The sequence below is a fragment of the Enterobacter sp. UPMP2060 genome, assembly GCF_053709655.1.
On record NZ_JBSKJQ010000008.1, the window covers coordinates 1 to 167905 of the forward strand.

A 167905-nucleotide genomic window follows, 5' to 3' on the forward strand; every position below is an offset into this window, starting at 1 on the left:
GCCAGAACGGTAGTGATTGCAGCAGTCAGGGTAGTTTTACCATGGTCAACGTGGCCGATAGTACCAACGTTGACGTGCGGTTTTGTACGTTCAAATTTTTCTTTAGACACGGCTATATTCCTTACTATAGTGCTCTCCCCTGTGGAGAGAGCACGGGACTTAGGTTTTAATCCTGTGGATTACTTACCACGGGCTTCAATAACGGCCTGAGCAACGTTGTTAGGCGCATCATCATACTTCAGGAATTCCATGGTGTATGATGCACGACCTTTGGTCAGAGAACGCAGCTGAGTTGCATATCCGAACATTTCAGACAGCGGAACTTCAGCGTGGATCTTAACGCCAGTTACTTCGGATTCCTGACCACGCAGCATACCGCGACGACGGCTCAAGTCACCGATAACGTCACCGGTGTTCTCTTCAGGAGTTTCTACTTCAACCTTCATGATTGGCTCAAGCAGAACTGGTTTTGCTTTCTTAAAGCCTTCTTTAAAGGCAATAGACGCAGCCAGTTTAAACGCCAGTTCAGAGGAGTCAACGTCGTGGTAAGAACCGAAGTGCAGACGAACACCCATGTCAACAACCGGATAGCCAGCCAGAGGGCCCGCTTTCAGCTGTTCCTGGATGCCTTTATCAACAGCTGGGATGTATTCGCCAGGAATTACACCGCCTTTGATGTCGTTGATGAACTCGTAACCTTTCGGGTTAGAGCCCGGCTCCAGTGGGTACATGTCGATCACAACGTGACCGTACTGACCGCGACCACCAGACTGCTTAGCGTGTTTACCTTCAACATCGGTAACTTTCGCGCGAATCGCTTCGCGGTAAGCAACCTGAGGTTTCCCCACGTTCGCTTCAACGTTGAATTCACGCTTCATACGGTCAACGATGATGTCCAGGTGCAGTTCACCCATACCAGCGATGATGGTCTGGTTAGATTCTTCATCAGTCCATACGCGGAATGATGGGTCTTCTTTCGCCAGACGGCCCAGAGCCAGACCCATTTTTTCCTGGTCAGCTTTGGTTTTTGGTTCAACTGCGATGGAGATTACCGGCTCAGGGAATTCCATACGCTCCAGAATGATCGGGTGATCCGGGTCACACAGGGTGTCACCAGTGGTCACGTCTTTCAGACCGATAGCTGCAGCGATGTCGCCCGCACGAACTTCTTTGATCTCTTCACGTTTGTTAGCGTGCATCTGTACGATACGGCCAAAACGTTCACGCGCCGCTTTCACGGAGTTCAGGATGGTGTCACCGGAGTTAACCACACCAGAGTAAACGCGGAAGAAGGTCAGGTTACCCACGAATGGGTCGGTAGCAATTTTGAACGCCAGTGCAGAGAATGGCTCTTCGTCGCTTGCGTGACGCTCAGCCGGAGTATCTTTACCGTCGTCCAGGATGCCGTTGATCGCAGGAACGTCAACTGGGGATGGCAGGTAGTCAACTACCGCATCCAGCATCGCCTGAACACCTTTGTTCTTGAACGCAGAACCACAGGTTACCAGGATGATTTCGTTGTTCAGAACGCGCTGACGCAGAGCTTTTTTGATCTCTTCTTCAGTCAGTTCTTCACCACCCAGGTATTTCTCCATCAGCTCTTCAGAAGCTTCAGCAGCGGATTCGATCAGGTTCTGGTGCCATTCGTCAGCCAGGTCCTGCATTGCAGCTGGGATATCTTCGTATTCGAAGGTAACGCCCTGGTCTGCATCGTTCCAGTTGATTGCTTTCATTTTCACCAGGTCGATAACGCCGGTGAAGCCTTCTTCAGCACCAATTGCCAGCTGCAGCGGAACAGGGTTCGCGCCCAGACGGGTTTTGATCTGGCCAACAACTTTCAGGAAGTTAGCACCCATACGGTCCATTTTGTTAACGAACGCGATGCGTGGAACTTTATATTTGTTCGCCTGACGCCATACGGTTTCAGACTGTGGCTGAACACCACCAACTGCGCAATAAACCATTACCGCGCCGTCAAGAACACGCATGGAACGTTCTACTTCGATGGTGAAGTCAACGTGCCCTGGGGTGTCGATGATGTTTACGCGATGCGGTTCGTACTGCTTAGCCATACCTGACCAGAATGCAGTAGTCGCTGCGGAGGTGATAGTGATACCACGCTCCTGCTCCTGTTCCATCCAGTCCATGGTGGCTGCGCCGTCATGAACTTCACCGATTTTATGGTTTACACCGGTGTAGAACAGAATACGTTCGGTAGTAGTGGTTTTACCGGCGTCGATGTGCGCACTGATACCGATGTTACGGTAGCGTGCGATGGGTGTTGTACGAGCCATTTGATTCCTCGTTTATATCTTTAGGCGTTCAGTTAAGTTACCCAGAGCGGGCGGCTTCTCTGAAGCGCCCGCCTGGTGACTAATACTCCGAAGGGATTACCAACGGTAGTGTGCGAACGCCTTGTTGGCTTCTGCCATACGGTGAACGTCTTCACGTTTCTTAACTGCAGTACCTTTGTTGTCTGCAGCATCAGAAAGTTCGTTCGCCAGACGCAGAGCCATGGATTTATCACCGCGTTTACGAGCAGCTTCAACGATCCAACGCATTGCCAGAGCATTACGACGAACCGGACGAACTTCAACTGGAACCTGATAAGTAGAACCACCAACGCGGCGGGACTTAACTTCTACGGTTGGGCGAACGTTGTCGAGAGCGACTTCGAAAGCTTCCAGTTCATTTTTACCAGAACGCTGAGCCAGGGTCTCAAGCGCGCTGTATACGATTGCTTCTGCAGTAGATTTTTTACCATCTACCATCAGGATATTTACAAATTTTGCCAGCAGTTCTGATCCGAATTTCGGATCTGGAAGAATTTTACGCTGACCAATAACGCGACGACGTGGCATGGGAATACTCCGTTGTTAATTCAGGATTGTCCAAAACTCAAAGAGTTTAGTTTGACATTAAGATAAATCAGTTTGGCCTTACTTAACGGAGAACCATTAAGCCTTAGGACGCTTCACGCCGTACTTGGAGCGAGCCTGCTTACGGTCTTTAACACCTGAGCAGTCGAGCGCACCACGAACGGTGTGGTAACGAACACCCGGAAGGTCTTTAACACGACCGCCACGGATCAGGATCACGGAGTGCTCCTGCAGGTTGTGACCTTCACCACCGATGTAGGAAGTCACTTCGAAACCGTTAGTCAAACGCACACGGCATACTTTACGCAGTGCGGAGTTTGGTTTTTTAGGAGTGGTGGTATATACACGAGTACATACGCCACGTTTCTGCGGGCAGGCTTCCAGCGCAGGCACGTTGCTCTTTGCAACTTTGCGTGCGCGTGGTTTGCGTACCAGCTGGTTAACTGTTGCCATTAAATAGCTCCTGGTTTTAGCTTTTGCTTCGTAAACACGTAATAAAACGACCTCATACAATATGAGGACGCGAAATTTTAGGGCTACGTCGAAAAGGTGTCAAGAAATATACAGCGATCGCAAATCACCAGTTCATTTGACTGGCGTGTGTCACAGTAAGATTGACGAAATCAGTATAGCCAACCACGTCAATTTTGGCTGAAATTTGACCAGAAAGACCCCGCGCATCCAGATCTTCCTTCAGCGCAGAGACAGTTATGGGGGCATTCGTGAGAATTTCAACGAAACGACTGCCTTCCAGTGCGGCAAGCACGCCATCCTGAATCAGAAGCAGGTCATCACCTTCGCGCAGCATACTCAGTAACGCGTCGGTATCACATTGCCACGGTGAATGGCTCAGAGTATGGAGCATGTCAGCCTCAGAAAGTCAGAACGGTGTCGTAGTGGGAAAGGTGTTCGCGCAGTGCAGCAGAAGACAGGACGGTCACATCCAGCACGAAAGGCGTTGCCTCGTTTAAACCGCGCGCGGCCAGGGAGTCGGCACAGACATAGAAGGTTTCGATATCGTAAAGCGGTAACACTTTGAACGTTGCGATGTAATCACGCGCCAGAATGGCCTGAGGCTGTTGCCCCGCCAGAAGCTGAAATACGCCGTCGCCCAAAAAGAAGACACCGATATCTTCGGTCAATGCTGAGGTCGCGAGCAGCGCATCCAGCCCTTCTCTGCCGGACGCATTGCCGTGCGGCGCAGACGTAAAAACAAACGCGACACGCTTCATCAGAATTGCACCACTCTGTCGCAGGTTAATGCCGCCTGTGCCAGTGCACCCAGACCACTCAACGAAAAGCCGGGCTGCAGGTTAGAACCCGATAAACCAAGACGTGCGGCTTCGGTTGCATCGGTCACCCCGCGGCGCAGTGCCGCCGCCACGCAGATGTGCAGTTCTACGCCCTGCTTTTCGTTTAATGCCTGCCAGGCGCGCACCAGATCGAACTCATCGCTCGCCGGCGACGTAAACTGATTCGCGTTATACACCCCTTCCCGATAGAAGAAAACGCTCGCCAGCTCATGTCCGGCCGCCAGTAGCGCATGCGCAAACTGCAGCGCGCTGCTGGCCTGCTGAGTGCCGTACGCCGGGCCTGTCACCATTAACGCAAAACGCATTACTTGTCTTGTCCCTGGAAATCGCCGCTTTTGAACTGGCGAATATAGAGGTAGACCGTGTGCTTGGAGATGTTCAGACGATCGGCCACCTGGTTGATGGCGTCTTTAATATCAAAAATCCCTTTTTCATAAAGGTTGAGCACGATCTGACGATTCTTGGCGTTGTTCGAGACGTTGCGATCGGCATTCACCTCTTCAATCGTAAACTCAAGCGTCTGCGTCACCAGATCTTCAACGGAGGAGGCAAAGTTAACAGAGGAGCCAACGTCCGGCGTTTCAGGTGGAATAAAGGTGCTCATGATTTGCGAGAATGGCACATCAAGATTCATATTGATGCACAGCAGCCCAATAACACGATGCTCGCGGTTTCGAATCGCGATGGTTTCTGATTTCATCAGCACGCCGCTTTTAGCGCGGGTGAAATAGCATTTGGAGACGCTGCTGTCCGCGCCGGTCATGTCATGCAGCATACGCAATGCAAGGTCGGTAATTGGCGAACCAATTTTACGGCCAGTATGCTCACCATTCGCAATGCGGATGGCGGAACACTTCAGATCTTGCAGGGAGTGCAATACGATTTCGCAGTGGGAGCCAATGAGCATCGCTAACCCGTCCACTACCGCTTCGTAGGATTTCAGAATATCGAAGTCGGTCTGATCGAAAGGACGTTGATCCAGCAAATCAAGTTCACTGGTTTCGTTGGTTAAAAGCGACCTGGACATGAAAAAAACACTCCTTTTCAGGAGCCTGTCGTTAGGTTTTCAGGGCAGGCTCATTATCTACACGGACAACTAAATTAATACAGCGTGCGTAGCGCTTTCCAGTGTTAATTATATCTGCCCCACAATAAAAAAACCGCCGCCTGAAAGGCGGCGGTTTTTTCAACATTACTTCTTAGCAGCAGCGGCTTTATCGTCAGCCGGCGCGTCTGCTTTCGCATCCGCTTTCGGTGCTGGTTTGATGTCCAGCAGCTCTACGTCAAAGACCAGCGTAGAGTTAGCAGGGATACCCGGAACGCCGGTTTTGCCATAGGCCAGATCCGGTGGGATAACCATCTTGATCTTGCCGCCTTTCTTGATGTTTTTCAGGCCTTCAGTCCAGCCAGGGATCACACCATCCAGACGGAAGGAGAGCGGCTCACCGCGGGTGTAAGAGTTATCGAACTCTTTACCGTCGATCAGCGTACCTTTGTAGTTCACAACAACGGTGTCGCTGTCTTTAGGCGCATCGCCGGTGCCTTCTTTCTCAACTTTGTACACCAGGCCGGTAGAAGAGGTTTTCACACCCTTCTCTTTGGCAAAAGTATCGCGGTAGGCTTTGCCTTTCGCTTCGTTGTCTTTAGCGTCCGCATCCATCTTGGTCTGCGCGGCACCCTTCACGCGCGCTTCGAACGCCTGCAGAGTCTGTTCAATTTCCTGGTCAGACAGCTTGCTCTTATCTGCAAATGCGTCCTGAACGCCCGCGATCAGCTGAGCTTTATCCAGTTTGATGCCCAGTTTCTCTTGTTCTTTCAGAGAGTTTTCCATGTAACGACCCAGAGATGCGCCCAGTGCATAGGCAGATTTCTGGTCGTCATTTTTGAACGCCGCTTTGCTGTCTGCAGTGGCAGCAGGCTTCGCAGCAGTATCAGCAGCGAATGACAGCGGCGCGTTCAGCGCAACAGCCATCGTCGTCGCCAGCAGCGTTACTTTAAACAGTGATTTCATCCATATCTCCAGGGCCTGGGGACTCTCACCCCAGCGTTAAACGTAAATGAGTTACGTACTATAAAACGTTGCGGAAGAAATCTACAGACAGACACTTCCAATTCTCGCCACTTTTCAGACTATTTTTGTTTAAATAAGTTTCCTGCCAAAGGGATGCAGACTGTACTTAAGGATAAACTCAGTTAAACTGCGCCGCCGCAGGGCCATTATGGCGAATCTGAAATAAACGAGGTGAATGATGAAGGATACAGCAATAGAAGCGAGAATGGCTGAGCTGGAAAGCCGCCTGGCTTTTCAGGACATCACCATCGAAGAGCTAAACCAGACCGTGACCGCACATGAGCTCGAAATGGCAAAACTGCGGGATCATATGCGCCTGCTGACGGAAAAGCTGAAGGCCACGCAGCCGTCAAACATTGCCTCTCAGTCAGAAGAGACGCCACCTCCTCATTATTGAGGCGTAAAAAAAGCGGGATTATCCCGCTTTTTTTGTGCCCGGTGGCGCGAAGCTTACCGGGCCAACATACCAAATACCCTATGGATTTCGAGTCGCAGGAAGGCGGCAAGCTTGAAAATCCCCGGGAGCATAGATAACTATGTGACCGGGGTTTGAAAGCGCAGCCAACGCACCTGCGGCTTGAAAGACGACGGGTATTAGTGGCAACCGCAGCCGCCGTTACCGCAACCACCTTTACCGTGGTCATGACCATGGTCGTGATCGTGGCCGTGACCACCGCAGCAGCCGTCGTGGCCGTGATCGTGGTCATGGTCGTGACCGTGCGCACCGTGAACGTGGCCATGAGCCAGCTCTTCTTCGGTCGCTTCACGGATCGCAACAACTTCTACGTTGAACTTCAGGTTCTGGCCAGCCAGCATGTGGTTGCCGTCAACCACGACGTGGTCATCTTCCACTTCGGTGATTTCAACAGGAACCGGGCCCTGGTCAGTTTCAGCCAGGAAGCGCATGCCAACCTGCAGTTCGTCAACGCCCATGAACACGTCTTTAGGAACGCGCTGAACCAGGTTGTCGTCATACTGACCGTAAGCGTCGTTCGCGCCTACGGCAACGTCAAATTTGTCGCCAACTTCATGACCTTCCAGCGCGTTTTCCAGGCCGGAAATCAGGGAACCGTGACCATGCAGGTAGTCAAGCGGCGCACTCACCGGAGACTCATCAACCAACACACCGTCTTCTGTACGTACCTGATAGGCCAAGCTGACCACCAGGTCTTTTGCTACTTTCATGATATCTCCTGAGCGTGGGAAAATTGCTGGCGCAGATTGTAGCGGAAATCTGCACCCGTGTACCCTTTAGCTTAAAAAAACTCAGGGCATATCGCTAGTCCGGATGAAAAATCCCGATAACTTGCTCTTCTTTGCGAACGTGATCGCGGGCCTCTTTATCGGCCTCACGCATCTGGTGACCGCACTTAACACACTCAACAACATCAACATTATTTTCCCGCCACATCGCCAGGGTATCTTGCGCCTGGCAGGTCGGGCATTTGGCACCCGCGATAAAGCGTTTACGTACAGCCATCTTTCGTTACCCTTTATTCAAATTCATCCCAGCCATCAAGCTGGCGTCGTTCCTGTTGCATCTCTCGCTGGAAGATCTCCTCCAGCTCGCGACGCGCTTCCCGCACGCGGGAGATCTGCGCCGTATCGGTATGTACCGGCATCAGCTCGCGCAACATCCGCATATCCAGCCGGCGGAAGTGCATCTGGGCGCGCTGCGCCTGATGCGGATGCATGCCAAGCGAGATCAGCGCCTTACGGCCCAGCTCCAGCGCACTGGAGAACGTCTCACGGGAGAAGTGTTTCACACCCGCCTGCAACAATTCGTGAGCTTCAACACGTCCCCGCGCGCGCGCCAGAATATGCAGATGCGGGAAATGCTGCTGGCACAGATCCACCAGCTTCATCGTGTCTTCCGGATCGTTACAGGTAATCACGATGGACTCTGCCGCTTCCGCCCCCGCCGAGCGCAGCAGCTCGAGCTGGGTCGCATCGCCGTAGTAAACCTTGTAGCCATATTTACGCATCAGGTTGACCGCGCTGATATCCCGCTCCAGTACCGTAATGCGCATTTTGTTCGCCATCAGCAGGCGTCCAATCACCTGTCCAAAACGGCCAAAGCCCACCACAATCACCTGCGGCTTATCGTCTTCCACCCACGGCGCTTCGTCTTCATCGTCATTTGGGTTCAGGCGACGCGACAGCAGTTTATCCACCAGCTTCATCAGCAGCGGCGTGGTCATCATAGACAGCGTGACCGTCACCAGCAAAAGCGCCATCTGATCGTCTTTAAACAGCTTCTGGGAGGATGCGGTCGAGAACAGCACAAACGCGAACTCGCCTCCCTGGCTTAACACGCTGGCAAACTGCATGCGTTCCGAACTGCGCAGCCCGTAGATACGTGACATGACGTACAGCACCAGCATCTTCACCGCCACCAGGATGGCGACGCTCACTACTACCCACAGCAGATGGGTATAGAGCACGCCAAGGTTGAGCGCCATCCCCACAGAAATAAAGAACAGGCCTAGCAGCAGCCCTTTGAAGGGATCGATGGCAATTTCCAGCTCGTGCCGATACTCGCTCTCCGCCAGCAGCACCCCGGCGATGAAGGTCCCGAGCGCCATCGACAGACCAAGCGCGTCCATAAACAACGCCGATCCCAGCACCAGCAGCAGCGTCGCGGCGGTAAACACCTCGCGAACGCCCGACGCGGCAATAAAGCGGAACACGGGACGTAGCAGGAAACGACCGCCAATCAGCATGCCCGCGAAGGCCAGCACCTTCATGGCGATTTTAGCCCAGTCGAAGTGATCGTCCCCGGACCCCGCCAGCAGCGGCACCAGCGCCAGCGCCGGGATCACCGCCAAATCCTGGAACAGCAGCACCGAAAAGCCCAGCTGACCGGCTTCGTTGCGATTCATCCCTTTGTCGCGCATCAGCTGCAGCGCCATCGCCGTCGACGACATCGCAAGGCCTATCCCGCCAATCACCGCCGCCTGCCATGAAAAGTTTGTCAGCATTAACAGGCCACCCAGGATCGCGGCGCTGAACAACACCTGCGCGGCGCCCACGCCAAAGATAGAGCGTCGGAGCTGCCACAATTTCGAAGGATTCAGCTCCAGGCCGATGATGAACATCAGGAACACCACGCCCAGCTCGGAGAAATGGAGGATCTCATCTACATCGCTGATGAATCCCAGCCCCCAGGGGCCAATCGCGATCCCCGCCAGCAGATACCCCAGCACCGCACCGATACCAATGCGTGCAGCAAGCGGCACCGCGACGACGGCCGCAAATAAAAACAGCACCCCGGCGAGGAGTAAATTCGATCCTTCCATTAACGACCTCCTGCCGGGATAGGTGACGCCAGCCATTCACCGTAGGCTCTGGCGTGGCTTGCCAGCTCTTTCGGATCCTGACGCCGCGCCCAGTAGACAATAATCGGGCTCATCCAGTGCATACGGCACATCGCCGCCGTCAGCTCGAATGGCCTGAGGATATCGCTCATCGGATAGCGGTTCAGCCCGTCGTGACGGTAAGCGCTTTCGGGTTCACCGGTCGTAATCACGCTACGCCAGTACTTTCCCGCCAGCTGGTTGCCCCCCACCCCGCTGGAGAAGCCCCGGCTCAGCACGCGGTCCAGCCACTCTTTCAGCAGCGCCGGACAGCTGTAGGTATAAAGCGGATGCTGGAACACAATCACGTCATGCTGACGCAGCAGCTCCTGCTCGTAAGGGATATCAATAAAGAAATCAGGATAGTGCGCGTAGAGATCGTGCACCGTTACGTTACTAAGCTGTGTGGCCGGCTTAAGCAGCACCCGGTTTGCCACCGAGTCCTGAGATTCCGGATGGGCATATAGCAGCAGCACTTTTGCTGTCTGAGACATCATTCCCCTCCCGGTCTTGTTTCTGTTTTTGTGTATCGTCGCTGTTTTGGGCTACCATGGCGGCCCGGTGCGGAAAATGGCCCACACCTTACATTATCATAATGACAAATTAACATAGTCGGAACATACGGCGCTTCTATGATTGTTTTCTCCTCGTTACAAATTCGTCGCGGCGTGCGCGTCCTGCTGGATAACGCCACTGCTACCATCAACCCGGGCCAAAAAGTGGGTCTGGTCGGCAAAAACGGCTGCGGTAAATCCACCCTGCTGGCGCTGCTGAAAAACGAGATTAGCGCGGATGGCGGTAACTTTACCTTCCCGGGGAACTGGCAGCTCGCCTGGGTAAACCAGGAGACGCCTGCGCTGAGCGAACCGGCACTCGACTATGTTATCGACGGCGACCGTGAATACCGCAAGCTGGAAGCGGAACTTCATTCTGCTAACGAGCGCAACGACGGTCACGCCATCGCCACCGTTCACGGCAAGCTGGACGCCATCGATGCGTGGACCATTCGCTCCCGCGCCTCCAGCCTGCTGCACGGCCTGGGCTTCAGCAACGAACAGCTGGAACGTCCGGTCAGCGACTTCTCCGGCGGCTGGCGTATGCGCCTCAACCTGGCGCAGGCGCTGATCTGCCGCTCTGACCTGCTGTTGCTCGACGAACCGACCAACCACCTCGATCTCGATGCGGTTATTTGGCTGGAGAAGTGGCTCAAGAGCTATCAGGGCACTCTGATTCTGATCTCCCACGACCGCGACTTCCTTGACCCGGTGGTGGATAAAATTATTCATATCGAACAGCAAACGATGTTCGAGTACACCGGCAACTACAGCTCCTTCGAGCGCCAGCGCGCGACGCGTCTCGCCCAGCAGCAGTCCATGTACGAAAGCCAGCAGCAGCGCGTGGCGCATCTGCAGAGCTTCGTGGATCGCTTTAAGGCCAAAGCCTCAAAAGCCAAGCAGGCCCAGAGCCGCATCAAGATGCTGGAACGCATGGAGATGATCGCCCCGGCGCACGTGGATAACCCGTTCCACTTCAGCTTCCGCGAGCCGGAAAGCCTGCCTAACCCGCTGCTGAAAATGGAAAAAGTCAGCGCTGGCTATGCCGACCGCATTATTCTCGACTCCATCAAGCTCAACCTGGTGCCGGGTTCCCGCATTGGCCTGCTGGGGCGTAACGGCGCCGGTAAATCGACGCTGATCAAACTGCTGGCGGGCGAGCTTAACCCGGTCAGCGGCGAAATCGGCCTGGCGAAGGGCATCAAACTGGGTTACTTCGCCCAGCATCAGCTGGAATTTTTACGCGCGGATGAATCGCCGATTCAGCACCTCGCGCGTCTTGCGCCGCAGGAGATGGAGCAGAAGCTGCGCGACTATCTCGGCGGCTTCGGCTTCCAGGGCGATAAGGTGACTGAAAACACCGAGCGCTTCTCCGGCGGCGAAAAGGCCCGCCTGGTGCTGGCGCTGATCGTCTGGCAGCGCCCGAACCTGCTGCTGCTCGATGAACCGACCAACCACCTGGATCTCGACATGCGTCAGGCGCTGACCGAAGCGCTGATTGAGTTCGAAGGCGCGCTGGTGGTGGTTTCGCACGACCGTCACCTGATCCGCTCCACCACGGACGATCTCTATTTAGTGCACGGCGGCAAAGTCGAACCGTTCGACGGCGATCTGGAAGACTATCAGCAGTGGCTGACGGACGTGCAGAAGCAGGAAAACCAGCCGGAAGAGTCAGCAAAAGACAACGCCAACAGCGCGCAGGCGCGTAAAGATCAGAAGCGCCGTGAAGCGGAGCTGCGCACCCAGACGCAGCCCCTGCGTAAAGAGATTACCCGTCTCGAAAAAGAGATGGAAAAACTCAACGCCACGCTGGCTATCGTTGAAGAGAAGCTCGGCGATAGCGGCCTGTATGACCAGAGCCGCAAGGCTGAGCTGACCGACTGCCTGCAAACCCAGGCGAAGACCAAATCCAGTCTCGAAGAGTGCGAGATGGCGTGGCTCGACGCGCAGGAACAGCTGGAAGCGATGCTGCAGGCTGACTGACTTATTTACCCCGTTTGAAGAGCAGAATCCGTACCGGGTTCGGAAATCCAGCTTAAACGGGGTACAATTCGGAAAGTATCGTAAATTTCCGACAAGAATCAGCATCGCGCTTATGACCCAAATCATTCCATCAGACTTCGACATTGCGGCCGAAGACAGCACTGAGTTCGTGCCTATGCGCGGCGTGGCCAATCCGCATTTGCAGACCATGCTGCCGCGACTGATCCGCCGCAAGGTTCAGTTCACCCCGCACTGGCAACGGCTTGACCTGCCAGACGGTGATTTTCTGGATCTCGCCTGGAGCGAAGCGCCTGAACAGGCTCGCCATAAGCCGCGTCTGGTGGTTTTCCACGGTCTGGAAGGCAGCCTGCACAGCCCGTATGCGCATGGGCTAATTGAGGCGGCAAAAGCGCGCGGCTGGCTCGGCGTGGTGATGCATTTTCGCGGCTGCAGCGGTGAACCGAATCGTCAGAAACGCATTTATCACTCGGGTGAAACCGAAGACGGGACGTGGTTTTTACACTGGCTGCGGGAAAATTATGGCACCGTGCCAACGGCCGCCGTGGGCTACTCGCTGGGCGGGAATATGCTGGCCTGTCTGCTGGCCAAAGAGGGCGAAAGCGTACCGCTGGATGCCGCCGTCATTGTCTCCGCGCCGTTTATGCTCGAGCAGTGTAGCTACCACATGGATAAGGGCTTTTCCCGCGTCTATCAGCGCTATCTGCTCAACCTTCTGAAGGCCAACGCGGCGCGTAAGCTGAAGGCCTACCCGGATACCCTGCCGGTAAGCCTGCGCCAGCTGAAAAAGGTGCGTCGTATCCGCGAGTTCGACGACCTGATCACCGCGAAAATCCACGGCTTCGCCGATGCGATTGACTATTATCGTCAGTGCAGCGCCATGCCGCTGCTCAGCAAGATCACGCAGCCGACGCTGATTATTCATGCCAAAGATGACCCGTTTATGGATCATCACTCGATCCCCGCTCAGGAATTCCTGCCCGACAACGTTCACTATCAGTTGACCGAGCACGGCGGCCACGTCGGCTTTATCGGCGGCACGCTGCGCCGCCCGAAAATGTGGCTTGAGGCGCGTATTCCTGACTGGCTGACCCCTTATCTGGACGGTGCAAAATGATTATTCCCTGGCAGGATCTGGCTCCCGAAACGCTCGATAATCTGATTGAAAGCTTTGTATTACGCGAAGGCACCGATTATGGTGAACAGGAACGCTCGCTTGAGCAAAAGGTCAACGATGTTAAGCGCCAGCTGAAAAGCGGCGACGTGGTGCTGGTGTGGTCAGAACTGCATGAGACGGTCAATATCATGCCCCGCAACGCGTTTCACGGCTGATCTTCCACCCTTTTCAGTCAGGGAGTTGCTATGTCTGCCAGACATCCGGTTATTGCCGTTACGGGGTCGAGTGGTGCGGGAACCACCACCACCAGCCTCGCATTTCGCAAGATTTTCGCCCAGCTGAATCTCCGTGCGGCGGAGGTCGAAGGCGACAGCTTTCACCGCTACACGCGCCCGGAGATGGACATGGCCATTCGTAAGGCGCGCGATTCGGGTAAACACATCAGCTACTTCGGCCCGGAGGCCAATGACTTCGGCCTGCTGGAACAAACCTTTATAGAGTACGGTAAGAGCGGCAAAGGGCAGTCCCGCAAGTATCTGCACACCTATGATGAAGCCGTACCCTGGAATCAGGTGCCGGGAACCTTTACCCCGTGGCAGCCGCTGCCGGAACCCACCGACGTCCTGTTTTACGAAGGATTGCACGGCGGCGTGGTCACCCCTCAACACGACGTGGCGCGCCACGTGGATCTGCTGGTCGGCGTGGTCCCTATCGTTAACCTGGAGTGGATCCAGAAGCTGACGCGCGACATGAGCGAGCGCGGCCATTCGCGAGAGGCGGTGATGGACTCCGTGGTGCGCTCCATGGAGGATTACATTAACTTCCTGACGCCGCAGTTCTCCCGCACCCATATCAACTTCCAGCGCGTGCCGACGGTGGACACCTCGAACCCGTTTGCCGCTAAAAGCATCCCGTCGCTGGATGAGAGCTTTGTGGTGATCCATTTCCGCAATCTCGAAGGCATTGATTACCCTTGGCTGCTGGCAATGCTGCAGGGCTCGTTTATTTCGCACATGAATACGTTAGTCGTGCCGGGCGGAAAAATGGGGCTGGCGATGGAGCTCATCATGACGCCGCTGGTGGAGCGACTGATGGAAGGGAAGCAGATCGCGTGAGCATGTTCCCTCTCCCTGTGGGAGAGGGTTAGGGTGAGGGCATCAACACGCACGATGCCCCATCAATCACGCCTCGATCACTTCATACGAATGCGTGATTTTTACCGCTTTCTCCAGCATTAACGCCACCGAGCAGTACTTTTCCGCAGACAGGTCCACCGCACGCGAGACCGCCGCGTCTTTCAGCTCTTTACCGGTGACCACAAAGTGCAGGTTAATATGGGTGAACAGGCGTGGCGCCTCTTCGCGACGCTCTGACGTGAGTTTAACCTCACAATCCGTCACGTCATGACGTCCTTTTTGCAGAATCGACACCACATCAATTGCGCTGCATCCGCCTGCCGCCATCAGCACCATTTCCATTGGGCTGGGTGCTTTATCGCCGGAGTTACCGTCCATCAAAATCTGGTGTCCTGACGCGGACTCGCCCAGGAACGTTAAACCTTCAACCCATTTCACGCGCGCTTGCATATTCATTAACTCCAACGTTGCATTTTTGGTGACAGATTACGTGTGCGTTACATTTATCGCAATGGAAGGCGACCTGCATCATGCTGAAGCGAGACACCAGGAGACACGCGGCGAAAGCTATGCTAAAACACTCAGGATGCTACAGTAATACATTGACGTTACACGTGTATGCAGAGGACATCAAACTTTACTGGCTGCGAAACGTTACGGTAGCCGACTTCCCAGGGTATGGGTAAGAATTCGATTGCAACCCCAGAGTCCGGATGCATCTGATGACTCTGGTGACAGCTTATAACAGAGGATAACAGCGCATGGTGCTTGGCAAACCGCAAACAGACCCGACTCTCGAATGGTTCTTGTCTCATTGCCACATTCATAAGTACCCATCGAAGAGCACGCTGATTCACCAGGGTGAAAAAGCGGAAACGTTGTATTACATCGTTAAAGGCTCGGTGGCAGTGCTGATCAAAGATGAAGAAGGGAAAGAGATGATCCTTTCTTATCTGAACCAGGGCGATTTCATCGGTGAACTGGGCCTGTTTGAAGAGGGCCAGGAACGTAGCGCCTGGGTTCGAGCAAAGACAGCATGTGAAGTGGCTGAAATTTCTTACAAGAAGTTCCGTCAGCTGATTCAGGTTAACCCTGACATCCTGATGCGTCTTTCTTCCCAGATGGCGCGCCGTCTGCAGGTCACGTCAGAGAAAGTGGGTAACCTCGCCTTCCTGGACGTTACCGGCCGTATCGCACAAACTCTGCTGAACCTGGCGAAACAGCCAGACGCCATGACCCACCCGGACGGCATGCAAATTAAAATTACCCGTCAGGAAATTGGTCAGATCGTCGGTTGCTCCCGTGAAACAGTGGGCCGTATCCTGAAAATGCTGGAAGATCAAAACCTGATCTCCGCCCACGGTAAAACCATCGTGGTCTACGGAACGCGTTAATTCCGCTTAAACGGCGTGCCATCGCAAGGTGTCACGCCGTTTTTGTCTCTATTCCCCATGTGGCGCAGGCTGATCTATCACCCGGAAGTTAACTACGCACTGCGGCAAACGCTGGTGTTGTGTCTTCCTGTGGCCATAGGCCTGATCCTCGGACATCTTCAACAAGGCCTGCTGTTTTCCCTCGTGCCCGCCTGCTGCAACATTGCCGGTCTGGACACGCCGCATAAGCGCTTTTTCAAACGCCTGATTATCGGTGGCTGCCTGTTTGCCGGGTGTAGCCTCGCCGTACAACTCCTGCTTGCCCGGGATATCCCGCTGCCGCTGATCCTGACCGTGCTGGCGATGACGCTCGGCGTCACGGCGGAAATCAGTTCGCTGCACGCCCGCCTGCTTCCCGCCTCGCTGATTGCGGCCATTTTCACGCTGAGCCTCGCCGGGAACATGCCGGTGTGGGAGCCGCTGCTGATCTACGCCCTGGGGACATTATGGTACGGGCTGTTTAACTGGTTTTGGTTCTGGCTGTGGCGGGAGCAGCCGCTGCGTGAATCCCTGAGCCTGCTCTATGTGCAGCTTGCGGATTACTGCGAAGCCAAATACACCCTGCTCACCCAGCATACCGACCCGGAAAAATCCTTACCGCCGCTGCTGACGCGCCAGCAGAAGGTGGTGGATCTCATAAGCCAGTGCTATCAGCAGCTGCATATGCTCGCCGCCAACAAGAACCACGAGTACAAGCGGCTGCTGCGCACCTTCCAGGTCGGGCTGGATCTACAGGAGCATATCTCCGTAAGCCTTCACCACCCGCAGGAGGTGCAAAAGCTGGTCGAGCGCAGCCACGCCGAAGCGGTGATCCGCTGGAACGCGCAGACCGTATCGGCACGTCTGCGGATCCTGGCCGATGATATTCTCTACCACCGCTACCCGACGCGCTTTAACATGGAAAAACAGCTGGGCGCGCTGGAGAAAATCGCCCGCCAGCATCCCGATAACCCGGTCGGCCAGTTTGCCGCCTGGCACTTCAGCCGCATCGCCCGCGTGTTGCGCACCCAGCGCCCGCTTTATCCCCGCGACCTGATGGCGGATAAGCAAAAACGGCTTCCGCTATTGCCCGCGCTCAAAAGCTATCTTTCTCTTAAATCGTCCGCTCTGCGCAACGCCGCAAGGATTAGCGTGATGCTCAGTACCGCCAGCCTGATGGGCATGGCGCTGCACCTGCCGAAACCGTACTGGATCTTAATGACCGTGCTGTTTGTCACCCAGAACGGCTACGGCGCCACGCGGGTGCGTATTCTGCATCGGGCTGGCGGAACGCTGGCCGGGCTGATCATTGCAGGCGTGACGCTGCACTTCCACGTGCCGGAAGGCTATACCCTGGCAGGGATGCTGGCGATTACGCTGGTGAGCTACCTGATTATCCGCAAAAACTACGGCTGGGCGATGGTGGGCTTTACGGTGACGGCGGTATATACGCTGCAGTTGCTCACGCTCAATGGCGAACAGTTTATTGTCGCGAGGCTGATTGATACCCTGATCGGCTGCCTGATTGCCTTTGGCGGCATGGTCTGGCTGTGGCCGCAGTGGCAGAGCGGGCTGCTGAGGCAGAACGCCCACGACGCGCTGGAAGCCGACCAGCAGGCTATTCGCCTGATCCTGAGCGACGACCCGCAGCCCTCCCCGCTGGCCTATCAGCGGATGAAGGTCAACCAGGCGCACAACGCCCTGTTTAACTCGCTCAACCAGGCGATGCAGGAGCCAGGCTTTAACTCGCACTATCTGGCAGACATGAAGCTCTGGGTGACGCACAGCCAGTTTATCGTCGAGCATATTAACGCCATGACCACGCTGGCGCGCGAGCACACGATGCTAACGCCGGATCTGGCGCAGCGCTATTTGCAGTCATGTGAAATTGCGTTGCAGAGGTGCCAGCAGCGTCTGGAGTATGACGCGCCGGGCGAGTCGGGCGACTCAAATATTCTGGAAGCGCCGGAGACGTTAACCCACGGGCCAATGAGCACCCTGGAGCAGCATTTACAGCGCGTTCTGGGGCATCTGAACACCATGCACACCATTTCGTCGGTGGCATGGCGTCAGCGTCCGCATCACGGCATTTGGTTAACGCGCCGGCTAAAGCGAACCGAGTATTAGCCTTTTACTATCTTCTCGACCGCCGCGGCAAAGCGGGTTAAACCGTCTTCGATGTCTTTGTCTTCTACCACCAGCGACGGCGCAAAGCGCATCACGTCAGGCCCGGCATTAAGCACCATCACCCCTTCGTGGGCGGCGGCGTGCAGGAAGTCGCGCGCCCGGCCTTTGTACTGCGGCTTCAGCTCGGCGCCAATCAACAGCCCCATCCCGCGAATTTCGCTGAACACATCGTACTGCTCATCAATCTTTTGCAGGTGTTTTACGAAAAGCTCGCGCTTCGCGCTCACGGCGTTCAACACCTCCGGCGTGTTGATAATGTCGAATGCGGCACCCGCCACGGCGCTCGCCAGCGGGTTACCGCCGTAGGTGGAACCATGAGAACCGACGTGGAACGCGGAGGCGATCTCCTGCGTCGTCAGTACCGCACTCACCGGGAAACCGCCGCCGAGCGCTTTGGCGCTGGTCAGAATATCCGGCGTCACGCCGTAGTGCATATAAGCGAACAGATCGCCGGTACGCCCCATCCCGCACTGCACTTCATCAAAGACCAGCAGCGCCTGATGCTCGTCGCACAGCGCGCGCAGCCCTTTCAGGAATTCCGGGGTTGCCGCCGTCACGCCGCCTTCCCCCTGGATCGGCTCGACAACAACGGCGCAGGTATGGTCGTCCATGACCGCTTTCACCGCGTGCAGATCGTTAAACGGCACGTGGACAATGTCGGCCGGTTTCGGGCCAAACCCGTCGGAATACTTCGGCTGGCCGCCAACGGAGACGGTAAAGAAGGAGCGTCCGTGGAAGGCATTGTGGAAGGCGATGATTTTGGTTTTGTACGGGCTGTGGCGCGTTGTCGCGTAGTAGCGCGCCAGCTTAAACGCAGTTTCGTTGGCTTCAGTGCCGGAGTTCATAAACAGCACGCGCTCGGCAAAGGTCGCATCGATGATCTTGCGGCCCAGGCGCAGCGCTGGTTCGTTGGTGAACACATTGCTGGTATGCCACAGGGTTTCGCCCTGGGTTTTCAGCGCCTCAACCAGCGCGGGATGGCAATGACCCAGCGCCGTGACCGCAATACCGCCCGCGAAATCCACATACTCTTTACCCTGCTGATCCCAGACGCGGCTGCCTTTTCCCTTCACCGGGATAAACTCAGCCGGTGCATAAATCGGCAGGATCACTTCATCAAATGTCGCGCGGGTAATTGCTGGTTGTTCAGTTGCCATGTCATGACCATCCATTTTTATGTCACAGTGATTGTGAAAATATAATCACAAAATATGCATAAAAAATCACAGCAAGGCAACAGATATTCAGCGATTGAGGAAATTTGCCAGCAGCGCGTGCCCCTGCTCGCTGAGGATGCTTTCCGGGTGGAACTGCACGCCTTCGAGGTCCCATTCGCGGTGGCGAATCCCCATGATCTCCTGCGTATCGCTCCAGGCGGTCACCTCAAAGCAGTCGGGCAGGGTCGACGGGTCAATCACCAGGGAATGGTAGCGCGTCACGGTTAACGAGTTATTGAGCCCCGTGAATACCCCGGTGCCGGCGTGGGTGACCGGAGAGGTTTTACCGTGCATCACTTTCGCGGCGCGCACGATGGTGGCACCAAACGCCTGAGCAATCGCCTGATGGCCCAGGCAGACACCCAGTATCGGCAGCTTGCCGGCAAAGTGCTGGATCACATCCAGAGAAATACCCGATTCCGACGGCGTACACGGCCCCGGAGAAATCACGATTTTCTGCGGAGCCAGCGTCCCGATATCGGCCAGTCCGATCTCGTCGTTACGGCGGACAACCACCTCTGCACCCAGTTCACAAAAATACTGGTAAAGGTTCCAGGTGAAGGAATCGTAGTTATCAATCAGCAGAATCATGGCGGCTCCCGAAAAAAATGCCGCCCTATTCTACTCAGATTCCCGCGCTTCGCTCACTACTTTGGCAAAGATAGCGTTGAGCGCGGTTAAATCCCCCGTTGCGCCGCTTCGGTTAGCCGCCACCCACTGGTCGGGATCGATATCGCGCCAGTCCAATGCGTAGCCCGCGTGGAGCGCCAGCTGCTCGAAGAAAACGCGTTGGGCAATACCGTTGCCGCGCATAAACGGATGCAGCATGTTGATTTCGCAGTAATAGTGGCTAACCCGATCAACAAACGCCGCTTTCTCAAGACCCACGAGATACTTTTCGCTTTCCAGCGCCGCCATCAGCTCGTTACCCATCTTCTCGATGTATTCGAAATGGCAGAAAGGAATGTCACCCTTAAAAATATCGTCGGTACGTAACTCGCCTGCCCGCTTCATCTCGCTGCGGTACAAATGACGATGAATAAGGCACAGATGGGGCAACCCGGGCGCGGATGGCCCAAGCTCCAGCGTCTCAATATGGGGTTCTGAGGGACCATTACCTTTTTCAAGGAGACAACTGGCCTGTAAATTGACGTTACGCTGCTGCTCCCAGAGACGGGATTTTTGCTTGTCGGTGAGTTTTTTCACTTAACGCCTCCCTGAATAGTCCGTTTGCCACAAGTATAAGCAGCAAAACGCGCTTTCGCAGGGAGGGTCACATAACGCGGGCAGAAGAAGCCCGCGCTCAGAAGAATTACGGCAGAACTTTTGCGGAGAGGATAACCACCGGTTTTGACGGCACATTCTGGTACGGACCGACGTCGTGAGTAGGCACCTGAGAAATCTTATCGGCCACGTCCATGCCTTTCACAATCTTACCGAAAACGGCATAGCCAAAGTCGCGCTGACCGTGGTCGAGGAAGGCGTTATCCGCCACGTTCAGGAAGAACTGGCTGGTCGCGCTATCTTTGTCTGCGGTACGCGCCATGGAGATGGTGCCGCGTTTGTTCAGCAGGCCGTTGTCCGCTTCGTTTTTGATTGGCGGGTTAGGCTGCTTCTGCTGCATCTGCTCGTTGAAGCCGCCGCCCTGTACCATAAAGCCTGGGATCACGCGGTGGAAGGTGGTGTTGTTATAGAAACCACTGTTCACGTAGTCGAGGAAGTTTTTCACAGAAACCGGAGCTTTCTGGCTATTCAGTTCCAGCTCAATATTCCCGGCAGAGGTGGTCAGCAGAACGTGAGGGTCCCCTTTGGCTGCCAGCGCAGCAGGGGAAACGGCAGAAAGAGCAAACACAGCTGCGACAGCCGCCAGTGTTGATTTGAGCATGAGAATTCCTTAACAAAGCGCAGTATAAAAAGCGAATGGCTTGATTCTAAAGAGCAGTATGAACGGAGACCAGCCTTTTACCTAATTTTACGAAGTTGAAACAATTATTACCGCGCAAACGATTGGTTACGCCGTCAATTAATGTGATTTAGATCACACTAAAACCTGCAATGACGTAATCATTGCCCTTAAAAGATAGGAATAGATCACTTTAGCGACTAAAATCTGCCCGCTCTCAGCGCCCCCCGGGCGCTTTTCTTTTTCTGAACAGGCCAGACATGACTAACAGCAATCGCATCAAGCTCACATGGATCAGCTTCTTCTCCTACGCTCTGACCGGCGCGTTGGTGATCGTCACCGGGATGGTGATGGGGAATATCGCAGACTACTTCCAGCTGCCCGTTTCCAGCATGAGTAACACCTTTACCTTCCTCAACGCGGGGATCCTGATCTCTATCTTCCTGAATGCCTGGCTAATGGAAATCGTCCCGCTGAAAACCCAGCTGCGCTTTGGCTTTGTGCTGATGGTTGCCGCCGTGGCGGGCCTGATGCTGAGCCACAGCATCGCCCTGTTCTCCGCCGCCATGTTCGTGCTGGGTCTGGTCAGCGGGATCACCATGTCGATCGGTACGTTCCTGATTACCCACATGTATGAAGGCCGCCAGCGCGGCGCGCGTCTGCTGTTTACCGACTCCTTCTTCAGCATGGCCGGAATGATTTTTCCGATGCTCGCGGCGGTTCTGCTGGCGCGCAGTATTGAGTGGTACTGGGTCTATGCCTGCATCGGCCTGGTCTACGTGGCGATCTTTATTCTGACCTTCGGCTGCGACTTCCCGGTGCTGGGCAAGAAAGCACAAACCACCGCAGAGCCGGTTGCGAAAGAAAAGTGGGGCATCGGCGTGCTGTTCCTCTCCATCGCCGCGCTGTGCTACATCCTGGGCCAGCTGGGCTTTATCTCCTGGGTACCGGAGTACGCGAAAGGTCTGGGCATGAGCCTGAACGATGCGGGTAAACTGGTGAGCGATTTCTGGATGTCTTACATGTTCGGCATGTGGGCGTTTAGCTTCATCCTGCGCTTCTTCGACCTGCAGCGCATTCTGACCGTGCTGGCGGGGCTGGCGACCGTGCTGATGTACCTGTTCATCAACGGTTCACCGGAGCACATGCCGTGGTTCATTCTGACCCTGGGCTTCTTCTCCAGCGCCATTTATACCTCTATCATCACCCTGGGCTCCCTGCAGACCAAAGTGGCCTCGCCGAAGCTGGTTAACTTCGTCCTGACCTGCGGCACCATCGGCACCATGCTGACCTTCGTGGTCACCGGCCCGATCGTCGCCCACAGCGGCCCGCTGGCGGCGCTGCACACCGCGAACGGTCTGTATGCCGTGGTGTTCATCATGTGCTTCGTTCTGGGCTTCGTAACCCGCCACCGCCAGCACAACGCGGCGGCAGCGTCTCACTAACCCCTACGCCCCTTTGCGCTCGGCAGAGGGGCTGTTTCTGGCAAAACTTACCTCTTCTCCTCCGATATCCATCTGGATCCACGTCTGCGCCAGCTGCGTCGTGGCGATCACCCGTCCCTGACGAATCGACCAGCGCACCGGCACCTGACAGCGCACCGCTTCAAACCCGCTCTCGGCAGGCAGAATAATCAGGTTCGCCGGGTTCCCCGTGGCAATACCGTAATCGCTCAGGCCGAAGGTACGGGCGCTGTTATGGGTGATGAGATTCAGGCCGCTGTCGATTTGCGGATAGCCCATCATCTGACAGACGTGCAGCCCCATGTGCAGCACCTGCAGCATGTTGCCGGTGCCGAGCGGGTACCACGGGTCGAAGACGTCGTCATGACCGAAGCAGACGTTAATGCCCGCTTCCTGCAGCTCTCTCACCCGGGTGATGCCGCGGCGCTTCGGATAGTCATCAAAGCGCCCCTGAAGATGAATATTGACCAGCGGGTTAGCGACGAAGTTAATCCCCGACATTTTCAGCAGACGGAAGAGCCGCGAGGTGTAAGCGCCGTTGTAGGAGTGCATGGCGGTGGTGTGGCTGGCCGTCACGCGCGGGCCGATACCTGCTTCATACGCCAGCGCTGCCACCGTCTCGACAAACCGCGACTGCTCGTCGTCGATTTCATCGCAGTGGATATCCAGCGGACGGTCATACTTCTTCGCCAGTTCAAAAGCGATATGCAGCGACTGCACGCCATACTCGCGGGTGAACTCGAAGTGCGGGATCGCCCCCACCACGTCGGCCCCCAGCCTTAACGCCTCTTCCAGCAGCGCCGCGCCGTTCGGGTAAGAGAGAATACCTTCCTGCGGGAACGCGACGATTTGCAGCGTCACCCACGGGGCAACCTCCTGCTTCACCTCCAGCATCGCCTTCAGGGCGGTGAGCGTCGGGTCGGAGACATCCACATGGGTACGGACAAACTGGATGCCGTTGGCAATTTGCCACTTCAGCGTTTTCCAGGCGCGCGCTTTAACATCCTCATGGCTGAGCAACGCCTTGCGCTCCGCCCAGCGCTCAATGCCTTCGAACAGCGTGCCGGACTGGTTCCAGTTCGGCTCACCCGCGGTCTGGGTCGTATCAAGATGGATATGCGGCTCAATGAACGGCGGGATCGCAAGCCCGCCGCGCGCGTTCAATACTTCATAACTTTCGGCGTGGGTGTCGTCCATCGGGGTGATGTCACCAAATCGCCCGTTCTCAATGGCGAGCTGCCACAGCCCTTCCCGACCCGGTAAACGAACATTCTGAACAAGCCATAACGGTGTTGTAGACATACCCTTCCCCTAAAAAACGCCGCTGATATTCAGGCGTATCGATTTTGGCAAAACCGCCCCTGATTTGTACACAAATTCAACGAGCGCGAAAAGCCTGCGATTTCCGCCACTTATAAAAATCCTGACAAATCAGTTATATACCACCTAAGGAGTAGGCGAAGACGTATTTGATTTGCATCAATAAGCGCCCCTGCTGAATCGTTAAGGTAGGCAATAATAGAAAAGAAATCGAGGCAATAATGAGCAAAGTCAGACTCGCTATCATCGGTAACGGCATGGTCGGCCACCGCTTTATCGAGGATCTTCTCGATAAGGCCGATGCTGAGCAGTTCGATATTACCGTGTTCTGTGAAGAACCCCGCAAGGCGTACGACCGTGTGCACCTGTCTTCCTACTTCTCCCATCATACCGCCGAAGAGCTCTCTCTAGTGCGCGAAGGTTTCTACGAGAAGCATGGCGTAAAAGTGCTGGTGGGCGAACGCGCTATCACCATCAACCGTCAGGAAAAAGTGATCCACTCCAGCGCCGGGCGTACGGTTTTTTACGACAAGCTGATCATGGCGACGGGCTCTTATCCGTGGATCCCGCCGATCAAAGGCTCGGAAACTCAGGATTGCTTCGTCTACCGTACCATTGAAGACCTCAACGCCATCGAATCCTGCGCCCGTCGCAGCCGTCGCGGCGCGGTGGTCGGCGGCGGCCTGCTGGGTCTGGAAGCGGCAGGCGCGCTGAAAAACCTCGGCGTTGAAACCCACGTCATCGAATTTGCCCCGATGCTGATGGCCGAACAGCTCGACCACATGGGCGGTGACCAGCTGCGTCGTAAAATCGAAAGCATGGGCGTGAAGGTTCACACCAGCAAAAACACCAAAGAGATCGTTCAGGAAGGGACTGAAGCGCGCAAAACCATGCGCTTTGCCGATGGCAGCGAGCTGGAAGTGGACTTCATCGTCTTCTCCACCGGTATTCGCCCGCGCGACAAGCTGGCGACCCAGTGCGGGCTGGCCGTGGCGCAGCGCGGCGGGATCATGATCAACGACGCCTGCCAGACCTCCGATCCGGATATCTACGCCATCGGCGAATGCGCAAGCTGGAACAACCGCGTATACGGTCTGGTGGCACCGGGCTACAAAATGGCGCAGGTCGCCGTGGACCATATCCTCGGCAGCGAAAACGCGTTTACCGGTGCAGACATGAGCGCCAAGCTGAAGCTGCTGGGCGTGGACGTGGGCGGTATTGGCGATGCGCATGGCCGCACCCCGAATTCCCGCAGCTATGTCTATCTCGACGAAAGCAAAGAAGTCTACAAACGCCTCATCGTCAGCCAGGACAACAAAACCCTGCTCGGCGCGGTGTTGGTGGGCGACACCAGCGACTTCGGCAACCTGCTCCAGCTGGTGCTGAACGCCATCGAACTGCCGGAAAACCCGGACGCGCTGATCCTCCCGGCGCACGCGTCCAGCGGCAAGCCGTCTATCGGCGTGGATAAACTGCCGGACAGCGCGCAAATTTGCTCCTGCTTCGACGTCACCAAAGGCATGCTGATCTCCGCCATCAACAAAGGCTGCCACACCGTGGCGGCGCTGAAAGCGGAAACCAAAGCCGGTACCGGCTGCGGCGGCTGTATTCCGCTGGTCACTCAGGTGCTGAACGCCGAACTGGCGAAACAGGGCATCGAAGTGAACAACAACCTGTGCGAGCACTTCGCGTATTCTCGCCAGGAGCTGTATCACCTGATCCGCGTGGAAGGCATCAAGTCCTTCGACGAGCTGCTGGCGAAACACGGCCAGGGCTACGGCTGCGAAGTGTGTAAACCGACCGTCGGCTCCCTGCTGGCCTCCTGCTGGAACGAGTACGTACTCAATCCGGAACACACGCCGCTGCAGGACACCAACGACAACTTCCTGGCGAACATCCAGAAAGACGGCACCTACTCCGTTATTCCACGCTCAGCCGGGGGCGAAATCACGCCGGAAGGGCTGGTCGCCGTGGGTCGTATTGCGCGTGAATTTAACCTCTACACCAAAATTACCGGCTCCCAGCGTATCGGCCTGTTTGGCGCGCAGAAAGACGATCTGCCGGAAATCTGGCGTCAGCTGATTGAAGCCGGCTTCGAAACCGGTCACGCGTACGCCAAAGCGCTGCGCATGGCGAAAACCTGCGTGGGGAGCACCTGGTGCCGCTACGGCGTCGGCGACAGCGTGGGCTTCGGCGTGGAGCTGGAAAACCGCTACAAAGGCATCCGCACCCCGCACAAAATGAAGTTTGGCGTCTCCGGCTGTACCCGCGAATGTGCGGAAGCGCAGGGTAAAGACGTGGGTATTATCGCCACCGAAAAAGGCTGGAACCTGTACGTCTGCGGCAACGGCGGGATGAAGCCACGCCACGCGGACCTGCTGGCGGCGGATCTCGATCGCGACACGCTGATTCAGTATCTAGACCGCTTCATGATGTTCTATATCCGCACCGCCGATAAGCTGACCCGTACCGCCTCCTGGCTCGATAACCTGGAAGGCGGCATCGACTACCTGAAAGCGGTGATCATCGACGACAAACTGGGCCTGAATGAACATCTGGAAGCCGAGATGGCGCGCCTGCGCGAGGCGGTGATCTGCGAGTGGACTGAAACCGTCAACACCCCGGCGGCGCAGACGCGCTTCAAACACTTCATCAACAGCACCCAGCGCGACCCGAACGTACAGGTAGTGCCCGAGCGTGAACAGCATCGTCCAGCGACACCGTATGAACGAATTCCGGTCAAGCTGGTGGAGGAAAACGCATGAGCCAGTGGATAAACATTTGCGATATTAACGACATCATCCCGGCCACCGGCGTATGCGCGCTGCTGGGCAGCGAGCAGGTTGCGATTTTCCGCCCTCGCCACGATGAACAGGTTTTTGCCATCAGCAATATCGACCCGTTCTTCGAGGCCAGCGTGCTTTCCCGCGGACTGATTGCCGAGCATCAGGGCGAACTGTGGGTCGCCAGCCCGCTGAAAAAGCAGCGTTTCCGCTTAAGCGACGGTTACTGCATGGAAGATGAGAGTCATTCAGTGAAGCACTATGACGTTCGCGTGAAGGACGGCAAGGTGCAGCTGAAAGGCTAATCCCCCGCCTTTTCAATACGAAAAGCTTATGACCCCTTATGGGTAACGGCAGGAAAAACCGTATGTTTTGTACGATTCCTGCTGTTATCCTGACGTCAATTCTTACCCCCTCCATGAAAGCTGCGAGGTAACGTCGTGGATCACCTGCCGATTTTTTGTCAATTACGCAACCGCGACTGCCTGCTCGTGGGCGGCGGCGACGTGGCTGAACGCAAAGCGCGCCTGCTGTTAGAGGCTGGCGCCCGGCTCACCGTCAACGCCCTCGCCTTCGCCCCACAGTTTGAGGTCTGGGCTCAGGAAGGGATGCTCACGCTGGAACAGGGTGAGTTTGATGAATCCCTGCTGGATACCTGCTGGCTGACGATTGCCGCAACGGACGACGATGAAGTGAACCAGCGCGTCAGCGACGCCTGCGAAGCGCGCCGAATCTTCTGCAACGTGGTGGATGCGCCGAAAGAGGCCAGCTTTATTATGCCGTCGATTATCGACCGCTCGCCGCTGATGATTGCGGTGTCGTCCGGCGGACGCTCGCCGGTTCTCGCCCGCCTGCTGCGGGAAAAGCTGGAGGCCGTGCTGCCGCAGCACCTTGGTCAGATTGCGCATTACGCCGGGCAGCTCCGCTCCCGCGTTAAGCAAACCTTCTCGACCGTGGGTGAGCGCCGTCGCTTCTGGGAAAAATTCTTTGTGAACGACAGGCTGGCGCAGTCGCTGGCGAATCAGGACACCAAAGCCGTTGAAGAGACGACCGAACAGCTGCTCAGCGAGCCGCTGGACCATCGCGGTGAAGTGGTGCTGGTGGGCGCAGGCCCCGGCGATGCGGGCTTGCTGACGCTGAAAGGGCTACAGCAGATCCAGCAGGCCGATACCGTGGTTTACGATCGTCTGGTCTCTGATGACATAATGAACCTGGTACGCCGCGATGCCGACCGCGTATTCGTTGGAAAACGGGCGGGCTATCACTGCGTGCCGCAGGAGGAGATTAACCAGATCCTGCTGCGCGAGGCGCAGAAAGGTAAGCGCGTGGTGCGCCTTAAGGGTGGCGATCCGTTTATCTTTGGTCGCGGCGGCGAGGAGCTGGAAACCCTGTGTGACGCGGGCATTCCGTTCTCCGTGGTGCCGGGCATTACGGCGGCATCCGGCTGCTCAGCTTACTCTGGCATTCCGCTGACCCACCGCGACTATGCCCAGAGCGTGCGTCTGGTGACGGGCCATCTGAAAACCGGCTGCGAGCTGGACTGGCATAACCTGGCCGCGGAAAAGCAGACGCTGGTCTTCTATATGGGGCTGAACCAGGCCGCGACGATTCAGGCGAAGCTGCTGGAGCACGGCATGGAGGCTGATATGCCGGTTGCGCTGGTGGAAAACGGTACGTCCATCAAGCAACGCGTGGTGAATGGTGTACTGACGCAGCTCGGTGAGCTGGCGCAGCAGGTCGAAAGCCCGGCGCTGATTGTGGTGGGTCGCGTGGTTGAGCTGCGCGATAAGCTGAACTGGTTCTCGAATCACTAACGCATATTCTTCCTTTGCGGAGTAGTCCTTATGCGGACTACTCCCCTCTTACCGCTGTCGATAACATACCGCCCCGAAGTGGAATTTCTCCCTTTATTCCCTTGAGTTACATCCAACTTTCGTTTTTAAGACAAGGAATGCGTATGTTCAAACTGGCAAAAGCCGCCGTTCTGGTTGGCCTGTTATCGACTCTGACTGCCTGTACCGGTCATGTACAGAACACCAAAAATAACTGCAGCTACGATTACCTGCTGCACCCGGCGATCTCCATTTCGAAGATCATCGGCGGTTGCGGCCCGGCGGCGGATCAGTAAGCGTTTTTCAGGCGTAAAAAAACCGGGATATCCCGGTTTTTTTGTGTAGGGAAGTGCGGCCTGATGCCCTCACCCTGACCCTCTCCCACAGTGAGAGGGTACAACCCTAAAAACGGTAACGTGGTTACCGTTTTGCTTTTACCTACGGTTTACCCACAAATCCAATCGCTTCGTACACCGCTTTCAGGGTTTCGGACGCGCGCGCGCTGGCTTTTTCCGCGCCGTCTTTCATCACCTTCTGCAGGAAAGCTTCATCGTTACGGTAGCGGTGATAACGCTCCTGCAGCTCGGTAAGCATGCCGGAAACGGCGTCTGCCACTTCACCTTTCAGGTGGCCGTACATCTTGCCTTCGAAGTGTTTTTCCAGTTCAGGAATGCTCTGGCCGGTCACGCCGGAGAGGATATCCAGCAGGTTGGAGACGCCCGCTTTGTTCTGCACGTCGTAGCGCACTACAGGCGGCTCGTCGGAGTCGGTGACTGCGCGCTTGAGCTTTTTGACGACGGATTTCGGATCTTCCAGCAGGCCGATAACGTTGTTGCGGTTATCGTCAGACTTGGACATCTTCTTGGTCGGCTCCAGCAGCGACATCACGCGCGCACCGGACTTCGGAATGAACGGCTCTGGCACTTTAAACACATCGCCGTAAATCGCGTTAAAGCGCTGGGCAATATCGCGGCTCAGCTCCAGGTGCTGCTTCTGGTCTTCACCTACCGGTACCTGGTTGGTTTGATACAGCAGGATGTCCGCCGCCATCAGCACCGGATAGTCGAACAGACCGGCGTTGATGTTTTCAGAGTAGCGCGCGGATTTATCCTTGAACTGGGTCATACGGCTCAGCTCGCCGAAATAGGTGTAGCAGTTCAGCGCCCAGCCCAGCTGCGCGTGCTCCGGCACGTGAGACTGAACGAAAATGGTGCTCTTCTCAGGATCGATGCCGCAGGCCAGATACAGCGCCAGGGTGTCCAGGGTGGCTTTACGCAGCTTCTCAGGATCCTGACGCGCGGTAATCGCATGGAGATCGACGATGCAGTAAATGCAATGGTACTCATCCTGCATGCTGACCCACTGACGTAACGCACCCATGTAGTTACCAATGGTCAATTCACCTGAAGGCTGTGCGCCACTAAAAACGATGGGCTTAGTCATTATTCAATTCCTGATGTTCACTGTGCGAAAGCCCGAGTGCGGGCAACAAATCTTTGAAGTGGTCGAAGACCACATCCGGCTCACTTAATGTGATGGCTTCACCGTAGTTGTAGCCATAGGTTAATCCGACGGAAGGACACCCAGCCGCTCGGGCAGCCAGAATATCATTGCGCGAATCCCCGACAAAGAGCAGTTCCGCAGGCGTTAAGGATAATTTTCCTGCCACCAGCAACAGCGGTTCCGGATGCGGCTTTTTGTTCTGTACGTCGTCGCCGCCCACAATCACGGAGAAATACTTCGCGATATCGAGCGCTTCCAGCAGCGGTGCAACAAACGGCGTCGGTTTGTTGGTCACCAGCCCCAGCGGAATGCCCTTCGCGTGCAGCGCGCTCAGCGTGTCCTGAACGTCCGGGAACAGGAAACTGCCCTCCTCGACGGTCTCTTCATAGAAACGATCGAACAGTTTGCGCAGAATCCGCAGCTGTTCATCCTTAGGGATGTCAGCGTGGTCAACGCTCGGTTTACCCTGCGCGGAACGCTGCGACGCGCGCTCCTGACGCGCCCACGTCAACGCGCGCTCCATCAGGACATCGGCGCCGTTGCCAATCCACGTTACCACGCGCTCTTCCCCCGCAACGGGGAGTTCAAGGGCGTACAGCGCCTGGTCTACGGCGCTCGTTAAGCCCGGCGCGCTGTCGACCAGCGTGCCGTCGAGGTCAAATGCGATACCCCGAATTGCCTGCAATTTATCCATGACTTACCTTCGCCAGCTCACGGCGCATTTCATCAATGACTTTTTTGTAATCCGGTTGGTCGAAAATTGCCGAACCTGCAACGAACATATCCGCGCCGGCTGCCGCAATTTCACCAATGTTATTCACTTTCACACCGCCGTCCACTTCCAGGCGAATATCGTAACCTGACTCATCAATACGACGGCGCACTTCACGCAGCTTATCCAGCGTGTGGGGAATGAACGACTGACCGCCAAAGCCCGGGTTAACGGACATCAGCAGAATCACGTCCAGCTTGTCCATGACATAGTCGAGATAGCTCAGCGGCGTGGCCGGGTTAAACACCAGGCCCGCCTTACAGCCGTTCTCTTTGATCAGCTGCAGCGTGCGGTCCACGTGTTCAGAGGCTTCCGGATGGAAAGTGATGATGCTGGCACCCGCTGCGGCGAAGTCAGGCACGATGCGATCAACAGGCTTAACCATCAGGTGAACGTCGATCGGCGCGGTAATGCCATAGTTACGTAATGCCTTGAGCACCATTGGGCCAATGGTCAGGTTAGGGACGTAGTGGTTGTCCATAACGTCGAAATGGACGACATCTGCGCCAGCCGCGAGAGCTTTGGCGGTGTCTTCACCCAGGCGGGCAAAATCGGCCGACAGAATTGAGGGAGCAATCAAAAACTGTTTCATCCGCTTCTCCTTGAAATGTGTTTACCGGCGGGCAAAACGGCTCAGGGGCGATAAAGAGCCAGAAGTTCGTCCACCTTTTTACGTGTGCCGCCGTTGCTGCTAATGCTACGCCGCACTTTGACCTGAAAATGCTTCGCGGCTTTATACCATTCGCGCGTATCAGGCGTGTCGTGATTCGAAATTAACACCGGAATTCTTTTGCTGACCAGCTTTTCTGCCATCTCCGCCAGACGGGCCTGTTCGGCCGGGCTGAAGCTGTTGGTGTGATAAGCGGTGAAATTCGCCGTTGCAGACAGTGGTGCGTAAGGCGGGTCACAGTAAACCACCGAGTTTACGCCTGCCAGCTCCATACACTCTTCATAGGAGAGGCAATGAAACTCTGCGTTCTGCGCTTTTTCGGCAAAGTGGTACAGCTCGTCCTGCGGGAAATACGGGCGCTTATAGCGACCAAACGGCACGTTAAACTCTCCGCGCAGGTTATAGCGGCACAGGCCGTTGTAACCATGACGGTTGAGATAGAGGAACAGCAGCGCCCGACGGAACGGATCCTGACTCTGATTAAACTCAGTGCGGAACTGGTAGTAAACGTCCGGCTGATTATTCTCCGGCGTAAACAGTTTGCGCGCCTCTGCGACATACTCTTCGGTACGCAGCTTAACAATGTTATAGAGGCTGATAAGGTCGTTGTTGATATCCGCCAGGATATAACGAGAAAAATCGGTGTTGAGGAACACCGATCCCGCACCCACGAAAGGCTCGATTAGACACTCGCCTTTTGGCAGGTGCTTTTTAATATCATCGAGCAGGGGGTATTTCCCCCCTGCCCATTTCAGAAAAGCGCGATTTTTTTTCATGCTGACTAACTGATTACACCTTCTCCGGCTGTGGAGAAAGCTCCGACAGCATCCTGCGCTTTAAACATTACTTCAGATCGGCCTGAACCTGATGAATCGGCTTCGCCCAGGGATTTTTTGCCTGAACATCCGCTGGCAGTGCCGCTACGGCACGTTTCGCTTCATCTTTGGACGAATAAACGCCGCTGACCAGCACATACCACGGTTGACCGTTACGGGTCGTCTGATAAACAACATAGTCTTTCAGATTTGATTTCTTCGCCCAGCTGTTGAGGTTGTCATAGTTAGACGAACTGCTCAGCTGCAGCGTGTAGTTGCTGGATGGCGCAGACTTCATCGAGCCAACGTTACCTGCAGTTTTGCCTGCGGCGCTGCTGGAGGCTGTTGCCGTGGCTGCCGGAGCCGTGGCTGCAGGTGCAGCTGTGGTTGCCGTTGCTTTCGGCGCAGTCTGCGTGACTGGCGCTTTAGCAGGCTCGCTCACCGCAGCCGTTTCGGTGCGTTTCGGCTGTGCCGGTACGGCTTTCACTTCAGGCGCTTTTACGACTGCCTGAGGTTTGGTTTCACGCTTAGGCTCAATCACCGCCTGCTTACGTTCAGGACGCGTCGCAGTTTGCGTCTGGCGCGGTTTGGTTTCCGTCGCAGCCGTTTGTGGCTGAGCGTTACCACCGCGAATCGGGGCAACGGTTGCCGGCTCAGTTGGCAGCGTAGAGTTAACCACGACGTTATCAACCTGCTGCTGGTTCTGCGGCTGCGTCAGCGCATTGTTCAGATCACCCTGAACTTCTACGCGCTGCTGGCCTTCAGGCGTAGCAGGTGCCTGACCCTGAGCAGGGGTTGAAGAAACGGGCGGCAGAGAAACATCCTGCGGCGCTGTGGTGTTACCTGCGGTCTGCTCTGCGGAAGTCGCACCCGGTGCAGGCTGTGCGCCATTCGCCTGATTGGTCGCATCGTTACCGGACAGGTTGATGCTCTTCTCAGCGGAAGCAGTTTGCTCGGTTGAGTTCGTTGACGGTGCTTTAAGCGCGGAGCCAATGCCGACAATCAGCAGCACAAGCACCAGAACGCCCAGGCCCATCATGATGTACTGGCGGGAAGCCGGTTTCGGCGCAGCGGCTTTTTTACGTTTACGTGGGCGACGCTCTACAGGCTGTTCGTCCATTGAATCTTCTTCGGACTCATAATCCTCTTCTGCTCGCTCTTCGTGCGCGTTGCGGCTGCGCGAAGGGCGACGATCGTCTGCATCCAGATCAACATCGTCAAAGTTGATCTGCGGCTCGTTATCACGTTCTGAAGATTGACGAGAACGACCAGTACGACGATCGCTGGGATCGGGTTTCAGCTCGTCTTCTGGTTTGAATTCATCCATTTAACACCCCACTCAAAGGCTTATGCTAACGACTTTGCATTTCACCTGAAGCTAAACGACCACCTGCGACAGTGGCCTGACCTTTCTAGTTGTTACGCCTGCTGACAATCAGCGATAGCGCCAAGAACGACATCGTGCGGCACTCCGCCGCGCACTTCACTCTTCCCTATTGCAAGCGGGAGTACAAGACGCATCTCACCTGCCAATACTTTTTTATCGCGCATCATGTGGGGTAAATACGCTTGCGCCGACATCTCCTGCGGCCCGGTTACCGGCAAACCTGCACGCTCAAGCAGCGCAATGATGCGTGCCGTCTCTTCAGGTTTAAACTGCCCCAGACGTTCAGAGGTGCGCGCTGCCATGACCATACCGGCCGCGACGGCTTCACCGTGCAGCCAGTTGCCGTAACCCATCTCGGCTTCAATGGCGTGGCCAAACGTATGCCCAAGATTCAGTAAAGCACGTAAGCCCGTTTCACGCTCGTCTGCAGCGACAACTTCTGCTTTCAGTTCACAACAACGACGAATGCAGTATGCCAGTGTAGCCTCATCCAGGCACAGCAGCGCATCCATATTCTCTTCAAGCCAGCTAAAGAACTCGCCATCGAGAATAATGCCGTATTTGATCACTTCTGCCAGACCCGAAGCCAGTTCGCGCTTCGGCAGGGTTTTCAGACAGTCGAGATCCACCACCACCGATGCGGGCTGGTAGAACGCGCCAATCATGTTTTTGCCGAGCGGATGGTTGACTGCCGTTTTGCCACCCACAGAGGAGTCGACCTGGGACAGCAACGTGGTTGGGATTTGAATAAAACGGACACCACGTTGATAGCTTGCGGCCGCAAAGCCGGTCAGATCGCCCACAACACCGCCGCCCAGGGCAAGCAGTGTTGTATCGCGACCGTGCGGTTTTTGCAGCAATGCGGTAAAGACGGTATCCAGTACCGTCAGGCTTTTATACTGCTCGCCATCGGGGAGAATCACACTGTCGACTTTTACGCCCGCCTGCTCAAGCAGGTGGCGTACGCGGTCGAGATAAAGCGGAGCCAGCGTCTCATTGGTGACCAGCATCGCCTGATCACCCGCTTTCAGTGGTAAAAAGGAAGCTGGGTCGTTAAACAAACCAGCCGCGATGGTGATAGGGTAACTACGTTCCCCGAGAGTAACTGTAATCCTCTCCATGACGCGACATCCACCTTTAATGCTTTTACCCGCAGGCGAGTGTATATAAAGCCAGAATCAGTTGCTTTCCAGCATATGAATAATCTGGTTTGCAACCACTTTAGCGCTCTGGTCGTCAGTACGAATGGTCACGTCGGCAATCTCTTCATACAGCGGATTGCGTTCATCGGCCAACGCTTCCAGAACTTCGCGTGGTGGCGTTTCAACCTGCAGCAGCGGGCGCTTTTTATCGCGCTGCGTACGTGCCAGCTGTTTCTCAATGGTCGTCTCAAGATAGACCACTACGCCACGGGCGGAGAGACGGTTACGGGTTTCGCGAGATTTCACAGAACCGCCGCCTGTTGCCAGAACGATGCCCTGTTTTTCCGTGAGTTCGTTGATCACTTTTTCTTCTCGGTCACGGAAACCTTCTTCGCCTTCTACATCGAAAACCCAGCCCACATCAGCTCCGGTTCGTTTCTCAATCTCTTGATCAGAATCGTAAAATTCCATATTGAGTTGTTGAGCTAACTGACGCCCAATAGTGCTTTTGCCGGCACCCATAGGCCCAACCAGAAAGATATTGCGTTTCTCTGCCATTTTATCGGTACTACTAAGACTATTCGTTAATGGTAATTCCCGCTTCGCAGACACCCAGCGTAGCAGGACATGAACTGAAACCTCATATGCAATAGAGCGAGAGTCAGACTAAAAATTATCTCAATACTCCGGCTTGTTTGGCAACTGATTAAATCACCGCGCCGGGCGCATAAGGTAATAAGACGTAAGTCCAACTCAAATCGGTACTCCTTGTATGCTAATTCATGCCCCACGTCAAACATCTGCAACAAACTGAATGCAAAATCATTGCGGGGATCGTTACCCGTCAGCGAATACCGACCAGACGTGGTGTAATAAACACCACTAGCTCGCGCCGTTCATTATCCTTCCCATCGTGGCGAAAAAGCTGCCCAAGCCAGGGGATTTTCCCCAGCCCCGGCACGCTGTCGCTGCCAGTTTTGTTCTTCTGCGAAAAAATTCCGCCCAACGCCAGCGTTTCTCCACTTTTTACCTCCACCTGGGTTTCTATCTCCTGTTTGTCGATCGCCAGCGTTTCGCCGTCAGCCTGCTGCAGGACTTGTCCCGGCATATTTTCACTGATGTGCAATTTCAGGCGCACGCGCCCTCCCGGTAAGACCACCGGCGTGACCTCCATCCCTAATACCGCCTCTTTAAACTCAACGGAGGTTGCGCCGCTTTCGCCGCTTGAGACCTGATACGGAATTTCACTCCCCTGCTTGATGCTGGCCGGTTGCATATGCGAGGCCAGCAGCCGCGGGCTGGCGATGATATCGACCTGCTGTTTTTGCTCCAGCGCAGAGAGCTCCAGATCCAGCAGCCGACCATTGATCCGTCCGATGTTAAAACCCACGTGGCTGGTGGCGCTGGCGACGGAAAGATCGCTGCCAAGCGTGGTGAGCTGGCCAACCTTTCCCGCGTCGGCGGCGTCGGCGAGATTCCATTTCACTCCCAGCTCACGCAGGCTTTTTTCATTAATGGTCACAATATGCGCCGCCAGCTCGACCTGTTCGACAGGAATATCCATCTGAGCGGCCCAGCGCTGCAGCGTCTCCACCACCGTCTGGTTATCGCGAATCAGCAGCCGGTTGGTGCGTTTGTCGAGAGACAAACTTCCCTTTGGGCTCAGGAGTTTTTCAGCGTATTTTTGCAGCTCTCCGGCATCGGCATAGGAGAAAGCGAGGCTGTGAGAAACCAGTGGCGCCTCAAGCTGTCGACGCGTTCGCTCCTGTTCTGAGCGCTCCTGCTGTTCACGCTGCCAGGCCGCGGTATGCACATAAAAAATGCCGCCCTCCTCTCGCAAAACGAGGCCAGCACTGGTGACAACCGTCTGTAACGCTTGCCGCCAGGGGACGCGCGTCAGGTTGAGCGAAAGCGAGCCGCCGACGTCAGGCGATATCACCAGATTTCGGTTCTCCTGTGCGACCAGGCTCTGCAGCACCTGGACTACAGGCACGTCATCCACCACCAGCGTGACCGGTTTTGGCGCGGCGGCCCACAGCGGATGGCTGAACGCCATCAGCCACAGCATTATCCGTAAATTCATTCTTATCCGTTCCTTCTCGTTGCCACGTCCATGTTCCTGGTTCACATGTGTCACCCACATCAACAACCAGTTCCGTTTCATTGATGGCTGTTATCGTCCAGCCCGCCGGGAAGCGTTCATGCGTTTTCAGCCGGTACCAGCGCTTTTGCCCATCCTGTAAAATGCCGATAGCCTGCTGTCCTCCCACCATGCCGCGATAGCGCCACTGCGCCAGCTCGCCAATGGCACAGGGATCGTCCGGCGGGCGAAACGGATCGCGCATGCCGGTCAATAGCAGCGCTGAGCAAACCAGCAAATATCGCGCGCTATTTCGCATGTTCCAGCTCCAGCCGCAGGCGCAACGCTGTACCTTGTGGGGCAATCGCGAAAGCGGCGATCTGCACATCCCGCTGCGCCAGCCGGGAAAAAAGCGCCGGGAGAGCCTGCCACTCCACCTCCAGCATCAGTTCCCCTCCGTTCTGCAGCGGCTTCCAGTGAACCAGCGTCGCGTTATCACCCTGAAAATCGAGCGGGGAAAACGGCGTCAGCTCGCGTATTTCCGTTGTTTCCGTAAGAAACGGCACCTTTCTGACGACAGGCCATAACGCCGCGTTCGTCCTCGCGTCCTGAATCAGCTGTCGCTGTCGTTCAGCACACTGCCTGTCCAGCGGTCTGAGCAAGGTGCCCCACGCGGCCAGTCCTGCCAGGAGACTCCCCAGACACCAGAAAAGCACCCGATACCAGGGACGGCTTTCGCACCAGCGTTCTAACAGGGCATCCATGCGTTACCCCTCGCTTTTAAGATGGAGGGTGAACATCCAGCGCCCCTGGCTGTCCTGCCGAAGCTCACCCGCCGTTCCGGGCGTAAAACCCGCTATTTGGCCCAGCGCATCGCGCAGAGCAGACAGGGCTGGCAGGGTTATGGCATACCCACTCAACATCAGAGCAGGAGGCTGATAGCGAAGCTCTGTCAGCCAGACCTGTGAAGGAGTGGCGCGGGAAAGGGATTCCAGCACCGGCTGCCATGCGCGTTGTTGACGTGTCTGCGCTGGCTTCTGCGCCTGTGAGGCGAGTTTCTGCCGGGAGGCAAGCGCATGCTGCACGGTCTGCATTCCCGTCAGCTCCGTTTGCAGCGCGTGCAGCCTCATAACAGGGTTTATCCGCAGGCAGAAAATGATCGCGAACATCAACAGCACGGTGCCGACACACATTGCCCCCCAGAAACGCAGGCATCGTGCGCGCCGCTGCTGTCGCCAGGGCAGAAAGTTCATGAGGCTCATCCGGGCACCTCGCTCATGGCCAGCGCCAGCGCAACGGTATAATCAGCGCCGCAGTCCGGTAGCGGGGCCTGGCAGCGCTCCAGGATTTCCCACGGGTCACGTCGGTTATCAAACAGCGCGATGTCATCCGGACCAAGCGCCAGCAGCGCCGCCAGCTCGGCCACGCTTTCGGCTTCTGTCGTAAAGCGGCGTCCCCACTGGTGGCGCATCGCCCACAGCCACTGCCGGTCGTCGCGCCAGGCGACGCACGTCGCTGGCGCCACCGCAGGAAGAAGATTCGCCAGCGCGCTGGCATCCGGCGTAATGGCCACCAGCCGCAAACGCAGCGTTTTCGCCAGCGCCAGTAGGGTATCAACCTCGTTGTTTTGCGCGGCGGTCACGTGAAAGGTATTGCTGAAGGTATCCTGCGCGTAATCGAAACAGAGCGTATCGGCAGACATCTCCAGTTCGCGCGCGAGCGCCGCGCCAAGCCATGAGAGCTGCTCGCTGTCGCGCAGCGCAACGGTCGGGCGGGGGAGCGTCCGTTGCAGAGTGCGTGCTGCCGGGAAAGAGAGGAACACCCGATGGTAGTGCGGCAGCGTTTTGCGCCAGTCGCGTAACGCATCAACCAGCTGTTCTGGCTGACAAATTTTGCCGTCACGAATGATGCCCTCGTCCAGAGGAATCGCCCACCAGCGGCGCAAGCACCAGCCCGACTTCTCCCGGGCCAAGGCGACGATCTGCACCCTATCCTGTTGAATATGAACGCCCGTTTGCCATGTTTTGAAAGCCATGCTTCACGATCTCCTTATCGCCCGTCGGGTTGACGGCTATATCAATGAATCAGGCTTGCCTTTATACTACCGCGCGATTGTTTAGAAACTGCCCAAGTGAAACCAAATGGGAAATCTCCGGTGAAGTTCGTAAAGTATTTATTCATCCTTGCAGTCTGTTGCATTCTGCTGGGAGCAGGCTCGATATACGGTTTATACAAATATATTGAGCCACAGCTACCTGATGTCGCCACGCTTCGCGATGTGCGCCTCCAGATCCCGATGCAAGTCTATAGCGCCGATGGCGAGCTGATGGCGCAGTATGGCGAGAAGCGTCGTATTCCGCTGACCTTAAACCAAATCCCCCCCGTGATGGTGAAAGCCTTTATCGCCACGGAGGACAGCCGTTTTTACGAGCACCACGGTGTCGATCCGGTGGGGATTTTCCGTGCCGCGAGCATTGCGTTGTTCTCTGGTCACGCCTCTCAGGGGGCGAGTACCATTACGCAGCAGCTGGCGCGTAACTTCTTCCTCAGCCCTGAAAAGACGCTGATACGTAAGATCAAAGAGGTGTTCCTCGCGATCCGTATTGAGCAGCTGCTGAGCAAAGACGAAATCCTTGAGCTGTACCTCAACAAAATCTACCTGGGTTACCGCGCCTATGGCGTGGGGGCTGCCGCACAGGTGTACTTCGGTAAGCCCGTTGAGCAGCTCACCTTAAGCGAAATGGCAACCATCGCCGGTCTGCCGAAAGCGCCGTCCACGTTTAACCCGCTCTACTCGCTCGATCGCGCCACCGCGCGCCGTAACGTCGTTTTGTCACGTATGCTGAGCGAAGGCTACATCAGCCAGAGCGAGTACGACCAGGCGCGTAACGATGTCATTGACGCTAACTACCACGCCCCTGAGATCGCCTTCGCGTCCCCTTACCTGACCGAAATGGTTCGCCAGGAGATGGTGAATCGCTATGGTGACAAGGCCTACGAAGATGGCTATCGCGTGTACACCACCGTCACCCGTAAGGTCCAGCAGGCGGCTCAGGAAGCGGTGCGGAACAACGTGATGGACTACGATATGCGTCACGGCTATCGCGGCCCGTCAAACGTGCTCTGGAAAGTGGGCGAAAGCGCGTGGGACAGCAAAAAAATCACCAGTACGCTGAAGGCGCTGCCAACCTATGGTCCGCTCCTTCCTGCCGTGGTAACGCAGGCCGATCCTCAGGAAGCCGTTGCGACGCTCGCGGACGGTACGTCCGTCTCCCTGCGTATGGACGGTATCCGCTGGGCGCGTCCTTACCGCTCGGATACCCTGCAGGGCGCAACGCCGCGTAAAGTGACCGATGCAGTCCAGACCGGGCAGCAAATCTGGGTGCGCAAGGTAGGCGAATCCTGGTGGCTGGCGCAGGTGCCGGACGTAAACTCGGCCCTGGTCTCTATCAATCCACAGAACGGTGCCATCCTGGCCCTGGTCGGCGGGTTTGATTTCAACCAGAGCAAATTTAACCGCGCCACTCAGGCGCTGCGTCAGGTCGGTTCCAATATCAAACCGTTCCTCTACACGGCAGCGATGGATAAGGGCTTGACCCTCGCCAGCATCCTTAACGACGTGCCAATCTCCCGCTGGGATGCCGGTGCCGGTTCCGACTGGCAGCCGAAGAACTCTCCTGCGGAGTATGCCGGCCCAATTCGTCTCCGTCAGGGCCTGGGACAGTCGAAAAACGTGGTGATGGTGCGCGCCATGCGCGCAATGGGCGTCGACTATGCCGCAGAGTATCTGCAGCGCTTCGGTTTCCCGGCGCAGAACATCGTTCGCACCGAGTCGCTGGCGTTAGGCTCCGCCTCGTTTACGCCGCTTCAGGTCGCACGCGGGTACTCGGTGATGGCCAACGGCGGCTTCCTGATTGACCCGTACTTCATCAGCAAGATCGAGAACGACCAGGGCGGCGTGCTGTTCGAAGCGAAGCCGAAAATTGCCTGCCCTGACTGCGATATTCCGGTGATTTATGGCAATACGCCGAAATCCGAGGTGCTTGAGAATAAGGACATGGAAGACCCTGCCGTGTCTCAGGAGCAGCAGAACGGCGTCGTGCCGCAGCCGCAGCTCGAGCAGGCTAACCAGTCGCTGGTGGCACAGACCGGCGCGCCGGAGTATGCCCCGCACGTGATCAACACGCCGCTGTCGTTCCTGATCAAAAGCGCGCTGAACACCAACATCTTCGGTGAACCGGGCTGGCAGGGCACAGGCTGGCGCGCAGGGCGCGATTTGCAGCGTCATGACATCGGCGGTAAAACGGGGACAACCAACAGCTCGAAAGACGCGTGGTTCTCCGGCTACGGCCCGGGCGTGGTAACATCGGTCTGGATCGGTTTCGACGATCACCGCCGTGACTTAGGTCGTACAACGGCCTCCGGCGCGATTAAGGATCAAATTTCCGGCTACGAAGGCGGAGCGAAGAGCGCGCAGCCGGCCTGGGACGCCTACATGAAGTCCGTTCTTGAAGGCGTGCCGGAGCAGCCGTTAACGCCACCGCCAGGCGTGGTGACGGTTAATATCGACCGCAGCACCGGTCAGCTCGCCAACGGCGGTAATAGTCGCGAAGAGTATTTCATCGAGGGCACGCAGCCAACCACGCAGGCGGTGCACGAGGTGGGGACAGAGATTATTGATAACGGCGAGACGCACGAGCTGTTCTGACAACAAAGCAAAACGGCAACCTCTGGTTGCCGTTTTTGTGTTTGCTCCCTCTTCCCGTGGGAGAGAGTTGGGATGGGGCATCAGGCCATTACAGCCGCCCCTGCCCCTTCAACCACTCCCGTACCAGGAACAGCGCGCTCACGTTGCGAGCCTCATTAAAGTCAGGGTCTTCAAGCAGATCCATCAGGTGCGCTAACGGCCAGCGAACCTGCGGCAGCGGCTCCGGCTCATCCCCTTCCAGCGATTCAGGATAGAGGTCTTCAGCCACCACGATATTCATTTTGCTGGAAAAATAGGACGGCGCCATGCTCAGCTTTTTCAGGAATGAAAGCTCATTCGCACCGAAGCCGACCTCTTCTTTCAGCTCGCGGTTTGCCGCTTCAAAGACGGTTTCACCCGGGTCGATAAGCCCTTTCGAGAACCCAAGCTCGTAAGATTCCGTTCCCACAGCGTATTCGCGGATCAAAATCAGATGATCGTCGACAATGGGAACAATCATCACCGCTTCGCGCGAAGAGGGGCGCATACGTTCATAAACGCGACGCACACCGTTGCTGAACTCCAGGTCCACACTTTCGACATTAAACAGGCGCGATTTGGCGACAGTTTCAACATTCAGAATGGTGGGTTTTTGTAATGGTTTGCTCATCTTGATGGGTCTTAGCAGTGAGAACTGGCGTTATTGTGCGATATGCCGCACGGTTTCGGCAATGTCAATCGTTCTTTATTTACATTTATGCAACGTATCAGGGATCAATCCTCAATTCAAAACAAATGTCAAGAGGTTGAAATGTTTCCAGGAATTTGCTGATATCGCGCCATAACAGGCTTTGCTATCATCACCGGTCACTGGGATGCGCTTCAGAATGCTCAAGTTCGACTCCATACTTGCCGATAGCCAGCCACAGACTCTCATTCAATGTAAAGGTGCTACTGACTACACCTGTAAGAAGATAAGTAAGATGGGGAAAGCATGAGCACCATTTTGATTGTTCTCGCTGCTATGCTGGCCGGCGCGTTGGTTGCAGGGTGGTTGTACAGGCGCCGCGTACAGCGCCGTTATCGTCTGCCTTTTTTAAACGCATTTGCGGGTGCGAGCACGCGTAAACTCACGCAGGACGAGCGCGATGCGGTTGAAAACTATCTCGAAATCCTGAACCGTACTCAGTTAACGCCTGGGCCAACGGGAGCCACCGCTGCGCCCGTCGCGCTAAAGCTGAATGCGCAAAGTGATACCGTGCTGTGCGTGACGCGCTCCATCACGCGCTATGGCATCACCACTGATGACCCCAACAAATGGCGCTATTACCTTGATTCCGTCGAAGTGCATCTGCCCCCGTCCTGGGAGCAATACATTAATGACGAAAACAGCGTTGAGCTGATTCACACCGATTCGTTGCCTCTGGTAATCACGCTTAACGGCCATACGCTGAATGAATACCTTCAGGAAGCCCCGCGTTTTGCGCTGGAGCGCGCGAGTTCAACGCAGGCGTCCATTCGTGGCGAAGAGACAGAGCAGATCGAACTGCTGAACATTCGCCAGGAAACGCATGAAGAGTACGCCCTGAGCCGCCCGGACGGCATCCGTGAAGCCATTCTGATCGTTGCTGCCTTCCTGCTCTTTTTTATCTGCCTGCTGACGCCGGATGTGTTTGTCCCCTGGCTGGCTGGCGGCGCGGTGCTGCTGCTGGCCGGCGGGCTTTGGGGTCTCTTTGCTCCACCGGCTAAAACCTCGTTGCGCGAGATCCACTGCCTGCGCGGGACGCCAAAGCGCTGGGGCCTGTTCGGTGAAAACGATCAGGAGCATCTCAACAATATCTCGCTCGGTATTATCGACCTGATCTACCCGCGTCACTGGCAGCCGTGGATCGCACAGGATTTAGGGCAGAAAACCGATATTGATATCTACCTTGACCGCCACGTTGTGCGTCAGGGGCGCTTCCTGTCTCTGCATGATGAAGTGAAAAATTTCCCGCTTCAGCACTGGCTACGCAGTACGGTCATTGCCGGCGGCGCCGCGCTGGTCTTAGCCATGCTGCTGCTTTTCGTGCCGCTGGATATGCCCATTAAATTCACCCTGTCGTGGATCAAAGGGGCGCAAACCATTGAAGCGACAAGCGTCAACAAACTGGATGAAGCCGGTGTACGCGTGGGGGACACGCTGCGCCTGAAGGGAACCGGGATGTGTAATATTCACACCCCGGGGGCGTGGAACACGCGTCAGAGCTCGCCGTTCATGCCGTTCGACTGTTCGCAAATTATCTGGAACGACGCGCCGCCGCTGCCGCTGCCGGAATCCGAAGTGGTGAATAAGGCCACGGCTCTCACCCAGACGGTTAACCGCCAGCTGCACCCGAAACCGGACGATGATTCGCGCGTCAGCCCCGCGCTGCGCTCGGCCATTCAGAAATCAGGCATGGTTCTGCTGGATGATTTTGGTGACATCGTCCTGAAAACGCAGGATTTATGCTCCTCTCAGGATGAGTGCATACGCCTTAAAAACGCCCTGGTAAACCTGGGGAACAGCAAAGACTGGGACTCGCTGGTAAAACGCGCCGAAGCGGGACGACTGGATGGCGTTAACGTGTTGCTGCGTCCGGTGAGCGCGGAATCGCTGGATAACCTGGTCGCCACCTCGACGTCGCCGTTCATGATGCGCGAGACCACCCGTGCGGCTCAGGCGCTGAACAGCCCGGCGCCGGGCGGCTTTGTGATAGCAAGCGATGAAGGCAGCGACCTTGTCGATCAGCCCTACCCGCAGGTTGCGCTTTATGACTACCCGGCACAGGAGCAGTGGAGCCAGTTCCAGCGCCTGGCGCAGATGCTGATGCAAACGCCGTTCAGCGCCGAAGGGATTGTCACGAGTATTTATACCGACGCCAACGGCACTCGCCATATCGGCCTGCACCGGATGCCGGATAGCGCAGGCTTGTGGCGTTACATCGGCACCTCTTTGCTGATGACCGCGATGCTGATCGCCATTTTCTGGAACGGCTTTATGGCCCTGCGCCGCTACCAGCGCTCGCGCACCCGGCTTGCAGACATTCAGCAGTATTATGAAAACTGCCTCAATCCAAAGCTGATCCCCTCGTCTGAGAGCCTGATCTGATAACGTCGTTGCGCGGCAAGATGTGCTACCCTGTCGCGCACGTTTCTTCTGGCTGGAGTTACCCGTTATGCATCTTGATATCGCCTGGCAGGAGGTAGATACCGTTCTGCTGGATATGGACGGCACGCTGCTCGATCTCGCCTTTGATAACTATTTCTGGCAAACGCTGGTTCCTGAAACCTATGGCGAGCAGCAGGGGATCTCCCCGGCAGAAGCGCAGGCATTCATTCGTTCGCAATATAGCGCGGTGCAACATACGCTAAACTGGTACTGTCTTGACTACTGGAGCGAGCGCCTCGGTCTGGATATTTGTGCCATGACCACCGCCCAGGGCCCGCGCGCCGTTCTGCGCGAGGATACCGTGCCCTTTCTGGATGCGCTGAAAGCGAGCGGCAAGCGCCGTATTTTGTTGACCAACGCGCATCCACATAATCTGGCGGTGAAGCTGGAGCATACAGGTCTGGCGTCGCACCTTGATTTATTACTTTCCACCCACACATTTGGTTATCCGAAAGAGGATCAGCGGTTGTGGCATGCGGTGAGGGAAGAGACGGGTTTGCAGCCAGAACGTACGTTGTTCATTGATGACAGCGAGCCCATTCTGGATTCCGCGGCAAGGTTTGGCATTCGCTACTGTCTGGGCGTGACCAATCCTGACTCTGGCCTGGCTGAACAAAGCTATCTGCGCCACCCTGGGCTGAACGACTATCGCAAGATGATCCCCTCACTGACCGTGAAGGAGACGCCATGAAAGAAAAACCCTCTGACGGGGTAAGACTGGATAAATGGCTGTGGGCAGCGCGTTTTTATAAAACTCGCGCCCTCGCCCGCGAGATGGTTGACGGCGGAAAAGTGCATTACAACGGCCAGCGCAGCAAACCAAGCAAGCTGGTTGAGCTGAATGCCACCTTAACGCTGCGGCAGGGCAACGATGAACGTACGGTGGTGATTAAAGCCATTACCGAACAGCGTCGACCTGCAGCGGAAGCCGTACTGCTTTATGAAGAGACGGCGGAGAGCATTGAAAAGCGCGAGAAGACCGCGCTGGCGCGCAAAATGAACGCGCTGACGATGCCCCACCCGGACCGGCGACCGGATAAAAAAGAGCGTCGCGATCTGATGAAATTTAAACACGGTGAGACTGATTAACCTCACCCGCACGAGAGATGAAAATGGCCCAACACGACCAATTACACCGCTATCTGTTTGAACAATTCGCCGTGCGCGGCGAGCTGGTCACCGTATCCGAAACCTGGAAACAGATTCTGGAAAACCACAACTACCCGCTGCCGGTGAAGACCCTGTTGGGCGAACTGCTGGTTGCCACCAGCCTGCTGACGGCGACGCTGAAGTTTGCCGGTGATATCACCGTGCAGCTGCAGGGTGACGGCCCGATGACGCTGGCGGTGATCAACGGCAATAACCAGCAGCAGATGCGCGGCGTGGCGCGCGTTCAGGGCGACGTGCCTGAAAATGCAGACCTCAAAACGCTGGTGGGTAATGGCTACCTGGTGATCACCATCTCCCCTGAGGAAGGTGAGCGCTATCAGGGCGTGGTGGGTCTGGAAGGCGATACCCTGGCAGCCTGCCTGGAAGATTACTTCATGCGTTCTGAACAGCTGCCGACGCGTCTCTTCATCCGCACCGGTGAAGTGGACGGTCAGCCTGCTGCGGGCGGTATGCTGCTGCAGGTTCTGCCTGCGCAGGACGCACAGACCAATGACTTTGAGCACCTGGCGACGCTGACCGAAACCATCAAAGCGGAAGAGCTGTTCAATCTGTCGGCGACCGACGTGCTGTGGCGTCTGTACCACGAAGAAGAAGTGACGGTTTACGATCCGCAGTCCGTGGAATTTAAGTGCACCTGCTCACGCGAGCGCTGTGCTGGCGCATTGAAAACCCTGCCGGATGAAGAGATCGACAGCATCATGGCGGAAGACGGCGAAATTGATATGCACTGTGACTACTGCGGTACGCACTACGTGTTCAATTCGATGGATATCGCTGAGATCCGCAATAACGCCTCCCCGGCGGATCCGCAGGTTCACTAAACCTCTTTCCCCTCTCCCTAACCCTCTCCCCAAAGAGGAGAGGGAACTTGAACCCCCTCTCCCCTTCGGGGAGAGGGCTGGGGTGAAGGGTAAAAAACTCCCCCCAAGCTGAATCGTTTTCCTTATGTAACTCTTACGTAATTTTCTTACGTGTATGCGATTACATTCACATTCTTTCCGATAAAATCACCACTCTTTAACCTTTTCGGAACATTTTCCCCAACCAAAAAGCGATTCCTGCGATAATCCGCCTGCGCTGTGACTGGAGTCGCAGCGTTTTCCGTTAGTAAGGGTTTTGTCCAGATGCGTAAATCTATGAGCCCCGTCGCGGTTAACAACCTCAGAAAAACCCTACAATTTCAGGCAGTACATATTGGCTAAGGAGCAGTGATATGCGTGTTACTGGTTTAACCCCGCAAGATCTCAAGGCTTATGGTATTCACGACGTCCAGGAAATCGTCTACAACCCCGACTACGATACGCTGTATCAGGAAGAGCTCAATCCAGCACTGGAAGGATACGAGCGTGGTGTGTTGACGAATCTTGGTGCTATCGCCGTCGATACCGGTATTTTTACCGGTCGTTCGCCGAAAGATAAGTATATCGTCCGAGACGAAACCACCCGCGATACGCTGTGGTGGGCTGACAAGGGCAAAGGGAAGAACGACAACAAACCGCTCTCCCCGGAAACCTGGCAGCACCTGAAAGGGCTCGTCACCCATCAACTTTCCGGCAAGCGTCTGTTCATTGTCGACGCTTTTTGCGGCGCTAACGCCGATACCCGTCTCTCCGTGCGTTTTATCACTGAAGTGGCCTGGCAGGCGCATTTCGTGAAAAACATGTTTATTCGTCCAACCGACGAAGAGCTGCAGGATTTCACCCCGGATTTCATCGTGATGAACGGTGCGAAATGCACTAACCCACAGTGGAAAGAGCAGGGTCTGAACTCCGAAAACTTTGTGGCCTTCAACCTGACCGAGCGTATCCAGCTGATCGGCGGTACCTGGTACGGCGGCGAAATGAAGAAAGGGATGTTCTCGGTCATGAACTACCTGCTGCCGCTGCGGGGCATCGCCTCCATGCACTGCTCGGCTAACGTCGGTGAAAAAGGCGACGTGGCGGTATTCTTCGGCCTGTCCGGCACCGGGAAAACCACCCTGTCCACCGATCCAAAACGTCGCCTGATTGGCGATGACGAACACGGCTGGGATGACGACGGCGTATTCAACTTTGAAGGCGGCTGCTACGCGAAGACCATTCGCCTGTCTGAAGAGGCCGAGCCTGATATCTTCCACGCGATCCGTCGCGATGCGCTGCTGGAAAACGTCACCGTGCGTGCCGACGGCTCCATCGACTTCGACGATGCGTCGAAAACGGAAAACACCCGCGTCTCTTACCCGATCTACCACATCGACAATATCGTGAAGCCGGTGTCAAAAGCGGGTCATGCCACGAAGGTCATTTTCCTGACCGCGGATGCGTTCGGCGTGCTGCCTCCGGTGTCTCGCCTGACGGCCAGCCAGACGCAGTATCACTTCCTCTCCGGTTTTACCGCCAAGCTGGCGGGTACCGAGCGCGGCGTGACGGAGCCAACCCCAACCTTCTCCGCCTGCTTCGGCGCGGCCTTCCTGTCGCTGCACCCGACGCAGTACGCTGAAGTCCTGGTGAAACGCATGCAGGCATCCGGCGCGCAGGCATACCTGGTGAACACCGGCTGGAACGGTACCGGCAAACGTATCTCCATCAAAGATACCCGCGCGATTATCGACGCCATTCTGGATGGTTCTCTGGACGACGCCGAAACCTTCACGCTGCCGATGTTTGACCTGGCGATCCCTACGTCGCTGCCGGGTGTGGATACGCATATCCTCGACCCGCGCAACACGTACGGTTCTCCAGAGCAGTGGCGCGAGAAGGCGGAATCTCTGGCGAAGCTGTTTATCGAGAACTTCGAGAAGTATACCGATACCCCGGCGGGTGCTGCGCTGGTGAGCGCGGGACCGAAGCTGTAGGTCAAAGCAAAAAGGCAACGAAAGTTGCCTTTTTTAATGTTTTCTCCCTCTCCCGTGGGAGAGGGCCGGGGTGAGGGCATCAGGCCGCACCTTTTTTTAACCCTCTTTCACCTGCCCCCGCGTCACCGGTACCGGCAGCCAGGCGCGAATGCTCAGCCCACCCCGCTCGCTGGTGCCAATCTCCAGCAGTCCGTTGTGGTTATCGATAATACGCTGAACAATCGCCAGGCCTAAGCCCGTGCCGCTGGTGCTGCGCGCGCTGTCGCCGCGCACAAACGGCTGGAACAGATGCTTACGCTGCTCGGGCTTGATGCCCGGACCGTCGTCTTCCACCTGGAACCAGGCGCGGTTGAGTTCAGACCCGCTGCTGACTTTAATCCAGCCATTGCCGTAGCGCGCCGCGTTGACCACCATATTCGCCACTGCACGTTTGATGGAGAGCGGGTGCATGCGTACCTGAATTTCACCCGCCTGCAGGTCGGTATCAATCTCGCGCTCGTAGCCGCTTTCCGCCGCCACCACTTCGCCCAGCACCGCGTTCAGATCCGCCATCTCCATCGGCATCTCCTGCCCGGTGCGCAGGTAGTCGATAAACTGCTCGATGATGGCGTTACACTCTTCGATGTCCTTGTTAATGGACTCGGCGAGATAACCGTCCTCTTCCCCCATCATCTCCGTCGCCAGACGAATACGCGTTAGCGGCGTGCGCAGGTCATGGCTGACGCCCGCCATCAGCAGCGTACGGTCATCCGCCAGCTGCTTCACGCCTGCCGCCATATGGTTAAACGCGCGCGTCACCGAACGGACTTCCGAGGCGCCATACTCGCGCAGCGGAGGTGGAATAATTCCTTTACCGACCTGCAGCGCAGCGTGCTCCAGGTCGACCAGCGGTCGGTTCTGGATACGGATAAATAGCCACGCGCCGCCTATCGCCAGCAGCATAATCGCCAGGGTGTAGCGGAACAGCGGCGAGAAGTCGCCCTGATGGATTTCGGTCAGCGGAACGCGCACCCAGATATTGGGTGACAGCCAGGTTTTCAGCCAGACGACGGGCGAGCTTTTGTTGACCTCAACGCGCACTTCCGTTGGGCCGCCCAGCTGCTGCGCCATCTGCTGGCTGAGGAATTCGTAGTGCTGCGCCCAGCGCAGGCCAGCGTCTTCCGCCGCTTCGTTGGAGTAGAGCGAAATGCCCAGCTCACGGTAGATTTCACGGCGAAACGCCGGGGGAACGACGAGCTGCGTGCCGTCCTCCAGCTGCAGTTTGTCGGTCATCAGCATACGGACTTCGTAGGCCAGGACCTTATTAAACTGCTGGAGGCTCGGCAGGATCGCAAAGTTCAGCACCACCAGATAGGTCGTCACCAGGCTGACGAACAGCAGGGTGACGATCAGCAACAGGGTGCGGGCAAACGAGCTACGCGGCGAGAAGCGCATTCGCCTCATGCTTTAGAGCCGTCCGGGACGAACACGTAGCCCAGACCCCATACGGTCTGAATATAACGAGGATGCGCAGGATCTTCTTCCACCATGCGGCGCAGGCGGGAGATCTGCACGTCAATGGAGCGTTCCATTGCGGAGTATTCGCGACCGCGCGCCAGGTTCATCAGCTTGTCGCGGGAAAGCGGTTCACGCGGGTGGCTGACCAGCGCTTTCAGAACCGCAAACTCGCCGCTGGTGAGCGGCATTGGCTCATCTTCACGGAACATCTCGCGCGTGCCGAGGTTCAGCTTGAACTTGCCGAAGGCAATGACGGCTTCTTCCTGAGACGGTGCGCCAGGCAGTTCGTTCGCCTGACGGCGCAGCACAGCGCGAATACGCGCCAGCAGTTCACGCGGGTTAAACGGTTTTGGAATGTAGTCATCTGCGCCGATTTCGAGGCCGACGATACGGTCAACTTCCTCACCCTTCGCCGTCACCATGATGATCGGCATCGGGTTGCTCTGGCTGCGCAGACGGCGGCAAATAGAAAGCCCGTCTTCGCCAGGCAGCATCAGGTCGAGAACCATCAGGTGGAAAGATTCACGGGTCAGCAGACGGTCCATCTGCTCAGCGTTCGCGACGCTACGAACCTGGAAGCCCTGCTCGGTCAGATAACGCTCCAGCAGCGCGCGCAGGCGCATGTCGTCATCCACGACCAGAATTTTGTAGTTCTCTTGCATTGTGTGTACTCCCAAAGGTTCGGATAGTCTTTGTAACAGCGTATTCTAAAAAAGTGCACGTATTCGACCAGTTAATTCTGGTATAAATTCTAGTCGAAATTGTTACAAAGCATATTTAACAGCAGCTTATCTGCTCATTTCATCACATAAATCATTATTAATCCTGTCTGTTACACTGTGCGGTACGTATTGTGCGCAAGACAGTTAACCGGCAGGCAGCAAAGGCTTTACCATGAAAACGCCCCTGATCACCCGCGAAGGGTACGAAAAGCTCAAAAAAGAGATGGATTACCTCTGGCGCGAAGAGCGTCCTGAAGTAACCAAAAAGGTGACCTGGGCAGCAAGCCTGGGCGATCGCAGCGAAAACGCTGACTACCAGTACAACAAAAAGCGGCTGCGCGAAATTGACCGCCGGGTTCGCTACCTGACGAAGTGTCTCGAGAATCTCAAAATTGTCGATTACTCCCCGCAGCAGGAGGGCAAAGTGTTCTTCGGCGCGTGGGTGGAGATTGAAAACGACGATGGCGACACTCTGCGTTTTCGCATTGTCGGCTACGATGAAATTTTTGGTCGTAAGGACTACATCTCCATCGACTCCCCGATGGCCCGCGCGCTGCTGAAAAAGGAAGTAGGCGATCTGGCCGTCGTTCAGACTCCAGCCGGTGAAGCCAGCTGGTACGTCAATGAGATCGTCTACGTAAAATAGTCCGAGAGCGCCCTCCCCGGCTGGCATTTTGCCGTGTCAGCCCGTATAACTATCCCCTGATTTTTCGACTCAACAGATGATAAAGCCATGATGAAAGATTCGCTCTGCCGCATTATTGCGGGTGATATTCAGGCCAGAGCCGAACAGGTAGAAGCTGCCGTTCGCCTGCTTGATGAAGGGAACACCGTGCCATTTATTGCACGCTATCGTAAGGAAGTCACCGGCGGTCTGGATGACACGCAGCTGCGTAACCTCGAGACCCGTCTGGGCTATCTGCGCGAGCTGGAAGAACGTCGTCAGGCGATCCTCAAATCCATCGGCGAACAGGGCAAGCTGACCAGCGAGCTTGAAAGCGCCATCAACGACACCCTGAGCAAAACCGAACTCGAAGATCTCTATCTGCCGTACAAACCGAAGCGCCGCACGCGCGGGCAGATTGCGATTGAAGCGGGTCTTGAGCCGCTGGCCGACCTGCTGTGGAACGAGCCGTCCCACGATCCGGAAACCGAAGCTGCCAAATTTATCGACGCCGACAAAGGCGTAGCGGACACCAAGGCCGCCCTCGACGGCGCGCGCTACATTCTGATGGAGCGCTTCGCCGAAGACGCCGCCCTGCTCGCTAAAGTGCGTGATTACCTGTGGAAGAATGCCCACATCGTCTCTACCGTCGTCGCGGGTAAAGAGGAAGAAGGCGCGAAATTCCGCGACTACTTCGATCACCACGAACCGATTTCTACCGCCCCTTCACACCGCGCGCTGGCGATGTTCCGCGGCCGCAACGAAGGCGTGCTCCAGCTCTCCCTGAACGCTGACCCGCAGTTTGACGAGCCGCCGAAAGAGAGCCACTGCGAGCAGATCATCATCGACCATCTCGGCCTGCGCCTGAACAACGCCCCGGCGGACAGCTGGCGCAAAGGCGTGGTGAGCTGGACCTGGCGCATCAAGGTGCTGATGCACCTCGAAACCGAGCTGATGGGCACCGTGCGCGAGCGCGCCGAAGATGAAGCGATTAACGTCTTCGCCCGTAACCTGCACGACCTGCTGATGGCCGCCCCTGCAGGCCTGCGCGCGACCATGGGTCTCGATCCGGGTCTGCGTACCGGCGTGAAGGTCGCTGTGGTTGACGGCACCGGCAAGCTGGTGGCGACCGATACCATCTATCCGCACACCGGCCAGGCAGCGAAAGCGGCCGTCGTGGTGGCGGCGCTGTGCGAAAAATACAATGTGGAGCTGGTTGCCATCGGCAACGGTACGGCTTCACGCGAAACCGAGCGTTTCTACCTCGACGTGCAGAAGCAGTTCCCGAAAGTGACGGCACAGAAAGTGATCGTCAGCGAAGCGGGGGCATCCGTCTATTCTGCGTCCGAGCTGGCGGCCCAGGAGTTCCCGGACCTGGACGTTTCCCTGCGCGGTGCGGTCTCTATCGCACGCCGCCTGCAGGATCCGCTGGCGGAGCTGGTGAAGATCGACCCGAAATCCATCGGCGTGGGCCAGTATCAGCACGACGTGAGCCAGACTCAGCTGGCGCGCAAGCTGGATGCGGTGGTGGAAGACTGCGTAAACGCCGTCGGCGTTGACCTGAACACCGCTTCCGTTCCCCTGCTGACCCGCGTGGCGGGCTTAACCCGCATGATGGCGCAGAACATCGTCGCCTGGCGTGATGAGAACGGCCAGTTCCAGAACCGTCAGCAGCTGCTGAAGGTGAGCCGTCTGGGGCCAAAAGCCTTTGAGCAGTGTGCGGGCTTCCTGCGCATCAACCATGGCGATAACCCGCTGGATGCCTCCACCGTGCACCCGGAGGCGTACCCGGTTGTGGAGCGCATTCTGGCCGCCACCCAGCAGGCGCTGAAAGATCTTATGGGTGACAGCAGCGCCCTGCGCAACCTGAAAGCCGTTGATTTCACCGATGACAAATTTGGTGTCCCCACCGTCACCGACATCATCAAAGAGCTGGAAAAGCCGGGCCGCGATCCGCGTCCTGAGTTCAAGACGGCGACCTTTGCTGACGGCGTGGAAACCATGAACGACCTGCTGCCCGGCATGGTGCTGGAAGGCGCGGTGACCAACGTCACTAACTTTGGCGCGTTTGTGGATATCGGCGTGCATCAGGACGGTCTGGTGCATATCTCTTCCCTTGCCGACAAGTTCGTTGAAGACCCGCACACCGTGGTTAAAGCGGGTGACATCGTGAAGGTCAAAGTGCTGGAAGTGGATCTGCAGCGCAAGCGTATCGCGCTGACCATGCGTCTGGACGAGCAGCCGGGCGACACCAGCGCGCGCCGCGGCGGCAATGGCGGTGGCCGCGAGCAGCAGCGCCCGGCCGCAAAAGCGGCAAAACCGCGCGGACGTGATGCTCAGCCTGCAGGCAACAGCGCGATGATGGATGCGCTGGCGGCAGCGATGGGTAAGAAACGCTAAGGCTGTCAATGCCCCTCACCCTAACCCTCTCCCCAAAGGGGAGAGGGGATCGCACGGTGCAGTCTTTCCCCCTCGTCCTCATGGGTGGGGGGAATAAATTCATATCGAAATATATGAAACCGATTGCATAGCCATATTTAAACCATGAATTATCACCCCGTTAACAAATACTCCCCTTTTTGTTTTCCAGGCAATTCAGCAAATATTGAGCCAGGTCAAACAGGCCGTAAATTAATACCGTAAACAACATTCCGTCACAGTTTTAATATTGCTGATAAAAACTATTCTCATTATCATCCCATAGTAGATAATTTAACCTTTCGTGGAATCAGGCGTTATGCAATTCACTCCAGACAGTGCATGGAAGATTACCGGTTTTACCCGCGAAATTAGCCCGGCCTATCGGCAAAAGCTGCTGTCACTGGGCATGCTGCCCGGCTCGTCATTCCAGGTCGTGCGCGTGGCGCCGCTGGGCGATCCGGTTCATATCGAAACCCGCCGCGTGAATCTGGTGCTGCGTAAGAAAGACCTCGCGTTAATAGAAGTCGAAGCCTTATCCCGATAACAAGCCAGCGGTTTCAGTGAGTCTAAAAAAATGAAAAAGTTAACTATTGGCTTAATTGGCAATCCTAATTCCGGCAAGACTACGCTTTTTAACCAGCTGACCGGAGCCCGCCAGCGCGTGGGCAACTGGGCGGGCGTGACGGTTGAGCGTAAAGAGGGCCAGTTCACGACAACGGACAACCAGGTGACGCTGGTTGACCTTCCCGGCACCTACTCCTTAACCACCATTTCGTCGCAAACCTCGCTCGATGAGCAGATTGCCTGCCACTATATTCTTGGCGGCGACGCGGACCTGCTGATCAACGTGGTCGACGCTTCCAATCTCGAACGTAACCTTTATCTGACGCTGCAGCTGCTGGAGCTGGGGATCCCCTGCATTGTGGCGCTCAACATGCTCGACATTGCGGAGAAACAAAAGCTGCGCATCGACGTCGATGCCCTCTCCGCGCGCCTGGGTTGCCCGGTCGTTCCGCTGGTCTCGACGCGCGCTCGCGGTATTGATGCGCTGAAGCTGGCCATTGACCGTCACCAGGGAAATCATGACATTGAGCTGGTGCATTACGCGAAGCCTCTCCTGCGCGAAGCCAATGTGCTGGCGCAGGAGATGGACCAAAGCATGCCTGCGAAACAGCGCCTGTGGCTTGGCCTGCAGATGCTGGAAGGGGATATCTACAGCCGCGCTTACGCCGGGCATGCGGCCGATAAGCTGGACGCCACGGTGGCCCGTCTTAGCGACGAGCTGGACGACCCGGCGCTGCACATCGCCGATGCGCGTTACCAGGCCATCGCCTCGATTTGCGACGTTGTCAGCAACGCCCTGACGGCAGAGCCCAGCCGCTTTACGGCAGCGGTGGATAAGGTCGTGCTTAACCGCTTCCTCGGTTTGCCCATCTTCCTGCTGGTGATGTACGTGATGTTCCTGCTCGCCATTAACATCGGCGGCGCCCTCCAGCCCATTTTCGACGCCGGTTCCGTCGCGGTCTTCGTGCACGGTATTCAGTGGGTGGGTTACACCCTGCACTTCCCTGAATGGTTAACCATCTTCCTCGCACAGGGGATCGGCGGCGGTATCAACACCGTTCTGCCTCTGGTGCCGCAGATCGGCATGATGTATCTGTTCCTCTCGTTCCTGGAAGATTCCGGCTACATGGCGCGCGCCGCGTTCGTGATGGATCGTCTGATGCAGGCGCTGGGTCTGCCAGGTAAATCCTTCGTCCCGCTGATTGTCGGCTTCGGCTGTAACGTACCGTCGGTGATGGGCGCACGCACCCTGGATGCGCCGCGTGAACGTCTGATGACCATCATGATGGCGCCGTTTATGTCCTGCGGTGCCCGTCTGGCCATCTTTGCGGTCTTTGCCGCAGCCTTCTTTGGTCAGCAGGGCGCGCTGGCGGTCTTCTCGCTGTATGTGCTGGGCATTGTGATGGCGATCCTCACCGGTCTGATGCTGAAGCACACCATCATGCGCGGTGAAGCGTCACCGTTTGTAATGGAGCTGCCGGTGTATCACGTGCCGCATCTGAAAAGCCTGGCAATCCAGACCTGGCAGCGCCTGAAGGGCTTTGTGCTGCGCGCCGGTAAGGTGATTGTCATCGTCAGCATTTTCCTGAGCGCACTGAACAGCTTCACCCTCAGCGGGCAGGCGGCAGATAACATCAACGACTCTGCCCTCGCCTCCGTCAGCCGCATCATCACGCCGGTCTTCAAACCGATTGGTGTGCATGAGGATAACTGGCAGGCGACCGTCGGGCTGTTCACCGGCGCGATGGCGAAAGAGGTGGTTGTCGGCACCCTGAACACGCTTTACACCGCAGAGAACATTCAGGAACAGGAATTTAATCCGGCAGAGTTTCATCTCGGTCATGAACTGCTGGGTGCCGTAGAGGAAACCTGGCAGAGCCTGAAAGACACCTTCAGCCTGAGCGTGCTGGCGAACCCTATTGAGGCCAGCAAAGGCGACGGCGAAATGGCAACAGGTGCCATGGGCGTGATGGGCGAGAAATTTGGCAGCGCGTCCGCGGCCTACAGCTACCTCATCTTTGTTCTGCTCTACATTCCGTGCATCTCCGTGATGGGGGCGATTGCCCGCGAGTCCAGCCGCGGCTGGATGGGCTTCTCCATCCTGTGGGGGTTAAACATTGCGTACTCGCTGTCGACGCTCTTTTATCAAACCGTTAATTTCAGCCAGCATCCGCGCTACAGCCTGGTCTGCATTCTCGCGGTTGTGCTGTTTAACGTGATAGTGCTCGGTTTACTGCGGCGTGCGCGCAGCCGCGTCGACATTGACCTGCTGGCAAACCGTAAAACCGCCGCGACCTGCTGCAGCAGCCCGGCGGGCGACTGTCACTAAGGAGTAAACCATGGCATCGTTGATTCAGGTTCGTGACCTGCTGGCACTGCAAGGGCGAATGGAGGCGAAACAGCTGAGCCTCAGCCTGCATACGCCGCAGCCGATGATCGATGCCATGCTGGAAAGACTGGAAGCCATGGGGAAAGCCGTGCGGATTCAGGAAGAAGCGGACGGTTGTCTCTCCGGCAGTTGTAAAAGCTGTCCGGAAGGAAAGGCCTGCCTCAGGGAGTGGTGGACGCTGCGTTAACAAAGCCGGGCATCGCTGCCCGGCTTTATCGTATTACTTGTAGACGTCCGCCGTTGCGCGTACGTTTTTGGTCTGTTTTTCTGCACTGGTGACGACATAGTACGTTCCGCCCAGCTCATCCGCTTTCTTCGACAGCTCTCTGCGAGCATCCATCGGTGCGGTGGTGTCAGACGTAGAAATCTCACCAATTTTCGTCAGATTCATGCCGGCAACTTTATCTTTTTCCAGCTCTTTTGCCGCAAAGACGCCAAATGACAGTGACCCAATAACCAGAGAAGTGACAATACCTGTAACAAGTTTCATAGCCTGACTCTCCATAGGATTGTTGTTTTGATTATCGTAGGCAGAACAACCGCAACGACATCTGGAGTATGGTTGCGGTGTGTTACTTTTTCCAGGCAGGATAGAAAATAATCAGTCGAAACGTTGACTTAACGCAATCAGCGCTGAACAAAATTCCGTCGGATGAGAGATAAACGGGGCATGTGCGGCTTTGGCAATAATCTGCGATTCACTCTCCGGCCAGAGCGAATCCAGCAGCGGAACCACTTTGCGCGGCACAATCCCGTCGAGATAACCGTAGATACGCAGGTGCGGCACCGTCAGCGCGGCCAGCGGCTCGCGCAGGTCAACCGTTTTCAGGAGCTCAAGTCCGCCGTTTAGCACCTCAACCTCCGGCATCGGCAGCGAAAGCACGGTCTGCTTCAGCGTTCGGGCATCCTTACGCGCGGTGTCAGTGCCCATTGTCTGCAATGCCAGGAACCGCTCTACGGTCCGCTGGAAATCTTCGCTCAGCTGCTGCTGGAAGCCCGCCAGCACGTCAGGCTTGATCCCCGGCCACTCTTCCTGCGCGCTAAAACAGGGCGACGACGCCACCGTCACCAGCGCTTTTACGCGGTCAGGCCGCGACAGCGCAATCTGGCTCGCCACCAGCCCGCCCAGGCTCCAGCCCAGCCAGACCGCGTTTTGCGGCGCAGCGTCCAGAACCTGCTGCGCCATTTCATCAAGCGACAACGCGCCATACCCGCGGCTGCGGCCAAAGCCGGGTAAATCCACCAGATGCAGCGTGAAATGCGAGGCAAGTTCCTCACGTATGCAATGCCATATCTCCGCATTCAGGCCCCATCCGTGCAGCAGCACAAGATGGCAATTTCCTGTCCCTACGGTCTGCCACCACAGCGTCTTCATCAGTTACTGTTCTCTTTTTTCACATGGAGGTTGCACATGCTAACAGTACCCGGCTTGTGCTGGCTATGCCAAATGCCGCTGTCGCTCAGCGGGTGGGGCGTCTGCTCCGTCTGCACGCGATCGCTGCAATGGCGTATCGGGATCTGTCCACAATGTGGTTTACCGGCCACGAACCCCTCGTTGCCCTGTGGCCGCTGCCTGAAAAAATCCCCGCCGTGGAGCGCGCTGGTGGCAGTGGATGATTATGTTCCGCCGCTGAACAGGCTGATCCACGCGCTGAAGTTTTCCGGGCAAAGCTCGCTGGCACAGCCCCTTGCCCGCCTGCTGTTGCTGGCGGTTTTGCAGGCGCGACGTCACCGGGCACTGCCGAAAATTGACATGGTGGTGAATGTCCCTTTATACCGACGTCGGCACTGGCGGCGCGGCTATAACCAGAGTGACCTGCTCTGCCGTCCCCTCGCACGGTGGCTCGGCTGCCGGTATGAGGCCCGCGCGCTGACACGCGTTCATGCCACCGCCATCCAGCATCAGCTCAGCGCACGGCTTCGCAAAAGAAACCTCAAAAATGCCTTTCGCCTTGAATTGCCGGTCGACGGTCTCCATATCGCGATTGTGGATGATGTCGTCACCACGGGCAGTACCGTTGCTGAACTTTCCCGACTGCTTTTGCGAAGCGGCGCCGCGTCGGTTCAGGTATGGTGTCTGTGCCGTACCTTGTAGCCCTTCTTCAATGGGCGTATGATTATACCCAGGTAATTTAGTCAACTATTAGGCCAAAGCTATGATCCGTATTTCCGATTCTGCACAAGCGCACTTTGCCAAACTGCTGGCAAATCAGGAAGAAGGGACGCAGATCCGCGTGTTTGTGATTAATCCAGGCACTCCGAATGCAGAATGTGGTGTTTCTTATTGTCCTCCGGACGCTGTGGAAGCGACTGACACTGCCCTTAAATTTGAACAGCTCACCGCCTACGTTGATGAGCTGAGCGCACCGTATCTTGAAGATGCGGAGATCGACTTCGTCACCGATCAGCTGGGTTCTCAGCTGACCCTGAAAGCGCCGAACGCGAAAATGCGTAAAGTGTCTGACGATGCCCCGCTGATGGAGCGCGTTGAGTATCTGCTGCAATCCCAGATCAACCCACAGCTGGCGGGCCACGGCGGTCGTGTTTCCCTGATGGAAATCACCGACGAAGGTTTTGCCATTCTGCAGTTTGGCGGCGGCTGTAACGGCTGTTCAATGGTCGATGTAACGCTGAAAGAAGGGATCGAGAAGCAGCTGCTGAACGAGTTCCCGGAACTGAAAGGCGTGCGTGACCTGACCGAGCACCAGCGCGGCGAGCACTCTTACTACTAATTCAGTATCCGTCTGTATCGCCCGGTGGCGCTGCGCTTACCGGGCCTACAGAAATAGTGAGGTCTGATGCCCTCACCCCGGCCCTCTCCCCCGGGAGAGGGTGAAAACATTAAAAACGGTAACCTCATGGTTACCGTTTTGCGTTTACCTCCCATATGTTGACCTGCGTCTCATAATTCAAATTTAGCCTCCCAGGGTGATTCTCAATCGCGCCATGTTACCCGTATCATTCTCGTGGGCACTCAGCATCCTTATAACAGCCGACTAAACTTAATGGTTTCGAAGGCATCAGTATGAGTGCCGTTAACACTCTGTTCCCAGTTGGGACAATCGGAATTTGTCGTTGAAACAATGACGTTACCCATAACAATTCAAAGGCCAGGTAAATCATGCCATTAGTCATCGTTGCTATCGGTGTTGTGTTATTACTGCTCTTGATGATCCGTTTCAAAATGAACGGATTTATCGCTCTGGTTCTGGTGGCACTTGCAGTCGGTCTGATGCAGGGTATGCCGCTGGTTAAAGTTATCAGTTCCATCAAAGCCGGCGTCGGCGGCACGCTCGGCAGCCTGGCGCTGATCATGGGCTTCGGCGCCATGCTCGGCAAAATGCTGGCAGACTGCGGGGGCGCCCAGCGTATCGCCACCACGCTGATTGCCAAATTTGGCAAGAAGAACATCCAGTGGGCGGTGGTATTAACCGGTTTTACCGTCGGCTTCGCGCTGTTCTATGAAGTGGGCTTCGTGCTGATGCTGCCGCTGGTGTTCACCATCGCGGCTGCGGCAAACATCCCGCTGCTGTATGTCGGTGTGCCAATGGCTGCGGCGCTGTCCGTGACTCACGGCTTCCTGCCGCCGCACCCGGGTCCAACCGCTATCGCAACCATTTTCCACGCGGATATGGGTAAAACCCTGCTGTTCGGTACGATTCTGGCGATCCCAACCGTGATTCTGGCGGGCCCGGTTTATGCCCGCTTCCTGAAAGGCATTGATAAGCCGATTCCGGAAGGTCTGTACAGCGCCAAAACCTTCACCGAAGAAGAGATGCCGGGCTTTGGCGTCAGCGTCTGGACCTCTCTGGTACCGGTGATCCTGATGGCGATGCGTGCCGTGGCGGAGATGATTCTGCCGAAAGGTCATCCGTTCCTGTCCGTTGCGGAATTCCTCGGTGACCCGGTCATGGCAACGCTGATTGCGGTGCTGATCGCGATGTTCACCTTCGGCCTGAACCGCGGCCGTTCTATGGATCAGATCAACGACACGCTGACCTCTTCCATCAAAATCATTGCCATGATGCTTCTGATCATCGGCGGTGGCGGTGCATTCAAGCAGGTTCTGGTCGACAGCGGCGTGGATAAATACATCGCTGCCATGATGCATGAAACCAACGTATCGCCGCTCCTGATGGCCTGGTCTATTGCCGCGGTTCTGCGTATTGCGCTGGGTTCTGCGACCGTTGCAGCGATCACCGCGGGCGGTATCGTTGCCCCGCTGATTGCGACCACGGGTGTTAGCCCTGAGCTGATGGTTATCGCCGTCGGTTCCGGTAGCGTGATTTTCTCTCACGTTAACGACCCTGGCTTCTGGCTGTTCAAGGAGTACTTCAACCTGACGATCGGTGAAACCATCAAGTCCTGGTCCGCGCTGGAAACCATTATTTCGGTGTGCGGTCTGGTCGGGGTACTGCTGTTGAATATGGTGGTTTGATGTAAAAAAGCCGGGTAGCGCTGACGCTTACCCGGCCTACATTCTATTTCCTCTCCCTCCGGGAGAGGGTTAGGGTGAAACTACCGCTTCTTGCCCACCGCCCTTCTGCGTTTGTCCAAATCCTTAATCAGCTTGTTCACCCCGTCATCGGCAAACATCTTCTCAAGCGATGTGGACAGCTTGCGACGCCAGTTCTTGTACTGATAGCTGGTGCCCGGAATGTTCACCGGCTCCGCCATATCAATCCAGTCTTCCGGCTGCAGACCCAGCAGGGCGCTGTTGCTGTCGGCAATATAGCGCTGCAAGCCGCGATTGAGGGTAGCGGTCATCGACATCAATGACGCCTTATGTCCGGCACGTTTCGGCAGACAGCTCTGCTTGTGCAGCGCATCCAGCAGCCCCTGTTTGGAGAGCTCGCGATCCTGATACAGGCCGCGCAAAACCTCTTCATCTGGATACAGTCCCAGCGTTTTGCCGAGCGTCAGATCGCCGCTTTCCCAATAGCCACGAAGCGTAGGAAGGTCATGCGTCGTCGCGACTGCCATTGACTGTTCAGGGTACGCTTTCGGCGCGCGGAAGGTTTTCTCATGGTCGTTTTCAAAATAGAGCACTTTATAGGAGTAGACGCCGCTGTCGCGGAGCTTGCTGACAATTTCCACCGGCACGGTACCGAGATCTTCACCGATCACCATGCACTGGTGGCGTTTACTTTCCAGGGCCAGGATCGACAGCAGATCGTCAACCGGATACTGCACGTACGCCCCGTGATCGGCCGTTTCACCGTACGGGATCCACCACAGACGCAGCACGGACATCACGTGGTCGATACGCAGCGCGCCGCAGTTCTGCATGTTCGCGCGCAGCAGGTCGATGAACGGCTCGTAGGCGCGCGACGCCATGACGTGCGGATCCATCGGCGGCAACCCCCAGTTCTGACCGAGCGGCCCAAGAATATCCGGCGGCGCGCCGACGGAAGCTTTCAGACAGTAAAGCTCACGGTCGCACCAGGTTTCCGCGCCGCCCTCTGCCACGCCGACGGCCAGATCGCGATACAGGCCGATCGGCATCTTATAGCCCTGGCTCACCTGCCAGCAGGCGGCAAACTGGCTGTACGCCAGCCACTGCAGCCACAGGTAGAAGTCCACTTCATCGGCATATTTTTTACAGAACGCTTTTACTTCAGGCGTGTCGACGGACTGATACGCTTCCGGCCAGACCGGCCAGCCCCAGCGCATTTCGTCCTCCTTCACCTGATACGCGTGCAGTGCATCAAACGCCGCCTGCCAGTACAGGCTCTCGCCCTCCTGCGTTACAAACTGGCGGAACGCGGCCATCTGCTCGTCATCGCGCTGCGAAAAGCCTTTCCACGCCAGACGCAGCGCGGCCATTTTCAGCGCCGTGACGGTGGAATAGTCCACCCAGTCCGCGTCGCGCGCCTGCTTCAGGGCCTGCTGCGTGGTGCTGAGTTTCCACCACGCCTGCGCCTCTTTGCTGTTTTTGAAGTCATCTAACGCGTTAACGTCGATATAAATCACGTTCAGCCAGCGACGGGACGACGGGCTGTACGGGCTGGCGCTCTCCGGGTTGGCCGGATAGAGCGCGTGGATCGGGTTGAGCCCGATAAACGCGCCGCCGCGCTCGCCCACATCCACCAGCATCTTTTTCAGATCGCCAAAATCACCGATGCCCCAGTTGCTGTCGGAGCGCAGCGTATAGAGTTGCACGCAGGCGCCCCACAGCTTTTTACCCTCGAGCAACGCCTGCGGCTCGTAGCAGCGTTTTGGCGCGACGATCACCCGGCAGTGAAAACGACGATCGTCCTGGGTGAGCGTTAAGGTGTGATACCCCTCCGGCAGCTTCGCCGGAAGGTTTAACGTTTTGCCGCCGGTGGCGTGGCCTTTGTGCTGATGCCCCTCTTCGGTGGTAAGCAGCCAGCTAAACTCGCCGCGCCCCTCCACCGCCAGCAGCATCTTTTTGCCTGCGGTGAACACCTTCACGTTGGGCACCGGTGCAACCGACGCTTTCGCGTCGGCTTTGTGCATGGCATCCAGCAAACGTCTTTTGGTGTCGGCGCCAATAGACTGCGGTTTGCCGTGCGCATTAATGTAACTGAGGCTGATCCCCGCCGCCTGCGCGGCGCTGTCCAGACGTTTACTCTCCATCGCGCTTCCTTAGCGTTTTGCCTGCCAGATACGGGCCTGATAATCACGGATTGAACGGTCAGAGCTGAACATACCGCAGCGCGCGGTGTTCAGAATGCACGCGCGGGTCCACGCCTCCTGGTCACGATACAGCACGTCGACCTGCTTTTGCGCTTCTACATAGGCCGTGAAGTCCGCCATCACCAGATACGGGTCACCGCCGTGTTTGTCCATGCTGTGCAGCATCTGGTCAAACGCGTGCTTGTCGCCGTCGCTGTATTTACCGCTTTCCAGCTCCTTCAGCACCGCGTCGAGCACTTTGTCTTTCTTACGCCATTTCACCGGGTCATAGCCTTTGGCTTTGATGGCCTTCACCTCTTCCACGGTATGGCCGAAGATAAAGATATTCTCTTCCCCGACCTTCTCGGCGATTTCGACGTTTGCCCCGTCGAGCGTACCGACGGTCAGCGCGCCGTTCAGCGCCAGCTTCATGTTGCCGGTACCGGACGCTTCTTTACCTGCCGTCGAGATCTGCTCGGAAATATCCGCCGCCGGGATCAGCATTTCAGCCGCCGAGACGCAGTAATCCGGCAGGAACACCACCTTCAGCTTGTCGCCCACTTTCGGATCGCTGTTGATCGCCGCCGCCACTTTATTGATGGCGAGGATAATGTTTTTCGCCAGGTAGTAGCCCGGCGCCGCTTTCGCACCGAACAGGAACACGCGCGGCACGCGGTCGGCCTGCGGGTTCTCGCGGATCTCTTTGTACAGCGCCAGAATGTGCAGCAGGTTCAGGTGCTGGCGTTTGTACTCGTGCAGACGTTTGATCTGGATATCGAAAATGGCATTCGGGTTGATCTCAATCCCGGTACGCACTTTCACAAACTCCGCCAGGCGAACCTTGTTCTCCAGCTTGATCGCGCGGTACTGCTCGCGGAATTTCGCGTCGTCAGCCTGTTTTTCCAGGTTGATGAGCTGGTCCAGATCGTTGGCCCACTCTTTCTTCAGGGTCTTATCCAGCAGACCGGCCAGCAGCGGGTTGCACTGCTTGATCCAGCGACGCGGCGTGATGCCGTTGGTCACGTTGTGGAATTTGGTCGGCCACAGCTGGTGGTATTCCGGGAAGAGATCTTTGACCACCAGATCCGAGTGCAGCGCCGCCACGCCGTTCACCGCAAAGCCGCTGACCACGCACATGTTCGCCATGCGCACCTGTTTGTCATGCACAACCGCCAGCTTCGCCCAGACCGCTTTGTTGCCTGGCCAGGTTTTATCCACCAGGGTTTTAAACTGGTCGTTAATCTTGTTGATGATCTGCATGTGGCGCGGCAGCAGCGTTTTCACCAGCTTCTCATCCCAGCACTCGAGCGCTTCTGGCATCAGGGTGTGGTTGGTGTAGGCAAAGGTACGGCTGGTGATGGCCCAGGCGTCATCCCAGCTCAGCTGGTGCTCGTCGATCAGCACGCGCAGCAGTTCCGGGATCGCAATCGTCGGGTGCGTGTCGTTGAGCTGAATCACTTCGAAGTCCGGCAGCTGCGCCAGCTTGCGGCCCGCGAGGTGATGGCGACGCAGAATGTCCGCCACGGAGCAGGCGCACTGGAAGTACTGCTGCATCAGGCGCAGCTTTTTACCGGCCAGGTGGTTGTCGTTCGGGTAGAGGACTTTGGTCAACTTCTCGGCGTCGATGCCCTGCTGCTCGGCGCGCAGGAAATCACCGTCGTTGAATTTGGTCAGGTTAAACGGATGCGCGTGCTTCGCCTGCCACAGACGCAGCGGCTGCGCCACGCCGTTACGGTAGCCGAGCACCGGCAGATCCCAGGCTTCACCGGTAATGGTGAACGCCGGTTCCCAGAGCCCCTGCTTTGTCACTTTCCCGCCAATGCCGACCTGCACATCCAGCTGCGCGTTGTGGCGGAACCACGGATAGGTATTGCGATGCCAGTCGTCCGGCGCTTCCATCTGATGGCCATCGGCAAACGACTGACGGAACAAGCCATACTGATAGTTCAGGCCATAGCCAATCGCCGACTGGCCGACGGTCGCCATGGAGTCGAGGAAACAGGCCGCCAGACGTCCCAGACCGCCGTTGCCCAGCGCCGGGTCAATCTCTTCTTCCAGCAGGTCGGTCAGGTTAATGTCGTGTTTTTTAAGGACGTCACCAACGTCCTGATACCAGCCGAGGTTCAACAGGTTGTTGCCCGTCAGGCGGCCAATCAGGAATTCCATTGAAATGTAGTTTACATGGCGCTGGTTCTTCACCGGCTTTGCCAAAGGCTGAGCATCCAGCTGTTCTGCGAGCGCACCGCTCACTGCCTGCCACCACTGGTGAGGCGTCATCTCGTTTGCAGCATGAAGGCCAAAACGCTGCCACTGACGCGTCAGGGCAGCCTGGAATTGAGCTTTGTTGAAGGTAGGCTGTGACATAGGGGATCGGCATCCTTTAGAAAGAAAACACAAGTTGGCGCTAGTGTGCCTGGCTCATTTCCCCTCTTCCTCCTCCTGTGGGGGATTAGACAGGGAGGAGTAGCGGGGATGAGCATAAAAGTGTGATCGAGGCCACTCTCAGAGCATAGTTCGAGTGTGCCCGGAAGATAAAAAAGTAACCGGGGAGAATGTCAAAGAAATGAAATGCAGTTTCGGGTGAAATTAATCCGTTCTGAAATGATTACTTACGTAGAATAATAATTTAGTCATCGGGTTACATCTCCGGAGACTATTTCTCTCCCTCAACTTTACCCGCACTTTATTAAATTCGACGTCACTATACCTTTCTGAAACCAGTTTCAGCGCAGCGGCAATGTATACAGACAAGCCAGCAGTGACGCGGCGTTACGGCCCTTTCGAGAAAGTTCCAACATTTGCCTGAATGTTTTGTGACAGAGTGCAAATTCAGAACCACAAAACCCAGACATAACTTGCAATAGTTCTCTTTCTGTTCGACCTTATATCGTATTAATTACGAAGCGCAAAAAAAATAAAATCTCTCGTTCCCCACAGTGAAGTGAAACCTATGTTGATTCCGTCTAAATTAAGTCGCCCGGTTCGTCTTGACCATACAGTGGTCCGCGAGCGTCTGTTGGCTAAACTTTCCGGCGCGCATAATTTCCGACTGGCGCTGGTTACGAGCCCTGCAGGCTATGGAAAAACAACGCTCATTTCGCAATGGGCCGCGGGTAAAAGCGATCTTGGCTGGTACTCCCTCGACGAGGGCGATAACCAGCAAGAGCGTTTTGCCAGCTATCTGATTGCCGCCATACAGCAAGCCACCCATGGACACTGCGTCGCCAGTGAGGTGATGGTGCAAAAGCGCCAGTACGCCAGCCTGTCCTCTCTTTTCTCTCAGCTGTTTATCGAACTGGCCGAATGGCATCGCCCGCTCTACGTGGTGATCGACGATTACCATCTCATCACGAATCCGGTGATTCATGAGTCGATGCGTTTCTTCCTGCGCCATCAGCCGGAAAACCTGACTTTAGTGGTGCTGTCACGCAACCTGCCGCAGCTGGGCATTGCCAACCTGCGCGTGCGCGATCAGCTTCTGGAAGTGGGCAGCCAGCAGCTGGCCTTTACCCACCAGGAAGCGAAACAGTTCTTTGACTGCCGCCTGACATCACCGATTGAGGCCGCCGAAAGCAGCCGTCTGTGTGATGACGTTGCCGGCTGGGCCACGGCGCTGCAGCTTATCGCGCTCTCTGCCCGACAAAACAACAGTCCGGCGCATCAGTCTGCGCGTCGTCTGGCGGGCATCAACGCCAGCCACCTTTCTGACTACCTCGTGGATGAGGTGCTGGACAGCGTCGATCCCTCGACGCGTAATTTCCTGCTGAAAAGCTCGCTGCTGCGTTCCATGAACGATGCGCTCATCGTGCGCGTGACGGGCTGTGAAAACGGTCAGCTGCAGCTCGAAGAGATTGAACGTCAGGGCCTTTTCCTGACGCGCATGGACGATCCCGGCGAGTGGTTTAGCTATCACCCGCTGTTTGGCAGCTTCCTGCGCCAGCGCTGTCAGTGGGAACTGGCGGTTGAACTGCCGGAGATCCACCGCGCCGCTGCCGAAAGCTGGATGGCGCAAGGCTTCCCGAGCGAGGCCATCCACCACGCGCTGGCCGCCGGTGATGCCAGCATGCTGCGCGATATCCTCCTCAATCATGCGTGGGGCCTGTTTAACCACAGCGAGCTGACCCTGCTGGAAGAGTCTCTCAAAGCCCTGCCGTGGGAAAGCCTGCTGGAGAACCCGCGTCTGGTGCTGCTGCAGGCCTGGCTGATGCAGAGCCAGCACCGCTACAGCGAAGTGAACACCCTGCTGGCGCGTGCCGAGCAGGAGATGGAAAGCGAAATGGATACCACCCTGCACGGCGAGTTCAACGCGCTGCGCGCTCAGGTGGCCATTAACGACGGCGACCCGGACGAAGCTGAACGGCTGGCGATGGTCGCGCTGGATGAACTGCCGCTGGCTAACTTCTACAGCCGCATCGTTGCGACCTCGGTGCACGGTGAAGTGCTGCACTGCAAAGGCGACCTCACGCGTTCGCTTTCACTGATGCAGCAAACCGAACAGATGGCGCGTCGTCATGATGTCTGGCATTACGCGCTGTGGAGCCTGATCCAACAGAGCGAGATTTTATTCGCGCAGGGGTTCCTGCAGGCCGCCTGGGAAAACCAGGAAAAAGCGTTCCAGCTTATTCGTGAACAGCACCTGGAACAGCTGCCGATGCACGAGTTCCTGTTGCGTATTCGCGCTCAGCTGCTGTGGGCATGGTCGCGTCTGGATGAAGCAGAAAGCTGCGCCCGCCAGGGTGTGGATGTCCTTTCCAGCTTCCAGCCTCAGCAGCAGCTGCAGTGTCTGGCGCTGCTGGTGCAGTGCTCGCTGGCGCGCGGCGATCTCGATAACGCCCGCAACCATCTGAACCGCCTGGAGAACCTGCTCGGCAACGGTCAGTATCACAGCGACTGGGTCTCAAACGCCGATAAGGTCCGGGTGATTTACTGGCAGATGACCGGCGATAAAAAATCCGCCGCCAACTGGCTGCGTCAGACGCCAAAACCCGAATTTGCGAACAACCACTTCCTGCAGAGCCAGTGGCGGAACATTGCCCGCGCGCAAATCCTGCTCGGTGAATTAGAGCCCGCAGAGATTGTGCTGGAAGAGCTGAACGAGAACGCGCGCAGCCTGCGTCTGATGAGCGACCTGAACCGCAACCTGCTGCTGCTGAACCAGCTTTACTGGCAGGCGGGTCGTAAAAACGATGCCCAGCGCGTGCTGCTGGAAGCGCTGCAGCTGGCTAACCGCACCGGTTTTATCAGCCACTTTGTAATTGAAGGTGAAGTGATGGCGCAGCAGCTGCGTCAGCTTATTCAGCTCAACACGCTGCCAGAGCTGGACCAGCATCGCGCCCAGCGCATTCTGCGCGAGATTAACCAGCATCATCGACACAAGTTCGCGCATTTTGATGAGAACTTCGTTGAACGTCTGCTGAACCACCCGGAAGTGCCGGAGCTTATCCGCACCAGTCCGCTCACCCAGCGCGAATGGCAGGTTTTGGGTCTGATCTATTCAGGCTACAGCAACGAGCAGATTGCCGGTGAGCTTGCGGTGGCGGCGACCACCATCAAAACGCATATCCGCAATCTGTATCAGAAGCTGGGCGTGGCGCATCGTCAGGATGCGGTGCAGCATGCGCAGCAGCTGTTGAAGATGATGGGGTATGGCGTGTAGGACCTCTGCGGTCTGATGCCCTCACCCCGGCCCTCTCCCACAGGGAGAGGGAGAACGGCTTTTCAACACAACTCTAACTGCAAATTATTATCTTTAATCACCTGCATCACGCCCGCCGGCGGCATCACGTCGGTGTAGACCGCATCCACCATGCTGATGCTGCCCATGTTCACCATCGCATTTCGGCCAAACTTCGAATGATCCACCACCAGCATCACGTGACGTGAGTTCTCTATAATCGCGCGCTTGGTGCGCACCTCGTGATAATCAAACTCCAGCAGCGAGCCGTCGCTGTCGATGCCGCTGATCCCGAGAATGCCGAAGTCGAGGCGGAACTGAGAGATAAAATCGAGGGTCGCTTCGCCGATAATGCCGCCGTCGCGGCTGCGCAGTTCGCCGCCCGCGAGGATGATGCGGAAGTCGTCTTTCTGCATCAGGGTATTGGCCACGTTCAGGTTGTTCGTGACCACGCGCAGGTTCTCGTGATCCAGCAGCGCATGGGCGACCGCTTCCGGCGTGGTGCCGATATCAATAAACAGCGTCGCCCCGTTCGGGATCTGGCTGGCGACCTTGCGGGCAATGCGCTCTTTCTCTGCCGTCTGCGTGGCTTTACGGTCGTGCCAGGAGGTATTGACCGAACTGGACGGCAGCGCCGCGCCGCCGTGGTGGCGAAGAATTCGGTTCTGATCGGCCAGGTCGTTCAGGTCACGACGGATGGTTTGTGGGCTGACGGCAAACTGCTCCACCAGCTCTTCGGTGCTGACGTATCCCTGTTTTTTTACCAGTTCGATAATAGCGTCATGACGTTGTGTTTGTTTCATCAATTATCCCTGAGAATTATGTTCGTTTTCGCGCATGGAGCGTGTCGGCAAAGGCCATCGCTAACCCCACGGCCAGCCCGGCGACGTGTGCACCGTTGGCGATAGACATACCAAACAGATCAAACCATCCGGCAATAAGCCATATTAACGCAAAGGTTATTAATCCGCGCTGCAGATAGATGCCGCTTTCCGGATCGCGCTCCCCGCGAAGCCAGACATAGCCCATCAGGGCATACACGACGCCCGACAGCCCGCCGAACCACGGCCCGCTGAACTTGTGCTGCACATAGCCGCTCAGCAGGGCGCTGATAAGGGTGATAACGATCAGCTTGCCGCTGCCCAGACGCTTTTCAACAGCGCCGCCGAGATACCACCACCAGAGCAGGTTGAAGAGAATATGCATCACCGAGAAGTGCATCAGCGCGTGGCTAAAGTAGCGCCAGACGTCAAACTCAAGAGACGGGTCATAGGGCCAGGCCAGGGCAATCATCACGCTCTGGTCGCCCACCACGTTCATGATAATGAAGACGATAATGCAGGCCGCCATCAGCAGCAGCGTAAACGGGCCGGCGCGCTCGCGGATGGTGGCGAGGAAGGGAAAACGGCTGTATTGCAGTCCGCTGTCGGTCTGCCCGGACTGCCAGCTGGCCGCCAGATAGCGCGGGTCGCCGGGGTTCTCAAGAAAACGCGCCAGCTCTTCGTTTACGCGCGCGGCCTGGCTCTCGTCGGCCAGCCAGACGTCGGTCTGCGTATGTTGCTGAATGGTCAGAATAACGCCCTGCGTCGCCATATAGTCGACAAACGCCTGGGCGACGCGCGGGTTGGTAAAAGAGGTGATCATCAACATGGGCAGCGGTCGCTTATTTCCACACAAAAGGGGACAGTATAGCGGGATCAGCGCTCAAAAGCGTATTCCACTTCTGCCGGGAAATGACGATGCCAGGCATCGAAACCGCCGTCGACGCTGTATACCGCGTCGTAGCCCTGCTGAAGCAGATACTGCGCCGCGCCTTTACTGCTGTTGCCGTGGTAGCACATGACCATCACCGGCGTCTCGAAGTCGTTATCGCGCATAAACGCGCCCAGCGTGTCGTTAGTGAGATGAAACGCGCCCGGCGTGTGGCCCATCGCAAAACTCTGCGGATCGCGGATGTCCACCAGCACCGCTTTTCCCTGGTGCATCTTCTGGTGGGCTTCTTCTACGTTAATACATTCAAACTGATCCATGGTGTTCTCTTTCGCTTATTCAGGTTTTATGCCGCCTGCTGACCCTCACCCCTGCCCTCTCCCTAAAAGGGAGAGGGAGCAAACCATCCCCTCGCCCCTCTGGGGAGAGGGTTAGGGTGAGGGGAGAGAGCATCAGACCGCACTATTTTACCCCGTAGTGTACGTCCTGGCGGCGGGTAAACGCCATTATGTTATCCATATCACTCTAAATTGTTTTTTTGATGTTACCAAAAGCGCGTTCCTTTGCTATTATGAGCGATATCGAACATTTCTGAGCTTTAACGAAAGTGCATGAGGGTGTTATGGAAACCAAAGATCTGATTGTGATAGGCGGTGGCATCAACGGTGCCGGTATTGCGGTCGATGCCGCAGGACGCGGTTTATCCGTACTGATGCTGGAAGCTAACGACCTCGCCTGCGCGACGTCGTCCGCCAGCTCCAAACTGATTCACGGTGGCCTGCGCTACCTGGAACACTACGAATTCCGCCTGGTCAGTGAAGCACTGGCCGAACGAGAAGTGCTGTTGAAAATGGCCCCGCATCTGGCAATTCCGATGCGCTTCCGCCTGCCCCATCGCCCGCATCTGCGTCCGGCGTGGATGATTCGAATCGGTCTGTTTATGTACGATCATCTGGGTAAACGCACCAGCCTCCCGGGTTCGACAGGTTTGCGTTTTGGCTCAGAATCGGTCCTTAAGCCTGAAATCGTGCGCGGTTTCGAATATTCCGACTGCTGGGTGGACGATGCGCGTCTGGTGCTGGCGAATGCCCAGATGGTCGAGAAGAAAGGTGGCGAGGTGAAAACCCGTACCCGTGCGACCTCAGCCCGTCGTGAAAACGGCCTGTGGATTGTGGAAGCGGAAGACATCGATACCGGCGAGAAATTCAGCTGGAAAGCGCGCGGTCTGGTGAACGCCACCGGCCCGTGGGTGAAGCAGTTCTTCGACGACGGCATGCATCTGCCTTCGCCGTACGGCATTCGCCTGATCAAGGGCAGCCACATTGTGGTACCGCGCGTGCATACGCAAAAGCAGGCCTACATTCTGCAGAACGAAGACAAGCGCATCGTGTTTGTGATTCCGTGGATGGACGAGTTCTCGATCATCGGTACCACCGACGTGGAGTACAAAGGCGATCCGAAGAACGTCGAGATCGACGAGAGCGAAGTGAACTACCTGCTCAAAGTGTATAACACGCACTTCAGGAAGCAGCTGTCACGCGACGACGTGGTCTGGACCTACTCCGGCGTGCGTCCGCTGTGCGATGACGAGTCTGACTCACCGCAGGCGATTACTCGCGACTACACGCTCGATATTCACGACGTTGACGGTCAGGCGCCGCTGCTTTCCGTGTTTGGCGGCAAGCTGACCACCTACCGCAAGCTGGCCGAGCACGCGCTGGAAAAACTGGCACCGTACTATAAAGGCATTGGCCCGGCGTGGACCAAAGGCGCGGTACTGCCCGGCGGTGATATCGGCGACAATCGCGATGATTACGCCGCGAAGCTGCGCCGTCGCTTCCCGTTCATCACCGAAGGGATGGCGCGCCACTATGCCCGCACCTACGGCAGCAATACCGAGCTGTTCCTGGCCGACGCGAAGGACATTGCGGATCTGGGCGAACATTTCGGCCACGAGCTGTACGAAGCCGAGCTGCGCTACCTGGTTGAGCACGAGTGGGTTCGTCGTCTGGATGATGCTATCTGGCGTCGTACCAAAGAAGGGATGTGGCTCAACGCCGAGCAGCAGTCTCGCGTGGCGCAGTGGTTACAGCAGAATGCGGGGAAGCGTGAGCTGTCGCTGGCGTCTTGATGCGATCGGTGCGGGCTGATGCCCTCACCCTGACCCTCTCCCACAGGGAGAGGGAACAAACACTAAAAACGGCAACCGAGGTTGCCGTTTTGCTTTTACAACCTCACCGGATCAATATGCCAGATCGTCTCGGCATACTCCTTGATGGTCCTGTCGGACGAGAAATAGCCCATATTGGCGATGTTATACATCGCGGCGCTGGTCCACTTCTCCTGCTGACGGTACAGTTCGTCAACCTTATCCTGACAGTCCACGTAGCTGCGATAGTCCGCCAGCACCTGGTAGTGATCGCCAAAGTTAATCAGCGAATCGACCAGATCGCGATAGCGGCTCGGTTCATCCGGGCTAAACACGCCGGTCGCGATCTGCGTCAGCACCTGACGTAACTCTTCATCCTCTTCGTAATATTGACGCGGCGAGTAGCCTTTCCTGCGCAGCGCCTCCACCTCTTCCGTCGTATTACCGAAGATAAAGATATTTTCTTCGCCCACGTGCTCCAGCATCTCGACGTTCGCCCCGTCAAGCGTACCAATGGTCAGCGCGCCGTTGAGGGCAAACTTCATGTTACTGGTGCCGGATGCTTCCGTACCCGCCGTGGAAATCTGCTCAGAGAGATCCGCCGCCGGGATGATCATCTGCGCCAGGCTCACGCTGTAGTTCGGAATGAACACCACTTTCAGCTTGTCGCCAATGTCCGGATCCTGGTTGACTACCTTCGCCACGTCGTTGATGAGATGAATGATGTGCTTCGCCATGTAGTAGGCGGAAGCCGCCTTACCGGCGAAGATCTTCACGCGCGGCACCCATTCGGCCGTTGGATCGGCCTTAATGCGGTTGTAATGGGTGATCACGTGCAGCACGTTCATCAGCTGACGCTTGTATTCGTGGATGCGTTTGATCTGAACGTCGAACAGCGCTTTCGGGTTTGCCACCACGTTGAGGTGCATCGCCAGCCAGACCGCCAGACGCTTTTTATTTAGCAGCTTGGCTTCGCGCACGGCTTTGTTCACCGTCGGGAAATCAATATGCTGTTCCAGCTCGCTCAGCTGGCTCAAATCGGTACGCCAGGTACGGCCGATATTCTCGTCCAGCACCTCAGAGAGCGGCTGGTTGGCCAGCGCCAGCCAGCGGCGCGGCGTGACGCCGTTGGTCACGTTGCAGAACCGCGTCGGGAAGATTTTCGCGAAGTCCGCAAAAAGCGACTGCACCATCAGGTTCGAGTGGAGCTCGGACACGCCGTTGACCTTGTGGCTGATGACGACCGCCAGCCAGGCCATGCGCACGCGGCGCCCGTTCGATTCATCAATGATGGATGCGCGGCTCAGCAGCCCGGTATCGTTCGGGTATTGCTCCTGCAGGGTCTTGAGGAAGTAGTCGTTAATCTCAAAGATAATCTGCAGATGGCGCGGCAGGATTTTGCCGAGCATGTCTACCGGCCACGTTTCCAGCGCTTCGCTCATCAGCGTGTGGTTGGTGTAGGAGAATACCTGACAGGTCACTTCAAACGCGTCATCCCAGCTGAACTTATGCTCGTCGATCAGCAGACGCATCAGCTCCGGAATGGAGAGCACCGGGTGGGTGTCGTTAAGGTGGATCGCGGTTTTCTCCGCCAGGTTGGCGTAGGTTTTGTGCAGCTGATGGTGGCGGCTGAGGATGTCCTGAATCGTCGAGGAGACGAGGAAATACTCCTGACGCAGGCGCAGCTCGCGGCCGGAGTAGGTCGAGTCATCCGGGTACAGCACGCGGGACACGTTCTCGGAGTGGTTTTTGTCTTCCACCGCCGCAAAGTAGTCCCCCTGGTTGAATTTACCGAGGTTGATTTCGCTACTGGCCTGGGCGCTCCACAGGCGCAGCGTGTTGGTGGCATCGGTGTCATAGCCGGGGATAATCTGGTCGTAGGCCACGGCCAGGATCTCTTCCGTTTCTACCCAGCGGGATTTTTTGCCTTCCTGCTGGATACGTCCGCCAAAGCGCACCTTGTAGCGCGTATTGTGGCGCTTAAACTCCCACGGGTTGCCGTACTCCAGCCAGTAGTCCGGCGACTCTTTCTGGCGTCCGTCGACGATGTTCTGTTTGAACATACCGTAGTCGTAGCGAATACCGTAGCCGCGGCCCGGCAGCGCCAGCGTTGCCAGCGAGTCGAGGAAGCAGGCGGCGAGACGCCCCAGGCCGCCGTTGCCGAGGCCCGGGTCGTTCTCTTCGTCGATCAGCTCTTCTAAATCTAACCCCATCTCTTCCAGGGCGGTTTTAACGTCGTCATAAATTCCGAGCGACAACAGCGCGTTGGACAGCGTGCGGCCAATCAAAAATTCCATCGACAGGTAGTAAACCTGACGCGTTTCCTGCGAGAGCTGGGCGCGGTTTGAGCGCAGCCAGCGTTCCACTAAACGGTCACGCACCGCAAACAGGGTGGCGTTCAGCCACTCGTGCTTGTTGGCGATAACAGGATCTTTCCCGATGGTGAACATCAGCTTGTAGGCGATGGAGTGCTTTAACGCCTCAACGCTGAGCGTGGGTGAAGAGTAGCTAAATGGAGCGTTCATATCAGTAACTTCGCCTCGTTACATCAAGCGTTGATAGAGATCGCGGTATGACTGCGCCGCGACATGCCAGCTAAAGTCCATGGACATCGCCTGACGCTGAACGTAACGCCAGAGCGATGGACGGGACCACAAGACGAAAGCACGCCGAATCGCCCGAAGCAGCGACCAGGCATTACTGTCCTCAAAGACAAACCCGCTGGCGATACCGTCCGCCAGGTTTTCCAGAGAGCTATCGGATACGGTATCCGCCAGTCCGCCCGTGCGGCGCACCAGCGGCAGCGTGCCGTATTTCAGGCCGTAAAGCTGCGTCAGGCCGCAGGGTTCGAAACGGCTCGGCACCAGGATGACGTCCGCGCCTCCCATGATGCGGTGCGAGAACGCTTCGTGATAGCCAATCTGCACGCCCACCTGCCCCGGATGTTCCGCCGCAGCGGCAAGGAAGCCTTCCTGCAGCACCGGGTCGCCCGCGCCGAGCAGCGCCAGCTGTCCCCCCTGCTCCAGTAAACCGGGCAGCGCCTCCAGCACCAGATCCAGCCCTTTCTGGCTGGTCAGGCGGCTGACCACCGCGAACAGCGGCACTTTGTCGTTAACCTTCAGGCCCATCGCAATCTGCAGCTGGCGTTTGTTTTCCGCTTTGTCTTCCACGGAATCACGGCCATAGCGCGCCGCCAGCAGGAGATCGGTTTCCGGGCTCCAGATCTGTTCATCCACGCCGTTCAGAATGCCTGACAGGCGGCCTTCGCGGTGGCGCTGTTGCAGCAACCCTTCCATGCCGTAGCCAAACTCCGGCTGGGTGATCTCACGCGCGTAGGTTGGGCTCACCGCCGTGATGTGATCGGCGTAGTACAGCCCGGCTTTCAGGAACGAGATCTGCCCGTTAAATTCCAGCCCGTGCATGTTATAGAACGATAATGGCAGATCGATTTCACTCATGTGATGGGCATAGTACATCCCCTGATACGCCAGGTTATGCACGGTAAAGACCGATTTCGCCGGATGGCCGCGCGCCGCGAGATACGCCGGGGCAAGCCCGGCGTGCCAGTCGTGCGCGTGCACCACATCCGGGCGCCAGAACGGATCCAGCCCCGTCGCCATTTCTGCCCCGACCCAGCCGAGCAGCGCAAAGCGCAGCACGTTATCGGTGTAGGCGAACAGGTTCGTATCGTGATACGGGCTGCCCGGTCGCTCGTATAAGTGCGGCGCGTCGATCAGGTAAATCCCTACGCCATTGTAATGTCCAAACAGCAGGGTGATGCGTCCGGCGAAGGTCTCACGGCGGGTCACCACTTTTGCATCGGGAATTCCACGCCGGATATCCGGAAAGGCGGGCAGCAGGACTCGGGTATCCACGCCTCCGGCGATTTGCGCTGCCGGTAATGCACCCAGAACATCTGCCAGACCGCCCGTTTTTAACAACGGGAACATCTCAGAACATACATGTAAAACCTGCATCATCGCTCCTGTTTGATCTGCAGCTTCCGCAACATTTCCCGTGTGACTAACACGATCCCCTCTTCCGAACGATAGAAACGACGCGCGTCTTCTTCCGCGTTCTCACCAATCACCATCCCTTCTGGAATGACGCAGGCACGATCGATAACGCAGCGACGCAGACGGCACGAGCGCCCTACCCAGACATCAGGCAGCAAGACTGCCGAATCGATATTACAGAATGAATTTATTCGCACGCGGGGGAACAGCACCGACTGCACCACCACCGAGCCTGAAATAATGCACCCGCCGGACACCAGCGAGTTCAGCGTCATACCGTGGCTGCCGGAGCGGTCCTGCACGAATTTGGCCGGCGGCAGCGATTCCATATGGGTACGAATCGGCCAGTTCTGGTCGTACATATCCAGCTCAGGCGTGACCGACGCCAGGTCGAGGTTCGCTTTCCAGTAGGCTTCCAGGGTTCCCACATCGCGCCAGTAAGGTTCCGCATTGGGGTCGGACTGCACGCAGGACAGCGGGAAAGGATGTGCATAGGCCATGCCAGCTTTAGTGATTTTCGGAATGATGTCTTTACCGAAGTCGTGGCTGGAGTTTTCGTCTTTGTCATCGTCTTCCAGCAGCTCATAAAGATAATCTGCATCAAAGACATAAATCCCCATGCTGGCGAGCGATTTGGTGTCATCGCCCGGCATGGTTGGCGGGTTCGCCGGCTTTTCAACAAAGTCGATAATTTTGTCGTCGGCATCCACGTGCATCACGCCAAACGCCGTCGCTTCAGCAACGGGCACAGGCAGACACGCTACGGTGCAGCGCGCCCCTTTTTCGACGTGGTCGATGAGCATGTGGGAGTAATCTTGCTTGTAGATATGGTCCCCGGCGAGGATCACGATGTATTCCGCGTTATAGCGGCGAATGATGTCGAGGTTCTGCGTCACTGCATCCGCCGTTCCGCGGTACCAGTTCTCACCGTGGACGCGTTGCTGAGCGGGAAGGAGATCGACAAACTCGTTCATCTCTTCGCTGAAGAATGACCAGCCGCGCTGGATATGCTGAACCAGCGTGTGCGACTGATACTGCGTAATGACGCCAATACGGCGAATGCCCGAGTTCAGGCAGTTGGAGAGCGCAAAGTCGATGATACGGAACTTACCACCAAAGTGAACGGCCGGTTTCGCGCGCTTGATGGTCAAATCTTTCAGACGGGTACCACGTCCACCCGCAAGTATCAGGGCAACCGTTTTTAATGGTAGCTGGCGCGCCAACATTAAGGGATCGTTCTTCTCTAATCTAACCATGACTAACTCCTTTTTTATCATCTTTGGAATACGCACACTCCGTGCGCAGGCCCGTGCCAGACAGCCATTACTACCGGATTATCCGCTCCGGCAAAGGGGGGAACAGCTCGCCATTCCCCTTCAGGTAAAACAATCTCTGCGACGTCATCCGTCGCGTTCAGCGTGACCAGCCATTTATCCGACAGCAGGATTTGCAGGCGTGGTACGCCGTGTTGCCACTCTTGCGCGCTTAACGGTTGCGCGTCTTGATTCAACCAGCGAACGTTGCCGTCACCCTCTTCCCACCAGCGGTCGGCGGTCAGCGCGGGGATCTGCTGGCGAAGATGGATCAGCGCAGCGGTAAAATGAATCAGCCCGCTGTTGGCTTCACCCCAGTCGAGCCAGGTTAACGTGTTGTCCTGGCAATACGCATTGTTGTTACCGTGCTGGCTATGGCCGTGTTCATCGCCTGCCAGCAGCATCGGCGTGCCCTGCGACAATAAAAGCGTTGTCAGCAAAGCGTGAACGCTGGCGCGTCGCCGCTCGATGACGTCCAGGCTACCGCCTAACCCTTCTATACCATGATTAAAGCTATGGTTATTGTTAGTACCATCGCGATTCTCTTCGCCGTTTGCCTCATTGTGTTTCTGATTGAAACAAACGCAGTCCCTGAGCGTAAAACCGTCGTGTGCCGTCAACAGATTGACGGTGGCCGACGGGCGTTTGCCGTCGCGCTTAAAGAGATCGCTTGAAGCGGCAAAGCGTCCGGCGAACTCCCCCAGCGACAGATTCCGTTCCAGCCAGAAGCGGCGCGCGGCATCGCGGTAGTGATCGTTCCACTCGGCAAACAGCGGCGGGAAATTCCCGACCTGATAGCCGCCTTCACCGATGTCCCACGGCTCGGCAATGAGCTTCACCTGCGAGAGCACCGGACAGTTTTTTATCGCCTCAAACAGCGGCGCCTGCTGGCTGAACGCTGGCGTGCGCCCCATCACTGGCGCCAGATCGAAACGAAAACCGTCGACGTGGAACGTCTCCACCCAGTATTTCAGGCATTCATAAGCAAAATGCGTGACCGCCGGATGGCTGAGGTTGAGCGTGTTACCGCAGCCGGTCCAGTTCTCATAATCGCCATCCTGCCTGATCCAATAATAGCTACGGTTATCAATTCCGCGCATGGAGAGCGTCGGACCGTCGAGATCGCTTTCGGCACTGTGGTTCAGCACGACGTCCAGAATGACCTCAATGCCCGCCGTATGAAGCGCCCTCACCGCATCGCGAAACTCGTCACGCGCCTTTTCCGGATGGGCGGCATAGCGTGGCTCAAGCGCGAACATCGCCAGCGGGTTATAGCCCCAGTAGTTGCTTAGCCCCAGCCGCTGCAGGCGCGGCTCGCTGGCAAAGTGGGCGACGGGCAACAGTTCCAGCGCGGTGATGCCGAGGTGTTTCAGGTAGGCGATCATGGTTGGATGCCCGAGCGCCTTATAGGTGCCGCGCATCTCTTTGGGGATCGACGGGTGCAGGTACGTCAGCCCTTTGACGTGGGCTTCATAAATGACGGTATTGCCCCACGGCGTCTGCGGCGGGGCATCGTCTTCCCAGTCATAAAGATCGTTCACCACCACGCTTTTTGGCGCGACGGGCGCGCTGTCGCGGTGGTCGGGCTCGCCGTAGCCCACGTGGAAGAGCGGGTCGTCTTTAAACTCGCCGTCCACGCGGTGCGCGCACGGGTCGATCAGCAGCTTCGCCGGGTTAAACCAGTGCCCCTGCGCCGGAACCCACGGACCGTGTACGCGAAAGCCATAGTGCATGCCTGGCCGTCCTCCGGCCAGGTAGCCGTGCCAGGTATCCCCCGTGCGCGCGGGTAAATCGTAACGGTGCTCGTTACCTTCCCCATCAAACACGCACAGTTCTACCCGCTCAGCGTGAGCGGAAAAGAGGGTGAAATTGACACCCTTTCCGTCAAAACGCGCGCCGAGCGGTTCGGGTTTACCTGCCGTAAGCTGCGTCATTCGCCCTCCCGCATCAGCCAGATGGTGCCAAGCGGCGGCAGCGTCAGGCTCAGGGAGTTGGGTCGCCCGTGGCTTTCGATGGCGTCGCTCTGGACCAGCCCGCCGTTACCGGCGTTGCTGCCGTGATAGTGCATGGAGTCGGTATTCAGGATCTCGCGCCATTTGCCCGGCTGGTTAATGCCGAAGCGGTAGTGTTCGCGCGGCACCGGCGTGAAGTTGCTGGCGACGATGATTTCGTTACCCGCTTTGTCACGACGCACAAAGACAAACACCGAGCGCTCGTGGTCGTCCACCACCAGCCACTCAAAGCCGTACGGATCGAAGTCGAGCTCGTGCAGCGCTTTGTGGTGGCGATAGGTCAGGTTCAGGTCGCGCACCAGACGCTGCACCCCGTGGTGCCAGTTGTCGCCGCCTTCAAGCAGGTGCCAGTCGAGGCTGGCGTCGTGGTTCCACTCGCGTCCCTGGGCGAACTCATTGCCCATAAACAGCAGTTTCTTGCCCGGGAAGGCAAACATCCAGCCGTAGTAGGCGCGCAGGTTGGCAAACTTCTGCCACGCGTCGCCCGGCATGCGGTCGAGAATGGATTTTTTGCCGTGCACCACTTCATCGTGCGACAGCGGCAGCATGAAGTTTTCGGTGTAGTTGTAGAGCATCCCGAACGTCAGCTTATCGTGATGATACTTACGGTGAACCGGATCCAGCTTCATGTAGTCGAGCGTGTCGTGCATCCAGCCCAGGTTCCACTTATACCAGAACCCCAGGCCGCCTGATGACGGCGGACGGGAGACGCCCGCAAAGTCGGTCGACTCTTCCGCCATGGTCACGGCACCGTCCACCTGTTCGCCTATAATCCGGTTGGTATTGCGCAGGAATTCAATCGCTTCCAGATTTTCACGGCCGCCAAACTCGTTCGGGATCCACTCGCCCTCTTTGCGGCTGTAGTCGCGGTAGATCATCGACGCCACCGCATCGACGCGCAGGGCATCAATGCCAAACCGCTCGATCCAGTACAGGGCATTCCCGACCAGGTAGTTTGCGACCTCACGGCGACCGTAGTTGTAGATCAGCGTGTTCCAGTCCTGGTGATAGCCTTCGCGCGGGTCGCTGTGCTCGTACAGCTTCGTGCCGTCAAACTCTGCCAGCGCGAAATCATCCGCAGGGAAATGTCCCGGCACCCAGTCGAGGATCACGTTCAGCCCGGCGGCGTGCGCGGCATCAATGAAATAGCGGAAGTCATCGCGCGTGCCGAAGCGCCGCGTTGGCGCATACAGCCCGGTAGGCTGATAGCCCCAGCTGCCGTCGAACGGGTGCTCGTTAACCGGCAGCAGCTCAAGGTGGGTAAAGCCCATCCATTTGGCGTAGGGCACCAGCTGGTCGGCAAGCTCACGGTAGCTGAGCCAGAAGTTGTTATCAGTATGGCGACGCCAGGAGCCAAGGTGTACCTCATAGACGGAGATGGGCGCGTCAAAGCGGTTGGCCTGTTTGCGCTCCTCCGTCTGGACGACCTTCTCCGGCAGGCCGCAAATCAGCGACGCGGTATCCGGGCGCATCTGCGCTTCGAAGGCATACGGGTCAGCTTTAATGCGCAGCTTGCCGTTGGCGTCGATCATCTCGAATTTATAAAGCTGCCCGGGATGCGCCCCCGGGATAAACAGCTCCCAGATGCCGCTTTCCCGGCGCAGGCGCATCGGGTGGCGGCGACCATCCCAATAGTTGAACTGGCCGACAACGGAGACGCGCTGGGCGTTAGGCGCCCACACGGAGAATCGCGTGCCGGTAATGCCGTCCATGGTATCGGCATGGGCACCCAGCGTTTCATAAGGGCGAAGATGCGTTCCTTCGGAGAGCAGCCAGGCGTCCATCTCTTTAAGCAGAGGGCCAAAGCTGTAAGGATCGTCAATCAGGTTTTGCTGACCGTGCCAGAGAACGGCGAGCTGATAGCGAAAAGGGTTTTTACGGCGGGGCATCACGCCCGAGAAAAAGCCACGGGAATCGAGGCATTCAAGATTACCGACCTTGCGGCCGGTTTTGGGTTCAATCACCCAGACTTCTGTGGCATCCGGTAACAGTGCCCGAACTTCAAGGCCATCCTCAGTTTGATGCATCCCAAGCACAGAAAAGGGGTCAGCAAAATGACCCGCAATAAGCGCATTAATCACGTCTCTATCCACACGATCGGACATGGTATTCATCCTGTTTTTTATGTCGTCCTTTTTAAGCGCTCCGGGACGACTTTTAATGTGACCTGAACGGGACAGCACAAAAATGTGCATCCATTCTGCTCCGTTCGAACCTCAGGTAAGAAATGACTCTTCCTTAAAGCATAGCCAACGCTCTAGATGACTCCTGATAAAAAATAAGACATACGCGTGTTACTCCATGTAGTACGCAAAAAAAAGGGGTGAAAATCACCCCCGGTAGTTAACAAATTATTACGCCAGCTGGCGCAGCATGCGGCGCAGCGGCTCGGCGGCGCCCCACAGGAGCTGGTCGCCGACGGTGAACGCGGAGAGGTACTCCGGCCCCATGTTCAGCTTGCGCAGACGGCCAACCGGCGTGGTCAGCGTGCCGGTAACGGCAGCCGGGGTCAGCTCGCGCATGGTGATATCGCGATCGTTTGGCACCACTTTCGCCCACGGGTTGTGCGCGGCCAGCAGCTCTTCCACGGTCGGAATAGACACATCTTTTTTCAGTTTAATGGTGAAGGCCTGGCTGTGGCAGCGCAGCGCGCCGATACGCACGCACAGACCGTCAACCGGAATGGTGTTCGCGGTCGCAAGGATTTTATTGGTCTCAGCCTGGCCCTTCCACTCTTCGCGGGTCTGGCCGTTATCCAGCTGTTTGTCGATCCATGGGATCAGACCACCGGCCAGCGGTACGCCGAAGTTGTCCACCGGCAGCTCGCCGCTGCGGGTCAGCTGAGTGACCTTACGTTCGATATCGAGGATCGCGGACGCCGGGTTTGCCAGCTCGGTCGCGACGCTGTGGTGCAGCTGGCCCATCTGGGTCAGCAGCTCGCGCATGTGGCGCGCGCCGCCGCCGGACGCCGCCTGGTAGGTCGCCACGGAGACCCACTCAACCAGATCCTGCGCGAACAGGCCGCCGAGGGACATCAGCATCAGGCTGACGGTGCAGTTACCGCCGACAAAGGTTTTCACGCCGTTGTTCAGGCCGTCGGTGATGACGCCCTGGTTCACCGGGTCGAGAATGATGATGGCATCGTCTTTCATGCGCAGCGAAGAGGCCGCGTCAATCCAGTAGCCCTGCCAGCCGCTTTCACGCAGCTTTGGATAGATTTCGTTGGTATAATCGCCGCCCTGGCACGTCACAATAATGTCGAGTGCCTTCAGCGCTTCCAGATCGTAAGCATCCTGCAACGTGCCTGTGGTACCACCAAAGGACGGAGCAGCCTGGCCGAGCTGGGAAGTGGAGAAGAAGACCGGGCGGATAGCGTCGAAATCGCGCTCTTCAACCATGCGTTGCATGAGTACAGAGCCGACCATACCGCGCCAGCCGATAAAACCAACGTTTTTCATAGCATTTTTTTCCTGCTGAGGGTGTGTGCTGATTGTGCAAGCCAGTATTGAACTGGGATATGCTTCACATTACAAAATGCTGCCAAAGTCGCAAGCGAAATTAATCGATGATTGCCCGGCAATCAGAAAAAGCGCTAATCATCGGAATAACACTACTAAGTATCAGGGATAATTTAAAGATGAGTGAAATCATTTCCGCGGCGGTTTTATTGATCCTGATTATGGATCCACTGGGAAACCTGCCTATCTTCATGTCGGTGCTGAAGCACACCGAGCCGAAGCGCCGCCGCGCGATCATGATCCGCGAGCTGCTCATCGCCCTGCTGGTGATGTTTATCTTCCTGTTTGCCGGTGAAAAAATTCTCGCGTTCCTGAACCTGCGCGCCGAAACCGTGTCGATTTCCGGCGGGATTATTCTGTTCCTGATTGCCATTAAGATGATTTTCCCAAGCGCGGAAGGCAGCAGCAGCGGCCTGCCTGCGGGTGAAGAGCCGTTTATCGTGCCGCTGGCGATTCCACTCGTCGCCGGGCCGACCATTCTGGCCACGCTGATGCTTCTGTCGCACCAGTATCCGAATCAGATGAGCCATCTGGTGATTGCCCTGCTGATCGCCTGGGGTGGGACGTTTATCATCCTGCTGCAGTCGTCGCTGTTCCTGCGCCTGCTGGGTGAGAAAGGGGTGAACGCGCTGGAGCGCCTGATGGGGCTGATTCTGGTGATGATGGCAACGCAGATGTTCCTGGACGGGATCCGCGCGTGGATGAAAGGATGACGTTCTCCCTCTCCCCGTGGGAGAGGGCCGGGGTGAGGGCATCAGGCCGCAGAGGACAGCCCATCTAACCCTTACGAATCAAATACCGGTACGGCAGCGCTTCGGTCTGCTGTGCCACCAGCTCATGCTCCATAAAGGTACAAAAACCGGGAATATCGCGGGTCGTGGCCGGGTCGTCGGCAATAATCAACAGCGTTTCACCGGTCTGCATGTTGCGCACGGTTTTGCGTACCATCATTACCGGTTCCGGGCAGCGAAGGCCCTGGGCATCAAGAGTGTGGTCTGGGCTGGAAAACAGGTCGGTCATGGTCTTCTCGGTCTGGTAAAAACGGCTGTAGTTTACGCCCGGTTGCGATCAATGCAAACCAGGTTAACGATTGCGTAAAAACTAACCATTGCAATGTCCTGCCAAAGCAGTATCATGCTGCGGTTTTTATTGGGTTCCCTCACCCCAACGTATAAAAAGGTCACAATATGACGTCGTTTTCTGAATCACAGCGCGTAAAAGCGTTGTTCTGGCTTTCGCTTTTCCATTTGCTGGTGATCACCTCCAGCAACTATCTGGTGCAGCTCCCAATCTCCATCTTTGGTTTTCATACCACCTGGGGCGCATTCAGCTTCCCGTTTATTTTCCTCGCGACGGATTTGACCGTGCGTATCTTTGGCGCACCGCTGGCTCGCCGTATTATTTTTTCGGTCATGCTCCCGGCGCTGTTCATCTCGTACGTGGTTTCGTCACTGTTTTATATGGGAAGCTGGCAGGGCTTTGAGGCATTAACCCACTTCAACCTGTTTGTTGCCCGTATCGCCGCGGCAAGCTTTATGGCCTACGCGCTGGGGCAGATCCTCGACGTGCATGTGTTTAACCGCCTGCGTCAGAATCATCGCTGGTGGATGGCGCCAACCGCCTCCACGCTGTTCGGTAACGTGAGCGATACGCTGGCCTTCTTCTTCATCGCCTTCTGGCGCAGCCCGGATGCGTTCATGGCCGAACACTGGATGGAAATCGCGCTGGTGGACTACTGCTTCAAGGTCCTTATCAGCATTGTGTTCTTCCTGCCGATGTACGGCGTGCTGCTCAATATGCTGCTGAAAAGACTGGCAGATAAATCTGAAATCACGGCATTGCAGGCTGGTTAAGGGTTCGCTTTATCAGTTGTGATAAGATGAGCGAATGAGCCGTTATGGCCGTTTATCGAAAGGAAGAAGTCAATGCGCAATCTGGTTAAATATGTCGGGATTGGCCTGCTGGTTGTGGGTCTTGCAGCCTGTGATAACAGCGACACGAAAACGCCTGCTCAGGGCGCATCCGCAGAGAGCAACGCGACCGGCCAGCCGGTGAATCTGATGGATGGCAAACTCAGCTTCTCTCTGCCAGCCGATATGACCGATCAGAGCGGCAAGCTGGGCACCCAGGCGAATAACATGCACGTTTACTCCGACGCAACCGGGCAGAAAGCGGTCATTGTGATTGTGGGCGACGACACCAGCGAAGACCTGGCCGTCCTGTCCAAACGTCTGGAAGATCAGCAGCGCGGCCGCGACCCGCAGCTGCAGGTCGTGACCAATAAATCCATCGAGCTGAAAGGCCACACGCTGCAACAGCTCGACAGCATCATCTCTGCAAAAGGCCAGACCGCCTACTCTTCTGTGGTGCTGGGCAAGGTTGATAACAAACTGCTGACCCTGCAGATCACCCTGCCAGCGGAAGATCAGCAGAAAGCGCAGACGGCTGCTGAAAACATCATTAACACCATCGTGATCCAGTAACGCTTCACGACGATGACGTGGCCTCCGGTGCCTGCACCGGGGGCCATTTTTTTAGCCGCCACGTCAGCAGCAGCGCAATCACCACCAGACCCGCCGCGGCAAGATAGATCACCGGAACCCCTGCCCAGGCCATCACCAGCCCCGCCAGCGGGCCGGTAATGCCTAAAGACATATCCATAAACACCGTATAGGTCGCCAGCGCCGCCCCCTGATTCTGCTGCGGCACGGCTTTTACCGCCACCACGCCCAGCGCCGGGAAGACCAGGGAAAAGCCTGCCCCCGCGAGGAACACACCCACTTTCGCGACCCAGGGCACCATCGCAATTCCGGTCAGCAGCAGCCCGACTATCTCTATCGCAAAGCAGATCATCGCCACATTCAGCCCGCCAAGACGGTTGATGCCGTTAGGGAAAAGCAGGCGGGCGCCAACAAACGCACAGCTAAACAGGGTTAACGCAAAGGCTGCGCCGTCCCAGCCTTTGGCGTCGTAGAACAGGGTAATGAAGGTCGCAATCACGCCGAAGCCGGTGGTCGCCAGCGCCAGGGCCATGCCGTACGGCCAGACGCGCCCCAGCACCGCCCGAAACGGCAGCGGCTTGCCTTTGCTGGCCTTCACTTTCGGACGCGGCAGCGCAAAGAGGATTGCCAGCAGCGCGACCGCCATAATGGTGATGGAAAGCCCATATAGCCCGCCCAGCGCATAGCAGGCCACGCCGAGCGGCGCCCCGAGCGCCATCGCACCGTAGGTGACAATCCCGTTCCAGGAGATCACCCGGCCAATGTGCGGCGCGCCTACCACCCCCACGCCCCACAGCGTCGAGCCGGTTCCCGCCAGACTTTGCCCGATGCCAAGAATAACGCGGCCCAGGCAGAGCAGCGCCAGGCTGACCAGCGGCCAGTGGCCGGTTGCGGCAGCCAGCAGGTAGCTCAGGCCACTGAGAAAACAGCCGCACAGTCCCACCACCACGATGCTTTTTGGACCGAACGCGTCCGCGTAGCGCCCGGCATGCGGGCGGCTGAGGAGCGTGGCGAAATATTGCAGGCTAATCACCAGCCCCGCCCAGAAGGCGCTGAAGCCCATCACGTCATGGACATAGCCCGGCAGGACCGCCAGCGGCAGGCCAATGGTCAAATAGCTGGCAAAGTTGAAAATCACAACGGAAACGATGCGCAGATTGAGGCGCAGTCCGCTCAGTGCCGGTTCAGCGGCAGGTTCGGGCATGGGGTTCTACCTGGATTTTTTACAACAGTGTTTCACTATTACCACGGCGCAATAAGAAAATCAGCCCCGACTTTCAGATTAACGGTGCCAGACGAAGCGAAGCCCGGGCACTACACTTATCGGGTCATCATATTAAGGAACACGCATGATCGCTAACCCGTCCGACAAAGCAGGACTCCACATCTTATTAAAACTCGCCTGTCTGGTGGTTATCCTTGCGGGTATCCATGCTGCCGCTGACATTATTGTTCAGCTCCTGCTGGCGCTCTTTTTTGCCATCGTGCTTAATCCTCTGGTCACCTGGTTTTTACGCCGGGGCGTCAGCCGTCCGGTAGCCATCACCATCGTGGTTATTGTCATGCTGATTGGCCTGACGGCGCTCTTCGGCGTGCTGGCGGCATCGCTGAGCGAATTCTCCACCATGCTGCCGCAGTACAACAAAGAGCTGACGCGTAAAATTGTCGCGCTGCAGGAGATGGTGCCCTTCCTTAATCTGCATATCTCACCCGAACGGATGCTGCGCAGGATGGACTCCGAGAAGGTCATGACCTACGCCACCACCTTGATGACGGGGCTTTCCGGCGCGATGGCCAGCATTCTGCTGCTGGTCATGACCGTTGTGTTTATGCTGTTCGAAGTTCGCCACGTCCCCTATAAGCTGCGCTTTGCGCTGAACAATCCGCAAATTCACATTGCCGGATTACACCGGGCCCTGAAGGGCGTCTCCAAATATCTGGCGCTGAAAACGCTCCTGAGCGTCTGGACCGGGGTGATTGTCTGGCTGGGGCTGATGCTGATGGACGTGCAGTTCGCGCTGATGTGGGGCGTGCTGGCCTTTCTGCTGAACTACGTGCCCAATATTGGCGCGGTGCTTTCCGCCGTGCCGCCGATGATTCAGGCGTTTCTGTTTAACGGTTTCTACGAATGCATGCTGGTCGGCGCGCTGTTCCTCGTCGTGCATATGGTGCTGGGCAATATTCTTGAACCGCGCATGATGGGACACCGTCTGGGCATGTCGACGCTGGTGGTGTTTTTATCCTTACTGGTTTGGGGATGGCTGCTGGGCCCGGTCGGTATGCTGCTGTCGGTTCCTCTGACCAGCGTATGTAAAATCTGGATGGAGACCACCAAAGGCGGCAGCAAGCTGGCGATCCTGCTCGGGCCGGGGAGGCCGAAAAGCCGGTTACCCGGCTAACCGACCTACCTGTACAGGTAGGTTTAAACCGTCAGTAATACACCGTAAATTACCGCGTCCCTAATCCGTCGCGGTATTTTTATTTGCGTTAAGGCGATACTCATTCTGTTTTTAATTACGCCGCGCGCATTACGTTCAAACGCAATTCATGATTTAACGCAAATTATAAAAAATGAAATTCTTATTTATTTTCCATGTTATTATGCCCGTCTTCGCGTCAACGTAATGTAAACATTAATATTGATTAAAAAATGCACCCAGCGATAACAAAAAGCCGGATGAATATTATTTGTAAAAAACACTACCTTTAATTGTTATTATTGATATGGAGTTGTTGATGAAAAAGATCGTTAAATGGTGTGCTGCTGCCGTATTCGTTGGCGCACTGGCAGGCTGTGCGCGCACCGCCCCAATTGCTCAGGTTCACTCTATTGTAAGCGCGGGCCATACTGCCGATCAGGTAAAAACGGCAATTTTGAAAGCAGGCCAAAAACGCGACTGGATCATGACGGAAACCGGCCCGGGAATGATTAAGGGGCGTCTGCAGTCACGCGATCACTCGGTCCAGGTGAGTATTCCGTACACGGCCACAAGCTATTCAATCAACTATGAAAACAGCCTTAACCTGAAAGCGGCAGACGGTAAAATTCACAAAAATTATAACCGTTGGGTAAATAACCTCGACCACGATATTCAGCTGAACCTCTCCGCTGGCGCCGCGCTGTAATATTTTTCTAAAGTCGGGCCGCGTATGGCCCGATAACCTCTCTTTATTAGCTTCAAAGGTTACGCAGGAATGTACGAAAAGGACACACTCAGCGCACTGGATGCCATTACCGAAGCGCAACGCATCGCCTTTGCCCCGATGTTATTCCAGACTGCGCTTTGTCTGCGTAACTCAGGCGTTCTCGCCTGGCTCGATAAACAAGGTAAAAAAGGGGCAAGCCTCGAGGAAATAACCGAACACAGCACGCTCGGCAGCTATGGCGTCAGCGTACTGCTGGATATGGGATTAAGCGGTCGAATTGTTACCCAACAGAATGGACGTTATTTTCTGGCGAAAGTGGGCCATTTTTTACTGCACGACGAAATGACCCGCGTAAATATGGATTTCACCCAGGACGTTTGTTATCAGGGGCTATTTCACCTGGCGGACGCCCTGCAGGAGGAAAAACCTGCCGGATTAGCCGTGTTTGGCAACTGGCCAACCATCTACCCGGCGTTATCCCAATTACCTGCTCCGGCGAAAGAGAGCTGGTTCGCCTTCGATCATTACTATTCTGACGCCGCTTTTGACGCTGCTTTGCCATATATATTCGCAAGCTCGCCGACAAAATTGTACGATGTGGGCGGAAATACGGGTAAATGGTCGTTACGCTGCTGCCGCTATGACAAAAATGTTGCCGTGACGATCCTCGATCTGCCGCAGCAGATAGCGCTGGCGCAGGAAAACATCGCAAAAGCAGGTTTTTCTCATCGTATTGCATTCCATGCTGTCGATATGCTTAGCCCAGCAACATTGCCGGGTGACGCCGACGTCTGGTGGATGAGCCAGTTCCTGGATTGTTTCTCTCCGGATCAGATTGTCGCCATGCTGACGCGCGTCGCGCAGGCCATGAAGCCAGGCGCACGTTTGTGCATCATGGAGCTTTTCTGGGATGCTCAGAAATTTGAAGCAGCCTCTTTCAGCCTGAATGCCACCTCGCTCTATTTCACCTGTATGGCGAATGGCAATAGCCGGTTTTACAGCGTAGAGAAGTTCTATCGCTACCTGGAGAGCGCAGGTTTCAGCGTTGAACAGCGGCTGGACAACCTTGGGGTCGGTCATACCCTGCTGATATGCACCAAACGTGAACAATAGAGCAGCTTAGCTGCCGGGTGGCCCAGTCTGCCCTTTGAATACGGTTTTTTTCGCGGACGCGCGTAGATGAAATTTTCACTGAACATTATCGACTGGCAGGCGAGAGCGCCAGGACTCAGCGATGCCACAGAGTGGCAGGCATGGTCGCGCCTGCAGTTGGCCGTTGACCCAGCGGCCCCGCTTCCCCGCCTGACCGCTTTACCCATGATGACCGCGCGCCGCCTCAATTCAGGCAGTAAGCTGGCGGTGGATATTGGTCTTGCCATGCTGCAAAACCACGCCATTGATGCCGTCGTCTATTCCAGCCGCCACGGCGAGCTGGAGCGCAACTACCGTATTCTGCATGCTCTGGCGACCGGGCAGTCCGTTTCACCCACCGACTTCGCGATGTCCGTGCACAATTCCGCGGTGGGTAATCTCACGATCACCGCACGCCAGGCCATCGTCTCGTCATCCATTTCTGCCGGGCTGGACACCTTCCAGCAGGCCTTATGCGAAGTGCTGAGCCTGCTGCATGCGGGCTATTCCCGCGTCCTGCTGGTCGACTTTGACGGCGCGCTGCCGGAATTTTACCATCCGGCGCTACCGCCGCACATGCCCACCTGGCCCTACGCGCTGGCGCTGGTGATTGAATCCGGCAACGGATTGCAGTGTGAAACCCGCAGCGGCAGCACGGGTGAAGAACCCGCCCTGCCGCAAAGCCTGATGTTCCTGCAGCGCTATCTCAGCGAGGAACGTCAGTTTGCGGTGCCCGGCGAACGTTTGCTGTGGCAATGGACGCGCGCATGAACCGCCTGGCTGCCCGTATCAACTGGTTATGGCGTCTGGTGATGACCGGCTTCTGCTTCGCGCTGTTTGGCGTGGGCGGGCTGCTGCTGTCGTTGGTCTGGTTCAACCTGCTGCTGATCGTCCAGCGCGACCGCGCCAGCCGTCGCCGCCTGGCGCGTCGCAGCATTGCGGCCAGCTTCCGCTTCTTCCTGACCGTTGCGCGCGGCCTCGGCGTACTGGACTATCGCATTCACAATCTTGACGCGCTGCGCAGCGATCGGGGTTGTCTGGTGGTGGCTAACCACCCCACGTTAATTGACTACGTGATTCTGGCGTCGGTGATGCCCGAAACCGACTGTCTGGTGAAAAGCGCGCTGCTGCGCAATCCCTTTGTCAGCGGCGTTATCCGCGCGGCGGATTATCTGATTAACAGCGAAGCCGAGCCCCTGCTCGCGGCCAGCCAGCAGCGTCTGGCTCAGGGCGACACGCTGTTAATCTTCCCGGAAGGCACGCGTACCCGGTTTGGCGAGGCTATCTCCCTCCAGCGCGGCGCGGCAAATATCGCCGTGCGCTGTAACAGCGATCTGCGGGTGGTGCTGATCCACTGTAGCGAACACCTGCTGGATAAAAAAAGCCACTGGTATGATGTACCGCCAGAAAAACCTGTTTTCACCGTGGATGTCCGCGACCGCGTGAACATCGACGAATTTTACGATGCAAATGAACAAGAACCGGCGCTGGCGGCAAGGCAGTTAAACCGGCATCTGCAGCATCGATTAACATCAGGCCTTCAATCTTTGTCAGGAATTAATGATGCAAGCGCTTTATCTTGAAATTAAGAATCTCATTATCACCACGCTGAATCTGGACGAGCTTACCGCAGAGGATATTGATACCGATGCCGCGCTGTTTGGCGATGGGCTGGGTCTGGACTCCATTGACGCGCTGGAACTGGGTCTGGCCGTGAAAAACCAGTATGGCGTGGTGCTTTCTGCCGAAAGCGAAGAGATGCGCCAGCACTTCTTTTCCGTCGCCACGCTGGCGTCCTTTATCAACGCTCAACGCGCCTGAGATGTGAACGATGACTGAACAAGAAACCATTTATCAGGAAGTCTGCGGCCTTCTGACCAAGCTCTTTGAAATCGACCCGCAGGACATTACGCCCGAAGCCCGTCTTTACGAAGACCTGGAGCTGGACAGCATTGATGCGGTGGACATGATTGTTCATCTGCAGAAGAAAACGGGCAAGAAAATCAAGCCGGAAACCTTCAAGTCGGTTCGTACCGTTCAGGATGTGGTAGACGCCGTCGAACAGCTTCTGCGCGAAGAGTAAGACGTCGTGCGTGGTGGACGGACGTTCCCGGTCATCCCACTGCTGACGGGGCTGATGCTGCTGGCGTGGCCCTTCCTGATTGGATTTGGGCTGACGCACAACAGCCTGCAGTGGCTGTTGCCGGTGATGGCGCTGGTATTGCTGCTGCGGCTGCGCCAGGCGCGACGGAACGCTGGCCCGATGCAGTATGTGGTGCAGTGCGTGGCGCTCGCGGGCATCGCGCTCTGCGCGGCCAGCTACCTGCTGAAAACCCACCAGTGGCTGCTGTTCTACCCGGTGGTCGTCAACCTTGTGATGCTGGCCGTGTTCGGCGGTTCGCTGTGGACCGCGATGCCGCTGGTCGAACGGCTGGCGCGCTTGCGCGAGCCAAACCTGCCCCCGGAGGGCGTGCGCTATACCCGCAAGGTGACCCTCGTCTGGTGCGGCTTTTTCATCGGAAACGGCGCGATGGCGCTGTTCACCGTGCTCCACGGCGACATGAATCTGTGGACGCTGTGGAACGGTATGGTGGCTTATATCCTGATGGGAACGCTGATGGCGACCGAGTGGCTGGTGCGCCAGCGGGTGATAAAAAAAGAGATGCACAATGACTAACCCCCTTCCGCTGGGCCAGTGGTTAAACGCGCCCCGCCCTGACGACATGCCCGTTGCCTGGCTTGACGATCGTACCTGGACGCTTGGCCAGCTGCGCCACGACGTGACCTTGCTGGTCGACACCCTGCGTCAGCAGGAAGGCGAGCGCTGGGCGCTGTGCTTTGAAAACAGCTACCTGTTTATCGTTGCGCTGCTGGCCTCGCTGCATGCCGGTAAAACGCCGGTCATTCCCGGCCATAGCCGCGTCTCGCAGCTTGAAGAACAGCAGGCGTTGTTTAGCGGCATCCTGAGCGATCGCGCTCTCGATTTCCATGGCAAGCTGATTGTGGTGGCCTCCAGCCATCAGACCGCTCGCCGCTGGGCGCCCCTGCCGGCCATTGACGAAAGCCGCTTCGTTGAACTGTTCACCTCCGGCTCCACGGGTACCCCGCGCCGGGTGATTAAGCACATCGTCAGCCTGGATCGCGAAGCCCGTCTGCTGGCTGACCGCTTCGGCGAACGTCTGACCGGCTGTAGCGTTGTCGCCTCGGTCGTACCGCAACATCTGTACGGCCTGACCTTCCGCATCGTATTGCCGATGGCGCTGGGCCTGCCGCTGCATGCCGCAATGCTCTACTACGCCGAGCAGCTGGCCGCCCTTCCTCATGACCGGCATTATCTGTTCATCAGCAGCCCGGCGTTCCTGAAGCGCCTGGATACGGAACTGCCCGCGCCGCCCGTCAGAATGCTGATTTCAGCAGGCGGAATGCTGCCCTGGTGTGACGTCGCCACCACCGCGGGCTGGCTTAACATCTGCCCGGATGAAATTTATGGCAGCACCGAAACCGGCATCCTCGCCTGGCGCCATCGCCAGCAGGATAACGTCCCGTGGCTGGCCTTCCCCGGCGTTATCTTCCATCAGGAAGATGAAGCCTGTCGCGTCACGTCGCCACTGATCCACGAGGCTGAAGGACTCCAGCTGGACGATATCCTGCACTTCGACAGCGAGGGGCTGTTCAGCATCGCCGGTCGTCGCGGGCGGGTGGTCAAAATTGAAGAAAAGCGCATCTCGCTTAACGAGATCGAACGTCGCCTGCTGGAGCTCGACGGCATTTGCGAAGCGGCTGCGCTGCCGGTCACGCGCGGAGGCCGTCAGGGGATTGGCGCACTGCTGGTCCTGGATGAAGCGGTTCGCCAGCGCGGCTATATGCTGGATAAAAAAGCGCAGGAGTTCGCCTGGCGTCGCGCCCTGCTGCCGTGGCTTGAGCCGGTCGCCGTTCCGCGCTACTGGCGCATTGTCGATGAAATGCCGGTAAACAGTATGAACAAGCGTGTCTATGCGCAGCTAGAGGAGTTATTTCATGAAAATTCATGAACTTGAGCGCCACCAGACACAGCCGGAGAAGCTGGAAATCATTTTGCATCTCGACGCGGCGCTGTTCTGGTTTCAGGGCCATTTTGCCGTACAGCCGCTGCTGCCCGGCGTTGCGCAGCTTGACTGGGTGATGCACTACGCCACGACGTTACTGGCGCCGGGCTACCGCTTTCACAGCATTCAAAACGTGAAGTTCCAGGCGCCTCTGCTGCCGGAAACCACGGTGACGCTGGTGCTTGAGTGGCATGCCGAACGTCAGATGCTGACCTTCAGCTACCAGCGTCACGCCGGGGCGGAGCGCCATACCGCCAGCAGCGGGAAAATTCGGCTATGTCAGTAACCTTCCGCCCCTGCGTGCTGATCCCGTGCTACAACCACGGCGCCATGATCGCCCGCGTGCTGTCGCGTCTCGCGCCGTTTGGCCTGCCGTGCCTGGTGGTGGATGACGGCAGCGAAGCGAGCACCCGACAGGAGCTCGAGCGCCTGGCGGCGGAGCAGCCGCAGGTAACGCTGGTCCGCCTGGCGCAAAACGCCGGAAAAGGTGCCGCGGTCATCAGGGGGCTGGAGGAGTGCGCGCGCGCGGGCTATACCCACGCCGTGCAGGTGGACGCGGACGGTCAGCACGCCATCGAAGATATCCCCAAACTGCTGGCGCTGGCGGAGCGCCACCCGGACGCGCTGATTTCCGGCCAGCCCATTTACGATGATTCCATTCCGCGCTCGCGGCTCTACGGACGCTGGGTAACCCACGTATGGGTGTGGATTGAGACCTTATCCCTGCAGCTTAAAGACAGCATGTGCGGCTTTCGGGTCTATCCGGTCTCGCCCACGCTGCGCCTGGCAGCGCGTGAAACGCTCGGCAAACGGATGGACTTTGACACCGAAGTGATGGTCCGTCTTTACTGGCAGGGTAACACCAGCGTCTTTCTGCCGACCCGCGTCACCTACCCGCAGGACGGGTTGTCCCACTTCGACGCGTTAAAAGATAACGTGCGGATCTCCCTGATGCATACCCGGCTGTTCTTCGGCATGCTGCCCCGCATGCCCGGCCTGCTTTTCCGTCGACGCCGCCAGCACTGGGCGCAGCAGGACGAGGTCAAGGGCCTGTGGGGCATGCGCCTGATGCTGCGCGTCTGGAAGCTGATGGGCCGCCGGGCCTTTACCGTGCTGCTGTGGCCGGTCATCGGCGTGTACTGGCTTATCGCACGTCCGGCGCGGCTGGCCTCGCGGCAGTGGATTGAGAGAGTGAAGCAAGAACTGCGTCAGCGGAACATGCCCGTTCCCCCGCGGCTCAACAGCTTTTTCCATTTCATGCGCTTCGGCAACGCGATGCTGGATAAAGTCGCCAGCTGGCGCGGTGAGCTGAAGTTTGATCGCGACGTGGTCTTTGCCCCCGGCGCGAGCGAAACGCTTAACGTCGCGGCGCCGCAGGGCAAGCTGCTGCTGGCCTCGCATCTTGGCGACGTTGAGGCCTGCCGGGCGCTGGCCCAGCTGGACGGCAGCAAAACTATCACCGCCCTGGTCTTCAGCGAAAACGCCCGGCGCTTTAAGCAAATCATGAGCGAAATGGCGCCCCAGGCGGGCGTGAATTTAATGTCGGTTACCGACATCGGCCCGGACACCGCGATTGCCATCAAAGAGAAGCTTGAGCGGGGAGAATGGGTCGCGATTGTGGGCGACCGCATAGCGGTGAATCCGCAGCGTGGCGGCGAGTGGCGCGTGATCTGGAGTCCGTTCATGGGCCAGCCAGCGCCATTCCCACAGGGGCCGTTTATCCTGGCCTCCATCCTGCGCTGCCCGGTGGTGCTGATTTTTGCCCTGCGCCAGCAGGGTAAGCTCGTCCTGCACAGCGAACCGTTTGCCGACCCGCTGCGCCTGCCGCGCGGTGAACGCCAGCAGGCGCTGCAGGAGACCGTCGATCGCTACGCGCAGCGGCTGGAGCATTACGCCCTCATGTCGCCGCTCGACTGGTTTAATTTTTTCGATTTCTGGCATCTGCCAGAGTCCAGAGAGAAGGAGTAAAGGGTGCTGACCGATCCCCGCTTTACGACTGAAGTTGAGATCACCGTTCCGTTCCACGACGTCGATATGATGGGCGTGGTCTGGCACGGTAACTATTTCCGCTACTTTGAGATCGCCCGCGAGGCGCTGCTCAATCAGTTTGACTATGGCTATCGCCAGATGAAGGCCTCCGGCTACGTCTGGCCCGTCGTCGATACCCGGGTGAAATACCGCGATGCGGTGACCTTTGAGCAGCGTATTCGCGTCCGCGCGCACGTTGAAGAGTATGAAAACCGCCTGCGCATTGCCTATCAAATTTTCGATGCGCAGACCGGCAAACGCACCACCACCGGCTACACCATCCAGGTAGCGGTGGAAGAAGCCACCCGCGAAATGTGCTTTGTGAGCCCGGCAATACTGTTTGAACGAATGGGAGTGACGCCATGAAATGGTGGCCTTTGCTGGCGCTGATCGTCAGCCCGCTGGTCAGCGCCGTGACGCTGGATGAACTGCAGCAGCGCTTCACCGGGCAGCCCGTCGTGCGCGCGCACTTCGAACAGGTTCGCACCATAAAAGATATGCCGCAGCCGCTGCGCTCGCAGGGCGAGATGCTGATCGCCCGCGACAGCGGCCTGCTGTGGGATCAAAAAGCGCCGTTTCCGATGACGCTCCTGCTGGACGACAAGCGGATGGTTCAGGCCATTAACGGCCAGCCGCCGCAGACCGTCACCGCCGACAATAATCCGCAGATGTTCCAGTTCAACCATCTTCTGCGGGCCCTGTTCCAGGCCGACCGCAGGGTGCTTGAAGAGAACTTCCGCATCGATTTTAAAGACCTGGGCGCCGGCCGCTGGTCGCTGGTGCTTACGCCAAAAACGACGCCGCTGGACAAGATTTTCGCCACCCTCGATCTGGGCGGCGCGACCTATCTGGAGACGATTCGTCTCAACGACAAACAGGGCGACCGTACCGATATCGCCCTTTCACGCCACCAACTGACGCCCGCCAGCCTGACCGATGACGAACGCCAACGCTTTGCCGCACCGTAAATCCCTGCGCCCGGCGCTGCTGTGGGCCACGCTATGCCTGATTCTGCTGGGCGTGCTGCTGTCGCTGCTGCCCGGCGCGCGTCTGAACAGCAGCGTGCTGGCCATGCTGCCGAAGCAGACGCTGGGGGCGATCCCGCCGGCGCTCAACGACGGGTTTATGCAGCGTCTCGACCGCCAGCTGGTCTGGCTGGTCAGCCCCGGCAAAGAGCCCGATCCGCGCGTGGCGCAGCAGTGGCTGGCGTTGCTGCAAAGCAGCGATTCGCTCAGCGAGGTCAAAGGCCCGATGGACGCCGCCGGGCAAAAGGCCTGGGGAGAGTTCTTCTGGCAGCACCGAAATGGCCTGATCGATCCCGCCACCCGCGCCCGCCTGCAAAACGGCGGAGAAGCGCAGGCGCAGTGGATTTTATCTCAGCTCTATTCGGCCTTCTCCGGCGTCAGCGGCAAAGAGCTGCAAAACGATCCCCTGATGCTGATGCGCGGCTCGCAGCTCGCTCTGGCGCAAAATGGCCAGAAGCTGCGGCTGATGGACGGCTGGCTGGTCACACAGGATGAGGCGGGAAACTACTGGTATCTGCTGCACGGCGAGCTGGCGGGCTCGTCATTTGATATGCAGCAGACCCACCGGCTGGTGACGACGCTTAACGCGCTGCAGGAGACGCTAAAAGCCCGTTTCCCGCAGGCGCAGCTGCTTTCGCGCGGGACCGTGTTCTACAGCGATTACGCCAGCCAGCAGGCCAAACGCGACGTCTCGACGCTGGGCATCGCCACCCTGCTTGGCGTGTTCCTGCTCATCGTCGCGGTGTTCCGCTCTCTGCGCCCGCTGCTGCTGAGCGTGCTCTCCATTGCCATCGGCGCGCTGGCGGGCACGGTGGTGACGCTGCTGCTCTTTGGCGAACTGCACCTGATGACGCTGGTGATGAGCATGAGCATCATCGGTATTTCAGCCGACTACACGCTCTACTACCTGACCGAACGGATGGTGCACGGCGCGGAGCATTCCCCCTGGCAAAGCCTGGCGAAAGTACGCAATGCGCTGCTGCTGGCGCTGCTGACGACCGTCGCCGCCTACCTGATTATGATGCTGGCCCCCTTCCCCGGGATCCGCCAGATGGCGGTGTTCGCCGCCGTGGGGCTGAGCGCCTCCTGCCTGACGGTGATTTTCTGGCATCCGTGGCTGTGCCGGGGATTACCGGTGCGCCCGGTTCCGCTGATGGTTATCATGCTGCGCTGGCTGGCCGCGTGGCGACGCAATAAAAAACTGTCCGTGGGTTTGCCCGTCGCGCTGGCGCTGCTCTCCGCCGTGGGGATGAGCACCCTGAGGGTGGACGACGACATCGCACAGCTGCAGGCGCTGCCGAAAGATATTCTGGCGCAGGAGAAGGCCATTACCGCCCTGACCGGACAGAGCGTCGATCAGAAATGGTTTGTGGTTCATGGCGCCTCGCCTCAGCAAACGCTGGAGCGGCTGGAAGACTTTACCCCGGCGCTGGCACAGGCGCAAAAAGCCGGAGAGATCGCCCGCTGGCGTACGCTGCCGCTGAACTCGCTGGCCCGCCAGAAAAGCGATCTGAAGCTGCTGCGCGAGGCTGCCCCTGCGGTAACTAACGTGCTGAAAAGCGCCGGGCTCAACGCCGTATCTCCAAATCTCGACGCCATGCCGGTCAGCGTGGACGCGTGGCTTAAAAGCCCGGCCAGCGAAGGCTGGCGTCTGCTCTGGCTGACCCTGCCCAACGGGGAAAGCGGCGTGCTGGTGCCGGTGGACGGCGCGAAAAACAGCGCTTACCTCGGTGAACTGGCCGCGCGCCATGACGGCGTCGTCTGGGTCGATCGCAAAGCCAGCTTTGACAGCCTGTTTGCCCTCTACCGCACGCTGCTGACGGGGCTACTGTTTGCCGCGCTGGCGGTGATTGCCTGCGGGGCGATGCTGCGCCTCGGCTGGCGTAAAGGGCTGATAAGCCTGGTGCCGTCCGTGCTGTCGCTGAGCTGCGGCCTGGCGGTACTGGCCGTAACGGGCCACCCGGTGAATCTGTTCTCACTGCTGGCGCTGGTACTGGTGCTCGGCATTGGCATTAACTACACGCTGTTTTTCAGCAACCCGCGCGGTACGCCGCTGACCTCGATGCTGGCGATTACGCTGGCCATGATGACCACGCTGCTGACGCTGGGCATGCTCGTCTTCAGCGCCACCCAGGCCATCAGCAGCTTTGGCATCGTGCTGGTGAGCGGTATTTTTACCGCGTTCCTGCTGGCTCCGCTGGCGATGCCGGATAAGAAAGAGAGAAAACGTAAATGAACGCTTTTTACCGCGCCGTTGCGCTGGCCGCGGCGCTGCTGCTGGCAGGCTGCAGCCATTCGACCGATACCAAAGAGACGCGGCCTCAGGCCTGGCTCCAGCCGGGCACCAGAGTGACGCTGCCGCCGCCCGGCATCAGCCCGGCGGTAAGCTCCCAGCAGCTGCTGACCGGCAGCTTTAACGGACAAACGCAGTCCCTGCTGGTGATGCTCAACGCGGATGCGCATAAGGTGACGCTGGCCGGGCTTTCTTCCGTGGGCATTCGTCTGTTCCTGGCAACGTACGATGAGACCGGTATTCATACCGAGCAGTCGATCGTCGTGCCGCAGCTGCCGCCCGCCAGCCAGGTGCTGGCCGACGTGATGCTCAGCCACTGGCCGATTAGCGCCTGGCAGCCGCAGTTGCCGAAGGGCTGGACGTTAACGGACAATGGCGATCGGCGCGAGCTGCGTAACGCCAGCGGCAAGCTGGTGACGGAGATTGTCTACCTGCAGCGCAAAGGCAAGCGCGAGCCGATCAGCATCGAGCAGCACGTCTTTAAATACCACATCACCATTCAATATCTGGGTGACTGAGATGATTTATATATCCGCTGTTGGCATGGTCAACGCGCTGGGCAACTCGCCTGACGAGATTGCCGCGAACCTGACGGCAGGCGTGGCGCCGGGGATGCACGCCCGGACCGGCTGGTTGCAGGGTTTACCCGAAGCCGTTCTGGGCGGCGTGGAAGGCGAGCTTCCGCACATCCCGGACGCCTTCGCCGCACACCGTACCCGCAATAACCAGCTGCTGCTGGCCGCGCTGTCGCAGATTCAGCCCGCCGTTGACGAGGCCATCGCCCGCGTCGGTCGCGACCGCGTGGCCGTGGTGCTGGGGACCAGCACCTCCGGGCTGGACGAAGGCGATGAGCACGTGCGCCACATGACCCATGGCGAAGCGAGCACGCGCTGGCAGTATCCGCAGCAGGAGCTTGGCGATTCGTCCCGCTTCCTCGCCAACTGGCTTCAGCTCGAAGGCCCGGCCTATACGATCTCCACGGCCTGCTCTTCCAGCGCGCGGGCGATGATCGGCGGCAAACGTCTGATTGAAGCCGGGCTGGTGGACATCGCCATTGTCGGCGGAGCCGATACCCTGAGCCGGATGCCCGTCAACGGCTTTAACAGCCTTGAATCCTTCTCCCCTACGCTCTGCGAGCCGTTTGGTCGCGACCGCCGGGGGATCACCATTGGTGAAGCCGCCGCGCTGATGGTATTGAGCCGGGAGCCCGCGGACGTGGCGCTGCTCGGAACGGGCGAATCCAGCGATGCGTACCATATTTCCGCCCCGCATCCGCAGGGTGAAGGGGCGATAAGGGCTATCGCGCAGGCGCTTAACGAAGCGGATATGCAGCCGCAGGATATCGGCTACATCAACCTGCACGGCACGGCCACGCCGCTCAACGATCAGATTGAATCGCAGGTGGTTCACGATCTCTTCGGGGAAAGCGTGCCGTGCAGCTCAACCAAACACCTTACCGGCCATACGCTGGGCGCCGCCGGCATTACCGAAGCGGCCCTGAGCTGGCTGATTCTGACGCGCGATCTGCCGTTGCCGCCGCAGGACTTCGCCCGCTACGCGCCGGACGACACGCTGGCGCCGTGCGGCCTGCTGCACCAGCGCGCCGCTCTGAAAAAACCGGTCATTTTGTCTAACTCGTTCGCGTTTGGCGGCAATAACGCCAGCATCCTGCTGGGGAGAGCCTCATGAGCTACTTATCACCCGAAGCCTATCTGCCGCACGAGCCGCCGATGATGCTGCTGGGGTCCGTTGAGAACGTTACGGACGACACGGCGGTCTGCCGCGTGGCCGTCAACGGGCAAAGCGTGCTGGCGCCGTTTCTCAATGCCGATGGCGATCTGCCGGGCTGGTACGCGCTCGAGCTGATGGCGCAGACCGTCGGCGTCTGGTCAGGCTGGCATCGCCAGCAGCAGGGGCAGGATCATATCGCGCTGGGCATGGTGCTCGGTGCGCGCGAGCTGGTCTGCGCCAGCGGGCGTTTCGCCGCAGGCCTGACGCTGGACATCACCGTTAAGCTGCTGATGCAGGACGAACGCTTCGGCAGCTTTGAATGCGCGATTTCCGCGAATGAAGAGACGCTGGCCACGGGCCGGGTCAACACCTTCCAGCCGAGCGCAGAAGAATTAACATCGCTTTTTAATCAGGGATCTAACGCATGAGTCGTTCCGTACTGGTCACCGGGGCCAGCAAAGGCATAGGGCGCGCCATCGCTCGTCAGCTTGCCGCCGACGGGTTTACCGTAGGCGTGCATTACCATCGTGATGCCGCAGGCGCGCAGGAGACGCTGGACGCCATCACGCAGGCGGGTGGCAACGGTCGTTTACTCGCCTTTGATGTGGGCAACCGCGAACAGTGCCGCGAGGTGCTGGAGCAGGAGATTGAAGCCCATGGCGCATGGTATGGCGTGGTCAGCAACGCCGGAATTACCCGCGACGGCGCCTTTCCGGCGCTGAGCGAAGACGACTGGGACAGCGTGATCCACACCAATCTCGACAGTTTTTATAACGTCATTCACCCCTGCATTATGCCGATGATTGGCACCCGTAAAGGGGGGCGCATTATCACCTTATCGTCCGTGTCCGGCGTGATGGGCAACCGCGGGCAGGTGAACTACAGCGCGGCCAAAGCGGGCATTATCGGTGCCACCAAAGCCCTGGCGATTGAGCTGGCAAAACGCAAAATCACCGTCAACTGCATTGCCCCGGGGCTGATTGATACCGGCATGATTGAGATGGAAGAAGCCGCGCTGAAGGAAGCGATGTCCATCATCCCAATGAAACGGATGGGCCAGGCTGAAGAGGTCGCCGGGCTGGCAAGCTATCTGATGTCAGATATTGCGGGCTACGTTACCCGCCAGGTCATTTCCATTAACGGAGGCATGCTATGACGCGTCGCGTGGTGATTACGGGCATGGGCGGCGTGACCGCCTTTGGCGAAAGCTGGCAATCCGTTTCCAGCAGGCTGCTGGCGTATGAAAACGCGGTGCGTAAAATGCCGGAATGGCAGGTGTACGATGGCCTGCATACCCTGCTGGGCGCGCCGATCGATGATTTCACGCTGCCGGAACACTATACCCGCAAGCGTATTCGTGCCATGGGCCGCGTGTCGCTGATGTCGACCCGCGCCACCGAGCTGGCGCTGGAGCAGGCGGGGCTGATTGGCGAAGCGGTGCTCACCAACGGTCAAACCGGTATCGCCTACGGTTCTTCGACTGGCAGCACCGGCCCGGTCAGTGAATTCGCGACCATGCTCACCGAAAAGCACACCAATAACATCACCGGGACAACCTACGTCCAGATGATGCCGCACACCACGGCGGTGAATACCGGGCTGTTCTTTGGGTTGCGCGGCCGCGTGATCCCGACGTCGAGCGCCTGTACCTCCGGCAGCCAGGCGATTGGCTACGCCTGGGAGGCGATTCGCCACGGGTATCAGACCGTGATGGTCGCGGGGGGCGCGGAAGAATTATGTCCGTCTGAAGCGGCGGTGTTTGACACGCTGTTTGCCACCAGCCAGCGTAACGACGAACCCAAAACCACCCCTTCTCCGTTCGATACGCAGCGCGATGGTCTGGTCATTGGGGAAGGCGCAGGCACCCTGATTCTGGAAGAGCTGGAGCACGCCAGAGCGCGCGGGGCGACAATCTACGGTGAGATCGTGGGCTTTGCCACCAACTGTGACGCGGCCCATATCACCCAGCCTCAGCGTGACACCATGCAGATTTGCATGGAGCAGTCGCTGGCCATGGCGGGATTAAGCGCCCGGGATATGGGGTATATCTCCGCGCACGGTACCGCCACCGATCGCGGCGATATCGCCGAAAGCCAGGCCACTGCCGCCATCTACGGTAACAGCGTGCCGGTGTCCTCGCTGAAGAGCTATTTTGGCCACACGCTGGGTGCCTGCGGCGCGCTGGAAGCGTGGATGAGCCTGCAGATGATGCGTGAAGGCTGGTTTGCCCCGACGCTCAATTTAACGCAGCCGGATGAGCAATGCGGTGCTTTAGATTATATTATGGGGGAAGCCCGTCAGATTGACTGCGAGTATCTGCAGAGCAATAACTTCGCGTTTGGCGGCATCAATACCTCGATTATCATTAAACGCTGGGCGTAACTATGTACCGGTTTGTACTGGGAAAAATCTCCACCCTTTGCGCGGACCCGCTGGCGTCAGCGCTCGCAGACAGGGCGCCTCAGGGTGCCCGACAGGCCTCCTGGCTGGCCGGGAGGACGCTGCTTGCCAGAACGTTATCCCCTCGCCCGCTCCCCGACATCATTTACGGTGAGCAGGGGAAACCGGCCTTTGCGAAGGGTCATCCGCTGTGGTTCAACCTGAGCCACAGCGGTGACGATATCGCCCTGCTGATGAGCGATGAAGGCGAGGTCGGCTGCGATATCGAAGTAATTCGCCCGAGGAAGAACTGGCAGGCGCTGGCTAATGCGGTTTTCAGCATGACCGAGCATGACGAGCTGGAGCGTGAAGCGCCCGAGGAACGGCTTTCCGCCTTCTGGCGTATCTGGACGCGGAAAGAAGCGATTGTGAAACAGCGTGGCGGCAGTGCCTGGCAGATTGTCAGCATCGACAGCACGGCGCAGACGCACGCGGTCAGCCAGCTACAGGTCGGCTCGCTGAGCCTTGCCGTCTGCACATCGACCCCTTACACCCTGACCCACGAGTCGATTATTCACGTTGGGACGTTCGGGGCAGAAAAATCACTAACACACCCAGAATAATAAACCCGACGCCCACCAGCCCGTGCCAGGAGAAGCGTTCTCCCCAGCCGGGCAGCAGGATCGCGGCGGCCCACACCAGAATATAGCTGAGGCTCAGCAGGGCATACGCTTTGCTGAGCGCCATGCGATGCAGCGCCAGATACCAGCAGCCCATCGAGGCCACGTACCCCGTCAACCCCAGCAGCAGCGCGCCCGTGCCGGATGAGAAGTGCCACAGCGCGGAAACAAACGCCAGGATCTCACTGACCGGTGGCAATGCCTGCATGGCATTGCGCAGCAACAGCTGCGCCGCGCTGACTAACAGCACGCTGCATAAGGCCCAGAACGCTCCTTTCACAGGCTCCCTCCCAGGATAACAATCCCAATAATGATGAACCCTACCCCCAGCCAGTGATGCGCAGCAACGTGCTCACGCCAGAACGCCTTCGCCGCCAGCGTCACCCAGACAAAATTGAGGCTCAGCATAGGATACGCAATGCCGACAGGCAGGCGTTGCAGCACCACCAGCCAGACCAGCATCCCGCTGCCCAGCGCCAGCAGTGCCAGGCCAAGCCACAGCGCGATATGCGCCCCGCGCCGCCCGGCTTTCGCCGGACGGGTGGCCTGTTTCTGGCACAGCTGCCCCGCGCAGCTGAGCAAGCTTGCCAGTATCAGCCAGATCCAGGTCATCACTTCGGCAGGTACTCCAGCAAGGCCAGACGCCCCTGGATATAGAGATTGTCCGGCTGCGGTAAATTCGCCCGTGAAATATCGTCGCGTTTTGACAGCAGCATCACCAGCGACACGCGCCCCTGCTGACGATGCGCTGCCAGCCACTGCGCGAAGTCGTCCTCACTGACAAAACGATCTTTCACATCGGGATAATCCAGCCCGTAGCGCAGTTCGCCGCTCTGACCAAACAGCGTGATGTCATTACGCTTCAGCTCCCACGCCAGGCCCGCGGCCACGCCCACGTTATTGGCCAGCACGAATCGGCTTTCCTGAAGCGGCTCGCGCACGGTATCGACCAGCGACTGCGGCTGTTTGGAATCCACCACCAGGTTAGGAATGGCAAAACCAATCAGCAGCGCCAGCCCTGCGGGGCACAGTGCCGCCAGCCACCAGCGCTGCTGGCTCTGTCTGAACGTTAACCAACCTACCGCGGCCCAGATGAGGAACGCCACCACCGCACAGAAGACTTTATACAGTTCGACCGACGTCCAGACCGGATGCTTAGACAGTCCCCACGGCGAGACCACCAGCGCCGCCACCACGCCGATAACGCCAAACGCCAGGTTAATCCCGCCGTTAATGCGTAACGCTCTGGCACCTTTTTCCGCCGCGAGGCAGGCATAGCGCGCCATCAGGATCGCCAGCGGGGCAAAGCACGGCAGGATATAGGTCGGCAGCTTGCCTTTGGCAATGCTGAAGAACAGCAGCGGCATCACCACCCAACCCAGCAGATAGAACCCGCCACCCGCGTTTTGTCGGTCATTCCAGCCGAGACGAATCGCACCGGGCAAAAGCGCAAGCCACGGCAGGCTGCCCGCGATCAGGAACGGTATGTAGTACCAGAACGGGGCTTTGTGCTGCGCGTCGCTCTGGGCAAAACGCTGAATATGCTCAACCCAGAAGAAATAACGCCAGAAGTCAGGCTCACGCTGCGCAATGGCCAGCGCCCACGGCAGAACAATCAGCACACAGCTCAGGATCGCGAGCCAGCCAAAAATCAGCACCTCTTTCCAGCGCTTATGGGCGATTACCCACGGCAGCACGCCAATCACCGGTACCGCCAGCGCCAGGAAGCCTTTGGTCATCACCCCCATCCCGCAGGCCAGCCCAAGCAGCACATAGCCACCCGCTTTTCCTGCAACGGTTTGAGCCTGTGAGGCCAGCCAGAAGCTGCACATCGCCGCCACCAGCCACAGGGTGATGATAGGATCCAGCACCGCATACGTGCCGATGCCATACACCAGGAACAGGGTCAGGAAGATAAGACCGGAGAAAATGGCGGTCCGCTTATCTCGCCAGAGACGCCATGCCATCCAGATGACCAGCAGCGCCGCTAACCCGGTGGAGAATATAGAACCGGCGCGCACGGCGAGGTTGGTGTGCCCGAACAGCAGCTGCCCGATGCTGTTGATCCAGTAGCCAGCAATCGGTTTTTCAAAGTAACGCAGCCCCAGAAAATGCGGGACTACCCAGTCTCCGGATGCCAGCATTTCGCGGCTGATTTCCGCATAGCGCGTTTCATCAGGCTGCCAGAGCAGACGAATATCGACCGGAATGAGGTAGTAAACGATAAACAGTGCGAGAAGCGCTAAGCCATAACGGGCTGTTTTCATGGGACCGGACTCACGGTTTGTTGATAGCCAAGCCAGCCTTCCCGGCCAGCCATTTCATTACGGACGACTTTGCCCACGGGCAGGGTGCTGAGGTCGTCCGGCAGCAGCTCGCTCAACGGACAAAATTCAATGCCCTCCTGAGCGGCCATCGTCAGCAGTTCGTCGAAATCATGCTGATACGCAATCCCTTCCACTTCGGCATGGATGGTATACACCGGCGTGCCGGCGTCACGATGGACGCGGTCCAGAATGTAGCGATTGAACTCATCCGCCTTCACCTCGCGCCCGACCACTTCATCCCAGGTGGGAAGCGTAACCGGAATTTGCACCGTTCCGTAGCGATTTTCGCCTAACAGCGGCAAAAAGGGCCCGGTTCCGCGACAGTCGCTGTTGTAGCGAAACGCAAAGGCTTCTTTGGCCTTCACGACGCGCTGATCCGCACGCCATCCCGCCACGGCGGAGCAACGCACGGGCTGACCGGTAATGGCCTCCAGCTCCAGCATCCCACGCTCGACCTCACGGGACAGGCGCGGGATATCCCAGACGCCCGCCCAGGCTTGCCAGGCATGGTGGTCCCAGGCGTGCAGACCCACCTCATGATGCTGCGCCGCCTCACGGATAACGGCTTCATTACCCGCGCCGATACGTCTGCCGGGCCAGGCGGTGCCAGCCAGCAAAATATCCCAGCCGTAGAGGGATGCTGCGCGCGAGCGCAGCATTTTGAACAGAAATGCCGGTTTAATCAGACGCCATAAATGGCGTCCCATGTTGTCAGGCCCCACGCTGAAGAAAATGCTGGAACGCACATCGTGTTTGTTCAGCAGTTCCAGCAGTTTGGGTACGCCGTCACGCGTTCCCCTGAAGGTGTCGACATCAATGCGTAAACCGACTTTTTTCATGAGGCCTGTTCCGACAGCTCCACGGTGCGCAGGAAGAAATCGAGCGTTTCGTCAATGGTCTGCTCCATTTTCACCGTCGGCGTCCAGTTCAGGCAGCGCTTCGCGTTGCGAATGCTTGGCTTACGATGCTCAACGTCCTGATATCCTTTGCCATAGTAGCTGCTGCTTTCCACTTCGCGGAAACCGGCAAACGGCGGGAACTTGTCGCGCAGCGGATGGCGCTCAAAGCTGGCCAGCAGCATCTCTGCCAGCTCGCGAATGCTCGCTTCGTTTTCCGGGTTACCGATGTTGATGATTTCACCGTTGCAGCGGTTATCTTTGTTTTCGATGATGCGGAACAGCGCTTCGATACCGTCGCTGATATCCGTAAAGCAGCGTTTCTGTTTCCCGCCTTCGATAAGCTTAATTGGCGAGCCTTCTACCAGGTTCAGGATCAGCTGGGTGATCGCACGGGAGCTGCCGATACGCGCCGCGTTGAGGTTATCCAGACGCGGGCCCATCCAGTTGAACGGACGGAACAGGGTGAAGCGCAGACCTTCTTTCTCGCCGTAGGCCCAAATCACGCGGTCCAGCAGCTGTTTGGAGACGGAGTAAATCCAGCGCTGTTTGTTGATCGGCCCGACCACCAGGTTGGAGGTGTCTTCATCGAAGTTCTTATCGGTACACATGCCGTACACTTCAGACGTGGACGGGAAGATGATGCGCTTGTCGTATTTCACGCAGTCGCGGATGATCTTCAGGTTCTCTTCGAAGTCCAGCTCGAACACGCGCAGCGGGTTACGGGTGTACTCGATTGGCGTGGCAATGGCGACCAGCGGCAGCACCACGTCGCATTTTTTAATGTGGTATTCAATCCACTCGGAATGGATGCTGATATCCCCTTCCACGAAGTGGAAACGCGGGTTGTCGAGGAAACGGCTGATGGCGTCAGAGCCGATATCCAGACCGTAAATCTCGTAGTTATCGTCCTTGAGCAGACGTTCCGTCAGGTGGTTACCGATAAAGCCGTTCACGCCGAGGATCAGCACGCGGGTACGGCGCTTGATGGCAACCACCGGCGCGCTGGTGATCAGCGCCCCGGCCACCAGACCCAGAGACTGCGCCAGCTGCGTGCCCTGAACGTACAGGCCGTTGTCGGTTTGTCCGGTGACGATCTCCAGCGCCTGCTCGCCGCAGCTTACAATCAGCGGAGAGACAGAGACGACGGTGCCCGGTTTGGCAGCAGGGATGTCGTCACGCACGCGGGATTTCCAGACGATAAATTTGCTTACGCCCGCAAAGCTGTACGCGCCCGGCCACGGGTCGGTCACGGCACGCACCAGGTTGTGCAGCTGGCGGGCAGGCTTGTTCCAGTCCAGACGACCATCTTCCGGCGCGCGGCGACCAAAGCAGCTTGCCTTGCTCTCATCCTGCGCGGTCTCGCTGAAGGTGCCGTTGAGGATGCCTGGCAGGGCATCACGCAGCAGCGTCTGCGCCGTTGCATTCAGCTTTTGATGCAGCTGCAGCGCCGTTTCGTCCGCATCAATAGCGACCTTCTGCTGTGCCACGATAGCGCCCGCGTCAGCACGGCGCACCATGCGGTGCAGCGTCACGCCCGTTTCCGTTTCACCGTTCACCAGCACCCAGTTCAGCGGCGCGCGGCCGCGGTAGGCGGGAAGCAGAGAACCATGAAGATTAAAGGCGCCTTTTGCGGCCAGACCTAAGATTTCGTCGGAAAGCAGGTTGCGATAGTAGAACGAGAAGATTACGTCAGGCGCGAGGGCGCGGATGCGATCCACCCACAGCGGATGGTTGACGTCGTCCGGTGCATAAACCGGGATCCCGCGCTCGGCGGCGATACGCGCCACTGAGCCGAAAAAGTTGTTTTCTCCAGCCGTGTCCGGATGGGTAAAGATTGCCGCAATGTCATAGCCCGCTTCCAGCAGGGCCAGCGTGCCCGTGCACCCCATATCGTGATAGGCAAATACAACAGCTTTCATGGGTGAATTTCCTCTTGAGATGCTTTGTGTTCCTGACGGACAACACGTTGAATAAAGTAGCGCGGACGCGCGCGAACATCGTTATAGATACGGCCAATGTATTCACCGAGAAGGCCCATCCCGACAAACTGGGCGCCGATGAACATAAACAGCACGGCAAAGAGCATGAAGACCCCTTCCGCCGCCCACTGCGGGCCAAAGACCAGGCGCAGCACCACCAGCAGAACGGACAACGCAAACCCGGCCACGGCGATGATGCTGCCGAACACGCTCAGCAGACGCAGCGGCGTGGTGGTCAGGCAGGTGATGAGGTCATACATCAGGTTGATGAGACGCATAAAGCTGTACTTCGATTCCCCGTGCTCGCGCTCGGCGTGCAGAACCGGAATCTCCGTTGCCTTGCGGGCAAAGGTGTTGGCGAGGATCGGAATAAAGGTGCTGCGCTCATGGCAGTGCAGCATCGCGTCGACAATATGGCGGCGGTAGGCGCGCAGCATGCAGCCGTAATCGCCCATCGCTTTACCGGTCGTGCGCTGGATAAGGCGGTTGATGGTGCGTGAGGCCAGCTTGCGGAACAGACTGTCCTGACGGTTCTGACGTACCGTGCCGACCACGTCATAGCCTTCATCGGCTTTGGCGACCAGGCGCGGGATCTCTTCCGGCGGGTTTTGCAGGTCAGCGTCCAGGGTGATGACCAGATCGCCCGTGACGTGGCTAAACCCCGCCATAATCGCCGAGTGCTGGCCGTAGTTGCGGTTGAGCAGCACGGCAACAATATGGCTGCCTTCGGCCTGCGCGGCCTCGGTCAGCATCAGCGCGGAATTATCGCTACTGCCATCATCTACCAGCAGAATTTCATAAGCCTTGCCCATCGTGTCGCAGGCGGCGGTTGTACGGCGGATCAGTTCGGGCAGGCTCTCCTGCTCGTTATAAACCGGGATTACCACGGAAACTTTTTGTACAGGCGGTGCACTGAACATATCAATGTCCTGCAAGCTGATGGAGTGCGGTAATGACGCGGGTTGTGTCGTCATGAGTCATGTCCGGGAAAAGAGGGAGAGAACAAATACGCGCGCTATTCCATTCAGAATTCGGGAGCGATACATCAGGAAAACGCTCGCGGTAGTATTTTTGGGTGTGCGCCGCGCGGAAGTGGAGGCCGGTACCGATGCCTTTCTCTTTCAGCGCCGCCATCAGGTTGTCGCGGGAAATTCCGCAGCGCGCTTCGTCAACGCGAATAATAAACAGGTGCCAGGCGTGCACGTGCGGCCATGACGGAATGGTGAGCGGCTGGAACGGCGTATCGGCAAGCTCACGCAGGTAGCGTTCAGCAATTTCCTGGCGGCGTCTGTTGGCCTCTTTCAGCTTGCCTAACTGCACCAGCGCCAGCGCGGCGTTGATGTCTGCCAGGTTGTATTTATAGCCCGGCGCGATCACTTCCGCCTGCGGCGCGCGGCCGTGCGTCTGGCGGTCATAGGCATCTACGCCCAGGCCATGGAATTTCAGGCTGCGGATCCGCTGCGCCAGCTGGGCATTATCCGTGACGACTAAGCCGCCTTCCGCGCAGGTCATATTTTTAATGGCGTGGAAGGAAAAAATCGCGGTCCCTTTCCATCCCACATGACGGTTCTTGTAGTAGGCTCCGGCGGCATGGGCCGCATCTTCAATAACCGGAATACCGTGACGTTCACCGATGGCATGAATGGCGTCGATTTCACACGGCGCGCCGGCATAATGAACGGGAATAATGGCTTTGGTACGCGGGGTAATGGCGGCTTCAACGGCTTCTGGCGTCACCATTAATGTATCTTTGTCCACATCAATCATGACCGGTGTGGCACCCAGCAACACGATCATATTCAGCGTGGATACCCAGGTCTGGGAAGGGGTAATGACTTCATCGCCCGGGCCAATATCCAGCGCCATCAGCGTGACGTGCATACCTGCGGTGGCTGAACAGACGGCAATCGCATGCTGATTCCCGGTAAGCTGACAGAATGCCTCTTCAAGTTCCTGATTCTTAGGCCCAGTGGTGATCCAGCCCGACATCAAAACGTCCTGAAGCGCCGCAATTTCCTCAGCGCCCATCGACGGCCGCGAAAAAGGCAGAAAATCACTCATTATTAATTTCCTTGCAATAAAAATGGCATGTTTTTGATATTAACCAAATGCCAGCCCGTTTATTTCAACGAACCATAAACTTATATCAAAGTAGCTCTCTTTCCTTAGGGAAAAATTAAGACAACGTTTGCAACGTTATAAGACAACTAGCAGCTAGTTGAAAAACAACAAGTTAAATTAATATTAAATATTTTTAATGTGATCTTTCGCAACATTTTGAAATGGATTCATTTAAACCAATCATCAACAAACAAAAAAAATCCCGGCCATTTCAAAATAATATGAAATAGCCGGGAACTTTTCTTTTTAGTTAATTGTCGCGCTTATTAGAGATTATCTGGAAAGTTTTTCGGTAATTCACTGGCCGCACAGGCAATAACGCTTTCATTATTGGCACCGCAGTCGCGCACAAAGGTGATCGTAGCGAATTCATCAATCACTTCCGTTGGATACGCCGGACCCGCATCGCGATAGCTGTTCATCAGCGGAATATGGTCGTTCTGGAAGCAGACGGTTTTTTCCGGGTTGTTCATGACCCAGCGTGGGAAGAAGATGGTGCCATGGAACAGCTTGTCGCCCAGGTTCACGATCAGGCTGACGTCGGTACCGGTTGGTTCGGTCCAGGAAATTTTATAGATGCTCTCGCCTACCCGCACGATATAAGCCTGCTGATCTTTCACCCAACGGTTGGCCACAAGACCGCTGTGAATACGGTAATCAAGCGTGGTCTCATTTTTTACGTAAATCTCGTAGTTCCAGCCGTTATCGTAGGTATATACAAGATGTTTACCAACAAAGCCGCTTAAGTCGTGTTTGTCGAAGGTGTTCATAAGATGTCTCCTTTGTTTTGATGAGACGATCGTACCCCTTCAAAAAATGAATGAATAACGCTATGTTTTAATCAAATTCATCCAAATTTTAGATAAATCATGCATAAGACGACGCTGGAACAATGGGCTTTACTGGAAAGAGTGGTGGAAGCGGGCAGCTTTGCCAAAGCTGCGGAAGAAACCCACCGCAGCCAGTCCTCGGTGAGCTATAACCTGTCGCTGCTGCAGGAGCGGCTCGGCGTGGCGCTGCTGGTCCCGGAGGGGCGACGGGCGGTGTTAACTCCGGCCGGAGAACTTCTTCTCAACCAGGTTAAACCGCTGCTGAAAGCGTTTTCGTACGTTGAGACGCGCGCAGCGACCCTTCGCAACGGGATGCGAACGCGGTTAGATCTGGTGGTGGACTCCATTTTCCCGCGCCGCCGCCTGTTCGCTATTCTTCGTCAGTTCCAGCAGCAGTATCCGCAGACTCAGGTACGTCTGACCGAGGTGCTGGAAAATACCCGCGCCGATGCCATTAACGACGAAGCCGATGTGATGGTCTTAACCCGCCGCCAGGACATTACCGGGCTCGGAGAATGGCTGATGAATATCGACTTTGTTGCCGTGGCCTATTCCCGGCACCCCTTGTTTCACCTCGACGCGCCGCTAAATGATGAGATGCTGCGCCCGTGGCCGCTTATCCAGATTGCGGACAGCCAGCCCGCCGCGCGTGCTGCCGGCGAGTCGTGGACCTTCTCCACCATCGATGCCGCGATTGAAGCCGTCGTCTCTCAGGTCGGCTACGGCTGGCTGCCAGAGGAACGCATCCAGACCCAGCTGGATCAGGGCGTACTCAAACGCCTGCCGCTGAGCCACGGCGCGCGCAGGGCAACGCCGCTTCACCTGATTGTTAAACGTTCCCTCGCCCCGCTTGATGAACAGGTTGAGACGCTGTTGCGCCTTTTTAGCCAGGAGCCGTCATCCTCACCTGCTACGCTTTAAGGTCCGAACGTTAAAACGAGAAGGAGCAGATGATGAAAATCGACTTTGCGGGAAAAGTGGCGCTGGTGACCGCCTCAACCGGCGGGATCGGGTTCGCCATTGCCAGAGGTCTGGCAGAAAGCGGTGCGGAAGTGATCGTCAATGGCCGCAGCACGGAATCGGTGAATAAAGGCATTCAGCAGCTCCAGCAGGTGGTGCCGGGCGTACAGGTGCGTGCCGCGATTGCCGATCTCAGCACGGCGGAAGGGGTCGAGTCGCTTCTGAAGGTGACGAATAACGTCGATATTCTGGTCAACAACGCCGGGATTTACGGTCCGCAGGATTTCTATGCCACCGACGATGAGACCTGGGAGCGTTACTGGCAGACCAACGTGATGTCCGGCGTGCGTCTGTCCCGCGCCCTGCTGCCGGGTATGGTGCAGAAAGGCTGGGGACGCGTGGTGTTTATCTCGTCAGAGTCGGCCTGCAATATTCCGGCGGATATGATCCACTACGGCGTGACCAAAACGGCGCAGCTCTCGCTGGCGCGCGGTCTGGCGAAGTTTGTGGCGGGGAGCGGCGTGACGGTCAACAGCGTCCTGCCGGGCCCGACGATGTCTGACGGTTTTGCAGAGATGATGAAAGATGAAATCGAAAAAACCGGTAAATCGCTGGAGCAGCTGGCGAAAGAGTTTGTGATGGCCAACCGCCCCAGCTCGGTTATCCAGCGCGCGGCCACGGTTGAAGAGGTGGCCAATATGGTGATTTATGTCTGTTCGACCCAGGCCTCCGCCACCTCGGGCGCGGCGCTGCGCGTCGACGGTGGCGTCGTGGATGACATCATCTGACGCTGTCAGGCCGCGCTGCCTGCGATGCGACGGGCGGTAATGTAGTGTGCCTGCCAGTAATCATCCGTCAGGGTTGAAACCGTTACGCCCTGACTGGTTGAGGCATGAATAAACTGGTTTTCGCCAATATAAACGCCAACGTGCTTGCGGTTCGGGCCCGTCTGGAAGAAGACCAGATCGCCGGCTCTCAGGCGGTATTGCGCCACCTGCACGCCGCGATGGATCTGTTCACTCGTCGTGCGCGGCAAATTAAGATGCGCCGCATCGGTGAACAGGTGCTGCATCAGTGCGGAGCAATCCACCCCGCGATGCGTGGTTCCGCCCCACCGGTACTGGGTGCCTTTCCATTTCTGGTATTGATCGAGAATACGCGAGCGCAGCGGACCTGTTTCCTGATGCACCAGCGCAGATTTCGCCGGTGATGCTGCCAGTTCACTGTTCATCGATAACATCGACGCTGAAAGCTGAAAGCTGAACGCAGAAAACGAAGCAAAACTTAACGTGAGGATTGAAATAAGCGATCTAAGAGTCATATCAAGAAAGAAGTAGTGAGTGAGTTTTTCCTTACCTGTGGGGGCCAATGGTTCCCCTAAATATCTTGCGATGTGGCGATAATATAGACAGCTCGTTTTTTCACCAATTGTTATCGAGGCCAAAAATGGACTCACTTTGAGATCGCAAGATCGAGAAAAAAAGAGTGGTGATATAAGGACTGTCCAGCTAAAGCAGGTAAACTGATCCGCAGAATGTGTATTTCAGCTAAGACGTATTTATGACCAATATGATTGCCGACGAGACGGTGGCTAAATCCAGCGTGCTCTCTGTCTTCGACTTTGACGGGACATTAACGCACCACGACAGCTTTATTCCTTTCCTGCGTTTTGCCTTCGGCAAACGTTACTTCGCGGGCCGCCTGGTGCGCATGGCGCTGCCCACGCTCCACTGCGTGCGTCGCAAGCTGACGCGCGATGAGCTGAAGGAAGTGCTGATTAAAACCTTCCTGACGGGCGTGGATGAACACTGGCTGCGCCAGCAGGCGGAAGCCTTTTGCGAAAAATACTGGAACAAGCTGATGCGCCCCGAAGGGGTTCTGGCGGTGGCGGCTGAGGTAAATTCCGGTGCGGAGGTGACCATCTGTTCCGCATCCCCGGCGCTGGTGCTCCAGCCGTGGGCTGATAAGCTCGGCATTAAGCTGATTGGCACGCAGCTGGAAGTGAAAGACGGCAAGCTGACGGGGCGCATCACGGGCAATAACTGCCGCTGCGCCCAGAAGGTGGCAAGGCTGGAAAAAGTGTATGGCGATCTGAACGCCTATCACCTGCGCGCCTGGGGCGACACCCGCGGCGACCACGAACTGCTGGCGGCGGCGCAGGATCCGCACTGGCGGCACTTCCATCACCCGCGCAAGCGTCGGAATTCACCGATTAAGGGTTAGGTGCGGTCCGGTGTCCTCACCCCGGCCCTCTCCCACAGGGAGAGGGAGAAAGGCGGTACATCAGGCCTCACGTTTCCCCGGGAACATCACACTCGCAATAATCCCCAGCGCCAGCACGCCTAATACCACAAACAAACTGGCCGTGGCGCCAATGCTGTAACCGTGATGCCAGAAGTGGTCGGTGGCATTTAACCCCAGCTTGAACGCCACGAAGAACAGCAGCAGAACCACGGCTTTCTCGAGGTGCACCAGATACTGCTTCAGCGCTTCCAGCACGAAGTAAAGCGTACGCAGGCCGAGAATGGCGAACATCATGGCGCTGTAGATAATCAGCGGCTCGCGGCTCACGGCAATAATGGCCGGCACGGAGTCAAACGCGAACATGACGTCAGAGAGCTCGACGACGGCTACGCAAAGCAGCAGCGGCGTCGCATAGCGCTTCGCCTTCTTCACGCGGCCAACCATCACGTCCTGGTTTTCCGGCTTTTCAAGCTCCGCATCCACCTCTTTCTGGGTCAGAATAAAGGCGTTGCTGCTGATTTTCGGCCAGACCGGATAGAAGCGCTTCACCAGGCGATAGGCGAGATGACCCGAGTAATCCTCCACTTCGTCGCTCTCTTCATTGCGCCTGAGCATCATCACCGCCGTCCAGCCGACGACCAGCGCGAAGATCACCTCAACGTACGGCCCCAGGCTGAGCAGGCTGGTGCCGATAGCCACAAAGATGCCGCGGAAGACTATCGCCCCCAGCACGCCCCAGTAGAGCACGCGGTGACGGTACTTATCCGGCACGCCGAACCAGGCGAAGATCGCCATCATCACGAACAGGTTATCGACGGAGAGCACCTCTTCCAGCGCATAGCCGGTGAGGAACAGGCTCGCCATCTCGGCGCCGTGGTGAACATACAGGAATCCGGCGAAGGCCATCGCCATCATGACCCAGAAAATGGACCACATCGCCGCGCTTTTCAGCGAGACGGGTTTATCGTGACGGTGCATAAAGAGGTCGATAAACATCGCCCCAACGGCCATCACCACAAAGACAACAACGGTTTCCGTCGGGAAACCGAGATGAGCAGCAGACATACAACACCCTTTTGGCAGACAAAACACAACACCATGCAAACTGGCGTAAACCAGGAACAGAAAAGGGCGGGCCGTTAATTAGCCTCTTCGCCCTCAAAGTCGCGGCCTTCCGGCCACGCAAGGAGAAGTACTTTACCTTACCAGGCGGGGATCGCGCATCTGCCGTTTAGGCGCTCATGCCGCGCAAACGCTGCAGCACCGCCACCAGAACCGCCACAGACCAGCCCACCATCAACGCGCCCACCAGCCCTTCCACTCCGCCGATGAGCCGCCAGTGCTGGGGTAACGTGACGTCGCCGTATCCCACGGTAGCGTAGCTGACCAGTGAAAAATAGAAGCTGGTGTTCCAGTCATTAAACGCGTCGATGACAAAATAAAACGCAGCAAACAGTCCGGCCTCAAGGAGGTGGGCGAAGATCATGGAGATCACGATACCGACATTGCGTAAAACGATGCGTACCGCCGAATCGACTTCTAATTTGATGAACTTTAAAACGCCAAACATCCACAGCGAATGGATCACCACGGTAAGGGTAAGCAAAATAATAATACTGAGTAGCTGCATGATGCGTGCTCGACCAAAAGGAATCTGGCCCCGCGAACGAGGCGGGGCACCTGGTCGAAGCTTAGTTGAATGACGAGGAAAAGTTGGTGCAATAATTGCGTTGCGTGATTATCTCCCTTGCAGCGTGCCCTCTTTGCGGCTGGTTCGACTGCTGTGAGCTATATATCTGCAGCGCACTATCTGTGAGTCACCTCTTATTTACATCATTTAAACCTTCCATTAACTGGATAAAAATAACGCGCCGTCGCTATAGTGGTTTTGTTTAATAAAACTGAGTTGTACCTAATAAAACAAAGAACAAACCCTGCGAGGACACAATGACAGAACATTTACGTAACGGCGCTACCGCCACCGAGGACATAGAAAGAGAGACGATGCGGAAGGTGATCTGGCGTATTCTCCCGTTTCTGATTGTCAGTTACCTGGTCTCCATTATCGATCGCGGGAATATCGGCATGGCTTCGCTGCAGATGAATGAGGACCTTGGCCTCAGTAAAGCCGCGTTTGGCTTTGCCAGCAGTCTTTATTTCGTGGCCTATTTTTTGTTTGAAGTACCCAGCAACTTGGCCATGCAGAAAGTCGGCGCCCGGCTGTGGATCCCGCGCATTATGATCAGCTGGGGCATCGTCTCCATGTGTATGGCCCTGGTGCAGAACACCACGTCGCTCTATATCGTCCGTTTTCTTCTCGGTGCTGCAGAGGCGGGCTTCTTCCCGGGCGTCGTGCTGTATCTGACCTGGTGGATCCCGTCCCGCTACCGCGCACGCATTATTGCGTCCTTTATGGTCGCCATCCCGCTCGCTAACTTCATCGGCTCCCCGCTTTCCGGGTTGATACTGTCACTGGATGGCTGGCTGGGCCTTCGCGGCTGGCATCTGCTGTTCATTATTGAAGGCTTGCCGGCGGTGCTGCTGGGTATTGCAGCCTGGTTTATTCTCCGGGATCGCCCTCATCAGGCGAGCTGGCTCAGCAGCGAACAGAAACAATGGCTGGAAACCACGCTGGAAACCGAGCGCAATCAGCAAAAGAGTATCGGACACCAGACGACGTGGCAGTTGCTGAAGCATCGCCAAATCTGGCTGATGGCGCTGATTTACGCGGGTGCATCTTCCGCGGGCACGACCATCAGCGTCTGGTCTCCTCAACTGCTGAAATCCTTCCATCTGGATAACCTTGAGACAGGTCTGTTTAACGCCATTCCTTACGGTCTGGCATCGGTTCTCATGATTGTATGGGGACGGAATTCCGATCGTACCAACGAACGCCGCTGGCATACCGCACTCACGCTGTTCATGATTGCCGCAGGTGTGTTCGCCGCCTTTGTAAGCGTCTCGCTGTCTGCCACGATCGTTATCCTGAGCATTATGCTGATAGGCGCTTATTCAATGAAAGGGCCTTTCTGGGCGCTGGCGTCCGGTTGGATGAGCAGTACCTCAGCGGCGGCGGGACTGGCCGCGATTGGCGCCATCGCAAACCTGATAGGTGGGGCGGTGATGGTAAACGCGTACGGCATTATCAATGAGCGGACGGGCAGCTACACGCTGGCAATGCTTCCGCTGGCCGCGCTGTGCGTGGCCGGGGGTATCGCGGTGCTCATTATGGGGCGGCAGGCCCGCCGCGCTCAGCTACACGAAAAACAGGTCACGCATTAACGATGACAGAAGCGGGACATTTGTCCCGCTTCTGCGTTTAAAGATTTTCTTCCGCCGCGTCGCTCGTTTCACCAAAGAACTGCTGACAGAAGGGCTTACTGGCGCCCATTTTCTGCGAAAGACGGCTTGCAGCCGCCTTCATCAACTGCCCTATTTCCTTCTCACGACGATCTTCCGTCAGCCGCGAGATGGGGCCGGTCAGGGCTAACGCCGCAACCAGCTTGTCGTGAACGCCGAAGACAGGCATCGCAAACGCAGCGGTATGGGGATCGCGCGCGCCTGACGTATAGAATGGGAGTTCAGCTTCTCCCTCCGGTAGGCTTTCATTGAGCCCCCAATGGCGTAATACCTTACTGATGGCCGAATTATCGAGCGGGAACTGGCTGCCGGGAAGATTGCTGTGTCGCAGGCCATGCGACGCTTCAGCGCGAAACAGGCAAAGCCGCTGCCCTCCCTCCAGCACATACCAGCTGGCACTCTCCTGAGACGCCAGGGATAAGGCCTGAAGCTCTGGCTGAACCACCCGGGAAAGATGGAAAGATTGTTCATACAGCTTGCCGAGGTAAAGCAGACGTGGGCCCAGCGCATAATTGCCGTCTTCATGCCTGACGACGTAATTCATCCGTTCAAGAGAATTCATCAAGCGGTAAACCGTGGTTTTGTGATAACCCGACAGCTGTGCCAGCGCGGTCAGCGTCAGGCTCTCATCTCCAGGACGGAAGCAATCCAGTAAAGCCAGCGCTTTTTCAACCGCTACAACGCCTTCATTCCCCATCATTATCTCCTTGTTAGCCCGGCAGTGAGTGTACCTCAAATTTTGTGAGTCACTTCGTGTTTACATCACAAACGCCACCTCGGGTCTGGCTAAAAGGAAAGCAACACCGCTATAGTTGTTTTGTTCTGTACACCTGCATTGTACTAAGTAAAACAATATGGAGGCATTTATGTCCGTTAATGAAAAAAAACCGATTAATCGCCATTTCGAGCGTGTTTCTGCCGAGGACGTTCGTCGAGCGGCCGAGTATCAGGCAGCTATTCTGGCCGACGTGGCCGGTCGCCGCGGTACGCTTCATGGCCGCATCAAACCGCTGGCCCCACACATGTCCGTTGCGGGTCCGGCCATCACCGTTGAAGTGCGTCCGGGGGATAATCTGGCGATTCATGCCGCGATGGCGGTGGCGCAGCCCGGCGATGTCCTGATCGTCGATGGCAAAGGCGACCTGAGCTGCGCGCTGCTGGGGGAAATCATGGCCACTCAGGCTCAGGCGAGCGGCATTGCGGGCATTATTATTGACGGGGCTGTACGTGACGCCGACACCCTGAGCAAAGGTCACTACCCCGTCTTTTCTGCCGGTCTGAACCCCTGCGGCCCGACAAAGTTAATTTCTGGCCGGGTGAATCATCCCATTTCAGTCGCCGGGGCGACGGTTCAGGCCGGAGACCTGGTTGTCGCGGATATCGACGGCGTGGTCGTCATCCCGCGCGATGAGGTTCAGGAGGTTATCGCTCTGGCAAAAGAAAAGCTGGAGATGGAGACCCGGCGTCTTGCTGCCATCCGTGAAGGCGATTTACGTCCACACTGGCTTGATGACGCGCTTCGTAAGGCAGGTATGTTGAGCGACGAGGAGACGCTGTGATGGGGGGCAAAGACGTAGTGCTGGTTACCGGAAGCGACCTGGCGGAGCAGGCCATGGTGATGTTACAGGGCTTTGAGGTGGTGTTTGCGGGCCGCCAGCCCACAGAAGATGACCTGATCGCGCTGTGTAAACGACACAATCCTGTGGCGATCCTGGTACGTTACGGCAGGATCACCGAGAAAGTTATGGATGCCGCCCCGGCTTTGCAGGTTATTTCCAAGCACGGAAGCGGGATCGATGTGATAGACCAGACGGCAGCGGCCGAGCGCAACATCGCCGTCCGGGCTGCGCCAGGCGCAAACGCGGCGGCAGTGGCTGAAATACCTGGGCGCTGATCCTCGCCTGCGCAAAGTCAGTGGTGCCTCTGGACAAGCGGCTGCGAGCCGGGCACTGGGATAAGGCGACGCATAAATCCATTGAACTGGAGGGCTTAACGTTAGGGCTAATTGGGTTGGGTGCTATCGGCTCGCGCGTGGCGACTATTGGTCACGCTTTCGGCATGAAGGTGCTGGCTTACGATCCCTATGCTAAGACTATGCCTGCCCTGTGCGAACGCGCAGAAACGCTGAACGGACTTCTTTCCCGTTCCGATGTCATCTCTTTGCACTGTCCGCTGACCGATGAGAATCGGGGGATGATCAATAGCGAAACGCTCGCACACTGCAAGCGGAACGCAATTCTGGTCAATACGGCACGCGGTGGACTGATCCACGATGAGTCGTTACTGGCGGCGCTCAGGGATGGCACGCTGCACAGCGCCGCGCTGGACAGCTTTACCCACGAGCCGCTGACCGCGCCGCACCTCTGGCAGTCCGTAGAAAACGTGGTTATTTCACCGCATATTGGCGGCGTTACCGCAGCGTCATATATCAGGATGGGGACCGTGGCCGCGAGCAATATTCTTGCTGTGACAGACGTCACCACCGTCAGCTCGTAAAGCCAACCGTGACGAGTGGCTGTGCTCTTATGTCACTTGTCTTCTGCCAGCGCCTGAGCGCACGCCCAGGCACTTGCCCATGCCCACTGGAAGTTGTACCCGCCGAGCCAGCCGGTCACATCCATCACTTCGCCAATAAAATAGAGCCCCGGCACGTTGCGCGCTTCCATGGTGCGGGACGAGAGCTCATTCGTGTCAACGCCACCCAGCGTCACTTCCGCCGTGCGGTAGCCTTCGGTGCCGTTTGGCTGAACGCGCCAGTTTGTCAGGGTCTCGACCAGCGTTTCCTGCTCGCGGCTGTTAAGCTGCTTGAGCGACACGTCCGGGATCTGCCCCAGCGCCTGCAAACATTCCACCAGACGTTTTGGCAGCTGCATTGCCAGGGTGTTTTTCAGGCTTTGATTCGGGTGCGCGGTACGCTGCTCGTTAAGGAACGCGTCGAGATCGCAATCGGGAAGCAGGTTAACCGTGACAAACTCCCCCGGCTGCCAGTAGCTGGAGATTTGCAATACCGCCGGGCCGGAGAGGCCGCGATGGGTAAAGAGCAGATTTTCGCGGAACACCGTCCCGTCTTCGGCGGTAATGACGGAGGGAACGGACACGCCAGACAGCGTCTGAAGCTGTTCAAGAAGCGGTTTATGCAGCGTAAACGGCACCAGCCCGGCGCGAGTGGGCAAGACTTTCAGGCCAAACTGTTCGGCAATCTTATAGCCGAACGGGGAGGCGCCCAGCCCCGGCATAGACAGGCCGCCGCTGGCGATCACCAGGCTATCTGCATTGACGGTTTCACCGTTCAGCTGCAGCGTATAGCCCTGGTCGTCGCGCGCGACCTCCAGCACTTCCGTGCGCAGGCGCATGACGACGCCGCCCTTCTCGCACTCGGCCACCAGCATATCGACAATCTGCTGCGCGGAGTCGTCGCAGAACAGCTGCCCCAGCGTCTTTTCATGCCACGCGATACCGTGCTTACCCACAAGGTCGATAAAATCCCATTGGGTGTAGCGCGCCAGCGCAGATTTACAAAAATGACGGTTTTGGCTCAAATAGGCCGCGGGTTCAACATACAGATTAGTAAAGTTGCAGCGCCCGCCGCCGGACATCAGGATCTTACGGCCGGGCTTTTTACCGTTATCCAGCAGCAGCACGCGACGACCCGCCTGTCCGGCCATTGCCGCACAAAACATACCCGCCGCACCGGCGCCAATTACCACGGCATCAAACCTTTCCACGTCAAAACCCTCTTTGTTAACTGCCGCGGATTGTAAAGTTTCCTCTGTGGTCACACCAGCGTAAAAAGATATTACAAAGCCATTTCATTGAAATTTAAAGAATATCCTTTCTAGTGCTTTTCTCAAATCAGGTGGTATGTCAAAAAAAGTCTATATTTCACTTTGCCCGCCGCGCATTTGTCCTGGATAATGCGCCGCGTTCATGTCCTCAAAATGGCGTAACGTCCTATGCTACATTTGTTTGCCGGCCTGGATTTACATACCGGGCTTTTATTATTGCTTGCTCTGGTTTTTGTACTGTTTTACGAAGCGATCAACGGCTTCCACGACACTGCAAACGCAGTAGCGACGGTTATCTACACTCGCGCAATGCGATCGCAGCTTGCGGTTGTTATGGCGGCGGTATTTAACTTTTTTGGTGTTCTCCTGGGCGGACTGAGCGTTGCGTATGCCATCGTGCATATGCTGCCAACGGATCTGCTGCTTAACGTTAGTTCTGGCCATGGCCTCGCTATGGTGTTCTCAATGCTGCTTGCTGCAATTATCTGGAACCTCGGTACCTGGTATTTTGGCCTGCCTGCATCCAGTTCTCACACCCTCATCGGCGCGATTATCGGTATCGGTTTAACCAACGCCCTGATGACCGGGACATCGGTTGTTGATGCGCTGAACCTGCCTAAAGTATTGGGCATTTTCGGCTCCCTGATCATCTCCCCTATCGTGGGTCTGGTAGTCGCGGGGGGATTGATTTTCATCCTGCGTCGCTACTGGAGCAACACGAAAAAACGTGCGCGTATCCACCTGACGCCAGCAGAGCGTGAGAAGAAAGACGGCAAGAAAAAGCCGCCGTTCTGGACGCGTATCGCCCTGATCATTTCTGCTATCGGCGTGGCCTTCTCTCACGGCGCGAACGACGGGCAGAAAGGCATTGGTCTGGTGATGCTGGTTCTGATCGGCGTCGCACCGGCAGGCTTCGTGGTGAACATGAACGCCTCGGGTTACGAAATCACCCGTACCCGCGATGCGGTCAACAACGTTGAAACCTATTTCCAGCAGCATCCTGACCTGCTGAAAAAAGCGACCGGCGTTGATCAATTGATCCCTTCTCCGGAAGCCGGTGCAACCACCGCGCCTGGCGAGTTCCACTGCCATCCGGCAAACGCGATTAACGCGCTGGAACGTGCGAAAGGCATGCTGGGCGATATCGAAAGCTACGACAAACTGGCTGTAGAACAGCGTGGTCAGCTGCGTCGTATCATGCTCTGTATCTCTGATGTGACCGATAAAGTCGCGAAGCTGCCAGAGGTGAATGGTGACGACAAACGTCTGCTGAAGAAACTGAAAAGCGATATGCTCAACACCATTGAGTACGCGCCAATCTGGATCATCATGGCCGTCGCGCTGGCGCTTGGTATCGGTACGATGATTGGCTGGCGTCGTGTGGCGACCACCATCGGCGAGAAGATCGGTAAGAAAGGCATGACCTATGCGCAGGGTATGTCCGCGCAGATGACGGCGGCAGTGTCTATCGGTCTGGCGAGCTACACCGGTATGCCGGTATCCACCACCCACGTACTCTCTTCGTCCGTGGCAGGTACCATGATTGTTGACGGTGGCGGTCTGCAGCGCAAAACCGTGACCAACATTCTGATGGCCTGGGTGTTCACCCTTCCGGCCTCAATCCTGCTGTCTGGCGGTTTGTACTGGATTTCGCTGAAGCTGATTTAATCGGTTGAAGGCGACAAAAAAGCGGGTCAGGAAGCTGACCCGCTTTTTTTATGCTCAGTGCCAAATCATCAATGCAATCATACTGACTACGACCAGCCCGCACAGGGCGCTGGTCAAAATGAACTGACGACGCAGGCGCTCGCAGCGACGAATAAACTCTTCATCGTGATGATCGCGGTAGCGCTGGTAGTAGATGTATCCCACCAGACGCATCTGCTTGCTGGGCTGTCCATGCGAGGTGAAGAACCCTCCACCGTCCACATACTGATAAAGCAACGGATCGCAACCACGAAGTACCACTAACAGCGCACGTAACGATGAGAAGTAGCGCGCCATATTCACTATGCAAACCACGCATAACGCCCAAAACAATGCGACGGTGCTAATCATACATCCTCCCCGGCGTCCGCCCACGAAGCAAGGCTCCTGAGCTACCGCACCCCAATGCCCTGACAGACAGTTCAGTGAAAGAATGACCAAAATCGATCCGGTTCGCGTTTTAATATCCGAACGGCTCATTTAACAGTGTAGGAGATCCGTTAATTTTTTTGCCACAAGGTTAATCGTTATCAACACCAAAGCTTGAAAAATATGTTTAACTGGGCCGTAATGAAAGTATCAGACGACGGCATTCTCACTTAGTCATCGATAACTTAAGGAAGGAGTAACACTATGGCTTACAAACACATTCTCATCGCGGTTGACCTCTCTCCGGAGAGCAAAGTGCTGGTTGATAAAGCGGTATCCATGGCACGTCCCTACAACGCGAAAGTTTCGCTGATTCACGTTGACGTGAATTACTCCGACCTCTACACCGGTCTGATCGACGTGAATCTTGGCGATATGCAGAAACGCATTTCCGAAGAGACTCACCATGCCCTGAGCGAACTCTCCACCAACGCGGGCTATCCGATTACCGAAACCCTGAGCGGCAGCGGCGACCTGGGCCAGGTGCTGGTTGATGCGATTAAGAAATACGATATGGACCTGGTGGTTTGCGGTCATCATCAGGACTTCTGGAGCAAACTGATGTCTTCAGCGCGCCAGCTGATTAACACCGTTCACGTGGATATGCTGATTGTTCCACTGCGTGACGAAGAAGACGAGTAAGTGCGTTAAACTCCCCTCACCCTAACCCTCTCCCAAAGGGAGAGGGAATAGATCGAGGACACAGGCCGGGTAAGGCGAAGCCGCCACCCGGCTTTTTTATTCCGGCGTACCCGGATAAATATCAAACCGGTGCCCTTTGGTGGTCACCGCGTTAGTGGTCGCAACGTCCGCCAGCGGCGGCGCATAGTCCGGGCGCTTTACCACCACCCGCTTCGTGGCAAGCTGACGAGCCGGCTCCAGCAGGCCATCGGCATCCAAATCCGGTCCCACCAGCGACTGAAACACCCGCATCTCTTTCTTCACCAGCGCGCTTTTCTGCTTATGCGGGAACATAGGGTCGAGATAGACCACCTGCGGGCGCGGGGTGATGTCCGTCAATGCCGTCAGGCTGGAGGCGTGGATCAGCTGCAAACGATCCTGTAGCCAGGGGCCGATTTCCGGGTCCGCGTAGCCTCGCGCCAGCCCGTCGTCGAGCAGCGCAGCGACCACCGGATTACGCTCCAGCATCCGCACGCGACAGCCGACGGACGCCAGCACAAACGCATCGCGCCCCAGCCCCGCCGTTGCATCGACCACGTCCGGGAGGTAGCTCCCTTTGATGCCGACCGCTTTGGCCACCGCTTCGCCGCGACCGCCTCCGAACTTGCGCCGGTGCGCCATCGCGCCGCCGACAAAATCGACGAAAATCCCGCCGAGCTTCGGTTCGTCGCGCTTGCGTAATTCGAGATGTTCCGGCGTCATCACCAGCGCCATCAGGTTTTCTTCATCGTGCTCCAGCCCCCAGCGGGCCGCCAGAACAGATAAGGCGCCGTCTCCGGCGCCTGTTTCATCTACTAAGCAGATCTTCACGTAACAATCAGCCTTTGATCCCGTAATGCTCAAGCATCGCGTCCAGCTGCGGCTCGCGGCCGCGGAAGCGTTTGAACAGCACCATTGGCTCTTCAGACCCGCCGCGGGTCAGGATGTTATCGAGGAAAGACTGGCCGGTTTCGCGGTTGAAGATCCCCTCTTCTTCGAAGCGAGAGAAGGCATCTGCGGCCAGCACGTCGGCCCACAAGTAGCTGTAGTAGCCCGCCGCGTAGCCGCCGGCGAAGATATGGCTGAACGCGTGCGGGAAGCGGCCCCAGGTTGGCCCTGGAATAACGGCAACCTGCTTTTTAATCTCGGCCAGGGTCTCAAGGATTTTCGCGCCCTGCTCCGGGCTAAACTCGGCGTGCAGGCGGAAATCGAACAGGCCGAACTCCAGCTGGCGCAGAATGAACATCGCCGCCTGGTAGTTTTTCGCCGCCAGCATTTTATCCAGCAGCGCTTTCGGCAGCGGCTCGCCGGTCTCATAGTGACCGGAGATAAACGCCAGCGCGTCCGGCTCCCAGCACCAGTTTTCCATAAACTGGCTTGGCAGCTCGACCGCATCCCACGGCACGCCGCTGATACCGGCTACGCCTGCGGTTTCGATGCGGGTCAGCATGTGGTGCAGACCATGACCGAACTCGTGGAAAAGGGTGATCACTTCGTCGTGGGTGAACAGCGCCGGTTTGCCGCTTACCGGACGGTTGAAGTTACAGGTCAGGTAGGCGACCGGTTTTTGCAGGGAACCGTCGGCTTTACGCATCTGGCCCACGCAGTCGTCCATCCACGCCCCGCCGCGCTTGTTCTCACGCGCGTAGAGATCGAGGTAGAAGCTGCCGCGCAGCTCGTTTTTCTCGTCATACAGCTCGAAGAAGCGCACGTCCGGGTGCCAGACGTCGATATCGGTACGCTCTTTGGCGGTGATGCCATAGATGCGCTTTACCACTTCGAACAGGCCGTTAACGGCTTTGTTTTCCGGGAAGTAAGGGCGCAGCTGCTCATCGCTAATGCTGTAAAGATGCTGCTTCTGTTTTTCGCTGTAGTACGCGATATCCCACGGCTGCAGCTCGTCCACGCCGAACTCGGCTTTCGCGAAGGCGCGCAGCTGGGCCAGCTCTTTCTCACCCTGCGGACGGGCGCGTTTCGCCAGATCGGTCAGGAAGTCGAGCACCTGCTGCGGGTTCTCCGCCATTTTGGTGGCGAGGGATTTATCCGCGTAGTTTTCGAAGCCCAGCAGCTGCGCCAGCTCGTGACGCAGGGCGAGGATTTCCGCCATTACCGGGCTGTTGTCCCACTTACCGGCATTCGGCACCTGATCGGAGGCGCGGGTGCTGTACGCGCGGTACATCTCTTCGCGCAGGGCCTGGTTGTCGCAGTAGGTCATCACCGGCAGATAGCTCGGGATATCCAGCGTCAACAGGAAGCCTTCCTGCTCTTTCGCTTCAGCCTGGGCTTTTGCCGCCGCCAGCGCGCTTTCCGGCATACCGGCCAGCTCAGCTTCGTCGGTAATCAGCTTCGTCCAGCCCATGGTGGCGTCGAGCACGTTGTTGCTGTACTGGTTGCCCAGCTCGGACAGACGCGCGGCAATTTCGCCGTAGCGGGTCTGCTTCTCTTTTGGCAGGCCAATCCCGGACAGCTCAAAATCACGCAGGGCGTTATCGACCGATTTTTTCTGCGCCGTGTTCAGTTCGGCATAGTGGTCGCCGTCGCGCAGGTCGCGGTAGGCTTTGTACAGCCCTTCGTGCTGCCCGACCCAGGTGCTGTACTCAGAGAGCAGCGGCAGGGTCTGCTCGTAGGCTTCGCGCAGTTCCGGGCTGTTTTTTACCGAGTTCAGGTGGCTCACCGGGGAGAAGATACGCCCCAGCACGTCGTCCACTTCGGCCAGCGGCTGACACAGATTTTCCCAGGTGTACGGCGCGCCCTGCGCTACCACGCTTTCTACCGCCGCGCGGCAGTTGTCCAGCGATTGCGTAACGGCTGGAACAACATGCTCAGGGAGGATTTTAGAAAACGGCGGCAACGAAAAAGGCGTCAGTAATGGATTGGTCATAAACGCTGTCCTGTTGAAATAGGTGAATGAAGCGCGCATCCGGCGCTATGCATATGGGATCTAGAATGGGGTTAAGTGTAGAGGATTTCAATGCCGGGCGTTGCGCTTTCGCGGCGGTGGAAACTTTTCTGTATACTGTGGCGATACGCTCTATTTTTGCCCGATGGCGTTACGCTTATCGGGCCTACGTTTACTACCTGGAACACATTCATCCATGCTCAGTTATCGCCACAGCTTCCACGCAGGCAACCACGCCGACGTCCTTAAACACACCGTTCAGAGCCTGATCATCGAATCGCTCAAAGAGAAAGAGAAGCCGTTTCTCTATCTGGACACGCACGCGGGCGCGGGCCGTTATCAGCTGAGCGGCGAGCATGCCGAGCGTACCGGTGAATATCTAGAAGGGATTGCCCGCATCTGGCAGCAGGACGACCTGCCTGCCGAGCTGGAGCCTTACATCGGCGTGGTGAATCACTTCAACCGCAACGGCCAGCTGCGCTACTACCCTGGCTCACCGCTGATTGCACGCCAGCTGCTGCGCGAGCAGGACAGCCTCCAGTTGACCGAGCTGCATCCGAGCGACTTCCCGCTGCTGCGTTCCGAATTCCAGAAAGACAGCCGCGCCCGCGTGGAAAAAGCCGACGGTTACCAGCAGCTGAAGGCCAAACTGCCGCCGGTTTCCCGTCGTGGCCTGGTGCTGATCGACCCGCCGTACGAAATCAAAACCGACTATCAGGCGGTGGTAACCGGCATCCACGAAGGCTACAAACGCTTTGCTACCGGCACCTATGCCCTGTGGTACCCGGTGGTGCTGCGCGCGCAGATCAAACGCATGATCAAAGACCTGGAAGCGACCGGCATCCGCAAGATCCTGCAGATCGAGCTGGCGGTACGCCCTGACAGCGATCAGCTCGGCATGACCGCCTCCGGCATGATTGTGATCAACCCGCCGTGGAAGCTCGAAGCGCAGATGAACAACGTGCTGCCGTGGCTGCATAAAACGCTGGTGCCCGCCGGTACAGGCCACGCCACCGTCAGTTGGATCGTGCCGGAGTAATCGCAGTCATCGGTGGAAACTATTGATTTCAGGTATACAATCGCGGCAATTCACGATTAAGGACAAAAGCAATGACTAAGCATTATGACTACATCGCAATCGGCGGCGGCAGCGGCGGCATCGCCTCCATCAACCGTGCGGCCATGTACGGCCAGAAGTGCGCGCTGATTGAAGCCAAAGCGCTGGGCGGCACCTGCGTGAACGTGGGTTGTGTACCGAAGAAAGTGATGTGGCATGCGGCGCAGATCCGTGAAGCTATCCATATGTATGGCCCGGACTACGGCTTTGACACCACCATCAACCGCTTCGACTGGGACAAACTGATCGCCAGCCGTACCGCCTACATCGACCGCATTCACACCTCGTACGACAACGTGCTGGGTAAAAATAACGTCGATGTTATCCACGGTTTCGCCCGCTTTGTGGACGCGAAAACGATCGAAGTGAACGGCGAGACGATCACCGCCGATCACATCCTGATCGCCACCGGCGGTCGTCCGAGCCACCCGAACATCCCGGGCGTGGAATACGGCATCGACTCCGACGGTTTCTTTGAGCTGCCTGCCCTGCCAAAACGCGTTGCCGTTGTTGGCGCGGGCTACATTGCGGTGGAACTGGCTGGCGTGATTAACGGCCTGGGCGCGGAAGCGCACCTGTTCGTACGTAAACACGCGCCGCTGCGCAGCTTTGACCCGCTGATTGTCGATACGCTGGTTGAAGTGATGAACACCGAAGGCCCGACCCTGCACACCAACGCCGTGCCAAAAGCGGTGGTGAAAAACGCGGATGGTAGCCTGACGCTTGAGCTGGAAGATGGCCGCAGCCAGACCGTCGATTGCCTGATCTGGGCGATTGGCCGTGAACCTGCGAACGATAACTTCAACCTGGGCGTGACGGGCGTGAAAACCGACGAAAAAGGCTATATCGTCGTCGATAAATTCCAGAACACCAGCGTACCGGGCATTTATGCGGTCGGCGACAACACCGGCGCGGTTGAGCTGACGCCGGTCGCCGTTGCGGCGGGTCGTCGTCTCTCCGAGCGCCTGTTCAACAACAAGCCGGACGAGCATCTGGACTACAGCAACATCCCGACCGTGGTCTTCAGCCACCCGCCAATCGGCACCGTCGGCTTAACCGAGCCGCAGGCGCGCGAGCAGTATGGCGACGACCAGGTGAAAGTGTATAAATCGGCCTTCACCGCCATGTATACCGCCGTCACCTCACACCGTCAGCCGTGCCGCATGAAGCTGGTCTGCGTGGGCCCGGAAGAGAAGATTGTCGGCATCCACGGCATCGGCTTCGGTATGGACGAGATCCTGCAGGGCTTCGCCGTGGCGCTGAAGATGGGCGCAACCAAGAAAGACTTCGACAACACCGTGGCCATCCACCCGACGGCCGCGGAAGAGTTTGTGACCATGCGTTAATCCTGATGCCCCTCTCCGGAGGGGCATTTTTTTAACATTCATAAATCGTTGCAAAACGAATGCTCCGAAAATAGTGATCTACCGCACATATCCCTCCCCATCTACCGAAGCGAATGTCTACGCTTATAAGACGCCCGGATAAACCTGTCTTTTGAACACACAACCGGAGGTCCCTATCACCATGTTCAACCAGAAACTACAGGCTACCGAGAACATCGAGTTCGAGATTGCAGAAGAGCTGCGCTACGAGACCGATCCCTGCGAGTTGAAACTGGATGAAATGATTGAGGCGGAGCCGGAACCCGAAATGATCGAGGGGCTACCCGCCTCCGATGCGTTGACGCCCGCAGACCGCTATCTTGAACTGTTCGAGCATGTGCAGTCGACGCGGCTGTTTGCGGACAGTAAAACCTTTCCCGACTGCGCGCCGAAGATGGATCCGCTGGATATCCTGATCCGCTACCGCAAGGTCAGACGCCACCGGGATTTCGACCTGCGCCAGTTTGTGGAGAACCACTTCTGGATGCCAGAAACGTACGGCACAGAATATGTCTCCGACCCGGGACTCTCCCTGAAAGAGCATATTGATAACCTGTGGCCGGTGCTGACGCGCGAGCCGCAGGATCATATTCCCTGGTCTTCCCTGCTGGCCCTGCCGCAGGCCTATATCGTCCCCGGCGGGCGATTCAGCGAGACCTACTACTGGGATTCCTATTTCTCCATGCTGGGGCTGGCGGAGAGCGGCCGTAACGATCTGCTCAAATGTATGGCGGACAACTTCGCCTGGCTGATTGAACGCTACGGGCATATCCCCAACGGCAATCGCACCTATTATCTCAGCCGCTCGCAGCCGCCGGTCTTTGCCCTGATGGTGGAGCTGTTCGAGGAGGACGGCGTGCGCGGTGCGAAACGCTATCTGGATCACCTCAAAATGGAGTACGCCTTCTGGATGGACGGCGCGGAGTCGCTGCTGCTTAACCAGGCTTACCGCAGCGCCGTGCGCATGCCGGACGGTTCACTGCTCAACCGCTACTGGGACGACCGTGATACTCCGCGCGACGAATCGTGGATCGAGGACGTTGAAACCGCGCGCCACTCGGGTCGTCCGCCCAATGAGGTGTATCGCGATCTGCGCGCGGGGGCGGCGTCCGGCTGGGATTATTCGTCCCGCTGGCTGCGCGATCCGTCGCGGCTCGCCAGCATCCGCACGACGCAGTTTATCCCCATCGATCTGAACGCCTTCCTGTTCAAGCTGGAAAGCGCTATCGCCAACATCTCGGCGTCGAAAGGGGATAAAGAGACGGCAGAGGCGTTCCGCCAGAAAGCCAACGATCGCCGCGCGGCGGTGAACCGCTATCTGTGGGATGAGGAGAGCGGCTGCTACCGCGATTACGACTGGCGACGCGAAGAGCTGGCGCTGTTTTCTGCCGCCAGCATTGTGCCGCTGTATGTTGGAATGGCGACGCACGAGCAGGCAGAACGTTTGTCGGATGCGGTCAAGGCGCGTCTGCTGACGCCGGGCGGAATTCTGGCGACCGAGTACGAAACCGGCGAGCAGTGGGATAAACCCAACGGCTGGGCGCCGCTGCAGTGGATGGCGATTCAGGGGTTCAAGCAGTACGGCAACGACTCGCTGGGCGATGAGATCGCCTGGAGCTGGCTGCATACGGTGAACCATTTTTATAAGACGCATCACAAGCTGATTGAGAAGTACCACATCGCCAGCAGCACGCCGCGCGAAGGCGGCGGGGGTGAGTATCCGCTGCAGGACGGTTTCGGCTGGACGAACGGCGTGGTGCGGCGGCTGATTGGGTTGTATGGGGAGCCTTAAGCGGGGTGCGGTCTGGTGCCCTCACCCCTCACCCTAACCCTCTCCCCAGAGGGGAGAGGGGACTGCACGGTGCGCTCTTCATCTCCCTCGCCCCTATGGGGAGAGGGCTGGGGTGAGGGGAAAAATTTTAGCGAATCACCTCATAAATGGCAGTCTGAATGGACTGCCATTTTTTCGTGGTGGCATCCGGCTGCGACTGCGCGCGGCGAGTGGCCATGTCGAGATCGTGCTGCTGGCGTTTCACCACGGCAGGCACGGTGCAGAACGCTTTGAGATACTCTTTACGAACCGAGGTCAGAGACTCGCCGTTCGACATGGCGTGGCTGAGCGTGTTGATGAAGCGACGGCACGGCTTCTCTTCCACCATGTTCTGGCGGTAGCGTAGCATCAGCTCCAGCACATCGTCATAGCCTGCCGACATCGCCTCTTCGGTCCAGGACAGCTTCCAGTCCATACCGCCCTGCAAAAATAGCAGGGTCACTCGGGTATCGTTGCGGTTAATGGCCGAGCGGAAATTATTCTCGTCCCAGGTGACCCCCATGCGCGTGAGCGTTTCGCGCGAGGAAGGCGTCTCGCGCATTTCCTGCGGAGTAGCCGCTTCAGCCGCGCTGGCGGTTGCAGGCTGCGGTTTGCTGCTGGTCACTAGCCAGAAGCCCCCCGCCACGATAGCAATCACCATGACGCCAACCGCCCCCCATAGCGCACCGGAAATGAGCTGCTCGCGTTGTTCGGGGGTACGCGGCGCGCGCTGGGTCGGCTTTTCAATGGTGTCACGGACTTCAAACAGATCCCCACCGGTGACCCGATCCATTTTCTGCGCCTTTTCCCAGAAGGTATGCAATTCGCTGGCATCTACCGCCATGAATCCGGCCGGATTGACGCGCGTTCTCCCCTCTTCAAACGCGCGCTGAACGGGCCGCGCGATCTGCGCGTAGTAGTTATCCAGCAGCTGGATTTGCGCCGAGCTTAGCGTTTTCTGAACGGTGATGCTGTTGCGGATTTGCCGAATGTCATCGAGGAAGGTTTGCAGCGTTTTGCGCGGTTCAACCAGCAGCGTCAGCATGGACGGGTCGCTGAACAGCGAAGCGTAATAGCGGCTGAACTCTTTTTTATCCACCAGCATCTGCGCCAGTTCACTGAACATCATGCCGCTGAGGACATCGTTGATCTCGCCAAGCTTCAGCCAGCGCCGCACGCGGTCAGCGTTAAACAGGGTCTTAAGATGGTTGTTCAGCCGCACCTGATCGGGCCAGGCCTGCTGGATGAGTCCTTTAATCATCAGCTCAATCGCGCGTACCTGCTTGTGCGCCTGCTGCTGCTGGAGTTCGCTTCCCGGTGCCAGGTCGGTGCTGTAGGTCAACAGCGGCTGCTGCAGGCGAAGATGTTCCAGCGCGGTCACAAACCGCATCGCCGCAATAAGCTGGTTTTCACTCACATCCTGTCCGCTTTCATACTGCGGAACGCGCTGCTGCAGCAGGCGCAGCTGGAGCGTAAATTCCGACATCTCGGCATCATTGAGGTTGAGTTTTTTCGCAACGGCTCCCCAGCCGCCCAGAGCTAATCGCGCGCTGTCGAGTTGTTCCAGGAACCAGCGTGGATCTTTGCCCTCAGAAGCATGTACATTCAGAAGGAGTAAAATTTCCACTGACGCATGGCGAATGACCGCCAGACAGTGTTCAAACTGTTCGCGAATATGATGTGATGTGCTGAGAGTCATTGTTTTCCTTAAGCGACAACGAAGACATCCGGAATGGGCACGAAACGCCCTTTATTCTTTTTATTTATACGCGGTTAACCATACCTGACTTTCTGTTGAAATAAAGTGACAACCCTAAAATGATTTAAAATGTTTCAGGAGAATCTGAATGCCGGTTTTAATTACCTCTCGCCTGACCTGTTCGCCCCTGCAGGAACAAGACTGGCCCTTTTTTCTGGCGCTACAGCAGCACCCGGACGTGATGCGCTTTGTGGCGGAGGACCGTCCCGTCGCGGCGATCCGCGAGGCGTTTGATTCGCGCCTGACCCCATGGGCACCGGGCAGCGCCCACTGGCTTTGTCTCGTCGTACGTGACACCGCCTCACAGGCCCCGCTGGGCGTTACCGGGTATATTCATCGGGAGGAGGACTGCGCAGAAGTGGGCTTCCTTTTCGCACCCGAGGCGCAGGGGAAAGGTTACGGCTTTGAATCCCTGAAAGCACTTTGCGATTACGCTTTTCATCAGGGCGGTATACGGCGACTCACCGCCACCGTCACCGCGGGAAATGTCGCGTCAAGACGCCTGCTGGAAAAAGCCCGCTTTCGCCTGGAAGGTGAATTACGCGAGAGCTATTACCTTGCGGGGCGCTGGCAAAATGACTGGCTATTTGGTTTATTACAGCAGGAATACCTGAATAATAATTCCTGACCAACCGCTTTTTAGCAGATATTTCCCGGACGTCGTTTCCTCTTTAATGTCACTATTAAGAGGAAACGAATATCAAACGTCATTCGCTGAAAATATTTTCTGCCGCCATTGCGTTAATAAAAAAACATCCGGGTCTTTCTCTGGAGAAATATCGTGATGAAAAGGGGTTATCGGCTATGGCTGCCTGCGTTCTTTATCACTGTCAGTATGCAGACACATCCATACTAAGGGTTTCCTTAAGGGGCTCCTTCCCCTTAAGCCCGCGCATCACAGGAACATACCGCCTGATACTTCAATACGTTGCGCATTCATCCAGCCCAATTTATCGCTGAGCAGTGCCGCAATGGCATCGCCAATATCGTCCGGCAGCCCCACCCGGCCCAGCGCCGTCTGCGAGGCCAGAAGCTGATTCAGCTCCGCGTTGTCGCGCACGCGTCCGCCGCCAAAGTCGGTTTCAATCGCGCCCGGCGCAATGATATTGACGGAAATTCCGCGCGCGCCCAGCTCTTTCGCCTGATAACGCGTCAGCACTTCCATCGCTCCCTTCATGGCCGCGTAGGTCCCAGAGCCCGGCTGGGTAAAACGGGCCAGCCCGCTGGAGACGTTGAGGATACGCCCCCCGTCGTTAAGCAGCGGCAGCAGGCGCTGGGTCAGGAAGAAAGGTCCTTTGAAATGAATGTTCAGCGCTTCATCAAACTGGGCTTCCGTCGTGTCGGCATAGGGCGCATATAAACCCGTTCCGGCATTGTTCAATAAATAGTCAAAGGTTTCGCGCTGCCAGACGGTCTTAAGGGTTTCCTGAAGCTGTCGGGCAAAATGATCAAAACTCGTGATATCCCCGACGTTGAGCTGTAATGCCGCTGCGTTGACGCCTTTTTCCTGAATTTCATGCACAACATCCAGCGCTTCCTGCTGGCTACGATTGTATGTCAGGACAATTCCCGTTCCGTCTGCCGCCAGCTTTAACGCAGCGTTTTTACCCAGACCACGGCTACCACCCGTCACTAATGCGATACGTTCACTCATCATAAACCTCGTTTTGGCTGTTAAGGAGATTGAGAAAGAGCTTATTAGGTGATAGAAAATCAATAAAGATGGGTTAAAACGCTTCACTGTTTCAACAGAAACAACAATGAGCTTCCTCTATGGATAAAATTCACGCAATGCAGTTGTTCGTCCGCGTCGCGGAACTGGAGAGTTTTTCCCGCGCGGCCGAAACATTAACCCTGCCGAAAGGCAGCGTCTCGCGGCAAATTCAGGCCCTGGAAAACCGGCTTGGCACCCAGCTATTGCACCGCACCACGCGACGCGTCAGCCTGACGCAGGACGGCATGGTCTATTACGAACGGGCAAAAGATCTGCTGGCAAACCTTGATGAACTCGACGGTATGTTTCAGCACGATCCCTCCAGCATCAGCGGTCGGCTCCGCGTGGATATGCCCGTCGGCGTTGCTCGAAATTTAGTCATCCCCAAACTGCCTGCTTTTCTGCAGCACTATCCGGGCATTGAACTCGAGCTCAGCAGCAGCGATCGTCTGGTGGATGTGATCCGCGAAGGGTTTGATTGCGTGGTGCGCGTCGGCACATTGAAGGATTCAGGGCTGATTGCCCGTCCGCTGGGCAAGCTGTCGGTGATTAACTGCGCCAGCCCGGATTATCTGACGCGTTTTGGCTATCCGGAAACCCTGGACGATTTAGGCTCGCACGCCGTGATCCACTACGCCGCGATGCTGGGAACCCGCCCGCAGGGCTTTGAATTTTATAACGGCAGTGCGACGCAGTGGATAAAAACGGGCGGGGTGTTAACCGTCAACAGCACGGAAACTTACCAGGCTGCCTGTCTCGCCGGGCTGGGCATTATTCAGGTTCCGCGGGTTGGGGTGCGTGATTTACTGCGCGCGAAGAAACTGATTGAGATCCTCCCGCAATACCGGGCTGAACCGATGCCTGTCTCCCTGATTTACCCCCACCGCCGCAACCTCTCCCGCCGGGTCCATCTGTTCATGGAGTGGCTTACTGAACTCACAAAAGCTTACGTGGACTAGCCGCAAGCTATAATTCAAAAACACATCCAGCTCAACGAAAAGGAAAATGCGCGTGATGCCGGAAAACAATCCGCAACGACCCACCCAACATTTAGAGTATGAGCCCGTCAAAAAGATGGAAACCGAGCCTGAAGCGCCCGCAACGCCGGGAACAGCCAGCAAAGCGCTGGGTACGGTTACCAGCATGGCAGAAAAGATCCAGCAGCTTCCCATAATTGCGCACCTGATACGCGCCACAGAACGGTTTAATGACCGCATGGGGAACCAGTTTGGTGCCGCCATCACCTATTTTTCCTTCCTGTCGATGATACCCATCCTGATGGTGTCGTTTGCGGCAGCCGGTTTTGTGCTCGCGTCGCACCCGACGCTGCTGCAGGATATCTTCACTAAGATCCTGAATAACGTCAGTGACCCGACCCTTGCCAGCACGCTCAAAAGCACCATCAATACCGCCATTCAGCAGCGTACCACCGTCGGCATCGTCGGTTTGCTGATTGCCCTTTACTCCGGCGTTAACTGGATGGGCAACCTGCGCGAGGCAATTCGCGCCCAGTCGCGCGACGTCTGGGAGCGTAAGCCGCAGGACCAGGAGAAAATCTGGGTGAAGTATCTCCGCGATTTTGTTTCGCTGATTGGCCTGCTCGTCGCGCTCATCGTGACGCTTTCCATTACCTCCGTGGCGGGCTCGGCGCAGCAGATGATCATCTCCGCGCTTTACCTTGATTACATCGAATGGCTGAAGCCCGCCTGGCGCGGCATTGGGCTGGCCATTTCCATCTTCGCCAACTACCTGCTGTTCTTCTGGATCTTCTGGCGCTTGCCCCGCCATCGTCCGCGCAAGAAGGCGCTGATCCGCGGCACGTTGATTGCGGCGATCGGCTTTGAGGTGATCAAAATCGTGATGACCTACACGCTGCCGTCGCTGGTGAAATCCCCTTCCGGCGCGGCGTTTGGCTCGGTGCTGGGACTGATGGCCTTCTTCTATTTCTTCGCCCGCCTGACGCTGTTCTGCGCGGCATGGATTGCCACTGCCGAGTACAAAGGCGACACGCGAATGCCCGGTAAAACGCACAGCTAGCCCCGCTCTCGGGCTGAAATTTCAGCCCGATTCATCATTTCAGCATATAAATCCAGCTCGTAACTTTTATTTAACTGAAAACCAGTTTAATTGACTGATATTTAAAATCTGTGAAGCATTTCATAGACGTGTTTTCTCTGGCCTGAAAATTATCCGCTTTTTGTTGCTTTTATCACCAGCACGCGGCTTTGTTACAGATTGAAATGTCGCTTTTGCTGTGCGTAATATGGCCTTTCGTTCGACAAAAATAAGAAAATATTATGCAAGCAACAGCCACCACACTCGACTCAGGGACGGAAAACGTTCCGGTAAACTCGCGCAATAAAGTTGTCGTCGCCTCGCTGATTGGCACCGCCATTGAGTTCTTCGACTTTTATATTTATGCCACCGCCGCGGTCATCGTCTTCCCGCATATTTTCTTCCCGCAGGGCGATCCGACGGCGGCCACGCTGCAGTCTCTGGCCACCTTTGCCATCGCGTTTGTTGCGCGTCCGATTGGCTCTGCGCTGTTTGGACACTTTGGCGATCGCATTGGCCGAAAAGTCACCCTGGTGGCCTCGCTGCTGACGATGGGCATCTCCACCGTAGCCATCGGTCTGCTGCCGACCTATGAAACCATCGGCATTCTGGCGCCGGTCCTGCTGGCGCTGGCGCGTTTCGGTCAGGGTCTGGGGCTGGGCGGTGAATGGGGCGGCGCGGCGCTGCTGGCCACCGAGAACGCCCCGGCGCGCAAGCGCGCGCTGTACGGCTCATTCCCGCAGCTGGGCGCGCCGATTGGCTTCTTCTTTGCCAACGGGACGTTCCTGCTGCTCTCCTGGCTGCTGACGGATGAACAGTTCATGAGCTGGGGCTGGCGTCTCCCGTTTATCTTCTCAGCCGTGCTGGTGCTGATTGGCCTGTATGTGCGTGTTTCGCTGCATGAGACTCCTGTTTTTGCGAAAGTGGCCGCGGAGAACAAGCAGGTGAAAGTGCCGCTGGGTACGCTGCTGACCAAACACGTCCGCGTGACCGTGCTGGGCACGTTCATCATGCTGGCAACCTATACGCTGTTCTACATCATGACCGTCTACTCCATGACGTTCAGTACCGCCGCCGCGCCGGTTGGCCTGGGCCTGCCGCGTAACGAAGTGCTGTGGATGCTGATGATGGCGGTGATCGGGTTTGGCGTGATGGTACCGATTGCGGGCCTGCTGGCGGACAAATTTGGTCGTCGTGCGAGCATGATTACGATCACCACGCTGATTATTCTGTTCGCGCTGTTCGTCTTCCCGCCGCTGCTGGGTTCAGGTAGCCCGGCGCTGGTGATGGCCTATCTGCTGATTGGCCTGAGCCTGATGGGGCTGACCTTCGGCCCGATGGGCGCGCTGCTGCCTGAGCTGTTCCCGACGGAAGTGCGTTATACCGGCGCGTCGTTCTCCTACAACGTTGCCTCTATTCTAGGCGCGTCCGTTGCGCCGTATATCGCCACCTGGCTGCAGGCGAACTATGGTCTGTTCTATGTGGGCGTCTATCTGGCGGCCATGGCAGCGCTGACGCTGATTGCGCTGCTGCTGACGCACGAGACGAAGCATCAGGCTCTGTAATTCACTGCGGCCTGATGCCCTCATCCCGGCCCTCTCCCACAGGGAGAGGGAGAAAGGGAGCTACTTCTTCATCTGCGACAAAATAGTCCGGCACTGATTGGCCTCGCCTTCTGACGGCGAAATCAACGCCAGCAGCGCTGCGGCCGGGGTGACCAGCGTCGCCAGGGCCGCAGCCACCGCACCGCGCGCAATCAGCGGTCCGGGCTTCACGCCCGCCTGAGGGTTTTTGAAGGTTCCGCGCACGTAAAGCGGCGAGCGCAGGGTGATGATGCGGATCCCCTTACTTTCCGGGTCAATCGTCAAATCAAGCTGCTCCGAGGCCATGCTGGCGGTCCCGGTCACGTTAATCACCGCGTTTTCCGTGTCGAAGGCAAATATCTGGGGACGCGCCACGCCGTTAACCAGATCCAGATTGGCCGCCGCGCAGTTCACCCGCACCTCGTCATCACCAAAAATTTGCCCGATGACGTAGTTACCGACGTTCAGCCCCAGGATCTCCATCAGGTTGCGGCTGACCAGCCCGTCGTTCATCAGCAGCTTCAGGTTACCATTGCCGCTGCCCAGCAGCGCCGCCACCGAGTTCCCCACGCCGCGAATGTCGGCATCACCGTTCATTTCACCGAGGGTTTTCTGCATCAGCTCTACGTTCGGCATCAGCTCTTTCAGCTTCAATCGACGCGCCTGGATCTCCGCCCGTCCCTGCATCGGCTTCTTATCGCCTTCCAGATGAATGTTCGAGGAAATTGTCCCGCCCGCCATGCCGAACTTCAGCGGCTGCAGGCGCAGATCGGCATTTTTGAGGAGGATATGGGTCGAAAGATTGCTGATCGGCAGCGTACTGCCATGTTCAATTTTTCCGCCTTTGAAGCGCACATCCGCATCCATCACGTTCCATTTGTCGGTTTCGAAGCGATCGTATGGCAGCACTTTGCCCGCAGGCTGAACATCCTTTTTGACCTCTTTCGACTTGGTACCTTTACCCGAGTCCACGCCAATCAGCGGACCAAGATCGGCCAGACGCAGCTGACGGGACTCAACATCCCCTTCCAGTTTCGGGCGCGGTTTTCCGGTGGTGTAGGTCAGCGCGCCGTGGATGTCGCTGTCGCCGATACGGCCGTTGAAGTCCCGGTAGTCAAAAACGGACGATTTTTCGGTATCGATTTTGGCAACCAGATGCCCGTCCGTTTCGAACGGCGGGGTATCCGGCAGCAGCACGCCGGTCAGTTCATACAGCTCGCCCAGCGAATCGCCGGCAAATTTGAGCTGAAGGTCGACGCCCCCCATATTCATCGGGTCGTTGACCGTGCCAACGAACGCCACGCGGGTGTTACCGGAACGGAAGTCCGCCTGCACCGGGAACGGCGTGCCTTCGCTCCGCAGCGCCAGCATGCCGCCTATTTTCCCTTTACCGCTGAGAGGCCGATCGTTGTAGCGTCCTTTTGCCGTCAGGCCGAAGACATAGTCGCCTACGCTTGCCGCGTCGCCTTTTGCTTTCGTGCCCGTGACCTCGCTAAACGGCAGCGGTTTGCCCAGCGGATCGACGAGGATCTCCACATCCGCCTTGCTGACCTTATCGTCGATGGCGATCCGTCCGCGATCGAAAAGAATATTGTCGAGACGGAATGATCAGGAAGAAGGCTGGGCATTCGGATCTTTTTCGCTGTCGCTGGCAAGGTTAAACGTCCAGTTGTTGTTTTTTTCTGAGAGTCGGATCAAGCGCGCATCGGGCTGCTGAAGTTTGATCCACGGCAGATAAACCGTTTTGGTGAGGAGCGCCAGCGGAGCCAGCGTGGCTTCAACGCGCGGCAGGTGGATCATGGTGACGTCCGGGATATCCGGCGGGTTGCCGAGAATGATGTCGTCGGCATGGACGTGAGGCCAGGGGATCCAGCTGCGCCAGCCGGGCTCCTCTTTCTGACGCTCCCATACCACCCCTAAATCGCCGCGTATGGCGAAGGGGCGGTTCAGTTCGGTTGAGACTTTCTGGTTGATGGTCGGCTTGAGACGGTTCCAGTCAAACGTCGCAATAATGATGGCGACGACCACGATCAACAACAAGAAAATCCCTGCTGTCCAGGAGATTACCCTGGTTGTTCTCGTCATTTTTATCCCCTTTCCTGATGACCTGTCCTGTAAAACTATAGTCCAGACAAAGGGAAGCGGGCTTATCAGAGGGTCGTTATAACGCTATCGAGGCGATCCATGGGTACCGGGCGGGAGAGATAATAGCCTTGCGCCGCCGCTGCGGGAGAGTTTTGCACATCACGCCACTCTTCCAGTGTTTCCACACCTTCAACAATCACGCCCTGGCAATAGCGGTTCATCAGCTGTAATAACAGCGTAAACAGATTCCGCCCTTCCGGGGTCTGACGCAGCATAATGAACAGGTCGCGGGCCACTTTGATGTAGTCGTAGCGCACCTCACTCAGGGCGGAGAAGTTCGCCATGCCGGTGCCAAAGTCATCCAGCCACAGCGGGCCGTATTCGCATATCGACGCAAACGAGGAGTCCTGCGGCAGGCGGACATGCTCCACCAGCTCAAAGCGCATCCACGGCAGGGTGGCGATCAGCTCCTGCAATTTTGCGTTCTGACGCAGCGCCAGCAGGGTTGGACCATCGACGTTCACCGAGGCGAGGATATCGTGCTGTTCGAAAAAGGGCTGCTTCGTCGCCAGCATACGAAGCTGCTCTTCCAGCACGTCCAGGCGCTGGCGAACGGCAACTTCGGCAAAATAGCGATCCGGCGCGATGCGCTGAGTAGGGTTTGAGGGGTGCGTAACGACGGTCAAAATTTCAATTGCCATCAGTCGACCATCTGTTCGGTAGATCGGCTGATAGGTGTACGCACGCTCACATTGCAGCCAGTAGCGATGCTCCTGCAAGTTCTCAATACTTGCCTCAGGCGTAGTGCTCAGCCGCTGGATAACCTGCTCTGACTTCATTTCAGATGTCCTGTTGTTGGGATAGCCTTTCTGGACTCGTCACAGGATTATCGGCGCGACAATTGAGAACTTTATGTTCAATTCACCGGGAAAATGAAATTAAGATGACAGAAATGCGCGGGAACACGCGCTGGCTCAAATAAAATAATGGAACGTTGTTTTAATATAGTTGACCGGTTAATTCACTCAGCGCACACTGCTGATAATTCTTCTGTTCAGGTTCACGACTATGTCCAAAAAAATTGCCGTGATTGGCGAATGCATGATTGAGCTGTCACAAAAAGGCGCGGAAGTCAGCCGCGGATTTGGTGGCGATACGTTAAACACGTCCGTTTATATTGCCCGTCAGGTCGCGCCTGAGGCGCTCACCGTGAACTACGTGACCGCCCTGGGTACGGACAGCTTCAGCCAGCAAATGCTGGAGGCCTGGCAGAGTGAACATGTCGAAACGTCGCTGATTCAACGTATGGAGAACCGCCTCCCGGGGCTTTATTACATCGAAACCGACAGCACCGGCGAACGCACGTTTTATTACTGGCGTAACGAAGCCGCGGCCAAATTCTGGCTGGAGAGCGACGCGGCCGCGGCCATCTGCGAAGAGCTGGCGACCTTTGACTACCTCTATCTGAGCGGGATTAGCCTGGCGATCCTGAGCCCTACCAGCCGTGAAAAGCTGCTCTCGCTGCTGCGCGAATGCCGTGCAAACGGCGGCAAGGTTATTTTCGATAACAACTACCGCCCGCGCCTGTGGGCCAGCCGCGAAGAGACGCAGCAGGTCTATCAGCAGATGCTGCAGTGCACCGACATCGCCTTCCTCACGCTCGACGATGAAGACGCTCTATGGGGTGAGAAACCGGTAGAGGACGTGATTGCACGCACGCAGGCGGCTGGCGTGAGCGAAGTGGTGATTAAGCGCGGGGCGGATTCGAGCCTGGTCGCGGTGGCGGGCGAAGCGCTGGTTGACGTTCCGGCGGTGAAGCTTGCCAGAGAGAAAGTGATTGATACCACGGCGGCCGGTGATTCATTCAGCGCGGGCTATCTGGCGGTACGTCTGACGGGTGGAACGCCGGAAGCGGCGGCACAGCGTGGTCACCTGACGGCCAGCACGGTGATTCAGTATCGCGGGGCGATTATTCCGCGTGAGGCGATGCCTGTTTAAAGAGGCTGCGGGCTCATGCCCTCACCCTAACCCTCTCCCACGGGGCTGAGGGTTCCCCACAAAATAATGCCTGCACGGACGACCCCCTCTCCCTTGAGGGAGAGGGCTGGGGTGAGGGGGAACATACGGCTCTGGTGGTCATTCCGTTCACTTTATGTTCCTTGCTACTCTGTAACGACATTACCGGTGAACGTGCCATGGCGGCTCAGTCGCCGCCGCCCTGGCGACCCGGGCTCCCGGCGGTAAATCGCCGCTTCGCGGTGCCCTCGGCTTATTCCTTCCGGCTTATCGGGTACGGGCGGAGGTAACGTCCCTGTAAAGCCCGCCCTCTCGGCGCATCCATGCGCCTCGCCCCGGCCTGCAGGAAACGCCTCAGCGATTTACAGCCGGACAAGGGCATCGCTGTAAGTCATTCATTTACCTGAAGCAACATTCATCGCTTCAGGTAAAAAATTACTGGGGATTACTCTCCCCCACAGGGAGAGTGGACGATGAACACCCCCTCCCTGTGGGAGAGGGAATGTTTAAGCATTACTGCCCTTGCGGAATATCCGTCGCGTCCGGATGTAAATCATCAGCCGTGGCGGCCTGCGCTGGCTGCGGCGCGGTAGCCATAATGGAATCCCAGGTCTTCTGAAGTTCCTTCATGTCATACTCCGGCTCGCCCTTCGGTTGCAGGAGGATCAACGCCATCTCCTGCGACAGCTGCTGACGGAGGTCCTGATTGAGCATCTCGACGGTCAGACCGTTCAGGAAGTCCTGACGCAGTTTCTGGTACTGTTCCGGCGCAATGTCCACCACCTGATTCTGCAGGGAACGAATACGCTGGCTGATCAGAATGTCGGTATCGGCGCGAGCGTAGGTCGCGAACAGCTTCTGCAGCTCGAGTTTTTTCTGCGCCACGAGAGCGTTGAATTCCTCTTCGGAAAGCCCCTCTTTACGCACTTTTGCCAGCTCTTTTGCGACCACGCCCAGATTGGCATTCAGCTTATCGCCCGGCGATTCAACGTTGATGGCACACTGCGCACGCTGGAACAGCACGCGGCAGTCAAAGCCAAGACCGATATTCTTCACGTTGTTCTTGCTCAGCGTCTGCTGAACGTGCCAGAACAGCGCTTCACGCGCCAGATCGGCACGCCAGTAGCGCAGCATCGCCGCGGACTCGCGGATTGGCTGCCAGGCGTTATCCCACATGACGGAGAGGCGATCCTGACGCACGGCGTCCGTCATAATGCTGACAGGCTCTGCACGCAGCGGAGAGAGCGTCGGGACAGGGGCTGGCGTTTCACGCTTGCCTTTCAAATCACCAAACGCTTTGTTGATCTGCTCCACCACCGCGCGGCTGTCCACGTTACCCACCACGATCAGCGTCATCGCGTCCGGGGTATACCACTTCTGGTAGAACGATTTTACCTGTTCGGCGTCCACCGGCTGTTTCAGCGGTTCGGCCGGGTCATGTCCCAGCAGCGTCGAGCCCTTCAGGCGGTAACGCCACCAGCCCTCTTTGGTATCCCCGGGCCAGGTCGCCACCATGTCGCTGTTGCTCAGCGCATAGTTGACGGTGTCCGGCGTAATCGCCAGATTGCCAGAGGCATCGGAGAGATACGTAAGCGCTTCTTTAAGGAGGTCGTTACGGTTATTAGGCAGGCTCAGGTTAAACATGGTGTAGTCATACGAGACCACAGCCGGAGGGAGCGGGCGTTTCGGATCGATGGCCTGCTGCCAAAGCGAACGCACCTGAACCGCTTGCAGGCTGCCGCTCTGCGTGAGCGCCAGCCGGGGAATAAAATGGCTAAAACCGGTTTGCTGAGTGCTTTCCGCGAGGGAACCGGTATTAATGGACAGACGGATTTCTACACGGTCACTGGGACGTTGCGGAGTGGCTAAAACCTGCCACTGAAAACCGTTCGCTAATGTCCCTTGTTGCCAGGCCGGGTCTGGCTGGAGCGCATCTGCCTGCACATAACTGGCTGCTGCCATCATCAGCAAACCGCCGGTTAAGAGTCGAATTTTTGTGCCCTGCATGTGAACCCCTGATCAACATTCCTGGTTAAAAAAGAGTGTTTCGCGACGCGCTTCACTCTTAAAGATGACGATGAAAACACGTCGATTAGACCGCGCGTTCGGCAAAACGTCACGGTCAGAAGTGAAATATACCCAAAAAAAATCTTGTCGAATTATGACAGGTACGAACAGTTATTATGCGCAGGAGCCCGCATCCCGACAAGGGAATACGGGCATTTGTGACAAGATTAATAGGTTAAGCCAGGATTTTTGCTGTCAGTTGAACGGTTATTCAGAGTATCGTCGAGCTTTTTGTGATCCAGCTCTTTCACCCATTTCGCCACCACCACCGTTGCCACGCCGTTACCCACCAGGTTGGTTAACGCACGCGCCTCTGACATGAAGCGGTCGATACCGAGAATCAACGCCAGACCCGCCACTGGCAGGTGGCCCACAGCGGAAATAGTAGCAGCCAGCACGATAAAGCCACTGCCCGTCACGCCTGCCGCGCCTTTAGAGGAGAGCAGGAGCACCACCAGCAGGGTAATCTGATGGAAAATATCCATATGGCTGTTGGTCGCCTGAGCGATAAACACGGCCGCCATCGTCAGGTATATCGAGGTGCCGTCCAGGTTGAAGGAGTAGCCCGTCGGGATCACCAGCCCGACCACCGATTTACGGCACCCCAGCTTTTCCATCTTGTCGAGCATACGCGGCAGCGCCGATTCTGAAGAGGAAGTCCCCAGAACGATCAGCAGCTCTTCGCGGATGTAACGGATAAATTTGAAGATGTTGAAACCCGTCGCGCGGGCGATGGAGCCCAGCACCACGACCACGAAAAGGATACAGGTGATATAGAAGCAGATAATCAGCTGACCCAGCTGCACCAGCGTACCGACGCCATATTTACCGATGGTGAAGGCCATCGCGCCGAAAGCACCGATCGGCGCCAGGCGCATGATCATATTGATGATGCCGAAAATCACCTGGGAGAAGCTTTCGATCACATTAAAGATAAGCTGGCCTTTGCTGCCCAGACGGTGCAGAGCAAAGCCAAACATCACGGCAAACAGCAGAACCTGCAGGATGTTTCCGCTGGCGAACGCGCCAATGACGCTGCCCGGTATCACGTCCAGCAGGAAGGCCACCACGCCCTGATCCTTCGCCTGCTCGGCATACACCGCGACCGCTTTGGCATCCAGCGTTGACGGGTCTACGTTCATCCCCGCGCCCGGCTGCACCACGTTGACGATGATCAGACCGATAATCAGCGCAAGGGTACTGACCACTTCAAAATAGAGAAGCGCCACTGCACCGGTACGACCGACCGCCTTCATGCTTTCCATGCCAGCGATGCCCGTTACTACGGTACAGAAGATCACCGGCGCGATGACCATTTTGATGAGCTTAACGAACGCGTCGCCAAGCGGTTTCATTTGCGCGCCCAGCTCAGGGTAATAGTGACCCAGCAGAATACCGATGGCGATGGCTGTCAGGACCTGGAAATAAAGACTTTTGAAGAGTGAGGTTTTCATAAGGTGTCCTTGGGAAGAAAAACCACAGGCTTTGTAAGGTTATGGTTAACCTGCGGCTTTAAAATAACACCCACATAACAGGACAGAAATAAACTCAGTTCAAATTTGAAACACAAATGTTAAGAACTTTGAGCTGGCTCGCACAAGCCAGCAACAAAATTACACTTTTGCGTTATTGTCAGCACCAGAAAGGTATCGTTCTTCAAAGACATCCGAAGGAACAGCAGGGGCAAAAAGGAAGCCTTGTCCGCTCTCCACGCCCGCCTCTGCCAGCCATGCGCGTTGCGCTTCGGTTTCAATCCCCTCGGCAATAAGATGCAGGTTGAGGCTGCGCGCCATCTGGATAATCGCCTGCACCATGCTGCTGTCGCCAGGCAGACCGTCGACAAACGCTTTATCAATTTTGAGCACATCCACCGGAAGGGTTTTCATGTGCTGAAGCTGACGCAGCCCGGCGTATCCCATGCCAAAATCGTCCAGCGCAATGCGAATGCCGGCATTACGCAGCGGTTTCAGAATTGCGACTGCCTGATTAGGGTCGTCGATGCGTCGGCTCTCCGTCACTTCCAGAGTTAACGTATCAGGCTTGATTCGGTAACGATGGATCAGCTCCAGCATCTCTGAAACCATGGTTGGGTGCATCAGCTGCAGGGCAGACAAATTGACCGACAGCGGCAGCGTCACGCCGCGCTCCTGCCAGGCAGCAAGCTGACGGCAGGACTCCTCCAGCACCCAATAGCCGACGGTAACCATCAGGCCGCAGGATTCAATGCGCTCAATCAGCCCTTCCGGCAGCTCCCATGAACCATCCGGCTGCTGCACGCGCAGCAGTGCCTCTGCGCTTTTCACTTCTCCCGTCAGCAAATTCACCTGCGGCTGTAGCCAGAGGGCAAACTGGCGGTTATCCAGCGCGGTCAGGATGTCGCTCTCTTCCGTCAGGCGCTGCTGCGCCTTTTCCATCTCTTCCGGCGCGAAGAACTGGATCTGATTTTTCCCTTTGCGCCGGGCGGTGAACGCCGCCGAGAACGCGCGATGATAAAGCTGCTCTGCCGTTAAATCGCCATAGTACATCGCAATACCGATACTGGCGCTTGGACGAAGCTGGATACCCTGAATGGGCAACCGCTCATTAATGACAGTGAGTACTTGCTGACCTAAAGTGATCGCATGCCAGGGCTCTTTTACGCCGTTGGCAATCACCACAAGGTCGTAACCGCTGACCTGGGTCAGCACCATGCGCGGGGCAAGGACAGACTTCACTTTTTCCACCAGGGTCAGCAGCAGCATTTCGCGCTGGCTCTCCCTGAGCACGCCAGCCGTATCCTGCAGGGTTTCACAGGCGATAACCATCAGCGCCGTGGTTTGCTGACGGGCAACTGTCTGCTCCAGCATCGCCATCAGGAAGGCTTTATTGGGAAGCTCCGACACCGGGAAGCGCGTGGCGCTGCTGTTTAACTCATCCTGCTGGCGCTGAATGCGCTGCTGGTTGAGGTTGTAGCTGCGCACCAGCATGCCTATCTCATCGTCATGATGCAGACGCGGCAGCTCAAGCTGATGCCCCATCTGATCCTGCGGCGCAAGCGTATTCAGCTCGCGGGCGATACGGCGCAGCGGATGAACAATCAGCCGGTTAATGCACCAGGTGAGCGCCACGCTGAGAATAAGCGTCATAAGTAAGCAAGTGGTCACTAACGTAACCACCCAGCTCATGACGAATTTATACATGCGGTAGGAATCCGCCTGTAATACCAGGTAGGCCAGCGGCTGCGGATTGGCAGGGCGTTCAAGCGAATAAACGGGCAGCGAAATCTGCACCGGCAGTTCAAACAGGCGCATCACCATCATCGGGACGGGACGCTCCGGGATAAAGCTCATCCGCAGCGCCTGAAACTGATTGGGCAAGACGACATCGGCGCGGCTAACGACGCCGGCAGGCTGAATGCGTTTTAAAATGGTTTCCGCTTCGGGAATATCCCCTTTCAGGATAGCGGCAGAGAGCGGGCCGCGCACCGATCGCGCGATACTTTCTAACTGCGAAGCCGTGTTATAGCGATTCTGCTGTACGGAATGAAACAGCAAAATTACGCAGAAGAGCAGTACAAACAGCATGGTGACGGCAGAAACCATCGCCATCTGTTTGATTGTTAAGGAACGGCTGACACGCAAAATGACTCTCCACAAAACTCGAAGCGCAGGGCGCGCCAGGGTGTAAACCTGGCGCGCCTGAGTATACCCGATTGCCGCGCTATTAAGAGAGACTTACAAATGGATTAAGGATAATCCGATTACCAGTCCGCGTAAGGGATGAGCGGCTGCGGCGGTAAGTCCATATCGCCCTGCCAGCCTGCAGCAGAGTAACGCACATAGATCAGCGCATGGCTTGGGGTATAGTCTTTCGCTTCCTGAATATCCACGCCCATGCCCACAAACCAGTTGGACGTTACGCGGCGTTCGATAATGGCCCGCGCGGTATAACCCGTGCCTGAGGAGCTGCTGCCGGTTTCCATCACGCCCCGGTCGGTATAGCGGTCTGGCTCATCGGTCGGGATCAGATTCTGGATCGGGTAGCGCAGTTCGTCTTTGGTTTTCGAGTGAGACCAGGACACCGAGCCGCCCAGCTCCCAGGACCAGTTCTCCGTGCGTTTACGCCAGGTCACCGGCAGTGCGAAGGAGACATACTCCTGCGGGCTGTAGTAGCCGCCCTGACCCAGGGTATAACCGCTCAGGTCTTTGTCGTAGTGCCAGAGCATATTGGAGACGCCAACCGTCAGGCGCTCGTTGTTTTTATTAATGAGCTTGTAGTAGTAACCCGTCATCCAGCGGACGCGCCAGTTATCTTCCACATTTTTACCCGTCAGCGTTTCCGCGTTCAGGCTTGACCAGACGCCGTTCGCTTCCCCTTTGTCATAGCTCATGCTTACGCCGCCACCGGTGGCACGTACGCCGCCCCAGGTGGTGCCGGTGTTGGTATCTTTTTGCCCGGCGAACGCCAGCAGAGAGCTGGAGATGGGGCGGCGATGGGCGTTAACGGTATAGCCGATGGGGCCCAGATCGCTGCTGTAGCTGATGCCGCCCACCACGTCGACGACGTCAAAGCCCATTGGCGTGGTGCCAATATCCATCGCCCAGGTTTTATTCTGCCAGCCGACGGCGACGCTTGCGCCATTGTCGGACTGATGGGTGTTGCCGCTACACGGCGTTTCGTAGCAGGTCCCCCATTTTGGATCGTAAGTCCCGTTATTGTTATCAAATGAACCGGCGTCCATGTTGACCAGATCGCTTCTGAAGAACATGCGCCCGTCAGACAGCGGAGCATCCACCTGCAGCATGGTAGTGTGCGCTTTCAGGTCGGAATAGCCGCCCGTGCCGCTGGATCCCCAGTAGTCGTGCTGCAGCGTGACGTTAACATCCTGCTGACGGTACAAGTCACCGGCATCGCTGCGCACGCCGCGCTTCAGCCAGTCGTCTTTTTCATCGTTACGCGTCAGACGAGTGAAACTGTCGTTGTCGGCCGGACGCGTCGTGGTGATGCCCGTCGACACCATCGCGTCTTTATAGGTTTCCAGCGCCTGCTGAGGCTGACCGTTTTGCGCCTGGAAACGCGCGGCATCACGTAACACCAGCGCGTTTTCCATGGAGCCGGGCTGCGATTTAGCCTGCGGAATGATTTTGTTGAAGGTCTGTTCTGCGGCAGCGGAATCGCCCAGACCTGCCTGCGCCATCGCGATCCGGCGCTGCATGTTGAGCGACAGCGGCTGGCCGTTTTGCGCGGCGGGCAGTTTCGCCAGCTCTGCGCGCGCGGCATCTTTGTCGCCCTGCGCGCTGTAAATCTCGGTCAGGCCGAGGATCGCGTCTTCGTTCTGCGGTTCACGCTGCAGAACGGCGTTATACGTCGTTTTCGCCGACGCCAGATCGCCACGCTGCTGCGCCCAGTCAGCCAGCGTCAGGTCGATGCGGGTGGAGGTCGGCTGCTGACGCAGAAGGTTTTCCGCCTCCTGCTCTTTTCCGCTGTCGCGCAGACGGTTGGCGGTTTCCAGCACCTGATTGCTTTGCAGGCGGTCGGCAAGCTCCTGAATATTGCCGTTCCACTGGCTGCGCGGCAGCGTGTCCAGATGCGCCAGCGCGGCGCGGTCCTGATCGTTGCCGGAAAGATAGAGCCCGCTGGCGTACACCTGATCCGGATCGGTCGGTTTCTGGCTGGCAAGCTGACGCATCAGGGTATCCGCCTGGCTGCGCTGACCCGCGCTGTAGAGATCGCGCGAGAGACGATAGGTTATCCAAACGTCGCCGGGAGAGAGCGACAGACGACGGCGCTGAATCTCTGCCGCCTGGGCGTATTTTCCCTGATTTTCCAGCTGTTCTGCCTGAGCGGAGAGCTGCTCGTTGGTCAGACTGCGTTCAATATCATCAATGCTCCGGCGCTGGCTGGCGGAGAGAGACTGGATAAACTGCGAGGCCTTCTCCGGGGACTGCGCGCGGTAAATATTAGCCAGGCCGCGGACCGCATTGCTGTTGCCGCTGTCCATACGCAGCGCCTGGCGATAGTAACGTTCCGCCGCGTCATTATCTTTACGCGCCGCGGCGGCATCGCCCAGCCCCAGCACGGCATAACTGTCGGTATTGTCGATACTGCGCGCCTGCTGATAGTAACGCTCCGCCTGCGCAGGGTTATTCGCCTTCAGGGCCGCATCGCCCTGCTGGATCAGCAGCCAGTAGCGGTTGACCTTCAGCAGACTGTCCCATTTACCCCGGTTATCGCTCTGGGGATCGAGGGCAATCGCCTTTTCAAACTGCGCCACCGCGCGGGCGCGGTCGCCTTTCTGGGAATAGGCCTGGCCAAGGGCACCTACCGCTTCACTGTCGGCATGGTTGGCGCTGACGGCTTTTTGCAGTTCCGCGACCGCCTTACTTCCCTGCCCGGCATCCACCGCCGCCAGCCCTTCCGCTTTCGCGCGGAACGCCGGGTCAGCGAGCTGTTTTTGCTGTTCTTCGAGCTGGGCACGCGCCGCCGCGACGCTATCGCCGTCACTGAATACGCTCAGGTATTTTTGCAGCGCGCTGACGCTGGCGCTGCTGGCAGGCTGGCCTTTGATTTGGTCATACCACATATCAGACGCCTGGCTGCGCCCGTTGGTCGATTTAGCCATATCCTGCAATACCGCAAAGCCTTCGTCACGGCGTCCGCTCTGGAACAAAAGCTGGGACAGCGTCGCCTGCAGCTGTGTATTTCCGGGGCTGCTGGTGTTGATTTTCTTGAGCTGGTTAATGGCCGCATTCCGGCGAGCGGGGTCTTTCGCCACGACGTTCCAGTATTCCGTCGCCACGTCGCCGCCCGGCGGGTTGCCGTCAAACAGCTTGTCATAGGCTGCAATCGCCTCCTGCGTGTGTCCCGTGGTGGCGAGCAAACGCGCCTGCTGGAGCTGCTGGCGGCCATCCGGCGTGGACAGCAGCATCGTGTTGCGTGATGACTGGTATGCACTCGAGCCCGGCGCAATCCCTTTCAGACGATCCAGCTCTTTTTGCGCACCGGCGTTATCGCCCTGGCGCAGCAGGTAGCGAAAGCGTGCGGCAATGACGTCAGGGTTGTTCGGGTCAATCAGCTCAAGACGGTAAAGCGACTGACGAACCAAATCCTCACGCTGTGTCGATTCGCCCAGCCGAACCTGTTCCAGCAGCTGTTTCTGCTGCGGAGAGTTGGCGGCTTCAGCCATCGGCATCAGTGCCAGGCCAAGCGATAAAGTGAGTAGATTTACTGTGAACTTGCGCATTCCTGGCCCCAATCCGGTATTAATTCACCTTTTGCGGTGAAGCGAAAACGATGCTGATCCCATCCTTGCCCAAAGAGAGTCAGCACGTAGCTGTAATAGGCATTGTTATCGGGAAAATGGTCCGCAACGCGCTGGCGCTGAACCGCCTGGGCATCACGTTGTTGTAAAAACGGCAGCATGGCGGCAGAGAACCCGACCGGGCCATTCCCGGTGCGTTTACCCGTCGCCACATCCACTTTCTCCGGCGGCACACCCCGTTTCATTGTCTTTGCCGCCATCGGCTGGAAGCGCGTCAGCAGCCGGGCTTTCTGAGGATCTTTATCACTCATCATTCCCACCCAGAGATAAACGCGGATGGCGTCGTAGCCGCCCACCAGCGATTTATCCTGCTGTAACCGCCAGCCTTTGTTTTTCTGATACTGAACCCAGTCCGGCGAAAACCCTTTCGGCGCGCTCTCCAGCAGCAGACGCTGATTGGTTTCACGAAGCTGGGTCCACGGCGGACCAAAGCGCGTGAAATAACTCGTTAACTGCGGAGGAAGATAGCTGGGGTTAAAACGCCAGACGTTTTCATCGGCAAAACCGACTTTACCGGGAAGCAGCATTGCGCCGAGCCCCGGCACTTTCACCACTTCCTCACTGACAATGCGTTTCAGCAGCGCCTTACCCGTGCGGGTATAGTCCGGATGTTTCCACAACCGGCCCGCTTCGAGCAGAGACCAGGCGATCCAGACATCGGCGTCAGAGGCGGAGTTGGTATCAATCACCGCCCACGTCTCTTTATCTTTCTGGCCCCATAGCCAGGCGGGCAGATGGTCGTTGAGATTGCCGCTGGCAAGATTATCGCGCGTCCAGGTCAGCAGCTGGTCAAACGCGCTGCGATCGTTCGCCGCAAGGGCAAAGAACAAGGCGTAGCTTTGCCCTTCAGAGGTCGTAATTTTGCGCGTGTCGCTGGGATCAACGACACGCCCGCCCTCACTGATGTAATCCTTTTTAAACTGCTCCCAGGCAGGCCAGGTACAGGCAGCGCGAAGAGGAAGCGCCGCCAGCATCAACGCTGCTAATGCACACCAGCGAAAGGCTTTCATCACATCTTACTCATCCGGGTTCAGGCGGCGACGGCTGATGATACGCAGCAGACGCCACAGCACCCATGCCAGCAAGACCACGCTGACCGCCGCCAGGATGGCGAGCAGAACCGGATGGTTAGCCAGCGCATACCACAGGCGTTCGAACCACGGCAGATGGCCCACGTAGTACACGTCGCCCACGCGCAGGCTATTGACGCCGGACTCACGGATCACCGACACGGATCCAAACATCGCGGCACGTTTACCGCTGTCGTTCATGGCCGTATTGAGCAGTTCATACCCGCGCGGGCTGTCCGCCAGGAGAGCCACCACGCTACGCTGTTCGTTGTAAGGTGACTGGAAGCCCACCACCGCGGCCATTGCCCCCTGAGACGTTACGGTCGTCTGCGCGCTGGCCTGACGGTCGTTCACATCCGGCATAATGCTCGGGAACTCGGTCTGGCGCAGCGGCGTGTTAACCCAGGACTGGGCCGCTTTCACCAGCAGGTCGATACGTTTGTCATCCTTCAGCTTATCCGGAATGGTACCGATCACCATGATGTCAGCATCTTTGTTCTGGATCTGGCTGCCATCGTCCGTCAACGTGACGTTAATCGCCGGTAATCCCGTCTGTCCCCCAACGGTCGCCATGGTATCCAGCAGGGTCGTGACCTGCCCTTCGCTTGGCGCTTTTGGCATCACAACGATGGACTCAGAAAGATCGGCCATGCGGCTGAACGGGAAGCCCGCGTTAGCAAAGGCGCGCAGATCCGGCATCGCCAGGAAGTGATAGTACTTCGAGAAGTCGATGGTCGACTCATCGCCAATCACGACGTGGTTCTGTACGGGCTGGAAGGTGATGCAGTTTTCCGCCGAGCCGCCAGGCATCGGGTTCATGTACTGGAAGTCAAAGCGCAGCTGGTTTATCGCACCGAGCTTCAGTGCCGGGATGGAGACATCCGTTTTACCGTCCAGCAGCCCCTGCAACACCGGCAGGCGAAGCATCAGGCGGTTAGTATCCTGCGTGCTTTGCAGGCTGAACGATTGCAGGAACTGGTTGTTCAGGCTGATATCCATGCGCGAGCTGTCTTTGGTCGCTGGCGCGGTATAACGGTAGTTCAGATTGATATCAATGCCGTTGGTACGCAGCAGATACAGATCCGGCGGCAGATTCAGTGACAGGCTAATCGGCGCTGGCTCAAGCCCCGTCGCCTGCAGCTGTTCTTCATAGGTTTTCAGTTCGCCAAATGTCACCGCACGGTCGGTACGCACCCAGTTTGGCGCATCATAAGGTTTACGCGCCAGCAGCGGTTTGACCTCATCCACTACAACGCTGTTGCCACGGAAAAGGACGTTGCCCTGGGCAATCGCTTTTGCTGCCTGCACCAGATCTTTATCATCACGGCCAAACACCACCAGCAGCTTCACGTACGGGTTTTCCGGGTGGCTTATCATCTCAACGGTCGGCGCTTTGACGTCCGGATGATCGCGCAGGAAGGCCGGGCGTTTCGCGTTGGTCGCAAACACAATGGCATTTCTGTCCGGCAGTTTGTCATACATCGCCGGGAAGCTCTGTCCACGCCAGCCAGCACGTGAACCAAACCAGGACGCCACAATGGTGGCCGCCAGCTGCTCGGTCACGTCCGGGGATGATGCAAACACCATCGGCAGCGTGAGCGGACGGTTATCACGCGGATCGAAGAACGGAACCGGGAATGCCGAGAGATCGTTTTTCAGCGCCAGCGACTGGTAGGTCATCTGCAGCGAGGAGTTACGCCCGACGTCCATCCACAGCGTGTTGCTGGCCGGGTTTTCGCAGACATCGCGATAGTGGCCGACAAATTCCAGACGGATACGGTTAAAGTCGGTGATGAACAGCGGGTTTATCGGCACCTGCGCCTGGGTTTTCTTGCCCAGCTGCTCTTTGGTGACCGGCAGTACGTCCATCAGCTCATCATTCAGGTAGACCTTCAGCTGAGACTGCGTCGGCAGCAGAGACGGCGACGGCGTGTATTCCAGGTTCAGCACCGCATTAGAAACGACCTCATCGCTACGCATGCCAAACTCAATGCCGCCGTTAGGGTTGATGCCGCGCAGCACCATACTGCCCGGAGGCGGTGCAATTTGCGCGAAGGTCAGCTTCACGTCCCGCGACGGCGCATTGTCCGCAACGACAGGCGCATTCGCCCCCCGGACGCCCGGCATCACCTGCCCGATGACCTGGCCGTCTGCCGGCAGGGTGTTCCCCTCCGTTGGCTGGTTCGGCATGATATTTTCTGTTTGACCAAGTGCCGCGGTGACAACCGGATCGGTTGCTTGCGCGACGACAGGTACCGTTGGCGCAGGGGTTGCCGCTGCGTTACCAGGAGCTGCGTTAGCCATTGTTGCGGGGAGGACATTCATCCCCATTGCCACTGCACATAACCAGGAAAGTTTTGTTTTCATCGCGTTATCATCATTGTTGAGCCATAACCGGGTCCGCCTGCTTCGCCTCATCCCGCTCAGGACGACGAGGAATGAACGACACGACCCAGGAAACCAGCGAAGTAAGTGACCGGAAAATTAATTTCACCGACGACGGGGCGAATTCTGCAAGGTGACGATAGCCACGGAACCCCAGCTTCAGAATATCCAGCAGGCTTTCCAGAGGTTTATCTTCCGGGAAGCTGTCCTGCCAGAGAGCCCACGTATCCGCGCGGGCAAACGTACACTGCACAAAATCGATATGTTGCTTTTTGGTCAACGGCATCAGCTGCAAACCGACTTCATTGCCCGCCACGCGCACAACCTGCGTCGGGAAGACATACTCCTGCTGACCGCGCTTAAGCAGCAGGTTAACTTTCTGGCCTTCCAGCACCTTCGCCTGGCCGTTGATTTTGATTCCCAGGCCACCGTCAGAGAAGTCGTGCACGGTACAGGAGAAGAGATGGCCATCTTCACGGGCGATCGCCGCAGGCATGCAGATTTCAACGCGATGCGCACGACGAACCTGCTTGCTCTCCACCGACACCGCCACCGCGCCGCCGAGGATAATCAGGTTGTAGAAGACCCAGGCCATACTCACAAAGACGGTCAGAATTTCGTTTTCCGGGCCGTAGAAGTAACGCCAGATACCGGCGATGACGCCAACGATATTCAGCAATACCAGGAAGATATACGGACGGGAGATCACCCAGTCGACGTACTCTTCTTCCACCAGGCCGCCCTTGGCGGTGACGTTAAATTTCCCTTTGTGCGGGTTAATCAGCGCCACCATCGTCGGCGGTGCGATATACCAGGCCAGCACCGTTTCGTAGATTTCACTCCAGAAGGAATGGCGGTATTTACCCTGTATCTTCGAGTTCGTCAGGCTCGCGTGGATCATGTGCGGCAGAACAAACAGCGCAATCATCAGCGCCGGGGCGTAAATGATATAAGCGTGAAGGAGCAGGAACGCCAGCGGCGCGGTCAGGAAGATCAGCCGCGGGATACCGGATAAGAAGTGGAACATGGCGTTGACGTAGCAGAGACGTTGCGCCAGCTTGAGCCCTTTACCAATCAGTGGGTTATCGAGACGGAAGATCTGCACCATGCCGCGCGCCCAGCGAATACGCTGACCAATGTGCGCCGACAGTGACTCCGTTGCCAGACCGGCAGCCTGCGGAATACGCATATACGCAGAGGTATAGCCACGACGGTGCAGGCGCAGAGAGGTGTGCGCATCTTCAGTGACCGTTTCGACGGCGATACCGCCAATTTCATCCAGCGGCTTACGGCGGATAACCGCACAGGAGCCGCAGAAGAAGGTGGCATCCCACATGTCGTTTCCGTCCTGCACCAGGCCATAGAATAGCGTGCCTTCGTTCGGGGTTTTGCGGAAGCGGCCAAGGTTACGTTCAAACGGATCCGGCGAGAAGAAGTGGTGCGGCGTCTGCATCATCGCCAGCTCTTTCTCCTTCAGGAACCAGCCCATGGTCATCTGCAGGAACGAGCGCGTCGGCACGTGGTCGCAGTCAAAGATCGAGACAAACTCCCCTGTGGCATACTTCAACGCGTTGTTGATGTTCCCGGCTTTCGCATGCTCGTGAGTCGGACGGGCGATGTACTCGACGCCGACCTCCTCTGCGAACTGGCGGAACGCCGGACGGTTGCCGTCATCCAGGATCCAGACCTTGAGCTTGTCTTTCGGCCAGTCGATGCCCAGCGCGGCATAAATGGTATTTTTCACCACGCTCAAATCTTCGTTGTAGGTCGGTACAAAGAGATCAACAGACGGCCACTGCGCGGTGTCTTTTGGCAGCGGAACCGGCTGGCGGTTGAGCGGCCAAATGACCTGGAAATAGCCCAGCACCAGCACGATCCAGGCGTAGGTTTCGGCAAACAGCAGCACCAGGCCGCACACCAGGCTGACCGGATCGTCCCAGTTCAGGGTTGAGGTATAACGCCACCAGATGTAGCGACAGGAGACGGTCAACGACAGCACAATCAGCATCAGCGCCGAGAAGCGGCCCGGAATACGGCGGACCAGCAGCGCCACGCCCCACAGCAGGATCAGGAAGGTGAACTGCGCCAGAGGGTTGAAAGGTTGCGTAATACAGACCAGCGCCAGAATGAGCGAGAACACGACGATCACGCCGAGGATAAAACGCCGCAGGCCCGGGTGGAGATGCCCGAGCTCTTTGTGGTTATCCAGATGGCTGGTCTTATCGCTTACGCTGTTGGGCAGTCTGTCCAGCCACTGGTGGTAGCGTTCACGTAACTGCTGCACGCGGGAGAAGCTGCGCCAGTGCGGCGTTATTTTCTCTGAGCGGGATGACGTGACCGCCAGCCAGATGGCCTGAATGAGATAGCGCGCCGGATCCAAAGGACGCGGCCGATTGGGATTAATATGCGGATATAGCTCACTGTGCCGGACACGTATGCGCTGCCAGCGCGGGTGTTCGAGTGGAATAAACATCCAGGCCAGAATCATCCAAAAACAGCCGAGCGCGGCGCTAAATGCCGAAGCACCGTGCCGGCGGAAATGCCGGTAATGTTCGCTCAAACGCGAACTGACCGGTGGGATGAGTAACCAGCTGGCGAGACGACTCATACAGAACTCCCTGCATGCTCCGCCCTGTTGGCGAAGTTCAGCAGACACCAGTTAGCCAGCGTCAGGATCTCTTCTGCCGCCAGTGAATCGCTGCGGTATTCGCCGAGCGGTTGCTTAGACGCAAGGCATTCCGCCATCCCCTCATCACGATGGATGACAATGGGAAGCAGACGGCGCTGGCTTTGCAGCCAGACCTGATACAGATCGTCCTGGATCTGGCTGCCAATGCGCAAATCGTTAATCAGAAGGTGAGCGTTCTGAGGCAGCCCCTGCTGATGCAGGCGGATATGGCAGTTCGCATCGACGTTGACGATGGAAAGTATATGATCGCATTGGGCGATTAGCTGTCGGGTCAGCGTGCCGGCGCCGTGCGGCAGATCCAGCAAGATCCACTTGTAGTGCCCCTTTTCTTTCAGGGTTTGCAGCGCCAGCGTGAACTGCGAAAACAGGCGCTGATACGCGGCTTCATTCTCGCGTTCCGTGGTGCTCAGTTGCCCAAACGGCAGCAGATCAAGCTGGGAGGTATAGCGCATCCCCGCATCCTGCCAGTCTTTATCATCAAGCAGCGCGCGGGCCCAGCCCTCTTCACGAGAAAAGTCGACGTTAAACGACATACGCAACAAATTATCGGCGCAGGCGTCAATAACCAGCACCGATTCACCTAAAAGCTGTAATGACCACGCCAGCGCCGCGGTAACTGATGTGGTACCCACACCGCCACGGACACCCTGTAATCCGAGTATGGCCATCAATGGCTCCCTTATTGTTGATGGGCGAATTCAGCTAATAACGGCCAGCGTTTAATAGCCGCGGCCAACTGTTCCCGCTGGGAAATATCGGTGTAATCTATTTCAGGTAAAGAAAAGGCCTGCGTCAGCGCCAAAAAATCGTTTTGGAATGTGTAACCCAGAGTCGAGTCGACTGGGGTTCCAGGTTCGTTATTATCCATTCTTTTTCCATCCCTTTAAGGAAAATCGCACGCTAAAGAACTTGCGAGGCTTCCTGCCCTGACAAATTTCATTTACATGCTAAATCTGATGTTCTTTAATTTCAATGTTAGGTTTATTTCTACGCTTTCGCTAGTAAACTGAGATACAGATAAATTAGACGAAAAGAGGGACACCGTGGACTCCATATTTTCTATTGGCATCCAGTCATTATGGGACGAATTGAGCCACATGCCAGTCGGAGGAGTCTGGTGGATTAATACGGACCGTAATGAAGATGCTATCAGTCTGGTAAACCAGACAATTGCTGCTCAGGATAAGGATTCCCGCGTGGCCGTCATTAGCATGGGCGAAGATCCGAAGAAAATTATTACGCTTGAAAGTGGTCGCGGCCCCCAGACGGTGCGATTATTTTCCATGACATCGGAAGCCGATAGTCTATACTTTTTGTCCCGCGACGTTCAGTGCTCTATTGATCCGGATCACTATTTAGTGATTCTGAAATGCGCAAATAACGTCCTGCAAAATATGCCTGCTGAAAAACTGCTGCCCTGGCTGGAAAAAATCAATAAATGGGCAAAATTTCAAAATTGCACGCTATTGTTAGTCAATCCCGGCAGTAATAATGACAAGCTGTTCTCACTTTTAATGGGCGAATATCGCTCCCTGTTCGGTCTGGCAAGCGTTCGTGACCAGGCAGGCAGCTATCTCTACGATATTGCATTCTGGTGTAATGAAAAAGGCGTGAGCGCCAGGCAACAGCTTACGCTGAAACATATTGAGGGCGAGTGGCACCTGGCGCAGCAGGAAGAAACCGTGGTGCAGCCGCGCAGTGATGAAAAACGCATCCTGAGCCATATCGCGGTTTTAGAGGGGGCACCCGCCCTGTCGGAAAACTGGACATTGTTTGATTCTAACGAAGCCCTTTTCCATGAAGCCCGCACAACCCAGGCGGCAACCCTTATTTTCTCGCTGATGCAGAATAACCAGATTGAGACGCTGGCACGACAAATCCACACCTTACGCCGCCAGCGCGGCAGTGCGTTGAAAATCATCGTGCGCGAAAATAATACCAGCCTGCGCGCCACCGATGAGCGCCTGCTTCTCGGCTGCGGCGCCAATATGGTTATTCCATGGAATGCGCCGTTGTCACGCTGCCTGACGCTTATCGAAAGCGTTCAGGGCCAGCAGTTTAGCCGCCACGTACCGGAAGATATTTCCACGCTGCTCTCCATGACGCAGCCGATGAAGCTGCGTGGATACCAAAAATGGGATACCTTCTGCGACGCCGTCGGCAACATGATGAACAACACGCTTCTTCCTGCTGACGGAAAAGGGGTCATGGTTGCTCTGCGTCCCGTGCCGGGTATTCGCGTTGAACAGGCTCTCACCTTATGTCGCCCGAACCGTACAGGGGACATCATGACCATTGGCGACAATCGCCTGGTGCTGTTTTTGTCCTTCTGCCGGGTAAACGATCTCGATACGGCGCTTAACCACATCTTCCCTCTGCCTACAGGGGATATTTTCTCGAACCGTATGATTTGGTTCGAAGATAATACGATTAGCGCGGAGCTGGTGCAGATGCGTGCGCTCCAGCCTGAACAATGGGTTAAGCCGCTCGCTATCAAGAGCGATGCCAAACCGATCCTCAATGCCAGGCATGATGGACACGTCTGGCGTCGGGTTCCGGAACCCCTTCGCTTATTAACAGACAACGCGGAGAACGCATCATCATGAACATCAGCGATATCATTCAACTGGTTATATTCTGTGCGCTGATCTTTTTCCCGCTTGGCTACTATGCGCGCCATTCCATCCGCCGTATCCGTGATACGGCCAGAGTGCTGTTTATTAAACCTCGCTATGTAAAACCAGCCGGAACACTGACACGGGCATCACACGTCAAGGCAGACCGAAAACATGACTAATTCTACCTATACCGCTTCGTCACCCTCGCCGCTCTGGCAATACTGGCGCGGCCTTTCCGGCTGGAACTTCTACTTTCTGGTGAAGTTTGGCCTGCTGTGGGCAGGCTATCTGAATTTCCATCCCCTTCTCAACCTCGTGTTTATGGCCTTCCTGCTGATGCCGCTGCCGAATATCAGGTTACATCGCTTGCGCCACTGGGTCGCTATACCTGTCGGCTTTGCGCTGTTCTGGCATGATACCTGGCTACCGGGGCCGGACAGCATTATGAGCCAGGGGTCGCAGGTGGCGGGCTTTAGCGCCAGCTATGTCCTCGATCTGACCGAGCGCTTTATTAACTGGCAGATGATTGGCGCGGTATTTGTGCTGCTGGTTGCCTGGCTGTTCCTGTCACAGTGGATCCGCGTCACGGTGTTTGTCGTCGCGATTATGATCTGGCTTAACGTGCTGACGCTGGCTGGGCCGAACTTTTCCCTGTGGCCTGCCGGTCAACCGACCACCACGGTGACCACCACAGGGGGAAGCGCGGCGGCAACCGTCACAACGGCAGGCGATACGCCTGTGGTGGGCGATATCCCAACCCAGACCGCACCGCCGACCTCTACCAACCTGAACGCCTGGCTCTCCAGTTTCTATACCGCGGAAGACAAGCGACAGACTAAATTCCCGGATGCGCTGCCGGCGGATGCTCAGCCGTTTGAACTGCTGGTGATCAACATCTGTTCTCTCTCCTGGGCCGACGTGGACGCCGCCGGTTTGATGTCTCATCCGCTGTGGTCACACTTCGATATTCAGTTTAAAGATTTCAACTCTGCCACCTCGTACAGCGGCCCGGCGGCGATCCGCCTGCTGCGTGCAAGCTGCGGTCAGACATCGCATAAAAACCTGTATCAACCCGCCGGCAACCAGTGTTATCTGTTCGATAACCTCGCAAAGCTGGGCTTTACGCAGCACCTGATGCTGGGGCATAACGGCCAGTTCGGTAACTTCCTGAAAGAGGTGCGCGAACAGGGCGGCATGCAGGCACCGCTGATGGATCAAACCGGTCTTCCCGTCTCTCTGCTGGGCTTCGACGGCTCGCCAGTTTATGACGATACTGCCGTCCTGCAGCGCTGGCTGCAGACCATCGAAAAAGACAGTAATCCGCGCAGCGCGACGTTCTTTAACACCCTGCCGCTCCACGACGGTAACCATTTCCCGGGCGTGAGCAAAACGGCTGATTATAAAGTGCGTGCACAGAAGTTCTTTGACGAGCTGGACGCGTTCTTCACGGAGCTGGAAAAATCGGGCCGTAAAGTGATGGTGGTTGTGGTACCTGAGCACGGTGGTGCGCTGAAAGGTGACAGAATGCAGGTGTCGGGTCTGCGTGATATCCCAAGCCCGTCCATCACTAACGTGCCTGCAGGCATTAAATTCTTTGGGATGAAGGCACCGCATCAGGGCGCACCGATTGAGATTACACAGCCAACCAGCTATCTGGCGATCTCAGAGCTGGTTGCCCGCGCCGTTGACGGGAAGCTGTTTGTGGAGGATAGCGTGAACTGGGATCAGCTCACCAGCAACCTGCCGCAAACGGCAGAAGTTTCAGAAAACGCTAACGCGGTCGTCATTCAATATCAAAACAAACCTTACGTTCGCCTGAACGGCGGGGATTGGGTACCGTATCCGCAGTAACACGGTATGACGTCCCTCTCCCCATCGGGGAGAGGGATAATGTCGACATTATTGCTGGGCGATCCACACCAGCATTTTCAGACTTGCCGAATAGTAGTCGTCTTTAGAGGTGATTTCGGGTTCACCGGAAGACTGCCCCATCGTGAAATCACGTACGGCCAGCAGGCCGCCTTCCATCATGTAGGGCGCATATTCATTGGTCGCGACGTTAACCCAGGCGGGCGTTTGTTCCCGGGGGAACTGACCGAACCAGGCCTTCCACGGCGTCAGCAGCGGGCTTTGCTTATCAGACCAGGCAACGTACAGCGGAACACGAATCGCGTCATAGCTCATTCGCGGCGGCCAGCCTTTGGCAGGAGCCAGCTTGCCACCTGATGCCAGTGAAACCCAGTCAGTGGGCAGATTCGCTTTACCCGAGCCCATTTTCCCCAGCAGGCGTTTCCCGTCCTTAATCAAATCGCGCCAGACCGGCAAATGACTGCGTCTGGAGAAGGCCTGCCAGGCCGGAAACACGAAATAGGAAGGATTAAGGACTATTTCACCCTCAAGCTTAAACCCCTGGACACCGGGCAGCATTACGCGGTAACCGGCATAGCGGATCACGCTGTGGTCAATCAGTGATTTGGTAATTGCATCCGATGCGGCGCTGTAGCGCTTGTCATGCCAGCGGGTGTCGGCTTTCAGCAACGCCCAGGCAATCAGCACGTCGCCATCTGCAGCGTTGTTTTTGTCGGCGACCGGGTTGGACTCTGCGGGGTTATAGCGCCAGTAAAACAGACCATTTTCTTTGTTCTTTAGCCGACTGTCTGTCCATTGCCAGAGCTTATCGAACGTGGCTTTATCGTCGTTGGCCTCCGCCATCAGCATGGCAAAACCCTGACCTTCCGTATGCGACACGCCGCCATTACCGGTATCAACAATACGGCCTTCCGGTTTGAAAAAGCGGGCCTTGTAACTCTCCCAGGCCCGATCCGCATGAGAGAGAGGCGAAAACAGCACACTCATCATGACGGCCAGCGTTGCGCAGACGGGTTTTCGCATAATTAACTCGATCCGGTTATTCGGCACTTCGCAGTGAAATCTCACCGCCCATCCAGGGTTTGATCACACCATCCTGCTCAAGAAGCAGCGCGCCCTGTGCGTCAATACCGCGCGAAGTTCCGTAGATCTCTTTATCACCAATCAGCAATTTCACCGGGCGGTTGATGAAGTTATCCAGCTTTTCCCAACGAGACAGGAACGATGCCAGCCCTTCCTGCTCAAAAAGCGTGAGTGAACTGCGCAACTCTTTAATCATACGCACGGCAAGGGTGTTGCGATCGATGACGATCCCCGCCTCCTGGAGGTTAGTCCAGGCCTGATTCACCACATCATTTTGTACATTGCGCATTACCATGTTGAGGCCTGCGCCGATGACGATTTGCGCCGCATCGCCCGTTTTTCCCGTCAGTTCGACCAGAATACCGGCAAGTTTACGATCGTTGAGGTAGAGGTCATTAGGCCATTTAACGCGTACTTTATCCGCCCCCAGATCGTGCAGAACTTCCGCCATGACGATGCCGATGACCAGACTCAGACCAATGGCAGCGGCCGGGCCCTGCTCGAGTCGCCAGTACATGGACAGATAGAGGTTAGCGCCAAATGGCGAAAACCATTTGCGACCGCGACGGCCGCGACCGGCCTGTTGATATTCAGCAACGCAGGCATCGCCGGATTTCAGCTCAGGCAGACGATCCAGAAGATACTGGTTCGTCGAATCAATCACCGGCAGCACCGCAACATTGCCGTGTCCGATCTGGCTGCGGATCGCTTCTTCATTCAGCAATTGAATCGGCTCCGGCAGGCTGTAGCCTTTTCCGGGAACCGTGAACACATCAACACCCCAGTCGCGAAGCGTCTGGATATGTTTATTGATAGCAGCACGGCTCATGCCAAGCTGCTCACCCAGCTGCTCGCCAGAATGAAACTCACCGTCAGCAAGGATGCTAATCAGGGTTAAGGGAACGGTATTGTCCTTCACGCGATAGCCTCCACGGCATTAACTTCGCCTGTGCAGCCAATGAAGCGAACTTCTGGCTCCAGCCAGACGTTAAATTTTTCGCCCACACGCTGACGAACATAATGAGCCAGCTGTACAACATCATCGCTGGTCGCATCGCGCTGATTAATCAGCACAAGAGCCTGCTGCTGGTGAACGGCAGCACCGCCTACTGAAGTGCCTTTTAGCTGGCATTGATCGATAAGCCATCCCGCGGCAAGCTTCACGCTGCCATCCGCCTGAGGGTAATGTGGTGCGGCTGGCCATCCTTCAAGAAAGACTTTTGCATTTTCGCTGCTGATAACCGGGTTTTTGAAGAAGCTTCCTGCGTTTCCGTTTACTTTTGGATCGGGAAGTTTGGTCATCCGCATATGGCAAACGGAATCAAAAACGTCGCGGGCGGTTACGGTAGCCGGATCGAGACGCGTTAAATCCCCGTAGGTCAACACAGGCTGCCAGTCCTTCGACAGGCGCAGGCCCACGGCAACAATCACGTAGCGATCCTGATATTCATGTTTGAAAATACTGTCGCGATAGCCAAACCGGCACTGTTCCGCCGTTAAACGCTTTGCCGTTCCGGTCGCCAGTTCGATGCAGTCGACATATTCACAGACATGTTTCAGTTCGATGCCGTAGGCACCGATGTTTTGAATAGGTGACGATCCGGCGCAGCCTGGAATAAGCGCAAGGTTTTCCAGGCCCGGCATCCCTTTTTCGAGGGTGAATTGCACCAGATGATGCCAGTTTTCTCCGGCCCCCACGTGCAGGTGCCAGCTGTCGGCACGCTCTTCCACATCAATTCCCATGATGCGGTTAACGATCACCGTTCCCGCAAAATCATCGAGAAACAGGACATTACTTCCTTCGCCCAGAATCAGTACGGGTTCGTTATTTTCAGTTGCGCTTTGCCATGCATCCAGCAGTTGCTGTGCAGTATCGGCACGTACAATTTGTTTAGCATTGCGTTGAATGCCAAAGGTATTCCAGGGCTTAAGGGAATGGTTCATAGACGCTATCCTGATGCAAAAACGCAGGTAGTTTACCGTATAAGCAGGGCGTTGGGGGATTAGTTTGTGCAGCGT

General features: G+C 57.1%; 149 protein-coding genes and 3 pseudogenes. 71 read left to right on the forward strand and 81 right to left on the reverse strand.

Annotated elements, in window-relative coordinates:
• The 9 genes from ACWKXN_RS15810 to fkpA form a co-directional block, all read right to left on the reverse strand.
• The coding region (locus tag ACWKXN_RS15810; protein WP_001336758.1) for a GTP-binding protein at window positions 1-110 on the reverse strand (110 nt) is incomplete at its 3' end.
• A 69-nt stretch (window positions 111-179) separates the two neighbouring features.
• The gene (gene fusA, locus ACWKXN_RS15815) at window positions 180-2294 is read right to left on the reverse strand and encodes an elongation factor G (RefSeq protein WP_033146789.1); all 2115 of its coding nucleotides are present in this window, start codon (window positions 2292-2294) and stop codon (window positions 180-182) included.
• Window positions 2295-2390: 96 nt separating this feature from the next.
• A complete protein-coding gene (gene rpsG / locus ACWKXN_RS15820; RefSeq protein ID WP_004106370.1) occupies window positions 2391-2861 on the reverse strand; it encodes a 30S ribosomal protein S7 in 471 nt (156 codons plus the stop codon).
• Window positions 2862-2957: 96 nt separating this feature from the next.
• Complete coding sequence (gene rpsL / locus ACWKXN_RS15825; RefSeq protein ID WP_000246815.1) at window positions 2958-3332, reverse strand: 30S ribosomal protein S12; 375 nt, start codon at window positions 3330-3332, stop codon at window positions 2958-2960.
• A 124-nt stretch (window positions 3333-3456) separates the two neighbouring features.
• Window positions 3457-3744 carry a sulfurtransferase complex subunit TusB gene (gene tusB, locus ACWKXN_RS15830; RefSeq protein ID WP_032662326.1) on the reverse strand — a complete coding sequence of 96 codons (288 nt, stop codon included), beginning with the start codon at window positions 3742-3744 and terminating at the stop codon, window positions 3457-3459.
• Window positions 3745-3751: 7 nt separating this feature from the next.
• Window positions 3752-4111: a sulfurtransferase complex subunit TusC gene (gene tusC, locus ACWKXN_RS15835; RefSeq protein WP_047646851.1), complete on the reverse strand. Its 360-nt coding sequence runs from the start codon at window positions 4109-4111 to the stop codon at window positions 3752-3754.
• On the reverse strand, window positions 4111-4497 hold the full coding sequence (gene tusD / locus ACWKXN_RS15840; protein WP_033146792.1) for a sulfurtransferase complex subunit TusD: 387 nt from the start codon (window positions 4495-4497) through the stop codon (window positions 4111-4113). Before tusD ends, tusC begins: the two co-directional genes overlap by 1 nt.
• Window positions 4497-5219, reverse strand: coding sequence for a helix-turn-helix transcriptional regulator (locus tag ACWKXN_RS15845; protein ID WP_014171909.1), 723 nt, complete (start codon window positions 5217-5219; stop codon window positions 4497-4499). The genes tusD and ACWKXN_RS15845 overlap by 1 nt, the downstream gene beginning before the upstream one ends.
• Window positions 5220-5384: 165 nt before the next feature.
• Window positions 5385-6203, reverse strand: coding sequence for an FKBP-type peptidyl-prolyl cis-trans isomerase (gene fkpA, locus ACWKXN_RS15850; protein ID WP_023309460.1), 819 nt, complete (start codon window positions 6201-6203; stop codon window positions 5385-5387).
• 238 nt (window positions 6204-6441) lie between these two features.
• Here fkpA and ACWKXN_RS15855 point away from each other — a divergent pair, with 238 nt between their 5' ends.
• The gene (locus ACWKXN_RS15855) at window positions 6442-6660 is read left to right on the forward strand and encodes a protein SlyX (RefSeq protein WP_023309461.1); all 219 of its coding nucleotides are present in this window, start codon (window positions 6442-6444) and stop codon (window positions 6658-6660) included.
• Between the two features lie 197 nt (window positions 6661-6857).
• On the opposite strand, the gene slyD is transcribed toward ACWKXN_RS15855, so the two are convergent.
• From slyD to kefG, 4 genes are all read right to left on the reverse strand, one after another.
• Window positions 6858-7448: a peptidylprolyl isomerase gene (slyD, locus tag ACWKXN_RS15860; RefSeq protein ID WP_014833521.1), complete on the reverse strand. Its 591-nt coding sequence runs from the start codon at window positions 7446-7448 to the stop codon at window positions 6858-6860.
• A 94-nt stretch (window positions 7449-7542) separates the two neighbouring features.
• The gene (locus tag ACWKXN_RS15865) at window positions 7543-7743 is read right to left on the reverse strand and encodes a YheV family putative zinc ribbon protein (RefSeq protein WP_033146793.1); all 201 of its coding nucleotides are present in this window, start codon (window positions 7741-7743) and stop codon (window positions 7543-7545) included.
• Window positions 7744-7756: 13 nt separating this feature from the next.
• On the reverse strand, window positions 7757-9562 hold the full coding sequence (kefB, locus tag ACWKXN_RS15870; RefSeq protein ID WP_047059788.1) for a glutathione-regulated potassium-efflux system protein KefB: 1806 nt from the start codon (window positions 9560-9562) through the stop codon (window positions 7757-7759).
• Entirely contained in the window at window positions 9562-10113 is a 552-nt protein-coding gene (gene kefG, locus ACWKXN_RS15875) for a glutathione-regulated potassium-efflux system ancillary protein KefG (protein WP_014885493.1), read from the reverse strand. Before kefG ends, kefB begins: the two co-directional genes overlap by 1 nt.
• Before the next feature lie 138 nt (window positions 10114-10251).
• Here kefG and ACWKXN_RS15880 point away from each other — a divergent pair, with 138 nt between their 5' ends.
• The 4 genes from ACWKXN_RS15880 to ACWKXN_RS15895 all read left to right on the forward strand — a co-directional run bounded on the left by ACWKXN_RS15880 (window position 10252) and on the right by ACWKXN_RS15895 (window position 14406).
• The gene (locus ACWKXN_RS15880) at window positions 10252-12156 is read left to right on the forward strand and encodes an ABC transporter ATP-binding protein (protein WP_033146795.1); all 1905 of its coding nucleotides are present in this window, start codon (window positions 10252-10254) and stop codon (window positions 12154-12156) included.
• A gap of 112 nt (window positions 12157-12268) precedes the next feature.
• Window positions 12269-13291 carry a hydrolase gene (locus ACWKXN_RS15885; protein ID WP_039263094.1) on the forward strand — a complete coding sequence of 341 codons (1023 nt, stop codon included), beginning with the start codon at window positions 12269-12271 and terminating at the stop codon, window positions 13289-13291.
• Window positions 13288-13506 (forward strand): YheU family protein, encoded by a 219-nt coding sequence (locus ACWKXN_RS15890; RefSeq protein ID WP_008503016.1) that lies wholly within the window; start codon window positions 13288-13290, stop codon window positions 13504-13506. The genes ACWKXN_RS15885 and ACWKXN_RS15890 overlap by 4 nt, the downstream gene beginning before the upstream one ends.
• Before the next feature lie 30 nt (window positions 13507-13536).
• Window positions 13537-14406, forward strand: a complete 870-nt coding sequence (locus tag ACWKXN_RS15895; RefSeq protein ID WP_023309465.1) for a phosphoribulokinase — start codon at window positions 13537-13539, stop codon at window positions 14404-14406.
• A gap of 66 nt (window positions 14407-14472) precedes the next feature.
• On the opposite strand, the gene ACWKXN_RS15900 is transcribed toward ACWKXN_RS15895, so the two are convergent.
• A complete protein-coding gene (locus ACWKXN_RS15900; RefSeq protein ID WP_008503018.1) occupies window positions 14473-14877 on the reverse strand; it encodes an OsmC family protein in 405 nt (134 codons plus the stop codon).
• Between the two features lie 311 nt (window positions 14878-15188).
• Here ACWKXN_RS15900 and crp point away from each other — a divergent pair, with 311 nt between their 5' ends.
• Both crp and ACWKXN_RS15910 read left to right on the forward strand, forming a co-directional pair.
• Window positions 15189-15821 (forward strand): cAMP-activated global transcriptional regulator CRP, encoded by a 633-nt coding sequence (crp, locus tag ACWKXN_RS15905; protein WP_000242758.1) that lies wholly within the window; start codon window positions 15189-15191, stop codon window positions 15819-15821.
• 57 nt (window positions 15822-15878) lie between these two features.
• Window positions 15879-17966, forward strand: coding sequence for a YccS/YhfK family putative transporter (locus ACWKXN_RS15910; protein WP_454544034.1), 2088 nt, complete (start codon window positions 15879-15881; stop codon window positions 17964-17966).
• On the opposite strand, the gene argD is transcribed toward ACWKXN_RS15910, so the two are convergent.
• The 4 genes from argD to ppiA all read right to left on the reverse strand — a co-directional run bounded on the left by argD (window position 17963) and on the right by ppiA (window position 21128).
• Window positions 17963-19183 (reverse strand): bifunctional acetylornithine/succinyldiaminopimelate transaminase, encoded by a 1221-nt coding sequence (argD, locus tag ACWKXN_RS15915; protein WP_172421409.1) that lies wholly within the window; start codon window positions 19181-19183, stop codon window positions 17963-17965. The genes ACWKXN_RS15910 and argD overlap by 4 nt on opposite strands.
• Before the next feature lie 87 nt (window positions 19184-19270).
• A complete protein-coding gene (gene pabA / locus ACWKXN_RS15920) occupies window positions 19271-19834 on the reverse strand; it encodes an aminodeoxychorismate synthase component 2 (protein WP_454544007.1) in 564 nt (187 codons plus the stop codon).
• Window positions 19835-19864: 30 nt separating this feature from the next.
• Window positions 19865-20449, reverse strand: coding sequence for a putative adenosine monophosphate-protein transferase Fic (locus tag ACWKXN_RS15925; protein WP_039263091.1), 585 nt, complete (start codon window positions 20447-20449; stop codon window positions 19865-19867).
• A 106-nt stretch (window positions 20450-20555) separates the two neighbouring features.
• A complete protein-coding gene (gene ppiA / locus ACWKXN_RS15930; RefSeq protein ID WP_023309471.1) occupies window positions 20556-21128 on the reverse strand; it encodes a peptidylprolyl isomerase A in 573 nt (190 codons plus the stop codon).
• A gap of 278 nt (window positions 21129-21406) precedes the next feature.
• Here ppiA and tsgA point away from each other — a divergent pair, with 278 nt between their 5' ends.
• Entirely contained in the window at window positions 21407-22591 is a 1185-nt protein-coding gene (tsgA, locus tag ACWKXN_RS15935; protein ID WP_210867489.1) for an MFS transporter TsgA, read from the forward strand.
• Between the two features lie 3 nt (window positions 22592-22594).
• Here tsgA and ACWKXN_RS15940 read toward each other — a convergent pair whose 3' ends face one another.
• Window positions 22595-23911 (reverse strand): cytosine deaminase, encoded by a 1317-nt coding sequence (locus ACWKXN_RS15940; RefSeq protein ID WP_048981427.1) that lies wholly within the window; start codon window positions 23909-23911, stop codon window positions 22595-22597.
• A gap of 239 nt (window positions 23912-24150) precedes the next feature.
• Between ACWKXN_RS15940 and nirB the strand changes: the two genes are divergently transcribed.
• The 4 genes from nirB to ACWKXN_RS15960 all read left to right on the forward strand — a co-directional run bounded on the left by nirB (window position 24151) and on the right by ACWKXN_RS15960 (window position 28840).
• Window positions 24151-26694 (forward strand): nitrite reductase large subunit NirB, encoded by a 2544-nt coding sequence (gene nirB, locus ACWKXN_RS15945; protein WP_211438720.1) that lies wholly within the window; start codon window positions 24151-24153, stop codon window positions 26692-26694.
• Window positions 26691-27017 (forward strand): nitrite reductase small subunit NirD, encoded by a 327-nt coding sequence (gene nirD / locus ACWKXN_RS15950; RefSeq protein ID WP_023309475.1) that lies wholly within the window; start codon window positions 26691-26693, stop codon window positions 27015-27017. The genes nirB and nirD overlap by 4 nt, the downstream gene beginning before the upstream one ends.
• A gap of 135 nt (window positions 27018-27152) precedes the next feature.
• Window positions 27153-28526 (forward strand): siroheme synthase CysG, encoded by a 1374-nt coding sequence (gene cysG / locus ACWKXN_RS15955; protein ID WP_454544008.1) that lies wholly within the window; start codon window positions 27153-27155, stop codon window positions 28524-28526.
• A gap of 143 nt (window positions 28527-28669) precedes the next feature.
• Window positions 28670-28840, forward strand: a complete 171-nt coding sequence (locus tag ACWKXN_RS15960; protein ID WP_033146806.1) for a YhfL family protein — start codon at window positions 28670-28672, stop codon at window positions 28838-28840.
• A 142-nt stretch (window positions 28841-28982) separates the two neighbouring features.
• Here ACWKXN_RS15960 and trpS read toward each other — a convergent pair whose 3' ends face one another.
• From trpS to pilM, 12 genes are all read right to left on the reverse strand, one after another.
• Window positions 28983-29987, reverse strand: coding sequence for a tryptophan--tRNA ligase (gene trpS, locus ACWKXN_RS15965; RefSeq protein WP_023309477.1), 1005 nt, complete (start codon window positions 29985-29987; stop codon window positions 28983-28985).
• Window positions 29980-30741, reverse strand: coding sequence for a phosphoglycolate phosphatase (gene gph, locus ACWKXN_RS15970; protein ID WP_048976259.1), 762 nt, complete (start codon window positions 30739-30741; stop codon window positions 29980-29982). Before gph ends, trpS begins: the two co-directional genes overlap by 8 nt.
• On the reverse strand, window positions 30734-31411 hold the full coding sequence (gene rpe / locus ACWKXN_RS15975) for a ribulose-phosphate 3-epimerase (RefSeq protein ID WP_024907923.1): 678 nt from the start codon (window positions 31409-31411) through the stop codon (window positions 30734-30736). Before rpe ends, gph begins: the two co-directional genes overlap by 8 nt.
• A gap of 41 nt (window positions 31412-31452) precedes the next feature.
• Window positions 31453-32265, reverse strand: coding sequence for an adenine-specific DNA-methyltransferase (gene dam / locus ACWKXN_RS15980; protein WP_033146808.1), 813 nt, complete (start codon window positions 32263-32265; stop codon window positions 31453-31455).
• 67 nt (window positions 32266-32332) lie between these two features.
• Window positions 32333-33631, reverse strand: coding sequence for a cell division protein DamX (damX, locus tag ACWKXN_RS15985; protein WP_033146809.1), 1299 nt, complete (start codon window positions 33629-33631; stop codon window positions 32333-32335).
• A gap of 92 nt (window positions 33632-33723) precedes the next feature.
• The gene (aroB, locus tag ACWKXN_RS15990; RefSeq protein ID WP_033146810.1) at window positions 33724-34812 is read right to left on the reverse strand and encodes a 3-dehydroquinate synthase; all 1089 of its coding nucleotides are present in this window, start codon (window positions 34810-34812) and stop codon (window positions 33724-33726) included.
• Between the two features lie 57 nt (window positions 34813-34869).
• Complete coding sequence (aroK, locus tag ACWKXN_RS15995) at window positions 34870-35391, reverse strand: shikimate kinase AroK (RefSeq protein WP_003861630.1); 522 nt, start codon at window positions 35389-35391, stop codon at window positions 34870-34872.
• A gap of 286 nt (window positions 35392-35677) precedes the next feature.
• Complete coding sequence (hofQ, locus tag ACWKXN_RS16000; RefSeq protein ID WP_454544035.1) at window positions 35678-36901, reverse strand: DNA uptake porin HofQ; 1224 nt, start codon at window positions 36899-36901, stop codon at window positions 35678-35680.
• Window positions 36828-37232 (reverse strand): HofP DNA utilization family protein, encoded by a 405-nt coding sequence (locus ACWKXN_RS16005; RefSeq protein ID WP_373226167.1) that lies wholly within the window; start codon window positions 37230-37232, stop codon window positions 36828-36830. The genes hofQ and ACWKXN_RS16005 overlap by 74 nt, the downstream gene beginning before the upstream one ends.
• Window positions 37222-37677: a HofO family protein gene (locus ACWKXN_RS16010; RefSeq protein WP_454544009.1), complete on the reverse strand. Its 456-nt coding sequence runs from the start codon at window positions 37675-37677 to the stop codon at window positions 37222-37224. Before ACWKXN_RS16010 ends, ACWKXN_RS16005 begins: the two co-directional genes overlap by 11 nt.
• A 3-nt stretch (window positions 37678-37680) precedes the next feature.
• The gene (locus ACWKXN_RS16015; RefSeq protein ID WP_047059815.1) at window positions 37681-38175 is read right to left on the reverse strand and encodes a PilN domain-containing protein; all 495 of its coding nucleotides are present in this window, start codon (window positions 38173-38175) and stop codon (window positions 37681-37683) included.
• A complete protein-coding gene (gene pilM, locus ACWKXN_RS16020; protein ID WP_454544010.1) occupies window positions 38172-38948 on the reverse strand; it encodes a pilus assembly protein PilM in 777 nt (258 codons plus the stop codon). Before pilM ends, ACWKXN_RS16015 begins: the two co-directional genes overlap by 4 nt.
• 120 nt (window positions 38949-39068) lie before the next feature.
• Between pilM and mrcA the strand changes: the two genes are divergently transcribed.
• The gene (mrcA, locus tag ACWKXN_RS16025; RefSeq protein ID WP_039263080.1) at window positions 39069-41621 is read left to right on the forward strand and encodes a peptidoglycan glycosyltransferase/peptidoglycan DD-transpeptidase MrcA; all 2553 of its coding nucleotides are present in this window, start codon (window positions 39069-39071) and stop codon (window positions 41619-41621) included.
• 88 nt (window positions 41622-41709) lie between these two features.
• Here the strand turns inward: mrcA and nudE are convergent, their stop codons facing one another.
• The gene (nudE, locus tag ACWKXN_RS16030) at window positions 41710-42270 is read right to left on the reverse strand and encodes an ADP compounds hydrolase NudE (RefSeq protein WP_008503041.1); all 561 of its coding nucleotides are present in this window, start codon (window positions 42268-42270) and stop codon (window positions 41710-41712) included.
• A 324-nt stretch (window positions 42271-42594) separates the two neighbouring features.
• On the opposite strand from nudE, the gene ACWKXN_RS16035 reads away from it, so the two are divergent.
• From ACWKXN_RS16035 to pckA, 5 genes are all read left to right on the forward strand, one after another.
• A complete protein-coding gene (locus ACWKXN_RS16035; RefSeq protein WP_033146817.1) occupies window positions 42595-44730 on the forward strand; it encodes an intracellular growth attenuator family protein in 2136 nt (711 codons plus the stop codon).
• A 67-nt stretch (window positions 44731-44797) separates the two neighbouring features.
• Window positions 44798-45481, forward strand: coding sequence for a GMP/IMP nucleotidase (yrfG, locus tag ACWKXN_RS16040; RefSeq protein WP_454544011.1), 684 nt, complete (start codon window positions 44798-44800; stop codon window positions 45479-45481).
• Window positions 45478-45879, forward strand: a complete 402-nt coding sequence (gene hslR, locus ACWKXN_RS16045; protein ID WP_029740483.1) for a ribosome-associated heat shock protein Hsp15 — start codon at window positions 45478-45480, stop codon at window positions 45877-45879. The genes yrfG and hslR overlap by 4 nt, the downstream gene beginning before the upstream one ends.
• A gap of 17 nt (window positions 45880-45896) precedes the next feature.
• Window positions 45897-46781, forward strand: a complete 885-nt coding sequence (gene hslO / locus ACWKXN_RS16050; protein ID WP_161495995.1) for an Hsp33 family molecular chaperone HslO — start codon at window positions 45897-45899, stop codon at window positions 46779-46781.
• Window positions 46782-47173: 392 nt separating this feature from the next.
• A complete protein-coding gene (gene pckA / locus ACWKXN_RS16055; RefSeq protein ID WP_023309493.1) occupies window positions 47174-48793 on the forward strand; it encodes a phosphoenolpyruvate carboxykinase (ATP) in 1620 nt (539 codons plus the stop codon).
• A 96-nt stretch (window positions 48794-48889) separates the two neighbouring features.
• Here the strand turns inward: pckA and envZ are convergent, their stop codons facing one another.
• Both envZ and ompR read right to left on the reverse strand, forming a co-directional pair.
• Complete coding sequence (gene envZ / locus ACWKXN_RS16060; protein ID WP_010436407.1) at window positions 48890-50236, reverse strand: two-component system sensor histidine kinase EnvZ; 1347 nt, start codon at window positions 50234-50236, stop codon at window positions 48890-48892.
• A complete protein-coding gene (ompR, locus tag ACWKXN_RS16065; RefSeq protein WP_001157751.1) occupies window positions 50233-50952 on the reverse strand; it encodes an osmolarity response regulator transcription factor OmpR in 720 nt (239 codons plus the stop codon). Before ompR ends, envZ begins: the two co-directional genes overlap by 4 nt.
• Window positions 50953-51184: 232 nt before the next feature.
• On the opposite strand from ompR, the gene greB reads away from it, so the two are divergent.
• The 5 genes from greB to feoC all read left to right on the forward strand — a co-directional run bounded on the left by greB (window position 51185) and on the right by feoC (window position 57237).
• A complete protein-coding gene (greB, locus tag ACWKXN_RS16070) occupies window positions 51185-51658 on the forward strand; it encodes a transcription elongation factor GreB (RefSeq protein ID WP_014885539.1) in 474 nt (157 codons plus the stop codon).
• Window positions 51659-51745: 87 nt separating this feature from the next.
• On the forward strand, window positions 51746-54076 hold the full coding sequence (locus ACWKXN_RS16075; RefSeq protein ID WP_454544012.1) for a Tex family protein: 2331 nt from the start codon (window positions 51746-51748) through the stop codon (window positions 54074-54076).
• Window positions 54077-54413: 337 nt separating this feature from the next.
• Complete coding sequence (gene feoA / locus ACWKXN_RS16080) at window positions 54414-54641, forward strand: ferrous iron transporter A (protein WP_008503050.1); 228 nt, start codon at window positions 54414-54416, stop codon at window positions 54639-54641.
• 30 nt (window positions 54642-54671) lie between these two features.
• Window positions 54672-56990 carry a Fe(2+) transporter permease subunit FeoB gene (gene feoB / locus ACWKXN_RS16085; protein ID WP_454544013.1) on the forward strand — a complete coding sequence of 773 codons (2319 nt, stop codon included), beginning with the start codon at window positions 54672-54674 and terminating at the stop codon, window positions 56988-56990.
• A gap of 10 nt (window positions 56991-57000) precedes the next feature.
• Entirely contained in the window at window positions 57001-57237 is a 237-nt protein-coding gene (gene feoC / locus ACWKXN_RS16090) for a [Fe-S]-dependent transcriptional repressor FeoC (RefSeq protein ID WP_048976275.1), read from the forward strand.
• A 33-nt stretch (window positions 57238-57270) separates the two neighbouring features.
• On the opposite strand, the gene ACWKXN_RS16095 is transcribed toward feoC, so the two are convergent.
• Together ACWKXN_RS16095 and bioH are read right to left on the reverse strand one after the other, a co-directional pair.
• Window positions 57271-57540, reverse strand: coding sequence for a YdgH/BhsA/McbA-like domain containing protein (locus ACWKXN_RS16095; RefSeq protein WP_033146824.1), 270 nt, complete (start codon window positions 57538-57540; stop codon window positions 57271-57273).
• Window positions 57541-57651: 111 nt separating this feature from the next.
• Entirely contained in the window at window positions 57652-58425 is a 774-nt protein-coding gene (gene bioH / locus ACWKXN_RS16100) for a pimeloyl-ACP methyl ester esterase BioH (RefSeq protein WP_213788093.1), read from the reverse strand.
• A 36-nt stretch (window positions 58426-58461) separates the two neighbouring features.
• Between bioH and gntX the strand changes: the two genes are divergently transcribed.
• The 3 genes from gntX (at window position 58462) to gntT (ending at window position 61488) form a co-directional block, all read left to right on the forward strand.
• The gene (gene gntX / locus ACWKXN_RS16105; protein ID WP_454544014.1) at window positions 58462-59145 is read left to right on the forward strand and encodes a DNA utilization protein GntX; all 684 of its coding nucleotides are present in this window, start codon (window positions 58462-58464) and stop codon (window positions 59143-59145) included.
• 61 nt (window positions 59146-59206) lie between these two features.
• A complete protein-coding gene (gene nfuA, locus ACWKXN_RS16110) occupies window positions 59207-59782 on the forward strand; it encodes a Fe-S biogenesis protein NfuA (protein WP_008503055.1) in 576 nt (191 codons plus the stop codon).
• 389 nt (window positions 59783-60171) lie between these two features.
• A complete protein-coding gene (gene gntT / locus ACWKXN_RS16115) occupies window positions 60172-61488 on the forward strand; it encodes a gluconate transporter (protein ID WP_039263070.1) in 1317 nt (438 codons plus the stop codon).
• A gap of 80 nt (window positions 61489-61568) precedes the next feature.
• Here the strand turns inward: gntT and malQ are convergent, their stop codons facing one another.
• On the reverse strand, window positions 61569-63650 hold the full coding sequence (malQ, locus tag ACWKXN_RS16120) for a 4-alpha-glucanotransferase (RefSeq protein ID WP_454544015.1): 2082 nt from the start codon (window positions 63648-63650) through the stop codon (window positions 61569-61571).
• Between the two features lie 9 nt (window positions 63651-63659).
• Complete coding sequence (gene malP, locus ACWKXN_RS16125; RefSeq protein ID WP_454544016.1) at window positions 63660-66053, reverse strand: maltodextrin phosphorylase; 2394 nt, start codon at window positions 66051-66053, stop codon at window positions 63660-63662.
• A 586-nt stretch (window positions 66054-66639) separates the two neighbouring features.
• Between malP and malT the strand changes: the two genes are divergently transcribed.
• Window positions 66640-69345 carry an HTH-type transcriptional regulator MalT gene (gene malT / locus ACWKXN_RS16130; RefSeq protein WP_029742188.1) on the forward strand — a complete coding sequence of 902 codons (2706 nt, stop codon included), beginning with the start codon at window positions 66640-66642 and terminating at the stop codon, window positions 69343-69345.
• Window positions 69346-69407: 62 nt separating this feature from the next.
• Here malT and ACWKXN_RS16135 read toward each other — a convergent pair whose 3' ends face one another.
• The 3 genes from ACWKXN_RS16135 to glpE are packed head-to-tail and all read right to left on the reverse strand — an operon-like array spanning window position 69408 to window position 71393.
• Window positions 69408-70166, reverse strand: a complete 759-nt coding sequence (locus ACWKXN_RS16135) for a DeoR/GlpR family transcriptional regulator (RefSeq protein ID WP_008503060.1) — start codon at window positions 70164-70166, stop codon at window positions 69408-69410.
• 16 nt (window positions 70167-70182) lie between these two features.
• Complete coding sequence (glpG, locus tag ACWKXN_RS16140) at window positions 70183-71013, reverse strand: rhomboid family intramembrane serine protease GlpG (RefSeq protein WP_039263067.1); 831 nt, start codon at window positions 71011-71013, stop codon at window positions 70183-70185.
• A 47-nt stretch (window positions 71014-71060) separates the two neighbouring features.
• The gene (glpE, locus tag ACWKXN_RS16145) at window positions 71061-71393 is read right to left on the reverse strand and encodes a thiosulfate sulfurtransferase GlpE (RefSeq protein ID WP_006177908.1); all 333 of its coding nucleotides are present in this window, start codon (window positions 71391-71393) and stop codon (window positions 71061-71063) included.
• A 302-nt stretch (window positions 71394-71695) separates the two neighbouring features.
• Here glpE and glpD point away from each other — a divergent pair, with 302 nt between their 5' ends.
• On the forward strand, window positions 71696-73204 hold the full coding sequence (gene glpD / locus ACWKXN_RS16150; protein WP_069303382.1) for a glycerol-3-phosphate dehydrogenase: 1509 nt from the start codon (window positions 71696-71698) through the stop codon (window positions 73202-73204).
• Between the two features lie 95 nt (window positions 73205-73299).
• Here glpD and glgP read toward each other — a convergent pair whose 3' ends face one another.
• From glgP to asd, 6 genes are all read right to left on the reverse strand, one after another.
• A complete protein-coding gene (gene glgP / locus ACWKXN_RS16155; protein WP_029740650.1) occupies window positions 73300-75747 on the reverse strand; it encodes a glycogen phosphorylase in 2448 nt (815 codons plus the stop codon).
• A gap of 18 nt (window positions 75748-75765) precedes the next feature.
• Window positions 75766-77199, reverse strand: coding sequence for a glycogen synthase GlgA (gene glgA / locus ACWKXN_RS16160; protein WP_039263066.1), 1434 nt, complete (start codon window positions 77197-77199; stop codon window positions 75766-75768).
• Entirely contained in the window at window positions 77199-78494 is a 1296-nt protein-coding gene (gene glgC, locus ACWKXN_RS16165) for a glucose-1-phosphate adenylyltransferase (RefSeq protein ID WP_023337914.1), read from the reverse strand. Before glgC ends, glgA begins: the two co-directional genes overlap by 1 nt.
• A gap of 17 nt (window positions 78495-78511) precedes the next feature.
• Window positions 78512-80485: a glycogen debranching protein GlgX gene (gene glgX / locus ACWKXN_RS16170; protein ID WP_039263065.1), complete on the reverse strand. Its 1974-nt coding sequence runs from the start codon at window positions 80483-80485 to the stop codon at window positions 78512-78514.
• Window positions 80482-82668 (reverse strand): 1,4-alpha-glucan branching enzyme, encoded by a 2187-nt coding sequence (gene glgB / locus ACWKXN_RS16175; protein ID WP_033147085.1) that lies wholly within the window; start codon window positions 82666-82668, stop codon window positions 80482-80484. The genes glgX and glgB overlap by 4 nt, the downstream gene beginning before the upstream one ends.
• Before the next feature lie 249 nt (window positions 82669-82917).
• Entirely contained in the window at window positions 82918-84021 is a 1104-nt protein-coding gene (asd, locus tag ACWKXN_RS16180) for an aspartate-semialdehyde dehydrogenase (protein ID WP_032662235.1), read from the reverse strand.
• Window positions 84022-84200: 179 nt separating this feature from the next.
• Here asd and yhgN point away from each other — a divergent pair, with 179 nt between their 5' ends.
• Window positions 84201-84794: an NAAT family transporter YhgN gene (gene yhgN / locus ACWKXN_RS16185; RefSeq protein ID WP_003861574.1), complete on the forward strand. Its 594-nt coding sequence runs from the start codon at window positions 84201-84203 to the stop codon at window positions 84792-84794.
• Between the two features lie 64 nt (window positions 84795-84858).
• Here the strand turns inward: yhgN and tusA are convergent, their stop codons facing one another.
• On the reverse strand, window positions 84859-85101 hold the full coding sequence (gene tusA / locus ACWKXN_RS16190) for a sulfurtransferase TusA (protein ID WP_008503071.1): 243 nt from the start codon (window positions 85099-85101) through the stop codon (window positions 84859-84861).
• Between the two features lie 167 nt (window positions 85102-85268).
• Between tusA and ACWKXN_RS16195 the strand changes: the two genes are divergently transcribed.
• On the forward strand, window positions 85269-85934 hold the full coding sequence (locus tag ACWKXN_RS16195; RefSeq protein ID WP_023309514.1) for a 7-cyano-7-deazaguanine/7-aminomethyl-7-deazaguanine transporter: 666 nt from the start codon (window positions 85269-85271) through the stop codon (window positions 85932-85934).
• Between the two features lie 72 nt (window positions 85935-86006).
• Complete coding sequence (locus tag ACWKXN_RS16200; protein WP_023309515.1) at window positions 86007-86564, forward strand: DcrB family lipoprotein; 558 nt, start codon at window positions 86007-86009, stop codon at window positions 86562-86564.
• A gap of 4 nt (window positions 86565-86568) precedes the next feature.
• Here ACWKXN_RS16200 and ACWKXN_RS16205 read toward each other — a convergent pair whose 3' ends face one another.
• Window positions 86569-87786: an MFS transporter gene (locus tag ACWKXN_RS16205; RefSeq protein ID WP_039263064.1), complete on the reverse strand. Its 1218-nt coding sequence runs from the start codon at window positions 87784-87786 to the stop codon at window positions 86569-86571.
• Between the two features lie 145 nt (window positions 87787-87931).
• On the opposite strand from ACWKXN_RS16205, the gene ACWKXN_RS16210 reads away from it, so the two are divergent.
• The 20 genes from ACWKXN_RS16210 to acpT all read left to right on the forward strand — a co-directional run bounded on the left by ACWKXN_RS16210 (window position 87932) and on the right by acpT (window position 105024).
• The gene (locus ACWKXN_RS16210; RefSeq protein ID WP_032662225.1) at window positions 87932-88981 is read left to right on the forward strand and encodes an AI-2E family transporter; all 1050 of its coding nucleotides are present in this window, start codon (window positions 87932-87934) and stop codon (window positions 88979-88981) included.
• Between the two features lie 337 nt (window positions 88982-89318).
• A complete protein-coding gene (locus tag ACWKXN_RS16215) occupies window positions 89319-89708 on the forward strand; it encodes a lipoprotein (protein WP_023309518.1) in 390 nt (129 codons plus the stop codon).
• Window positions 89709-89777: 69 nt separating this feature from the next.
• Window positions 89778-90842 (forward strand): methyltransferase, encoded by a 1065-nt coding sequence (locus ACWKXN_RS16220; protein ID WP_039263063.1) that lies wholly within the window; start codon window positions 89778-89780, stop codon window positions 90840-90842.
• Window positions 90843-90908: 66 nt separating this feature from the next.
• On the forward strand, window positions 90909-91631 hold the full coding sequence (locus tag ACWKXN_RS16225) for a beta-ketoacyl synthase chain length factor (RefSeq protein ID WP_039263062.1): 723 nt from the start codon (window positions 90909-90911) through the stop codon (window positions 91629-91631).
• The gene (locus ACWKXN_RS16230) at window positions 91628-92443 is read left to right on the forward strand and encodes a lysophospholipid acyltransferase family protein (RefSeq protein ID WP_033146839.1); all 816 of its coding nucleotides are present in this window, start codon (window positions 91628-91630) and stop codon (window positions 92441-92443) included. The genes ACWKXN_RS16225 and ACWKXN_RS16230 overlap by 4 nt, the downstream gene beginning before the upstream one ends.
• A complete protein-coding gene (locus ACWKXN_RS16235; RefSeq protein ID WP_008503081.1) occupies window positions 92424-92681 on the forward strand; it encodes a phosphopantetheine-binding protein in 258 nt (85 codons plus the stop codon). The genes ACWKXN_RS16230 and ACWKXN_RS16235 overlap by 20 nt, the downstream gene beginning before the upstream one ends.
• 10 nt (window positions 92682-92691) lie before the next feature.
• A complete protein-coding gene (locus ACWKXN_RS16240; RefSeq protein ID WP_024908875.1) occupies window positions 92692-92943 on the forward strand; it encodes an acyl carrier protein in 252 nt (83 codons plus the stop codon).
• 54 nt (window positions 92944-92997) lie between these two features.
• A complete protein-coding gene (locus ACWKXN_RS16245; RefSeq protein WP_249435450.1) occupies window positions 92998-93537 on the forward strand; it encodes a COG4648 family protein in 540 nt (179 codons plus the stop codon).
• Entirely contained in the window at window positions 93530-94891 is a 1362-nt protein-coding gene (locus tag ACWKXN_RS16250; protein ID WP_454544017.1) for an AMP-binding protein, read from the forward strand. The genes ACWKXN_RS16245 and ACWKXN_RS16250 overlap by 8 nt, the downstream gene beginning before the upstream one ends.
• Window positions 94878-95231 (forward strand): ApeI family dehydratase, encoded by a 354-nt coding sequence (locus ACWKXN_RS16255; protein ID WP_039263058.1) that lies wholly within the window; start codon window positions 94878-94880, stop codon window positions 95229-95231. The genes ACWKXN_RS16250 and ACWKXN_RS16255 overlap by 14 nt, the downstream gene beginning before the upstream one ends.
• Entirely contained in the window at window positions 95222-96913 is a 1692-nt protein-coding gene (locus ACWKXN_RS16260) for a glycosyltransferase family 2 protein (RefSeq protein ID WP_454544018.1), read from the forward strand. The genes ACWKXN_RS16255 and ACWKXN_RS16260 overlap by 10 nt, the downstream gene beginning before the upstream one ends.
• 3 nt (window positions 96914-96916) lie before the next feature.
• Window positions 96917-97339 carry an acyl-CoA thioesterase gene (locus tag ACWKXN_RS16265; protein WP_023309526.1) on the forward strand — a complete coding sequence of 141 codons (423 nt, stop codon included), beginning with the start codon at window positions 96917-96919 and terminating at the stop codon, window positions 97337-97339.
• A complete protein-coding gene (locus ACWKXN_RS16270) occupies window positions 97336-97941 on the forward strand; it encodes an outer membrane lipoprotein carrier protein LolA (RefSeq protein WP_033146843.1) in 606 nt (201 codons plus the stop codon). The genes ACWKXN_RS16265 and ACWKXN_RS16270 overlap by 4 nt, the downstream gene beginning before the upstream one ends.
• Window positions 97910-100234, forward strand: a complete 2325-nt coding sequence (locus ACWKXN_RS16275; RefSeq protein WP_454544019.1) for an MMPL family transporter — start codon at window positions 97910-97912, stop codon at window positions 100232-100234. The genes ACWKXN_RS16270 and ACWKXN_RS16275 overlap by 32 nt, the downstream gene beginning before the upstream one ends.
• On the forward strand, window positions 100231-100809 hold the full coding sequence (locus ACWKXN_RS16280; protein WP_033146845.1) for a DUF3261 domain-containing protein: 579 nt from the start codon (window positions 100231-100233) through the stop codon (window positions 100807-100809). Before ACWKXN_RS16275 ends, ACWKXN_RS16280 begins: the two co-directional genes overlap by 4 nt.
• Window position 100810: 1 nt before the next feature.
• The gene (locus tag ACWKXN_RS16285) at window positions 100811-101980 is read left to right on the forward strand and encodes a beta-ketoacyl-[acyl-carrier-protein] synthase family protein (RefSeq protein WP_454544020.1); all 1170 of its coding nucleotides are present in this window, start codon (window positions 100811-100813) and stop codon (window positions 101978-101980) included.
• Entirely contained in the window at window positions 101977-102450 is a 474-nt protein-coding gene (locus ACWKXN_RS16290) for an ApeP family dehydratase (RefSeq protein ID WP_039263053.1), read from the forward strand. Before ACWKXN_RS16285 ends, ACWKXN_RS16290 begins: the two co-directional genes overlap by 4 nt.
• A complete protein-coding gene (locus ACWKXN_RS16295) occupies window positions 102447-103178 on the forward strand; it encodes a 3-ketoacyl-ACP reductase FabG2 (protein WP_032662188.1) in 732 nt (243 codons plus the stop codon). The genes ACWKXN_RS16290 and ACWKXN_RS16295 overlap by 4 nt, the downstream gene beginning before the upstream one ends.
• A complete protein-coding gene (locus ACWKXN_RS16300) occupies window positions 103175-104404 on the forward strand; it encodes a beta-ketoacyl-ACP synthase (RefSeq protein WP_454544021.1) in 1230 nt (409 codons plus the stop codon). Before ACWKXN_RS16295 ends, ACWKXN_RS16300 begins: the two co-directional genes overlap by 4 nt.
• A 2-nt stretch (window positions 104405-104406) precedes the next feature.
• The gene (acpT, locus tag ACWKXN_RS16305; RefSeq protein ID WP_454544022.1) at window positions 104407-105024 is read left to right on the forward strand and encodes a 4'-phosphopantetheinyl transferase AcpT; all 618 of its coding nucleotides are present in this window, start codon (window positions 104407-104409) and stop codon (window positions 105022-105024) included.
• On the opposite strand, the gene arnF is transcribed toward acpT, so the two are convergent.
• The 8 genes from arnF to ACWKXN_RS16345 all read right to left on the reverse strand — a co-directional run bounded on the left by arnF (window position 104972) and on the right by ACWKXN_RS16345 (window position 113177).
• The gene (arnF, locus tag ACWKXN_RS16310; protein ID WP_047059881.1) at window positions 104972-105361 is read right to left on the reverse strand and encodes a 4-amino-4-deoxy-L-arabinose-phosphoundecaprenol flippase subunit ArnF; all 390 of its coding nucleotides are present in this window, start codon (window positions 105359-105361) and stop codon (window positions 104972-104974) included. The two genes, acpT and arnF, sit on opposite strands and share 53 nt — an antisense overlap.
• The gene (gene arnE / locus ACWKXN_RS16315; RefSeq protein WP_039263049.1) at window positions 105358-105693 is read right to left on the reverse strand and encodes a 4-amino-4-deoxy-L-arabinose-phosphoundecaprenol flippase subunit ArnE; all 336 of its coding nucleotides are present in this window, start codon (window positions 105691-105693) and stop codon (window positions 105358-105360) included. Before arnE ends, arnF begins: the two co-directional genes overlap by 4 nt.
• On the reverse strand, window positions 105693-107348 hold the full coding sequence (arnT, locus tag ACWKXN_RS16320) for a lipid IV(A) 4-amino-4-deoxy-L-arabinosyltransferase (protein ID WP_182931290.1): 1656 nt from the start codon (window positions 107346-107348) through the stop codon (window positions 105693-105695). The genes arnE and arnT overlap by 1 nt, the downstream gene beginning before the upstream one ends.
• Window positions 107345-108247 carry a 4-deoxy-4-formamido-L-arabinose-phosphoundecaprenol deformylase gene (gene arnD / locus ACWKXN_RS16325; protein WP_454544023.1) on the reverse strand — a complete coding sequence of 301 codons (903 nt, stop codon included), beginning with the start codon at window positions 108245-108247 and terminating at the stop codon, window positions 107345-107347. The genes arnT and arnD overlap by 4 nt, the downstream gene beginning before the upstream one ends.
• Window positions 108244-110226, reverse strand: coding sequence for a bifunctional UDP-4-amino-4-deoxy-L-arabinose formyltransferase/UDP-glucuronic acid oxidase ArnA (arnA, locus tag ACWKXN_RS16330; protein ID WP_182931292.1), 1983 nt, complete (start codon window positions 110224-110226; stop codon window positions 108244-108246). Before arnA ends, arnD begins: the two co-directional genes overlap by 4 nt.
• On the reverse strand, window positions 110223-111206 hold the full coding sequence (gene arnC / locus ACWKXN_RS16335; RefSeq protein WP_029740674.1) for an undecaprenyl-phosphate 4-deoxy-4-formamido-L-arabinose transferase: 984 nt from the start codon (window positions 111204-111206) through the stop codon (window positions 110223-110225). The genes arnA and arnC overlap by 4 nt, the downstream gene beginning before the upstream one ends.
• A gap of 1 nt (window position 111207) precedes the next feature.
• Window positions 111208-112347 carry a UDP-4-amino-4-deoxy-L-arabinose aminotransferase gene (arnB, locus tag ACWKXN_RS16340; RefSeq protein WP_454544024.1) on the reverse strand — a complete coding sequence of 380 codons (1140 nt, stop codon included), beginning with the start codon at window positions 112345-112347 and terminating at the stop codon, window positions 111208-111210.
• Between the two features lie 326 nt (window positions 112348-112673).
• Window positions 112674-113177, reverse strand: coding sequence for a phenolic acid decarboxylase (locus ACWKXN_RS16345; RefSeq protein ID WP_008503103.1), 504 nt, complete (start codon window positions 113175-113177; stop codon window positions 112674-112676).
• Window positions 113178-113276: 99 nt separating this feature from the next.
• Here ACWKXN_RS16345 and ACWKXN_RS16350 point away from each other — a divergent pair, with 99 nt between their 5' ends.
• Together ACWKXN_RS16350 and ACWKXN_RS16355 are read left to right on the forward strand one after the other, a co-directional pair.
• Window positions 113277-114158: a LysR family transcriptional regulator gene (locus ACWKXN_RS16350; protein ID WP_454544025.1), complete on the forward strand. Its 882-nt coding sequence runs from the start codon at window positions 113277-113279 to the stop codon at window positions 114156-114158.
• A 32-nt stretch (window positions 114159-114190) separates the two neighbouring features.
• On the forward strand, window positions 114191-114985 hold the full coding sequence (locus ACWKXN_RS16355) for an SDR family NAD(P)-dependent oxidoreductase (RefSeq protein WP_439205599.1): 795 nt from the start codon (window positions 114191-114193) through the stop codon (window positions 114983-114985).
• A 5-nt stretch (window positions 114986-114990) separates the two neighbouring features.
• Here ACWKXN_RS16355 and ACWKXN_RS16360 read toward each other — a convergent pair whose 3' ends face one another.
• Entirely contained in the window at window positions 114991-115437 is a 447-nt protein-coding gene (locus tag ACWKXN_RS16360; protein ID WP_223998069.1) for an NlpC/P60 family protein, read from the reverse strand.
• 320 nt (window positions 115438-115757) lie between these two features.
• Here ACWKXN_RS16360 and ACWKXN_RS16365 point away from each other — a divergent pair, with 320 nt between their 5' ends.
• Entirely contained in the window at window positions 115758-116420 is a 663-nt protein-coding gene (locus tag ACWKXN_RS16365; protein ID WP_014885577.1) for an HAD family hydrolase, read from the forward strand.
• 60 nt (window positions 116421-116480) lie between these two features.
• Here the strand turns inward: ACWKXN_RS16365 and ACWKXN_RS16370 are convergent, their stop codons facing one another.
• Both ACWKXN_RS16370 and ACWKXN_RS16375 read right to left on the reverse strand, forming a co-directional pair.
• The gene (locus tag ACWKXN_RS16370; RefSeq protein ID WP_024908851.1) at window positions 116481-117506 is read right to left on the reverse strand and encodes a TerC/Alx family metal homeostasis membrane protein; all 1026 of its coding nucleotides are present in this window, start codon (window positions 117504-117506) and stop codon (window positions 116481-116483) included.
• A gap of 166 nt (window positions 117507-117672) precedes the next feature.
• Window positions 117673-118071 (reverse strand): potassium channel family protein, encoded by a 399-nt coding sequence (locus ACWKXN_RS16375; RefSeq protein WP_023309546.1) that lies wholly within the window; start codon window positions 118069-118071, stop codon window positions 117673-117675.
• A 317-nt stretch (window positions 118072-118388) separates the two neighbouring features.
• Here ACWKXN_RS16375 and ACWKXN_RS16380 point away from each other — a divergent pair, with 317 nt between their 5' ends.
• Window positions 118389-119723: an MFS transporter gene (locus tag ACWKXN_RS16380; protein WP_048981458.1), complete on the forward strand. Its 1335-nt coding sequence runs from the start codon at window positions 118389-118391 to the stop codon at window positions 119721-119723.
• Window positions 119724-119760: 37 nt separating this feature from the next.
• Here the strand turns inward: ACWKXN_RS16380 and ACWKXN_RS16385 are convergent, their stop codons facing one another.
• Window positions 119761-120498, reverse strand: a complete 738-nt coding sequence (locus ACWKXN_RS16385) for an IclR family transcriptional regulator (RefSeq protein WP_182071620.1) — start codon at window positions 120496-120498, stop codon at window positions 119761-119763.
• Between the two features lie 169 nt (window positions 120499-120667).
• Between ACWKXN_RS16385 and ACWKXN_RS16390 the strand changes: the two genes are divergently transcribed.
• Together ACWKXN_RS16390 and ACWKXN_RS16395 are read left to right on the forward strand one after the other, a co-directional pair.
• Window positions 120668-121360, forward strand: coding sequence for an RraA family protein (locus ACWKXN_RS16390; RefSeq protein WP_058842012.1), 693 nt, complete (start codon window positions 120668-120670; stop codon window positions 121358-121360).
• A pseudogene (locus ACWKXN_RS16395) lies at window positions 121360-122297 on the forward strand (NAD(P)-dependent oxidoreductase). Before ACWKXN_RS16390 ends, ACWKXN_RS16395 begins: the two are co-directional and overlap by 1 nt.
• 32 nt (window positions 122298-122329) lie before the next feature.
• Here the strand turns inward: ACWKXN_RS16395 and ACWKXN_RS16400 are convergent.
• A complete protein-coding gene (locus ACWKXN_RS16400) occupies window positions 122330-123526 on the reverse strand; it encodes a BaiN/RdsA family NAD(P)/FAD-dependent oxidoreductase (RefSeq protein ID WP_069303397.1) in 1197 nt (398 codons plus the stop codon).
• A gap of 228 nt (window positions 123527-123754) precedes the next feature.
• Here ACWKXN_RS16400 and pitA point away from each other — a divergent pair, with 228 nt between their 5' ends.
• Window positions 123755-125254, forward strand: coding sequence for an inorganic phosphate transporter PitA (gene pitA, locus ACWKXN_RS16405; protein WP_023309552.1), 1500 nt, complete (start codon window positions 123755-123757; stop codon window positions 125252-125254).
• A gap of 54 nt (window positions 125255-125308) precedes the next feature.
• Here the strand turns inward: pitA and uspB are convergent, their stop codons facing one another.
• Entirely contained in the window at window positions 125309-125644 is a 336-nt protein-coding gene (gene uspB, locus ACWKXN_RS16410; RefSeq protein ID WP_003861224.1) for a universal stress protein UspB, read from the reverse strand.
• A gap of 282 nt (window positions 125645-125926) precedes the next feature.
• Between uspB and uspA the strand changes: the two genes are divergently transcribed.
• On the forward strand, window positions 125927-126364 hold the full coding sequence (uspA, locus tag ACWKXN_RS16415) for a universal stress protein UspA (RefSeq protein WP_003861223.1): 438 nt from the start codon (window positions 125927-125929) through the stop codon (window positions 126362-126364).
• 96 nt (window positions 126365-126460) lie between these two features.
• Here the strand turns inward: uspA and rsmJ are convergent, their stop codons facing one another.
• Window positions 126461-127213 (reverse strand): 16S rRNA (guanine(1516)-N(2))-methyltransferase RsmJ, encoded by a 753-nt coding sequence (gene rsmJ, locus ACWKXN_RS16420; RefSeq protein ID WP_033146861.1) that lies wholly within the window; start codon window positions 127211-127213, stop codon window positions 126461-126463.
• Window positions 127214-127220: 7 nt separating this feature from the next.
• Window positions 127221-129263 (reverse strand): oligopeptidase A, encoded by a 2043-nt coding sequence (gene prlC, locus ACWKXN_RS16425; RefSeq protein WP_454544026.1) that lies wholly within the window; start codon window positions 129261-129263, stop codon window positions 127221-127223.
• A 214-nt stretch (window positions 129264-129477) separates the two neighbouring features.
• On the opposite strand from prlC, the gene ACWKXN_RS16430 reads away from it, so the two are divergent.
• From ACWKXN_RS16430 to ACWKXN_RS16440, 3 genes are all read left to right on the forward strand, one after another.
• Window positions 129478-130320 (forward strand): 23S rRNA (adenine(2030)-N(6))-methyltransferase RlmJ, encoded by an 843-nt coding sequence (locus ACWKXN_RS16430; RefSeq protein ID WP_454544027.1) that lies wholly within the window; start codon window positions 129478-129480, stop codon window positions 130318-130320.
• A gap of 71 nt (window positions 130321-130391) precedes the next feature.
• The gene (gene gorA, locus ACWKXN_RS16435; protein WP_033146863.1) at window positions 130392-131744 is read left to right on the forward strand and encodes a glutathione-disulfide reductase; all 1353 of its coding nucleotides are present in this window, start codon (window positions 130392-130394) and stop codon (window positions 131742-131744) included.
• Window positions 131745-131925: 181 nt separating this feature from the next.
• Complete coding sequence (locus ACWKXN_RS16440; protein ID WP_033146864.1) at window positions 131926-133575, forward strand: alpha,alpha-trehalase; 1650 nt, start codon at window positions 131926-131928, stop codon at window positions 133573-133575.
• 127 nt (window positions 133576-133702) lie between these two features.
• Here ACWKXN_RS16440 and ACWKXN_RS16445 read toward each other — a convergent pair whose 3' ends face one another.
• A complete protein-coding gene (locus ACWKXN_RS16445) occupies window positions 133703-135292 on the reverse strand; it encodes an STY4199 family HEPN domain-containing protein (RefSeq protein ID WP_454544028.1) in 1590 nt (529 codons plus the stop codon).
• A gap of 148 nt (window positions 135293-135440) precedes the next feature.
• On the opposite strand from ACWKXN_RS16445, the gene ACWKXN_RS16450 reads away from it, so the two are divergent.
• Entirely contained in the window at window positions 135441-135980 is a 540-nt protein-coding gene (locus ACWKXN_RS16450) for a GNAT family N-acetyltransferase (RefSeq protein WP_063441581.1), read from the forward strand.
• Between the two features lie 71 nt (window positions 135981-136051).
• Window positions 136052-136150 (forward strand): annotated as a pseudogene (locus ACWKXN_RS16455) (lysozyme); the annotation flags it as partial.
• 97 nt (window positions 136151-136247) lie between these two features.
• Here the strand turns inward: ACWKXN_RS16455 and ACWKXN_RS16460 are convergent.
• Entirely contained in the window at window positions 136248-137006 is a 759-nt protein-coding gene (locus tag ACWKXN_RS16460; protein WP_047059901.1) for an SDR family NAD(P)-dependent oxidoreductase, read from the reverse strand.
• A 119-nt stretch (window positions 137007-137125) separates the two neighbouring features.
• On the opposite strand from ACWKXN_RS16460, the gene ACWKXN_RS16465 reads away from it, so the two are divergent.
• The 3 genes from ACWKXN_RS16465 (at window position 137126) to ACWKXN_RS16475 (ending at window position 140686) form a co-directional block, all read left to right on the forward strand.
• Window positions 137126-138025, forward strand: coding sequence for a LysR family transcriptional regulator (locus ACWKXN_RS16465; RefSeq protein WP_029742152.1), 900 nt, complete (start codon window positions 137126-137128; stop codon window positions 138023-138025).
• A 55-nt stretch (window positions 138026-138080) separates the two neighbouring features.
• Entirely contained in the window at window positions 138081-139103 is a 1023-nt protein-coding gene (gene yhjD / locus ACWKXN_RS16470; RefSeq protein ID WP_454544036.1) for an inner membrane protein YhjD, read from the forward strand.
• 260 nt (window positions 139104-139363) lie between these two features.
• Window positions 139364-140686 (forward strand): MFS transporter, encoded by a 1323-nt coding sequence (locus ACWKXN_RS16475; protein WP_211438699.1) that lies wholly within the window; start codon window positions 139364-139366, stop codon window positions 140684-140686.
• A gap of 60 nt (window positions 140687-140746) precedes the next feature.
• Here the strand turns inward: ACWKXN_RS16475 and ACWKXN_RS16480 are convergent.
• Both ACWKXN_RS16480 and pdeH read right to left on the reverse strand, forming a co-directional pair.
• Window positions 140747-142789 (reverse strand): annotated as a pseudogene (locus ACWKXN_RS16480) (AsmA family protein).
• Window positions 142790-142854: 65 nt separating this feature from the next.
• A complete protein-coding gene (gene pdeH / locus ACWKXN_RS16485; protein ID WP_023309584.1) occupies window positions 142855-143628 on the reverse strand; it encodes a cyclic-guanylate-specific phosphodiesterase in 774 nt (257 codons plus the stop codon).
• 229 nt (window positions 143629-143857) lie between these two features.
• On the opposite strand from pdeH, the gene ACWKXN_RS16490 reads away from it, so the two are divergent.
• On the forward strand, window positions 143858-144787 hold the full coding sequence (locus ACWKXN_RS16490; protein ID WP_096150265.1) for a 2-dehydro-3-deoxygluconokinase: 930 nt from the start codon (window positions 143858-143860) through the stop codon (window positions 144785-144787).
• 531 nt (window positions 144788-145318) lie between these two features.
• On the opposite strand, the gene ACWKXN_RS16495 is transcribed toward ACWKXN_RS16490, so the two are convergent.
• The 9 genes from ACWKXN_RS16495 to bcsR all read right to left on the reverse strand — a co-directional run bounded on the left by ACWKXN_RS16495 (window position 145319) and on the right by bcsR (window position 161184).
• The gene (locus tag ACWKXN_RS16495; protein ID WP_033146870.1) at window positions 145319-146812 is read right to left on the reverse strand and encodes a M16 family metallopeptidase; all 1494 of its coding nucleotides are present in this window, start codon (window positions 146810-146812) and stop codon (window positions 145319-145321) included.
• A 227-nt stretch (window positions 146813-147039) separates the two neighbouring features.
• Window positions 147040-148326, reverse strand: coding sequence for a dicarboxylate/amino acid:cation symporter (locus tag ACWKXN_RS16500; protein WP_454544029.1), 1287 nt, complete (start codon window positions 148324-148326; stop codon window positions 147040-147042).
• A 159-nt stretch (window positions 148327-148485) separates the two neighbouring features.
• The gene (gene hmsP, locus ACWKXN_RS16505; protein WP_039263030.1) at window positions 148486-150492 is read right to left on the reverse strand and encodes a biofilm formation regulator HmsP; all 2007 of its coding nucleotides are present in this window, start codon (window positions 150490-150492) and stop codon (window positions 148486-148488) included.
• Window positions 150493-150611: 119 nt separating this feature from the next.
• Window positions 150612-154094 (reverse strand): cellulose synthase complex outer membrane protein BcsC, encoded by a 3483-nt coding sequence (gene bcsC / locus ACWKXN_RS16510; protein WP_182931304.1) that lies wholly within the window; start codon window positions 154092-154094, stop codon window positions 150612-150614.
• Window positions 154076-155182 (reverse strand): cellulose synthase complex periplasmic endoglucanase BcsZ, encoded by a 1107-nt coding sequence (gene bcsZ / locus ACWKXN_RS16515; protein WP_454544037.1) that lies wholly within the window; start codon window positions 155180-155182, stop codon window positions 154076-154078. Before bcsZ ends, bcsC begins: the two co-directional genes overlap by 19 nt.
• A 6-nt stretch (window positions 155183-155188) precedes the next feature.
• Window positions 155189-157609, reverse strand: a complete 2421-nt coding sequence (gene bcsB / locus ACWKXN_RS16520; protein WP_454544030.1) for a cellulose biosynthesis cyclic di-GMP-binding regulatory protein BcsB — start codon at window positions 157607-157609, stop codon at window positions 155189-155191.
• A gap of 10 nt (window positions 157610-157619) precedes the next feature.
• Entirely contained in the window at window positions 157620-160235 is a 2616-nt protein-coding gene (bcsA, locus tag ACWKXN_RS16525; RefSeq protein WP_454544031.1) for a UDP-forming cellulose synthase catalytic subunit, read from the reverse strand.
• Entirely contained in the window at window positions 160232-160984 is a 753-nt protein-coding gene (bcsQ, locus tag ACWKXN_RS16530) for a cellulose biosynthesis protein BcsQ (RefSeq protein WP_029740463.1), read from the reverse strand. Before bcsQ ends, bcsA begins: the two co-directional genes overlap by 4 nt.
• A gap of 11 nt (window positions 160985-160995) precedes the next feature.
• Window positions 160996-161184: a cellulose biosynthesis protein BcsR gene (gene bcsR / locus ACWKXN_RS16535; RefSeq protein WP_008503237.1), complete on the reverse strand. Its 189-nt coding sequence runs from the start codon at window positions 161182-161184 to the stop codon at window positions 160996-160998.
• A 175-nt stretch (window positions 161185-161359) separates the two neighbouring features.
• Between bcsR and bcsE the strand changes: the two genes are divergently transcribed.
• Genes bcsE through bcsG form a run of 3 tightly spaced genes read left to right on the forward strand, consistent with a single transcriptional unit; the run spans window position 161360 to window position 164785 of the window.
• Window positions 161360-162922: a cellulose biosynthesis c-di-GMP-binding protein BcsE gene (bcsE, locus tag ACWKXN_RS16540; RefSeq protein WP_454544032.1), complete on the forward strand. Its 1563-nt coding sequence runs from the start codon at window positions 161360-161362 to the stop codon at window positions 162920-162922.
• A complete protein-coding gene (gene bcsF, locus ACWKXN_RS16545) occupies window positions 162916-163113 on the forward strand; it encodes a cellulose biosynthesis protein BcsF (protein WP_024908822.1) in 198 nt (65 codons plus the stop codon). The genes bcsE and bcsF overlap by 7 nt, the downstream gene beginning before the upstream one ends.
• A complete protein-coding gene (bcsG, locus tag ACWKXN_RS16550) occupies window positions 163106-164785 on the forward strand; it encodes a cellulose biosynthesis protein BcsG (RefSeq protein WP_033146878.1) in 1680 nt (559 codons plus the stop codon). Before bcsF ends, bcsG begins: the two co-directional genes overlap by 8 nt.
• Before the next feature lie 48 nt (window positions 164786-164833).
• Here bcsG and ACWKXN_RS16555 read toward each other — a convergent pair whose 3' ends face one another.
• Genes ACWKXN_RS16555 through murB form a run of 3 tightly spaced genes read right to left on the reverse strand, consistent with a single transcriptional unit; the run spans window position 164834 to window position 167830 of the window.
• Window positions 164834-165826, reverse strand: a complete 993-nt coding sequence (locus ACWKXN_RS16555; RefSeq protein WP_454544033.1) for a glycosyl hydrolase family 8 — start codon at window positions 165824-165826, stop codon at window positions 164834-164836.
• 16 nt (window positions 165827-165842) lie between these two features.
• Entirely contained in the window at window positions 165843-166805 is a 963-nt protein-coding gene (birA, locus tag ACWKXN_RS16560) for a bifunctional biotin--[acetyl-CoA-carboxylase] ligase/biotin operon repressor BirA (RefSeq protein ID WP_033146880.1), read from the reverse strand.
• Window positions 166802-167830, reverse strand: coding sequence for a UDP-N-acetylmuramate dehydrogenase (gene murB, locus ACWKXN_RS16565; protein ID WP_213730061.1), 1029 nt, complete (start codon window positions 167828-167830; stop codon window positions 166802-166804). The genes birA and murB overlap by 4 nt, the downstream gene beginning before the upstream one ends.
• Between the last annotated feature and the right edge of the window lie 75 nt (window positions 167831-167905).

Bases quoted from the DNA above. Each gene is read 5' to 3' on its own strand.
- fusA (WP_033146789.1), bottom strand. From the start codon at position 2,294: ATGGCTCGTACAACACCCATCGCACGCTACCGTAACATCGGTATCAGT.
- rpsG (WP_004106370.1), bottom strand. From the start codon at position 2,861: ATGCCACGTCGTCGCGTTATTGGTCAGCGTAAAATTCTTCCAGATCCG.
- rpsL (WP_000246815.1), bottom strand. From the start codon at position 3,332: ATGGCAACAGTTAACCAGCTGGTACGCAAACCACGCGCACGCAAAGTT.
- tusB (WP_032662326.1), bottom strand. From the start codon at position 3,744: ATGCTCCATACTCTGAGCCATTCACCGTGGCAATGTGATACCGACGCG.
- tusC (WP_047646851.1), bottom strand. From the start codon at position 4,111: ATGAAGCGTGTCGCGTTTGTTTTTACGTCTGCGCCGCACGGCAATGCG.
- tusD (WP_033146792.1), bottom strand. From the start codon at position 4,497: ATGCGTTTTGCGTTAATGGTGACAGGCCCGGCGTACGGCACTCAGCAG.
- ACWKXN_RS15845 (WP_014171909.1), bottom strand. From the start codon at position 5,219: ATGTCCAGGTCGCTTTTAACCAACGAAACCAGTGAACTTGATTTGCTG.
- fkpA (WP_023309460.1), bottom strand. From the start codon at position 6,203: ATGAAATCACTGTTTAAAGTAACGCTGCTGGCGACGACGATGGCTGTT.
- ACWKXN_RS15855 (WP_023309461.1), top strand. From the start codon at position 6,442: ATGAAGGATACAGCAATAGAAGCGAGAATGGCTGAGCTGGAAAGCCGC.
- slyD (WP_014833521.1), bottom strand. From the start codon at position 7,448: ATGAAAGTAGCAAAAGACCTGGTGGTCAGCTTGGCCTATCAGGTACGT.
- ACWKXN_RS15865 (WP_033146793.1), bottom strand. From the start codon at position 7,743: ATGGCTGTACGTAAACGCTTTATCGCGGGTGCCAAATGCCCGACCTGC.
- kefB (WP_047059788.1), bottom strand. From the start codon at position 9,562: ATGGAAGGATCGAATTTACTCCTCGCCGGGGTGCTGTTTTTATTTGCG.
- kefG (WP_014885493.1), bottom strand. From the start codon at position 10,113: ATGTCTCAGACAGCAAAAGTGCTGCTGCTATATGCCCATCCGGAATCT.
- ACWKXN_RS15880 (WP_033146795.1), top strand. From the start codon at position 10,252: ATGATTGTTTTCTCCTCGTTACAAATTCGTCGCGGCGTGCGCGTCCTG.
- ACWKXN_RS15885 (WP_039263094.1), top strand. From the start codon at position 12,269: ATGACCCAAATCATTCCATCAGACTTCGACATTGCGGCCGAAGACAGC.
- ACWKXN_RS15890 (WP_008503016.1), top strand. From the start codon at position 13,288: ATGATTATTCCCTGGCAGGATCTGGCTCCCGAAACGCTCGATAATCTG.
- ACWKXN_RS15895 (WP_023309465.1), top strand. From the start codon at position 13,537: ATGTCTGCCAGACATCCGGTTATTGCCGTTACGGGGTCGAGTGGTGCG.
- ACWKXN_RS15900 (WP_008503018.1), bottom strand. From the start codon at position 14,877: ATGCAAGCGCGCGTGAAATGGGTTGAAGGTTTAACGTTCCTGGGCGAG.
- crp (WP_000242758.1), top strand. From the start codon at position 15,189: ATGGTGCTTGGCAAACCGCAAACAGACCCGACTCTCGAATGGTTCTTG.
- ACWKXN_RS15910 (WP_454544034.1), top strand. From the start codon at position 15,879: ATGTGGCGCAGGCTGATCTATCACCCGGAAGTTAACTACGCACTGCGG.
- argD (WP_172421409.1), bottom strand. From the start codon at position 19,183: ATGGCAACTGAACAACCAGCAATTACCCGCGCGACATTTGATGAAGTG.
- pabA (WP_454544007.1), bottom strand. From the start codon at position 19,834: ATGATTCTGCTGATTGATAACTACGATTCCTTCACCTGGAACCTTTAC.
- ppiA (WP_023309471.1), bottom strand. From the start codon at position 21,128: ATGCTCAAATCAACACTGGCGGCTGTCGCAGCTGTGTTTGCTCTTTCT.
- tsgA (WP_210867489.1), top strand. From the start codon at position 21,407: ATGACTAACAGCAATCGCATCAAGCTCACATGGATCAGCTTCTTCTCC.
- ACWKXN_RS15940 (WP_048981427.1), bottom strand. From the start codon at position 23,911: ATGTCTACAACACCGTTATGGCTTGTTCAGAATGTTCGTTTACCGGGT.
- nirB (WP_211438720.1), top strand. From the start codon at position 24,151: ATGAGCAAAGTCAGACTCGCTATCATCGGTAACGGCATGGTCGGCCAC.
- nirD (WP_023309475.1), top strand. From the start codon at position 26,691: ATGAGCCAGTGGATAAACATTTGCGATATTAACGACATCATCCCGGCC.
- ACWKXN_RS15960 (WP_033146806.1), top strand. From the start codon at position 28,670: ATGTTCAAACTGGCAAAAGCCGCCGTTCTGGTTGGCCTGTTATCGACT.
- trpS (WP_023309477.1), bottom strand. From the start codon at position 29,987: ATGACTAAGCCCATCGTTTTTAGTGGCGCACAGCCTTCAGGTGAATTG.
- gph (WP_048976259.1), bottom strand. From the start codon at position 30,741: ATGGATAAATTGCAGGCAATTCGGGGTATCGCATTTGACCTCGACGGC.
- rpe (WP_024907923.1), bottom strand. From the start codon at position 31,411: ATGAAACAGTTTTTGATTGCTCCCTCAATTCTGTCGGCCGATTTTGCC.
- dam (WP_033146808.1), bottom strand. From the start codon at position 32,265: ATGAAAAAAAATCGCGCTTTTCTGAAATGGGCAGGGGGGAAATACCCC.
- damX (WP_033146809.1), bottom strand. From the start codon at position 33,631: ATGGATGAATTCAAACCAGAAGACGAGCTGAAACCCGATCCCAGCGAT.
- aroB (WP_033146810.1), bottom strand. From the start codon at position 34,812: ATGGAGAGGATTACAGTTACTCTCGGGGAACGTAGTTACCCTATCACC.
- aroK (WP_003861630.1), bottom strand. From the start codon at position 35,391: ATGGCAGAGAAACGCAATATCTTTCTGGTTGGGCCTATGGGTGCCGGC.
- hofQ (WP_454544035.1), bottom strand. From the start codon at position 36,901: ATGCTGTGGCTGATGGCGTTCAGCCATCCGCTGTGGGCCGCCGCGCCA.
- ACWKXN_RS16005 (WP_373226167.1), bottom strand. From the start codon at position 37,232: ATGCGAAATAGCGCGCGATATTTGCTGGTTTGCTCAGCGCTGCTATTG.
- ACWKXN_RS16010 (WP_454544009.1), bottom strand. From the start codon at position 37,677: ATGGATGCCCTGTTAGAACGCTGGTGCGAAAGCCGTCCCTGGTATCGG.
- ACWKXN_RS16015 (WP_047059815.1), bottom strand. From the start codon at position 38,175: ATGAGCCTCATGAACTTTCTGCCCTGGCGACAGCAGCGGCGCGCACGA.
- pilM (WP_454544010.1), bottom strand. From the start codon at position 38,948: ATGGCTTTCAAAACATGGCAAACGGGCGTTCATATTCAACAGGATAGG.
- nudE (WP_008503041.1), bottom strand. From the start codon at position 42,270: ATGAGCAAACCATTACAAAAACCCACCATTCTGAATGTTGAAACTGTC.
- ACWKXN_RS16035 (WP_033146817.1), top strand. From the start codon at position 42,595: ATGAGCACCATTTTGATTGTTCTCGCTGCTATGCTGGCCGGCGCGTTG.
- yrfG (WP_454544011.1), top strand. From the start codon at position 44,798: ATGCATCTTGATATCGCCTGGCAGGAGGTAGATACCGTTCTGCTGGAT.
- hslR (WP_029740483.1), top strand. From the start codon at position 45,478: ATGAAAGAAAAACCCTCTGACGGGGTAAGACTGGATAAATGGCTGTGG.
- hslO (WP_161495995.1), top strand. From the start codon at position 45,897: ATGAAAATGGCCCAACACGACCAATTACACCGCTATCTGTTTGAACAA.
- pckA (WP_023309493.1), top strand. From the start codon at position 47,174: ATGCGTGTTACTGGTTTAACCCCGCAAGATCTCAAGGCTTATGGTATT.
- envZ (WP_010436407.1), bottom strand. From the start codon at position 50,236: ATGAGGCGAATGCGCTTCTCGCCGCGTAGCTCGTTTGCCCGCACCCTG.
- ompR (WP_001157751.1), bottom strand. From the start codon at position 50,952: ATGCAAGAGAACTACAAAATTCTGGTCGTGGATGACGACATGCGCCTG.
- greB (WP_014885539.1), top strand. From the start codon at position 51,185: ATGAAAACGCCCCTGATCACCCGCGAAGGGTACGAAAAGCTCAAAAAA.
- ACWKXN_RS16075 (WP_454544012.1), top strand. From the start codon at position 51,746: ATGATGAAAGATTCGCTCTGCCGCATTATTGCGGGTGATATTCAGGCC.
- feoA (WP_008503050.1), top strand. From the start codon at position 54,414: ATGCAATTCACTCCAGACAGTGCATGGAAGATTACCGGTTTTACCCGC.
- feoB (WP_454544013.1), top strand. From the start codon at position 54,672: ATGAAAAAGTTAACTATTGGCTTAATTGGCAATCCTAATTCCGGCAAG.
- feoC (WP_048976275.1), top strand. From the start codon at position 57,001: ATGGCATCGTTGATTCAGGTTCGTGACCTGCTGGCACTGCAAGGGCGA.
- ACWKXN_RS16095 (WP_033146824.1), bottom strand. From the start codon at position 57,540: ATGAAACTTGTTACAGGTATTGTCACTTCTCTGGTTATTGGGTCACTG.
- bioH (WP_213788093.1), bottom strand. From the start codon at position 58,425: ATGAAGACGCTGTGGTGGCAGACCGTAGGGACAGGAAATTGCCATCTT.
- gntX (WP_454544014.1), top strand. From the start codon at position 58,462: ATGCTAACAGTACCCGGCTTGTGCTGGCTATGCCAAATGCCGCTGTCG.
- nfuA (WP_008503055.1), top strand. From the start codon at position 59,207: ATGATCCGTATTTCCGATTCTGCACAAGCGCACTTTGCCAAACTGCTG.
- gntT (WP_039263070.1), top strand. From the start codon at position 60,172: ATGCCATTAGTCATCGTTGCTATCGGTGTTGTGTTATTACTGCTCTTG.
- malQ (WP_454544015.1), bottom strand. From the start codon at position 63,650: ATGGAGAGTAAACGTCTGGACAGCGCCGCGCAGGCGGCGGGGATCAGC.
- malP (WP_454544016.1), bottom strand. From the start codon at position 66,053: ATGTCACAGCCTACCTTCAACAAAGCTCAATTCCAGGCTGCCCTGACG.
- malT (WP_029742188.1), top strand. From the start codon at position 66,640: ATGTTGATTCCGTCTAAATTAAGTCGCCCGGTTCGTCTTGACCATACA.
- ACWKXN_RS16135 (WP_008503060.1), bottom strand. From the start codon at position 70,166: ATGAAACAAACACAACGTCATGACGCTATTATCGAACTGGTAAAAAAA.
- glpG (WP_039263067.1), bottom strand. From the start codon at position 71,013: ATGTTGATGATCACCTCTTTTACCAACCCGCGCGTCGCCCAGGCGTTT.
- glpE (WP_006177908.1), bottom strand. From the start codon at position 71,393: ATGGATCAGTTTGAATGTATTAACGTAGAAGAAGCCCACCAGAAGATG.
- glpD (WP_069303382.1), top strand. From the start codon at position 71,696: ATGGAAACCAAAGATCTGATTGTGATAGGCGGTGGCATCAACGGTGCC.
- glgP (WP_029740650.1), bottom strand. From the start codon at position 75,747: ATGAACGCTCCATTTAGCTACTCTTCACCCACGCTCAGCGTTGAGGCG.
- glgA (WP_039263066.1), bottom strand. From the start codon at position 77,199: ATGCAGGTTTTACATGTATGTTCTGAGATGTTCCCGTTGTTAAAAACG.
- glgC (WP_023337914.1), bottom strand. From the start codon at position 78,494: ATGGTTAGATTAGAGAAGAACGATCCCTTAATGTTGGCGCGCCAGCTA.
- glgX (WP_039263065.1), bottom strand. From the start codon at position 80,485: ATGACGCAGCTTACGGCAGGTAAACCCGAACCGCTCGGCGCGCGTTTT.
- glgB (WP_033147085.1), bottom strand. From the start codon at position 82,668: ATGTCCGATCGTGTGGATAGAGACGTGATTAATGCGCTTATTGCGGGT.
- asd (WP_032662235.1), bottom strand. From the start codon at position 84,021: ATGAAAAACGTTGGTTTTATCGGCTGGCGCGGTATGGTCGGCTCTGTA.
- yhgN (WP_003861574.1), top strand. From the start codon at position 84,201: ATGAGTGAAATCATTTCCGCGGCGGTTTTATTGATCCTGATTATGGAT.
- tusA (WP_008503071.1), bottom strand. From the start codon at position 85,101: ATGACCGACCTGTTTTCCAGCCCAGACCACACTCTTGATGCCCAGGGC.
- ACWKXN_RS16195 (WP_023309514.1), top strand. From the start codon at position 85,269: ATGACGTCGTTTTCTGAATCACAGCGCGTAAAAGCGTTGTTCTGGCTT.
- ACWKXN_RS16200 (WP_023309515.1), top strand. From the start codon at position 86,007: ATGCGCAATCTGGTTAAATATGTCGGGATTGGCCTGCTGGTTGTGGGT.
- ACWKXN_RS16205 (WP_039263064.1), bottom strand. From the start codon at position 87,786: ATGCCCGAACCTGCCGCTGAACCGGCACTGAGCGGACTGCGCCTCAAT.
- ACWKXN_RS16210 (WP_032662225.1), top strand. From the start codon at position 87,932: ATGATCGCTAACCCGTCCGACAAAGCAGGACTCCACATCTTATTAAAA.
- ACWKXN_RS16215 (WP_023309518.1), top strand. From the start codon at position 89,319: ATGAAAAAGATCGTTAAATGGTGTGCTGCTGCCGTATTCGTTGGCGCA.
- ACWKXN_RS16220 (WP_039263063.1), top strand. From the start codon at position 89,778: ATGTACGAAAAGGACACACTCAGCGCACTGGATGCCATTACCGAAGCG.
- ACWKXN_RS16225 (WP_039263062.1), top strand. From the start codon at position 90,909: ATGAAATTTTCACTGAACATTATCGACTGGCAGGCGAGAGCGCCAGGA.
- ACWKXN_RS16230 (WP_033146839.1), top strand. From the start codon at position 91,628: ATGAACCGCCTGGCTGCCCGTATCAACTGGTTATGGCGTCTGGTGATG.
- ACWKXN_RS16235 (WP_008503081.1), top strand. From the start codon at position 92,424: ATGCAAGCGCTTTATCTTGAAATTAAGAATCTCATTATCACCACGCTG.
- ACWKXN_RS16240 (WP_024908875.1), top strand. From the start codon at position 92,692: ATGACTGAACAAGAAACCATTTATCAGGAAGTCTGCGGCCTTCTGACC.
- ACWKXN_RS16245 (WP_249435450.1), top strand. From the start codon at position 92,998: ATGCTGCTGGCGTGGCCCTTCCTGATTGGATTTGGGCTGACGCACAAC.
- ACWKXN_RS16250 (WP_454544017.1), top strand. From the start codon at position 93,530: ATGACTAACCCCCTTCCGCTGGGCCAGTGGTTAAACGCGCCCCGCCCT.
- ACWKXN_RS16255 (WP_039263058.1), top strand. From the start codon at position 94,878: ATGAAAATTCATGAACTTGAGCGCCACCAGACACAGCCGGAGAAGCTG.
- ACWKXN_RS16260 (WP_454544018.1), top strand. From the start codon at position 95,222: ATGTCAGTAACCTTCCGCCCCTGCGTGCTGATCCCGTGCTACAACCAC.
- ACWKXN_RS16270 (WP_033146843.1), top strand. From the start codon at position 97,336: ATGAAATGGTGGCCTTTGCTGGCGCTGATCGTCAGCCCGCTGGTCAGC.
- ACWKXN_RS16275 (WP_454544019.1), top strand. From the start codon at position 97,910: ATGACGAACGCCAACGCTTTGCCGCACCGTAAATCCCTGCGCCCGGCG.
- ACWKXN_RS16280 (WP_033146845.1), top strand. From the start codon at position 100,231: ATGAACGCTTTTTACCGCGCCGTTGCGCTGGCCGCGGCGCTGCTGCTG.
- ACWKXN_RS16285 (WP_454544020.1), top strand. From the start codon at position 100,811: ATGATTTATATATCCGCTGTTGGCATGGTCAACGCGCTGGGCAACTCG.
- ACWKXN_RS16290 (WP_039263053.1), top strand. From the start codon at position 101,977: ATGAGCTACTTATCACCCGAAGCCTATCTGCCGCACGAGCCGCCGATG.
- ACWKXN_RS16295 (WP_032662188.1), top strand. From the start codon at position 102,447: ATGAGTCGTTCCGTACTGGTCACCGGGGCCAGCAAAGGCATAGGGCGC.
- ACWKXN_RS16300 (WP_454544021.1), top strand. From the start codon at position 103,175: ATGACGCGTCGCGTGGTGATTACGGGCATGGGCGGCGTGACCGCCTTT.
- acpT (WP_454544022.1), top strand. From the start codon at position 104,407: ATGTACCGGTTTGTACTGGGAAAAATCTCCACCCTTTGCGCGGACCCG.
- arnE (WP_039263049.1), bottom strand. From the start codon at position 105,693: ATGACCTGGATCTGGCTGATACTGGCAAGCTTGCTCAGCTGCGCGGGG.
- arnT (WP_182931290.1), bottom strand. From the start codon at position 107,348: ATGAAAACAGCCCGTTATGGCTTAGCGCTTCTCGCACTGTTTATCGTT.
- arnD (WP_454544023.1), bottom strand. From the start codon at position 108,247: ATGAAAAAAGTCGGTTTACGCATTGATGTCGACACCTTCAGGGGAACG.
- arnA (WP_182931292.1), bottom strand. From the start codon at position 110,226: ATGAAAGCTGTTGTATTTGCCTATCACGATATGGGGTGCACGGGCACG.
- arnC (WP_029740674.1), bottom strand. From the start codon at position 111,206: ATGTTCAGTGCACCGCCTGTACAAAAAGTTTCCGTGGTAATCCCGGTT.
- arnB (WP_454544024.1), bottom strand. From the start codon at position 112,347: ATGAGTGATTTTCTGCCTTTTTCGCGGCCGTCGATGGGCGCTGAGGAA.
- ACWKXN_RS16345 (WP_008503103.1), bottom strand. From the start codon at position 113,177: ATGAACACCTTCGACAAACACGACTTAAGCGGCTTTGTTGGTAAACAT.
- ACWKXN_RS16350 (WP_454544025.1), top strand. From the start codon at position 113,277: ATGCATAAGACGACGCTGGAACAATGGGCTTTACTGGAAAGAGTGGTG.
- ACWKXN_RS16355 (WP_439205599.1), top strand. From the start codon at position 114,191: ATGAAAATCGACTTTGCGGGAAAAGTGGCGCTGGTGACCGCCTCAACC.
- ACWKXN_RS16360 (WP_223998069.1), bottom strand. From the start codon at position 115,437: ATGTTATCGATGAACAGTGAACTGGCAGCATCACCGGCGAAATCTGCG.
- ACWKXN_RS16365 (WP_014885577.1), top strand. From the start codon at position 115,758: ATGACCAATATGATTGCCGACGAGACGGTGGCTAAATCCAGCGTGCTC.
- ACWKXN_RS16370 (WP_024908851.1), bottom strand. From the start codon at position 117,506: ATGTCTGCTGCTCATCTCGGTTTCCCGACGGAAACCGTTGTTGTCTTT.
- ACWKXN_RS16375 (WP_023309546.1), bottom strand. From the start codon at position 118,071: ATGCAGCTACTCAGTATTATTATTTTGCTTACCCTTACCGTGGTGATC.
- ACWKXN_RS16380 (WP_048981458.1), top strand. From the start codon at position 118,389: ATGACAGAACATTTACGTAACGGCGCTACCGCCACCGAGGACATAGAA.
- ACWKXN_RS16385 (WP_182071620.1), bottom strand. From the start codon at position 120,498: ATGGGGAATGAAGGCGTTGTAGCGGTTGAAAAAGCGCTGGCTTTACTG.
- ACWKXN_RS16390 (WP_058842012.1), top strand. From the start codon at position 120,668: ATGTCCGTTAATGAAAAAAAACCGATTAATCGCCATTTCGAGCGTGTT.
- pitA (WP_023309552.1), top strand. From the start codon at position 123,755: ATGCTACATTTGTTTGCCGGCCTGGATTTACATACCGGGCTTTTATTA.
- uspB (WP_003861224.1), bottom strand. From the start codon at position 125,644: ATGATTAGCACCGTCGCATTGTTTTGGGCGTTATGCGTGGTTTGCATA.
- uspA (WP_003861223.1), top strand. From the start codon at position 125,927: ATGGCTTACAAACACATTCTCATCGCGGTTGACCTCTCTCCGGAGAGC.
- prlC (WP_454544026.1), bottom strand. From the start codon at position 129,263: ATGACCAATCCATTACTGACGCCTTTTTCGTTGCCGCCGTTTTCTAAA.
- ACWKXN_RS16430 (WP_454544027.1), top strand. From the start codon at position 129,478: ATGCTCAGTTATCGCCACAGCTTCCACGCAGGCAACCACGCCGACGTC.
- gorA (WP_033146863.1), top strand. From the start codon at position 130,392: ATGACTAAGCATTATGACTACATCGCAATCGGCGGCGGCAGCGGCGGC.
- ACWKXN_RS16440 (WP_033146864.1), top strand. From the start codon at position 131,926: ATGTTCAACCAGAAACTACAGGCTACCGAGAACATCGAGTTCGAGATT.
- ACWKXN_RS16445 (WP_454544028.1), bottom strand. From the start codon at position 135,292: ATGACTCTCAGCACATCACATCATATTCGCGAACAGTTTGAACACTGT.
- ACWKXN_RS16450 (WP_063441581.1), top strand. From the start codon at position 135,441: ATGCCGGTTTTAATTACCTCTCGCCTGACCTGTTCGCCCCTGCAGGAA.
- ACWKXN_RS16460 (WP_047059901.1), bottom strand. From the start codon at position 137,006: ATGAGTGAACGTATCGCATTAGTGACGGGTGGTAGCCGTGGTCTGGGT.
- ACWKXN_RS16465 (WP_029742152.1), top strand. From the start codon at position 137,126: ATGGATAAAATTCACGCAATGCAGTTGTTCGTCCGCGTCGCGGAACTG.
- yhjD (WP_454544036.1), top strand. From the start codon at position 138,081: ATGCCGGAAAACAATCCGCAACGACCCACCCAACATTTAGAGTATGAG.
- ACWKXN_RS16475 (WP_211438699.1), top strand. From the start codon at position 139,364: ATGCAAGCAACAGCCACCACACTCGACTCAGGGACGGAAAACGTTCCG.
- pdeH (WP_023309584.1), bottom strand. From the start codon at position 143,628: ATGAAGTCAGAGCAGGTTATCCAGCGGCTGAGCACTACGCCTGAGGCA.
- ACWKXN_RS16490 (WP_096150265.1), top strand. From the start codon at position 143,858: ATGTCCAAAAAAATTGCCGTGATTGGCGAATGCATGATTGAGCTGTCA.
- ACWKXN_RS16495 (WP_033146870.1), bottom strand. From the start codon at position 146,812: ATGCAGGGCACAAAAATTCGACTCTTAACCGGCGGTTTGCTGATGATG.
- ACWKXN_RS16500 (WP_454544029.1), bottom strand. From the start codon at position 148,326: ATGAAAACCTCACTCTTCAAAAGTCTTTATTTCCAGGTCCTGACAGCC.
- bcsC (WP_182931304.1), bottom strand. From the start codon at position 154,094: ATGCGCAAGTTCACAGTAAATCTACTCACTTTATCGCTTGGCCTGGCA.
- bcsZ (WP_454544037.1), bottom strand. From the start codon at position 155,182: ATGAAAGCCTTTCGCTGGTGTGCATTAGCAGCGTTGATGCTGGCGGCG.
- bcsB (WP_454544030.1), bottom strand. From the start codon at position 157,609: ATGAAAACAAAACTTTCCTGGTTATGTGCAGTGGCAATGGGGATGAAT.
- bcsA (WP_454544031.1), bottom strand. From the start codon at position 160,235: ATGAGTCGTCTCGCCAGCTGGTTACTCATCCCACCGGTCAGTTCGCGT.
- bcsQ (WP_029740463.1), bottom strand. From the start codon at position 160,984: ATGGCCATACTCGGATTACAGGGTGTCCGTGGCGGTGTGGGTACCACA.
- bcsR (WP_008503237.1), bottom strand. From the start codon at position 161,184: ATGGATAATAACGAACCTGGAACCCCAGTCGACTCGACTCTGGGTTAC.
- bcsG (WP_033146878.1), top strand. From the start codon at position 163,106: ATGACTAATTCTACCTATACCGCTTCGTCACCCTCGCCGCTCTGGCAA.
- ACWKXN_RS16555 (WP_454544033.1), bottom strand. From the start codon at position 165,826: ATGCGAAAACCCGTCTGCGCAACGCTGGCCGTCATGATGAGTGTGCTG.
- murB (WP_213730061.1), bottom strand. From the start codon at position 167,830: ATGAACCATTCCCTTAAGCCCTGGAATACCTTTGGCATTCAACGCAAT.